A 229748-nucleotide genomic window follows, 5' to 3' on the forward strand; every position below is an offset into this window, starting at 1 on the left:
TCTCGAGGTCGGGTAAGTTTGAAAAGTTGCTCCGGAGCGATCCGCGACTGTTTAGTTGTGGTGGTGCCGGGTGTGTCTGTTGTTTGAGAACTCAATAGTGTGCCAAGTTTGTTGATACCAATTGTTTTAGTGATTGGTTGAATTGACCGGGCTTGTCCGCCCCTGTGGGTGGGTCTGGTTTTTACAGCTGGTTTCAAATTTTGCAGCCTGGTTTCCGCGTTTTCCCGTGGTTTCTTGGTTGTGTTCGTTTTTGTTTTACTTCAACGGAGAGTTTGATCCTGGCTCAGGATGAACGCTGGCGGCGTGCTTAACACATGCAAGTCGAACGATGATCCGGTGCTTGCACCGGGGATTAGTGGCGAACGGGTGAGTAACACGTGAGTAACCTGCCCTTAACTCTGGGATAAGCCTGGGAAACTGGGTCTAATACCGGATATGACTGATCATCGCATGGTGGTTGGTGGAAAGCTTTTTGTGGTTTTGGATGGACTCGCGGCCTATCAGCTTGTTGGTGAGGTAATGGCTTACCAAGGCGACGACGGGTAGCCGGCCTGAGAGGGTGACCGGCCACACTGGGACTGAGACACGGCCCAGACTCCTACGGGAGGCAGCAGTGGGGAATATTGCACAATGGGCGAAAGCCTGATGCAGCGACGCCGCGTGAGGGATGACGGCCTTCGGGTTGTAAACCTCTTTCAGTAGGGAAGAAGCGAAAGTGACGGTACCTGCAGAAGAAGCGCCGGCTAACTACGTGCCAGCAGCCGCGGTAATACGTAGGGCGCAAGCGTTATCCGGAATTATTGGGCGTAAAGAGCTCGTAGGCGGTTTGTCGCGTCTGCCGTGAAAGTCCGGGGCTCAACTCCGGATCTGCGGTGGGTACGGGCAGACTAGAGTGATGTAGGGGAGACTGGAATTCCTGGTGTAGCGGTGAAATGCGCAGATATCAGGAGGAACACCGATGGCGAAGGCAGGTCTCTGGGCATTAACTGACGCTGAGGAGCGAAAGCATGGGGAGCGAACAGGATTAGATACCCTGGTAGTCCATGCCGTAAACGTTGGGCACTAGGTGTGGGGGACATTCCACGTTTTCCGCGCCGTAGCTAACGCATTAAGTGCCCCGCCTGGGGAGTACGGCCGCAAGGCTAAAACTCAAAGGAATTGACGGGGGCCCGCACAAGCGGCGGAGCATGCGGATTAATTCGATGCAACGCGAAGAACCTTACCAAGGCTTGACATGAACCGGTAACGCCTGGAAACAGGTGCCCCGCTTGCGGTCGGTTTACAGGTGGTGCATGGTTGTCGTCAGCTCGTGTCGTGAGATGTTGGGTTAAGTCCCGCAACGAGCGCAACCCTCGTTCTATGTTGCCAGCACGTGATGGTGGGGACTCATAGGAGACTGCCGGGGTCAACTCGGAGGAAGGTGGGGACGACGTCAAATCATCATGCCCCTTATGTCTTGGGCTTCACGCATGCTACAATGGCCGGTACAAAGGGTTGCGATACTGTGAGGTGGAGCTAATCCCAAAAAGCCGGTCTCAGTTCGGATTGGGGTCTGCAACTCGACCCCATGAAGTCGGAGTCGCTAGTAATCGCAGATCAGCAACGCTGCGGTGAATACGTTCCCGGGCCTTGTACACACCGCCCGTCAAGTCACGAAAGTTGGTAACACCCGAAGCCGGTGGCCTAACCCCTTGTGGGAGGGAGCTGTCGAAGGTGGGACTGGCGATTGGGACTAAGTCGTAACAAGGTAGCCGTACCGGAAGGTGCGGCTGGATCACCTCCTTTCTAAGGAGCACCTACAGATCATTTGCTGCCGCGTATGTGGTGGTGGGGGTTTGTCAGGAGTATATGCCCGTTGCGCAGACGCAAGTTCTGCGGCGGGTGCTCAAGGGTGGAATATCAACAAATAGCGGCTGCTTGTTCTTCTCCTTGTCTAGTACGGATGCCTTTGGGTGTCCTGGAACGGTGCGGGAGCGGGGTTGGGTGGTTTAGTGTTTGGCACACTGTTGGGTCCTGAGGCAACAGGGCCGGGGGTTGCTGCGGTTTTGGTCGTGGTGGTTTTCCGGGTTTGTTTGTTTCTGGTTTTCCTGGCTGCACCGGTCATGCATGTTGTGTGTGTGGGGTGTGTGGTTTGGGGTTGTTGTTTGAGAACTACATAGTGGACGCGAGCATCTTTTATAAGAAGCAATTTCCAAGAATATGAACCTGGATCTGGCTGCGCGTGATGGTTACTGGCCCTCTTTTTTGGGGTTGGTGGTGTTGTGTGTGGTTGGTTTTCGTGGTTCTCTCGTGAATTAGTTTTTTGATCTTTTGTGGTCAAGTTTTTAAGAGCACACGGTGGATGCCTTGGCATTAGGAGCCGAAGAAGGACGTAGGAATCTGCGATAAGCCTGGGGGAGTCGATAACCGGACTGTGATCCCAGGGTGTCCGAATGGGGAAACCCCGCCAGGGGCGCGAGTTGCCTGGTGACCCGCATCTGAACACATAGGGTGCGTGGAGGGAACGCGGGGAAGTGAAACATCTCAGTACCCGCAGGAAGAGAAAACAATAGTGATTCCGTTAGTAGTGGCGAGCGAACGCGGATCAGGCTAAACCGTTCCATGTGTGATAGCCGGCGGGCGTTGCATGGTCGGGGTTGTGGGACTTTCCGTTCTGTCTCTGCCGGGACAGTGGGGTGTGATGTGCAGGCATAGGTGAACGGTCTTGAAAGGCCGGCCAGAGAGGGTGTGAGCCCCGTAACCGTAATGTTGTGTACCGCCTGGAGAGTATCCCAAGTAGCACGGGGCCCGAGAAATCCCGTGTGAATCTGTCAGGACCACCTGATAAGCCTAAATACTCCCTAATGACCGATAGCGGACCAGTACCGTGAGGGAAAGGTGAAAAGTACCCCGGGAGGGGAGTGAAACAGTACCTGAAACCGTGTGCTTACAATCCGTCGGAGCAACCTTAGTAGTTGTGACGGCGTGCCTTTTGAAGAATGAGCCTGCGAGTTAGTGTTACGTCGCGAGGTTAACCCGTGTGGGGAAGCCGTAGCGAAAGCGAGTCTGAATAGGGCGTTGCAGTGGCGTGATCTAGACCCGAAGCGAAGTGATCTACCCATGGCCAGGTTGAAGCGACGGTAAGACGTCGTGGAGGACCGAACCCACTTCAGTTGAAAATGGAGGGGATGAGCTGTGGGTAGGGGTGAAAGGCCAATCAAACTTCGTGATAGCTGGTTCTCCCCGAAATGCATTTAGGTGCAGCGTTGCGTGTTTCTTGCTGGAGGTAGAGCTACTGGATGGCTAATGGGCCCTACAAGGTTACTGACGTCAGCCAAACTCCGAATGCCGGTAAGTGAGAGCGCAGCAGTGAGACTGTGGGGGATAAGCTTCATAGTCGAGAGGGAAACAGCCCAGACCACCAACTAAGGCCCCTAAGCGTGTGCTAAGTGGGAAAGGATGTGGAGTTGCTCAGACAACCAGGAGGTTGGCTTAGAAGCAGCCATCCTTAAAAGAGTGCGTAATAGCTCACTGGTCAAGTGATTCCGCGCCGACAATGTAGCGGGGCTCAAGTACACCGCCGAAGTTGTGGCATTCAAATATTAGCTAAGCCCTTGTGGTTCAGGCGTTTGGATGGGTAGGGGAGCGTCGTGTGGGCAGTGAAGTCGCGGTGTAAACCAGCGGTGGAGCCTACACGAGTGAGAATGCAGGCATGAGTAGCGAAAGACGGGTGAGAAACCCGTCCGCCGAATGATCAAGGGTTCCAGGGTCAAGCTAATCTGCCCTGGGTAAGTCGGGACCTAAGGCGAGGCCGACAGGCGTAGTCGATGGACAACGGGTTGATATTCCCGTACCGGCGAAAAACCGCCCATGCTGAACAGGGGATACTAACTGCCCGAGACCTGCCCGACACCCCTTGTGGGTGAAGGGTTTTGGTGGAGCGCAGGACCTGATCCTGGGAGGCAAGCGTATTAACAGGTGTGACGCAGGAAGGTAGCCGAGCCGGGCGATGGTTGTCCCGGTCTAAGGATGTAGGGCGAACGGTAGGCAAATCCGCTGTTCATGATGCCTGAGATCTGATGGGACCCCCGTTTGGGGGGATTTGGTGATCCTATGCTGCCGAGAAAAGCATCGACGCGAGGTTTTAGCCGCCCGTACCCCAAACCGACACAGGTGATCAGGTAGAGAATACTAAGGCGATCGAGAGAATTATGGTTAAGGAACTCGGCAAAATGCCCCCGTAACTTCGGGAGAAGGGGGGCCCCAACCTTGAACGGACTACGCGTCCGGGAGGGGATCGGGGCCGCAGAGACCAGGGGGAAGCGACTGTTTACTAAAAACACAGGTCCGTGCGAAGTCGCAAGACGATGTATACGGACTGACTCCTGCCCGGTGCTGGAAGGTTAAGAGGACCGGTTAGCCTCACGGCGAAGCTGAGAATTTAAGCCCCAGTAAACGGCGGTGGTAACTATAACCATCCTAAGGTAGCGAAATTCCTTGTCGGGTAAGTTCCGACCTGCACGAATGGAGTAACGACTTCCCCGCTGTCTCAACCATAAACTCGGCGAAATTGCAGTACGAGTAAAGATGCTCGTTACGCGCAGCAGGACGGAAAGACCCCGAGACCTTTACTATAGTTTGGTATTGGTGTTCGGAGTGGCTTGTGTAGGATAGGTGGGAGACGTTGAAGCCCGGACGCCAGTTCGGGTGGAGTCATCGTTGAAATACCACTCTGGTCACTTTGGACATCTAACTTCGGCCCGTAATCCGGGTCAGGGACAGTGCCTGATGGGTAGTTTAACTGGGGCGGTTGCCTCCTAAAAAGTAACGGAGGCGCCCAAAGGTTCCCTCAGCCTGGTTGGCAATCAGGTGTCGAGTGTAAGTGCACAAGGGAGCTTGACTGTGAGAGAGACATCTCGAGCAGGGACGAAAGTCGGGACTAGTGATCCGGCGGTACATTGTGGAATGGCCGTCGCTCAACGGATAAAAGGTACCTCGGGGATAACAGGCTGATCTTGCCCAAGAGTCCATATCGACGGCATGGTTTGGCACCTCGATGTCGGCTCGTCGCATCCTGGGGCTGGAGTAGGTCCCAAGGGTTGGGCTGTTCGCCCATTAAAGCGGTACGCGAGCTGGGTTTAGAACGTCGTGAGACAGTTCGGTCCCTATCCGCTGCGCGCGCAGGAAATTTGAGAAGGGCTGTCCTTAGTACGAGAGGACCGGGACGGACGAACCTCTGGTGTGTCAGTTGTACTGCCAAGTGCACCGCTGATTAGCTACGTTCGGATGGGATAACCGCTGAAAGCATCTAAGCGGGAAGCTCGCTTCAAGATGAGATTTCCATACACCTTGTGTGTGAGAGGCCCCCAGCCAGACCACTGGGTTGATAGGCCGGATGTGGAAGCGAGGACTAACGACTCGTGAAGCTGACCGGTACTAATAGGCCGATAACTTACACCACACACCCACCCCGCAAACGGATTCAAAAGCGTTTGCACCCGGGGCGGGTAAAAAGATAAACAAGACTGCTTGCGTCCACTATGTGGTTCCCAAACAACAAACCAAACACGTTTGTTGCCGGGGAACAAAAACACAAAACTACATAACAACACCACAGCTCTGCCTAACAAGGAGAGCATGTTGTAACCACAAGATTTCCCACCCACCACGGCGCAAACCCCTGGGGGAACGGGTAGAAGGGTTACGGCGGTCATAGCGTGGGGGAAACGCCCGGTCCCATTCCGAACCCGGAAGCTAAGACCCACAGCGCCGATGGTACTGCACCCGGGAGGGTGTGGGAGAGTAGGTCACCGCCGGACAACCATTAGGTCGAGGCCCCAACCAATCACTGGTTGGGGCCTCCCACATTTAAACAACCCAACCCACTGCCGGCCCCGGGCGCCTGCAGGCGCACCCAGCCGCGGCAGCACCGCCGTCGAACACCACGCGAGCTCACTAATGGCCCCCAATTGACGATCGCGCGCTCCGTTGTGGCGGCCAAACCGCCAACGCAGGCGCACTCATGGCCGCACCGCCATCGACTCCCAGTGAGGAATTGAGCGGGCGTCGCCTGGGAGGGGGCATCAACTGAGCGCGCGTCTCATGGAGGGCTGCAGGAGGTGATGGCGCTCCGGGGATGGTATCGCCGGAGGTCTGTCGAGGCCTGAGATTCGTGCCAATGAGGGCTTCAAAACCCCAAGAATCTGGTGATTAACCTCAAAAAGTCGCGGAAACACGCGGAATTTGCGGACCTGAACGGTCCTAGCTGGTAAGTTTTCGAACAGTGGCTTGTGCGCATGCCGCGTGCAGGCTCCAGAATCATGACCGTCCAGGAGGACATAAATGGCTAAGAACCGTAGTGAACTTGTTGCAGAGGTAGCGGGCAAGGCCGGCACCAGCCAGGCAGCCGTCAACTCCGTCCTCGACGCACTGTTCGAGGTTTTCGAGACTTCTGTCGCCGCGGGCGAGAAGATCACCATCCCGGGCTGGCTCGCCGTTGAGCGCACCGACCGCGCAGCACGCACCGGCCGCAACCCCCAGACGGGCGAGACCATCCAGATCGCGGCTGGCCACAGCGTCAAGCTGACCGCCGGCTCCAAGCTGAAGGCTGCTGTCTCCAGCAAGAAGTAAGCTTCTTCCTCCCGGCATCAAAACCCGGCTGGAAAGGGGCGGCAACCACATGGTTGCCGCCCCTTTTGCTTTTAAGGCCGATTCGCGGCCCGGGCAGTGGTGACGGACAATGGATAGGTGCCTTCTGCCGCAAACCCCCCATCCACAACAACCCCGCCAGTTCCCGGTAAGGGAGCACCGGGGCAGGGCAGCAGTGCGCTGGGCGTCTCCAAGGGATGGCAGCTGGCCGGCCTGGGGGCACTCCTCCTGGCCCTTGTGGCAGCTCTCCTTTTTTCCGGCGCAGCGGCCGCCCGTGAGGTCTCGGATCCCGGCGCCCTGGTGCGCTGGGGCCTGCCTGTCACCAAGGCCATCCACAACGTCTCAGTGGCCACGGTCATCGGCGGCCTCATCTTCGCAGTTGGCATCCTCCCCAGAAGTCTGACCCGGCGCAACCGCGGCGAGGATAACGGCGCCGAGGGCGCAGAACATCCAGCCTTCACCCGTGCGCTGGCCATCGCCGCGGCGGCGGGTGCAGCGTGGACGCTGTCCGCGATCGCCGTCCTGGTGCTCACTTACGCTGACGTGGCAGGCCAGGCAGTCTCCGGCGACGCCCAGTTCACGCAGGCGCTGGTCTACTTCATGACGGACATTGAGACGGGCCGGGCCTGGCTCGCCGTAACCATCATCGCCGCCGTGGTGACAACAGCCCTGTTCGGCGTCAGGTCCCTGGGCGGCCTGGCGCTGACCCTGATCCTGGCCCTCATCGGCCTGGTACCCACGGCCCTGATTGGACACTCCTCCAGCTCCTCAGACCACGAGGGTGCCATCAACTCCCTTGGCCTGCACCTGGTAGGCGTCAGCACCTGGGTGGGCGGCATCATCATGCTGGCGCTCCTGTCCGGGATCCTCACCGGCCCCAAGGCCGGCGCTTCAACTGACACCACAGAAGCAACACTCCGCAGGTTCTCCTCACTGGCCGGGTTCGCCTTCGTGCTGGTCTTCGCCTCGGGCATCATCAACGCAAGCATCCGCATCACCAGCTGGGGCGACCTTGTTGGTTCTCCGTACGGCCAGCTGATCCTGGCCAAGTCCGCCGCCACCCTGGTGCTGGGCGGAATCGGGTTTATGCACCGGCAGTGGGTCATCCCGCAGCTGGGTGCCAGGGGTTCCACCATGTCCTCGCGCCGCGTCCTGTGGCAGCTGGTCCTGGCCGAATTCCTGGTGATGGGTGCAACGTCCGGCATCGCCGTGGCCCTGGGCCGCTCCGCACCGCCACAGCCCGCCACGTTTGCCCCCGACGCTTCACCTGCATTCATCCTCAGCGGCTACGAGCTCCCTCCGGAGCTGACCCCCGAACGCTGGCTGACGGAATGGCGGCTCGACTGGCTGTGGATTGCCGTGGCGCTGTTCGGGCTGGCCTCCTACTTCCTCGGCGTCGCCAGAATCTACCGCCGCGGAGACAAGTGGCAGTGGTTCCGGTCGGTGAACTGGGTGATCGGCCTGCTGGTGCTCACCTACATCACGTCCGGGCCGCCGTCGGTCTATGGCCGCGTCCTGTTCTCCGCGCACATGGTGGACCACATGGCGCTGACCATGGTGGCGCCCATCTTCCTGGTGCTCGGAGCACCCGTGACCCTGGCACTAAGGGCACTGCCGCCCCGCGCGGACGGTTCACGCGGCCCGCGCGAGTGGCTGCTGGTGTTTGTCCACTCCAGGTTCTCGCAGGTCGTCACGCACCCGATCTTCGCCGCTGCCAACTTCGCCGGCTCGATCGTGCTGTTCTACTACTCGGGCCTGTTCGGGTTCGCCATGCGCGAGCACGTGGGGCACGAGCTGATGATCCTGCACTTCCTGCTCACTGGATACATCTTCATCCTGAGCATGATCGGCACGGACCCGCTGCCGCGCCGTGCGCCGTATCCCATGCGGCTGCTGCTGCTCCTGGCCACTATGGGCTTCCACGCTTTCTTCGGCGTCGCCATCATGGGCGGGACCAACCTCCTGGCCGCGGACTACTTCGGCAACCTGGGCCGGGCATGGGGCCAGTCCGCGCTGCTGGACCAGCAGACGGGCGGGGCCGTCGCCTGGGGCATCGGTGAGGTGCCCACACTCCTGGTGGCCATCGGCGTGGCCATCATGTGGTCGCGCTCGGACCAGCGGGAGACCAAACGCGTGGACCGGGCGGCGGACAGGAATAACGACGCCGATCTCACCGCTTACAACGATATGTTTGCCAAATTGGCCGAACGCGACGCCAGGCTGGCCGAACGAAACAAGACGGAAGGACGCTGATGAGCGAAACCGTACGCACCCACCTCCGGGTCCGAGCCTCCGAACTGGTGGGCCGTAACTGGTTGAACACCGGCGGCAAATCCTTGGACCTCGAAGCCCTCCGCGGCAAGATCGTGCTGCTGGATTTCTGGACGTTCTGCTGCATCAACTGCCTGCACGTCCTGGACGAGCTGCGGCCGCTCGAGGAGCAGTATTCCGACGTCCTGGTCACCGTAGGCGTCCATTCGCCCAAGTTCGAGCATGAGGCGGATCCCGTGGCCCTGGCTGCCGCCGTGGAACGCTACGAGATCCACCACCCGGTCCTGGATGACCCGGAGCTGGAGACCTGGAAGGCCTACACCGCCCGCGCCTGGCCCACCCTGGTGGTCATCGACCCCGAGGGCTACATCGTGGCGCACCTCTCCGGTGAGGGCCACGCGGACGGGCTCGCGGTACTGATCCCCGAGCTCATCGCGGAGCATGAGGCCAAGGGCACGCTGCACCGCGGGTCCGGCCCGTATGTCGCGCCGGAGCCCACATCAGGCACCTTGCGCTTCCCCGGCAAGGCACTCTTCCTGCCCGCCGGGCGCGGGTCAGCATCGGACGGAGCGGACGACGGCGGTACTGCAGCGGGTGCCGCAGCTTCCAACGGTGCCGAAAAGGGTTCCTGGCTGGTCACCGACACCGGCCACCACCGCCTGGTGGAACTGGACACCGACTTCCAAACCGTTCTCGGAACCTACGGCTCCGGCACCAAAGGCTACGTTGACGGCCCTGCCGCCGGCGGCGACGCCACCGCCCGGTTCAACGAGCCGCAGGGCCTGGTCCTGCTGCCGGAAGACGTGGCTGCCAAGGCGGGCTACGACGTCGTGATTGCGGACTCGGTCAACCACCGGCTCCGCGGCCTTTCGCTCACGGACGGCAAGGCCTCCACGGTGGCCGGCAATGGAGTGCAGCGCCTGCTGGAAACCGGCCCGGCCCGGGTTGACGAGGACGCCGCAGGATTCACCGGGCGCCTGAGTGAACACCCGCTGGAAGTCTCCCTGAGCTCGCCGTGGGATCTTGTGTGGTCCGGGAAGCTCAACGCCGTGGTGATCGCCATGGCCGGCACGCACCAGATCTTCAGCTTCGACCCGCTGACCGGTGCGGTAGCCATTGTTGCCGGCAACGGACTGGAGGGGCTGCTGGACGGGCCTGCCCACGAGGCCTGGTTCGCGCAGCCCTCCGGCCTGGCCGAGGACGCTGACGGCAACATCTGGGTGGCAGATTCCGAGACGTCAGCACTTCGCAAGCTGGTGGTTGGCGACGACGGCGCCGTCACGGTGGAATCCGCGGTAGGCAAGGGCCTGTTCGACTTCGGCTTCCGCGACGGCCCGGCCACGGAAGCCCGGCTCCAGCACCCCCTGGGCGTGACGGTCCTGCCCGATGGTTCCGTGGCAATCGCGGATACCTACAACGGTGCCGTCCGGCGTTACGACCCCTCCAACGGTACGGTCTCCACCCTTGCCCGCGGACTGCTCGAGCCCTCGGACGTGATCGTGGACCACACGGAGTCGGCCGGCTCGGAGCCGCTGCTGGTGGTGGTGGAAGCAAACCAGCACCAGCTCGTGTACGTGCCCATCCCCAAGGAAGCACAGCAGGTGGACGAGGGCGCGTCGCAGACCCACCGGCCCAAGAGCCCGGTAGCGCCCGGCCCGCTGGAGCTGACGGTCCGGTTCACTGCCCCCACCGGGCAGAAGCTGGATGACCGCTGGGGCGATCCCACCCAGCTGAAGATTTCATCCACGCCGCCCGAGCTGCTGGTGTCCGGCGGCGGAACCTCTGTGGGACTGCTCCGGACCCTCGAACTGTCCTCCGACGTGCCCGAAGGTATCCTGCACATCACGGCCCGCGCCGCGGCATGCGACGGCCCGGAAACCGAGGACGGCGAGATCCCGGACCACGCGGCCTGCCACCTCTACCAGCAGGACTGGGGCATCCCGGTGCTGCTCCAGGCCGACGGCGATACTGAGCTGGTGCTGGACCTGCGCGGCATGGACTGACTCGCCGTACTTACCTCGAAAAGGCTGCCGCCCGTGACTGAAGCGTCACGGGCGGCAGCCTTTTGGCATGGCCGCGATTCCTGCGCCTTGAGTTTTCGGGGCTTGGCACCGGCAAAAGCCCCAAAAGCGTGCCCTGCGTGACGGCATTGGACAGCGCGAGTGTCCACATAGCGCGGATTGCCGCTGCCCAACGCGGGCTGATGCAGCCACCATGGCCCCCATGGACATCTCAAAAGCCTTAGAGCACTGCGGCGGCGCCGCCCGCCGGCCCGTACTCGCCCGGCTTGGTGTGGATGATGCAGCCCTTCGCCGGGCTGTCCGCGGCGGCCTTTTGCAGCCGGAGCGCGGACTCTATGCGCTTCCGACGGCGTCTCCGGAGCTGGTTGCGGTGCTGCGGAACCGGGAACTGCTGACGTGCTCCAGTGCTGCGTCACACTACAGCCTCTGGTGCCTGCCGTCTGCGGGACCCCGCCATGTATATCACCGGAGGGAAGAGGCTGTCAGGGGCGAGGCTGTCCACCACGCCGGACTGCTGCTTCCGCCTGGCACAATCCGTCCAGTTGCGGCCCTGGCCGATGTCCTGATTCATGCCCTGCGTTGCCTGCCGTTTGCTGAGTCCTTGGTCATGGTTGAGTGCGCTGTGGGGAGAGGAGACATGACCGTTGAGTTCCTTCGCCAGCGGCTTCCGGGCCGGCGCAACGGCAAGGCGAGGGCTGTCCTGCAGTGGGTGGACCGGGGTGCGGACTCCCTCCTTGAAACGCTGGCGCGGACGTACTTCCGTCAGGCAGGTATCGCCGTTCAACCGCAGGCCTACCTGGAGCGGGTGGGGTACGTTGACCTGCTGCTGAATGGGTGGCTGGTGGTTGAGCTGGATGGCAGGCACCATGCCGACTGGAACCAGGTCAAAAGGGACCACCGGCGGAACAACGAGTCGGTGCTGCAGGGATATACGGCGCTCCGGTATTACTACGCTGACGTGGTGCACACGCCCGAAGCCATGGTCAGTGAAGTCTTGGCCGTGCTCGGGCGGCGGCGGTAGCTGGCTGCGTGTCACTGGGAGCACGCTTTTGAAGCCGCCCACACCACGAAACCCCTGATTCCCGGGGCGGGCTACCGGCAAGAGCCCTGAAAGAGTGCCCTGCGTGACGGCATTTGGTCTGCAGGCAGACTGCAAAAACTGGGCCAGTGTGGCGCGAAAAGCCTAGAAGCTCAGGAGCGGCGTGACCTTGATGGCGTCCCCGGAGACGTCCAGCCGGGTGGTGAAGCTGAAGTCCACCTCTTCGTCCAGGGGGTACCAGGCGCCGGTGAACAGGTTCTGCTGGAGGGCCTCCACCTTGGCCTTGCCGTCCAGCGGCGCCACCACCCACCGCCCGTCGAACGGTTCGATAGAGACGTTGGGGTACTCCGTTACGGACCACTTGATGGTGCCGTCCTGCACCCTGTTGTTGCTGGCGTAGTAGAAGGGGCAGTCCGGCTGCAGCTTCTGTTCCTTGACCGCCTGGGCAGCGCAGCCGTCCAGGAATTCCTTGACCTTGGCCGTCACGTCCTTCTTCAGGTTGTCCGTGGCCTGGGTCAGCAGGTTGAGCGGGGCCACCGGGGCGTCGCGGGCGGTAACGGTGGCTCGGGTGGCAGGAGCCGAGAAGTACTCGCCATTGACAGTGGCCTCGTACTCGCCGGGATAGAAGACCGCGAAAGAGTTCCGGCCATTGGGCATATTGACGTCAACACCGTTGACCGTGGCCTCGGGGGAATTGACTACCGAAACGTCAACAGTCGGCAGCCGGGACGGGACAAAAGCCCAGGTGTTGAAGAAGATCCACTCGGTTCCGGTCTTCTGCAGCAGGAACTCGGTGCGGAGGCGGCTGCCGTCAATGGTGTACTCCATGGGCACCATTACCTGGCCGCCTGGACGTTCCTCGGCCTCGCCGACGCTGACATTGGCCAGGCGCGAGGCAGCTGTCTGCAGCGCCGTTCCGTCCAGCATGGCGGCGTTGCTGGGCGGCACCGTGGCCCGCAGGAGGCCCAGCGCCTTGCCGCCGTCCCCGCCCTGCAGCGCGTCCAGATACTCGCGCACCGGCTGCTGCGGACTGGCCACGGTATTGTTCACCACGTTCACCGCAACCACGGCAGCGGCCACGGCAAGCATGAGGCCCAGCAGCCATCCGGCCGCTATCCTCACCAACGCTTGACTCATCTGCACTTTCAATACGTTACCTGCCAAGCGCCCGACGACGGCAGTTGAGTCAGCTGCGCGCGGTACCTCTCAGCGGCGGCGGCGCCGGGACGATGTGCCGAAAACACCACGGAGCAGCTCGCGTCCCAGCTGCGTTCCGATGGACCTGGCCATGCTCTTCAGCCCGCCCCCGAGCGCTCCGCCGAGGACACCGCCAAGGTCGCCCATCATTCCGCCGCCCACGTCCTGGGACGGTGACGGCGGCCGTGGGGCGCGCGGTGCCTCGTTTCGGGTGCGGGGTGCACTGGTCCTGTTGGAAGGTACCGGCCTGCTGCTGGGACGGCCAAGGATCTCCTCCTCAATGCGCCGGGCCTCGGCATCAACGTCCAGGCTGCCGCCCGCACCGAAATCAGGAACACCGCCGTCGGGAGCGCCCGAACCGGGAACCGGCGGCTGGCCGGGAGCTGCAGGCCCGGTGGGAGCCGCGGCCTTTCCGGTGAGCTTCTCATAGGCAGAGGGGTTATCCACGGACGTACCGTATTTGCCCAGCAGGGCCGAACCGGCCACCGTGCTGCGAACCAGGCCCTCCCCGCTGGGCCCCATCAGGGATTCGGGGGCGCGCAGCCTGGTGAGGGCCACGGGGGTGGGAGCGCCCTTCTCGTTCATGACGGTGATGACGGCTTCGCCAATTCCGGCAGAGGTGAGCGTCTCTTCGAGGTCGTAGTCGCTCACCGGGAACGTGGAGACCGTCGCCTTGAGTGCTTTGGCGTCCTCCGGGGTGAACGCGCGGAGGGCGTGCTGCACCCGGTTGGCCAGCTGGCCGAGGACATCAGCGGGAACGTCCTTGGGCGTCTGGGTGACAAAGAAGATCCCCACGCCCTTGGACCGGATGAGCCGGACAGTGGTGGTGATCGCCTCGAGGAACGCCTTGGAGGCACCGTTGAACAGCAGGTGGGCTTCGTCGAGGAAGAACACCAGCTTGGGTTTGTCCAGGTCGCCCGCCTCGGGCAGGTCCTCAAAGAGGTCGGCGAGCAGCCACATCAGGAAGGTGGAGAACAGCATGGGTTTGGTCTGCAGGGTGGGCAGTTCCAGGCAGGTGACCACGCCGCGGCCGTCCGGGGCGGTGCGCAGCAGCTCGGCGGTATCGAACTCGGGTTCGCCAAAGAATTTTTCCAGCCCCTGGGCCTCGAGGTTCACCAGTTCGCGCAGGATCACCCCCGCGGTGGCCTTGGACAGGCCGCCGAGCTCTTCCAGCTGGTCCTTGCCTTCATCCGAGGTCAGGAACTGGATGACCGCGCGGAGGTCCTTCAGGTCAATCAGTTCCAGGCCGTTTTTGTCCGCAAAATAGAACACCAGCTGCAGGCTTGATTCCTGGGTGTCATTCAGCTCCATGATGCGCGAGAGCAGGATGGGCCCGAACGAGGACACGGTTGCCCGGACCGGAATGCCGTTGCCGTCCCCGCCCAGCGCCAGGAATTCCACCGGGTAGGTCCTGCCCTGCCACGCCTGCCCGATGCTTTCCGTGCGGGCCTTGAGTTTGTCGCTGCCGACGGCGGCCGTCGCCAGCCCGGACAGGTCGCCCTTGATGTCCGCGAGGAAGACCGGAACGCCGGCCATGGACAACTGTTCGGCCATCATGTGCAAGGTGACGGTCTTGCCGGTGCCGGTTGCGCCGGCCACCAGGCCGTGCCGGTTCATCATGGACAGCGGCAGGCGGACCTGCGCCTCCTTGTGGAGTTCGCCGTCCACGATGGCGGCGCCCAGTTCGATCGCGGCCCCCTCCAGCGTGTAGCCCTTCTGAATGGTGGCGAGCTTCTCTGCTGTGCTTTTGTTGGCCATGCGGTTAGCTTAGCCGCGGCTCCACGCAACGTGTGGGCGGGACCACAGTCAGTTCTGCGGGTGTCCGGAAAGATCCTTGGTGAAGGCGAGGAACTTGATCGTCTCGGGGTCGGCATCCAGGTCGAACTGTGGCTCATAGCCGGTGGCCAGGTACAGATACTTGGCTTCAGGCTGGCGCGGTCCGGTGGTGAGGTAGAGCCTGGTGTACCCTCGGCGGGCCGCCAAAGCTTCCAGCTCGGCCAGCACTACCCGGGCCAGGCCCCGGCGGCGGTGGGCCGAGTGGGTCCAAATCCGCTTCAGCTCTGCGGTGGCGTCATCGTACCGGCGGAAGGCCCCGCCGGCGATGGATTCGCCATTCTCCTGGATCACCAGCAATGCCCCGTCTGGCCCCGAGAACTCTTCGGCGGGATACCGGTTCAGTTCCTCTGCTGCTCCCTCCCGGCCGAACAGGTCGCCATAGCGGGTGTCGTACTCGACGGCGAGCTCGTCCAGCAGCGGCCGGACCCGGGGATCGTGCATGGGGAGGCTAAGGACCGTCAGCGCGGCCGGATCGACCGGCCGGGGAGACGCATCCAGGGGGCCCGTGCCGAGCGGCGGGCGGACAGCTTCAATCAGCTGGTGCCCGGTGTCCAGGGGGTGGCGCCTGAGGTCAGGTTCTGCGGTCACGGTTCAATTCTTTCCGACGGCGGCTGGTTCTGTGGACAGTGTGGCGGAGTTTTCCGTGGCGGAGCAGCGTGCGGCGACGCCACGGGCAACGGCAAGGATGCTGCGGGCCAGGGCATCATTCTCGCGGAACGGTGCGGCATTGGTGCCGGGGCGGGCAAATGCTCCCGCGCCCCAGCCCGACGTGCCCGGACCGACGCCGAACAGTCCGGGTTGCGGCGCCCCTTCGGCGTTGACGAGCTGGTGCCCGGCCGAGATCAGGAGCTTGCCGGTGGAATGGATCCCGTCCGCCGTCAGCAGCTGCTGCTCGGCGCCCAGGCCCGTCTTGTGCAGGGACTCCAGCAGCGGATTACGGGACCGCGCTACCGTGGGCGAGGGCAGCCTGGCTTCGATCAGGGCCTTCGCCGCCACTGAGGTCCCGGAGCGAGGCGAGCCGGCGTGGAACAGCCCCGTGGATTCGTCCGTGGCCACCTCGAGGTCGAGGCCGAGGAAGTGCAGCAGCCCGGCACGGTGCAGTGCCAGCATCTGGCGCAGGCGGTGCGGCGGCGGGCCGGAGTCCACAAAGCTGAAGAACCCGTGCCACCAGCCGTGGACGGTCTGCTGAGACCTGGCGTTGAGGCGCTCGGGCGGGACCACGCGGCCCACTTCCATGTAAACGTGGAGCAGGGCCAGGAAAAGGGCCAGGGTCTCGGGGTGGTCGGGGCTGTCCCGGAGGGCAAGATCGTGCTCGATGTACCCAACCACCGCATCCTGCACCTCCTGGTGGTCGGCGAAGCGGCGGCCGCTGAAGGGCCGGTCCAGCCGTTCGAGGTCAAGGTGGAGGCCTGCGTCCGGAACGGCTGCGGCCACGAGTTCCTCCCGCGCGGGGCTGTACCAGTCCAGTTCCGAGTACCGGGCGGCGAACTCGTCCCAGCCCATGACTGCCCGTTCGGGGCTGCCGGTCAGCAGCTCGCGGTAGTAGCCGTATCCCGCCTCCTTGGCGATCAGCGGCCACAGGTCCCGGCGGAAATCCAGTTCCCCGTGCCGGGCCAGCAGCGCCTCGACGGCGGGCGCGGTGAAGAACCGCAGCGGCCCCGGCGCCTCGCCCCGCAGCGTTGCCGAAATCTTCGAGTGGTACGGCACTCCCCGGCGCGACCCGGCCCACAGCCGTGGTTCCCGGCCCGAGGGAAGGTAGCGAAGCCCGCCGTCGTCCGTTTCAACGAACCGGCCTCCGCGCCCCTCCATCAGGAGGACCAGCAGGTCAACGAAGGCCAGGCCCATGCCGGCAACAATGACGTCCTGGCCCGGAGCGATGGGGGAGTAGTCGACGTCGGTGGTGTAGCTGGGTGCCGCGTGGTACCCGCCGTGGCGCGCGGCGAAGCCGGCCCAGGCGGCAGAGACGGCGTCCGGATGCGAGTCCGTATGCCCCAGGGCGGTGACCACGACGTCGGCCCGCAGGGTCCGGCCGTTGGCCAGCTCCACGAGGTAGGCGGTGTGATCTCCGGCGGGATCGGCCGTGGAAGCTGCCTTGTCTGCGGGGTGCACGGCTACCGCCGTGGTCCGGTGCACGGTGACATTGCGTCCGAGTGACCGGGCTGCGCGGCGGAAGAACCACTCCAGGTACTGGCTTTGCAGCTGGCGGGTTGGGAAGGTGGCGCCAGTGAGTGAACGGAGCTGTTCGCGCAGGTTGCGCGGGAAGTCCGGAACGTCCGTGATGGACCTGTCCACCACGCCTGCCGCCCATTCGGCCAGGTTCGGTCCTTGGCTGGCCGGGCCCTCGCAGGCAACGGAGGCATCGGTGAACATGGTGATGTCCGCCGCCATTGAATTGAGCAGGAGGCCCGGGTGCTGGTCGTAGCGCCAGATGCGGCCGGAGCCCGGTACGTGCGGCTCAACAACGTGGATTTCCAGCGGTCCGCTAAAGAGCTCTGGACGGTTGGCAGCGAGCCGCTCCAGGACTCCGGCCGTGCGGGGTCCGCCGCCGACGAAGACGACGGCCGGGATGTTCGCTGGCATGGGTGCTCCTGGTAGCGGCGGTAGGGGGCGGCTTGGAGTGCCCATGCTAGGCAGCGGTTCCGACGGCGGTCGAGCGGCTGGTCATGGCCGTTAACTCCGCGTCATGTCCCGTCAACAGGCGCAAAAAACCGACTCATGACGCTGTGCGAACTCCGGTGAAGTTATGCAACCTTCCGCCTTGCTGCCCCATTCCGGCCGGTCCTAGATTTGCAGCCAGCAACCGGGTCAAACAGTCCCGGCCCAAACCACAGAAGCGAGGTGGCGCATGAGTTCAGCAGCAACTACCGCGGCGCAGTCAACAACGTCAGCACAGTCGGCTGCCGGCGCGGCACCGGACGCCGACGCTGGCGGGCCTGCTGCCGGCGGCGTTAGTTTCGAGGCCCCAGCGGGGACAGCCTCTTCCGGCCCGGGCGGGGCCCCGCCGAAGGACGGAACTAGGCGGGTTGCCACGGATTATTCAGCTTTCCGAGTGGTGGCCGCAAAGCATCCGTGGCGCTGGGTGGGCACGGCATTTGTGGCCCTCGGCGTCCTGGCCGTCGCCTGGTCCCTTGCCGCGAATCCCCGCTGGGAATGGGGTGTTGTGGCGCAGTGGTTCACAGCCCAGTCCGTCATCGCCGGTTTGTTGGAGACCCTGAAGCTGACTGCGATCTCAGGGATCCTCGGCTTCGTGCTGGGGTTCGTCCTGGCGCTGATGCGGCTCTCCGCGTCGCCGCTGCTGGTATCCGTGTCCTGGACGTTCTCCTGGATCTTCCGGTCCACGCCGCTGCTGGTCCAGATGCTCCTCTGGTACAACCTGGGCTACCTGTACGAAAAGATCTCCCTGGGCATCCCGTTCACGGACGTCCGCTTCTTCGAAGTGCAGACCACCACACTGATCAGCCAGTTTGCGGCAGCAGTGCTGGGCCTGACCCTGAACCAGGCAGCCTACTCCGCCGAGATCATCCGCGGCGGCATCCTCTCGGTGGACCAGGGCCAGCTTGAAGCGGCTGCCGCGCTGGGCATCCCGGCCTGGCGGAGGTCCACCCGGATTGTCCTGCCGCAGGCCATGCGGGCCATCCTGCCCACCGCGTTCAACGAGATCATCGGCCTGGTCAAGGGCACCTCCATCGTGTACGTCCTGGCCTACTCCGAACTGTTCTACACAGTCCAGGTCATCTACAACCGCACGCAGCAGGTCCTGCCGCTGCTGCTCGTGGCCACGCTCTGGTACGTGGTGATCACGTCCGTGCTGAGCGTCTTCCAGTACTACATCGAACGGCACTACTCCAAGGGCGCGGTGCGGAACCTGCCGCTGACCCCGCTCCAGAAGGCCCGCAAATTCTTCGCCACCCACGCCGTGGCCAACAACGCAAGGAACGCGCGATGAGCACCGCAACCGCAACTGGCGACGCGCCGGGAAAGTCTGCTGCCACCCGCGGCCTGGTGGAAATCACCAAGGTCCACAAATCCTTCGGTGCCACCGAGGTGCTCAAGGGCGTCAGCCTCACCGTCGAGCCCGGCGGCGTAGCTGTCATCGTGGGCCCCTCGGGATCGGGCAAGTCCACCCTGCTCCGCACCATCAACCACCTGGAAAAGGTGGACGGCGGCTACATCTCCATTGACGGCAAGCTGGTGGGCTACGAAGTCCGGGGCCAGAAGCTGCACGAGCTGCGTGAAAAGGAGATCCTCAGGCAGCGCACCGAAATCGGGATGGTGTTCCAGAATTTCAACCTGTTCCCGCACCTGACCGCGCTGGAAAACGTGGCCGAAGCCCCCGTCGTCGCACAAGGACGCTCAAAAGACGAGGCACGGCGCCGCGGCCTGGAACTCCTGGACCGGGTGGGTCTCAAGGACCGTGCGGACGCCTATCCGCGCCAGCTTTCCGGCGGGCAGCAGCAGCGGGTGGCCATAGCCCGCGCGCTCGCACTTGACCCCAAGATCCTGCTGTTCGATGAGCCCACCTCGGCCCTGGACCCGGAGCTGGTCAACGAAGTGCTGGACGTCATCCGCGAACTCGCAAAGTCCGGCACCACCCTGATCATCGTTACCCACGAGATGGGCTTCGCCCGCGACGTGGCGGACACCGTGGTGTTTATGGACCAGGGGCAGATCGTGGAACAGGGCACCCCGGAGCAGATTTTCACCAACCCACAGGAACCGCGCACCCGGAGCTTCTTCTCCAAAGTGCTCGAACCGGCCTTCAACATCTAAAGGATTCCCCCATGGCATTTCCCACCGGCCCTTCCCGCGGCCCCCGCCGCACGCGCTCACTGGCGGCGCTGCCCGCCGTCGTCCTTCTGGCCGCGGCTGGCCTGTCAGCCTGCGCTGACCCCGGCGCAACGGCTGCCGGTACCTCCACCGGAGGAGCCCAGGCGACGGCGGCACGCAACGGCGTCGTGTACAACACCTCGCCGGACCAGCAGCGCATCCGTGCGGAGAGGGACGCGGCGCTCGCCGCCAAGGTTCCGGAACTGATCGGCAAGGACGGCAAGCTGACCGTTGCCACCACGGCGGGCTCCATCCCGCTGTCCTTCCACGCCACTGATGACAAGACGCCGATCGGCTCGGAGCTGGACATCGCGCAGCTGGTGGCGGACAAGCTGGGCCTGGAGCTGGATGTCCAGGTGACGTCGTGGGAGAACTGGCCGCTGAAGACTCAGTCGGGTGACTTCGAGGCGGTGTTCTCCAATGTGGGCGTGAACAAGGACCGGGTGAAGCTGTTCGACTTCGCCAGCTACCGCGCGGCGTTTATGGGCTTTGAGGCCAAGACGTCTGCCAGCTACGACATCAAGGGCGCCGATGACATCTCCGGGCTGAAGGTGTCCGTGGGGTCCGGGACCAACCAGGAGAAGATCCTGCTGGCCTGGAACAAGGAGCTGGAAGGCAAGGGCAAGGCGCCGGCCACCCTGCAGTACTACTCCTCCGACGCTGACACCATCCTGGCGCTGTCCTCCGGCCGCACCGACCTGAACATCGCGCCCTACCCGTCCACCGTCTACCGGGAAAACACCCGCGACGACCTGAAAGTGGTGGGCAAGGTCAACGCCGGCTGGCCGTCCGAAACCCTGGTGGCCGCCACCACCCTGCGGGGCAACGGCCTGGCACCGGTCGTCACCGAAGCCCTCAACTCCGCGATCGACGACGGCTCCTACGCCAAGGTGCTGGAGCGCTGGGGGTTGTCCGAAGAGGCGCTGCCGGAGTCCAAGACCATCACCGAGGAAAGCTTCGCGGCCGCCCAGGCCACGCCCACCGCGGCTCCTTCAGGAAAGGCATCATGAACGCACTGCACGCTGAAACCGCCCTCGAATCCTTCGACGCCGACTGGCAGGAATGGCATGCTGCCCACGAAAGCCAGCGCGCCCACCCGCACGGCTTCCTGGCGGTGACCCACCTGCACTGGCTGGGCAGCGAAGCCGCCCGGCTGGAAGGTGTCCCCGGCACCTGGAGTGTGGAGGCCGACGTCGTCCGCGTTGTCCTGGAAGCGGGCGAAACCCTGCAGGACGGCAAGGAGCTGAACGCGGAAGCCGGGGCAGCGCTCGAATTTGGCCCCATCGAGGAGCGCGGCGGGATCAACCTGGTCTCCGGCGACACCGTCATTGAGGTGGCCAAGCGCGGCGGCGAGTACATTGTGCGGCCGCGCAACCCGGAGCACGGGCTGCTGCGGGAGTACCAGGGCACGCCGGCCTACTCGCCGGATGCTGCCTACGCTGTCCGGGGAACCTACGTGCCGTTCGATGCGCCGCGCTCCACCACGGTGGGAGCCGCCGTCGAAGGCATCCAGCATGTCTATGAGGCGCCGGGTGAGATCCGCTTCAAGCTGGCCGGCCAGGAGCTGGCGCTGACCGCGTTCAATGGCCACGCGCCCGGATCTCTGTCCGTTCTGTTTACGGACCAGACGTCCGGCAAAACCACCTATGCGGCCAACCGTTCGCTGTCCGTGGTGCCAGCTGCGGACGGGTCCGTGGTGCTCGACTTCAACCGGGCCGTCAACCTGCCCTGCGCCTACACGGACCTGGCCACGTGCCCCCTGCCGCCGGCAGAAAACCGGCTGCCGGTGGCCATCGAAGCGGGCGAAAAGATTCCCTACGAACGTCAGGACCAGCAGTGAGCACTTCAACAGGGCGGACGGGATTCCTCGCCATCGAACTCGACGGAGCCGGGTGGGACGGCGGGGACTTCGGGAGCCTGAGGGAAGCGGTCCTTGCCGCGGAATCGGCCGGGTTCCACGCAGCCACGTTCACCGACGCGCAGGTTCCGGGCCGCACCAATGCCCTGCAGCGGGCGGCTTTCGCCGGACCGGTGACGCGCAGCATCGCCCTGGTCCCGGAAGTGGATACTGTCTACACCGAACCGTTCCACGTCTCCACCCAGCTCGCGAGCCTCGACTACGTCTCCGGGGGCCGCGCCGGGTGGATTGCCACTGCAGCGGAATCGCCCAAGGCGGCTGCCGCCGTCGGACGGTCTTTTGTTGCCGGTGCCGCCCTGGGGCAGGAAGCCGCCGCGTCCATTGAGGTGTCCCGCCGGCTGTGGGACTCCTGGGAGGACGACGCCGTGATCCGGGACGTCACCACGGGCCGGTACATTGACGTGGACAAGCTGCATTACGTTGACTTTGAAACTCCGGCTGACTTCGCCGGGCCGGCTTACTCGGTCAAGGGCCCGTCCATCATCCCGAGGCCGCTGCAGGGACAGCTGCCGGTGCTTGCCGCTGCCTCGCTGGTGGGCCCGGGCCAGATCCCGGTAGACGCCGTGGACGCCGTGCTCGTCACCGCGCCGACGCCTGAACTGCTCGCCGCCGAGGTGCGCGATGTCCGGGAACGGCTGGGGGAGTCGGTTGCTGTTGTTGCTGAGCTCGACGTCGTGCTGGACTCGCGCGGGCAGGCCGCGGCTGAGCGGGTGGCCGGATCCGACGGCGGGTTCGACGGCGGTCGCGCCCGGTACGCCGGCAATGCTGCAGGCCTCGTGGACCTCCTCGCGGAGCTGCTCAAGGAGGCCGACGGTGTCCGTCTCCATCCGGCGTCGCTCGCCTTGGAGCTGGACGAACTTTCCCGGCTGGTGCTGCCGGAGCTTCGACGCCGGGCGGTGCTCCGCGCGCCGGTGCAGGACGGCACTTTCCGTGACCTGCTGGGCCTGACCCGCGAGGCCAGCCGCTACGCAACCGCCGCCGCCGGCGCTGGACAGTAAGGGAGAAACCATGACACCGCACAACCGTGCTAAATCCGAGGTCTTTACGCCGTCGGGCAGGATCCAGTTCGGTATCTTCTTCCAGGGCGTGAACTCCGGCACCATCTGGAAGGCACCGGAATCGGGCTCGCAGACTGACTTCGAATCATTCCGCCGCATCGCGCAGACCGCCGAGCGCGGGTTGTTCGCCGCCTTCTTCCTGGGTGAGGGGCTCCGGCTGCGTGAACACCTGGGCCGCCCGCACGCGCTGGATGTGGTGGGCCGGCCGGACGCCCAGACTATGCTGGCCGCCCTCGCGTCGGTGACGAAGAACATCGGGCTGGTTGCCACCCAGAACACCACGTACAACGATCCCGCTGACCTGGCGCACCGGCTCGCGTCCCTTGACCTGATCTCCGGCGGCCGCGCGGCGTGGAACATCGTGACCACGGACAACGCCTGGACCGGTGCGAACTTCCGGCGCGGTGGATACCTGGACCATGCCGACCGCTACAAGCACGCCGAGGCGTTCGTGGAGACGGCCAAGCTGATCTGGGAGTCCTGGGAAACCGCCGAGGGGCCCGCACGCCGCGTACTGCACGAAGGGCAGCATTACACGGTGGACGTGACGCCGCGCCTGCCGCGCAGCGCGCAGTACCGGCCCGTGCTCTTCCAGGCCGGCGATTCCCCGGAAGGCCGCAACTTTGCCGCCCGCCAGGCGGACGTCATCTTCTCCGCCCACCCCAAGTTCGACGACGCCATTGAGTTCCGCAAGGACCTCGTGGAGCGTTCGCTGGCTGCCGGGCGCGGGGCCAACGCGGTGCAGATCATGCCGGCCAGCGAGTTCATCCTCGCGCCCACTGCCGAGGAGGCTTTGGAGAAGAAGGAGTGGGTGCGGAGCCTGCAGATCGGGCCGCAGCAGGCCGTGGCGTACCTGGAGCAGTTCTGGGGCCGCGAGCTGTCCGAATACGATCCGGACGGGCCGCTGCCGGAGATCGACCCCGTGGTGGAGGAGACTTCCGAGACGCGCGGCAGCGGCTTCCACGGTGCGAAGGCGCGGCAACTGGCGGACCAGTGGCGGGCCGAGGCCAAGGACAAGGGCCTCTCCATCCGCCAGTTCGTCACGTCCCGGACAGCGCGCGTGGACGCCACCTTCACCGGTTCGTACACGGCGGTGGCGGACCAGCTGGCCGAGTATGCCCGGGTGGGCGCAGTGGACGGGTTCAACATCTCGCCGTGGCTGATTCCCACCGGCCTGGACGACATCGTGAACCACCTGGTGCCGGAACTGCAGGAACGCGGGGTCTATCCGACGGAGTACGCCGGGAAGACTCTCCGCGAGAACCTTGGGCTGGAAACGCCGGTGCGTTCCGCCGATGAAGCAGCTGAGGCGGTCCGGGCGTCATGAGCGCGGGCCGCTTGGGCGGGTGGCTGGGGCGCTGGGCGCTCACCTTGCGCCGCTGCCTTGGAACGTCCGACGGCGGCACTGAGGTGGGTGCCGCCGTCGAACCTTTTGCGGGGGCCGTGAGGTTGCAGCTGACGCTGGGGGAGCAGCGGCTGTAAGTCCGGGCTTGGCCGGCGGCGTGGGGCATCAGGTTCTGCTGTCCGGAAGGGTGTAAGTTTCAAATCTAGGACACCCACAGAAGGCGTCCAGAGTAGCTGCAATGGACCCTATTCTGACGATGTTTGATCCTCTGCCTGACGTCAGGCTGGGGTGTGCCCCAACTGGACGAGCGCCCACCCGGGAGCAAGGTTCTCCGGCTTTAACGAATGCGGCTACACAAGGGCCGTGTTCGCCAAGACTTTGAGCAGCCCGGCCCGCAGCGCTGGTCAATGCACGACTAGTTTCAAACTGAATATGCACGCCCAGTACGTCCCGGGTAGCAGTCTTCAGGTCCCTGAGGACGCCCTTATCCACTTGCTACCCATAGGGAGCTTGGAACATAAGCCAGGTGCTGGGAGCGTGAAGCTCCCGCCACAGTAGCGTCTGCGCTTAGAAGTAGTCATCGAGCTTTCCAGGCCTGCCGGCGGTCCCCACTCAGTTCATCGCTTGGTAGGCCTCGATTGCGCTTTGAAGGTCGGCCAGCTGGACACGCGACATAGTCCACACTCTTCCGACTCGCGGATCTTTCCTAAAGGAGACCCTTACCTCGTCCACGGAGAATATCCTGCCTTCGCTGTCCTCAACGGTGAACCATGTATCACTCATCTGGTTCTTTCCCTTTGATATCGATCGTTCTGTCCTAATCTCTTGTGAAAATTCAGTGATGCAGCCGCAGTGAAAAGCGTTACGCCCTACGGCAGCGCCTTCTCGGTGCTACTCAGGATGCGAGGAACGAGAGGGTTTCTGCGGCCGCTTCTGGCGCGTACTGGAAGATTGACCCGTGGGAGGCGTTGGGGAAGATCCGGATTCGAGCACCAGGAATGAGGCCTGCCATCAGGTGGCTTGCGGCAGTGGGGATCATCACATCGTTGTCGCCCTGCAGGATCAGCGTGGGCTGCTGAATCCTTGTTAAAGCCTGCACCGCGTCCCAGTCCGGTCGGCCCCAGGACAGGACCGCTCCGTAGTACTGGCTGTCCTTCGTCCCGGTACTGACGTCGATGTCGCGGCCTTCGCTTCGGGTGAAGATCCGGCCAAGGGCGGCCCCTCCCGCCATCTGGCTCTCGCCGGTTGGTGCGTAGAAGACTGCGAGGATGTCCTCGGCGCCCGGGGCGTCCGGGGTTACGAGGTGGGACACGACATCCTCGGACCAATGGGCCATGCCGGGGCCGCCCTTTGGTCCGGTGCCGGCCAGGATGAGCCGGCGCACGATCTCAGGCTTGGTGAGGGCAAGATGCTGCGCGATGAAACCACCGAGTGAGAACCCGAAAAGGTCCACCTTCGCAAGACCCAGGGCGGTGAGGAACGCGGCGGCATCGTCGGACATTGTCTCGACCGTGTCCGGGATTGTGCCGGTACTGGAGGCCACGCCCGTGTTATTGAACACGATTACTTCGCGCTCACGGGCGAGGGCATCGACAAGCGCCGGGTCCCAGTTATCCAGGTTTCCCCGAAAGTGCTGGAGGAGAACGAGAGGAACCTCCCCCTTGGAGGCCCCAAGGATGCGGTAGGCGTAGGTTACATCGTTTTCTGCGTGGACGATCAGCGTTTTGGCGGTGGTGATGCTTGAGTTCGACGTCATGGTGGGTTTCCGTTCGTGTGAGCGTGGAGTGGTTTGGTCAGATCAAGGTCGGCAGGCGAAGCGAAACGGGCAGCTGTCCCTGACGCATGTCTCCGTTTCGTCTGGGAGGCGGCCTTGCTGCCTGTCGGTGTCGTGATGCGGACTGGACTATTGAGGCTGCCTGGTCCGGCGCTGGCACAGCGGGCGTTCGGTAGAAGCGACGCTGTGGAGGGCATAGATGAAACCCATCCGGGCAGGACGGATCGTCAAGGACGTGCTAGGTTCTTTCAGTGCCCACGAGCGGTTCAGTACTACGGGTGAGCTGCGGCGCGATATTTAGCGCTTCGGCACCAACGAGGTCCGAACATGGCGGTGTTGGACCTCGCTGGTGCCCGCTGTGGGGGGGCGATGACTACCCGGCGCTCCCGGTGGAGGCCAGGAAGGGACGCAGCACCTTGACCAGTTCCTCGGGTGCCTGTTCGGCGACCCAGTGACCGGCTCCGGGGATGACGGCGGTCTGCACCTGGGGGGCGGCGGCCCTGATGCCGTCTGCAGGGTAGGTGCCCCAGCTATCGGCCCCACCGATTCCGATCACAGGGATGGTGAGCGGGGTTTTGGCACGTTCAGCGTTCTGCGCCGTCAGGGTGTCCCACTCGCGGTAGAGCTCGAAGCTGGCGCGCAGGGTGTCCTTGTCATGGTTGTACTGCTTGACGTAGTACTTGATCGCATGCTCCGGTGGTGTGTACCCGCCGCCTTGGATCTGGTACTCGTAGCGGTAGAACGCGTCCGCGTTGCTCGCGACCATGTTGACGATCAGCTCATCATCGACCCGGTTGAAGGGGATGTGCCACAGCCGGTTGTTGCCTGCCTCGTCCAGGAACAGTGGCGGGCCGTCCGGGGTGATGCCGGGCGGGCCGGGGACTTCGACTCCGGCAAAGCGCTCAACCCGGTCGCGGTGGTCTGCGGCCAGTGCGTAGCCGATAAAGTACCCGGTGTCGTGACCGATCACGGAGAACTTCTCATGGCCGAGCTCGGTCATCAGCGCGGCGAGGTCATCGGCCAGCGTGGCCGTGTCGTAGCCGTCCGCGGGCTTTTCGGTCAGCCCTATTCCGCGCTGGTCGACGGCGATGACGGTGTGGTTCTCAGCGAGGGGCTGCATGACGGAGCGCCAGGCATAGGAATCCTCTGGCCAGCCGTGGATCAGCAGCACCGCCGGACCCTCGCCGCCGACGACCGCGTGCTGACGGATGCCATTGGCCTCGACGAAGGTGCTCTTGAAGGTGTTGCTGAAGTCCGCGGGTACCTTCGGCCCGTTGGTCACCCAGCTTTCGGTTTTGGAATCAGCATTCGGCGCCGAGGCGGCGGTGGTGACCGTGCCGACCACAAGCGCGGCAGCAACCGATGCGACGGCACCGATCCATCTGCGCCGTGTGCGTCGTGACGTGGATGCGGGCAGATCCTTGTGATCCGGCTGGGGTGAGGGGTTGTGCATGGAGGTCCCCTTTCGTGGGACTAATTTGAACTGGATGGATGGTTGACGGCAGGATGGTTCGCTGCCTGACGGGGTGATGCGCCGAGGAGTGTGGAGCCGATGCCAGGCGGGGATGACCCGGTGCGCGGCATCGATGGGTGGGGCTACGGGGTGGAACCGGCCGTGGCCCCCGCCGGGCGGGGCTTAGACGCGTCCGGGGAACCGGGTGGTGATTTCCTGGAGGATGAACTCGTTGCCGTCGGGGTCTTGGAAGATCGCGAAGGAGAAGTAGCTGGCGCGCTCGGGGGCAAGGCCCGGGGTACGTCCGTCGGTCTTGACGCTGGGGATGCCGCCCTCGGCCTCGTGGAAGACCTCGGTGATCTCGATGCCGCGGGCGGCGATGTCGGCGCGGGCCGCTTCGACGTCGTCGACGACCAGGTAGGTGCCCCGTGTGGAGCCGGGGGCGGCGTCGGTGAGGCCGTTGCTGATGATGATGGACGCGGCGGATCCGGTCGGGGTGTAGTGCACGGCGCGGAAGCCGTCCTCACCCTTAATGTCGACGTCGAGCCGCCAGTCAAGCTTGTCGTAGAACGCCTTGGCGCGCTCCACATCAGAGACGGGCAGAATGATGAGTTCGAGCTTGTAATCCATTTCAGTTCCTTACTGGGTTTGTGTGTGGGGTGGTGCGATTTGAGCTGATGGGTTCCAGCCGGAGGAGAATGTGTCCTTGTTCCGGCAACGGCCTTATCCCCAACCCATCGGTTGTCTGATCCCTGCGGTCAGGCGGTAGTTGCTAGGTCGATTTTCGAAACGTGGTAGTGGCTTATCAACCACAGCCCTTCAACGTTCTGCAGGACAACCGTTAGGTGTACTGGAACGACGACGCCATTAGGGCGAATGAAGTCGACATCGACATAAGCGATGAGGGCATCGTCCGCAAGCTGCCGGTATTCCATGACTTGAAACTCCGGGCTGACGCCCACGGGCTGCTTGTCGTAGTACGTGACGATGCCGGGCCTGCCGATTGTGTGCTTCTTGTCGAAGCCTTGAAATAGTGCGTCCGGAGTGAAATGGGAGGCAACTCGTTCCGGTTGATGTCTGCGAATCCCGTCTGCCCACCCATTCAGGGCTTCGGTCAGGACGGCAAGCTGGCCTGTACTGTCTAGGGAAATCATGGTCCGGTCATCTCCTTTCGCGCTTGGCCGAAGTCGGGACAGCTGGTAAAGCCTGCGCCGCCCGGCAGCCACCTCAATGGCCAGCACTTTGTCCGCCGTCGACATGCAGGAACTCGCCGGTGACGAAGGGCGCCTGCTCGAGGTAGAGGACCCCTCGGGTGACGTCCTCAACCGTTCCCATGCGTCCAACAGGGTGGAGGCTTGCGAGCGTTTCACGCGTCTCTTCCGGGTGCATGGGAGTTCCAATGATTCCAGGGGAAACAGCGTTCACTCGGACTCCGCGGCCACCGAATTCGACGGCAAGGGATTTCGTTACCGAGGAAAGTCCTCCCTTGGTCAGCGAGGCTAGAGCCGATGGGAGGCTGGAGTTTGCGTACTCAACGAGCGTGGTGGTTACGTTCACCACATGGCCGTTCCCCTGCTCGACCATCTGCCCGATTGCCTTCTGCGTGACGTGAAAGAAGCCCCCAAGATTAACCTGAAGAACATTGTCGTAGTCCTCCCGCGTGTACTCTGTGAACGGCTTGGCGATGAAGATGCCAGCGTTGTTCACGAGCGTGTCAATCCGGCCGAACCTGTCAAGGGCCGTGGCGATTACCTCCTCGGCCACTGCTGAGTCGGAAATGTCACCGGCGACAGTGACGACCTCAGAATGCTCAGACGCTCTGATTGAGCGTGAATTAGCGACTACTGAGTAGCCAATGCCTCGGAACGCAGAAACCAGTCCTGCTCCGATGCCCTGCGAGGCCCCGGTGATGACGGCGACTTTACGAGCTTCCATTGCAAATCCTCTACTAGATGGTCGGTCTACTATTGCAGCCATCTCTTTTATAGATGACTGGTCGTATAATTGCAACCATGGGACGTAAATCAGACGCTAGACAACGGATTCTCGAGGCGGGAGCCGAGCTATTCAGGCAACGGGCATACAGCTCTATCGGCGTCGCCGAAATCTGCGCGGCGGCCGGTGTGCCGAAAGGAAGCTTCTACTATTTCTTTGCATCGAAGCAGAGCCTCGTGCTGGAAGTCGTCAATGAACACTGGAACTGGCAGCGCAGCCAGTGGGTCCGCATCCTGGCCGGGTCAGGAACGGTTGTTGAACGGCTGCGTGCTCTCTTCTTCGCCACCGCTGAGATGCAGAGAGAGGCGCTAAAAGGAAACGGAGCTGTGACGGGCTGCCTCTTCGGCAACCTTGCACTGGAAATCAGCTCCCAGGACGATCAGGCCCGCGTCCGGCTCCAAGAGATCTTCCACGAGCAAATAGACCTCGTGGAAGCCGTGCTTCGGGCAGGCATGACCGGCGGGGAGTTTACGTTGGCAGACCCCCGGGCGACAGCAAAATCCATGGTTGCGCAGATTGAGGGCCTGGTGCTTTTTGCCAAGCTGTTCAATGATCCGGGGCAGCTGGATCAACTGTGGCAGAACAGCATGAACCTGCTCGGCAGGGAAAATTTCGCGGCACTTTAGCCAGTCCATGACCCGAATGACGGGCCCGTGGCCCTGGTCACAGACGCCGGGCGACATTAGTGCGCGGACGGAGTTCGTCAGGTTGTTCCCGTGCGGTCAGTTCATGTGGGTACGGGAACTTTTATAGGACTGTATATTCGCTTTCCTACATCAAGTTTTCCACGCGCACAGGACGGGCTGGGCACATGGCTAACGCAATGGGCACGAGGCGGGACTGTGCAGCAACAGTTCTCGGTGGCCCGACAACACTCATCGACGTCGGAGGCCTGCGCATCCTCGCCGACCCAACATTCGACGAAGCCGGTCCCCATGGGTACCTCGTCAAAACTGCGGAACCTGCCGCAAGTGAGACCGACCTAGGGTCCGTTGACCTCGTACTGATCAGTCACGATGCGCATCCCGACAATCTTGACGTACGAGGCCGGGCTTTCGCCCTGACGGTACCCCTCATTCTGTCCGGCGCCCTGAGTGCACAGAGGCTTGGGCCCCCAGTGGTCGGCCTTTCGCCCTGGTCCAGCTACACCCTTCCTCGCGGGGATGGGCACGGCGGGCTGACCATCATGGCAGTCCCTGCCGTCCACGGACCTGAAGACGGTGAGCGTGATGGCGACGGGCACATCAATTGTGAAACCAGCGGGTTTGTGCTGTCAGGTCAGGGACTACCCACCATCTACATAAGCGGCGACAACGCTTCAATACGGACCGTTGCCGAAATTTCACGCGTTATCAATGGTATTGATGTCGCCATACTGTTTGCAGGAGCCGCTCGTGTTCCTGCCAAGTTCGACGGCCGGCCCCTATCCCTGGACAGTAAAGGGGCAGCCGCTGCGGCAGCCGTTCTCGGCGCGAAAATCGTGGTCCCTGCTCACTATGACGGGTGGGCACATTTCTCTGAAGGTCTTGCTGACATTGAACTCGCCTTTTATGAGGCAGGGCTCTCTTCATTACTGCATGTTGCCGAACACGGGAATTGGGTACAGCTTCACCGCTGACGCCCGCCGACGTGTAGATGAGGCCGATCCCCTGCCGAGGTACGACCTTGCTGGGGCTGGCCCTTTCGCGGGTAAGGCCGCCCTCTGGTTCTGGGCGCGGCGCACAGCCCGGCAAAGAAAGTAGCGAAACACTCCCCAATCCGACGAGCTGATCAGGGCTGGAGCCGCGCCAGGATAGAGCTGACAGGTCCGTTGATTACCTGCCTGAAGCCGGTTCCTGCCCATAGGTTGATCCACTCGGGGCTTTCGCTCGCTGCAGCAGCGGCACGGAGGGGACTGGTCAGGTGGTGAATCTCGGGGTAACCGAAGGGGGCAGTGCTGTCATACTGCCGCATGAATTCGTTGTAGAGGCCTCGGGCGTACCGTCCCGAGAATGCTTTAGTGACAGCGGTCGTGTTGAAATGTTGGGAACTCAGTGCTTTGCGATGGACAGGCCTGGTGCCTGCTTCGTCGGCGCAGAGGAATGCGGTTCCAGCCTGAACGGCCATGGCGCCACGTGAAAGAGCGGCCCGGGCTTGGTCGCCGGTGACGATGCCTCCCGCCGCGATGACCGTAGTACCCAGATCGGAAACCTCTTCCAGCAGCTCAAGCAGCGGGCGCGTCGGGGCCGGAGCAACCGGGTCGAATGTTCCACGGTGCCCTCCAGCCTCCGGACCCTGCACACAGAGTGCATCCACGCCTGCACCAAGCGCCTGAACAGCCTCCCCGTGGGAAGTGACTGTGCTGAGCACGTACACCCCTTTTTGCTGCAGGTCCGAGACGATGCCCGCGGGCGGTAGGTCGAAGGTGAAGGAAACGACTGCCGGCGCCAGTTCCAGCAGCACATCAAGCTTGTTTTCCCAGTCGTCATCGTCGTGCTTGGGTTCTCCGAGTGCGACCCCGAATCGCTCCGCATACGGGGTAAGAGAGGCTGCGTACTTCTGCAGGGCTTCCACGTCGGCGGCCGAAGGTTGCGGTACGAAGAGGTTCACACCCACGGGAGAATCCGTGAGCTGGCGGACCGCCTCGATCTCAGTCCGCATCGTTCCAGCACTTTTATAACCGGCAGCCAAAAAACCCAGCCCTCCTTGAGAGCTTACGGCTGCTGCCAGGGAGGGTGTCGACGGACCCCCCGCCATGGGGGCTTGAAACACGGGCAGCGCTAGGGCGCCGGGATTGAACCGGGACTTCGGTGATGAAGCGTTCATCGTGGCGTGCTCCACTTCAGGCAGGATGGGATGTGAGTTTAGCGGCGGGAAAAATCTGCCTGTTGACATTCTAAAGCTCGAAGCTTATAAATAGTAGACCGTTCGTCTACAAAGGAAGTGCAACATGAAAAAGGTTTTGATGGTCCTCACAGGAGCCACTACGTGGGAGCTGAAGGATGGAACGCAGCACCCCACGGGGTTCTGGGCCGAAGAGTTTACGGTGCCCGACCACATCTTCCGCACGGAAGGATTCGATGTCACCATTGCCACGCCCGGCGGCGTCGTTCCCGTGGCCGACGAGCTTAGCTTGGCGCCGGAAATGAATGGCGGCGACCTCCAGAAGATCGCCGAATACCGGAGCTATCTGGACGGGGCACAAGGCAACCTTGCAGGCGCCGTCGCCCTGGAAAGCATCAATCCGGCCGACTATGACATCGTGTTCGTACCTGGCGGTCACGGCCCCATGCAGGATCTTGCCGTCAACGCCGACATCGCACGCATCTACGAAGCAACACTGGATGACCCGACAAAGGTGGTCGCCTCCCTCTGCCACGGACCTGCCAGCTTCCTCCCCGCTACCCGCGACGGGAAGTGGCTGTTCAACGGCCGCCGGGTGACCGCGTTCCTTGACGAGGAGGAGTCGCAGGCCGGCTTCGCCGACAAGGCACCCTGGCTCCTGGAGACCCGGCTGCGTGAGGGCGGCGCCATCTTCGAATCCGGTCCGGTATGGGGCTCTTTCGTCGTTGTCGACGGAAACCTGGTGACGGGCCAGAACCCCGCCTCGGCCGAAGAAGCAGCCAAGGCCGTCATCCAACTGGCTAACGCCTGAGCCTGCGTTCCGACCACTGATCCCGTGCTACCACTTGACCCTACTAGCCGACCGGTCTAATATTTTACTTACTGACTGAAGGAGGAGCCTGAAATGAACACCAAAGAACGCATCGTCAAGGAAGCATTGGGGCTGTTCCATGCCAATGGATACAGTGCCACAGGCGTCCTGGACATCACGCGGGCTGCGGGCGTCCCCAAGGGCTCCTTCTACCACTTCTTCAGCAGCAAGGAAGACCTCGCCCTTGAGGCGGTCGAAACGTACCGGAAGATCACACGCGTCGAACTCCTTGACGGTGCTGGCGGATCCGCCCTTCGGCGCATCCGCCAGCACCTCCAGCATCTGGTCAGCATGGCAGAAGTCGCTGACTTCACCCGCGGCTGCCTGTTGGGCAACTTCTCAACCGAAATGCCCTCCCAGAGCACCCGGGTCTCGGCGGCCGTCGAAAGCGCCCTGCAGTCCTGGACCGGACATCTCGCCCAGGCAATCGCAGAAGCACAGAACGCCGGCGAGATCGAGAACAAGGCGGACGCGGCAGGCCTGGCATCCTTTGTCATTTCCGGCTTGGAAGGCTCTTTGGCCAGGGCGAAGGTGTCCGGATCCCGGGAACCGCTCAACGTGTTTTTCGAGACAGTCTTCCGGGACATACTCAACTAATCAAAGGTAGGCCGCAGCCTACCTTCACGCGACTGACGAGTAGACCGGTCGTCTCGCTACAATCCATAAATGTACTAGTCGGGGCGTTCATGCCTCTCCGGACTCACCAAGAAAGGGGAACGGATCTTCGTGAATTCGTTGCTTAGCTCTGTCCTTGAGGCGAATGGCGGACTCGATAAGTGGGCCGACCTTAACGGACTCAAAGCAGAAATCGCCTATAGCGGCCCCTTTTGGGGCTATAAGGGTCGGCCGGAATTCGCCGGGGTCGAGATCGTCGAGGCTGACCTCCAGCAGCAGCGGATTCTGAGCACCAACGCCGCAAGCGGACGTGCTGTGGAATACAGCCGCGAGCAGGACAGGGTCACGGTCTCGGCGGCAAACGGTAACCTGCTTCATGCTTTGGATCGTCCGCGGGCTTCATTGGCCGGCTACGGCCCGGAAGCCCAGTGGTCCGCTGCACAGGCAGCGTACTTCCGCAGCTACGCCACATGGCACTACCTTGTTGAGCCATACATCTTCATCTGGCCCGGAGTGCGGACGCACGAAACATCCCCCTGGAATGAGAGCGGAGAGACCTGGAGGGTTCTGCAGGTTGACTTCCCTGCCTCGATCGATACCCACAGCGGAAGCCAGCTCTACTACTTCGACGAATCTTTCCGCCTGCGTCGAGTGGATTACCAACCAGCGGTCAACGGTCATACCCCTATTGCGCACTACGTCATGGAGCATACGAACGTTGCCGGCCTGGAGATTCCCACGCGGCGGAATATCCACATCCGAAATGAGGACGGCACACCCGATCTTTCATGGACACCTATCTCGCTTGAGCTGAGCAACACTGCCATCTTCTGACTCCAGAACAGCCCGGGCTGCATTACCGCTTTCGGGAACGGGGTTGATGTGCGGGTCTGACACCCGCGCATCAGGCCCCCGCACGATTCTCAGCACGCATTTCTCGGTTATTCGGTCCCCTTAAGGAAGTCCCCATGTCCACAACGCAGTACCTACCCCACCAGGGAACGCCGGCGGGGCGCACCGGCCGCACGCTCCCAGGCGGGGTTGCTTTCACAGGCATCGCCATCACCTTCATCAGCTTGTATGTGGCCGCCGGAGCACCGACACCCCTGCTGGCGCTCTATCAGAAGCAATGGGACTTCCCCGCACCCACGCTGACTCTCGCGTTCGCGGTCTACGCCGGGGGCTTCCTGGCAGCCTCCCTTACGGTTGGTTCACTTTCTGATCACGTGGGTCGCCGACCCGTTCTGCTTGCAGCGCTCGGCCTGCAACTGGTATCCGTGATCATGTTCCTCACAGCCGCCCATATCGGGTGGATTGTCGCTGCCCGGGCAAGTTCAGGGGATCGCAACCGGCGCCGCCACCACCGCGTTCACCGCTGCCCTTGTCGAGCTCGCGCCTGCCAACAGGAAGAAGCTGGCAACGATCCTGGGCAGTGTGGGAGTAACCAGCGGCCTGGCAGTTGGCGCCCTGCTCGCCGGGCTGGCCATCGAATATATCCCCCAACCAAACAGCCTGGTATTCGTCATCCTGGGCGTCATCACGCTCTTTGGCGGCGTGATAGTTGCCGCCTCACCTGAGAGCGGGAACCGCCGAGCAGGAGCACTGCGCTCCCTCGTGCCCCGCGTTATTGTTCCGCCCGCGGCGCGGCCGGAATTCATGGCCGCGGCCCCAGGCATTGCGGCGATATGGATGCTCGCAGGGCTGTCCCTGGGTCTGGCCCCCACCCTTGTGCGAAACGTCTTCCAGCTCGACAGCGGTCTCCTGAATGGGATCACCAGCTTCATCGGGCCAGCCACGTCGGCCGCCGTCGGCCTTGCCTTCATCCGCGTGGGCCCCCGAAAGGGAACCATCATTGGAATCACCACCGGCATCATCGGTACCGCCGGCATCTTGGCCGGCGTCCTCGCGGACAGCATCATCCTCATGATGGCAGGACAGTTCGTCGGCGGCATCGGATTTGGAGCAACATTCGCCGGGGCACTGCGACTCATCATCCCGCTGACCGCTCCAGAACAGAGGAGCGCCAGCGTTGCAGCCATCTATGTTGTCGCCTATCTCGCCTTCAGCGTCCCCGTGGTGCTGGTCGGCCTGCTCGCCGCACCCCTGGGTCTGCTCAATGTTGTTATCGCCTATACGGCAGTAACTGCTGTTCTGGGACTCATCAGCCTGTACAAGCAGTTAGTCATGCGCGGCAAGGACGGGCAATAGACCGCCTCCCAGCTGCCCCTGACCCGCCGAGCGGACCCGGGAAGGCTGTCCCATCGACAACCTCAGCTCAGGCTCACGCTTCCCACTCCCGCGGCTTGGCTGCCACAGAGAACCGCAGTCCCCCCGGAACGTATCCGTACACAACCCCGCGCGCTACCCAGCTCCCTTGCACATAAGGGGGCCTGCCAAGAAATAGCCCGACCACCCCGGGGGACCCAGTACTTCCCTGCAGGAGCAAGATCATGACCTCAAAATCGATTCGTACCGCGCTTCTTACAGCCCTATCTGCAGCAATAATCGCAGCCTGCGCTGGCTCAACGGCATCGCGAGGGGCAAGTACGCGTTCCCTCGCATCCGGTTTAACCCTTGCTGTTCCTACGCCTGCAGAAGGCAGATCCCATGAGACGGCATACAGCGCAGTCATGGACCCTGCACGACAGAAGACTACGGCCAGGCCCCGTAACAGGTAAGCGACCGGGGCAGGCTTCGGCGGTGGCAGACGCGGAGAACACCGCGACAACCAGCAGCCAAACGTCCCCGAACAGTTAGACCGACAGAAGAGACCGTTTCTCGGCACAATCCCGATCGGAAAAGGAAAGTAGCAAGCACATGGCCAAAACCACAACGGAAATACTCACTGACGCGCTGGAGCAGGCGGCAGCCGCTCATGGGGTGTACGAAGACGAAGTCCTAGGCGGAGTCTACGACGCCCACTGGCCGCAATGGTACGCCGATCACATGGCGCGAACCCTCGCGGAGGCTGGACATACGTTTGCCCTTGACTAGAGCCTTACCACCATCGGGCCCCTAAGGACCAGCTGCCCTTCAACCAGCACCAACAGCCCAACAAGAAACCAAATAGCTACAGCAAGAAGAGGAACCCTCCATGAAAATGAAACGTGAAGTACCAGCACTCCTCGCTCGCGAGGTCCGGCACGGCGGCGATGGCCGGCTGTTCCAAGAAGTCTTCGCGACTAAGGGGTCCCAACGATGATTACGCCTGGCCTCTCCGCGGAATACGATCTGATCGTGCTGGGCGGCGGCGCAGTCGGCGAGAACATCGCCGATCGTGCCGTGCAGGGCGGGCTGACAGCTGTCATCGTCGAAAACGAACTAGTTGGAGGAGAATGCTCCTACTGGGCCTGCATGCCGTCGAAGGCGCTGCTGCGTTCCTCCCAGGCTTTACGGGCGGCCCGTCAAGTACCCGGCGCCGCCCAGGCGGTCACGGGTGAACTCGATGTGGATGCCGTGCTGGCCAGGCGGGATGCGTTCGCCAGCAACTGGTCAGATACCGGCCAGGTCCGGTGGCTCGACAGCGCAGGTATTGGCCTCGTCCGGGGCCACGGCCGGCTAAGCGGTGAAAAGGAAGTTACCGTCACAGCCAAAGACGGTTCCACCACCGTGCTCACCGCCCGACATGCCGTCTCAATAGCCACAGGGTCAGATGCGTTCCTTCCTGACATCGACGGGCTTGTCGAGGCCCAACCCTGGACAAGCCGTGAGGCAACGAGCATCAAGGCCATTCCTGAGAGCCTCGCGATCATCGGCGGTGGTGTAGTCGCTGCAGAGATGGCAACCGTTTTTGCTTCCTTCGGCACAACAGTCACCCTGATCTCCCGCAGCGGACTGCTTTCGGGTATGGAACCGTTCGCCGGTGACCTCGTCGCAAACTCCCTCCGGGAGCAGGGCGTCACGATACTCACCGACACCAAAACGACCAGAGTGCAGCGCAATGAAAACGGCGTCCTCCTCGAAACCGGGGACGGCACAACAATCACTTCCCAGGAAGTGCTCGTCGCCACCGGCCGCACACCCCGCACCACGGACATTGGCCTGGACTCCGTCGGTCTCACGCCCGGAGCCTGGATCGAAACCGATGACACCTTGCAGGTGCCAGGCTTCGACTGGCTCTACGCCGCAGGTGATGTGACCAACCGGGCCCTGCTCACCCACCAGGGCAAGTACCAGGCACGGGCGGCCGGTGACGTAATCGCCGCCCGGGCCGCCGGGGCCGAAGTGTCCGATGCTCCCTGGGGAACCCACGTCGCCACCGCCGACCACCAGGCTGTCCCCCAGGTCACCTTCACCGATCCGGAGGTTGCATCAGTAGGCCTTACAGCCGATGCGGCGCGCAAGGCTGGATACCGCATCCGGGTTGTCGACTACCAGCTCGGTTGGGTCGCCGGCGCCAGCGTGCGCGCCGATGGGTATGCAGGTGCCGCGCGGATGATTGTCGACGAAGAGCGCAAGGTGGTGCTGGGCATGACCTTTGCCGGCCCGGATGTTAGTGAACTGCTCCAGGCTGCCACGATCGCAGTCGTCGCGGAAATCCCGCTGGACCGCTTGTGGCATGCGGTACCTGCCTACCCCACCGTCAGCGAGATCTGGCTGCGCCTGCTCGAAACATACGGGCGTCCCTCCGCTTAGGAATTACGCGCTCAGGGGACCGGACCTTCCACCCTCCTGCTGGTGGAAGGTTCCGCCCCCAGCGCACTTCCATGTACGCGCGGACGCCGCTTCCCCCAACCCTCCCAATGAAAGGAAACCACGACATGACTGCCGGAATGGGCCATCACGCTGACACAAACACACTTACGGAAGCCGACGAGATCCTATCCCTCGGTGGCACCTCTGATATCCGGGACCGCCGGGTGCCCGTGCCGACCCCGTACGGGAGAACCTGATGGCCCTCTCGGAACAAGAACGGAACATGCTGGAGCAACTCGAGAAGCAGTTCAAGAAGGACGATCCCGAATTCGCGGATGCCATGGAAGCAGGACCCGCCCGGAAGTACTCCGGATCACGGACCATTATCGGCGTTCTTACCACGCTGTCCGGCATCTCCGTCCTGCTGTTCGGCGCCTCCCTCAGTGATCCCATCACTGGCATCATCGTCGGCACCCTGGGCTTCGCTGTCCTGATAGCCGGCGGGTACCTCGCCACAATGCGCAGCGACCGAACCGAAAGCAAATTCCTGCCCCGTGCCTCCGACCCCACGGTAAAGGGTGACGAGACAGCTCCGGAAAAGGACCGTCGGTCCCTAAAAGGCAGTCTCGGCGAGGCAGCATTATGGACCCTTTTCTGGTGGGTATAGCAGCCCCAGAATTCCCATAACCTCTCCCACCCGGCATGAGTCGCATCCCGATCACCACCACAAGGACCGGGACAACGACGGACATGAACCGTTCAGCATCATCCAATCTCTGCAGGAAAGGGCACAGACCAGCAGGCTCCGAAAGCTGCCCTTACAAGGCCACGGTCACCGCCTTGCTGGACACCGCCCCCTGGTTCTCCACGCCGCTTTGCCCGGGGATGGCCCGGTGACGCCCTTCTCCAGCAGCCCACCTCCCCAACAAAAGGATCACGAATGACCAAGCACGTAGAAAAAGGCGCCCGCATGTTTGAACGCGGCTCAGAACTGAATTCCGGCCGTCCTGGTCCTTGCTTCCTGGCGGTTGTGGGAGGGGCAACCTTGCTCATACTTCTGCTGGAGTTCTGGGAGCATGTCTACCTGCAAAACATTCTGACTGGTGCACTGGCCATTGCCGTGATCATGTCAGGAGTCCAGGTTTCAGCGATACGCGGCATTCTCAGCCGAAGGAGGAAGCCGGCCCGCGCACCCGTCGCGTCCAAGGCCCGCCAAGTCAGCGACAGGATGGTCGAGCAGCCATACAGGCTCCGCAATGGCGACGGGATTCCCCACTCACATCTGTGGTGGTTTAGCTAATCGACTTCGAGCTCAGCAGACACTCTCGGGTACTTCGGTCATAGATGTCTCAGTTCTGCAGAGCGTCCTCAAGAGTCGTCCGCTGCTTCTGGTGGGGCAGGTTCTGCTCAGCTTGCTGGATGGCCCATGCAGCGTGGATCAAACCGATATGGCTGAAGGCCTGGGGAAAGTTGCCCATCTGCTCCCCAGTCTCAGTGTTAATTTCCTCGGCCAACAGCCCCACGTCACTCAAGTAACCGGCAGCCCTTTCAAACACCACCCTGGCATCTGCAGGGCGCCCTGCCATGGCCAACGCCTCGGCGAGCCAGAAGGTGCACAAGAGAAAGCTGCCCTCTTCTCCGGAAAGTCCGTCGATTCCTGTATCGGTCCGGTAGCGAAGAACGAGACCCCGGTCATCCACCAACTGTTCCTCGATGGCCGCGACAGTGGAAAGAATTCTGGGGTCTGTCCCGGGCAAAAACCCCATAATCGGCATCATCAGAGCAGCCGCGTCCAAGCTCTCTGATCCGAAATGCTGAGTGAATGCGCCTACCTCTGGATTCCAGCCCTGCTCAAGGATTGCCGTGCGGATCTGCTCAGCTGCGGCCGTCCACCGCTGAACATGGCCTCGGGCCTGCAGCTGCCTGGCCATCTTGATAGCCCGGTCTAAAGCCACCCAACACATGAGCTTCGAGTAGAGGAAATGCTGAGGCTCCCCGCGGATTTCCCAAATGCCATTGTCCGTCTGGCGCCACTGAGCTGCTGCAGCATCAGCCAGGTTGGCAAGGAAGACCCGGATCTGGGAAGGAAGCTCGCCCAGCTGGTCACGCAGCCGGAAGGCCGCAGCGAGGATTTCGCCATAGACATCAAGCTGGGTCTGATTCCAGGCGCCGTTTCCGACCCTGACCGGGCGGCTGCCACGCCAGCCAGCAAGCTGCGGAATCACGCGTTCAGTAAGGTCGTGCTCACCGCCGACGCCAAACATGATTTGGAGGGGATAACTGGGGCCCGAATGGGCGGCAGCCGCTGTGACAAACGCGAAAAACCCTTCCGCTTCTTCCGGGCAGGCGGCGATCCACAAAGCCTGCATGGTACAACTGGCGTCGCGAACCCATGAGTAGCGGTAGTCCCAGTTACGCTCCCCTCCCTCCAGCTCGGGCAGAGAGGTTGTTGCTGCTGCGACAATGGCGCCGGTCGGCTGGTAACTCAGTGCCTGCAGCACCAGTCCGGAATGCAGAACTATCTCCCGCCAAGGGCCGTCATAAGACTGATGGTCAGCTGACCATTCGCGCCAGCCCGCCATCGTCCCCAGCAGTGCCTCCTGGACTTGGCTCTGGCTATACGCGCTTGGAAGGGCATCACCAAGGGTTGAATACTGCACAGCGAAGTTCAGGCTTTCCCCCTCGTGCAGTTCCAGGGTGGCATTCAGTTCTCCGGACCCCAGTTCCACGGCCTCAGCATGAAGAACCTCCGGGAAGGACAGGAGTAGCCTGCCGGATCCGCCGGTTGCCAGGATTCCCGAGTCAGTACTTGTCATAACGGGAACAATGAGCCCGTATTCTGGTCGCGGCCTGAAGCAGATGTCCAAGGACACCGCTCCGCCCGTGCAGGCCAGAGACCGCAACAGGGAGTGAGGTGCGCCCTCACCCAGTCGGTGGGGATCGGAGGTCGCGCCCACTTCCATGGCATCGGTAAGCCTGACCTCCCCAGAATCTGTCCGGAATGTGGTTTCCAAGACCATGGTGCCCGCAAGGTATCGACGGCTGGAGGCAAAAAAGCCCTTCGGATGTACCGACCAGTGCCCACCGCCTTCACCAAGGATCGCGGCAAACACCGAATTACTATCGAAACGGGGAAAACAGAGCCAGTCGACTGACCCATCACGTGTGACCAGCGCCGCGGAATGCCTGTCGGACAGCAGGGCGTAGTCCGAAATTGGAAGAGTGCTCATAGATAGCCGATCCTCTGACGTGGTGCTGGCCTACAGCCTGGCAGACAAGAACCCTCTGTATCCTTGGCGAACTTGTACAGGATTTATACGCCCGGTTCCCCTGGCGTTCAAGAGCCGGATGCTCTGCCCCGGATTCTTCACCGCAAAGGGAGCGGAAATTCGGGTGCAGCAGCCCGCTATAGAGGCGACGGCCGGGACTACGCCATCGCACACCTCGCCGCCAAGCAGTCGCAGACCAGACCCAGGACCGAACCCTTGACCGGCGCGGCCCACCAGACTAGAGGACATCATCCGGATTACCGACACCTTCTAAACCATCTACAGCATCGATGGAGACGCGCTTTCCGTCCCACCGCCGGCCGACAGAACCCTTATGGGGAGGTAACGGAGGGCCTATCGAAAGCCTCTCCCCGGGCCATTTTGAACGCCGATAACGGATATTCTGTTAAGTAGCGCTAGGAAACAGGATGGGGTGCCGATGCCTACTCCGGGAGTACCGGGTCGAGTTCCACCTCGAAGAAGCCTCAGCGTAGCGGGAGTGGGTGCCGGCGACGGCTGGGGAGGCGTCGTGGTCTCAGGCGCCGCTTCCTGCCCAGGAGAAAGTGCCGACAGCCGGGGGTAAATCCCACCGCCGCCGGCCCTTTTCCATGCCTACCCCCGGACCAGCGCGGCGCGGAACACGTCGAGGACGGCAGGAAGGCCCGCGTAGTTAGAGGCGCGGCTGGGCGGGAATGTGAATACGTCGCCTCCGGCCCAAACTTCAAACTCCAACCGGTCAGGCCAGACCCCACTGGTGCCCCGGACGTCAGTGATCCTCGTGATGTCGAGGGACTCGACGGCCCGCAGTGGGGTCGCCGTTGTCCGGACTCTCCCGGGCTTGAACTGCGCCTTGACTAACAGACTCTTTGTGACCACCACAATGGAGCCCGCGGCGGCGTCCTCGTCTCCGTCGAGCGCGCCGCGGAGGTCGAACTCTTCGATGCTGTGGCCGGCGTACAGGATCGGTTCGTCACCTGTCGCGGCGAGTATCTGTGATGTTGCGGTGGAGAGCCACTGGGGATGCCACCCGTAGCTGATCAGCGAAACGTGCCCGGAATCGTTGAGCTGTAGCATCAGGTCCTTGCCCTGTTCCCGCTGCTTGTTCCCCAAGTCCTCTTGTGGGTCGTATCCATTAGTCCCCCTGGGTTGGTTGTGCCGGGGCGACGAGTTGGCCCCCGTCGGTAAGGCTACAGGCGGGGTACGACGGCGGGGCTGTTTCACGGTTCGATGTTTCACGATCGTCCGCGCCCTGGTCGTCTTCGAGCCTGTCGGCGAACAAACCAGCATGCACCTAGCCCGCGATGGAACCCGACCGTAATCCATGGAGGCCGAAAGCGGCGCCTTAACGTCATGTACACCATGGGTGGCAGTTTTCTCGACATCCTCCGAATTCGCTGGGCGGAGAACGGCGAAGCCAAGGCACAGGAATTTCACGTGGGCTAGCTCATTTCGGACGGCCTCACCGCCCACCGGGGGCTTCCTACAGCGCTAGAGGAACAGCTCGTTAGAAAGTCCTCTGCGGGCATCCCCTCGAGCGGTTCGCACCATGTAAGAATAGGCCGACAAGGACTGAAAATCTCCGCTCGGGGATGTCAGGAGTGGCACGTGCGGCACCCGAACCCCGCGTAAGCGGCCAGCTTTGCCACGGGTTGGAGCAGGTCTCCGCTTCCGACACGGATGCGCAATCAGCGAAGACCGCATGCCTGTGATGGACTATCCCGTATGAGTCGGCAAGAAGAAGCATTGCGTATCGCTGAGGAAGTTCTGGCTGATGTCGAATTGAAGCGGCTAAAGACCTCGGAGATAGTGCTAAAGGCAAGCCGTTTAGCTCGGCTTATCGGGCAAAGCGAATTAATCGAGTTTTTGGCATTAGAAAGGGACGGCTACCCAGGCGATGGCACCGATAACTACTGGATCGGCCGAGCCGGTAGATGGTCAGATGCATCCAAGGAAAAGTTTTTTCCAGCGCCCATTGCAAAGATTGACTCCCAAATTGAAGCGACCCGTCAAGCACTCGACACCCTGGCTGGCGGCGGCAACTACTCCGGGGAGTATGCGTCGGTAGCTGCACGCGAGCACGATAAGAAAATCACCTCATACTCAAGCAGTCGTCAACAAACTCAGGCATCAGCGGGCAAGTCGCCGCGACTGTGTACAGCCTCGTGGCCGAGCTTTATCACGAACTCCTATTCAGTGAACTGCAAGCCACCCTGTTTGAGGCGACACAAGCACGCGTTGATGGAGCGCTAGCAGCTTCCGGTGGAACTGCACTCGACAGAATAGAACGCATCTCAGACCGACTCCGTGACGGGGATGCAGAATCGGTGAGCCAAGGACTTACTTCTTGCAGAAGGCTAATAGATTCCGTTGCAGATCATCTATTTCCTAGTGGCGACGGTGATTACGATCTGGGCGACGGCGTTCGGATCAAAATTGGCCAGCAAAACGTCCTCAACCGGCTTCAGGCATATTGCCACCAACAAGGGCTCAGTAAGTCACGCCGCGACCGTATCCGGAAAACGCTGGTGGAATTGTATGCACGGTGTTCCGCGGGAACACACGCTGAGGCAGACGTGCAAGAGGCCAGATTCGTGTTTCTTCAGACGTACGTGGTCTTGGGAGAGATCCTGACTCTCGGCACTGATCCCGAAAAGTTGGACAAGATCTAAGCACTAAGCCTCTTCTACTCCCGTGGTTCAAGAGCCGATATCGGCGTTCCGTCAAGCTAGGGCTGCGCGAACTATTGCACATCGACGGCGGAGGCAGGGGAGCGGCTCACTCCAGCTTGGCTTGGCGCAAATACTGGTAGACGGTCTCCCTGCTGATTCCGTAGTCACGGGCAAGGAGGGCTTTTGGAACTCCGGCGCCGGCGCGCTGGACGAGCTCGGCGGCCCGTTCCTGTGTGAGGGTCTTTTTCCGTCCTTTGTAGGCGCCGCGTTGCTTGGCTAGGGCGATGCCTTCCTTTTGGCGTTCCTTTATGAGGGAGCGTTCGAATTCAGCGAAGGCGCCCATGACGGAGAGCATGAGGTTGGCCATGGGGGAGTCCTCACCGGTGAAGACCAGGCTCTCTTTTAAGAACTCCACCCGCACGCCTTGCGGGTGAGGCCCTGGACCAGGGCTCGCAGGTCATCGAGGTTGCGAGCGAGCCTGTCCATGCTGTGAACCACCACGGTGTCCCCACCTCGTGCGAACCGCAGCAGTTGCGTGAGCTCCGGTCTGGCAGTGTCCCTGCCTGAGGCTTTGTCCATGAAGACCCGGTCCAGAATTACGCCTTCGAGCTGGCGCTTCTCATTTTGGTCCAAAGTGCTCACCCGCACGTAGCCGATCCGCTGCCCGCTCACATGGCCTCCTATCCTCGTCCTGTCAGGTTGAGTTCTAGGCCCGTTCAGGAAGGAAGTCAAGGCATTGTGGATACCGATTCGAGGTGCACCAGCTGGTTTTGCGGCCGCAGTTGCAAGCGAATGAGGGGCACCGCCCAACTGCTGAGCGCCGCGGGAAACGTCTCTATTGCTTAGCGATGGGCAGTGATGAAACCGTCGGTTCTTGGGAAGGCCGGTCCGGCCAGTACTCGATGGATTGAAGGTATTCGGTAGCGTCCGCTTGTTCGCTGAATTCCAGAAGGTTCCCGACTTTTTCTACCAGTACGTCCCGCACCTCAGCTGGGGTGGCGAAGAAGAACTCCTTCCGTGGATTGGCCTGGTTCACGGCCTTCGTCGCGAAATGCTTATGGAGCTCGTTTTCCAGGGTGACTGCATCTTCAGAGAAGAAAAGAGTGTGGATGTCGAAGCGGAACGGTACTGATGCGCCGCTGAGCTCCGCGACGCGTTCCGCGGGTTCGAGCCGCCGTGTCAGGCCAATCTTGACGACGTCATCGCCAAAGGCTCCGCGGTTGGAGATCACGTAAACGTAGCCGGCGCGTATGTTAGCTGCCCGGAAGTCGTTCTGAGCGATGGCTTCGTCGATAAGCTCGAGCCTCCGCTCGAGATCGGCATCCCCCTGACCGGATGCTCGCATCGCGTTGAGAGCATTAAGGAGGTGGGCGCGTTCCTTGTCGAGCCGGGCCCGTTCCTCGGCGAGTTCGCGTTCGACGCGGCGTTCCTCGCGCAGACGAGCCTTTTCCTCTCGTTCTGCTTCTTTCTCCTCCTGCTTCTTCATGAGCCAGTCGGCAGTGAGCTCGATTTCTTCGACGCGCAGAGCGTGGAAGTCATCACTGATGTGCATTTCCATTAGCGCGCCCAGTTTTGCGATTGCCATGCGGGACGCATCGAGGCGACGCTTCGCCGTGACAACATTGCCTAGCTTTAAGGATCTGATGCTGTTGTCCGCCTCGGCGTTATAGGCGCGAAGCATTAGTTTGGCTAGGTCATCGGTCATGCGCCGGCCCTTGGCGAGGGAATTGTTGAAGGTGAACAGATTCGACTTCACGATCGCATGCCCGGCTTTAACCAGTTCCGCGATTCGCCCTTCCACCTCGTCTAGCCGGTCACGAAACGATGCCGCATTCTCAAGCGGGTGGTGATACCGGTAAATGCCGACTTCCTGGAGCACTCGCGCGTCGTCGAGTTCAACGTATGGAGTGGATGCGTCGGTAGCATCGGAGAGTTGCCGCCGAAGAAGTTCATTTTCTGCCTCAAGAAATGCAACCCGTGCAGCCACTGAAGATACGGTGGGTTCCTCTTTGCTCGGTGATGATTCAGGTCCCGGCTCCGTGCTGGCCGGGGAGGGCGAATCTCCTGATGGCAGCCAGAGTTGCCATCCTGGCGGGGGTGCCGGCCACGAGGGGTCCGGCGTCCAGCCTGTCGGTGGCCGCCAGGACGCGGGGGGTTGGGGCCAGCCAGGAGGCGGATTGAAAACCAGATCAGCCGTCGTCATCAGGAGCGCCGAACTCCTGCGACATTCGCGGGTGCCAGCCCGAGTGGGTTCTTTGAGACTGCGGCACCCAAGTGTTCCAGAGTAGCCGCAGGCACCACCGCTGACAGGTCGATGGCAGAAAAGGCCTCACGTGATACCCCGACTGCGGCGAAAGGTATGTACGTTTCGTTGCCTGTCGCCGGGTTAATTGTCTGTGTTCCGACTTCCAGCGCGATGCTTTGTATCAGCGCGCGACGATCAGCTTCAAAGATTTCATGCAAAGTCCGCAGTACGACCTGGTGGACGATTCCCGCATATCGGTCCTTCGACTCTTTCTGTGAAAGCGCTACCGGCGTGATCTCGTCGCTGGCCTTTACGTACTTGTAGGACTTGATCGTGGGGACCTGGTCTGGGCTTGGGATGAGGACGCGCAACGCGAGTTCTGCTGTGTCAGGTTCAAACTCTGCCTCGTGCTCTACGGAGAATCCGTCCGGGTAGACGGAGTTGGCGAGCACGATGCCTACGTATTCCTGGACCGCTTCCACGGAACCGTAACTGAGATTTGTGATGAGTTGGTCGATCGAGGCGTTGTGCTCAGCAACCTCGGTCTCACGCGCGGCGCATTCGTCCTGGTACCGGGCTTGTGCTGCCGCCAGCCTTTGCTTTCGGTTGTTCTCATCGGCCGCATACCTATCAGCAACCGCCTGCCGCCGCCCGGGCAACTGGGCCACCTCATGCTCCCAAGACGAATAAGCTTCGGCAAACGCGGCCTCGGCTTGGGCTTGGGCCTCAGCAAGCTTCTTCTTGCGGCCAAACAGCCCGGTCGGGGGAGCGGGGGGTTCGAACACCGGGGCCGGGGGATCGGGCAGGGGTACAGGCGCGGGAATTGGGGTCTCGAGCCTCCGGTCAAACGGGGGATGCTCAGCCCTTCTGCGCAAGCTGGCAAGGTCAACGTAATCATCCACTGCCAGAGTCGATTCAAGGAGGCTGTCGACCTGATCGTAAACGCTTGCAAGCTGGGCGTTCAGCTGCTCGACTTCGGCCTGGCGGCTGGCCACGTGGGCGTCATGCGCTTCCTTCTCAAGGCGTTTGCGGTCCGCCTCGGAAGCACGCTGCAGTGCAGCCTGCGCCCTTTGCTCAGCTTTCCATGCCTGCTCGGCCCGGCGCGCCGACGCCGCCTGTTCCCGTGCCGCGGCTCGCTGGCGCTGTTCGGCCACTCTCGCTTGGTGCTGCATTTCCGCTAAAAAGCCACGACGCCGTGCCAAATCAAACCCCCAGATACAGTTTTCGTTCACATTAGCAAGTAACTGGAAGATTAAAGTATTCACCTAGCCGGCTGACCCGAAATTATTTAGTAGCCTGCATCAAAAGCGAGTCCTGACAGCAGGCGGCTCTGTCGCAATACGATCACCTCGGCTCCAGGCTAGTGGACAGGGTCACGCGAAACCTCCGTCGCGTCCTCTCCGAGCTTGTGGAAGCCGTGAATCGATTGATAATCGAGGCCTAGTTTTTGCTGGGAAGGCTGGAGCTCCGGCTTTACATAACGACCACCACCCTAAGAACCACCATGCCCGAACTCACAGGGAATCCTCAGGTTTACCGGCACATAATGGACCGGAGCTCCGGTCAACCGCTATTTGACTGGAGCTTCGCCAATTTCAGATCGGCACGGTTCAGGCCCTGCCCGAACACATGGTGAATTGAACTGGCGTGGTTGACGAACACCTGGAGGGTCGTTCTGGGGTGGCACAGGAAGCCTTCCGGGAGCCCCTCTCAGCGCCAGCTTTACATAACGTCGGCTATCGGCTATCGGCTATCGGCTCTCTGGAGGTGGCGGGGGAGTACCCCAGCCATGTGTGCAGCGGCCGCCCCCACATTAGAACTTCCGCCGCCATCCGGTCAGGTCGAGCTCCAGCCCATGCCAACCGAAGGATCTCTGTCACTGATTCGTTAGCGTGAAAGGCGCTTCGGACCTGATGCCGGCGAAGAGGAAACAGCCGCATCGCGGACCTAGCACTTATCATCCAAGGGATCTGCAGAACGTCATGGACGCGCTGAATGCGGCTCGTATACTGGCTAGGCGAGGAAGGCTTTGAATGATCCGAATAACCCCGTCCACCCAGTCAGCACCAGAGATAGCTTATGAGTGGTTGAAAAGCTATATAGCAGAGCTGCCGCGCGATGAAGAGTCCTTCCTTAACGAAGCTGTCCTGGCAAAGTCCACAGGAACTTCGCGTACCCCGGTCCGCGAAGCACTGCTCCGGCTTGAGGCTGAAGGATTCGTCAAGCGCGTCCCCCATAAAGGTGCGTACGTTCCGCCGATATCAGACCCTGAGGTCCGTGCGATTCTCCAAGCGCGTTCCGTGGTGGAGAAGTGGGCCGTCCTCGGGCTCGGCGATGTACTTGAAGGGCAACTCGACGCACTACAGCGCCTCATCGACCAACAGAGGGACGCTCAGGACGAGCCAGCCCGGTTCATTGAACTGGACACCGAATTCCACACCCTGATGGTCCGCGCAGGCGGCAACCCGATCCTTGCCGACTTCTATTCTTCTCTCCGGCAGCGCCAGCTCCGCATCGGTGTCCTGGCCGTCACCCAGGGCACCGGTCGCGCCGAACAAGTCCTCCGTGAGCACCAGATGATCGTGGATGCATTGCGGACGCGCAGTGTCGAGTCGACGCATGAAGCCATTGACGCGCATTTGGACTCCACCCGGCTGGCGATCATCGGTTACTGACCTGTACCCGAAGACCTGAGCGGCGGTGCAGGCGCCCTTGCCAGGCGGGGCTGGAACGCTGAGGCCGTCCCTGCGACCGGCAATGGGAACAGGGACGGCCCCGCGAAACAGGCGGAACGTTCGGGGCCTAAAACGTCCAGGGCATGGCGTCGTGGTTGAAGTCACGGAACGATCCGAACTTTCCGGCATTGAAGGCCAGGCCTTCGCCGTCGCGATCCCTGCAGGAAGTCACTTGACCGAAGAACACCTGATGGTCACCGATGTCGTACTGGTGGACCACCCTGCACTCTGCTTGGGACAACGCGCCGTTGATTACGGACAAACCGCCCTCGGTAGTGTCGAACTCGCCGGCTTCGAAGCGTGCTCCGCCGCGCTGGGCGAACTGCCGGGCAACGGCCTCCTGCTTCGCGCCCAGGATGGAGATCGCGAACTTTCCGCTGGCCAGTACAGCATCCCCGGTGCGGGTGTTGAAGTTCAGCGAGATCATCAGGATCGGCGGGTCCAGGCTGATGGACGTGAGTGAGTTTATGGTCATGCCATACTGCTCGCCCCCGTGCTCTGTGGTCACAATCGCGACGCCGGTGAGGAACCTGCCCATGGTCCGTCGCATGGCCAGCCCGTCCGGGACGGCGAAGGCTGCCGGGGTGCCCATGTCAGTTCTTTCCGTTCTGGTAGTAGCGCACTTCGAACATCTTTGCACCGCTCTCCGAGACCCAGGGGCCGTGTTCCATCCCTGGTGGACGGGTTGCCCAGTCTCCGGCACTGAAGGTTTTCCCGAGGCGCTGGTCAACGAAGGAACCTTCGAAGATGAAGACCTCTTCCCAGAAATCGTGGGTCAGGACCCCGTTCGGGGAGGTGTCGGTTCCAGGTTCGAACTTGAGGATCCGGGTGACCGAGTCGTTCGAGTCATCGCGGGCGAGGATGGCCTCGGACAGGCCCTGGATGTGGGGGTTGCAGGGGGTGAAGTCCACCGATGAGGTAGGAGTGAATTCGAATTCGGGCTTTGCCATGGCTAGTTGTCCTCCTTGCGGCCGTCCACGCCGTAGCCTGCGAGGAACTGGTCGAGTTCGGCGACCTGCGCGTCATAGCCGTAGTTGCGGTAGGTGTAGACGCCCTTGACGACGAACGGCGCGCCGGCGTAGAAGAGCTCGTACTGCTGGTGGCGTCCGGCGAACTCCGAGCCGATGATGTCCCACGCCAGGCGGAACAGCTTGATGCGCTCCTCACTCGGCACGCCGGGGGAAGCGATGTAGCGCTCCACATCAGGGGCGGTGATGGGGCTCTTCATGTCCACCACGCTGGAGGGCAGCTGCAGGACGCCGCCGCCAACCAGGTCCCGCAGGATCGCCATGACGCGCGGGTAGGTTTCGGACTGCAGGCCCATGGCCCCGTAGAGGGCACGCTTGCCGGGGACCAGCATGCCGGCGGAGTCGGCCTCGGCGGTGTACTCCGCGGCCAGCAATGCGGACTCCACGGAGGAAACCAGGGCGGCGAGTTCGCCGAGCTTTTCCTGGACACCGGGGATCTTATCGGTGCCGTTGACCTGGGTGACCTTGCGCGCCACCGCAGCTATGAACTGCAGCTTGGTGGTGAACCGGGTCTGGGCCTGCCAGTTGCCCAACGCGTGTGCTCCGGTTTCGAAGAACTGCCGGCGCAGGGTATCAACGTTCCGGTTGATGAAGACGCGGTCCCAGGGCACGAGGACGTCTTCGAAGATGACCAGGGCGTCGGGCTCATCGTAGTGGCTGGTCAGCGGATAGTCGAACTCGCTGGTGGCCGCCGGAGCGAACGGGCGGCGGCAGAGGAATTTCAGTCCTTCCGTGGCAGAAGGCAGGGCGAAGCTGATGGCGAAGTCCACATCGTCCGGGCCCAGCGGCTTGATGCAGGTAACGAAGACTTCATCGGCAATGGCGCCGCCCGTGGCGAGCATCTGCGAGCCGCGGACGATCAGGCCTTCCTCGGTTTCCTTCACGACGCCTACCTGCAGGAAGTCGCCTTCCCAGCCGGACGCCGTCGTGGCACGGGAGACCTGCGGCGGGATGATCGCGTAGGAAACGTAGAGGCTTTCGGCGAGGATCCGCTCATAGTAGCGGCGGATGTTGCCGGAAAAGTCCCGTTCTGAGTCCTCGAAGACCTCCGGGTGTGCGCCGAACGCTGCGAAGAAGGTGCCGACGTGGTCCGGGCTGCGTCCTACCCAGCCGTGGGTGTGCTTGGCCCAGCGTTCAACGGCCTGGCGGCGCAGTTTCAGCTGCTCAGGGGTGCGGGGGATGCTGAAGACGCGGTTGGCGGTGCCGTTGATTTCTTCGCTGTGGTACTGCATGCCGTTCGCGGAGTCGGCTGCGATGTCGTAAAGTTCGGCGATGGTGCCGATCACGTTGCGGAAAGCCGGGTGCTCGGCGACGTTGTCGACCCTCTCCCCGTCGATCAGTACTGTGCGCCCATCGTTGAGCGTCTTGATGTATGCGTCTCCGGTCCTCATGACTGGTGTCCTTTCGTGATGGTGTAAGTGTGGTTGATGGTGGTGCCATCCGGGAAGGTGAGCTCGATCCGCCAATCGCGGCCGTAGATAAAGTCGCCGCCGATGACGGGCAGGGTCCCGCCCAAGCAGACAAAATCCCGCTCCCCGATGGGGTTCCGCTCGAGGAGCAGCTCGACGACGTTTGCCGGTGTCCGCAGCCCGTCCAGGGTGCCGTCCTGGTATAGCCGGCCGTCCACCCAGCTGCGGGCCCGGCAGTCATCGAGCGACAGGGCCTGGATGTCGGGCACGGGGATGACGGTTCCGGCCACCGGTTTGGGGCACGCCCGCTTCGATTCACCGATGTCGCGGGTTTCGATGTGGCGGTCCGTGTGATCCGAGGCGATGCCGAAGTAGTAGCGCCCGTCGTGCCGGATATAGAGCGGCTCGATTTCGCCCGAGGTCTTCTCGCCTGCGGCGCTCACCTCCGCGGCAGCGGTGACGGTGCTGCTGTCGACGGGATAGAACATTGGCACCTCGGGCGGGGGTGCGACGCCGATCGCGGCGAGTTCGTCGATGTGGTGCTGGACCGCGGCAGCGTCACGGCCGGTATAACCGGCGACGACGGCGTCGTAGTCGGTCAGTTCGATCGTCTCGCCGGTGCCGGCGACAATGAACGTCAGGGTTTCCGTACTGGTCTTCATAAGGTTGCTTTCTTGCTCAGCGGGTCAGGCCCGAGTAATCGGTAAGCCGGTCGGCGATGACCGGGAATTCCCGGCGGGTCTCCTGGACCGAGTTCGGGTCGATGGTGGCGCGGAGGACCTCCTCGCCGGTTCCGGCCTCCGCCAGGAGACGTCCGGCGGGATCCACGATGCGGCTGGTGCCGCCGAGTTCGACGCCTTCCTGGACGCCGGTGGCGTTACAGGCCAGGACAAAGACCTGGTGCTCCACCGCGCGGGCGGAGGTCAGCAGCTTCCAGTGCTCACGGCGGGCAGCCGGCCAGGCAGCGGGAACCACCACGATCTCGGCCCCGCGCAGGCTTAGCTCCGACCACAGGCCGGGGAAGCGCAGGTCATAGCAGGTGGTGCCGGCCATCTTTCCGAAAGGCGTGTCTGCGACCGGGAGCGAGGTGCCGGGCGTGAGTAGATCGGCCTCCAGGCACTTGTAGCCGAAGACATGCAGCTTCGAGTACTCATGGACAACCTGCCCTTGAGGGTCAACCAGGACCGACGTGTTGCGCAGCGCACCACCATCGATGCGTTCGACGATGCTGCCGGCGTGAACATAGGCGCTGAGGTCCTTCGCTACGGAGGCGCACATGCTGACCGTCGGCCCGTTGACCGTCTCCGACAGCGCCGGGTACTGGTCGAAATGGAAATACCCTGCGCTCCAAAGCTCCGGCAGGACGATGAGGTCCGCCCCGGCCTGCTCGCGCAGGAGTTTTTCCGCGCGTTCGATGCGCTGGGTCTGGCTCTCAGCGTCCGGACTGGACAGCTGGACGAGTGCGATGTCCATGGTGCTCCTTCATGATCGGGGGCAGCGCCCCGGTTGGTCGTTAGCCGCGGTTTCCGTAGGCTGGGATGGCTTTGAGGACGGTGAGGGTGGAGTCGAGGTGGCTTCGAACGGCCACCGCGGCGGCCAATGGATCCTTGCTGCGGATCGCCTCGACAATTGCCCGGTGTTCGTCCACGACGTGATCGCTGCGGCCGCGACTGTCCTGGACCGCCGTAACCCCCATGCGTTGTTGCTTGATGCGCTGTGAATCGTAGACTTCCTCCAGCGCCCGGTTGTTGGCGGCATGCACGATGTGTTTGTGGAAACTGATGTCGCAGTCGATGAACGCCACGGGGTCAGCCAGGCTGTCCTGCTGCTGCTGCAGGAGCAGTTCAAGTTCCCCGCCCAACCGGTCAAGCGATGTCACCTTCCGGACTGCCCAGTCTTCGATGACCTGCCGGACTTCCATCATGCTTTCGATGTCCTGAGCGCTGAGGGCTGGAACATAGGCGCCTTTGTGCGGAACCCTGCGAAGGAGCCCGGCCGCCTCAAGGCGCAGGAGGGCGTCCCGGACCGGCGTGCGGGAAACTCCGGAAGCTTCCGCGATGGCATTCTCGGTGAGGAAGGCTTCCTGGTCCCAAGGCAGTGCTGAGATTTCCCGGCGCAGCCACCGGTAGGCCGTTTCCGGGGCGGTCCGGGCGGGTTTCTGCAAAATACTCATGGATCCTCTGTTCTGGCGCCTTCACCGGGTATGCGATGGATACTGCTTGTGGCGGCATGGCCGCCACGAACAGCGGCTACGTCATGGTTGTGCCACCTTGCGGGCTACCTGCCCGTCGAGGTCGCTCAGCTTCATGTCCTTGGTTTCCTTGGCGAAGGAAACCGAGACGATCGAGATGACACCCATGAGCACGAGATAGAGGGCGATCGCCTGGCCTGTGCCGAAAGCCTGGTAAAGGGCCAGGGCAATGATGGGGGAGAGTGAACCGGCGATCAGGGAGGCAACGTTGTATGCGACGGACGTTCCGCTGTAGCGGACCTTCGTCGGGAACAGTTCGGAGAAGAACGCCCCGATGACCGAGCTGTAGGCGGCAAAGATCAGCAGGCCGCCGACGGCAGCGAGGACGATCATGACCGGCTGGCGGGTATCCAGGAGGGCGAAGAACGCAAAACCCCACACCACGGTGGCCATCGATGCGCCAATCATCATGGGCTTGCGTCCAATGCGGTCCGCGAAGATCGCCAGGATGGGGATCGCGATGACGGCGACGCCCTGGCCGATCATGACGGCGGTAAGGCCGGTCTGGCGGTCCAGCTTCAGGATCTCGGTGACGTAGGTGATGAGGAACAGCGAGTAGATGTAGAAACCTGCGTTCTCACCCATCCGGCTGCCGGCGGCGATGAGAATTTCACGCCAGTTGCCGCGGAACAGCTCGGCCAGGGGTAGTTTCGCCTGCTTGGCGTGATCGGCATCCGCCTTGGCCTGCGACGCCAGGAAGAGCGGAGTCTCCTGGACGTAGAGGCGCAGGATCAGCCCGATGATCACGAGCAGGGCCGAGAGCCCGAAGGCGATCCGCCATCCCCAGGCAAGGAAATCCGCCGGTGGCATGACTGTCGACAGAACAGCAAGGACGCCAGCCGCCATGAGGTTGCCCAGGGGCGGACCCACGTTGGGCCATGAAGCCCAGAAAGCACGCTTGGTGCTGTCATCGCTGTATTCGGAGACGAGCAGGACAGCGCCGCCCCACTCACCCCCGAGGGCGAAACCCTGCACCAGGCGAAGGAAGAGGAGGATCAGGGGAGCGGCGATGCCGATGGACGCGTAGGGCGGGATGAAGGCGATAAGCGCGGTGGCGACGCCCATCAGGAGCAGGCTCGCCACAAGGGTGGATTTGCGGCCGTGCTTGTCGCCCAGATGCCCAAGGACGATGGCGCCCAGGGGACGGGCGACGAAGCCCGCTGCGAAGGTTCCCATGGCCAGCATGGTGCCGACCATGGGATCCGCGCTCGGGAAAAACAGTTTGTTGAAGACAAGGGCAGCAGCCGTGCCGTAGAGGAAGAAGTCGTACCACTCGACGGCGGTGCCGGCGAGGCTGGATGCAGCAACTGCGGGGAGGGAGGTGTGCTTACGCACCGCTCGCGCCTGTTGGGACACATTGCTCATGGAAATCCTCGATGGTTTTCAGGGTCGGTATGCCTCCTTCGCACCGTTGCGGAGGAGGCTTGGCGCCGGACTTTGCGGCGGTCCGTGACTCAACTCACGTTGGCCATGAAAAGACTGTAGAACACTCGTATACAACTTGTCCACTATAGAAATACGCATTGTGGACTTGTCCTTGACGACGGGTGTGATCTAGGTCAATACTAAGTGAATGCCTTTCACTAAAGAAACTGCGGCAACGACGCCGCACACCAGCACCGCGCCCAGGACGGAGCTGAAGAAGAACGCAATCGGCACACGTGACATTGTGTTCATGCTGGTTTCTGCGGCAGCGCCGCTGACCATAGTCGTCGGCATCGCCCCGCTGGCCCTTGCGGTTGGCGGAGTCGGTGCCCCCTCCATATACATTGCAGGTGCCTTGGGTCTTGCCCTGTTCGCCGTCGGATTCATGGCCATGACCCGATACGTCCGCTCCTACAGCGGCTTTTACGGCTACATCGCCAAATCCCTCGGCCGGGTTATAGGCCTTGGCTCGGGGCTCACGGCCTGGATGAGTTACAACGGAATCCAGATAGGCCTGTACGGGCTTCTCGGAATCCAAGCGAATCTAGCGGTCAGGTCACTGACCGGCGTCGAATTGCCGTGGTGGCTGTACGCGGCCGTGGCGATCGGGGCCGTCTGGTACCTGGGCTGGCGCGGAATCGACGTGGGAGCCAAAGTCCTCGCAGTCCTGCTCACCCTGGAAACGGCGATCGTCGCGAGCGTCGCCATATTCGTTCTCGCCAAGGGCGGGGCCCAGGGCATCGGCTTTGACTCGTTCAGCCCCGACTCGATCTTCACGCCCCAGTTCGCCGCCGTCATAGCCCTTGGCTTCTCCGCTTTTATGGGGTTCGAATCCGGCGCCCTCTACCGCGAGGAGGCCCGGGACCCCGACCGGAGCGTTCCCCGCGCCACCTACATCTCCATCGCCTTCATCGGCGCGTTCTACGCCTTCGCCGTATGGATCATCGTCCAGGCTTTCGGGCCCACGGCCATTCAGGAATTTGCGGCAGGGCATCTGGATGCTGGCGACACCGCCTACATCGCAGCCGGCAACTTCGCGGGCGAGTGGTGCGTGAATCTGATGAGCGTGCTGATCGTCACCAGCATCTTCGCCGCCCAACTCTCCTTCCACAACACCATTAACCGGTACACCCTTTCCCTGAGCCGGGAGGGCATTTTCCCCAGACGCTCTGGCCGGATCAGCCCCCGCTACGGCACGCCGTCGCTGGCGGGAATCGAACAAACCGTGCTCTCTCTTGCCCTCGTGGCGGGCGCGGCGCTGCTCCAGCTGGACCCCTTCACGCAGTTTCTCATCTGGACCAACAGTCCGGGCGTCATCGGGATCCTGCTTTTGCAGGCCCTCACCGGGATTGGCGTCGTGGTCTTTTTTGCCCGCCATAAGCAGCACCGGCCCCAGTGGTACGTGATCCCCTCGGCCGTCGCCGCGACCCTGATCATGTGCCTCGTAACGTACCTGATGGTGGACAACTTCGAGTTGATCAGCGGCCTTCCCGACGGTGACCCCATCAATACGGCCCTTCTGATAATCGCCCCGGCAGTAATCATCGCCGGTGCCATTCTGGCCATGGTCCTGCGCCGGGTGAACCCTGGCGCATACCAGCGGATCGGTCATGCAGTCTGAGGTCCCGAGATTAGCCTTGCACTATGCAAACGCCCGAAAAGACTCCCCGGATGGGACGGCCACGGACCCCCAGGCTTTCACGAAAGACCATTGGCCGGGAAGCGCTGGCCATGTTCGAACAGGAAGCGACCCTGTCAATGCCACGCCTGGCAGAGCGCCTCGGAGTCCGGCAGTCCTCCTTCTACAAGCACGTCACGGGCCGGGACGACATCATCGAACTGGCTCGGGGATCCCTTGCCGACCGCGTCCAGGTCCCGGCGTCGGACACCGGGAACCTGGACGAGCTCATCCGGCAGATCTTCGAAGCGCTCAGAAGCGCCTACAGCCTGGCACCGGCGCTTCTGCCGCTGCTGCTCACCCAGCCTGTATCCCACCCGGACGCGCTGTCCCTCTACGACAAATTTGCCGGTGCCCTGACACGTGCCGGGGTGCCTGAACACCTCGTTATCCCGACCTTGGAAACCCTCGACAGCGCAGCCATCGGTGCCAGCCTTGACGCCATCACCATGGAGTCCGCCTGGAACATCCCCGAGGCTCAGCGGACGGATTTCCCCTACCTGTCCGCGGCCCAGCAAGCCGTATCAACCAGCCAAACGGACCGCTTTGCGTTCCTGGCCGACGTCCTGTCAGCCGGACTGAAAGCCGCCATCACCGACAACACCTGAGATTCACCGGGTGTTAGCCAGAATCCCGCAACACCACAGGAGTAAAGCCTTGAACACCGCCCACCCAGTCGACACCGTCATCCTCTCATCGAGCATCCTTTACGGTGGGGAACTCGAAAGGATAGCGGGCTTTATCGCCGTGTCAGGGAGCCGCATCGCGGCCATAGGGCCGACGGCGGCAGCAGCGGAGTGGATTGCAGGCGCCGCCCAGGTGATCGATGTGGGGGACGCCACCGTCACCCCGGGGCTGATCGACGCCCACATCCACCCGATACTCGGCCTGAGCATCGCGCGCGGCCTGGATCTGAACGGGATCACAGAACTCCACGCCGTCCGGGCAGCACTTGCTGAATATGCCGCAGCAACACCACACCATGTTGGCAGCGACTGGATATTTGCCTGGGGTATGGATCCGGTGATCTTCGGCGAGGCGGAGTTCAGCAACAGCATCTTCGAAGGCATCCTCGACGGGGAACTTGTCTACATCACACTTTTCGACGGACACGCAGCCTTGGTATCCGACGCCGGGCTCAGCCACGCCGGAGTGACTGGCAGGGAAGAAGTGGACAGTTCCGGATTCGTCGGCTTGTCCGCCAACGGAACGCCGAACGGCATGTTGTACGAGATGGCCGCCATGGACCTCGTGCAGGCCAAGCTCCCGCCACTTTCCTTCGACGAGAGGGTGGATGAACTCGACCGCCTGCTGCGTGCCATGGCCGGATGCGGTCTCGTAGCCGGGCAGATGCTGGACTTCGGCCATGCCGACTCCCTCGACGTCCTGGAAGCCTTGGAGGAACGGGGAGACCTGGCCATTCGCCTCAGGATCTCGCCGTGGGTCATGCCCGGAGCCAATCAGGAGGACCTGAATGCACTTCTGGCCATGCAGGGCCGCCACGGACGACGCTGGCACGTGCGTGGCATCAAACTCATGATGGACGGCACGATCGACAACGGCACCGCCTGGCTGTTCGACCCGGACTCTCACGGAGAATCCCGGCACCCGTTGTGGCCCCAGCCTGCCGAGCTCGCGGCGGCCATGAGGTTTTTCCACGAGAACGGGATCCCCACCGCCACCCACGCCATCGGGGACAAGGCCGTCTCATTCATTGCCCAGACCATCGCCGCGCTTCCCCGGAACGGGACAGTGCACCGCATTGAGCACATCGAATCCATCCCCGACCAAGTGCTGACCCAGATCATTGACGCTGGCGCCACCACCAGCCTTCAGCCAACCCACTGTGCCCTGTACAGCCGCGCCGACCACGCCGACAACTGGTCACGCCGCCTCGGCACCGAACGCGCAAACCACGCCTGGCGCACCCGCGACCTTCGGGATGCCGGAGCGGTCGTTGCCCTCGGCTCAGACTGGCCCATCGCCCCCTTCGACCCGCGCGGTATCATCGCCGCTGCCCAAACACGCCGACCAGCCGGCAGGCCCGACATAAAACCGGTACAACCCCGGCAGGCACTTTCCGCGCGCGCAGCCTTGGAGGGTTATACCGCCCAATACTGGGAATCCGTTGGCGAAAAGGGAGGCACCTTAGTCGTCGGCGCGCGGGCTGATCTGACAGTATTTGGCCTGGATCCGCTGACCACGGCCCCCGACGAGTTCGCGCTGGCTCCTATCCTCCTCACCATGGTGGACGGGGAGATCGTCGCCGATCACCGAACAGCTGCAGCGGCCGCCGGTCCGAGCACCTGAACCGCTCGATCGAACAGACTTATACGCGCAGGCTGCTTAGGCCCAAGCCCGAGACTACGGCCGTGAAAAGATACTCATTCCCCCGGGTCCTGCTGTAGACGCTTCGTATACAACAAGTCTATAGTTAACCGTGACCATCGCCACACGGGACGCGATGAAGCGGTACAGCGTAATCATCGACAGGGGTACTAATCATGACCTTGATTCAGAAGTCAGAAACGACGCTCGAAGTAGACGCCGACGATGCCTCCACGCTTCAGGAGGACCTTGGCGCGGCAGTGGCAATTGCTTCGAATGCCTGCCTCAACCGCGGGGGCGGAGTGCTTGTTACGCAACACGACTACTGGTCTTTCACTGTTTGCGTGTCTCCGAACATCCCTAGTGGGCACACCGTCCAGCGACAGGCCTGGCGTCTCGCATGTTAGCCGGAGAAGCTTTGTTCATGCCAAGGCCTCCTGTGGGCTCAAGAGTCCTCGCTCCCTGCGCCGTGGATCCTTGGGGCATGTACCAAGGAAATGAAGATTCTGCCGGGGAGGGTAAGGCGGAGGGTTGGCTGGGACCCGAGGCATCAGTGCGCATTTGGCCAAATTCGCAGGAGTTGTGATTCCGGTGGACGCCTGCGACGATGGCTGCCATTTTTGCGAAGGGCCTGAAACGGACTAACTATGCTTGATGCCCGGCCACGAGACTGGGTCCTGGCTAGCTTTCTGAAGACCGACGGCGGGAGGAGCGCTTGAGGCCCCTCCCGCCGTCGGATGCGTTCTGCTAGTACGGGAACTGCCACATGTAGCGTCGTCCTTCCAGCGAGTAACCCCGTACCGCCTCATAGTGGGCGGCGAGCCGGAACGCGATGGTGTAGAAGACAAGGGGTGCGACGAAGGCGCGCATTTCCTGGGGAATGCCGGGAAGCTCGAGCTCCCTGCTGTCCACCCGGAAGGTTTCCCCGCCGTACTCCTCGAGAAAACGTTCCGCGCGTTCGGCCATCGGGCGGGTTTCATCTTCGGTCAGGTAAAGGATGCTTTTGGTGTCCTTGTCGAACACTTCGAACGGGCCTTGGAAAAACTCGTTCGCATTGATGGTTGCCGCGTGCATCCACTGCATCTCCTGGAGGAAGCAGCTGGTGAATGTGCTGCCCATGCCCTGCAGTGATCCTGAAGCGATGAGGTACGTCACGGGTACGTCCTTCATGTTGCCGGCGATCTTGGCGGCGTAGGGCTCGAATCCGCGAACCGCGGCCTCGGTGGCTGCCGGCAGTGCAGCGAGGGCCGAGAGCTCTGCGGACACGTTTTGGCCTTCGCGTTCCAGTATGGCCAAGGCGAGCAGTTGCAGGAGGATCTGGTTCCCGTCCCCGGTTTTGGCGATCAAGGCCCTGGTGACTGCTTTTGCAAGGGTTCCTTCAGGGTTCAGTGTCACTGCCACTACGGCTGCCCCCCGCTCCTGTGCCCAGGAGGCTGCCCTTGCTGTTTCGGGGGTCATGCCGGCGGCTGAGAGGGAGATAACCAGAGCGCCTGGCCCTACTCCGGGCGATGCGCGGTAGTAAAACTCGTCCGAGTTAACAGAGGTCACGGGCGTTGTTGCCCGCCGGTCGAGGAAGTACTGCGCGGCGTGCAGGCCGGAGAGTGAGCCTCCGGCACCCACGAGGTAGACCCTTTTGAGTTCCGGCAGGCCCGATATGTAGGACCTGATGTCAGGCCAGAGGGTGAGGGCATGCTCCTGTGAGCCGCGGATGTCGCCTGGGATTTCCTTGACAGGTTGTACTCCGATGAAGGTTCCGTCGGTCATTGTTGTTCCTCTGCTTTCGGGGACGTCCCCGGTTGGTGCGGCCGGCTGGTTTCCGGCCGTGTTTGGTCAGGTTTTACTTGGCTGCGGTCGGGGCCGCTGTTGCGGTCTGCTCGGCTTTGGGCAGGTACTGCTCGGGCATCGGGGAGCCCGGGAACCACTTCTGGTACAGGGTCTTCCAGGTGCCGTCTTCCATGGCTTCGGCCAGGGCGTCGTTCAGTGCTTCTTTGAGGGCTGTCTTGTCCTTGGCGATGGCGAAACCTGCGGGTGCGTCGAAGGAGGGGATGTCGGCAACACTGACCAGGCCGTGCTGCTCGGTGTAGTCCTGGGCGGTCTCGTAGTGAGGAAGTGGGCGTCTGCTGAGCCGCTGTTGACCGCTGCGATGGCTGAGTTGTTGTCCGGGAACCGGTCCAGGCTGGCGGTGGGGAAGTTCTTGACTGCGTAGGCTTCCTGAAGGGTGCCCTGCACCACGCCGAGGCGCTTTCCGGACAGGCCTTCTACGTCCTTGATGCCGGAATCCTTGGTGGTCAGGACCGTGAGGTAGCCGGCGAGGTAGCCGTTGGAGAAGTCCACGGTTTCCTTGCGCTTGTCGGTGATGCCGATCGCGGCGACGCCGACGTCGAACTGTCCGTTGGCCACGGCGGGCAGGATCGCGGAGAAGTCCTGGCCGGTGAAGACGACGTTGTCCACTCCTGCCCGCTTGGCAACGTCCTTGAAAAGCTCAACATCGAAACCGGTGTAGTTGCCTTGTGCATCCGCGAAGGCATAGGGCTTCAGGTCGCCGACGCTGGCAACCCGGACAGTGTCCGGCTGGATCAATGCGTAAGGGTTATCAGCGGAGGGGGTTGAAGCGGGGCTGCCCCCGCATGCGGTGGCAAGGCTGGCAGCTACCGCGGCCATGGCCATCGCCAGGCCGCGGCGGAACTTCTGGGAACGAGTGCGCATAGGTTTTTCCGATCTCCGGGAGAGGTGGCTGTCACAAGCTGAACTCGAGGACTGATTGCTGAGCTGTTGTGAGAGCGTTTTCAGGTATTGCCAAAACTACATTCTCAAATTCCCGTCCGTCAAGAGGGTGGCGCCAGGTGTCGTTGAGACACGAAATCGCCGAAGCTATAGGGGAAAAGGAGCCTCGCAGGCATCTGTATGGGCAACTCCACGGTAGCCACGACTGGACTTTCTGCGAACGCTCTCATAACCTGAGGCGAGATTACTTGGGAGGCAAGATGGTTTCGATCCTGACAGCGAGGGATAACGTTGTTGACTGCTACTTGGATGAGGGGCAGGTTTTTCCAGGCGGCAACGCACTGAATGTGGCTGTACACGCACGGCGTGCGGGAGCACGGACAGCCTATGCCGGCACGGTCGGGACAGATCCGGCGGGAGCTTTTATCCAAAGCTCCCTGGCCCGGGAGGGGGTGTCCACGGACTTTCTGCAGGTCCGGCCCGGCAGCACCGCATACTGCGTGATTGAAAGGAACGACGGCGACCGGGTGTTCCGCGAAGTGGGGCTCGGAGTCTCCCAGGCTGAATACGACGGCGGGTTCCTCTCGCCGTCGTCCGGCTTTCACGCTGTCCACCTCAGCGTCTCCAGCCTCCTGGAAGATTTGGCACCGGAACTCGCATCTGTTTCCCGCCTGTCTTTCGACTTCTCCACCAACAGGGACGCTGCCCTGCTTTCTGCGGTGGCACCGCACTGTTATCTGGCGTCCTTCTCGGGAGGAGACCTGACCAGGCCTGAGGCTCTCGATCTTGCGAGGCAGGCCACTGCCCTCGGTGCCACCTGGGCCCTGGTAACGCGGGGAGCAGAGGGCGCCGTCCTTGCGGGCCGGGAACACACCTGCGAGGCCCCGGCGGCAAACACGACTGTGGTGGACACCCTGGGGGCCGGTGATACGTTCATCGCCACGGTTTTGACGGAGCTCCTCAAAGCCACAAATCCACGCGAGGCCTTAACCATGGCATCAGAAGCTTCCGCCCTCACCTGCAGCAGGCTCGGAGCCTTCGGACAGGGCGAATCACTGACCGCCGTGCCCCTGCCGGCAGGGTAGGGGAGTAAAGAATCGCAAGGTTGCCTTGTGGAGGGACGCGGCGAATTGTGAAGGTAAGCTACTGACCCGCAGGCTTTCGGCTGCGCATGCCGCCCCCCATACCCTTTTGACGACGGAAAGACCCCTCATGGCGCCACCTCCCAGGATCACCATCACCCAGGTTGCAGCTGAAGCGGGTGTCAGCACGGCTACGGCCGGGAGGGCCCTTGGCGGTTACGGATACGCGAGCGATGAGGTGGCAGCGCGGGTCCAGGCTGCAGCCCGGAAACTGGGCTACAAGCCCAACATGCTCGCCCGCAGCCTCGTCACCGGCCGCAGCCAGACCATCGGCGTCGTCGCCGCCGATATCGACAACGCCTTTTACGCCCGGGTCCTGCGCGGGATCGGTGACGTGGCACGGTCGCGTGGATTCGGCGTCATCCTCACCAACAGTGATGAGAACCTCGACCGCGAAAAGGAAGCCGTCCAACTGCTCCTTGAAAAACGCGTCGACGGGCTCATCATCACTCCCTGCGACGTCCATGGATCCGAGCATCTCCGCAATCTCATTGCCGGCGGGTGCCCGGCAGTCCAGATAGACCGGGCAGCCTACGACCTGGCAGCAGACTCCGTGACAGTAGACAACCGCGGTGCAGCCCGCGAAGCGGTGGCCCACCTGCTCACAGCGGGCCACAAACGGGTAGGAATCATCGCTGAACTTGAACAAATCGACAATGGCAGCCTCGCGGACTTCGTAGCCCAAGCAGCCGTTTCGCCCCTAACCGGGGAAACGCTGTATCCAAGCTGGCAGCGGCTGCTCGGATACCTCGACGCCCACCGTGACGCCGGCGTCCCCGTGCAGACCCAACTGATCCGCCGCGCCGGCGCCTACTCCTCCGAGGCAGCCCGGCACGAAGCCGTTGAGCTCCTTGAATCCGACGCCGCGCCTACTGCTGTCTTCGCGGCCGATGGCACCATGTCCCAAGGGCTTATGCAGGCCATCGCCGACCTCAAAATCAGTGTTCCAGACCAGCTTTCGGTGGTCTGCTTCGATGACCTCGACTGGATGACTTTCATGCAACCGGCAATAACGTCAGTGCACCAGCCGGTGCACCGGATCGGCTCCATGGCGGCAGAACTCCTGCTGTCCAGGATCGCCGGCGAGACATCAATGCCTAAGCACAATGTCTTGGAAGCGCGGCTCAATATCCGGAACTCAGTGGGACCGCCCGCACGTTAAGGAGAGTAGTACTCCGGACTTAAGCCGCAACGGGGAGTGGTGAAGGCCCAGGCCTTCAACACTCCCCGTTCCGCAGTCCGCTATTTACTTCTGCGGCACAGGAGCCCAGGCGCCCGTGCCCAGTGCTTCCGGCGCCGTGGTGCCGGCGTCGAACCGGTCCAGGCGGAAGGACTTCAGCACCGGAGACGGGGTTCCGGTGAGGATTTCCTCTGCGAGGAGTTCGCCAAGAATCAGCCCGAGCGTTGCGCCCGAGTGAGTGAACACCGTGTGCAGTCCCGAAATTGCCGGCACCGGACCTACTACGGGTTCGCCGTCGCCCGGAATGGGTTTCAGCCCTGCTCCTACTTTCTGCGCAGTCAGCCGGGGGTTCCCGGCAAGGACTTTCGATGCTTCGTCGAGCAAGCCCTGCACGGACGCTTCAGGAACCGTGAGGGAACCGTCGTCCTCAACAACGATCGACTGTTCGGCCCAATCGGCGTCGAGCACCAGGCGGCCGTCAGGGGTGGGCCGCACCGCGACACGCGGAGTATTCAGCACGGTCTTTACTTCGAAGTTGATCGGATCGGTGAACAGCACGAAGGCGGCAGGGGTGGCATCCGGGACCGTCACGCCCAAGGCCGCGAGTTGGGCAGGAACGTCGCCGCCGGTTGCCAGCACTACCTGGTCTGCTGCCAGCCTGGTCCCGTCGCCGAGTATGACGCCGGACGCGACGCCGTCCTGCACGTCCACCCGCACGTCGCCGGCGTTCTCGATGGCCTCGGCACCGTTGGCCACTGCCTCGGCGACCAGCGCGGGGATGAAGTCGGGCATATTCACCCAGCCTTCTCCCGCGTTGTAAATGGCACCTTCCTCAGCCACCGCCTCGACGTTCACGTCGGGTGCGATCCGGGACACGTCGTCGCGGTTGATCCAGACGGAGTCGTACCCCGTTGAACGCTCGAAGGCGAAGGTCTCGCGGAATGTCTCATTCGGTCCGGCCCACTTCATGGCGCCATCGAACCTGATGTAGTCCCGGCTCTCGGGGTGGTGCGCAGTCCAGGTGCGGTACCTGTCGATGGCAAGCATCCGCAGGTAGTGGTAGTCGGCGGACCGGGCACCGGAGGAGTTCAGCCACGCGATGGAGCGGCTTGAGGCCCCGCTCGCGAGGGGCCCGGCGGTTACAAGCGTCACTTGGGCGCCACCCCGCGCGAGGTGCATGCAGGTTGATGCGCCGAGGATGCCGCCACCGATGACGGCAACACGTTTTGCTGGGGTTTCGGAGGACATGGTTCTCCCTTTCTGGGTGTTTGAAGGACGATAGTGCGGCCAGGATTGGAACAGCCTGCGCCTGTGCTGCTCGGGCCTGCCTTAGGCGAAGGCGTGGACTTTTTCGATGATCCGAAGGACTTCAAGGGACTCGGCTGGATCCACGGGCAGGGCACCCTCGCCGCGAAGAGCGGCAGCCAGCTCTGCATAGAACCGGGGGTAGGCCCCGGTTTCTGGCCGGATGCGCGTGGTGGCACCGTCGATGCCCAGGACCCCCCAAGCGTCCTGGGGCTCCACGCCGTACGAGGAATCCAGCGGGGACATGCCCGCCGCGAGGGCAGGTTCCTGGTGGTCCAGGCCCCACTTGGTGTAGCCGGCCCGGGAGCCCAGGACGTGGAAGCGCGGGCCCACCTGCGGAGCCATCCCGTTCATCCACAGCCTGGACCGGACGCCGGATTCATGGAGCAGTGACACGAAGGCTTCGGTGTCCGCCCCGTCCGGGTGCGGTCCGTGGTTCGCCGTCTCCCCAGAGCTTTCCTGGACCGGCCCGAACAGTTGGACTGCCTGGTCGATCAGGTGCGCACCGAGATCGTGGAGGATTCCCCCGCCTTCCCCGAGAGAAGCGGTGTCCCGCCAGTTGCCGAAGCCCTCGGGCCGCCACCATTCGAAGCGGGACTCGAAGCTGCGGACTTCGCCCAGCGCGCCTTCGGCCAGCAGCCTTTGGAGCGTCAGGAAGTCCGCGTCCCACCGGCGGTTCTGGAAGACCGTGAGCTGCACGCCGGCATCGGCAGCGGCGGCCACGAGTTCCTCCCCGTGGCCTGAGGCAGTGACGAAGGGCTTGTCCACCACCACATGGAGCCCGTGCGCCATGGCCGTGGAGGCAAGGTCGAAATGGGTGAGCGGGGGTGTTCCGAGGATTACCAGGTCGAGGTCGCCGGCATGGGCGAACATGGCCTCCGGCGTTGGAACAATCCGGGCCTGGGGATAGAGCCTGGAAGCAACGGCCGCGCGGGCTGGATCAGCCGTGACGATGATGTCCAGCGAGTAGTCAGGATCAGCTGCGATCAGCGGCGCGTGGAAGACTTTGCCCGAGACCCCGAACCCGACGACGGCCGTACGGATGGGCGTGGTTGTCACCTGGCGCATCACAGGACTTCCGAGAGGAAGCGCTGGAGGCGCTCGCTCTTGGGGTTATCGAAGAGCTCGCCGGGGGTGCCGGCTTCGACGACTTCGCCTTCGTCCATAAAAACGACCTGGTCCGCGACCTTGCGTGCGAAGCCCATTTCGTGGGTGACCACGAGCATGGTCATTCCGCGGCGTCCGAGCCCTGCCATGAGGTTCAGGACACCCTTGACCAGTTCCGGGTCCAGGGCGCTGGTGGCTTCATCGAACAGCATGACTTCGGGTTCCATGGCCAGGGCGCGGGCGATGGCGACGCGCTGTTGCTGCCCGCCGGACAGGTCCCGCGGGCGGTGGTCCGCGCGCTCAGCGAGTCCGACTTCGGCCAGGCGGCGGCGTGCGCGTTCGCGGGCCTCTGCCTTGGACATCTTCTTGACGCTCCACAGGGCCAGGGCGACGTTTTCCAGTGCTGTGTGGTCCGGGAAGAGGTTGAAGTGCTGGAACACCATGCCGATGCGGGCGCGGAGGATGTCCGGGTTGACCTTCAGGGCGCTTTCACCGGCCAGGAGCACGTCACCGCTTTTAGGTTCATGCAGGCGGTTGACGCCGCGGAGAAGGGTGGACTTGCCTGAACCGGAGGGTCCGATGATGCAGGTGGTGGTTCCCGGCTTGACGGTGAGGTTGACGTTGCGCAGGACCTCGATGTCCCCGTACGCCATGGTGAGGTTCTTCAGCACCAGGCTGGAGCCGTGGAAGGTCTCAATGTCTGGGGCGGTGTTGTTGCGTGAGGTGTTGCTGGCGAGGCTCATGTGTTGCTCCCGGTAATCAGCGGCGAGGCCGCATCGAGTTCTTTGACTTCCTTCAGTCCGCTTGTCGGCGCTGCGGGGCGGCGACGGCCGGTGCGGAACCTGTTATCGAAATAGTTGACCAGGTGGGTCAGCGGCACGGTGATGACGAGGTAGAAGAGGCCTGCCATCACCAGCGGGGAGAGGTTGCCCGAGAGTACGGCGGCGTCCTGGCCTACGCGGAAGAGTTCGCGCTCGCTCACCAGCAGGCCCAGGAAGTAGACGAGGGAGGAGTCTTTCACGATGGCGATGAACTGGTTCACCAGCGCGGGCAGTACCCGGCGGATGCCTTGCGGAATGACCACCAGGGCCATGGACTTGGCGTAGCTCATGCCCAGGGCGCGGCAGGCCTCGCCCTGGCCCTTGTCCACGCTCTGGATACCGGCCCGGAAGATCTCGCCGATGTAGGCGCTGGCGATCAGGCTCAAGGCGATGATGCCCAGCGGGTACGGCGAGGGGCCGAACACTGACTGGCTCAGCCGGGCGAAGCCCTGGCCAATCAGCAGGATAGTCAGGATTGCGGGCAGGCCGCGGAACAGGTCGGTATAGATACGGGCCGGGACACGCAGCCACCGGGACGGCGAGATGCCCATCACGGCGATCACCATGCCCAGGAAAACACCCAGGATGGTTGCCGCGATGGAAATGATCAGCGTGTTCAGCAGCCCCACTCCGAGGAGTTGCGGGAAGACTTCGGCCATGGCCTTGAAGTCGAAAAACGTGCGGATGATGGTGTTGAACCAGTCCATGGTTGCTCTCAGACGTAGTTAGCTTATGAATCCCGGGCGGACCGCGAACGGCGGTCCGCCCGGTTGGTGCAGCCGGGTGATTTCCGGCCGTGTTTGGTCAGGTTTTACTTGGCTGCGGTCGGGGCCGCTGTTGCGGTCTGCTCGGCTTTGGGCAGGTACTGCTCGGGCATCGGGGAGCCCGGGAACCACTTCTGGTACAGGGTCTTCCAGGTGCCGTCTTCCATGGCTTCGGCCAGGCCCTTGTTCAGTGCCTCTTTGAGGGCTGTCTTGTCCTTGGCGATGGCGAAACCTGCGGGTGCGTCGAAGGAGGGGATGTCGGCAACACTGACCAGGCCGTGCTGCTCGATGTAATCCTTGGCCGCCTCGTAGTCGAGGAAGTGGGCGTCAGCTGAGCCGCTGTTGACCGCTGCGATGGCTGAGTTGTTGTCCGGGAACCGGACCAGGCTGGCGGTGGGGAAGTTCTTGACTGCGTAGGCTTCCTGAAGGGTGCCCTGCACCACGCCGAGGCGCTTTCCGGACAGGCCTTCCACGTCCTTGATGCCGGAATCCTTGGTGGTCAGGACCGTGAGGTAGCCGGCGAGGTAGCCGTTGGAGAAGTCCACGGTTTCCTTGCGCTTGTCGGTGATGCCGATCGCGGCAACGCCGACGTCGAACTGTCCGTTGGCCACGGCGGGCAGGATCGCGGAGAAGTCCTGGCCGGTGAAGACGACGTTGTCCACTCCTGCCCGCTTGGCGACGTCCTTGAAAAGCTCAACATCGAAGCCCGTGAAGTTTCCCTGGGCATCGGTGAAGGTGTAGGGCTTCGAATCACCCAGGCTGGCAACCCGGACGGTGCCCGGCTGGATCAGCGCGTACGGGTTATCAGCGGAGGACTGGGCGGGAGTTGATCCTCCGCAGCCGGACAGCGCCAGGAGGGCTGCGACGGCGGCCGCGACCATTGCCGCGGGGCGGAAGCTGAATCGTGTGCTCAAGGTTTTTCCAATCTTGGGAAGCGGGGCCGCTATTCGGCCTTTGTGAAAAATGCTTGCTGAGTCCGGTCTCAGTCCGTAAGGTTGAGACCGGACTCACATCGGGGTTGGTAAAAATGTAACTCAAGCCACATCGACCGTCAAGGTCTCTCTTAGAAGGCAGAAATGAGCAGCAACACTTCCAGACGTCGAGACGTCACGGTCGCGGACGTGGCCCGGGCCGCCAACGTTTCCAAGGCCCAGGCCGCGCGGGCGCTCGGCAATTACGGTGCGGTGAGCGAGGATGTTCGGGAGCGTGTCCTGGCTGCCGCCGAGGAACTTTCCTACCGCCCCAATGAGCTGGCCCGAAGCATGAACACAGGAAAATCGCACACCATAGGTGTGGTGGTTGGCGACATCGAAAACCCCCACTTTGGCTTGGCCACCAGGGGGATCACGGATACCGCAAAAAAGAGCGGCTACAACGTCATCCTCACCAACACCGACGAGGAACGGGCCGCGGAAGTGGACGCCGTCCACGTTCTGCTCGACAAGCGGGTGGACGGCCTCATAGTGGCTCCTGCGTCATCCACCCAAACAGAACATTTACAGCGTGTTTACGAGTCAGGCCGCCCGCTGGTCCTGCTTGACCGGACAGCCAGCGGACTCCCGGCGGAAGTCATCGCCGTCGACATGGCGGGCATCTCCTACGATGCCACGAAGTACCTGCTGGACTCCGGCCACCACAGAATTGCCTTCATCTCCACCTTGAAAAGCGACTCGCCGTTCATTGAAGGGACCCAGCTGGATTCGTCCCAAATTTCGGAGCGCCTGGAGGGCATGCGGCGGGCATTTGCGGAGAGAAAACTTCCATTTCCCTACGACTTGATACGCCTCAATGCAGGCGGTGCTGACTCCATCCGCGATGCCACCCGTGAACTCCTCCTCCTGGCAGATCCTGCAACAGTCATCGTTGCATCAGATGGACTGATCGCCCTCAGCGCTCTAGGGGCAATACAGGATCTGCAACTCTCGATCCCCGGGGACGTCTCGTTTCTCATGTACGACGACTTCGCCTGGACACGCCTCACTACGCCACCCCTGACGGTCATCGCCCAGCCCGTCTATGACATGGGCGTCGCAGCCGCCACAGCTTTGATCAGGCAGATTAATGGAAGCAAGGCGTACGAGGCCGCCCCTAACCTTGAAGCGCGACTTATCAAGCGAGGCTCTGTGGGGCCGCCGCCGACAATGGTGACTGCGCCGGTTGCCGGGGACGGCGTCTTCGCGGCAAGCGCGACAGAACTCACGTGAACCCTTCCGGTCCACCCGGCAGGCATTGCAAAAGGGTCGACGGCGGCACTCAGGTGAGTGCCGCCGTCGACCCTTCGTTGATGACCGTGAGGTGACTGACTGGGTGCAGTGGCCCTCTAAGCCACCGTGGCGTCCACCGCCTGGGACTCAGCGGAAGCCGCCTGGGACTCAGCGCCAGCTTCGCGCCGCTCAGGCCCCGAGGCCGGATGGGCAGCCACAGCCGCCGCATGCTCGGCCAGCACCCCGGTCTTATGGCGGATCTTCAGCCGGTAGAGCAGGGCCCCGCCGCCGGTGACGGCGGCCACGAAGATCACGCCGCCCCACTGCAGATACCACTCGAACGGCGGCACGGAGTTGTAGATTTCCGGCCGGGGCCACACCAGGTTCAGGGTCATGGCGCCGCCCCACAGGACAGCGACGATGTTCACCGGCAGCCCCCACTTGCCCATGCTGAAGCCGGGCTCGGAGCCGTCGTCCGCGAGCGGCCACTTCTTCTGCAGCCGTTTGCGGAGCATCGGGACGGTGACCAGCAGGTAGGAAAGGTAGATCAGGACGATGCTGATGCTGGACAGGATGGTGAAAATGGCCGGCTGCATGACATTGACCAGCAGCGGGATGACGGCGATCACACCGATCACGATGGCGGCGATGGTGGGGGTCCTGCGGACCGGGTCCACTTTGCTGAGCTGCCGGCTGAACGGGAGGTTGTTGTCCCGGGCCATGGCGAACATCATGCGGATCGCGGCGGCGTGGACGGCGAGGGTGCAGACCACCACGGCCACAACAATGCACGCCAGGAAGGCCTTGCCGAAAGGCCCGCCCAGGACGGAGAGCACAATGTGCTGCAGGCCGCCGTCGGCAGCTCCCACCTTGGGATCGGCAAGGTCCGGTGCCGCAAGGATGCCGAAGAGCAGGATGAGGCCACCGAGCACGAAGGACGCCGTGACGGCACGGATGATGGCCTTGGGGGCGGTGCGCTTGGGATCCTTGGTCTCCTCGCCCAGGGAGCTTGCGGTGTCAAAGCCGTACATCACATAACCGGACGCCATGGCGCCGATCAGGAAGACGCCGAAGAAGCCAAGATCGTGGCCTTCGCCGAAGCCGGCGGTCTCAAAAAAGACCTCCGGCCCCCGCACCACGTGCCAGGCCAGTGCGAGGATCAGCAGGACCGCGGCCACCAGCTCCACGAAGACGCCGATGCTGTTGATCCTGGTCATGAGTTTCACGCCGAACGCGTTGATCAGGGTTGAGATGGTGATCATGATGGTGGCCAGCACCACCCCGTTCATGGCGAAGTCGTAGGGGCCGGTACCGTCACCAACAAACTGGAAGCCGGACCACAGCTGCGGCAGCGTGATCTGCAGGGCAAGCGCCACGGACCCCAGCGCCATGATGGAAGACAACAGCAGCAGCCAGCCGGCCAGCCAGGACGAGGTCCCGGACGCAAGCCGCTTGGCCCAGTTGTACACCGATCCGGCCACGGGGTAGCGGCCTGCCAGTTCGGCAAAACATAAGGCCACCATCAGCTGGCCGGCGAACACGAGGGGCCAGGACCACGCGTACGCGGGGCCGGCCATGGAAAAACCAAAGTAGAACAGCTGAAAAACACCGGTGAGGATGGAGATGTAGCTGACCCCTGCCGCGAAGCTGGCGAATTTGCCGATGCTCCGGTCCAGGGTCTGTGTATAACCAAACTCGTCCATGCCGCTTGAATCAATACTCTTGCTGGGTTCCGCCATGTGGGACTCCTAAATCAGAAAAGCACGATAGTGATGACCGGCCGGCCGTGGCGCATGCGAAAGTATGCCTTGCCGCCGGATCCCGCCGCTCAGGCGAGGGACGCGGTGAGCTCCATTTCTTCGATGACCATGGTTTCGCCGGACCGGCCGGTGCGGATCAGGTCCGCCCGGACCAAATCAGCACAGCGCTCGCCGATCATCATGACGGTGATGTTGGGATTGACGGTAACGTGTTCGGGCATGACCGAGGCATCGGCGACGCGCAGCCCCGTGACGCCCTTGACCCGCAGCTCGGGATCCAGCGGCGACATGTCGTCGTCCACCGGCCCCATCCGCACGGTGCCCACCGGGTGGTACACCGTGTTGTGGGTCTTGCGGATGTAGTCCCGCAGTTCCTCGTCGGTCTGCGCCTCGACGCCGGGAGACAGTTCGCGCCCGGTCCATTCGGCCATCGCCGGCTGGGCGGCGATTTCGCGGGCCTTGCGGATGCCGGCAACCATCACCCGCATATCGTGCCCTTCCGGATCGGTGAAGTAGCGCGGGTCAACCATCGGCTTGTCCCGGAAATCGCGGCTGCGCAGCCGGACGGTGCCGCGGGAGCGGGCGTGCGTGACGTTCGGGGTGAGGCTGAAGCCATTCTCCGTGGTGGGGTAGCCGTGCCGCAGGGTGTTCATGTCGAACGGGACCGAGCCGTAGTGCATCATCAGGTCGGGACGGTCCAGGCCGTCCTCGGTGGGGGTGAAGATGCCGATCTCCCACCACTGGGTGGAGGCCTGCACCATCGGCTGTTTTGCCTCGAACTGCACCACGCCTTCCGGATGGTCCTGCAGGTGCTCGCCCACGCCGGGGGAGTCCACCAGGACCTCGATCCCGTGCCGGGCGAGGTGGGCGGCAGGGCCGATGCCGGAGAGCATCAGCAGCTTGGGGGAGTCGATGGCGCCGGTGGACAGGATGACCTCGCGGTGCGCAGTGAGCCGGTGGGTCCGTCCGAAGGCCGAGTCCACCACGTCCACGCCGGTGCAGCGCTTGTCGGCGTCGAACACCAGCTGGCGGGCGCGGAGGCCGGTCAGCAGGGTGAAGTTTTCCCGGTCGATAATCGGGTGGATGTAGGACACCGAGCTTGAGGCGCGGGTGCCGTCCGCCTGGCGGTTGATCTGGAAGAAGTTGGCGCCGTTGACCACCGTGGTTCCGGTGTTGAACTTCGCGCGCGGGATTCCGGCCTGCTCGCAGGCATCCAAAAGCGCGACGCCGGCAGGATCGGCCGGGGGAACGTTCATCAGGTGCACGGGGCCTGAGTCCCCGTGGTGGGGTGCGTCCGGGCCGGCGTCCTCGTTGGTTTCCAGCCGCTTGTACAGCGGCCAGGCGGCGTCGGCGTTCCAGCCGGCTGCGCCGTACTTGGATTCCCACTCGTCCAGGTCTTCCCGCGGGGCCCAGAAGGCGATGCAGGAGTTGTGGCTGGAGCAGCCGCCCATGACTTTGGCCCGGGCGTGGCGCATAAAGGAGTTGCCGTTCTCCTGCGGTTCCACCGGGTAGTCCCAGTCGTAGCCGGATTCGAGCAGCTCCATCCAGCGGTCCAGCTGCAGGATTTCCGGGATGTTGCGGTCATCCGGGCCGGCCTCCACCAGGGCCACCGTCACCTCCGGATCCTCGCTCAGCCGTGCTGCCACGGCCGCGCCGGCGGATCCGCCGCCGATGACGACGTAGTCGAACCCGCGTTCGCTGAGGTCCTCGATGTTGTCGAAGTGCATCTAGTTCTCCTTGCCGTGGTCAGCGAACCAGCCGGTCACCTGGGGGCTGGTGTTCTGGTAGATGTGCTTGGCTTCCTGGTACTCCGCGAAGCCGGTGGGGCCGAGTTCGCGGCCGACGCCGGACTGGCCGAAGCCGCCCCACTCGGCCTGCGGGAGGTAGGGGTGGTAGTCGTTGATCCAGATAGTGCCGTGCCGGAGCCGGCCTGCCACGTGCTGCGCCTTGCCGGCGTCCTGGGTCCATACCGCGCCGGCCAGTCCGTAGATGGTGTCGTTGGCGGTGGCGACGGCCTCGTCCTCGGTACGGAAGGTTTCGACGGTAACGACGGGGCCGAACGCCTCATCGATGACCACGGACATACCCTTTTGGACACGGTCCAGGACCGTGGGCTGGTAGTAGAAGCCGCCGTCGAACTTTTCTCCCTGAGGCGCCGCACCGCCGCACCGCAGCCGCGCACCCTCCTCGATGCCGCGCTGGACGTAGGTGTGGACTTTGTCGCGGTGGGCGGCGGAGATCAGCGGCCCGGTTTCGGCCGCTTCGTCGAACGGGCCGCCCAGCCGGATTCCCTGTGCCCGGCGGACCAGCTCGTCGACAAACCGTTCGGCGATGGATTCCTCCACCAGCAGCCGCGCCCCGGCCGAGCAAACTTGCCCGGAGTGGACGAAGGCCCCGTTCAGGGCGTTGTCGACGGCGGCATCAAAGTCCGCGTCGGCGAACACCACGTTGGGGTTCTTGCCGCCAAGCTCCAGCGCCACCTTCTTCACGGTTCCGGCTGCGGCAGCGGCGATGCGCTTGCCGGTCTCGAGGCCGCCGGTGAAGGAGACGAGGTCGACGGCGGGATGTTCCGAGAGCGGTGCGCCCGCTTCAGCGCCGGGTCCGGTCACCAGGTTGGCCACGCCGTCCGGCAGGCCGAGGTCCTGCAGCAGCTGCATGGCCAGGATGGCGGTGGAGGGGGTCAGTTCGGAGGGCTTGAGGACAAAGGTGCAGCCGGCGGCCAGCGCGGGCGCGATCTTCCACGCGGCCTGCAGCAGGGGATAGTTCCACGGAGTGATCAGGCCGCAGACGCCTACCGGTTCATAGACGATTTTGCTGGCAACGGCGGGGTCCCCGGCATCCACCACACGGCCCGACTGCTGCCCCGCGAGCCTGCCGAAGTACTCGAAGCAGGCGGCGATGTCGTCCATATCGATGCGGCTCTCGACGATCCGCTTGCCGGTGTCCAGGGACTCGGCGCGGGCGAACTTTTCCCGGCGTTCGCGCAGCTCGGCGGCGACCTTGAGCAGGAAGGTGCCCCGCTCGGGAGCCGGGACACTGGACCAGATACCTGAGTCGAAGGCAGCACGCGCGGCGGCAATGGCCCGCTCGGCATCTTCCCGGCCGGCCTCTGAGACAGTGGCGGCCAGCTCGCCGTCGGCTGGGTTGTGGATGTGGCGCACGGCGCCCGACGCTGCCGGCTCCCACGAGCCGTTGATGAAGAGGGTGGCTGCTGTCACGTCCGGAGACGGTGTGGCGTAAGTCATATGCAGGACAGTAGCCGACATTGAACGCCTGTTCAATAGTTTTTTTGAACAGGCGTTCAATGTTACTGAGGCGGCAGCAGCATCGGGAAGCGCCCGGTTTTAGTTCTCCTGAAGCGAGGTTGAGCTCTTGGTGTCGGCTGTATCCTGCGCCTGCGGCGGGGCGAAGGCGATCTCTTCTGTACGGCTGATGCTTCGCTTGATGGACTCCTTGTCCACACCAAGAAGCGAGGTCAGCCACATTCCGTTTTGTATCACCACAATGTCCGCTGCCCGTGCCCTGCATTCGTCCCAGGACATCCGGGGCTGGGCGTTCGAAACCAGTGCCGCGAGTCCATCGATGTAGCGGTCGAAGGCCGCAGCGTTGATCTGTGCGTAGTCCTCGTCTGCCTGCGCGAGGGCCCACAGGTGCAGGCGCAGGGACAGGTAGCGGGTGGTCAGCAGGTCAGCGGCCGCAACCCGCCACAACGCCTTGCGCAGCTGTTCGTCCGGGGCTGACGACGGGTCGGGTGCAACCAGCAGCAGGTCGTGCTCGTCCACCCGGCGAAGGGCTGCGCGGATCAGGCTTGTCTTATCGTCGTAGTAGTAGTTCACCAGGCCCAGGGCGACGCCCGCTTCCCGCGCTACCGCACGCATGCTCACGCCGGAAATACCGTGGCGGGAGAGCAGATCGAGCGCCGCTTCGAGAATGCGTGTCTGCCTGTCGATCTGTTCGCCATTGACGGTGTTTGTCCCCACCCCGCCACACTATTGCCAAACCCGCCACGAATGCACTTCCGGCGCAAGCAGGTGCCCGTCCGGGCCCGCCGCCTACTGCGGGCCCTCAGCCGGTGTCCACCCCAGAGCCGGCCCCAGGCTGCCCGCAATGTCGGTCAGGATCTGGACGTAATCTTCGTGGTCGAAGCTGAAGGGCAGGGCAAACGCCACCTCGTCGACTTCCTGGAATCCCGCGTGCGCGTACAGCTGGTCTGCGATTTCGTCACTGGTGCCGATGAGATCCGGGGCGAAGAGCATGCCCTTTGGCCCCTGCGGCGCCCGGGTGCGGGGAGTGCGTTCATCAACGTAGCGCTGGTACTTCTCCCGCTGGGCCGCCGACGCCGAATCCGTGGGGATCACCACCAGGCCCTGCGACACGCGGGCCGGCCCCTGTCCTTGTGCCTTGGCTGCCTCCCGGAAGGCACGGATCTGCGATTGCTGGACGAGGGCAAAGTCCGGCTCCTGGTCCGCTTCGGGGAAGACCACGCTGCTGGAGAGCAGGTTGAAACCGTTTGCACCGGCCCAGACGGCCGACTTCGTGCTGCCCGCCCCGTACCAAAGCCGGTCCCGCAGCCCGGGAGAGTGCGGCTCCACGCGGATAGAAAATTCCTCGACCACACCTTGCTTGCCGGAAAAGTCCCGCACCGCCTCCCCTGCAATCAAACGGGCCAGCCGATCCATCCTGGCGTAGCTGAAGTCCTCCACGTCGGAGGAATCCGGGTACAGCTCGTGCTTCACCGTGTCGTAGTGCATCGGTTCCCCCACGCTCAGCCCAGGATTGATCCGTCCCCCGGCGAGCAGGTCCACGGTGGCCAGGTCCTCGGCCAGGCGCAACGGGTTTTCCCAGCCCAGCGGTGTCACGGCTGTGCCAAGTTCGATCCGGGAGGTGCGCTGGCTGGCTGCAGCCATCACCGCGATGGGTGAGGAGATGCCGAACTGCAGGTGGCGGTGGCGCAGCCAGGCACTGTCGAATCCGAGCCGCTCGCCAAGTTCGATGATCTCCAATGTCGATTGGTGGCCCGGTCCAGGTTCCGCCGGATCGAACAGGCCGATCGTAAGGAACCCAAGCTTGTGCAAGGGGCGTGCGGGGTGGGGCATGGGCTTCCTCCATGATCGGGCTGGGATGCTACCCAGAATATGTGCCAGGACCTGGGGGCGTTGGCAACCAGAAGAATCCCCGCCTCGTTGTCAGGGCAAGGCGGGGATCCATTCGTCGGCAGGTCCGCTTACTTGTTGGGCAGGCCTGCCGGGTTCAGCTCGGACTTCTGGACGGCCTCGGATGACAGGCCCCAGCGGTCCAGGATCTTGGCGTATGTGCCGTTTGCAATCAGTTCGTTCAGCGCTGCCCGGGCGGCGACGGCCAGGCCGTTGTCCTTCTTGGTGGTGAAGGCGATTTGCGCGGTCAGCGGCCAGCCACCGTTGAGGGTGCCCACCTGCTTGCTCTTGCCATCCAGCGCGGCCTTGTAGGCAGAACCGGCATTGGGTCCGAACGTCAGGTCCGCACGGCCGGACTGCAGGGCCAGCGTGGAGGCGGAGTCGTCGTCGTAATACTGGAACTCAACCGGCTTCAAGCCGTTCTTCTTGTTCTCCTCGTCCCAGCGCACCAGGATGGCTTCCTGGTTGGTGCCGGAGCCAACAATGACGCGCTTGCCCGCAACATCCTTGGCCTCCTTGATCTCACCGATGTCCGAATCACTCTTTGCGTAGAAGCCCAGCAGGTCGTTCCGGTAGGTGGCGAAGTCGAACTTCTCCTTTCGGGCTTCGGTGACGGTCACGTTGGACAGCACGGCCTCGTACTTGGCGGACTCGATGCCCAGCGGCCAGTCAGCCCAGGCCACGGGAAGGACCTCCACGTCCAGGCCCAGCGTCTCGCCCACCGCGTAGGCGATGTCCACCTCGCTGCCGATGAGGGTCTTGTTGTCCGTGGCAAAGGTGCTGAGCGGGGCCGTGCCGCCGGTGCTCACCACGGTGAGTTTGCCATCGGCTTTGATAGCTTCGGGGACCAGCTTGGCGGCCTCGGAGTCAACGGAGACCTCGAAGCGGTCCTGCTGCGGGGAGAGGTTAAACGTCTTGCCTGCCGCGGTGGTGGAGGATCCCGACGTCGGTGCTGTCGCCGCCGTCGCGCCCGGATCAGCGCAGGCTGCCAGCCCCAGCAGCGCGGTGATGGTGAGGGCCACGGCAGCAGCCGAATTCGCCTTGAGAATGGGCATTATTCCTCCTTGGAAGGTGGTAGCGGATGCAACGGATTTGCTCGTTGCAGCAACTATCCGGCAGCGTGAGCCGCCGAATCAAAGGCGCTGAAACCCGGAGATACGGGGAGTAACGGCAGGTCACCGGAGGACCGCGGCGGTCAGATTCGGAAGCGGATACTCGGGGGAGAACCAAGTAGTGCCCATCGCCGAGTGCTTCAGAAAACGAGTACTTAAGCGGAAAAGACAGGTGTGCGATTACGCGTGTGCCGGGCGGGCAGCGCGGCCTACGGTGGGTCCAGGCAGCGGCCCGGGCGGGCCGCTTATTGGTCTCAACAGGAGTTCACATGCGCACAGCAGCATCAAAGTCTGTCCTTTCCCGCCGTCTCGCCGCAGCTGTTGTGCTGCCCGGACTCCTCACCACCAGCCTTGTGCTGGTCCAGCCGGCGGTTGCAGCAGGAACAACGTCGAATTCTTCTGTCTGCAGCGGTGTGGTGAACCAGTTGGCACACCGCGGGGCTATCCAGGAAAACCTCCTGAAGAACGCGGCGAAAAGGAACGCCGACGCCATCGCCAAGCTGACGGCAGAGCGGGAGGCTTTGCAGTTAACAGCAAATTCACTGACTACCGCGATCGCCGACACCAACAAGGCCATTGCGGACATTGAGGCGCAGGACAAAGCATTGACCGATCAGGAATCCGTCCTTTCTGCTCAGGTCGCCGAACTTGAGAAGCAACAGGCCACGCAGCAGGCTGCTTTCGACGCCACCACGGCTGAGCTGGGCAAGCTCCAGGGGCAGAAGTCCGACGCCGTGGACGAGTTGGGACCCCTGCAGGAAAAGCTCGCGGCTGCCGAAGCGGCAAAGGCCGGCCTTCAAAGCCAAGCTGACGAGTTGGCCGCTGTTCAGGCCGCGAACACCGAGGCCCTCACCGCTGCCCAGGCCCAGCTGGACTCGCTGGAGCAGGCAGCTCAAAAGGCTGCTGGAGATCTTGCCGCCAAGAATGAGGAGATTCAGGTTGCCCAGCGAGAGCTGGAATCATTGACCACAAAAGCAGAGCAGGCAGCTGCCGCTGTCCGGGCCGCGGACCAGGACGTAAGTCAGGCCCTGCAGGATTTGGCGGTCCTCGAGGCCGCTGGCATTGACGCGGGTGATGCGTTGGAAGCCCAGAGGGAAAAGATCGCTGCCGCGGAGAACACTTTGGCGGAAGCCCAAAGGGTTGAGGCTGCCGCAAGCGAGGCGGTCGCTGATAAGACAGGCGAGATCGCCGCCGCGCAGGGTGAGCTTGCATCTTTGCAGAGGGCCGCCGCCGATGCGAAAGCCGCCCTCGACGCCAAGAACGCTGCTATTGCCACAGCCCAGACAGATCTTGCCAAACTTCAGGCAGCCGCCGCTGCAGCAGCCAAGGAAGTCAATGACAACAACGCCAGCATTATCTCGGTCACGACCGAGATAACGGCACTCCAGGGACAAATCAGCACCGTCAACGGGCAAATAACTGCCAAACAGACTGAGATCACCAAAGCCCAAGGGGAGCTCACTGCGCTGCAGACACAAAAAACGACTCTGGAAGCAGACATTGCATTACTGAACGCTCAGATCGCAGCAATCAACAACAATGGCAAGACCAAAAAAGATCTCCAGGACCAGTTGCTCCTCAAGGAGGGGCAATTGGCCAAGGTCAATACCGACATCACGAGTAAGAACAACCAGATCTCCGGACTTAAGGGAGAGCTGACCACACTGCAGACCCAGGTCAACTCCTTGAACAGCCAGTTGTTGGCCAAGCAGCAGGAAAGCAGCGGCCTGCAATTGAAGGCAAAGCCCCTCCAGGACGTGCTGACGGCGGCAAACGCCGGGGTCGCTGCCAAGGAAGCTGAGATTGCGGCGCTTAAGTCGCAGGTCCCTGGGCTGCAGGATGCACTCAATCTGGCGAACGGTGCAGTTGTTGCCAAGCAAGCGGAGCTGACCACCCTCGAGAACGGGTTGCCGGCGCTGCAGGAGGCGGCCACGGCGGCGGCTGACGATGTAACTGCCCAGGAGAAGGTGGTGGCAGATCTGGAAGCGGCACTGCCGGCACTGGCGGGGAACGTCACCGAAGCCCAGGCAAACATCGCCAAACAGCGAGCGGTCCTGGAGGGTCTCCGGTCTACGTTGGCTGAAGCGCAAAAGGTGCAGGAAGATGCAGCCGCGGCAGTGGACGCCAAGAAGACTGATCTGGCAGGTCTGCAGGAGCAGCTCCCGGCCCTCCAGAAGGCAGTCGACGATGCCAACAAAGCAGTTGCCGACAAGACAACTGAGATCGGCTCGCTCAACAAGATTGGCGACAGCCTTATAGCGGAACTCACGGCGCTGAACGGTCAGATTGCGACGAAAGAAACCGAGATCCTCGGTTTGCAGGACCAAGTGAAGCCGCTGCTGGCCCTGCTCGACAAGCTCAACGGAGAAATCAGCGCCGCGGAGGCAAACCTCTCGTCCTTGCAGTCGCAGCTGACAACCCTCGACGGACAGCTCACGGCAGCCCAGACAAAGCTCCGGGAGGTGCAAACCCAGAAGGGCGTTAAAAAGGACGCCGTGGAGGCGCAGAGGACCGTGGTGGGCAACCTCCAGCTTCAGCTGGCAAAGGTGCAGGACCAGATCACGGCCATCGATCCGACCATTGCTAACGGCGGCTGCGCCTGATCTCATAAGGCGGTGCCCAACGGCGTGCGCCAAGGGAAGTGGCCCGGTCAACAGACCGGGCCACTTCCTTGCGAACAGAGCAGAACTAGCCCAGCGCCTTGATGACCTCCTTGGCCACGTCCTTACTGGACTGCGGGTTCTGGCTGGACCCTGCCGCTACTCGCCGGCGGCTTCCAGCTCAGCGTACGTATCGTCGTCGAGCGTGACGCCTGCAGCGGCCATATTCTCCTCGAGGTGCTTCACCGAACCGGTGCCGGGGATGGGCATCATCACCGGGGACCGGCGCAGCAGCCAGGCCAGCGCAACCTGCGAGGTGGTGGCGCCGAGGCGCTTGGCCGCCTCGTCCAGAGGCCCGCCGGGCTGCGCCAGCTCACCGGCCGAGATTGGCGCCCACGGAATGAAACCGATCCCGTTCTCCTCCGAGTACCGCAGCACGTCCTCCGAGCTCCGGTCCGTCAGGTTGTAGCGGTTCTGCACGGTGGAAACGGTGAAGTGCTTCCCGGCAGCTTCCAGTTCCGCAACGCTCACCTGCGAGAGGCCCAGCGCCCGGACCTTGCCCTCGTCCTGGAGCTCGCGGAGCACACCAAACTGCTCCTCGGCGTCCACCTTGGGATCGATCCTGTGCAACTGCAGCAGGTCCAGGCTGTCCACCTTGAGCTTGCGCAGGCTCAGTTCGGTCTGCTGGCGGAGGTATTCCGGCCGGCCAACGGGGATCCACTTGCCGGGACCGGTCCGCGTGAAGCCCACCTTCGTGGCAATCTTCAGCCCGTCCTTGTACGGGTATAGCGCTTCGGCGAGGATCTCCTCGCTGATGTTCGGGCCGTAGGAATCTGCGGTGTCGATGAAATCAACGCCAAGGTCCACGGCGCGGCGGACCACGTCCACGGCGGCCTGGCGGTCGGCGGGCTCACCCCAGATGCCGTCGCCCACGATGCGCATGGCACCAAAACCGAGCCGGTGCACGGTTCCGAGGTCCTTCAGGTCAATCGTTGCGGACAATTCCAGCTGGTGCGTTGTCTCAAGGCTCATAGGGGCGGCAACCTCCTCAGCCTGCTGAGTATTCCGCAAGTCACAGAAATAAGCCGGCATCCGCCGTCGTTATACAAACTGTGCCCGCCGCAACCCGGCCGGCACCTTCCCGCGAAACGTTCTGAAAGGCCGCACTTACCGTGACTCTTCCCCTCTCCATCCTTGACCTGGCAACCATCGGCAAGGGCCAGACGGCGGCGGAGAGCTTCGCGGGCAGTGTGGCCATGGCGCAGAGCGCTGAGAAACTGGGCTACCGGCGCGTCTGGTACGCCGAACACCACAACATGTCCTCGATCGCCTCCTCCGCAACAAGCGTGTTGATCGCCCACGTTGCCGCGCACACCGAAAGCATCCGGCTCGGCGCCGGCGGCGTGATGCTGCCCAACCACTCACCGCTCACCATCGCCGAGCAGTTCGGCACCCTGGAGACCCTGCATCCGGGCCGGATCGACCTGGGCCTGGGCCGCGCTCCGGGCAGCGATCAGAACACCATGCGCGCCCTGCGGCGGGACCCGATGTCCGCAGACAGCTTCCCCCAGGACGTCCTGGAACTGCAGGGCTACCTCACTGGCCCCACCCGGATCCAGGGCGTTGAAGCCACCCCGGGCAAGGACACGAACGTTCCGCTGTACATTTTGGGCTCTTCCCTGTTCGGCGCCCGGCTGGCCGCCCAGCTGGGGTTGCCGTACGCGTTTGCCTCGCACTTCGCCCCCAACGCGCTCCAGGATGCCGTGGCACTTTACCGGCGCGAGTTCAAGCCCTCGGCACAGCTGGATGCGCCGCACGTCATCGCCGGCGTGAACGTGATCGCCGCGGATTCCGCCTCCGAGGCGCAGGCCATGATGCAGGCCACCAAGCGTGCCCGGGTGTCCTTGTTCTTCGGCGGGGGCCGGGAGTTCACGGACGATGAAGCGGACATGATCCTCGATTCCCCGCAGGGCCAGCACGTCTCGCAGATGATGACTTACTCAGCGGTGGGCACACCCGACGTTGTCCTCGATTACCTGGACGGATTCGGCCGGCACGCCGACGCCGATGAACTCATCGTGGCGCACCAGAGCACCGGCACCGAGGCCCGGCTGCGGTCCGTGGAACTCCTGGCCGAGGCTGCCGGGCTGGTGCGGGTCTGATTCATAGGCCCGCCGCCGCTGTGTCACGCACGGCACCTTCTTAGGGGAAGCACGACGGCGGGTTCCCCGGTTCGGCGTGGCGGGCACCGCCGTCGCGGTCCAAAAGGCTGCCCTGTGTGACGGCGCTGGAGCTTTTCCGCCGGACTTTTACACATACGCAATGAAGGGGACTTTCGGGGGAAACCGCCGGGGCTGAGCATTGGAACTGCCCCCTTGGGAATCGCTGGGATTCCCAGGCGGGGCACCAACCGGTAGTCCGCAGGCAATCCAGCGGCTGAGTTACCGGCCTGGTTCTGCCTCTAAGGGGTACACGGATGCCGACGCCCTTGAACCAAAGCGTGGCCGATTCCGCGCTGCTCACCCGCTCCCTCCCGCTGGAGATGCTGCGCGCATTTGTCCAGTCGGATGCGGCGAATAACGGGCTGACGCCCGCCCTCCTCGCGGAACTAAAAGTACTGGCCCGCGTCCCCGGGCTGCTGGTGGCCTGCAACTACGGCGGCACGCTGTGCGACGCCGAAGGCATCTCGACTGAAATTCTTCCACTGGGCAACGCGGCCATTGCCCTGCGCGCCCTGGCAGCGTTGCCCAACACCCATGCGGCGATCATTTCGGGGCGCTCGCTCCGGGACCTTGCCGCCGTGTCGCGCCTTCCGGTGGAGGTGCACCTCATTGGTTCGCACGGCGCGGAATCGGATATGGGATTCGCGCACGGCCAGACCCTCGCCACCGAATCGGCCCTGCAGAAGGTCAATGCCGCTCTTAATGAGGCCGTGGGTTTCCAAAAGGGCATCTGGATTGAACGTAAACCAGTGGCCGTTTCCGTCCACACCCGGCCGGCGCCGCCGGACGTTGTGGAGTCCGTAACGGAAACCGCCAGGGAGATCGCCCGGGTCCACGGCCTGTTCTTTATCGTGGACGGTTCCGTGCTGGACCTGTCCGTTGTGGAACCGTCCAAAGCGGAGGCGCTGGAAACACTCCGGTCCCGGCTGGGAGCCAGCGCAGCCATGTTCGCCGGGGATGCCTACAGTGACGAGCTCGCCATCGCCACCCTGCGGGGGCCGGACCTGGGGCTGCACGTAGGCCCGAGGGAGACCGCCGCCGCGCACCGTGTCCGCGACCCGGAATCCTTCGCGCGGGTCCTCGCCCTCCTCTTCGAACTGCGGCGGGCCTGGCTGTTCGGCGAGGACGCCGTGGGCCTGGAACGTCACTCGATGATCGGCAACGGCTCCTCCACCGCGCTGCTGACACCGGACGCCAAGATCTGCTGGATGAGCCACCCCCTGCCGGACTCGGGGTCACTGTTTGCGCACATCCTGGGCGGCGACGCAGCCGGCCACTTCTCGGTGGAACCGGTCAAGGCCTCCCAGGTGCTGGGGCAGCGGTACGTGGACAGCACCATGATTGTGGAAACCCGGTGGGCGGACGTCACGGTCACGGACTACCTGGAGCCTGCCCCGGACGGTATCACCAGCCTGGTCCGGGTGCTTTCCGGGCACGGAGCCGCCAGGATTGTCTTTGCTCCCCGGCCGGACTACGCGAACGCGCCGTTCAGCATGGAAGCACGCGGCGGCGAGGTGCACGTGGTGGGCACGTCGGAACCGATCATCCTCTTTGCCCCCGGTGTCACGTTCAGTATTACCTCGGACGGGCGGCACGCCACGGCCACGGCGTCCGTGAACCTTCAAGATGGTCCCGTGGTGCTCAACCTGCGCTGTGGTGACACCGAGCCGCAGCCCGCAGACCCCCACGGGGAGACGGAGCGGCGGGCCGGGGTGGCCCTGCAGGCCCGGCAGTGGGTGCAGCGGCTTGCCCTGCCTTCCGTTAAGCCTTCCCTGGTACGGCGGTCGGCCTTGGTGCTCCGCGCCCTGGTGCACGAACCCACGGGCGCCGTCCTCGCGGCCCCCACCACCTCCCTGCCTGAGGGAATTGGCGGAACCAGGAACTGGGACTACCGGTACTGCTGGCTGCGGGACGGGTCAATGACCGTCAACGCGCTGGTGGACCTCGGCTCCACAGCGGAGGCCGTCGGATTCCTCGCCTGGCTGGGCCGGATCCTCGAACACGCACCCGGTCCCGAATGGCTGCACCCCCTTTACTCGGTGACCGGTGCACCGCTTTCCACGGAAGCCGTCGTGGACAGCCTCCCCGGATACGCCGGCTCGCGCCCGGTGAGGATTGGCAATGCCGCAGACCACCAGGTCCAGCTGGACGTTTTTGGACCGGTTGCGGAACTGATCCATACCCTCAGTGAGCGGGAGGGTGCGCTCGCGGACGGCCACTGGGAACTGATGGTCCAGATGGCCTCGGCCGTCCTGGCCCGCTGGCATGAACCCGACCACGGTATCTGGGAGGCCCGGCGGGCGGCCCGCCACCACGTGTATTCCAAGGTGATGTGCTGGGTGACCCTGGACCGGGCATTGCGGACAGCTGCCCGGCACGGCCGGGAGCCGGACCCGGCATGGGCGGTGATGGCTGGCACCATCCGTGAGGAGGTGCTGCACGAGGGCTGGGATGAGTCGGCAAAGTCCTACACCGTGGCCTACGACAGCCCGGACCTTGACGCCGCCGTCCTGCACATCGGCCTCTCCGGCCTGCTGGACGTCACGGACCAGCGCTTCCTGGACACCGTCACTGCGGTGGAGCGGGAGCTGCGGGTGGGGCCCACCGTTTTCCGGTACAGGTACGACGACGGCCTGCCGGGCCTGGAGGGCGGGTTCCACATCTGCACCACCTGGCTTATCGAAGCGTACGTGGCGGTGGGCCGCATCGATGAGGCGTGGGACCTGTTCGACCAGCTGGTGAACCTTTTCGGCCCCACCGGGCTGCTGCCGGAGGAGTACGATCCCGGCACGGAGACCCATCTGGGAAACCATCCGCAGGCGTACTCGCACCTGGGCTTCATCCGTTGCGCCAGGCTCCTGGACGAACACCAGGGCAGAAGATAGGCGGTGTCCGTTATGGGTACCTAGAGTGGAGGTAACAGGGACCCAAAAGACTGAAACGAGACTGATGATGACCGCCCGCACCCAGGGAGTGGGGTTCCGTTCTGAACGCGGCCCCATCCTGATTGCCCTGATGCTGTCCACCGGGCTGGTGGCCATTGATTCCACCATCGTGGCCACTGCCGTGCCGTCGATCGTCCGCGACGTGGGCGGATTCGAGTCGTTCCCGTGGCTTTTTTCGGCGTACTTGCTGGCCCAGGCCGTTTCGGTGCCCATCTACGGCAAACTGTCGGACATGGTGGGGCGCAAGCCGATCATCCTGGCGGGCATCGGGCTGTTCCTGCTCGGTTCCGTACTCTGCGGGATCGCCTGGAGCATGCCCACGCTGATCGCCTTCCGGGCTCTGCAGGGACTCGGTGCAGGCGCCGTACTGCCGGTATCCATCACCATCGCAGGGGATATCTACTCCCTGGAAGAGCGCGCGAAGGTCCAGGGCTACCTGGCCAGCGTATGGGCTGTCTCCTCGGTGGTGGGCCCGAGCCTGGGCGGGATCTTCTCCTCTCTGGGAATCTGGCGCGGGATCTTCCTGGTCAACGTCCCGTTGTGCCTGCTGGCCGGCTGGATGCTGTTCCGGACCCTGCACGAAAACGTTGAGCGTGCCAGGCACCGGGTGGACTACGCCGGTGCGGCCCTCTTGGCGGTTTCACTCGGCCTGCTGATCCTTGGTGCCCTCCAGGGCGGCCAGGGGTGGGCATGGGACTCGCCCGTCAGTATTGGCATCTTTGCGGTGGGCGCGGTTCTGCTGGCCGTGTTTTTGGTGGTGGAGCGGCGGGCAGCAGAACCGGTGCTGCCGTCCTGGGTGGTATCGCGGCGGCTGCTTGGCACCACCGCGCTGGTGTCTTTCGGCGTGGGGGCAGTGATGATCGGGCTGACCTCCTATGTGCCCACGTTCCTGGAAGGGGCGCTGAACACCTCACCGCTCATTGCCGGCCTCGCGCTCGCGGCACTTACTCTGGGCTGGCCCATCAGTGCGTCGCAGGCTGGCCGGTTCTATCTGCGGATCGGGTTTAAGGCCACGGCATTGATCGGGATCTGCATTACCGTGGCGGGCCTGCTGGTCCTGGCGCTCACGGCAGCCACTCCCAACGTGATACTGGTGGCCACCAGCTGCTTCGTGGTGGGACTCGGCCTGGGGCTCGTTGCCACACCCACGCTGATCTCTGCCCAGTCCAGCGTTTCCTGGAATGAGCGCGGCGTGGTCACCAGCACCAACATGTTCGCCAGGTCCATCGGAAGCGCACTAGGTGTAGCCGTGTTCGGCGCGGTAGGGAATGCGGTTTACGCGAACACCGCCGGCGAAGGCGACGCACCCGCCGTGGTGGCCGCTTCCGGCGCGGTCTTCCTGGCGGCGCTCGTGGGCGGCGCCCTTACCGTGGCGGCGGTGCTGGCGATGCCGGCAGTGAAGGCCGGTGCCACTGACGGGACAGCCCCGGCCACTCCCCAGGACAACTCCCAGCCGGACCCTGACGCGGAAGGCAGCCGCAGCAGCGCTGACACGTAACGGGAAGCAGCCAGGACCTAGCGGGAAGCGCGGAAGATATCCGGCGCCGCGCGGGTGCCGGTGGCGAGGTCCGCGAGGATCCGGCCTACTACGGGGGTGAACTTGAACCCGTGCCCGGAGAACCCGGCGCCGATCACCACGGGGCCGATCCGGTCCAGGATGAAGTCCTCGTCCGGAGTGGTGGTGTAGGTGCAGCTGATGGCCTCGAACGAATCCGGGTCAACGCCCGGCAGCCACGTCCGCGCATAATCCTGCAGGGCCGCGAGCTGCACGGGTTCCGGCTGGAAGGAGCGCCGGTCCGGATCCACCAGCGGGCCCACACCGTGCCAGCCCGCCTTGATCCCCTCGCCGGGGGTCTGCATCCCGTACACGGGGGAGTACCAGTTCTTGTATTCCCGGCTGGTGCCGGGCATGTGGTTGAACCCGGGCCAGACGGCACCGGCATCAGCCACCCGAAAGTGCGCCGGCTGCTCCTGGGTGACCCGCAACGTCGGAATCCGGAGACCTGCGCCGGAAGCACCGAGGAGTTTCTCCGTCCAGCCGCCGGCCGTGGCCACCACCTGGGCGGCGGTGACCACCTCGGTACCGGTGCCGGACTCCAAGGCCAGCCGGACGCCGTCGTCCATCACCTGGAACTCCACAACTTTGGTGTGGTGCCGGATCTCGGCACCGCGGGCCGCGGCGAGACGTTGGAAGACGGGGAGCGCCGCTTCGGGGTTGAGCTGGCCGCCGTCGGGCATGTGGAGCGCCTGCTGGTCGAAGCGGATGCCGCGCCAGCGTTCGCCTGCCTCCGCGGGGGACAGGAACTCGGCCCGGATGCCTGCCTCGTTCAGCGCCGCGGCCACGTCGGGAAGGCGCGGGTCCGGGCCGTGGTTGACGATCCCCGTGCGGGCCAGCAGCGTCTCGCCGCTGTCCTGCTCCAGCTCATCCCACAGGGCCAGCCCCTCCGCGAGCATGGCCACGTATTCGGGTCGGTAGTAGCCGGGGTTCAGGTTGCGGGTGGTGCCGTGCGAGGCGCCGATCTTGTGCCCGGGTCCGAACTGCTCCACGAGCGTCACCTGCCGGCCGCGGCGGGACAGCGCCCAGGCGGCCGCCGATCCCATGGCCCCGCCGCCGATCACCACGGTGTCCAGCATCTTGTCCATCAAACTCCCATCAAGTCAGCAGCAGCGCTACGCCAATCATCGCCGGAACGGCCACAACGGTTGTAATCAGCACGGTGTCCTTGGCGACGGTGAGGCCGGTCTTGTAGCGGCTGGCGGCCACAAAGACGTTCTGCGCGGTGGGCAGCGCGGACGTGACCACCACGGCGAACAGCGCGTGCCCTTCCATGCCCAGCGCGAATCGGGCGAAGAGATATGCAAGCGCCGGCTGGACGGCCAGTTTGAAACCGCTCGCCAGCAGAGTGTCCAGCCGCCGGCCCGCGGCGGCCTGCAGCGGGCGGGTGCCGTTCAGGCTCATGCCGAAGGCAATCAGCATGGCCGGAATCGCAGCCCCGCCGATCAAGTGGATCGGCTCCATCACCAGGGGCGGAACCTGCCAGCCCGTGCCCGCCACCACCAGGCCCAGCGCGGAGCCCACAATCATGGGGTTGCGCAGGATCATCACCACAAAATTCAGCGGTGTGGTGCGGTGGGCGCTGGTGCTGGAGTCCAGGATCATCAGGAACAGCGGCGTGAAGAAGGCCAGCTGGAAAATCAGCAGCGGCGCCACATAGCTGGCGTCGCCCAGAACATATACCGCGATGGGAATACCGAGGTTCGCGGAGTTGGCGAGTGAGGCGGCCATCGAGCTCATCAGGGACTCGGGCAGGGAGCGCTTGAGCCAGAACTTGGCGATGCTGAAGAAGATGGCGGCTGTAGCGATGGCGGCAGCCGCTGTGACCAGCAGGGGTGCGGCGAAGACTTCGGCGAGGCGGGCCTTGCTCAGCGTTTCGAAGAGCAGCGCGGGGCTGGCCACAAAGAAGGTGAGGGAGCTGAGGACCTGGCGGGCGTTCTCACCCAGGATTTTCCGCCGGCCAACGAACCAGCCCACCAGGATGATGCACCACACCACAAAGAAACCGGCCAGTACACCTAGCAAGGGACCACCGGTGGCTTATCCCCCCGGGCGCGGCGGAAGTGGGTACCGGGACGCACGCTCCGGTTAGACGGTGGCGTTGTTAAGCGCGAAAGGGGGGCGCATCATCCCGGGAGTGAGGCCCTCGGCGGGGTCATTGCCCAGCTGGATGATCCGGTTGTTTTCGTCCACGTGGACCACCCGCGGTTCATAGGCCTTGGCCTCTTCGGTGGTCATCTGGGCATAGGTGATCAGGATGACGAGGTCGTTCTCGTGCATGAGGTGTGCCGCTGCACCGTTGATGCCGATCACGCCGGAACCACGCTCGCCGGCAATCGTGTAGGTCTCGAGCCGTGCGCCGTTGGTGATGTCCACAATGGACACGAGCTCACCGGGCAGGATATCGGCGGCCTCGAGCAGGTCCAGGTCCACGGTGACGGAACCTACGTAGTGCAGGTCGGCGTGCGTGACGGTGGCCCGGTGGATCTTGGACTTGAACATTGTTCGATTCATAACGGCATCAGTCTAGCGCCGGGCGCTCAACGGCGCAGTGACGCAGGGAACAGTGACGCTTAGCCCCCTTGGAAGGACACATACGACGGCGGCCGGTCACCCGGCGTCGTTCCTTGCCACCGCCGCGGCTGCTGCAGCGAGCGTCTCCCGCGCGGCCAGGATGGCCGGCCGCTGGGCGCTTGAGCGCCGGACGGAGGTAAAGACGGTGCGGTGCGGCTTGCCCGGAAGCTCCAGCAGCTGGGCTGTGGTGCCACGGCCGGTCCACACCAGGTCCGGCATCAGGGCCACAGCGTTGCCGGACTCGATCAGGCGGGCCTGGGCCTGCAGGTCCGCGGTTTCGAAGCGTACGTCAGGCTCAAAGCCGGCGCTGCGGCAGGCCTGCTCGGCCCAATGGCGGGATGCAGCCCCCCTCGGTTCCATGACCCAAGCGAGCTCCGCGGTGTCCTCCAGCGAACGAATGGAGGGGACGCCGTCGGACGCCGGGGGAACAGCCAGCCGGATGGCATCGGTGGTCAGCTTAACGCGGTCCAATTGCGGATAGCGCGGGGCGGCATGGCCCGGATACTGTTCGGCAATAACCAGATCGAAGTCGCGCGCCCACGTTTCGTGCAGCGCCGTTTCGGGCTCGCGCTGGATCATTTCGATGCGGACCTCGGGGTAGGCCTTGGCCATCCTCGTCAGGGTGTCCGGCATCAGGGCCAGGGCCGCGGACTGGAAAACCGCGATCCGGACTGTCCCCGTGACGGTGGTCAGGGAAGCGGCGAGGTCCGCCTCGGCCTGCTCCATTGTTTCGAGCAGGTTCGCAGTATGCGCCACCAGCACTTCGGCCTGCGGCGTGAGCTGGACCCGCCTCCCGGTTTTACGGAGCAGTTCCACGCCCACTTCCTTCTCGAGCAGGGCAAGCTGCTGCGATACGGACGACGGGCTGTACTGCAGTGCCTCGGCCACCTCCGCCAGCGTCCCCCGGATGCTTAATTCCCGGAGCAGGCGGAGCCGGCGGACGTCAAGCATAAGGAAATCCTTACCGGAACTAATGAATATAGGTTAGAAGTAGTCACTTTATCTAACGCAAGCACCCTTGCATACTGTTGGGACCGAGTTACCCCCGTCACAAGCGATTCTTCGCGCGCCGTGACGGGGAAGCACCCAAGCAGGAGTTCCTGATGAGCAGTAGAGACATGACCCAGTCGATCATGCGGCGCAAACCGATCGATGACATCGAGGAAGAAAACAAACACAGTGGCCTCTTCAAGTCACTCGGGCTGTGGCAGCTGACGGCAATCGGCGTCGGCGGCATCATCGGCGTCGGCATCTTCTCCCTTGCCGGACTGGTGGCCGCTGGAAGTGAAAGCAGTCCCGGGGTGGGGCCCGCGGTGCTGATTTCCTTCCTGATCGCAGGCCTCGCCTCAGCGGCCGCGGCGCTTTCCTACGCAGAGTTTGCCGGCATGATTCCCCGCGCCGGCTCTGCCTACACCTACGGCTACGTTGCCCTCGGCGAGGTGATCGGCTGGTTCATCGGCTGGGATCTGCTGCTCGAATACATCGCCATCGTGGCTGTGGTGGCCATCGGCATCTCCGGCTACTTTGATGCGTTCCTGTCCGGCATCGGTATCCACATGCCGGTCTGGATGACGTCCACTCCCGATGAAGGCAAGGGCGGCATCGTCAACATCCCGGCCATCGCTGTCTGCTTGATCGTCACTTGGATCCTGTCCCGCGGCACCAAGGCCTTCGGCCGGTTCGAGCTGGTGGCTGTTGCCATCAAGGTCATCCTGATCCTCTTCATCATCGGCCTGGGCATCTTCTACATCGATACCAACAACTACAACCCGTTTATGCCCAGTGGTTTTGGCCCGGTCCTGGCCGGCTCGGCAACGGTGTTCTTCGCGGTGTTCGGCTACGACGCGATGAGTACGGCGGCAGAAGAAGCCACCGACGGCAAGAAGCACATGCCCAAGGCCATCATCCTGTCCTTGATCATCGCGATGCTCCTCTATGTAGCCGCAACCCTGGTTTTGACGGGCATGCAGAACTACAAGGACATTGACCCGAAGGCCGGCTTTGCCTCAGCCTTCACCGGTGTTGGCCTGCCGATCATCGCCACCATCATCTCCGTGTTCGCCGTGCTGTCCATCCTGACCGTGATGCTGACGTTCCTCCTGGGTGTCACCCGCGTCTGGTTCTCCATGAGCCGCGACGGTCTCCTGCCGGGCTGGTTCGCCAAGACCGACCGCCACGGCACCCCGCAGCGCGTCACGTGGATTGCCGGTATTGCCTCGGCCCTGCTGGCCGGCGTCTTCCCGATCAAGGCGGTGGCCGACCTGACCAACATCGGCATCCTGGCCGCATTCGTCGTCGTCTGCCTTTCGGTGATCATCTTCCGGTACAAGCGCCCGGACGCCCCCCGCTCGTTCCGGCTGCCGCTGATGCCCCTGGTTCCGGCGTTCGGCGTCCTGGCCTCTGCGTTCCTGATGTTCCAGCTGCACTGGGAAACCTGGCTGCGGTTCGGCATCTGGCTCGTTGTTGGCCTGGCCATCTACTTCTTCTACGGCAAGCGGAACTCGCTGATGAACCCCAACAGCCCGCGGCACGAGGAGATCGTGGAGATGCACCGCCCCATCGGCTGACCCGCCTCTTCCAGTCACTGGCAGGCCGTCCCGCCCCATTTTGCTCCATCACTTTTGGTCCCCAAGCACCCGTTTTGAGGACCAAAAGTGATAGGGCAACGGGGGAGGGCGGCCTGCCTTTTTCGTGCTTAAGAGGTGTGTGGCGGCGCTTTTAGAAGCATTGGTTTTTCTAACCTGTATTGCTTAGAAAAGATCGCTTTATCTTATGTGAGTAGAAGCTCATACTGGTGGAAAGACCTCCTCCCACAGCAAAGAAGGATCGGGAAAACCATGACCCACGTTGCAATGGAACCAGCAACTTCAGCCGGTACCGCACCGCAGACTGTCGACGTCGACGTCCCCCAGGCGAAGGCCCTCGCCAATGACGCAGTGGCCCTGGTCCGGCACTGGCTTACCGAGGCCGCCAAGGTCCCGGTGGATGCCTCCGCACAGCAGCTCGCCGGCGTCCTCAAGGACCCCAACGGCCTGGAGTTCACGGTCGGCTTCGTGGACGGCGTGGTCCGCCCCGAGGACCTGAATGTGGCCGCCCGCAACCTTGCAGCACTCGCGCCTAAAGTACCTGCCTTCCTTCCCTGGTACATGCGCCGCGCCGTCCAGCTCGGTGGGACCATGGCCCCCGTCATGCCGCAGGTTGTAATCCCCGTCGCCCGCAAGGTCCTGCGCGAGATGGTGGGCCACCTGATCGTGGACGCCACCGACGCCAAACTGGGCCCGGCCATCGCCAAGATCCGCAAGGACGGCATTAAGCTCAACGTCAACCTCCTCGGCGAAGCGGTCCTGGGCGAGCACGAGGCCTCCCGCCGGCTCGAAGGCACCCACACCCTGCTGGCCCGCCCCGACGTCGACTACGTTTCCATCAAGGTCTCCTCCACCGTTGCACCGCACTCGCCCTGGGCCTTCGACGAAGCGGTGGAACACGTCGTCGAGAAGCTCACCCCGCTTTTCCAGCGCGCCGCCTCTTTCGGCCGGAACGGCGGGAAGGCCAAGTTCATCAACCTGGACATGGAGGAGTACAAGGACCTGGACATGACCATCGCGGTCTTCACCCGGATCCTGGACAAGCCCGAGTTCAAGGACCTGGAAGCCGGTATTGTGCTCCAGGCCTACCTCCCCGACGCGCTCTCGGCGATGATCCGGCTGCAGGAGTGGGCTGCCGAGCGCCGGACCAACGGGGGTGCCGCCATCAAGGTCCGCGTGGTCAAGGGCGCCAACCTGCCCATGGAGCAGGTGGAAGCGTCCCTGCACGACTGGCCGCTGGCCACCTGGGGCAGCAAGCAGGACTCGGACACCAGCTACAAGAGCGTCATCAACTACTCCCTGCACCCGGAGCGGATCAAGAACATCCGCATCGGCGTCGCCGGCCACAACCTGTTCGACATCGCTTTCGCCTGGCTCCTGGCCAAGCAGCGCGGCATCGCGGATACCGCACAGCAGAGCATCGAGTTCGAAATGCTCCTTGGCATGGCGCAGGGCCAGGCCGAAGCTGTCAAGAAGGATGTCGGGTCGCTGCTGCTTTACACCCCGGTGGTGCACCCGGCCGAGTTCGACGTCGCCATCGCCTACCTGATCCGACGCCTCGAAGAGGGCGCGAGCCAGGACAACTTTATGTCGGCAGTCTTCGAGCTGAGCGAAAACGAGGTCCTGTTCGAGCGCGAGAAGCAGCGCTTCCTGGCCTCGCTCGCCGCGCTGGACAACACCGTTCCGCTGCCGAACCGCCGGCAGGACCGCAACCTGCCGCCGCAGCCCCTGCCGCACGATTCATTCAAAGACACCCCGGACACGGACCCGTCCCTGCCCGCCAACCGCGGCTGGGGCCGGGCCATCCTGGAGCGCGTCCCGTCCTCCACCCTGGGCAACGCTTCCGTGGCAGCAGCTTCCATCAAGGACGAGGCCGCCCTCAACGCCGTCATCCAGACCGCCGTGGAGAAGGGCAAAGCCTGGGGCGCCCTGTCCGGCGCCGAGCGTGCGGAGATCCTGCACCGTGCCGGCGAGGTCCTGGAGGCCCACCGTGCGGACCTGCTTGAGGTCATGGCCAGCGAAACCGGCAAGACCATCGACCAGGGCGATCCCGAAGTCAGCGAAGCGGTGGACTTTGCCCACTACTACGCCGAGTCCGCGCGGAAGCTGGACACGGTCGACGGCGCCACGTTCGTCCCGGCCAAGCTCACCGTTGTGACGCCGCCGTGGAACTTCCCGGTCGCCATCCCCGCAGGGTCCACCCTTGCGGCACTCGCCGCCGGCTCCGCCGTCGTCATCAAGCCGGCCAAGCAGGCCGCGCGAAGCGGCGCCGTGATGGTGGAGGCGCTGTGGGAAGCCGGTGTGCCCCGAGACGTGCTCACCATGGTGCAGCTGGGCGAGCGTGAACTCGGCAAGCAGCTGATCTCGCACCCGGCCGTGGACCGCGTGATCCTGACCGGCGGCTACGAAACCGCCGAGCTGTTCCGGTCCTTCCGCCAGGACCTGCCGCTCCTTGCCGAGACCAGCGGTAAGAACGCCATCATCGTCACCCCCAGCGCAGACCTGGACCTGGCGGCCAAGGATGTTGCCTACTCCGCGTTCGGTCACGCCGGACAGAAGTGCTCCGCCGCTTCACTGGTGATCCTGGTGGGCTCGGTGGCCAAGTCCAAGCGGTTCCACAACCAGCTGATCGACGCCGTCACGTCCCTGAAGGTGGGCTACCCGGAGGACCCCACCAGCCAGATGGGCCCGATCATCGAGCCCGCCAACGGCAAGCTCCTCAACGCCCTTACCACCCTCGGCGAAGGCGAAAACTGGGCCGTTGAACCGAAGAAGCTGGACAACACCGGCCGGCTCTGGAGCCCGGGCGTGCGCTACGGCGTCAAGCGCGGTTCCTACTTCCACCTGACCGAGTTCTTCGGCCCGGTGCTGGGTGTGATGACCGCCGACACGCTCGAAGAGGCTATCGCCATTCAGAACCAGATCGAGTACGGCCTCACCGCTGGACTGCATTCCCTGAACTCCGAGGAGCTCGGGATCTGGCTGGATTCCATCCAGGCCGGAAACCTGTACGTGAACCGGGGCATCACCGGCGCCATCGTGCAGCGCCAGCCGTTCGGCGGCTGGAAGAAGTCAGCCGTCGGTGCCGGCACCAAGGCAGGCGGGCCCAACTACCTGGCCGGACTGGGCGACTGGATTCCGGCCGCCAGCACCGCCGACGCCGCTGTTACGAACCCCGGAGTCCGCCGGATCATCAACGCCGCCGGTGCAGCCCTGGAGCCTGCCGAGCTGGAGTCCGTGCAGCGGGCGCTGGCATCGGACGCCCAGGCCTGGGCTGAGGAATTCGGCACCGCCAAGGACGTGTCCGGCCTCAGCGCGGAACGCAACATCTTCCGCTACCGGAGCCTGCCGGTCACCGTACGGCTCTCCGAGGGTGCGCCGCTGGCGCACCTGGTCCGGACAGTGGCAGCCGGCGTCCTGGCCGGGTCGGCACTGACAGTCTCCTCCGCCGTCGAACTTCCCGCGCAGCTTCGCCCGGTGCTGACGGCTCTGGACATCGAAGTGAGCGTGGAGTCCGACGCCGAATGGCTGGCTTCCGCGGAACACCTCGCCTCAGCGGGCAAGCTGTCCGGCGCACGCATCCGCCTGATCGGCGGTGACGCCGCCGCGCTGGCCAAAGCCACCGGCGGCCGTCCCGATCTTGCCGTCTACGCCCACGCGGTCACCGAGGCCGGACGGGTCGAGCTGCTGCCGTTCCTGCACGAGCAGGCCGTCAGCATCACAGCCCACCGGTTCGGCACACCCAACCACCTCTCGGACGCCCTGATCTAGTTCACGCCTCAAGGGCACAAATAAGGTCCGGTGGTTAGGCTGGTCGAAACCTCGATTTCGATCAGCTCAACCACCGGACCTGTTTAAATTCCGTCAGCCCAGGTACCAGCCGGGCGGTGTCCAGGTCACGGGAACGCTGTGGGCGGAGAACTGTTCGCAATGGGTGCAGGTGTAGGCGACTTCGCCCAGAGTGGCCACGCTGCCATCCCGCCGGTACGTCGGGGGAATATAGGACTCGAGGTAGACAAATTCATCGGTGCGGCAGGTGTCGCAGGTAGGCTTTCCCACATATCCGGTGTCCGTGGTGGCTATCCCGGAGCCGAGTGTTGAACTGCGGGTGGCCGGTGGACGCAGGGTGTTGTGCTGGCGCGCGTGGGTGGAGCTGAGGTGGGTGTTCCTGGCTGTCGTCATTGGCTGCCTGTCCCGAGCACGCTGGAACCTGGCACGCAGGAACATGCTCGTGTTAGTGAACCGGCCATCTGCTTGACCTTGGGAAAATCAGCATAGGCGATGCAACCTTCCGACATCAATGGAGACCGGGTTGTCTTCCTTTGTCCGCGGCCTTAACATTCGGCTCCCCGTCCGGGGATTGAGGATTTCCCAGGAAGGTGCGCAGCGCCGCTATCCAAGGTTCAAACGCGTCAAGGTGGCCGTCGTGCGACGCTGCCGGGAGGTCTACCCGCAGCGTACCCGGCCGGGAGGACACGAATGCAGCTTTCTCTTCCTCAGAAAACATTCCATTTTCGCCATAGATCACCAGCGTCGGTGCGCTCACCGCCTGCCATTCCTGCCAGCGCGGCTGGATCAGTCCGTCCATGGTGCCGGCCATGACGTCAGGGTGGAAGCGGGGCCAGTATCCCGCGGCTGTCTCTTTGAGGTCATCGGCCCAGGCCTCCGCAAGCGGCCCCGCTCCCAGGAACTCTCGAGCGGCCGTGCGGCTGGAGAACGGGACGGGCCAGGAGCGGAAGAATTCCCCGAGCTGCATGTTCTCCACCTGACTGCTTCCCCCAGCGCCGCTCTCGAGCAGCACGAGCCTGGAAACCAGGTCCGGCCGCTTCGCGGCAACCAGCATCGCGGTGTGGCCGCCGAGGGACTGGCCAACCAAGGCGACAGGAGCGGCCGCCGCAGTCTCAATCACGTGGGCGACGTCGGCCACGAACACGTCGCGCGAGAGGTCGACAGGCCTGGTCGTGCTTCGGCCGTGGCCGCGCAGCTCCAGCAGAATAGTCCGGAATCCGGTCAAGGCGCGGGCAGTTGGGAAGAATTCCTTGGCACCGCCTGCCAGCCCATGCAGGATCACCACCGGCGGGCCTTGCCCACCGGTATCGAAGTAGTTGATCTGGACGCCGCTGCCCACATCAAGGAGATGCTGCTTCCCCACTCGAATCCCCCTGTTCTTGTGATGGCTTGCCTCGCAGATTCCAAGCCTAGGCCGGACGGTTGATGGTCCTGCCCACAATGGATTGCGTCAGGGCGTCGATGACTTCGGAGTTGGCCAGCGGGTTCCGGATCAGAGTGAAGTCCACATCACCCACGGCCGGCAGGTCAAAGCGGCGGGTGATGATCTTCAGGTCCTCCGGCACCAGGGATGACGGCATGACGGCCACTCCGATTCCGGCGCGGACAGCGGCCAGCACGCCGCTGATCTGGCGGGTGGTGCAAGTTATGCGCCAGGTCCTGCCGTGGGATTCCAGCGCGTCGATGGCAAGTTTCCGGCTCAGGCTGGGTGAGGGGTAGGCGATCAGCGGGACGGGCGCCCCGGGCTCGAGCACGGTCTGTTCCTGTCCCACCCAGGAGAAGGAATCATGCTGGACCACGGTGCCGTCCTTGGCCCCGGCCACCCACTTCACAAACACGAGGTCCAGTTGGCCCGCGTTGAGTTTCCGGTAGAGCTGGTCGCTCTGGCCCACTGTCAGTTCCAGGTTGATCTGCGGATAGACCTGCCGGAACTCGCGAAGGATCCTCGGCAGTCCGGTAATGGCCAGGTCATCGGCAGTCCCGAAGCGCAGCCGGCCCCGCATGGCGGAACCCGAGAAATACCGGGCGGCAGCATCGTGGGCGGAGAGGATGTTCCGGGCAAACCCGGCCATGGCATCGCCGTTATCCGTGAGGCGGACGTCCCGGGTGTCCCGGGTGACCAGCACCCGCTTGGCCGCCGTTTCAAGCTTGCGGACGTGCTGGCTGACGGTGGGCTGGGCCAGGCCCAGCCGCTCAGCTGCCTTGGTGAAACTGAGGGTTTCGGCCACCGCCAGGAAAGAGCGCAGCTGGGCGGGTTCAAACACTGAGGACTCCAAGGGCATGAGTGCGGACATCGGAAGCATTGCGGTTCGCAATACGAGTTATAGGGACAATACGTCTCCATAATCCGTTGCCCCAGCCTAGCGTTAAGGGCATCCCGGACCGACCCCAATTTGAGGACACTCCTGTGGCACCCCCACTGCCGTCATCGGCAACCGTCACCCAGCCCGTCATCGACTCAGCCACCTCCGCGCCGCCGCCGGACCACCAGACCCAGCCCCTCGCCGTCGTCCCTGAACGCCTGCCGTGGAAGCACACCTTTATCTCGCTGACGGTACCCAACTTCAGGATCTTCGCGATTGGGCACTTCATTGCCGTCATCGCGATCTGGATGCAGCGCATTGCCCAGGACTGGATGGTCCTGCAGCTCTCCGGATCCGTGACTGCGGTGGGCTTCACCGTGGCGCTGCAGTTCCTGCCCTCCCTCCTGCTCGGACCGTGGGGAGGCATGATCGCAGACCGGTTTGCCAAGCGGAAGATCCTCATCCTGTGCCAAAGCATGGCCGCGCTCCTGGCCGGGGCCCTCGCCATCCTTGCACTGACAGGAGCCGTTCAGGTGTGGCACGTCTATGTCATTGCGCTGGTCCTCGGCCTGGTCACCGTGCTGGACCAGCCGGCCCGGCAGGTGTTCGTCAACGAACTGGTAGGACCGACCTACCTCCGCAACGCGATCAGCGTGAACTCCACCACCTTCCAACTGGGCGGCCTCATTGGTCCTGCCTTGGCCGGGTGGCTTCTCACCGCAGTCGGTGCAGGGTGGGCTTTCGCCGGCAACGCCCTCGCGTGCTGCTCCACAGTGGTCATGCTCCTGATCCTGCGCAAGAACGAGTTGTTTGTCAGCGCCCCCGCCCCAAAGAGCAAGGGGATGCTGCGCGAAGGATTGAGCTATGCCCTCAGCAAGCCCACCATCTACTGGCCGTGGCTGATGGCGGGGTTCATTGCGGTGTTCGCCATGAGCCTGCCCGTGGTGCTGGCCGCGTTTGCCGACCACGTCTTCGACGTTGGGGCCGGAGGCTACGGACTCCTGAACGCCCTCGTCGCGCTGGGAGCCCTCGCCGGAGCAGTGGCATCCACCCGGCGGCGGCACCTGAGGCTGCGTTCGGTGGTGTTCTGCGCCGGGATGTACGGACTGATGCTCTGCCTCGCGTCCATCGCTCCGTCCATGCCCGTGTTCGGCGCCGTGATGGTGCTGTCCGGATTCTGGTGCCTGATGTTCCTGACCGGATCCAACCAACTGGTCCAGGTGAGCTCGAACATGCGGATCCGGGGCCGCGTCATGAGCCTGTACATCATGGTGCTGATCGGTGGCCAGGCCATCGGCGGGCCGATGCTCGGCTGGCTGTCCGAGCACGTCACCCCGCACGCAGCACTGCTGGTGGCCGGGGGAGTCCCCGCGCTCGCCGCCCTGACGGTCGCCGTCATTCTGGCCAGGAAGGGCTCACTGCTGCTGAGGGTCAGCCTCAAGGACCGCCGCCACCCCGTGAGCATCGTCAGCAAGGCAACGGCGGCCTGACCGGGAATTACAGGCTTACGTGCGGGTAGGCGGCTTCCCGCTTCTGGAACTCCAGCACATCCTTGTTCCGGACCACTCCGTCGCGGATCTCGATGGCCCGGGCGATGGTGTCGTTCTGCGCCCAGGCTTCCGGGCCGTCCATAACGGTGGCCAGGAACGGCAGCAGGGCCTGGCTGATCTCCCACGTGGCGGAGTTCCAGAGATACGACGGGCTGTGGTCCACCGCGTAGTAGTTGATGTGGTCACCGACGGTGAACATTGGCTCCGCGAACGTGGTGGACCTGGCCCAGCTGAACCCCATCCCTTCGTCGCAGGACACGTCGACGATCAGGCTCCCCGGGGCAAAGGCTGCGAGATCGTCGGTCTGTAAGTAGGTGAGGGGACTGTTGGGGTCCTGCAAGGTGCAGTTGACCACGATGTCACTCTCGGCAAGGAAGGGCGCCAATGGAACCCGGCCCCGCTCAGTGATGACCTGGCTCAGGAAGGGTGCTTCGTCGTCGTGATCAAACTGCACGATATTGACCGAATGGATGGGGGCGCCGACGGCGGCCACGCCACGGTTGGTCAGGACCTGGACATCGTGGATGCCGTGGGCATTCAGCGCGGTGACTGCCCCACGGGCGGTGGCGCCGAAACCGATCACCACAGCGCTGAGCCGCCGTCCGTAGTCGCCGGTGGAACCGGTCAGTGCCAGGGCGTGCAGCACTGAGCAGTACCCGGCCAGTTCGTTGTTCTTGTGGAAGACGTGGAGGCCGAAACCACCATCGCTGGCCCAGTGGTTCATGGCCTCGAAGGCGATCAGAGTCAGCTTTTTGTCTATGGCCAATTGGGTGATGGCACGGTCCTGGACACAGTGCGGCCAGCCCCAGAGGACCTGCCCGTCCCGCAGGTCGGCGAGATCCTCCGGCTGGGGCTTGGGCAGGAGTACGACGTCGGCCCTGTCCAGCAGTTCTTCCCGGCCCGCCATCCTGCCCACGAGGGTGGAAAGGTGCGCATCCGGGATGCCGAAACGCTCGCCGTAGCCTTGCTCAAGGACGATGTTCCGCCGTACTTCGGGCTCGATGCGCTCAAAATGCAGCGGATGGATGGGGAGCCGCCGCTCGGCAGGCTTTCGAGTGGAAGCCAGGACGCCCAGGGTCAGTTTATTTTCCGGGGTCACTTTTTCTTGGCGGCCTTGCCGGACGTGATGTCCAGGGAGCTGGCCGGCGCCGCAGCGGCCTTCTTGTCTGCGCGCTTTTCCTTGATGGACTTGCCGGACTTTTTGGATGCTGCTTGACGCGGGGATTTGTCAGCCATGTTTGCTCCTGTAGCGGAACCGAAGAGGTTCCTGACCTCTGACCATACACCCGGGTACCCAATGACTCTGGGGTTGTCCAGCAGGATCGGCGGCGCAGCGGCACAGGAAGTCCGTGCAGGAAGGTCCGGGCATGGCGGCCCGGGCGCAAAGTGGAGCGGCTGACGGGAATCGAACCCGCGTATCAAGCTTGGGAAGCTAGCGCTCTACCATTGAGCTACAGCCGCAGTGCCCCGTTTCTGGGGCAGAACATAGCTTAGCGCAGATGTGCCGGCGGGCCGTCCAAGCGGCGTGCAAACGGCGTGTGTCCGGTCACCGGGACGTCATCCAGTAACTCTTCAATAACGTCGACGGCGCTGGCTAGGTAGGCATACGGAGCGCTGGCTAACCTGATCCGGTAGTTGCGGTGCCGGGGGGTGCAGCTGCGCGGCAGGCCGACGTCAACCACGAAAGATCCCGATGGCATTCGCAGAGCATGAGGTCCTCATCCGGCGTGACGCCATGGCTGTGTACCTGTACCTGCTTGACGCCACCAATCTTCCGCTTTGGCGTGACGGCGTCCGCAGGGTCAAGCTGGTGGATGGATCCGAGGGAACAAAGGGTGCCGTCTACCGGCAGATGGTGGCAGGGCGGTCCGGCCTCAGCATCCCGGCCGACCTCGAAATCACCAGCGCCCGGCCCGGAGCCGAAATCCAGTTCCAGGTCACGTCGGGTCCTGCGATCCGGTCCGGCGGATATTACCTGAGCACCGAAACCGCGGGGACCAGGGTCCGGTTTGCCCTCGAAGCCCAGCCGGAAGGGCCGCTCGGATTCTTGAACAGGCTTGGCTTCCTGAGCAGTATGCTCCAGCGCAGCCTCTGCGCCGAGGTGGCCCAGCTGGAGCACCTCAAAGACGTCCTGGAACTCCAGCCGGCCATCTAGCCCGTCACTGCGCCAGCCGCTGCCCGGCCCAGGGGCCGGGAATGTTCGACGGCGAGGCGAGGCTTCCCGAGGTCAGGTCCCAGTACTGCACAACGTCGTTGGCCCGGCGCAGGGCAAGGCCTGTGGAGTTCAGCCCCGTGACGTCCTTGAGCGGCCGGATGCCTGTAACGTCGCCCCAGCCGGTGGCCACAGTGGGTCTGCTTTCGGCCCGCAGCGCGGTGGTGCCCCAACCCCGGTAAAGCTGGACCGAGCCGTCGGCACGGAGCGCCAGCACGTCCTGGAATCCGTCGGCGTCGTAATCCGCCATGGACAACTTCCGCGCGGCACCGATGCCGCCCACCAGGGTACGTTCGGAGAGGTCGCCCGTGCCCTTGTTCGGGTACAGGTACAGGTTCCCGGCGCCGTCGAGGGCAAGGATCTGGGGAAGCCTGTTGTTGGCGCACCAGCCGCCCACGGCAAGGGTCAGTGTGTCCCATCCTCCGCTCCCAAGGGTGACAAGGGCCTGGAAGCCTCCGGCAGCGATACCGCGGTGCAGGGTCAGCGTTCCGTTGGTCCATTGCGTCAGGAGATCGAAGGCGCCGTCACGGTCCCAGTCGGTAACGAAGACCTCCTTGGCGCCCGTGAAGCCGGATCCGATGACTTTGGCTGCGGCGAAAGTCCGGACGCCGGTGGCGGCGCGGGCAAGGAGCTGGCCGCCGGAATCAACCATCACCAGGTCACCCGGTCCCTTGATTGCCGCCGCGGAGAGGTCCAGTGTGGGCGGCATGTGCCGGGCTGGGGCATCACACATGCTGGGTGCGGGCGACGGGAAGGCGCCTCCGGATCCGGTGCCGCCGGACCCCGCGCCGCCGGGGGAATTGACGGTGCCTGCGGGAAGGGTGGTGTAACCGAAGAAGTTCACCACGCCCCAGATCTGGTAGGTGGAGTTGGTGTAGGAGATTCCGGCGCCCATCACGTTGAAGCGCGGGTCGAGCAGCATGGCGTTGTGGCCGGGCGACCCCTTCCACCATTCCACCAGCTGCGCCGCGTCCCGGTCCGTGCGGATGGCAATGACCTCGCCGGCGCCATTGTTGGGATTCAGGGCGCGGGGATCGGTCCAGAAGTTGGCGCGGTGCTCAATCACCTCGCGTGAGGCGATGCTGTCGGACCACTCCTGCGCCAGGCCCGCAACCGTGGGGTGGTACTTGACCGGGTTCAGGCCTTTGGACACCCTGTATTCGTTGATCCTGTTGAACACGGTGAGAATTGCCGCCGCATTGTTGTCCGGCACCAAGGCCTCGGGCGCGGGCATGGTTTGAGTAGACTCGGGCGCCGCAAGCCGGCTGGTTGAGGGAGACCCCAGTTCTTCATCCGGCGCCCAAAGCGGCGGAATCGAGGGCACCGCCGGCACAGGTTCGGGGGACGTTGTAGTGGGTGCTGCCAGTGCCTCGGTTCCGGCCGGCGCTGTGGGCGACTGCCCGGCAATGGGCTGCTCCGTAACTTGCTGCCCGGTGGGTTGCTGGCCGGTAACAGGCTGGACTGTAACAGGCTGGGCTGGGCCAGACTGCGGTGTCTGCACACCGGCCCCGGACGGGGAGGCCGGCCGGATATCAGGATCCACGGCCGGGGTGAGCCGGGCCAGGGCTGAATGGCCGCCCCGAACGGAGGCGCCGTCGTCGACCGTTGCCGGGCCCAAGATGACACCGTGCGAACCTGCAACGGACAACTGGCGTGCCGGCAGCGGTGCGGGAAGGCCTCCCGTAGAAGAGGAGACCAACGCTATGGAACAGAGCACGCCAATAAAAGCGGGCGCTACTAATTTATTCACAACATCCCCAGCTCTGTTGGGCCATCCGGGAGACCATCCGGCGCCTTAATCACTGAGGCAACATTAGCCCCAGCAGGTCACAGCAACAACGAAAGAATGCGGCTGTGGATAACCGATACGGTAATTTGGGACGGTGCTGATCTCTGACCGCGATATTCGTGCCGAAATTGACTCCGAGCGAATCGTTCTTGAACCGTACGATCCGGCGATGATCCAGCCGTCGTCCGTGGATGTGCGGATCGACAAGTTCTTCCGCCTGTTCGACAACCACAAGTACGCGCACATCGATCCCGCCGAAGAGCAGCCGGAACTGACCCGCCTGGTGGAAGTGGAACAAAACGAACCTTTCATCCTGCATCCCGGCGAGTTCGTCCTCGGCTCAACTTATGAGACCGTCACCCTGCCCGACGACATCGCCGCGCGCCTGGAAGGCAAGTCCTCGCTGGGGCGCCTTGGACTGCTGACGCACTCCACGGCGGGGTTCATCGACCCCGGCTTCTCGGGGCATGTCACCCTGGAACTCTCCAACATGGCCACACTGCCGATCAAGCTGTGGCCGGGCATGAAAATCGGCCAGCTCTGCTTCTTCCGCCTGACGTCGGCGGCTGCGTACCCCTATGGCCAGGGCGATTACGGCAACCGCTACCAGGGCCAGCGGGGACCCACAGCCAGCCGCAGCCACCTGAACTTCCACCGCACGGCAATCTAGTACCGAGGGCAACCTAGGCTTTCGCAGCCACCCTCACGGGCCGCAGCAAGGGCTTGACCAGCGGCTCCACGTAACGGGCGGCGAGCGGGCCAATGACGGCCATCAGCAGCACATAGGCAGTGGCCAGGGCTGCCAGCTCATCAGTGACAGCGCCGGAGGCCACCGCGAGTCCCGCAATTACGATGGAGAATTCACCGCGGGCTATGAGCGCGGCACCGGCGCGGACGCGCCCTGGGCGCGCAATGCCGGCACGCTTGGCAGCCCACACGCCTGTCACCATCTTGGTTGCTGCGGTGATGACGGCCAGCACCAGGGCCCAGCCGAGCACTGGCGGGATGGACGTGGGATCGGTGTTCAGGCCGAACGCCACAAAAAAGATGGCGGCAAACAGGTCCCGCAGCGGTTCCAGGATCCGCGTGGCGTTATGGGCCGTGGCGCCGGAAATGGCGATGCCGAGCATAAAAGCCCCCACTGCCGCGGACACCTGCATGGCCGATGCGATACCTGCCACCAGCAGGGCCGCGCCCAGGACGTTCAGGAGGAAGACCTCGGAGTTCTCGCTGTGCACTGCCTTGGACACCCGGTGTCCGTGCCGCAGCGCCACCATCAGCACCAGACTCACCACGGCCAGCGCGATGCCCACGGTGGTGAGGCCGCCCAGGAAACTCACCCCTGCCAGCGTGGCCGTGAGGATGGGCAGGTAGACGGCCATGGCGAGGTCTTCGAACACCAGGATGGACAGCACAACGGGTGTCTCGCGGTTACCGAGGCGGCCAAGGTCAGTGATGACCTTGGCCGCAATTCCCGATGAGGAGATGTAGGTGACGCCACCCATCACCATGGCCCCCACGCCGCCCCAGCCCAGGAACAGGGCCAGGGCGGCGCCCGGCAGGAAGTTCAGTACAAGGTCCAGCACACCGGCCTGCCAGGAGCGGCGCAGTCCGGTGAAAAGCTCGGCGGCTGTATATTCCAGCCCGAGCATAAGCAGCAGCAGGATCACGCCGATTTCCCCGGAGAGGTGCGCGAACTCCTTCATGCCTTCGAGCTTCACGATCCCGCCGGCCCCGAAGGCCAATCCGCCCAGCAGATAGAGCGGGATGGGCGACATTCCGATCCGTCCGGCCAGCCTGGCCAAAAGGCCGAGGCAAAACACAACGGCCCCCAGTTCAATGAGGGTCAGGGCCAACGGGTCCATGGCGTCTATCCGTTACGGAGGATATCGGCCGCCGAATCGAGGCCTTCCTGCGTGCCTACAGCAACAAGCAGATCACCCGTGTGGAGCACGACGTCGGGTCCCGGTGACGGGAGCACCTCACCTTCACGCATGATCGCCACGATGGAAACGCCGCAGCGGGTACGGATGCATGCTTTGCCCATGGGCTGGTTCTGGAACGGGGAGCCCGGCGCGATGGAAAACTGCCGGGTGACGATGCCGGGAACATCCTTGTGTTCTTCCGTCAGCTTCATGGCCAGGTGCTGCCCGCCGAGCAGGTTGCCCAGGGTTGCTGCTTCATCACCGGTCAACGGAATTGAGGCCTGGCAGGTGTCGGGATCATCCCAGGTGGAAACGATGAGTTCCGTCTGGCCTTCCCGCAGCTCCACAACGCCGATCCGGCGCCCTGAAGCCGTCATAAAATCCTTCCGCCGGCCGAGGCCCGGAAGGTCCGTCTCATCCACGTTCATGATTCCAGCCTAGTCTGACCGGGGCCGATGTGGTGCTGGCGCCGGCAAGTCCGCAGGAAACCCGTTCCAGCCCCCGCCGAGGGCAGGATTTGACGACAGGGGCATGGATTGTGGGGGCATCAGGTGGCTGGAACGACGGCGATTGCCGCCTTGTCCGGTGACTTCACCGGCAGCAGGACCAGGAGCCCGGCCAGGAGCACCACCATGATTCCCAGGATGCCCCAGCGCTGGGCTTCGCCCGGCGCCACCAGCGGCGTGGCCACGGTGATGCAGAGGGTGAAGAGGGCGGGTGCCAGGAAACTCACGGCCCGGCCGGTGGTGGCATAGAGCCCGAAGAGCTCACCGGACTCGCCGTGCGGAGCAAGTCGCGCCAGGTAGGCGCGGGACGAGGACTGCGCCGGGCCCACGAAGAGGCACAGGAAGAGCCCGAAGATCCAGAAGGTGGTGGACCCCCGCCATTGCATACCGAAGAAGGAATATTCACCGTTGCCCAGCATCAGGATGACGGTCCCGGCAATTAAGAGCCCTACCAGGGATCCCAGGATGACGGCCTTCGGCCCCACCTTGTCGTCCAGGAATCCGCCAATGATCGCTCCCACGGCGGCCACCACATTCCCGAAGATGGCGAAGAAGATCACCTGGGACAGCTCGAAACCGAAGGTGCCGGCGGCGATGATGCCACCGAATGTGAACACAGCTGCCAGCCCGTCCCGGAACACCGCGCTGGCCAGCAGGAAGTAGATGGTGTGCGGGCTGGTGGCGTAGATCGCCTTGATCCGCCGGATCAACAGCCCGTAGCTGGCCACGATCCCCAGCCGCTGGGCTTGCGGGGTTTTGGGCAGCTCCGGAACCGCGAACAGGACGGGCAGGGCGAAGACAAAGAACCAAAGGGCGGAGAACACTGCGACAAGCCGGATGTTCAGGCTGTCCCGGGTGGAGGCCCCGAACCATTCGAAGCTCGGCTGGACAAACAGCTGCAGGACGATCAGGAGCGCCACGATCCCGCCCAGGTAGCCGGCTCCCCAGCCCAGCCCGCTGACCTTGCCGATGTTCCGGGGAGTGGAGATCTGGGCCAGCATGGCGTTGTAATTCACGCCTGCGAACTCGAAGAACACGTTGCTCAGGGCGATAAGCGTCACCCCCAGCAGGAGGAACTCGGGCCGGGGGAACACAAAGAAACACAGGGCAGTGAGGATGGCCACGGCAGCCGTGTTGACTCCCAGCCACAGCTTGCGGCGGCCACCCGCATCCGAACGCTGACCGGTGACCGGAGCCAGCAGCGCAATCGCAAAACCGGCAATGGCAAGCGCACCACCAAGGACGGCCGAGGCCTGGTCTTCACCGCCAAACGCCTTCGAGGTCAGGTACACAGTGAAAACGAACGTGGTCATCACAGCGTTGAAAGCCGCCGAACCCCAGTCCCAGGAGGCCCAGGCCAGGATGCGGGCCTTGCTGGTGGCCTTGTTCCCCGATGCAAGCTCGGAGAAGGGCTGCGTTGCCCCGGGAGCGCTGGCGCTGTTCATACGATGCATCGTATCCGCCCGTGGCGAACAGACGGCGGAGCTGTGGCCGTGAAACCGGGAAAAGTGGCCGGAGCATACAGCAGTGGCGGCGGAATGGGTACCGAAGCCTTGATAAACTGGCCCCTCCCGAACCTAACGTATGAACCGCCTGCTCCAACTTTTGACAATCGAATCCCTGACGAACGCGGAGATACCAGTGATAACAGTCCTTGCCGTGCACTTTACGGTGGCTGTGCTGGCGCCGTTCCTCTTCAGGGCATGGGGCCGCAACGCGTTCTACATCCTGGCCGCTGTTCCCGCGGCATCCTTTGCCTGGCTCCTGTTCCAGCACGCTTCCGTTTATGGGGCCGAGGGAGCGGTGTCCGAGGTTGTGCCGTGGATCCCGGGCCTCCAGCTTGAGTTTGCCTTCCGGATGGACGCCCTTGCCTGGGTGATGTCCCTCCTGGTGCTGGGCGTAGGCTCGCTGGTCCTGATGTACTGCGCACGGTACTTCAAGGAAAAGGACCAGGACCTGGGCGGCTTTGGGGCCCAGCTCCTGGCTTTCGCCGGCGCCATGTTCGGCCTGGTGGTGGCGGACGATCTGCTGCTGCTCTTTATCTTCTGGGAACTCACCACCATCCTGTCCTACCTCCTGATCGGGTTCGCCCGCACCAGGCTGGCGGCGCGGCGGTCGGCGCTGCAGGCGCTGATGGTCACCACCGCGGGCGGCCTTGCCATGCTGGTGGGCCTCATCATGCTGGGACAGGCTGCCGGCTCCTACCGGATCTCGGCCATCCTCGGGCAGGCCCCGGACCTGGTGAACGGGACCTCGGCGGCAATGGTGAGTGCCGCCGTCGTCCTTATCCTGGTGGGTGCCATCACCAAGTCCGCGCTGGTGCCCTTCCACTTCTGGCTTCCCGGCGCCATGGCGGCCCCCACGCCCGTCAGCGCCTACCTGCACGCCGCCGCGATGGTGAAAGCGGGCATCTACCTCGTGGCACGGCTGGCCCCGGGCTTCGCCGAAACGTCCTTCTGGCAGCCGGTGGTGCTGGGCCTCGGACTGGCGACGATGCTGGTGGGCGGCTACCGGGCGTTGCGCCAGACCGATATCAAGCTCATCCTCGCCTACGGCACGGTCAGCCAGCTCGGTTTCCTCACCATGGTGGTGGGGCTCGGCACCCCGGACGCGGCCCTGGCGGGCCTTGCGATGCTGCTGGCCCATGGCCTGTTCAAAGCCACCCTGTTCCTGGTGGTGGGCATCATCGACCACCAATCGGGCACCCGCGACGTCACCAAGCTCTCCGGGGTTTTCCGGTCCTCGCGGGCACTGGGCATCGTGGCCGCCATCGGTGCCGCCTCCATGGCCGGTGTTCCGCTCCTGGGCGGCTTTGTGGCCAAGGAATCCGTGCTGGAGGCCTTCGTTCACCACGCCGGTGACCCCGACGCCGGCGCTTGGGGCGTGGTGGTCCTGGCCGGGCTGGTTCTTGGATCCGTCCTGACCTTCGCGTACAGCGCCCGCTTTATGTGGGGCGCCTTCGCTACGAAGAAGGGCGTGGAACCCACGCCTTTCAAGGCCATCAGCCCTTCATTCCTGGCAGCGCCCGCCATCCTCAGCCTCCTGACCATCGCGTACGGCCTCTGGCCGGTGCCCGTTGATGCGTGGATCCAGCCGTACGCTGGGCTGTTCGCGTCCACCGCGGCCGACGCCGGCACCCCGGCAGAGCAGGCCGGCCACCTCGCGCTGTGGCATGGCTTCACGCCGGCACTGGGACTGACGGCCCTCACCTTCGCGCTGGGCCTGGCCATGTACTTCGGCCGCAATGCCGTCGCACGGGCGCAGTCGCTGGTGCCGCCATGGGTGGACGCGGACAAGGCCTACCAGCTCACGATCGGTGCGCTGGATGACGTAGCGGTGTGGATCACCGGCCGCACCCAGCGCGGTTCGCTGTACTACTACCTGGCAGTCATCCTCAGCGTCGCCTTTGTGCTGCCGCTCTCGGCCATCCTGCTGGCGGGCAAGCCCCTGCCGGAAGGGATCTACCTGATTGATCCAGGCTCCCCGCTCCAGCTGGTGGTGGCTGCGGGCATCGTGATTGGTGCCCTGGCCGCTGTTAAAGCGAACAAACGGTTCCTGGCAGTGCTCATGGTTTCGGTCACGGGCTACGGCATCGCCCTGATGTTTGCGCTGCAGGGCGCCCCGGACCTGGCCCTGACCCAAATGCTGGTGGAGACCATCATCCTGGTGGCCTTTGTCCTGGCGATGCGCAGCCTGCCCCCGGAGCTGCGCGACCGCACCGGCGGCAAGTACCGCGTGGTGCGCGTGATTATCGGCCTGGGTTTCGGCGTCACCATGGTCTTCGCCGGGATCCAGGCCATGGGCGCAAGGATCGCGACGCCGGTGTCGCTGGAGTTCCCGCGCCTCGCCTATGAGGGCGGCGGCGGACTGAACATCGTCAACGTGACGCTGGTGGACATCCGCGCCTGGGACACCTTCGGCGAAATCAGTGTCCTGGCACTGGCAGCCACTGGCGTGGCCAGCCTGATCTTCGTCCGCGGCCGCGGCGACCGGATCAAAAACTCGGCCACCGTCGCCGAGGGCACCGTGGGCCGGCTCAGGGGAATCGACCCCGGCACCCGGGACGCCGCAGCTCTGGCTGTCAGCCGGAAGTTCGCCGCCTCGGCCCGGGACGCCTGGATCGTGGCGGGCCGCACCCTGGCCCCGGAACGCCGCTCCATCATCTTCGAAGTGGTCACCAGGCTGGTCTTCCACTCCATGATCATCTTCTCGCTTTACCTCCTGCTCGCCGGCCACAACCTGCCCGGCGGCGGTTTCGCGGGCGGCCTGACCGCAGGCCTCGCCCTGACCATCCGCTACCTCGCCGGCGGGCGCTTCGAACTCCGTGAAGCCACCCCCGTCAGCGCCGGTGCGCTGCTGGGGATCGGGCTGGCACTGGCCGCTGCCTCCGGTGTGGTGCCGCTGCTTCTGGGCGGCCAGGTGTTCCAGACCGCCATTATCGAACTTTGGCTGCCGGTGTTCGGCGACATCAAGTTCGTCACCTCCACCATCTTCGACATCGGCGTGTACATCGTGGTGGTGGGCCTGGTGCTGGACGTCCTGCGGAGCCTTGGAGCCGAGATCGACGAGCATTTCGAACAGCGCCACGCCGATCCCGCCAGCGACATGGCCGACGACGAGCAGGACTTCGCTGCGGACGCTTCCGTACCGATCGTTCCCGCCAATGGCATGGCCGACGACGGCCTGGACTTTACCGGCGCCGTATCCGCTTTGGACGACGCCCGCGCCTATGGCCGGCAGCCCGAAGGCCTCCCCGCCGAAACCACCTCGAGGGGCCAAGCATGAGCGTAAACCTGACCCTCCTGATCGTGATGGGTGCGCTGTACGCCTGCGGGATCTACCTGATCCTGGAACGCAGCCTGACACGCGTGCTGCTGGGGCTGATGCTCCTGGCCAACGCCACCAACCTGCTGATCCTGGCCACCGGCGGCTACGCCGGCGTCGCACCCTTTTATGCAAAGGAAACGGCGCCGGAGGATTACAACGATCCCCTGCCGCAGGCGCTGATCCTGACGTCCATCGTCATCTCGTTTGCCGTGACGGCCTTTATGCTCGGCATCATCTACCGCACCTGGGTCCTGGCGCGCCAGGATGACATCCAGGACGACGTGGAAGACCGTCGGGTGGCGGAGACGCCCAGCTTCGACGCCGAGGACGACGCCGAGATCCCCGCCGAAACGTCCGAGTTCCCGGTGGCCACGGTCATGGCAGGCGGCCGCGAGATGCCCGCCGAACACGCAGCCGCAGAAGAAAAACCCGGCTCCACGAATGTGGCCCTTGGCCCGGAAGGAGGCGGAAAGTGAACATCGCAAGCTTTGCCCCGCTCGCCGTCGTACTTCCCATCCTGGGCGCCGCCCTGACCTTCCTGCTGATCCGGCACTCACGCGCCCAGCGCGCCGTCAGCATAGGCCTGCTGTCCCTCACCCTGCTGCTCGAGTGCCTGCTGCTGGCCTCGGTGTGGGACGGCGGCACGGCCGCGGTAACCATCGGCGGCTGGCTGCCGCCGTGGGGCATCGTGATGGTGGTGGACCAGTTCTCCTCGCTGATGCTGGTGGTTTCCTCGGCAGTGAGCCTCGCCGTGCTGGTTTACGCCACCGGGCAGGGCATGGCCGACGGCGATCACGACGCACCGGTCTCGATCTTCCACCCCACGTACCTGATCCTGGTGGCCGGCGTTTCCAACGCGTTCCTCTCGGGAGACCTGTTCAACCTGTACGTGGGCTTTGAGATCCTGCTGACGGCAAGTTATGTGCTGATGACGCTGGGCGGGACCGGGCCGCGCATCCGGGCCGGTGTAACCTACGTGGTGGTGTCCGTAGTGTCCTCGGTGCTGTTCCTGATCTCCATTGCCATGGTTTATGGGGCTACCGGAACGGTCAACATGGCGGATCTCGCCATCAAACTCGGCGAGCTGGACCAGGGCACCAAAACCCTCCTGCACGTCATGCTGCTGGTGGCGTTCGGCATCAAGGCGGCTGTGTTCCCGCTGTCCTTCTGGCTGCCCGACTCCTACCCCACGGCGCCGGCTCCGGTCACCGCCGTGTTCGCGGGCCTGCTGACCAAAGTGGGTGTCTACGCAATGGTGCGCACGGAGACCCTGCTCTTCCCGGGGGACACGCTCAACACACCCCTGATGGTGGCCGCGCTGCTGACCATGGTGGTGGGAATCCTGGGTGCGCTGGCGCAGAACGACATCAAACGTCTGCTCTCGTTCACGCTGGTCAGCCACATCGGCTACATGGTGTTCGGCCTGGCCATGTCCTCCACCGCCGGATTGGGAGCGGCCGTCTTCTACGTGGCCCACCACATCACCATCCAGACCAGCCTGTTCCTGGTGACCGGCCTGATCGAACGCCGCGGCGGCAGCTCGTCCGTGGACCGCCTGGGCGGCCTGGCCAAACTGTCGCCCCTGCTGGCGCTGCTCTTCTTTGTCCCCGCCATGAATTTGGCCGGCATCCCGCCGTTCTCCGGGTTCCTCGGAAAAGTGGGTCTGATGCAGGCGGGCATCGAGTTGGGCACACCGCTCGCCTATGCCCTGGTCATCGGCGGCGTGGTTACCAGCCTCCTGACATTGCTTGCCATCGCCAGGGTGTGGAACCGCGCCTTCTGGCGCAAGCCCACTGACGCCGAGCACCCGGACCCCGTTCTCCTGGCGGCGCCAGGGGTGAGGGTGGCCGGCCCGGGCGCCAAGCTGAACACCGTAACGCTCCTCCCCCGCACCATGGTGGGTTCCACGCTGGGACTGGTGGTTCTCGGCGTCGCACTCACGGTCTTCGCGGGCCCGCTGTTTACGGTTTCGGACCAGGCGGCACACGACATGCTCAACAGGTCTTCCTACATCCAGGCAGTCCTGGGCGAGGACACCGTAGTGCCTATGATCCTGACGGCGGGAGGAGGAAAATGAGCCGCCGCCGTATTTCGCTGCGCCAGGAACTGCCGCTCCTGGTCTGGCTGGTGATCGTCTGGGGCGCCCTATGGCAGGATTTCAGCCCCGGAAACCTCCTGTTCGGCGCCCTGCTGGCCGTGGCAGTGGCCAGGCTGTTCTACCTTCCGCCGGTTGAGCTGAGCGGCCGCTTCAACATCCTGCACGCCGTTCCCTTCGCGCTGATGTTTCTGGCAAAGGTGGTGGTTGCCAGTGCCCAGGTCCTGTACCTGGCGGTGATGCGCGGGCCCCAGGTCAAGAACGCGTTGGTGGCGGTGACGCTGAGAAGCCACCAGGATCTGTTGGTTACCGCCACCGGCCACGTCATATCGCTGATTCCGGGCTCGCTGGTGGTGGAGGTGGACCGGTCAACCTCCACCTTGTACCTGCACGCCCTGAACATCAGCTCAGTTGAGGACGTAGAGAATTTCCGCCAGGAGGTCAGGTCCATCGAAGCCGGGCTGATCCGGATCATGGGCAGCCGGGAAGAACTTGAAACCGTGCGGTCGGAGGCAGCCGCATGATGCAGACCGTCCTGGTCCTTACGGCCGTCATCTTCTCGCTCGCCGCCGGTGGCGCGATCATCAGGATCGCCCGCGGCCCGTCGCTGCTGGACCGGGTGCTCGCGGCGGACGTCCTGCTCGCCATCCTGGGCGGGGCCCTGTGCGTTGACATGGCCGTGAACCGGCACCTGAACAACCTGATGCTGGTGGTGTCCATCTCCATCATCGGGTTCATCGGATCCGTGACCGTTGCCCGGTTCGTGGCAGACCGAAGGGAGCAGCCGAATGAGTCCTGATGCTAATGGCCTGGATTTCTGGATCGACCTGTTGTCCGCCGTGTTTATGGTGGCCGGTGCCGTTCTGTCGCTGGGAGCGGCGATCGGCCTGCTCCGGTTCCCGGACCTGCTCAGCCGCATGCACGCCGCCACCAAGCCGCAGGTCCTGGGCCTGTTCCTGCTGCTGGCCGCGATCGGGCTGCAGATGCGCTCCTGGTGGGTGTGGCCGGTACTGGTGGTGGCCTGGATCTTCCAGCTGCTGACCGTGCCGGTATCCGCCCACATGGTGGGCCGGGCCGGCTACCGCACTAAGCACCTGCATCGCGAACTGCTGACGGCGGATGAACTGGAGGCCGTAGTGCAGAAAGCCGCCGCCAAAACCGCCCGCGAGGACGGTTCCGGCGACGGCCAGGTGAGGTAAGAAACTTCAGAACGGCTAGACAATGTCCTGGCTCTTGGCAAACCGGGTGATGGCGCGCTGGGTGCCGCGGTTGGCCAGGACCTGGATGATGGTGCTCACCGAGGCCGAGATCAGCGCGAACGTCAGCGCGGACTGCAGGCTGGTGGGGATGTCCTCGTCCTTGCCGGTGGGCGGCTTCCGGCCGGTGGACTTTTCCCAGATGGTATTGACCAGCTTGGTCCCGACGAAGCCGGCGCCAAGGCTTATGCCTGTACCGAGCAGCTTGATGAAGAGATTCATTCGGTGTACTCCTTGCGGGCGGAAAACGGACTGTACCCAGCCTAACCGCCCATTCTGCGGCAACGGCACAGCGACGGCGGCGGAGTCCGGGTGCGTCAGTTGACTGGTGGTTCCGTCCGGAACTTGATCATTTTGTGGGTTCCATCGCAGTAAGGCTTGATCGCTGAGGCGCCGCACCGGCACAGCGCCACGGTCTGGCGCTGCCGCGGGACGGGGGCTCCGGACGGCGTCACGATTTCGAAGTCGCCCCGAACAATAAGCGGGCCGTCGGGGCACACCACGATCGAGCTTTCGGCGGGTTCCTGGTTCATGGCTGCTCCTTGGGTACGTTGGCGGGCTTCAAATAGTGGTAGTGGGACCCCAGCTTGCCGCGGTGCCGGCGCCGAAGTTCGGCTTCCGAGTGGGCTGCGGTCTTGAGCCGCGCCCCGGCGTAAGGCACACCGCCGGCGAGCCTGAACCCAAGGGCTATCCAGATGCAGGCGGCCCGTTCCAGGACCCACAGCGGAGCGAACAATGTGGCCGGGAAGGGGAAAACTGCCCTGCCGGAATGCCGCCGTCGTCCCGTCTCGGCGATGAGGACCGGGGCGGCGGCCAGTGCCAGGAGGGCGGCCCGACGGCGGCCGGCGGGAAGGCGGGCAGCGCAGGCGATCACCGGGAGCAGGGAAAGTTCGACGGCGAGGCGCCGCGGCTGGGCGAAGTCGTCGTAGGCCTGGCGTGTGCGCTGCTTGAGGAAGTGCCGGAACTTCGGCGGCCTGCGGGGAACCATCAGATCAGGGACAATCCTTTCCCGGCCGCCGGCGGCTTTGACGGTGCGGATCAGCTCAAGGTTCTCGAACAGCACCGGATCGTAGCCGCCGGTAGCCAGCAGCGCGCTCTTGCGAACCGCCAGGGTGCCGGGGTAGTCCGCCGACCAGGCCCGGTTGATCAGGGTCCGCGCCGTATCGCACCAGGCATGCCACGGCAGCGGATCAAAGTAGTTCTGCGGCCGCACAATGTCCGCCGAGCTGAGGTGACGGACGACGGCGGCGAGCGACTCGCGTGTGTAGCGAACGTCGTCGTCGGCTATCACCAGCAGTTCCGCCGAGGAGGCGCGCACGCCAGTCATAACGCCGGCCACCTTGCCGTTACCGGCCGCGCTGTTACCGCTACCGCCGGCGCTGTCGCTTGCGGGCTCGGGACGGATGTGGCGCACTCCGGGCGGAAAGGCGGCCCGGTGCCGCTCGAACAGGCCAGGGGCGGAGCCGTCCACCACGGTGACCGGGATCCACCGAAGAAGCCGCTCGAGGTAGGCCGCAAGGTCCTGCAGCTCCGAATCCCGTTCCGACTCGGCAGTCCACCGCAGTGGCAGGATGTACTCCGCGGACGGCTCGACGGACGGGGTGCTCATGCTGCCGCCGATACGGCCCTCAGCGAGGTCACTCCATTTTCCCAGCTGGCCAGGAGGTGCGTGGAAAGCCTGCCGTCGATGGCCATGGCCGCCGTCGCCCCGAACAGGACGTCCGCGAGCAGCCCGGGCTCAGCTTCCACCAGGCCGCCTGCGAGGTCGCGCCCGGCGATCTGCTCGTGGACGGCGTCGGCTTCCACGTGCTCATCGAAGTAGTGGGTCACATCCGCGTCGAAGCCGTGCCGCCGGAAGCCGTTGCCATACAGCCGGTTGGGTTGGGAGGAGGTCATCTCGTAGAGGGCCAGGTGACCGGTGATGGCCCCGCGGAGCCGGCGGTTCAGCCCGAAGAGGGACATCATGTTCACCGCGGCGAGGGAGACGGCGGGGACAGCGTCGACGTATGCGCCGTACTGGTCGTCCATACCCAACCCGCGCATGGTGCGGGCGAACAGTGCGCTGTGCATCCGTTCGGCGCGTCCGCCGCCGTACTCGTCGGCCTGGATTTCCACGAGGGCAGCCTTGGCCCTGCCGGTGAGGCGGGGGATGGCCCAGGTGTGCGGGTCCGCTTCCTTGAGCTGGTAGATGGACTTGTGGACCAGGAACTCCTGGAGCTGGTCCAGCGTCGCCTTTTTGGCCACGAAGCGTGAGACGCTGGGCCCGGTGTCGCTGGCAGCGAGGCCGAACAGGATGTCCGCCACGGCGTCGCTGGTGAGCTCCGCGGCGGGCGGAAGGGTGATCTCTCCGGCGGCGGAGGCGGCGGAACGGAGCGCCGCCTCAAACGGCCGCTCCATGAGGCGGCGCACCCGGATCAGCCCGGGTTCCCACTCCCACTCGTCACTGATCCCTTCCAGCCCCGAGTAGTGCAGCTCGTAGAGGCAGAAGAGGGCCAGTTGGACGTCGTCGTCACCAATGATGTCAGTGGAAGCTGCCACTTCGGGTGCGGCCAGCAGGCGCAGTTCCTCGACGGCGGCGGCACCCTCGCCACTGCCGAGCGTGCAGGTGAGGGCCCGAAAGAGGGCTCTGGTGATGGGACCTCGAGGTTCGGGGATCTTCATGGTGCTCCTTTGGGTGGGCGGCGCTGCTGCGTCTTCGACAGCGGGTTCGGTGGGCGTTCAGGTCTGGTCGTGCTCGTCCGCGTCCAGCACCGGGCGGTCCATGGCCGGGCTGGCGGGAAAGGTCTTTGTGGCGGGAACGGTCTTTGGCGACAGCAGGACGGCAAGGGCGATCATGGCCAGCCCCAATGCCAGGTGCAGCCAGTTGTCCGCATTGTTTTCGGGAAGGAAGTTGGCCGGCAGGTCATCGCCCATCAGCAGGCCGTACAGCCAAAGGAAGAGGTAGGCGACGCCCCCGTAAATGAGGAAGTTCCGCCCCTGCCGGTGCGTCCCGGCCATCACCAGGGCCGCGATACCGGATGCGAGGTGGACGGCATTATGCAGCACTGACACTCGGAAAATGCCGAACAGCTCTGCTTTAGAGCCGGGTCCGGCGAGGCCCAGGGAATCGAAATTGGCGGTAATGCCCGGAATGAATCCCAAAATCCCCAGCAGCAGGAAGACGATGCCCGTGGCAAGTGTGGCCTTCTGCAGGCCCGTCCTCGCTTCGGTGGCGCGGGTGCTGACCGCCATATGCTGTACTCCTCAAAAGCCGGGAACAACATAGTAAGCATGATTACTAATAAAAGCTAAGCACGCTTTCTACCCGGAGTTCACTCCTCTGGGCTGTTCCAGGCGTAAGGGTTGGCGTGGTGCCCACCGTGGCGGCCCTGTTCATACCCCTGCTGCCAGGCCTTCCCGACGGCGGCCACAAGTTCTGCGAGCAGGGGATAGTAGGGATGGTCGGGGCCAATGTAGATCATCTCGTCCTCTGCCTTGTCCACCGCAGCCCGCACTTGGTTTTCCCCCAACGGACTGCTCACGATGCCCCTCCCCGCCGCCGAAACTTTGCCGCCTGGACGGCGTTAGTCAGCGCCCATGGAACCAAGAACTTCGCGCAGGGCCCGGACCACCAGGTTGTGGTCCTGCACCTGGGGAAGCCCCGAAACAGTCACGGTGGCCACAGCGCCCACCCCTGCGACATACACCGGAAAGGAGCCCCCGTGGGCCGCGTACCGGCTCTGGTCGAACCAGGCGTGGTCCTCGATCCTGCCGCCGCGGAGCCGTCCGCGCAGCCCCACCAGCAGGGACGGCACTTCGTAGCGGGCGGCGGTGCGCTGCTTGGCCCGGATCCAGTGCTCGTTGTCCGGGGTGGCTCCGGGCAGGGCTACATGGAACAGGACCTGGTCACCCTTGGTGATGTCGATGGCGATGGGGAGTTGGTCCTCCTTGCCAAGTTCCACCAGCAGCAGTCCAAGGTTCAGTGCGTCGTCGATGGAAAACCGGGGGAACTGGAGCTCGCGGATTTCTCCCTCAATCCGCGCGATGAGGGCCTGCAGGGAGCCTTCAGGCTGGGTGTCATCGGAATCGGGATCGAACTCGGTCACATCCGGCAAATTGGCGGTCATGGCCCACAATCTACCCCTCCGCCGGTGTAAACTGGACCACGCCCAGCAGGGCAATTTATCTACCTACAGAATCATTCAACGACAGGGGAGCGCCGCCGTCGGGCATCACTGGCCATGCCAGGATCCGCAGGTGGGCGCTGAGAGTGCGGACAGCCGCAGACCCTCGAACCTGATCCGGTTAGTACCGGCGCAAGGGAGTCGAGTTCTCGAAGTCCGGCAACGGCAGTCAGTGCCCTTGCCGCGCTTTCCCCTCCTGTTCCTCAGGAGGATCACATGGCAACAACAGCAGTAAAGAAGACCACCAGCAAGTCTTGGCGCGTCGTGGACATCGTGGTGGCGGCCTTGATCGCCGTCGCGGGCGGCGTCATTTTCTGGGCGTGGTCCCAGGGATCCGCCGCAGTCTCAGCTCCCATGAACGCCGTCTACCCGCCCCTGACCGGCCTGATCGCCGGCGGCTGGATGATCCCCGCCGTGCTGGGCATGCTCATCATCCGCAAGCCGGGCGCCGCGCTGTTCTGCGAAACCGTCGCAGCCACCGGCGAGCTCCTCATGGGGTCGCAGTACGGTGCCTCAGTTCTGTTCTCGGGCTTTGTCCAGGGCCTGGGCGCAGAGATCATCTTCGCCATCTTCGTGTACAGGAAGTTCAACCTGCCGGTATCGCTGCTGGCCGGTGCCGGCGCCGGCCTGTTCTGCGGCCTGAACGACTCCTTCGCCCCGTGGGGCTGGAACATCGCCTACTCCGGCGGCGACAAGCTGGCCTACATCATCTTCACAGCCATTTCCGGAGCGGTTATCGCCGGTGCGCTGTCCTGGATCGCCACGCGCGGCCTGGCGAAGACCGGAGTCCTGGGCTCGTTTGCCTCGCGGAAGGCAGCAACGGAGCCAGTCTTCTCCTGATGACAGCTCCCTCCCATCACCGGGCGTCGGCTGCGGTGCGTCCGGCTGCCATCAGCGCCCGCGGTTGGGGCTGGCGGCATGCCGGACGTGCCAAGCCTGCGGTCCGTGCCCTTGACCTGGACATCCAGCCAGGGGAGCGCGTGCTCCTCCTCGGCCCCTCCGGCGCGGGCAAGTCCACCCTCCTCCATGCCTTGGCGGGAGTCCTGGGCGATGTTAACGACGACGGCGAGGCAGGCGAATCCGACGAGTCCGGTTCGCTGCTGGTTGACAGGGCCTCTCCCCGGGAGCAGCGCGGCCGTGCCGGCCTGATGCAGCAGGACCCGGAGACGCAGGTGGTCCTCTCCCGGGTGGGTGACGACGTCGCCTTTGGCGCCGAGAACCTCGCCGTACCTCGCGACAAAATTTGGACTCGTGTTCACGAGGCGCTGGACGACGTCGGCCTGTCCCACCTGCCGCTGGACCACCCGACGTCGGCCCTGTCCGGCGGGCAGAAGCAGCGGCTGGCGCTCGCGGGCATCCTTGCCATGCGGCCGGGGTTGATCCTCCTCGACGAGCCGACAGCCAACCTGGACCCTGCCGGGGTGCTGGAGGTCCGCGACGCCGTGGCGCGCTGCCTGAAGAAAACCGGGGCAACCCTGGTGGTGGTGGAGCACCGGGTGTCCGTGTGGAAGGACCTGGTGGACCGGATCGTGGTGCTGCAGCCCGGTTCGTCCACGGAGTCCGCCGTACTTCTGGACGGGCCGCCGGACCGGGTGCTCAGCGAGGCCAGGAGCATGCTTATCTCCGCAGGAGTTTGGGTGCCGGGTTACGTTCCGGAAACCAGGCAGCGCACGGAGAGCCCGGTTCCCGGGACCGGTGATCTCCTCCTCGCCGCGGAGGAACTGGCGGTTTCGCGGGGCCGTGCCCGTCGACAAGGGTTCCGGAAGCTGCCCCCGGTGCCCGTGCAGCAGGGCATCTCCGCGCAGGTCCGCGCCGGGCAGGCGCTCGCCATCACGGGTCCCAACGGGGCAGGAAAATCGACTTTTGCCCTGACTCTTGCCGGTCTTTTGGAGCCGGTTGCCGGCAAGGTCTCCGCCACCCTGGCGCTGAGCCGGGGCGCCGGGATTGATCCTTACCGGTGGAAGGCGGAGCAGCTGATCGAACGCGTGGGGACCGTATTCCAGGAGCCGGAGCACCAGTTCGTCACGGGGAAAGTGCTCGACGAACTCCTCTTCGGCCCGCGTCATCTTGGCCACGGGGAAGAGCGCGTGGACGAGCTGCTGGAGCGGTTGCGGCTGACGGAGCTCGTTAACGCCAACCCCTATACGTTGTCGGGCGGGGAAAAGCGGCGGCTCTCGGTGGCCACGGTCCTGGCCGCGCATCCCCAGGTCCTTGTCCTGGACGAACCCACGTTCGGCCAGGATGCCAACACCTGGGCCGAGCTGGCCTCGTTCCTGTCCGAACTCCTCGATGCCGGCACTGCAGTGGTGTCGGTGACCCATGATGCCGAGTTCACGGCAGCCCTGGGCGGGACGGAGCTGCGGATGGCTGCGGCGCGGGCGGCTGCATCATGAGGCAGGAAATGACCCTGCAGGCAAACCGCGCCCTGCTGGTCCGAGCCAACCCGCTGAGCAAGTTCGCTGCTGTGTTCCTGGTGACCGCGGTACTGGCACTCTCCATTGACTGGGTATCCGCCTCGGTGGCGCTCGTCTTTGAGCTCATGTTGTTCCCGCTGGCCGGGCTGACTCTCACGCTGCTCTGGCAGCGCGGCTGGCCGTTGATCATCGCCGCCGCCGTGGGCGGCTGGAGCACCTCCATCCTGGCGCCGGACAGCGGAAAGACGCTGATCGACGTCGGCCTCTGGACCATGAGTGAAGGATCGCTGGAGCTGGGGGCCGGTTTTATGCTGCGCGGGCTGGCGATTGCGCTGCCTGCGGTGCTGCTGATGAGCTGTACCGACCCCACCGACCTGGCCGACGCGCTGGCGCAAAAGGCGCGGCTCCCGCACCGGTTCGTGCTGGGAACGTTGGCAGCCATGCGCCTGGTGGGACTGCTGGCTGATGAGTGGCAGACCATCGGCATGGCCCGCCGCGCGCGCGGAGTAGGCTCGCGGGGCAACGTGCTGCAGCGGGTGAAGGCGACGCTGGGGCAGAGCTTCGGACTCTTGGTCCAGGCGATCCGGCGTGCGTCGCGCCTGGCCGTGACCATGGAGGCGCGCGGCTTCGGTGGCGGAACCCGGACGTGGGCGCGCGAGTCTACATACAGCTGGTTGGATGCCTGGGTGCTGGGCGCCGGGGTGCTGATGGCCGGTGCAGCCTTTGCAGCTGCCCTCTGGGCAGGAACCTGGAATATGGTGTGGCTGGGAAGTTGACGCGGGGTCTGGCCTGACTTTTGTGTGTCAGCGCAGGCGGCCGGCCTGAGGTTGTGGGGGCTTTGGGATGAATCTCAGAAGCAGGAGTAGTCGTAGTCAAACCCGCGGGACACGAACTGCGTGAGGCTGACTTTGCCGCCGGCAGTCAGCGGCGGGTTGGAGCAGTTGCCCTTGGCCCCGGTCACGGTGCGTGCCCCGGCCAGCCAGCTGGGCAGTGAGTACAGGTTGCTCGAGCTGCTGACGGTTCCCACGATCTGGCTCCATTGGGAGCCTGTCGAATAGATGCCTACTCCCTGGGCGTTGATGCTGCGGAAGAACGCCGTCATGCCCTCCAGGACTGCACGGTTGGCGTCCTTGTCCGAAGTGGACCAGCTGTTTCCGGTTTCCACGTCCAGCCACCAGACATAGCCGGCGGGGTTGCTGATGCCGCGGATGTAGGCGTCATCCCACGCCTTGGCATAGCCGTACATGTAGGCACATGCTTTGCCGTAGTCCTGCTGCTTGCATGGCCCGTAGGGGTTACGGACGGGGGTCCCGGCGGGATACTCGTCGCTGCTGGGCCACCACGAGCCGGCACTGCCCGGGTTGGCGGTGTTGACGTACAGGGAAACCTTAGGCTGGGCGGTGCCGCCGGACGATGTCGCGGCCCACTTAAGCTGTTCCGTCAGGCAAGGGTTGGTGGTGTTCGCCAGGCCGTTGTTGACACCCACGATCCCGAACGCCTGGCCCTTGGGAAGGTCCTTGCCGCACTGGGGCCAGGACACGTCATTGGCAAGGAGCGACTGGGTTCCCTCGCCGGGGGACGGCGCTGCGGACGCCGGGCAAGCAGGGATCAGGAGCATGGCCAGCAGCAGAGCAGCCCATGCGGCCACCCCTCGCGTGCGTGGTAATGTCCGCAGCATGGCAACCTCCATGGGTGCTGAGGGGAGAGATCTTCCCAGTGTCCTCGTTGCGGCGAGCAGGGTCAAGAATTTGTTGTCACCCGATTTCTATCGCATGTAGCGGGTAAACGTTCTCCAAACCTTCCAGAGTCGGGCCCTTTGAGCCGACGCTAACTCATTTATGATATATTTTTCGCATGACGCAGGAGACCGCCGAACACGTTGCCGCCATGCTTCGGGACGCCCGGAGTGAAAAAGGATGGACCCAGGGCCAGTTGGCTTCGGAGCTCGGCACCAGCCAGAGTGCCATTGCCCGGATGGAGCAGGGCAAGCAGAACCTGAGCCTGAAAATGATCCAGCGCCTCGAAACCATTTTTGGCAGAAGCATCGTCAACGTGGGTAAACCGCAGATGACGCACCTTCGCGTGGAGGGCGGCCGGACCCTGTCCGGTGCTGTGGACGTCAACAGCAGCAAGAATGCCGGCGTCGCATTGCTGTGTGCCAGCCTTATCAACAGGGGCACCACCGTACTCCGCCGCCTTGCCCGCATTGAGGAAGTCAACCGCATCGTGGAGGTGCTCACCAGCATCGGCGTCGAATGCACCTGGCTTAACGACACCGACCTTCAGCTCCGCCGTCCGGAGGTCCTGGAGCTGGACGCCATGGACGTGGAGGCAGCCCGCCGCACCCGCAGCGTCATCATGTTGCTGGGACCCCTGCTGGATGAGTCCTCCGTGTACCGCCTTCCGTATGCTGGCGGTTGCGACCTCGGCACCCGCACCGTGGAGCCGCACATGCAGGCGCTGCGCCAGTTCGGCCTCAGCGTGGAAGCCACCCAGGGTTTCTACGCCGTGCAGGCCCCGTCTGCCGATACCCAGGACCGTTCCTTCGTGTTGACCGAGCGCGGCGATACCGTCACCGAGAACGCCATCATGGCAGCGGCGCACCGGGAGGGGACCACGGTGATCCGCAACGCCAGCCCCAACTACATGGTGCAGGACCTGTGCTTCTACCTGCAGATGCTCGGTGTCAGCATCGACGGCGTGGGTACCACCACGTTGAAGATCACCGGCCGTTCGATGATCAATGCGGAGATCGAATACTTCCCGTCAGAGGACCCCATTGAGGCCATGAGCCTCATTACCGCCGGTATCGTCACCAATTCCGAGGTGACCATCCGCCGGGTGCCCATCGAGTTCATGGAGATTGAACTGGCCACACTGGAGCAAATGGGCCAGCGGCTGGAGATATCCGAGGAGTACGTGGCCCGCAACGGCCGGACCCGGCTGGTGGATGTGACCACCAAACCGTCCGAGCTGCACGCTCCCGAGGACAAGATCCATCCCATGCCGTTCCCGGGCCTGAACATCGATAACCTGCCGTTCTTTGCCGTGATTGCCGCAAATGCGAACGGGCAGACCATGATCCACGACTGGGTCTACGAAAACCGGGCAATCTATCTCACGGAGCTGAACCGGCTGGGGGCGCAGGTGCAACTGCTGGATCCGCACCGGATCTACATCAACGGGCCCACCAGGTGGCGCGCGGCGGAGGTTGGCTGCCCGCCGGCGCTCCGCCCGGCGGCCTGCCTGCTGCTGGCCATGCTGGCCGCAAGGGGCGTGTCCGAGCTGCGGAACATCTACGTCATCGAGCGCGGTTACGAGGACCTGGCGGAGCGGCTCAACACCATTGGGGCCAAGGTGGAGTACTTCCAGGACTGACCATTCACGCTTCGTCATGAAGTGTTGAAGGCCCTCAAAATGCCCTGCCCTGTCGCAGAATGTGAGTATGCGTACATTCGGCGTCGAGGAAGAACTCCTGATCGTTGATCCGGAGAGCGGTGAACCGTTGGCCTTGGCTGATGCACTGCTGTCCGGGCGCCGAATGGCAGCTGACGACGCTCCTGACGATCCGCAGGGTCCGGACGCCAAGGGCGGCCACGTTCTTAAGGCCGGCGACGGGATGGGCCTGAGCGCCGAACTAAAGCTGGAGCAGATAGAGACCCAGACGAGGCCATGCCTGGAATACGCAGAGCTTCTGGAACAGATCCGGGCCGGCCGGGCGCTTGCGGACAAGGCTGCCAAGAAGAACAATGCACGCGTGGCGGCCCTGGCCACCTCGCCGCTGGGGCTGTCCAGCCACACCACTCCTGATCCCCGCTATGCCAAGATGCTGGAACGGTTTGGCCTGACCGCACAGGAGCAACTGACGTGCGGCTTCCACGTACACACCTACATCGAGTCGCACGATGAGGGCGTGGCAGTGCTGGACCGGATCCGCGACAAGCTGGCCGTGCTCACTGCCCTCAGCGCCAATTCACCCTTTTGGAACGGTCTGCAGACCGGCTTCGAGAGCTACCGCACGCAGGCGTGGAACCGCTGGCCCACTGCCGGGCCTTCAGGAATCTACGGGAACTACTCGGCCTACCGGAGGGTGGTCTCCCGTCTCCTGGATACAGGCGTGATGCTGGATGAAGGGATGCTGTACTTCGACGCCCGCCTGTCCCGGAACCATCCAACCGTTGAGGTGCGGGTGGCGGACGTTTGCCTTCGGGCCGAGGACGCCGCGCTGATCGCCGTCCTGGTGCGGGCGCTCGTTGAGACTGCCAGCCGGGAGTGGCACGACGGCGTGGATCCCGCTCCCGTGCCCACAGTCATTTTGCGCATGGCGTCCTGGCAGGCAAGCAGTGAAGGACTTGGCGGAGAACTGCTGGACTTTGGGACTTTCCGGCCGGCGCGTGCCACGGATGTGGTCCGCTCACTGGTGGACTATCTGGCGCCGGTATTGCAGGAGCAAGGTGAACTTGCCTTGGCCCGGCAAGGGGTTGAGGACATTATTGCGCGAGGAACCGGGGCAGTTGAACAGCGGCGGGTCCGGGACAGGACTTTGGCAGCCTCAGCACCCGGCGATCTTGGTTTCGGGGCTGTGGTCAGGCACGCAGTGGACGTCACTATGCGCGGCGCCCTGGATCTTTCCACGGTGGATGACGCGCCGGAACTGCTGCGTGTCAGGCAGTCCTAGTGGCCCGAGAGTTTCAGGCTATGGGGTTTCAGAAGATGGAGCGTTTCTGGGGACGGCGAAGCACTCGCTGAGCCAGCGGTGCCAGTCCGGAAAAGGATCTTTGGGCAGTTTCGGCGGGTGGGCGTAGAAGTCGGCCCAGATGGGATCGTCCGGCGGGTAGTCGGAGGGATCGTGAAGGTCGTCATCGGCTGGTTCTTCAAACGGCGGGTCAACGTCGAGGGAGTCCATGAGTCCGGGCGGCCATTGTGGTGGTTCGTGGTCGGGTTGTTCGGCTTTGTAGTGTCGGCCGGTGGGTGAGGTCCAGCCGGGTGGTTCGGTTCCGGTGGCTGGGGTGGGTTCCCAGCCGCTGTTGTGTTTGAGGTGGTGGTGCTTGGGGCAGAGCTGGGCCAGGTTGCTGAGCCCGGTATGTCCGCCGTGTTGCCACGCGGTGAGGTGGTCTGCCTCGTTGTCCAGGGATGGGTTGTTGCAGCCGGGGAAGGTGCATTTTCCGTCCCGGAGCTGCAGGGCCTTTTTCATGGCTTTGGTGAGCCGGTAGCTGGTGCGTCCGATTTCCAGCGGTGCCCCGTCCCGGGGATCCACGAGCACCCGGTAGAAGGAGCTGGCACCGTCGGCGACGAGTTTTCGAGCCATCGAGGCGGGGATTGGACCGTGGCCGTCCAGGTTTGCCGGTTCGTCCGTGATGTCGAATAGGGCGAGTACCGGCACGGTCACCAGGACGTCCACCTTGGGTGCCGGGACGTTGCCCAAGCCGGCACCTGCGTGGGTTTCACGCGGCTTGCCTTGTCCCGCGCCGCTTTGTCCTGTGTTGCTTTCTTGTGTGCTGGTTTCCGGGCCGGGGTGAATTGCGGTTCCTGCGCGGAGGAGCAGGCTGGCGGCGATGTCGGGGCGGAGTTGGGTGATGGTGCGGGGTTCGTCGGGGCCTTGGAGGCCGCGGGCGAGGGCGGTGGTGCGGTTCCAGATGGCTGAGGCCTGGTCCGCCGGGACGTAGAGGGAGAGCCAGGCCATGCCGTCGCGGTCCGGGGTGTATTCCATCCGCCGGTCGGCGGCACTTTTGGTGTGGCGTTTTTCGAGGGATTCGGGGTGGTGGCGTTCGCGCCAGTTACGGACTCTGGTCCGGAAGCGTGAGGGTACGAGTTCGCCGGCGGCGGCTCCCCGGGCCGGGTGAGGGTTCAGGACATGGGCCACGAGGGCGGCCGCTCCCGTGGGGCTGAGGCCTTCGGTTTCGTCGGCGATGATTTTGGCGTGCATCCAGGAGATGGTCCCGGCGGAGAGGGCGTCCATGGCCGGCGGCAGGGCGGTGAGTTGCCGGGATTGGGTGATGAGTGCTCCGGCGGCGGGGGAGCTGACGGTCAGGACCCCGGCGATTTCCTCGACCGCGGACATCTCGGCGTAGGTCCGTTCGTGCACGGGCGCTTCCGGCGGGATCATCGCGTGCTGGATCTCGATGGCCTCGGATGCGTCCCGGGCTTTGACGGCGGCGATCTGGGCTTCCAGCTGCTTCGTTACCGCCATCCGCTCCAGCCGGATCTCATACTGCCGCTGCAACACATCCACAACAGCGCCGCCACCGGCGCCGGCGTCACTTTCCAGCTGGTGATCTTCGAGGAACAGCGCATCGAGCCGGGCAGTGGAGGCCTGAATGCCCTCCATCGCTGCTGCCCTGCTTTCGCCGTTTCCCATGCCAATATCTTCTAACGGGGGTCCGACAATTTGAGGGGCGGTAGGCTGACCGCTGGAAAATCCTGGAAGCTTTTTTCTGAGCGATTAGTTTCTGACCGCATTAAACGCCGGGCCTAAACGTGCCATACTCGGCGCGTGACGCCGTCGTATTCCTTCAAAGCCGAACTCTGGCTGTATCCGGGCGAGGCCGGTTGGCATTTCCTGACCCTTCCTGCAGAGGTGGCGGACGACGTCCGCGTTCTAATGGCAGGGGCCAGCAAGGCGTTCGGCTCCATCAAAGTCACCGCCGAGATCGGCGGACACTCGTGGCAGACTTCCCTTTTCCGGGACAACAAAAGCAGCTCCTACCTGCTGCCCGTCAAAAAGGACATCAGGAACAAAGCCAAGATCGGCGAAGGCGACGAGGTTGCCGTCAACCTTTCTGTAGGGAACTTCTGAAGCCCCTACGCGGCGCAGATTCCCGGCATGGGCGGTTCAACGCAATCCAGCGAGGGGCCCGGAGCGGTGTCCGGACGCGGTGCCCCGTCCCAGTGCCGGAGCGGAGCGCCATCAGCGCTAGATCTGCTTGAGTGCCTGTTCCAAATCACCGATGAGATCGTCCACGTCCTCGAGCCCCACGGAGAGCCGCACAACTCCGTCGCTGAGCCCGATGGCAGCGCGGCCCTCCGGCCCCATGGCGCGGTGCGTGGTGGTGGCCGGATGCGTAATGAGGGACTTGGAATCGCCCAGGTTGTTGGAGATGTCAATGATCCGCAAGGCGTCCAGCAGTGCAAAGGCGGCTTCCTTGCCGGAGCGTCCGCCGGAGGGTGCAAGTTCCAAGGTGAGCACGGTTCCGCCGGCCTTCATCTGCTTGGCGGCGAGTTCGTACTGCGGGTGAGACTTCAGGAGCGGGTACTTCACCCAGCTCACGGCAGGCTGCTGCTCCAGCCACTCGGCGATCCGGAGAGCGGAAGCGGAGGAGTGGTTCACGCGCAGGGCCATGGTCTCGAGGCCTTTGGTGAGGACCCAGGCGTTGAAGGCGGACAGCGACGGGCCGGTATGGCGCATGAGCTGCTTGACCGGACCTTCGATGAATTCCTTGGTGCCCAGGATCGCGCCGCCCAGCACCCGGCCCTGGCCGTCGATGTGCTTGGTACCTGAGTAGACAATGACGTCGGCGCCCAACTGGCCGCAGCGCTGCAGCAGGGGAGTGGCAAAAACGTTGTCGACCACCACGGTGGCGCCCGCCGCATGTGCGAGTTCGCTGACCGTGGCGATGTCCACGATCTCCTGCATGGGGTTGGACGGGGACTCGAAAAACACTGCGGTGGTGGGCTGGGACAGGGCTTCGCGCCACTGGTCGAGATCCGGGCCGTCCACAAAGACAGTCTCCACGCCCCACCGGGGCAGGATCTCGTTGAGGATCACAAAGCAGGAGCCAAAGAGCGAGCGGGCGGCAACCACGCGGTCGCCGGCAGCCAGCAGGGCACCCAAGGCGGTGAAAACGGCGGACATGCCGGACGCCGTCGCAAAGCACGCCTCGGTTCCTTCGAGCAGGCGGAGCCGCTCCTGGAACGTGGCCACGGAGGGGTTGCCGTAGCGGGAGTAGACAAAGCGCTCGTCCTCGCCCGTGAAGGCCCGCTCGGCAGCGGCGGCGGATTCGTAGACGAAGCCGGAGTTCAGGAACACCGCCTCGCTGGTTTCCTGGAAGTTGGTGCGGTCCAGTCCGCCGCGGACGGCCTGGGTGTCAGGGCTCCAGCCGGCGGCGTCTTCGTTGAAGGTCACTTAGTTCTTTCCCAGGTTTGTTGGCAAGCCGCGGTTTTTCCAGCCGTTAACGGTGCGTTCGCCGTAGCGGTCCGGCTCACCTTCGAAGCCCTCCAGGACGTTGTAGGAGGTGAAGCCGGCCTGTGTGGCGGCGATGGCGGCAGCGATGGACCGCTGGCCGGAGCGGCACAGGAACAGCAGCTCGGTGGAAGCATCCTCGGGGGCCTGCAGGCTCAGGTCCTTCAGGAAATCGGGGTTGGGGATGCCGCCCGGGAAGGTCCACTGGATGAACAGCGGATCGTTGTCCGTGGCTTTGGTGTCCGGGATGCCGATGTGGGCCCACTCACCCTCGGTGCGGACGTCCACCAGGATGGCACCCTGCTGCAGTTTGTCCCAGGCTTCCTGGGGGGTGAGGTCCCCTGCGTAGCTCATGCGTGGCCCTCGCCTGCGAACTCGAGGTCTTCGCCGGACAGTTCAAGCTCGTCCACGGCAGTGGCCACCGCGGCATCAGCGGAAGCAATCGCTGCCGGCAGGACGACGGCCTGCGCCACGATGGCGGTGCTGCCGTTGAACGTGACGGCGGGGCTTCCGTGCAGCACATAGCCCTCGGCCAGGGCGGCGGAAATCCGCTCACAGAAGGATCTGTCATCAGGCCCCGTGATAAGGCGGTAGGCCAGTTTTTCTTCGTTGGCAGGTGCGTCTGACATGACGGATCTCCTTCTCTCACGCTTGCAGCTCGAATCGGTCGATATGCCGAGTATTCACCTGAGGCACCCCGCCGCGGAAGGAGGGTTGCCGACCGGCCAGTCAGGGCTTGGCGCCGGTACTCATTACTCCCCAAAAACGTAACACTTGGCACGTGGCCCCGCACCGCCGTCGTCGTCATGTTCCGTAACCGAAGCGCTGCTGGAGCAAGTTGGGTGCGCACTGGCGGGCGGTTCCCGGAACGTACGACGGCGGGAGTCGCCACGGGCGGCTCCGGGCACCTGGCGCCCGTGGCTGCTTTCCAGGCAGATAGGGTTCTTGTGGGGCGCCGCCCCGGCAGTCGGAGCAAAGTTCCTGGGGGTCCTCATCAGCACGCCAACAGCCGCCGCACTGCAACACCTTTTAGGACACGGCCGTCTGCCACATCGTCGCCGGCAACTCACCCGACATTCCCTTCTCCGCGCCGTAACTGCCCTTCTTGCCGCGATGCTGATTGCCGTCCTGGCAGTGATACTGCCCGCAGGGTCCGCCCGTGCTGCAGACACCGTCCCGGACGAGGGTAAGCCGCTTCTGGGCGCGGTCCTCGAATGGGGCGAGGACACGGCGGCGGGCTTTACGGACAGGCTGGGTGCATCCCCGGCGCTTTTCGGGCACGACATCGCCCTGCCCTTCCGCGCATCGGAAGGAGAAAACATCAGGGGCTTCCTGGAGCAATCGGGGATGCAGGGCGCCCACGCCATGCTTACGGTGAAGCCCAGCATTGCCCTGGAGCGGGTCAATGCTGAGGCCGCCGCATCGTTTGCTGCTGAGGTACGGAAGCTGACTGCGAACTTCAAAGGCCAGGTGATGATCCGCTTTGCCCCCGATATGAATGCCAGCTGGGTGGAGTGGGGCCAGCAGCCTGCCGCATACCGGTCCGCCTTCCGGGCCGTCGCGGAGGCCTTCGAGGATCCTGGCGGTACGTCGATGGTGTGGGAGCCGTACCTGGGCAAGGACTACCCCTATGACCGGAACCGGAACGCCCCTGCGCCGGGCAGCGAGGGTTTCGCCCTCCTCGATACCAACCGCGACGGTGTGTGGAACGGTTCGGATGCGGCGTATGCCCCTTATTACCCCGGGGACGATGCCGTGGACTGGGTGGGCCTGACCGCGTTCCACGATGACACTGCCGGCGGGGCGTCCGTCAACACGGTGCCGCAGCCGAACGAACTCCAGGGAATGCTGACAACCTCCGGCGGGGAAAACTTCTACGGCACATATGCGGCAGGAAAGGACAAGCCGTTCGTCCTGCAGACCGCTGCGTTTTACAGCCCGGCCTCCGGCGGCGCCTCGGATGTGGACATCAAAGTGGCCTGGTGGGACCAGGTCCTGGGTGCGGCCACCTCCACGGACTTCGCCAAAACGGCGGCCGTGGTCTGGGACGAGCGGACAAGCACCAGGGACACCGGTGTGGCAAGCATTGACTGGCTGCTCACCGGAAACCCCGCCGTTGCGGCCGCCGCCCGGGACCGGCTCGAGGCTTCCCCCATGGTTACCGGCCCCGTCACCCAGGTCGCCGCCGGCAGCGGATACGTCCGCGCCAACACCCTCACGGGCGCCGGCGCCTGGACTGTGGCTGCGGCACTGATCATCCTCCTGGTGGCGTTGTGGCAGGTCCCCCGCAGGGTGAACACGGCGACTGCCTGGAGATACTCGGATCCTTCAAAACGGGATTCCCGGGTGGACCTGCTGCGCGGCATGGCCATTGTGTTTGTGGTGGTGAACCACCTGGGCATGACGTCGCTGTTCCAGCTGTTGACGCAGGAAACGGTGGGCTTCGTTTCCGGAGCCGAGCTTTTTGTCCTCTTCTCCGGCCTCGTGGTGGGCATGGTCTCCGGACCCAGGGTGAACGCGGACTTCGGCACCGTGGTGGACCTCACGTCACGCCGGGCAGGCAAGCTCTATGTGACCGCGCTCGCCGTGCTGATCGCCGTCTTCCTGATCTCGCTGCTGCCAATATTCCAGACGGATACACTCACCACCTTCGTTGACCAGGGAACCGGTGGCGCGGGCCACAACGGTACCGGCCGCACCTATGATCTGTATTCCGGAATGGAATCGCTGTTTCAGTTCCCCGTGCCCCCGCAGGTCCTGCCCGCCATCCTGCTGCTGCAATTCGGCCCCTGGCAGTTCAACGTCATGGGCCTCTACGTGGTGCTGCTGCTCGTTAGTCCGCTGATCCTTGCCGCCCTCAACCGGGGCAAAGCCGTGTGGGTGCTGGCGGGCACTCTGGCCCTGTACGGGGTGGGGGCTGTCACCAGGTTCCGGATCCTGCCCTCGCAGTTTGAGGACTCATTCCCGTTGCTGGTCTGGCAGGTCCTGTTTGTGGTCGGCCTGGTGGCCGGGTTCCACCGGCACCGCATCGTCTCATGGCTCACTGACCACACTTGGGTTGTGGCGGCCTGCACGGCTGCCGCCTTCGCCTTCGCGTTTCTGTCCTGGGGCAACCCGTATTTGGCCAACGGCTTGGACGTACGGCTGGCCATCATTCCGGACACGGTGTACCGGAGCATGTACGAGCTCTTCTTCGGCCGCACCTATCTGGCTCCGGGCCGGCTCCTGAACGTCCTGGTGCTGGTGGTAGGCGCTTATGCATTCCTGACGGCCTACTGGAAGCCGGTGGCACGCGCCCTGGGCTGGTTCCTGATTCCGCTGGGCCGGGCAACCCTGTACGTTTTCATCATCCATGTGGTCCTGATCGCGGTGATCGCCAATATCCCGGCACTTCGCCAGGACGACATTTGGATCAACACGGCAGCGTACGCACTGGTCCTCGGGCTCCTGTGGGTGATGGTCCGGACCCGGTTCCTCTTCCGCATCATCCCCACCTGAGGGGTTCGCCAGGGGCCGCCCGGGCTGCACCCAAGGACTTTAATCGCGAAAGGCGTGAACACTTGTCCCGCCGGGGACAGCTGTTCACGCCTTTTTGGCGCATGTCAGGGCTCTTAGACGAGCCCTGGGTAGCTTGTCAGGATGTAATCGGCGGCTGCGGGGCCCTTCATGCGCAGGCCGCTGTGGCCTGCGGGCATGCGGTGTTTCATGGCCGCCCAGAAAACAGACTCGTTGCCGGGCTTCTGCTGGTTGATAAAGCACCAACTCGTATACAGGCCGTAAAGCCGGTCATCGTCGAGGCTGTGGTCGTACGCCTTATCCAGGTGGGTGGCTTCTTGGAGGAAAGTGTCGAATTGCGAATGTGCCATGACGGCGTCCCTTCGCTACGTGCGTGGTGCCGCCGTTCGGCTACAGCAGCGGGAACCTCAAAGCCGTGCACAAGGCAATGGAGTATTTATCGAGTCTTCTGGAATCGATAGGTTTCTAGCGGCGCCAACACCGCATCTACGCTGTAGACTTTACCCGTAGACTACAGATACGGCAAGCGTCTGGAATTACTTCAAGTACGTACTTGCTTCCCGCCCCAGATTGGAAAACTATGTCAGCCGCGAAGGCCTCAGCCACACAAGGCCATGTCCGGAAGGAGCGGCTGAGCAGGGAAGCCGTGCTCACCAAAGCCCTGGAAGTTGTGGACGCGGAGGGCTTGGAAGCTCTTACCATGCGACGCCTGGGGCAAGAGCTGGGCCGCGATCCCATGAGCCTTTACCGCTATGCCGAAAACAGGGCCGCGCTGCTGGATGGCGTCTCGGAGTTGGTGCTCAATGACTTGCCCATCCATGCGGAGGACCCCGACTGGAAAGCCCAACTCCGCAGAATCGCACATGACCTGCGGCGGCTCGCGCTCAAGCACCCGAACGTGGTCCCGCTGCTGGTCACGAGGCCGCTCTCCACGCCACTTGGGCTGAGACCGCTGGGCACCTTGCGTCCGCTGGAGCAGATCCTCTCCCTGCTGATTGGCGCAGGCTTCAACCCCGCTGATGCACTGCACGTTTACCGCGCTTACTACGGCTTCCTCTACGGCCACATCCTGAACGAATTGCAGGAATATGTGGTGGATCCGGAAGAAAACGAAGCACTGTTGCGGCTGGGGCTGCACCGGCTCCCGGCCAAGGAATTTCCCCGACTCAGGGCGCTGGCGCCGAATCTTTCCGAATACGACGGGGAAACAGAGCTGGACCAGGGACTGACCATCCTGCTGTCAGGGCTTGAAGCGCAGCTCTCCAAGAAGCCTGCCCGCGCGTCCGCCTAAAGGAACGCGCGCTGGACGAGGGGCTGCTGACCCGACGCGTTACTCGAAGGACGCGCGCCGCCGGTCAATACTGCGGGTGTTCCAGACGTCCGGTGTGTTCACCTTGAAGCGGCGGCCCGTCAGCGCCCGCGCCGACAATCTGATGTAGTGGGCTTTCTCGCCCGGCTGCCACGGCTCCAGCCCCAGGCTGTCCACGGCGTCCTTGTCAGCCTGGTCCTCGACGATGTTCGTATCCCCGCGGACCACCACGCTCCATGCCTCTTCTGTGTGGGGGTCGTAGCCGTCGATCTCAAGGGCAGCCGGCCGTTCCTCCTTGGCGTTCCACAGCTTGGTCACGCCGGAGGTCCGGAAGACAATGCTCCGGCGGTGCACCACGTAATTGACCGGGAAAATCTCGGGGTGTCCGTCCACAACCAGGCCGAGCCGGCCCAGGGTGTCACCTTCAAGCAGTTCCCAGCAGTGGTCAAAGGTCAGTTTCCCGGTTTGCTCTGCGTCAGAGTTCATGAACCATACCCTAAGGCCAGGCTTCGTCCCCAGGGAAGGTTACTGAATGCCGGTGAAAAGCTCGTTCAGCTCGGCAGTCAGCTCCTTCTGCACCGACGGCGTGCCGATTTCCTTGCCATCGATCCGGTTTACCGGCGCCAGCATCCGCACGCTGGAGATCAGCCAGACGGCGTCGGCGTCCAGCAGGTCCTGCGGCTCCAGCGGCCCGTAGCCCAACTCCCAGCCGGCGGCCTTGGCAGCGGCGAACAGCGCGCCCTGAGAGGTGCCGGGGAGGATGCCGCTGTCCAGCAGGGGTGTGATGAGGCGCTTAACGGAGCTGCCGTCGTCGGGCGTTTCCACGTGTGCCATCAGCACGGTCGACGTGGGGCCCTCCAGGACGCGGCCGTCTGAGGAAGTAAAGATGACGTCGTCGGCGCCCTGCTTGCGGGCGTAACGGAGGGCGGCCATGTTGACGGCGTAGGAGAGGGTCTTGGCACCCAGCAGCAGCCAGGGGGCGCGCTCGGCAACATCGCTGTCGTAGCCGCGGTCCAGCAGAATGACGTCGATGCCGGTCTCGCGCTGGCGGCGGCCGGCAGCACCGGCAGGGGACACCTGGACCCAGGCGGTAGGAGTGGACGCGCCCTCCACACCGCGGGTCGCCACGAGCTTCACCACCAGTTCGTCGTCGGTGGCGGAGGCGGGCGGGTGTTGGGCCCGGTGTTCGGACACGGCTGCGGTGATGGCGCGGCGCCACTCGTCCTCGCCGGGAATGGCCAGATCCAGCGCCTCAGCGGAACCGGCAAGGCGGTTCAGGTGCGCCTGGATCTTCCGGACGGTACCCCCCACGGCGAGCATGGTCTCAAAGATTCCGTCGCCCCGGGTGGCGCCCTGGTCCGTCACCAGCAGCTGGGGCCTGGACGCATCGGCAAACCGGCCGTCGGGGAAGGCGGGATCGAGGAAGGCGAGAACCACGGCGGCTGGAGAGGTCATGGGTCCAGCTTAGTGCGGCGCTCACGGATAAGCTGGGCGGAGTGCCCTGGCCGGAACCCGTCCGCCGGGAGCCGTCTTCCGGGGGTTATTCACGTGTTGTGGCCATTTTCGCTTGCCGGCACCGCGCCGACGTGGGTGGTGGTGCTGCTGGCCGTCGCCGACCTGGTGATCAGGGTGCTCGCGGTGGGCATCATCCCGGGCAACCGCCGGCCCACTACCGCAATGGCATGGCTGCTGGGCATCTTCTTTGTCCCGTTCGTGGGCATCATCCTGTTCCTGCTGTTCGGCAACTTTAAGCTGTCCAGCCGCCGCCGGCAGCAGCAGCAACAGGTCAACGAAAGGGTGCGGGCCGGTATTTCCTCGCTGGCCGACGTCGAAAGCGACTATCCCGGACCGGAATGGGTGCGCTCCGCTGCGGAGTTGAACCGGCGGCTGGGTTCCCTGCCGATGGTGGACGGCAACTCCGTGGACCTGATCCCGGGCTACCCGGACTCTATCCTTGAGATGACCAAGGCGGTGCGGAACGCGAAGAAGTTCGTTAACGCCGAGTTCTACATCATGAGCACGGACCACATCACTGACGACCTGATGACCGCCCTGGAGGAAGCCGCCGAACGCGGCGTGGAAGTCCGGGTGCTGTTCGACCACATCGGCACCCTTCGCGTGAAGGGCTACCGGAACCTGCTCAAGCGGCTTCGGGCCGGCAAAATCCAGTGGAAGCGGATGCTTCCGCTGCTCCCCATCCATGGCCAGTGGCGCCGGCCGGACCTGCGCAACCACCGCAAGATCATGGTGATCGACGGCGAAATCGCCTTCACCGGCTCACAGAACCTGATCGAGCCCTCCTACAACAACCCCCGCCACCGGAAGGCCGGCCGTGAATGGGTGGAGCTGATGGCCTGCCTGCGCGGACCCATCGTCACCACCCTGAACGTGGTTTTTGCCACGGACTGGCTGAGCGAAACCGACGAGTCCCTGGAGCACCAGCTGCAGCTCCCGGCCAACCCGCATCCGGGCAACGTCACGGCCCAGGTAGTGCCCAGCGGCCCGGGCTTCATCACTGAGAACAATCTGCGGCTGTTCAACACGCTCATCTATTCGGCCCAGCACAAGATTTCTATCTGCAGCCCGTACTTCGTCCCGGACGATTCCCTTCTCTACGCCATCACCACTGCCGCCCAGCGGGGCGTGGATGTGGAGCTGTTCGTCTCGGAGAAGGGCGATCAGTTCCTGGTCCATCACGCCCAGAGCTCATACTATGAGGCCCTGCTGGAGGCCGGCGTCCGGATCTACCTGTACAAGGCTCCGTTTGTGCTCCACGCCAAGCACTTCACCATTGACGACGAGATTGCGGTGCTGGGTTCGAGCAACATGGACATGCGCTCGTTCTCGCTCAACCTTGAGGTGTCGGTGATGCTGCTGGGGGAGGACATCGTCACCAAGATGCGCGCCATCGAGGACACTTACCGGGACATCTCGCATGAGCTCAGGCTGGCCGACTGGATCAAGCGGCCCTTGGCCACGCGGTACGTGGACAACGTGGCGCGGCTGACGGCGACGGTCCAATAAGGAGTTTTTGTCCACGTATGCCGACTTCGGAGGCCTCCACCCCCCTGCATATCTGGACAAAAACTCGGGGGTCAGGCGTCGGGAAACTCTGCGCCCAGCGTGGAGAGGACGCCGAAAGCCTTGGTGCGGATTTCCTCGTATTCCTCGTCCTGGACTGAATCGGCCGTGATGGCGCCGCCGACGCCGAGGGTCAGATCCACGGTCCCGTCACCTCCGCCGTTGATCACCAGGGTGCGGATGGCGACGGCGAGGTCCGTGGCGCCATTCAGTGAGAAGTAGCCAATGGCCCCGGAATAAAGCCCGCGTGAGCCGCCTTCCAGCCGGTCCAGGATGGCCATGGTGCTGATTTTCGGCGCGCCGGTCATGGAGCCTGCCGGGAAGCAGGCTGCCACGGCCTCGGCCCGGGACGATCCGCGCTGCAGTTGGGCGTCGATGGTGCTCACCATCTGGTGGACGGTGGCATAGCTTTCGATCGCGCAGAGCCTGCTGACAGTCACGGAGCCGGGGACGGCGAAGTGGCTGAGGTCGTTCCGCAGCAGGTCCACGATCATGATGTTCTCGGCCCGGTCCTTCAGGGACGTGGCAAGGTCGGTGCGCAGCGCTGTGTCTTCAGCCGGGCTCGAGGAACGGCCGCGGGTTCCCTTGATGGGTTCGGCGCGCATGCCGCCGTCGGACGCAATCTTCAGGAAGCGCTCGGGGGAGGTGCTGGCTACCGCCAGGCTGCCGAACCGGAGGTAGCTGGCAAACGGTGCCGGGTTCTTGCGGCGCAGGGCCAGGTACGTTTGCCAGGGGTCCAGCGCGGCTGCGGGAATCCGGGCTGACAACGTGGTGGTCAGGCAGACCTCGTAGGTATTCCCCCCGGCAATTTCGTACTGGGCGGCCGCGATCTTCTCCCGGTATGCTGCGCCGGTATCGCGGCTTACGAACCTGGCCGCTTGGGAAAGGACGACGCCGGTGCTGCCGCCGGCCTGGGTGGCATGACCCACCCGGGCTTCGTGGCCGGCAGCCTCTTCGACGGCCGTGCGGGCCTTATCGAGCCAATCCTGGCCATCCGGTGCGTCCAGGGCCAGCAACCACGCGGTGCCTTCGGCATGGTCCAGGACCACGGCCCTGCTTGCGAAGATCAGGGCAGCATCGGGGGTGGGGGCGGAATAATCAGTTCCGCCGGTTTCCCGTTTGAGTTCGTAGCCCAGGCATCCGAGCCAGCCCAGCGTGAATTCGCCGGGGTAGCCATTGGGGGTGCTGACCGACGCGTCGCCCCACACGGTGTCCAGCCAGCGGAAGAACGGGCCTTCCATGGTGGCCGACGCGCAGCCGGCCTGGATACTGTTGACGCCTGAACGGTGCGACAGCTTCTGGCCCAACAGCCCGCCGTCGTCCGCCATGATGCTGAAGCGGCTGCGTTCAGCGGCGGCCGATTCGGCCTGGTCCTCCCTGGCGGGGGCAGCATGGCGAGCCTTGGGAAAGCTCACGGCCGGAGCGCCGGCGTTGGACGAGTCCAGCCAGGCGGCGTTGGCGGAAGTGCCATAGAGGGCGTTGAACAGGGTGGCGGCATCCGGGCGCGCGTCCAGACGTTCGGCATGCATACCCAGGCCGCGCCGGGCCGAGAGTTCAGGGGACAGCACGGGGGCCAGGGCGGGAACGTATGGAAGGAGCTGCAGCACGTCCGTTGGGGCGGACCCGTCGGCGCGGTTGAGCACCCGTACGTCTGCGTGCTGCGGGACGTCGTCGCCGCCCAGCCACTCCTCTTCCTGTGCCGCCCACTGGTCCCAGTAGGGTTCGTAGGTTCCGCCGTCGCGCTCCAGGGCGCGGCTCCGTCGGATGTCATCCGGGGAGTCCGCCCAGACAACGGCGCTGAGCAGGGGCCGTGCCGCGGCGGCGGCCGCGCCCACTCCCTCAACGATCACAATCTCGGCGGGCAGCGTGACGCGGGAGTCGCCGTCGTAATGCCTTTCCCAGTCCCAGCTGGTCCAGGTGGCAGCGTCACCACGGCTCAGGGGTTCCAGGACCGTGGTGACGTAGCGGTCGATGCCCGCCAACAGCCCGTTCCAGCCCGGGTAGATGTCCTCGAGGTGGAACAGAGAAACCTTGTGGTGGGCGCGCAGCCGTGCCGCCAGTTCGACGGCGAGAGTGGTCTTCCCCGCGCCCGAGCGCCCGTCGATGGCAATGATGACGGGGGCTGGGCTCATGGATTAGAGCGTACCGTTATCCCTGCCGGGCTTTCATCCGCGGGTTCTTCTTGTTGATGACGAACGTCTTTCCGCGCCGCCGGACAATCTGGGCGCCCGGGATTTTCTTCAGTGCGCGGAGTGAATTCCTGACCTTCACGATGTGCTCCTTTTTTTGAATGTTGGTGGTTTGGTTGCTCGTACAGGCGCCGGGCTAGCTGGCAGTTCCCTTTGGGGGCGTGCTTTCCTCGAGTGGGAACAGTCCAAAGGGATCGTGCATTCCATTGCCGCCAGCGGCGAGTTCCTCGTCCGTGAGCTGGCAGGAGACAAGTAACTGCTCGAACTCGTCCGCGTCCAGGCCCTCACCCGTAGCGGCGATGACGGTCGCGGCCGGCTCCTGGGCCGTCCGCTTCACCCCGCCGGCTGGAGCGCCTTCCGGCCATGGCCCCAGGTTTTCCAGCCACACGCGGGGGCCGATGCCCTGGATTGCTATCCGGCATGCGGGTGCGGAGGCCATCCACAGCTGGCCGCGCAGGACGCAGCACCCTTCCGCGAGTGTTGCCAGCACCTGCCGGAACCTCCCGGGGTGCAGGGGGCGCTCCACCCTCTGGAACATGGTGGCGAACGGCGAGCCGGGTGTGCCGGAGGACCGGGTGGGCATAAAAGCGTTCCCGGGTGCCGTCCTGGCCACCGCATCTCTGTAGCGGTGCAGTCCCGCACGGACAGCCGCCGCGTCATGCGCCACCTCAATATGCGGAGCTAGTTCAGGGATCAGGTGCAGGCCGCGCTCCCGGCCCAGGGGATCCGGCGGAACAATGTCCGGCTCGGTGAGGAGCACGGTATCTGCGAAGGCGAGTTCACCCAGCAGGAATTCACCCGGTGTCCGTTCCTCTTCCGGCAGCGGGGTGAACCCTGATTCAAAGAGGGTGTGGGCTTCCCAGATGTTGTCCTCCAGGGCGTCGGGAGAGCAGGCGAGGACCACCGAACCTACGGATGCCGGCCGGGATAGGGTGCGCCGTAATGCGGACACCGCCGCTGAGGAGGGTACGCCAGGGGGAAGGCCGATGATGATCGGGCCTGCGGCTTTTTTGAGCAGCCTCTCGATGCTGGGCACCAGGTCCAGCCGTACTGCGCAGCTGAGGCATCCGTGCTCCAGCGTGGTCTCCTCGCGTTCAAGGAGGATGCGGCCGCTGAAGACCCGGCGGATCACGAGTCCGCTCTCCAGGAGGTCGTGAAGGACCACCAGGCTGCCGGGACGGGCTGCCGCGAGGTCTTCGCACGCCTGCTGCCGGCAGAGTGCATCGAGGGAACTGACGACAAGGAGGGTCATGCCAACCAGACTAATTGAGAACCATTCTCAATACAAGCCAAGCCTGGCTGGCTCCGATTGGCGGGCGGCGCTGGTTGTCCACCCGCCTGTAGCGCTGTGGTCGGGGCTGCTTTCCCGTCAGCCCTGCCGCTGGAGCTGCGTGTTTTCCAGGACGGCCCCTTTGATGTATTCCACCAGACCGGGCAGGGCGTTATGGACCTGGTGCCATACGACGTCGAAGTCGGCCTGCCCGCCGTACCAGGGGTCCTCAATGCCCTGGTCCAGCAGGTCTTTGTCCGCCAGGCGCGGATCAAAGCTGCGCAGCATGCGGATTTTGTTCCTGGATTCCTGGTCCGGGGCGGACTCGCTGAGCCAGGCGTGGTGGTCAATGTCCAGGGCGAGGATCAGGTCCCGTTCACGGAACCACGAGTGCTGCCACTGGCGGGCGATGTGTTTGTCCCAGTTGAGCTGCGTCGCGCCGAGGCGCCGGGCTGCGCGCGGGTCTATCGGCCGCCCTGCCTCATAGCCGGTAGTGCCCGCAGAATCAACGGCCACCAGGCCCTCAAGCCCTTCGCGTTCCAGGGCCGCGGCGAGCATCAGCTCAGCCATGGGGGACCGGCAGATGTTTCCGGTGCAGACGGCGATAACACGGTATGGGCTCGACGCTGAGTTCATAAACTAAGCATGAGCGCTAACAGGCCCGTTGGCTAGCCACCGGTTCACAAAGGTTGACTGTTTTGTAAAGAAGCTGTGCTTATCCGTCATTCCCCTGCTGCGTGCAGGGGGCAGGGCGCTCAGTGGAAGCTCAGTGGAGGAAGGCCAACAGGATTCCCACTGCCACAAACAGCGCGCCGAAGGACCGGTTGAGGACCAGCTGCCCGCGCGCGCTGTGGGTGAACCGCTCAAAGGATCTGGCGGCCGCCGCGAAGAAGAACCACATCACAAGGACATCGATGACGACGATCGTTGCCGTCAGCACCGCGTACTGGGCCAGGAGGGGTTGTTCGGGCCGGATGAACTGGGGCATAAAGGCCAGGAAGAAGATGATGGCCTTTGGATTCAGCAGGTTTACCCAGAATCCGCGCCGGAAGATGGACCAGGCGGGCTCGTTCTGAAGGCCGGCAATTTTCTCCTGCTCGAGGTCGGGCTTGGCGAGGAACTGCCTGATGCCCAGATACACCAGATAGGCGGCGCCTGAGTACCGGATGACGTTGAAGGCGATGGGCGAGCTGGCCACCAGGACGCCCACGCCTAGGGCCACGATCACTACGTGGATCACCAGTGCTGCCTGCTGGCCGAGGATTCCCCACATGGAGCGCCGGAACCCGGCGCTCAGGGAATTGCTCATGGTGTTGATGGCTCCTGCGCCGGGTGTGAAACTGATCAGGACGCCGGCGCCGGCCAGGGTGAGCCACAGGGAAAATTGCACCAGCCAAGTTTAGTGCGGCAATCACCAGAGGGTTGCCACGGGTCCGAACGCCTGCAGGTCTTCATCTGCGGTAACGAGGGTAAGCCCCTCCACCATCGCCTGGGCAGCGAGCATTCGGTCAAAGGGATCCTTGTGGTCCCAGTCCAGTTGTCCCGCGGCGAGGGTGTGGGGAGACGAGACGGCGAGCTCAGAGGCGTAGAGGTGGGCAACCTGCCGGCCAAAGCTCGTGACAATTGCCGCTCCAAAGGGCAATTTTCCTTGCCGGTGCTTATGGGACAGCTCGTAAGCGGTGACCGGTGAGACGAAGATTTGGTTTTCCAGTTTGGTAATGGAACTCCTGGCTTTGCTGGACAGCAGCTTGGGTTCCGCGACCGCCCACAGGAAAACGTGGGTATCCAGGAGGAGCCGCATCATTCCGCAGCCCCCATCTCCGCTTCGCTCCAAGGCTCGTAGAACTCGTCAGGAATGTGAAGGGGGCCCAGGAACCCCAGTTCCCGCTTATGCGGGCGTTCGATCTTTACCAGCCGGGCAACAGGCCTTCCTGCTTTGGCAATGACCACGTCCTCGCCGTTTTCCACCTGGTTCAACAGCTCGGACAAACGCGTTTTTGCTTCCTGGACGTTGTACTGTCCCATGTTGACCAAGTCTAGTTGGTCAACCTCCGCGATGTAAGGTTCTGCCCAGTATTCGTTGTCGCCGTAGTAGCTCATGGGCCGACGATATTCCCAAGCAGCAACCAGCGGCAGCCCGCAAAGTGGCTATGTGGATATCGGCACTTCCGCTTGCAGTTGACTAGGCCCGCGCGATGACCTCGCCATTGGGAATCAGGAACCAGCCGTCGTCCGTGGAGCCCCAGCGGTGCCATCCGGCAGAGATCCTGGCCAGGTCCGCAGGATTGGCGAAGCCGTATTCGAGCGCCTGCTCTGCGAAGGCGGAATGGAGCACTCGCTCGCCCCAGACGCGCGCCTGCCACCGCCGCTGCTGCCCCGTGGCGTAAAGCCAGTTGCTGCTGGTGGGCGCGACGTCGGTGAAGCCCGCTGACTGGGCCCAGCTCACCAACCGCCGCCCGGCGTCGGGCTCTGCTCCGTTCCTGCGCGCGATGCGCTGGTAAAGCTCCATCCACTCATCCAACTCAGGGATGGCGGGGTACCAGCTCATGCCGTGGAAGTCGGCGTCGCGCACCGCCACAATTCCCCCGGGTTTTGCCACCCTGCGCATCTCCCGCAGCGCCTCCACGGGATCAGTCAGGTGCTGGAGCACCTGGTGGGCGTGGACGACGTCGAACGTCTCGTCCTCGAAGGGGAGGTCATAGATGTTGCCGGCGACGAATTCGACGTTCGCTACTTCACGCTCGACGGCGAGGGCCTTGGCCTGGGCGATGATGTCCGGCGAGCGGTCCAGGCCGATGACCCTGCCGGGGCTTACCAGCCCCGCGAAATCGCAGGTGATGCTGCCCGGGCCGCAGCCGACGTCGAGCAGGTCCGTCCCGGGCGTGAGGTGCGGCAGGACAAACGCGGCCGAATTCTCGGCGGTCCTGGCGGCATGGGCGCGGACCACCGACTCGTGGTGGCCGTGCGTGTAAACGTCGTCTTCGGGCTGCTGCGCACTCATAACCAAACGCTACCCCCAACTGGGTTGCATTTAACGTCGCGAAAAGCCTGTTTGGGGACCTTAAGTGCCAGTCAGTTGGGCGCGGCGGGCGGTTCTTCCCGGGCCGCCACCGTGGCTTCCACCATCGCGGTCATAAAGCGGGTGACTGTTTCCAGTTCCTCCGGGGAGAAGTGGGCCATCGCGCTGCCCATGTGGCGTGCGAGCGGAGCGAAGATGGCGCCCCCTTCCTCGAAGGCCTTGGGCGTCATCCGGAGGTGGACCTGCCGGCGGTCGGAGCTGTCCCGTTCCCGCACCACATGTCCCGAGTTGTCCAGCCGGTCAATCAGGGCGGTGGTGGCCGGAGAGCTGAGGTTCAGCTCCTTCCGCAGCAGCCCGGGCGTGACGCTGCCGCCGCTTGCGGTGTGGCGCATGATGACCGCCAGCGCATTCAGGTCCGTCCGGTGCATGTCCTTCCGTCCGCCCGCCGCGTCCACGTAGCGGTTGGCTTCGAGCGTGAACTCCTGAAGGAGCCGGATCAGCGGGTGGGGGCCGGCGCCGCTCCCGCGAGGGCTGCCTTGGGGAGGTCCTCCCTGGGGAGTTTCGGGCGCGGCGGGAGTCCGGTTGCCAGCCACGTCCACCTCCATATTCTGCCGCATAAGAAGTCTTGCCGGCCAGAGCGCCTCCAGCGTCCGGCCGTACTGACGGATATTACTTCAGCCGCGTGGGCGCTCAGGTATCGGTCGTGAAAAGAAAAAGCTAGCTCAGCACTTATCTCTATCATGGAGATACTCTAGGATGGAATCAATCCTACTCCAGCGACTGTCCGGAAGGCATCATGAAATTCCATTCCCCCGCCAAAGAGCGCGTGCCATTCTGGCTGCGCTGGCTGGTCCCCGTCATCCTCGTGCTGGCCTGGCTGGCGCTTGCGGGCGTGGGCGGCCCCACCTTCGGCCGCTTGGACGAGGTTTCGTCCAACGATCAGGCATCGTTCCTGCCTGCCAGTGCTGAGGCCACCGCGGCCCAGGACTGGCAATCGAAGTTCCGCGATTCGGACGAGGTGCCCGGCGTTATCGTCCTCGAAGCCGACCAGCCCCTAAGTCCCGCGCAGCTCGCCGAGGCGGCAACCCTCCGCACAGAGCTGGAAGGGATCCAGGCGGGCAGCGCGGTCATCGGGCCCATCCCGTCAGAGGACGGCAAGGCGGTGCAGTTCATCGTCCCGATCGACTCTTCCAAAGAGGTGAAGGAGGTGGTCCGGGAACTGCGGGATACTGCCGCCGAGTCGGCCCCGGAGGGCATCAAAACGTATGTCACCGGGCCCGCGGGACTCGCAGCTGACCTCACGGCGGCGTTCGCCGGCATCGACGGGATCCTCCTGCTGGTGGCGCTGGGAGCTGTTTTTGTGATCCTGCTGGTGGTGTACCGCTCGCTCCTGCTGCCCATCGTGGTGCTGCTGACCTCTGTCTTCGCCCTGTGCGCGGCCATCCTGCTGGTTTTCGGCATGGCCAAGGCCGGGTGGATCCAGCTCAACGGGCAAAGCCAGGGCATCCTGTCCATCCTGGTAATCGGTGCTGCCACGGACTACGCCCTGCTGTTTGTGGCGAGGTTCCGGGAAGCCTTGACCCACACCACCAACCGCACCGCCGCCGTGCTGGCAGCCTGGAAGGCCTCCTTCGAGCCCATCCTGGCTTCCGGTGCCACCGTGATCATCGCGCTCCTGTGCCTGCTGTTCTCAGACCTGAACTCGAACAAGGCGCTGGGTCCCGTGGCCGCGGCCGGAATCCTTTGCTCGCTGTTCGCTGCCCTCACACTGCTTCCCGCCCTGATGGCGCTCCTTGGCCGCGCCGCATTCTGGCCGTTCCGGCCCAAGCTCGTCCCGGCGGACCAGCGTGAGCCCGAGCTTGTCACCGGGCTCGAAGGCCAGAAGGGTTTGTGGCGTGCTACCGGCTCCCTGGTTTCACGGCGGCCGAGAACTGTCTGGGTGGCCTCGGTCCTGCTGCTGGTGGTTGCCGCAGGCGGCCTGCTCCAGCTGAAGGCCAACGGCGTCCCGCAGACGGACGTTATCCTTACGGCGTCCAACGCCGTGGACGGCCAGGACGCGCTAGCGCGCCATTTCGACGCCGGCAGCGGCAGCCCCGCCGTCGTAGTGGCGGACCAGGGGAAGGCGCAGGAGGTGCTGGACACGGTAAAGGCGGCCGACGGCGTGGGCGAGGCTTATCTGCTGGCCCAAGGTTCGGTGCCCATCACCGGAGCCCCGGGAGCTCCCAGCGCCCCGGATGTCCGCGACGGAAAGGTGTTGATCAACGCCACGCTGAACAACGCAGCGGATTCGCTGGAGGCTGAGGAGACCGTCAAGGCTCTCCGCGTCGAGGTTAAGGCTGTCGACTCCGGTGCGCTCGTGGGCGGCGTGACCGCGACCGCGCTGGATACCAACACCACCGCGCAGCGGGACCTGGTGATCATCCTCCCGGTGGTCCTGATCGTGATCCTTTTGATCCTGATGCTGCTGCTGCGCTCCGTTGTGGCGCCGGTCCTGCTGGTGCTCTCGGTGGTGCTGTCCTACGCCGCGGCCATGGGAGTCTCCGCTTTCGTCTTCAACAACATCTTCGGCTTCCCGGGCGCGGATGCCACCGTTCCGCTGTTCGGCTTTGTGTTCCTGGTGGCCCTGGGCGTGGACTACAACATCTTCCTGATGAGCCGGGTCCGCGAGGAATCCCTGAAGCACGGCACCCGGCCCGGCATCCTGCGCGGGCTTGGCGTGACCGGCGGCGTGATTACGTCGGCAGGAGTTGTCCTGGCCGCCACGTTTGCCGCACTCGGCGTCATCCCGATCATGTTCCTGGTGCAGCTCGCCTTCATCGTGGCCTTTGGAGTGCTGCTGGACACCGTGCTGGTGCGGTCGCTGCTGGTGCCCGCCCTTGCTTACGACATTGGTCCGCGGATCTGGTGGCCCGGAAAGCTGGGCCGGCCGGAGCTGGATGGGGCCGCGCAGCGCGATTCCAGCGGCAGCCCCGAAACCGATCTTGAAGACGCCGGCCGCCGGTAATTGCCTCCGTCGTCACGCAGGGCATGCTTATGGATTCTGATGAACACGCGCTCCGGGATTTCCGGGCCGGCAGCTGACCTGGCGGACCAAAAGCGTGCTCTGCGTGACACGGCTGCCGGGTGTAACGGGGCTGTCCGGCCAAGAGGGCTGAGGGTTGCTGCAGCCCCTGTTGGCCGAAGTTCGCGCTGATTAGACTTCAAGTGCGCCCGCATGGACGCGGAACTCAAAGGAGAGATGCACCATGACTGAAAACCCGGAAATTCCCGGCGAGGAGGCCCGCAGGGGAAGCACCGCCCCCGGTCTGGAGGGTGAGGGCGGGCAGTATGTTTCCGGCAACTACGGCGACGCGGGCACTGCCACTACGCCCGCGGAAGACCTTGAAGATGGCGAATACGAGGACGGTGACTACGGTGACGCCGGTACTGTCGGGGCGGCCCATGAAGCGGACGCTGTCCGGGAGCGGCTCACTGACGGGCAGGTGAACACCACCGCCGAAGAGCGGGGTCCCCTGCACGGCCATACTGACAACGACAGGTAGCAGCGGCAGGCAACCCGCAAGTAAAGCAGCCCGACGGCGGTTCTCCAAGAGCGAACGGAGGACCGCCGTCGGCCGTTGAGGCCGGAATCGTAGGAAAGGACAGCCTTCCCACCTCCTGCCAAAACCGAAGTTGAGCGTACTTCACTCAACTTGGATTGACATCGCCGACGCCCTGAGTAAAGTTGAGTGCAGAACGCTCAATCATCGGGGCGCCAGCAAGTTTCCAAGGAAAGAAGGAAGCAACACATGTCACGTGCAGTAGGTATCGACCTCGGAACCACCAACTCCGTCGTCTCCGTTCTCGAAGGTGGCGAGCCCACCGTTATTGCCAACGCCGAGGGTGGCCGCACCACGCCGTCCGTCGTTGCATTCTCCAAGTCCGGCGAGGTGCTGGTCGGCGAGATCGCCAAGCGCCAGGCCGTCAACAACATCGAGCGCACCATCGCTTCGGTCAAGCGCCACATGGGCACTGACTGGAAGGTGGACATCGATGGCAAGAAGTACACCCCGCAGGAAATCTCCGCGCGTATCCTCATGAAGCTGAAGAACGACGCCGAGTCCTACCTGGGTGAAAAGGTCACCGACGCTGTGATCACCGTTCCCGCGTACTTCAATGACGCCGAGCGCCAGGCCACCAAGGAAGCCGGCGAAATCGCAGGCCTGAACGTCCTGCGCATCGTCAACGAGCCCACCGCAGCGGCTCTCGCCTACGGCCTGGACAAGGGCAAGGAAGATGAACTCATCCTGGTGTTCGACCTCGGTGGCGGTACGTTCGACGTCTCACTGCTGGAAGTCGGCAAGGACGAAGACAACTTCTCCACCATCCAGGTCCGCGCCACCGCCGGCGACAACCGCCTCGGCGGCGACGACTGGGACCAGCGCGTTGTTGACTACCTGCTGAACCAGCTCAAGGTCAAGGGCATCGACCTGTCCAAGGACAAGATCGCCCTGCAGCGCCTCCGCGAAGCAGCCGAGCAGGCCAAGAAGGAACTCTCCTCCTCCACCAGCACCAACGTCTCGCTCCAGTACCTCTCCGTCACCCCCGACGGCCCGGTCCACCTGGACGAGCAGCTGACCCGCGCGAAGTTCCAGGACCTCACCAAGGACCTGCTGGAGCGCACCAAGAAGCCGTTCCACGATGTGATCAAGGAAGCCGGCATCAAGCTCTCCGACATCAACCACATCGTCCTGGTGGGCGGTTCCACCCGTATGCCCGCCGTGTACGACTTGGTCAAGGAACTCGCCGGCGGCAAGGAGCCGAACAAGGGCGTGAACCCGGATGAGGTTGTGGCCGTTGGTGCAGCCCTCCAGGCAGGCGTGCTGAAGGGTGAGCGCAAGGACGTCCTGCTGATCGACGTCACCCCGCTGTCCCTCGGCATCGAAACCAAGGGTGGCGTGATGACGCACCTGATCGAGCGCAACACCGCCATCCCCACCAAGCGGTCCGAGACCTTCACCACCGCTGACGACAACCAGCCGTCCGTGGCCATCCAGGTCTTCCAGGGCGAACGCGAGTTCACTCGCGACAACAAGCCGCTGGGCACGTTCGAGCTGACCGGCATCGCCCCGGCCCCGCGCGGCATCCCGCAGATCGAGGTCACCTTCGACATCGACGCCAACGGCATTGTCCATGTCTCCGCGAAGGACAAGGGCACCGGCAAGGAACAGTCCATGACCATCACCGGCGGCACCGCGCTCTCCAAGGAAGACATCGACCGTATGGTCCGTGACGCCGAGGAGCACGCTGCCGAGGACAAGGCCCGCCGCGAGGCTACCGACACCCGCAACTCCGCCGAGCAGCTCGCCTACTCCGTGGACAAGCTGATCGCCGACAACGCGGACAAGCTGCCTGAAGAGGTCAAGACCGAGGTCCAGACCGACGTCGACGACCTGAAGAAGGCACTCGAAGGCACCGATGACGCCGCAGTGAAGTCCGCCTTCGAGAAGCTGCAGGCATCGCAGACCAAGTTGGGCGAGGCCATCTACGCCCAGGCCGGCTCGCCGGACGGTGCAGGTGCTTCCGCAGGCGCTGAAGGTGCCGCTGGTGCCGCAGGCGGCGACAAGGCTGCTGACGAGGACATCGTCGACGCCGAAATCATCGACGAAGACGAAGCGAAGAAGTAACCATGCCGCATCACGGTAACGAGGAAGAGCACAACTCATCCACAAGCCAGGAGCGCGCGGAGCAGCAGGGCAACGGCCACCAGGAACCGGTCATCCGGGACAACCGCAAGGTTGACCCGGTGACCGGCCAGGCCCGGCACCCCGAGGGCGGTCACGCTGAAGGCGGCAATACTGCCCCCGGGACCGGTTCCGAGGACTCCGATGGCGACGCTCTGGCCCAGGCTGAGGAAATCCTCAACGGCGTCGAGGTGCCGGCTGAGGAATCCGTGGCCCAAGGGGTTCCCGCAGGGAGCGCCGAGGCAGCCGAGTTGAAGAACGACCTCCTCCGCCTGCAGGCCGAGTACGTCAACTACCGCAAGCGCGTTGAACGCGACCGGGCCGTGGCAGGGGAGATGGCCGTCATCGGCGTCCTGAACTCGCTGCTGCCGGTCCTGGACGATATCGACGCCGCCCGCCAGCACGGTGACCTCACGGACGGACCCTTCGCCGCGATCGCCACCAAGCTGGAGAACGCGCTGAAGACCTACGGCCTGGTACGCATCGATGAGACCGGCGTGGAGTTTGATCCCAACATCCACGAGGCCCTCATCCAGCAGCCCGGCGAGGACCTTGAAGTCGACACCGTCAGCCAGGTGCTCCGGTCCGGCTACAAGTCAGGCGACCGCGTCCTCCGCGCCGCCCAGGTCATCGTCGCCGTACCTGCGTAGCATTACCCTCATCGAGATGACAGTTCGCGGCAGTGATTCGACAGAACATTGGCGCGAACTGTCATCTCGGACAGATTGTTGAAAGGAAACGCCATTGGCTAGCCAGGATTGGGTGGACAAGGACTTTTATAAGATCCTTGGTGTTGCCAAGGACGCTTCCGACGCCGACATCAAGAAGGCCTACCGGAAGCTTGCGCGGCAGCACCACCCTGATACCAACTCGGGGAACACTGCTTCCGAGAAGAAGTTCAAGGACATCTCCGAGGCTTACTCCGTACTTTCCGATCCCGACGAGCGGCAGCAGTATGATGCCATCCGGGCGATGGGCGGCGGAGCGCGCTTCGCCCCCGGTGGCGCCGGTGCCGCGAATGGCGGGTTCGAGGACCTGTTCGGCGGCCTCTTCACGGGCAACACCGGCAGGCATGCGGGCGGCTTCAACCCGTCCGCGGGCGGCATTCCACCCGAGTTCGCCGACCTGTTCGGCGGCGGCTTCGGTGGCTCTCCCGGCTTCCAGCGCGCCCCGCAGAAGGGTGCGGACCGGACCGCGTCCACCAGCATCTCGTTTGCCGGATCCATCCGCGGCACCACCATCGGCCTGCGCGAGCCCAGCGGCGACGTCATCGACGTCCGCGTCCCCGCCGGAATCAAGGACGGCCAGAAGGTCCGGGTACGCGGTAAAGGCCAGCCGGGTCCTGCCGGCAACGGCGACCTGGTGGTGGCCGTCTCGGTCCAGCCGCACGCGTTCTACACGCGCGACGGCGAGAACCTCCGCATCCACGTTCCGGTCACCTTCCCGGAGGCTGCCCTGGGCGCCGACATCGAAGTGCCCACCATCGAGGGCGAAAAGGTGCGGGTCCGCGTACCGGCAGGGACGCCGTCGGGCCGTACCCTGCGGGTGAAGGGCAAAGGCGTGAAGACGTCCAAGGGGACCGGCGACCTGCTGGTGACCATCGACGTCGCGGTTCCCAAGAACCTGAACAAGGACGCCGAAGCCGCGGTCAAGGCATTTGCTGAAGCCACCTCCGATGCCGACGTCCGAGAGGGCCTGGCCGCCAAGGCCCGGCTTTAGCAGCGGGTGAGCCGTGGACATCAACGCCGCGAACATCAACTCAGACCAGCCGATCTTCGTCATCTCGGTAGCAGCTGAACTGGCGGACATGCACCCCCAGACGCTCCGCCAGTACGACCGGCTGGGCATCGTTTCGCCCAGCCGGGCGCCCGGAAAGTCCCGCCGCTACTCGCAGCGGGATGTCAACATGCTGCGCGCGGTGCAGCGGCTGTCGCAGGAGGGCGTCTCGCTCGAAGGCATCAAGCGCATCCTGGAACTCGAAAACCAGGTGGCCGCCCTGCAGCGCCGGGTCTCGGAACTCTCCGAGGAGCTCAGCCGCCGCCCGCAGCCATTCGATTCCCGGATCTTCGCGGCAGGCGCTGCGGGAGACGTGGTCAGCCTGGCCCGCGGGCAGCGCCCCCGGCCGCGGTCCCAGGCCATGGTGCTCTGGCGCCCGCGGGCGATTGGCCAGTAGGTACCGCTTTATGCGTGCCGGCTGAAATTCGAGTACCGACTACTCGTGACGCTTTTACCCCAGGAAACTTGAATGGAACCACTGCCGCTGGATCAGCAGCAGTGGTTCCAAGTTTCTGGGGGTTTTTATGTTTGGTTCTCAAAGAAGGGCCCGGCCGTGAGCCCGGGCATGGAAGCTGTGGCCGCGTTCAGCGGCTCCATTCCCGGCCAGATCCTGCTGGCACTCGGCCAGACGGTGGTGGTGGTGTGCGTGTGCTTCGACATGGTGCGTGCCCTGTCCGTGCCGCGGTCCCACCGGCGATATCTGGCGAGCACGGTTTTCCGGACGCTTGCCATTCCGTCCATCATTGCCAGCGGTGTGACGGTCCTGATTGCCCTGGTGCTGGCATCCTGGATTGATGTGGTGATGGGCATGTTCGTGCTGATGGCCATCATCTTCCGGCTCCATCACGACAAGGATGAGGACAACTGGTGGAAGGGCAGGGGCAAGAAGCTCGCCCGCTGGGCCCGGCGCCAACTTTCGGGCCGGACCGCCGCCGCCCCTGCCATGGGGTAAGCCCGATTAGCCGTTGATGACCTGGGGGACGCCAAGGGCTTTGAGGCCTTCGATGCCGAACTCCAGGCCGTAGCCGGACTGCTTGGCGCCGCCGAACGGGATCCGCGGGTCCACTGCGCCGTGCCTGTTGATCCAGACAGTGCCGGCCTGGAGGCGTGCTGCGACTTCGCGGGCGGCGTCCCGGTTGCCGGACCAGACGGAGGCGCCGAGTCCGACGTCGAGCGCGTTCGCCTTCTCCACGGCTTCGTCCACACTGCTGTAGCGGATGATGGGCAGGGCGGGGCCGAACTGTTCTTCCGTAATCAGGGGATTGTCGTTGTCGATGTCCGCCACCAGGGTGGTGGGGTAGAAGTAGCCCGGCTTGGTGGTGTCAGGGTTGCCGCCGAGCAGGATCCGGGCTCCGGAAGCCCTGGCCGCCTCCACGAGGTTCGCGACGACGTCGTACTGGGCTTTGTTCTGCAGCGGTCCCAGGACGTTGTTCTCGTCCAGGCCGTTGCCCATGGGCATGGCCTTGGCCACGGCCACGAGGTCTTCGCAGACGGCATCGTAGATGTCCTCGTGGACGTAGAGGCGCTTGAGCGCAGCGCAGGTCTGGCCGGTGTTGATGAACGCGCCCCAGAAAAGGTCTTCGGCGATGGCCTTGGGGTCGGCGTCTGGAAGGACGATGCCGGCGTCGTTTCCGCCCAGTTCCAGGGTGAGACGCTTGACGGTGCCCGCGGAGGATTTGATGATGGCCTTGCCGGTGGCAGTGGATCCCGTGAACATGATTTTGCCGATGGCGGGGTGTTCGGCCAGGCGGGCGCCAACGTCACGCCCTCCGCTGACGGCAGTGAGGAGCCCTTCGGGCAGTTCTTCATTGATGACCTTCACCAATGCCAGGACGCCGAGCGGCGTGTACTCAGAGGGCTTGACCACCACCGCGTTGCCCATGCGCAGGGCAGGTGCGATCTGCCAGACGGTGATCATCATGGGCCAGTTCCACGGGCCAATGGCGCCCACGACGCCGATGGGCTTGTAGTGCAGCTCGGCGCGGGTTTCACCGTCGTCCACCACCGTCTCCGGCTCCAAGGGGGTGGTGGCGGCGACGCGCAGCCAGGCTGCGCAGGCGCCCACTTCGAAGCGGGCGTTGGGGCCGTTGAGGGGTTTGCCCTGCTCGCGGGAGAGCAAGCGGGCGAGCTCTTCGGCGGAGCGTTCGACGGCCTCGGCCGCTTTCAGGAGCGAAGCGGACCTGCCCGCGTGGCCCAGGGCCGCCCAGGCGGGCTGGGCTGCCTGGGCATCGGTAATGGCCTGTTCGAGCTCTTCGAGGGAGTGGATGGGTGCCTCGCCCACGGCATCACCGGTGGCCGGGTCCAGGATGGTCCGGCCGGTGCCGGATGCGGGAGAAATGGACGCCAAAAGGGCATCGTAGGTTTCCATGGGGTACTCCACTTCGAGTAGTCAGGCGCTTGCCGGATGGCCGGCGGGTTGCTCCCAGTCTGGCTGGCGGGCCGGGCCGGAGGCTTGTCTTTTCGCGCAGGACTGTTGACGGAGGGAGAACGGCGGGCATCAGCCAGGACGCCGCTGCCCGACCAGAGGTCAGTAGCTCCGCCGGGTTTCGACAGGCTCAACCACCGGGGTTTCGCCGGCGGGCTTGGTGAACTGCTTGGCGAGGGCCTCGGATCCCCGGGCGAGGAGGGCGACGTCGGCCCCCACCAGGATGAAGTTGGCGCCGTTGTCCAGGTAGTGCCGGGCGGTATCCGGGTTGAAGGCGTTGACGCCCGCTGGTTTTCCGGCTGCTGTGGCTGCGGCGAGGCAGTGGTCGACGGCGGCGCGCACGTCGGGGTGTTCCTGCTGTCCGAGCAGGCTCATGGAGGCGGCGAGGTCGGACGGGCCAATGAAGATGGCGTCCACGCCGTCCACCTTCAGGATGTCTGCCACAGAGTCCACGGCCGCCGTCGACTCGATCTGGACGGTGACGCTGATCATCTCACTGGCGCGGGCGAGGTAATCCGGCACCCGGTTCCAGCGGGCAGCCCGGGCAAGCGCCGACCCGACGCCGCGGACACCTTCAGGCGGGTAGCGGGTGGCCGCTACCGCGGCTTCCGCCTCGGCGACGGAGTTGACCATGGGGATGAGCAGGTTCTGCACGCCCAGGTCCAGATACTGCTTGACCACCACGGTGTCGTTCACCGGCGGCCGGACCATCACCTGGACCGGGTAGCCATTGACAGCCTGGAGCTGGGCCAGGATGGATTCGAGGCCGTTCGGGCTGTGCTCGGCGTCCACCAGAAGCCAGTCCAGCCCGGACCCGGCGCAGAGTTCGGCGATGAGCGGGCTGCCGGAGCAGACCCACATTCCGGCGAGCGGGCGGTTGGCTTCAGCCAAAGCAGACCGGAAGGTGTTTTCTACTGGAAACGGCATGTGACACTCCCCAGAGGTCCGTAGTCGGCATGGACGGTATCGCCCTTGTAGACCCAGAGCGGGCGGGTGAACGATCCGGCGAGGATGATGTCCCCGGCCTTGAGTGAGTCCCCGTGGGCTGCGATTTTGTTGGCCAGCCAGTGCACTCCGTTGGCGGGGTGGTCCAGGACGCCGGCGGCCACGCCGGTTTCCTCCACGGTCTGGTTTTTGTAGAGGATGGCGGAGACCCATCGGAGGTCAACGGCATCGGGCTTGACCGGGCGGCCGCCGATCACCATGGCGCCCATGGCGGCGTTGTCGGAGATGGTGTCCACGATGGTCCGGCCCTCCATCTCGATCCTGGAGTCCAGGATTTCGAGGGCCGGGACCACGTAGTCGGTGGCTCTCAGGACGTCGAAGATGGTGACTCCGGGTCCCTTGAGCCCGTCCTTGAGCACGAACGCCAGTTCCACTTCAACCCGCGGGTGGGTGTACTGGTCCCACTCCACGGAGCAGCCGGTTTCGAGGACCATGTCGTCGAAGATGGCGCCATAGTCCGGTTCGGTGATGCCGGTGGCGTCCTGCATGGCCTTGGACGTGAGGCCGATCTTGCGCCCCACCAGGGTCCGGCCGGCTTCCTCGTTCCGGCGCCGCCACAACTGCTGCACCGCGTAGGAGTCCTCCACCGTCATATGCGGGTAGCGGGCCGTCAGCCGGGGGACCGGGGTGCGGGTGCGGCCGGCTTCGACCAGTTGGTCGGCGATGGCCTCAATCGTCTTGGCATCGAGCATGGCTACAGCTGCGCTCCCAGCTTGAAGCCCTCAGCCCCGGCTGCTTCGCTGGGCCGGGTGTAGGAGAAGCCGTCGGCGCCCACGGTCACAGCCATTTCGCTCTTCTCTTCGCGTTCGATGACGGGCTGGGGGTTGCCGTCGAGGTCCAGGACGAGGGAGGCTTCGGTGTACCAGGACGGGACGACGGGGTTGCCCCACCAGTCGCGGCGCTGGTTGTCGTGGACGTCCCAGGTGATGGTGGGATTGTCGGGGTCGCCGGTGTAGTAGTCCTGGGTGTAGATCTCGATCCGGTGGCCGTCCGGGTCCAGGATGTAGAGGTAGAACGCGTTGGATACGCCGTGCCGGCCGGGGCCGCGTTCGATCCGGTCGCTGATGCGCAGGGCGCCCATCTTGTCGCAGATCTGGATGATGTTGTGCTTCTCGTGCGTGGCGAACGCGACGTGGTGCATCCGGGGTCCGTTGCCGCCGGTCAGGGCGGTGTCGTGGACGGTCTGCTTGCGGTGCATCCACGCGGCGTAGGTGACGCCGTCGGCATCCTTGATGTCCTCGGAGACGCGGAAGCCCAGGTCTTCGAGGTAGGCGCGGCCGCGGGGGACGTCGGGGGTGACCTGGTTGAAGTGGTCCAGGCGGACCAGTTCGCCGGCGGAGTAGAGGTCGTAGCGCTGGGTGAGGCGCTCCACGTGCTCCACGTCGTAGAAGAATTCGTAGGGGAAGCCCAGCGGGTCCTCGACGCGGACGGAGTCGCCCACGCCCTTGGTGAAGCCGTCCTTGCGGCGCTCCACCCGGCAGCCGAGCTCGCGGTAGTAGGCCTCGGCGGCGTCCACTTCGGCGGGGGACTTGACCCGGTAGGCGAAGGCGGCGACGGCGGCGATGGGTCCCTTGCGCAGCACCAGGTTGTGGTGGATGAACTCCTCCAGCGACCGCAGGTAAATTGCGTTCTCGTCTTCCTCGGTGACGTGCAGGCCCAGGACGTCGACGTAGAACTCGCGGGATTTGGCGAGGTCGGTGACCACGATGTCCATGTAGGCGCAGCGGACGATGTCTGGTGCCGGGACAGTGGGGGTGGGGACGAAGTTGGTCATGATGGTCTCTCTTCTTTGAAAGGGTTCGAAATAAGTACGACGGCGGCAGGGCAGGCTGGGTGCCGGAGCCTAGCCTTCGTTGGCGGCCGAGGCTTCGATGCTGCCGAACTTGGGGGTGTGGACAGAGCCGAGGGTGATGTGGACGGCTTGCTGGTCGGTGTAGAAGTCGATGGAGCGGTAGCCGCCCTCGTGGCCCAGCCCGGAGGCTTTGACGCCGCCGAACGGGGTGCGGAGGTCGCGGACGTTGTGGCTGTTCAGCCAGACCATGCCGGCTTCGACGTTCTGGGAGAAGTTGTGTGCACGGGTGAGGTTCTGGGTCCAAATGTAGGCGGCGAGGCCGTACTTGGTGTTGTTGGCCAGGGCGAGGGCTTCGTCGTCGTTCTCGAACGGGGTGATCGCGACGACGGGTCCGAAGATTTCCTCCTGGAAGATCCGGGCGTCGGGGGCGACGTCGGCGAACACGGTGGGTGCGATGTAGTTGCCTTCGGGCAGGTGGTCGGGGCGGCCGCCGCCGGCCAGGAGCCGGCCTTCGGACTTGCCGATCTCCACGTAGGAGGCCACCTTTTCGTAGTGCTCCGGGTGGACCAGGGCGCCCACCTGGGTTTTGGGATCGTGCGGGTCACCCACCACGATGTTCCGGGCCCGGGCGGCGTACTTCTCGCAGAACTCGTCGTAGATCGCGCGCTCGACCAGGATGCGGGAGCCGGCCGTGCAGCGTTCGCCGTTGAGGGAGAAGACCCCGAACAGGGCCGAATCGATCGCGGCGTCCAGGTCGGCGTCGGCGAACACCACGCAAGGGGACTTGCCGCCCAGTTCCATGGACAGGCCCTTGAGGTTGGCTGCGGCGTTGCGGAAGATGGTCTGGCCGGTGGTGGTCTCGCCGGTGAAGGAGATCAGCGGGACGTCCGGGTGCTTGACCAGGGCGTCGCCGGCTTCCTCGCCAAGGCCGTTGACCAGGTTGAACACGCCGTCGGGCAGGCCGGCTTCCTTGAAGATAGTGGCCCACAGCGAGGCCGAGAGCGGGGTGAACTCGGCGGGCTTGAGGACCACGGTGTTGCCGGTGGCCAAGGCCGGGGCGAGCTTCCAGGACTCCAGCATGAACGGGGTGTTCCATGGGGTGATCAGGCCGGCGACGCCGATCGGCTTGCGGTTCACGTAGTTGATCTGCGAGCCGGGGACCTTCATGGCGTCGTCGAACTGGGCCACGATCAGGTCCGCGAAGAACCGGAAGTTCTCCGCCGCCCGGAGCGCCTGGCCCTTGGCCTGGGTGATCGGCAGGCCGGTATCGAACGTTTCGAGCTCGGCGAGCCGGGCTTCCTGGGCTTCGACGGCGTCAGCAATTTTGTTCAGGATCCGGGCGCGTTCGCGGGGCTTCATCTTCGGCCACGGACCCCTGGTGAAGGCTTCGCGGGCGGCGGCCACGGCGAGGTCGATGTCCTCTTTCTGGCCGGCCGCAGCCGTCGCGTAGTTCCGGTTGGACACCGGATCCAGCACATCGAACGTCTTACCACCCACGGAGTCGACGAATTGGCCGTTGATGAAGTGTTGGATATGGGTGGGAAGGTCCTGCGGCACGTAGTGCTTGGCGGTTTCTGCAGAGGTCGTCATCGTTGAAGTCCTTACTGGTGCTTGGCTTGGGCGAGGTAGGCGTCGAGGGTGGCGGAGCGGTGCAGGCGGGCTGCCTTTTCAATGGAGTCGGCGTCTGCTCCGGTTTCGATGAGCTTCAGGAGTGCCTCGTGTTCCTCCACAGAGTCGCGGGCGCGGCCGGGGACGAAGCGGAAGGTGGAGGACCTTAGTGCTGCCAGCCGGTTCCAGCCGCGGTGCACGAGGTCCAGGATGTGCGGGTTGGGGCAGTATTCGAACAAAACGCTGTGGAAGTCCTGGTTGAGCCGGGTGAAGCGGACGGGGTCAAAGTGCTCCAGGCACTCGCGCATCTCCTCGTTCACGGCCCGGGCCCGGGCAATCGCCACCGAATCAATCAAGGGAGCGGATAACGCTGTGGCGGCGCCTTCCACGATGCTCAGCGTCTGCATTGTGTAGAGGTATTCGGTGGGATCGATCCCGGCCACGGTGGCGCCGACGTTGCGTTCGAACGTGACCAGGCCTTCGGCCTCCAAGCGGCGGATGGCTTCGCGGACCGGGACCACGCTGAATCCCAGGTCCTTGGCGATGCTGCCCAGGACCAGGCGGTACCCGGGAGTGTAGGTCCCCTCGATGATCCGTGCCTTCACGGCCTGGTAGGCCTGCTCGGACTTGCTGCCGGGGGCAGCGGCAAGCTCAGCCACTGCTTCAGTCATCAGCGTTGCCCGCTTTCCATTCCTGGTACTTGGCCTGCCAGTCGGCGTTCATGGGGTAGAGGCCGTCCACGCTGTTGCCCTGCTTGACCATTTCGAAGATGAAGGTTTCTTCCTGCTCCTGGGTGATGCAGTCGTCCACGAGTTCTTCGGCGATGGCCGGTGGGATCACCAGGATCCCGTCGGAGTCGGCCACGATGATGTCGCCGGGCTGGACGGTGGCGCCGCCGCAGGCGATGGTGATGTCCGTGTCCCAGGGGATGTGGCGGCGGCCCAGTACGGCGGGGTGCGGGTTGGCGAAGTAGGTGGGCATGTCCAGGCCGGCGACGGCGGTGAAGTCGCGGACGCCGCCGTCGGTGATGATGGCCGCGGCGCCGCGGACCTGGGCGCGCAGGGCGAGGATGTCGCCCACGGTGCCGGTGCCCTTTTCGCCGCGGGCTTCCATGACCAGGATTTCGCCCTCGTTCACGGAGTCGATGGCCTTCTTTTGGGCGTTGAATCCGCCGCCGTGGGTCTTGAAGAGGTCTTCGCGGTTGGGAACATACCGCAGGGTCCGGGCCAGGCCGACGACGCGGCGGTCCGGCCGGGTGGACTGCAGCCCGTCGATGCTGACGTTATTAAGGCCGCGTTTGCGCAGCTGGGAGGACAGGGTTGCCGTGGCGACACTCTCCAGCTTGGCCTTCAGTTCAGGAGGCAGGGAAGGCGCGACGGCGGCCCCCGCCTCAGTCTCTTCGACGGCGGGGAGGCCGGCGGCTTCGCGTGAACCCCACGCTTCCTCCCGCTGCAGGTCATCAACCTCCGGTCCGGCACCAAAGTCCGCGAACGGCGTCGTGCCTTCCTCCACCCGGGTGACCAGCCGGCCCGTGGTGAGCTCCCCTGCGGAGACCTCCACCTCGAGGACGTCCCCGGGGTTGGCGACGGAGGCGCCGGCGGGGGTGCCGGTGAGGATGATGTCCCCCTCCTCGAGGGTGAGCAGCTGGGACAGGTCCGCCACCAGCCGGGCAAACGGGAAGAGCAGGTCCTCTGTGGTGTCGTCCTGGACCAGCTGCCCGTTGTGCCAGGTGCGGATCCGCAGGCCGGCGGGGTCGACGGCGTCTGCCGGGATCAGTGCCGGGCCCACCGGGGTGAACCCGTCGCCGCCCTTGGAGCGGAGGTTGGAGCCCTTGTCCGCCCAGCGCAGGTCGTACACGCCAAGGTCATTGCTGGCCGTGACAGCGGCAACGTGGCTCCACGCGTCATCGATCCCGACGCGGCGGGCCGCCTTGCCGATGACCAGGGCGATCTCGCCCTCGTAGCCCAGCAGTTCACAGCCCGCGGGACGTTCGACGGTGTTTCCGGTCAGGGAAAGCGACGACGACGGCTTGAGAAAGTAGGACGGCTGGGCCGGCGTGCGCCCCCGCTGCGCAGCACGGCTGGGGTAGTTGATGTGCACAGCGATCACTTTCCGTGCCGCTGCCAGGGTGTCACCGTTGACCTGCTCCAAAGCATCTCCTACTGAAGTACGAAATCGTATACGATCACTTTTGCGCTTGAACATGCTGTTTGTCAAGCCCTTAGTGGCAGCCAATTCAGCCACTCTTGTCGTCCGCGTCACACCTGGCGTACAGTGTTGCTCCAACAGCAGGTTTTCTCATATGGAAACTGAAATTCTATTATCGAACAGATCCTTCTGGCGCATCAGCCACACAACGAAGTGAGGAATCCCGTGCAGTTTCACCACCACGGTTACGTATCCGGAGACCCGCGGGTTATGCCGGCAGCCGGCGTCGGCCTGAACCGGCCCGATGAACTCCCGGACGAGGTTGACGTCCTGATCGTCGGCACCGGTCCGGCGGGAATGCTCGCCGCGGCGCAGCTTTCGATGTTCCCGGATGTCACCACGCGGATCATCGAACGCCGCCCCGGACGGCTCGCGATCGGCCAGGCCGACGGTATCCAGGCGCGCAGCGTGGAGACTTTCCAGGCCTTCGGATTCGCTGAACGGATCATCGCCGAGGCCTACCGCATCACCGAGATGGCGTTCTGGAAGCCCGACCCCGCGAACCACGCCAACATCATCCGCAGTGCCCGTGCTGTGGACGACGAGATGGGCATCAGCGAGTTCCCGCACCTGATCGTCAACCAGGCCCGCGTGCTGGACTACTTCGCCGAATTCGCCGCCAATTCGCCCACCCGCCTGAAGCCCGACTACGGGTATGAGTTCCAGTCACTGAACGTCGCGAACGAAGGCGAATACCCCGTCACCGTCACACTGCTCCACACTGCGGGTCCCAATGAGGGCCAGGAACGCGTGGTCCGTGCCAAGTACGTGGTGGGGGCCGACGGCGCGCGCAGCAAAGTACGCGCAGCAATTGGCTGCACCCTCGCCGGAGACCAGGCCAACCATGCCTGGGGTGTTATGGACACCCTCGCCGTCACCGACTTCCCCGATATCCGCACCAAGTGCGCCATCCAGGGCGAAAAGGGCAGCATCCTGCTGATCCCGCGCGAAGGCGGCCACCTGTTCCGCATGTACGTGGACCTCGGCGAGGTGGACCCGGCCACCCACCACGCCGTGCGGAACACCAGCATCGAGCAGATCATCGCCAAGGCAAACGAGATCCTTCACCCCTACACCCTGGACGTGCGGAACGTGGCGTGGCACAGCGTCTACGAGGTGGGGCACCGGCTCACGGACAGGTTCGACGACGTCCTGCCGGAGGAGCGCGGCACGCGCACCCCCCGGGTGTTCATTACCGGCGACGCCTGCCATACGCACAGCGCCAAGGCCGGCCAGGGCATGAACGTCTCCATGCAGGACGGGTTCAACATCGCCTGGAAACTGGGGCATGTGCTTGAGGGCCGCAGCCCGGAGAGCCTGCTGTCCACCTACTCCGCTGAGCGGCAGGTGGTGGCGAAGAACCTCATCGACTTCGACAAGGAATGGTCCACCATGATGGCCAAGAAACCCGAGGAGTTCGACAACCCCTCGGACCTTGAGGATTTCTACGTGCGCACTGCCGAGTTCCCGGCGGGATTCATGACCGAATACGCGCCATCCATGCTGGTGGCCCCCGCCAAGCACCAGGCGCTGGCCACGGGCTTCCCGGTGGGCAAGCGCTTCAAATCGGCGCCCGTGGTGCGCGTGGGCGACACGAACCCGCTCCACCTCGGGCACCACGCCACGGCCGACGGGCGCTGGCGCATCTACGTCTTCGCAGACGCGGCGCCCGCAGGAGCGCACTCAGGGGTGGCCGACTTCGCCGAGTGGATCGCGAACTCGCCGGACTCGCCGCTGGCCGCAACGCCGTCGGGCGCTGATCCTGACGGCTGGTTCGACCTGAAGGTGATTTACCAGCAGCCGCACACGGCCGTGGACATCGGAAGGGTTCCCGCCGTCTTCAAGCCGCAGGTGGGCCCGTTCAAGCTGACGGACTACGAGAAGGTGTATGCCACCGATCCTGCTGCGGACATTTTTGACCAGCGCGGCCTGGACCGCGGCGGCGTGGTGGTGGTGGTCCGCCCGGACCAATACGTGGCGAATGTCCTGCCGCTTACCGCGACGGCCGAGCTGGGGGAGTTCTTCGCCGCCCTGCTGAAGCCGCACCAGGCCTCGGGTCAGCCGCTGACGGTCTGAGCTGTCCTGTACTCCGCGGCGGCGTAGACGCCGAGGATCCGCACCTCGGTGGTGAAGAAGTCCAGTTCCTCGAGGGCCAGCTTCAGCGGCAGGTCCTCGGGGTGGCCTTCGACGTCGGCCATAAACATCGTGGCCGCGAACTCGTTGCCCACCATGTAGCTTTCCAGCCGCGTCATGTTCACGCCGTTGGTGGCGAACCCGCCCAGCGCCTTGTACAGCGCGGACGGGACGTTGCGGACGCGGAACACAAAGCTGGTGACCGCCGGTCCGGGCAGTTCGTCCCGGGCCGGCAGCGCCGTTTCCCGGGCCAGGACCACAAAGCGGGTGGTGTTGGAGGGATCGTCCTCAACCCGGGAGGCCAGCACCTCCAGGCCGTAGATCTGCGCGGCGAGAGGGGGAGCGAGGGAGAGCTTGCGGGGATCGTTCCACTCGGCCACTTCCCGCGCCGATCCCGCTGTGTCACCGGCGATGACCGGCTTGAGGCCGTGCTCGCGGATCAGCTTCCTGCACTGGCCCAGGGCGTGGATGTGGCTGTGGACCTCGGTGGCACCTTCGATGGTGCTGCCCGGGATGCCCAGCAGGTCGAAGTGGATGGGCAGGAAGTACTCGCCCACAATCTGCAGGTTGGACTGGGGCAGGAGGATATGGATGTCCGCCACCCGGCCGGCAATCGAGTTCTCAATCGGAATCATGCCGAGGTCCGCTTCGCCGCTGGACACGAGTTCAAACGCGTCCTCGAAGCTCGCGCAGGGCACGCTTTCCATGTCCGGGAACATCTGTTTGCACGCAATATTGGAGTTGGCGCCGGGCTCACCCTGGTACGCAATCTTGGAGGCCATGATCCGTATGGTTTCACGCCCCGCCCCCGCCCGCCCAACTGAGTAGCGCCAAGTGTCGCTTTGGGCGGTCATAACGGCACTTGGCGCTACTTACTTTGGATTACACGGGGGTGACGCGCAGCCAGAGGTACTGGCGCGGGAGGAGGGTGACACCCTCGTCCAGCTGCAGACCGGATTCGGAGAGAAGGTCGACGGCGGTGCTTGCGTATCCGGAAAAGGTTTCGGCGGGCAGGGACTGCGGCTGGTCGCTGAAGTTGGCCAGTGCCAGGATCCAGGATTGCCACCCGGGACGCTGGTAGGCCAGGACGCTGCGGTTGTTCGTGGCGAAGTCGATGAGCCGGGTGCCCGCCAGTTCAGGCGTGGCAGCCCGGACCTCGATCATCCGCTTCAAGCCGGCAAAAACGGCGCCCTCGGGAGTGGAAGGATCCTGGCGGCGGGCGTACTGCTCCGCAGGGTAGAGCGGCCGGTGGACCCAGCGGCTGTCCGCCTCGTGCCCCGGCTCGGAGGCGTAGCCGTAATCATTCACCTGGCCCACCTCGTCGCCCAGGTACAGCAGCGGGATGCCGCCGGTGCTGAAGGCAACCGAGTGGGCCAGCAGGATCCGCTCCACCGCCTCAGCCGGGTCAACCTCCAATCCGGACAGGGACGCCGTCGTGCCTGAAATCCTGCAGTCACCGGTCTTGGGGTTGTCCTGGAAGGGCACGCCGCGGGCGAAGCTGCCGGGGAAGCGGTTGACGTAGAAGGAGTTCAGGAACCGGCGGTGGTCGAAGCCGTTGATGCCCAGTTCCGCGGCGTCCTCGTCGGCGAAGGTCCAGCCGATGTCGTCGTGGCTGCGGACGTAGTTCACCCAGGAGGTGCCCTCCGGGATGTTGTGCCGGCGTTCCAGTGCGTGGGCCAGGAGCGAGACGTCACGGGTGGCCAGGGATTCCCAGATCAGGGCCATCTGCAGCGGATTGTAGGAGATCTGGCATCCGGCCGGGTCAATGTAGAGGGCCACCTCGTCCGGGTGCACAATGGCCTCGGACTTGAACAGCAGCGACGGCGCCGCGAGCCCGCACACGGCATTGAAAGCCTGGAGCAGGGTGTGGGCTTCGGGAAGGTTCTCACAGGGGGTGCCCAGCTGTTTCCAAATGAAGGCCACCGCGTCCATGCGCAGGATGTCCACCCCTTGGTTGGCCCGGAACAGGATTTCGCCGGCCAAGGCGCGGAAAACGTCCGGGTTGGAGTAGTTCAGGTCCCACTGGTAGGTGTGGAACGTCGCCCAGACCCAGCGGCCGTCCTCCATCCGGATAAAAGAACCGGGGTGGTTCTCCGGGAAAATCTCCCGCACGTTCTGTTCGAATGCGTCCGGCATGGTGCGGTCCGGGAAGATCCAGTAGTAGTCGCTGAACCCGGGATCGCCGGCGGCAGCGCGCCTGGCCCACTCATGTTCGTCCGAGGTGTGGTTGAAGATGAAGTCCACCACCAGGCTGATCCCGTTGGCCTTCAGTCCGCGGCCAGATCCCGGAGCTGCTCCATGGTGCCCAGTTTCAGGTTGACCTGGCGGTAGCTGGAGACCGCGTAGCCGCCGTCGGAGTGCGGCTCGGGTGCCAGGAACAGCGGCATCAGGTGCAGGTAGGTGAGGCCGAGTTCCTTGAAGTACGGGATGCGGCTCCGGACTCCCTCCAGGTTCTCGGCATACCGGTCAACGTAGCAAACGCCGCCCAGCATATTGTTGGACAGGAACCAGCCCGGGTTAGCCTCCCGCTCCGCGTCCATGGCCTTCAACCCGGCAGGGCGTTCCTGCCACGAGCGGGCGCATTGCAGGACCAGTGCGGTGAGCTGGTCCAGCCAGTCTCCGCGGGAACCGTACAGCGAATGGAAGCGCCGGAGGAGGTCCGGGAAGTGCCGGTGGAACCGCTGCTCAAAGTCAGTTCCTGCCCTGACGTCTGCCCGGGCCATGGCCTCGACGACGTGCTGCCGCGCCGTCTCGTCCACACTGGCGAGTTCCTGCATAAAAGGGGCCCCTTCCGGCCGGCGTATCCGGCAATCTCTGGTCTAGGGCAGTATGCCATGGCGGCGTGGTGCGGAAGCCTTCGAAAGGGTCTTGGCGAACCCGGGCGTTTCCGGTGCACCGCCATTGCGCTCAGCTACAACAACTCATCGCTGCACGACAAACCCACCGGGCCCGCCCAGTGGCATGCTGAGTCCAATGGTGCAGGACGGATGAAACCGCACCCTTTCCCCAGCGCTCATGACCGTTAAGAAGGATCCAATGAGTATTTCGAATTCCGAGTCCCGGACTGCCGATACAAAGCCCGTCAAGGAGCACCCCACATCCCTCCGCACCGGCAGCATCGGCGTGATGGGAATCCTGTTTTTTGTCCTGTCCGCCCAGGCGCCCCTGACCGGAATCGCCGGCGCTTCCCCCTTGGCTGCTGCGCTTGGCAACGGTGCCGGCGCCCCGGGCGCCTACTTGATTGTCGGCGTCGTCATTGTCATATTCGCCGTGGGGTTCGTGGCCATGAGCCGCAGGATCCAAGCCAACGGCGCGTTTTACGCCTACATCACGGCGGCCTTTGGCAGGAAGGCCGGCGCCGGCGCGGCCTGGCTGGCACTGCTGGCGTACAGCACTGTGCAGGCGGCGATGTACGGCCTCTATGGTGCGGCCTTTTCCGGGCTGCTGGCTTCCGTCGGCGTCAACATCCCCTGGTGGCTGCTGGCCCTGGCCACCATGGCGGGAGTGCAGGTACTGGGCTCGCTCAACATCGAACTCGGCGCCAGGGTCCTGGCCCTGCTGGTGGGCTTCGAGGTGGCCATCCTGCTGATGTTCGGCCTTACGGTGCTGTTCAGCGGCGGCGGCCCCGAAGGCATCAGCCTCGCTGGGTCCTTCTCGCCGGAAGCCATCGCAGCCGGCGCCCCCGGCGTGGCCATCATGTTCGCCGTGGCCTCCATGTTCGGCTTCGAATCCACGGCCATCTATTCGGCAGAAGCCAAGGACGCCCACCGCACCGTAGCGCGGGCCACCTACCTGTCCGTGGCCGTGATCGCCGTCTTTTTCTCCTTCATCTCCTGGATGCTGGTGAGCTACTACGGCCCCAGCCAGGTCATGGACGCCGCCGGCGCAGCCCTCGAATCAGGCGACTCCACCAGCTTTGTACTGGCTCCCATGGTGGAACTCTTCGGTCCGTGGGCGGGCGTCACCACCGGCATCCTGCTGGTGACCTCCCTGCTGGCGGGCATCATCGCCTTCCATAACGGCATCAACCGGTACCTTCACTCCCTGGCCCTCCAGGGCTCCATGCCCGCAGTCCTCGCCAGGACCAACCGCCACCGCGCCCCCGCTGCAGCGGCCCGAATGCAGACGGCCACCGCCGTCGTGCTGGTAGTTCCGTTCGCGCTGCTCGCGCTGGATCCCGTCCTGACCCTGTTTTCCTGGTTCAGCGGACTCGCGGTGGCTGCACTCCTGGTGCTGTATATCCTCTGCTCGGTGGCCGTGGTGGGATTCTTCCGGCGCGAGCGCCAGGAGGGTCAGCTCTGGCAGACCCTCCTGGCGCCCGCCCTGGCCACGCTGCTCCTGGCGTGGGTGCTGTCCCTGGTGGTCAGCAACTTCACCGCCCTGATTGGCGGCAGCGCGGAAACGGCCGCGGCCCTGCTGGTGGCTGTCCCGGTGATGTTTACCGTCGGTGTCCTGGTGGAGTCGCGGATTGAACGGCGGCAGCGGTTTCACAGTCTGGGGCACGCCGGCTAGCGTGCAGCTTCCCCTCCGGCGGCCAGGGGTTGGCTGACGGCCCGGTCTGGTGCAGCTGCACCGGACCGGGCCTTTTCGTGTGCGTCCGGGGTCCGGCGGGCCAGGACGCCGGCGGTGGCGAACAGCCCGGCAAGCAAGGCCGCTGCTGCGGCAGCAACCATCGGGCTGCTCGGCCACAACCCGGCCAGCCCCAGGTAGGCCGGGACGGTGGCACTCGCCTGGCTGGTGAGGACAAGCGCCCAGCCCGTGAACCGGTCCACCCTGGACAGGCCCAGGGCCATCGAGGCAAAAAACAAACCCCACAGCAGGGACCAGCCCAGCCAGAGAACGGCCAGCAGGGGATCCTCTGCAAGCCAGGCCGCCGCGAGGAGCAGCCCAACGCAGGCCACCATGCCGCAAAACCAGCCCAGCCCCTTTGAGCCCAGGTCCAGCAGAAAGTCCAGGCCCACATAGAGGTATGTCAGGCCGAACAAGAACATGCCGGCAGCTGTCAGCGCTCCGCCCGCAGGCGGGCCCGGGGACAGGACGGCGATGCCGAGCACCAGCTGGACGATCCCCACCGCCAGGCTCAGCACGGCTGCGTCGCGGCGGGGCACGTGGCCGAGGGCGGCCAGGCCGTTGATCAGCAGCGCAGCGCCGGAAAGGAGGAGGCAGATATACGGCATCAGGACACCCCGTTCTCGGAAGATCCGCCCGGCGAAAATTTCATGAAGTGGAATATTGCTGTCACAATACGGAGATTAGCTGAAGCTGGGATGCCCGCCTAACAGTCCTCAGTCGTAATCGGATAAGTTGAAACGTAAACCTTTGGGACGGCTCCGCCCGGCGAGTGCCATCCTTTGTTCGGCCACGGAAGGACAAGTTCATGCATGCTCGGCTGGAGGCCATCAGGGATACAGTCCTGGCCAGAAACCCCGGTGAAGCGGAATTCCACCAAGCCATCACGGAGGTCTTCGAGAGCCTCGGCCCGGTCCACGACCGCCATCCCGAGTTCCTCGAAGCAGCCATCCTGGAACGGCTCTGCGAACCTGAGCGGCAAATCATTTTCCGCGTCCCCTGGACCGACGACCACGGCCGGGTGCAGATCAACCGCGGCTTCCGGGTGGAATTCAACTCCGCTCTGGGACCCTACAAAGGCGGACTGAGGTTCCACCCCTCCGTGAACCTGGGCATCGTGAAATTCCTCGGCTTTGAACAGATCTTCAAAAACGCACTGACCGGCATGCCCATCGGCGGCGGCAAGGGCGGCTCCGACTTCGATCCGCGCGGCCGCAGCGACGCCGAGGTCATGCGGTTCTGCCAGTCCTTCATGACCGAGCTCTACCGCCACATCGGCGAGTATACCGACGTCCCGGCCGGTGACATCGGCGTGGGCGGACGCGAAATCGGCTACCTCTTCGGCCAGTACAAGCGCATCACCAACCGCTACGAATCCGGCGTGCTCACCGGCAAAGGAATCTCCTGGGGTGGCTCCCTGGTCAGGCCGGAAGCCACCGGGTTCGGGACCGTCATCTTCACCAACGAAATGCTCAAGGCCCGGGGACTCTCCTTCGACGGGCAACGCGTGGTGGTCTCCGGTTCCGGGAACGTGGCCATCAACGCCATCGCGAAAGCCCAGGCGCTGGGCGCCACGGTGGTTGCCTGCTCAGACTCCTCGGGCTACGTCATTGACGAGGACGGGATCGACGTTCCGTTGCTGCGCCAGATCAAGGAAGTGGAGCGTGCCCGGCTCAAGGAGTACGGCGTCCACAAGCCGGGCGCAACGTACATTGACGGCGGCTCTGTGTGGGATGCCGGCGCCACCGTGGCGCTGCCGTGTGCAACGCAGAACGAGCTCGACGGCGACGCTGCCGCGGCCTTGGTGCGGGGCGGCCTGCTCGCCGTGGGTGAGGGCGCCAACATGCCGAGCACGCCCGACGCCGTTGCGGCCTTCCAGCAGGCAGGCGTCCTGTTTGCGCCGGGCAAGGCAGCCAATGCCGGTGGCGTTGCCACCTCCGCCCTGGAGATGCAGCAGAACGCCAGCCGCGACTCCTGGTCCTTCGAGCACACCGAGCAGCGCCTGACGGACATCATGGTGGGAATCCATGACCTGTGCGCCGCCACCGCCGAGGAATACGGTGCCCCCGGGGACTACGTCCTGGGCGCGAACATCGGCGGGTTCGTCAAGGTTGCCGACGCCATGCTGGCGCAGGGGCTGATCTAGGCTCCCAAGCCGGCGCCAGCCCGCCCTCGTACGCTCCTGCCACGGCAACGCACGGTCACTTACGGTGGGCGGGATCGTGTTTGGGTGCCGGGCTAACCGGCGGCTGGTTTGGTCTCGATGTAGTTGATGACCAGGAACTCTCCCGCCGGGACCAGTTCCACGTACCAGCGGGTCGGCTTGTCCAGGTCCTCCCAATTGCCCTGGCCGGCCACTACGGGGCGGTAGACGGCATCGAATTTCAGGAACGTTCCGCTGTCTGTGGCGCTCGAATCGATTTCCTGCAACAGTTCAAACTTCCCCCGCCCGCTGCCCTCCGGTTCGGCAGAGCGGACCGCCGCCAGGTTCTGCTGGTTCATCAACTTTACGGAGGTGAAGTATTGCTGCCAGGCCATGTCGCTGTGCGTGATGAACAGGGTGGCCGAGTAGGCCTCCGCGTTCCTTGCGGCGAGCCGCTCAACACAGCTCTCCGGGACGGCCGTGCTTGGACTCCAGGCGGCGATCAGCTCGGAACCGGCGTTGAACCAGCCGCTGTAAGCGTTCAGGACACTGCCGATCGTCTCGCGCGGGGTGCCCAGGGGGATCCGGACCGGCGTCAGGTCGTTCTGGCCAACGAAGGGGCACTCCGGCGGAAGCGCGGACACAGGCGTGGCCGGAGCGATATCCGGCAGGGGCGGCGACGGGAACAGGCTGCAGCCGCTGATGCCGGTCAGCAGCACAAGTGCGGCAGCCGTCGTCGTGATTTTTATGCCGAGCCCATGCCTGACTGGAACTTTCATTACTTCTCCCCCGATAACGCCACCCTCATGCGGACGACGCTGACCAGCCTACCGTGCGGTAGATGGGTAAACAGGGCGCATCGGGGTTTGATCCCGTAGAGTGCTGCGGCTTTAATCCATTCGGCGCCAGTCGGTGGGGGACAGGCCGAAAGCGTCACGGAAGGTGCGGCTGAAGTGGGCCGCGTCCAGGAAGCCCCAGCGGGCTGCGACTGTACTGACGGACTTCCCGGCGTGCAGCGGATCGCGCAGGTCTCGGCGAGCGCCATCGAGGCGCTGGCTCCGGATCCAGCTGGCCACCGTGGTGCCGGACTCGTGGAAGACGTTGTGCAGGTGCCTGGTGGAGATGAAGTGGGCGGCGGCGATACTCGCCGGTGACAGCAGCGGATCGGACAGGTTGGCCTCGATGTACTCGCGGATGGAGACGGCCAGCAGTGCCTGCGGCTTCATCCGGTCCGGGGCGATGTCCATCTCCGCGTGCAGCATGGTGGACACCAGGTCCAGGGCGTTGGTGGCCAGCCGTGAACCGCTGGGACCGCCCAGGACATCAAGGTTTTCGGAGAGCTGGCGGATGAACTGCCCCACGATCCCGCTCAGTCCGGTGCTGCCTGCCATCCTGACGGCCGCGAGCTGGCCCACGTAATCCGTCGGCAGGGTGAGGGCGTCGCAGGGAAACATAACCACCATCATCCGGGCCTGTTCCTCGAACGCCAGGGTGTAGGGGCGGTTGGTGTCGTAGATGGCCAGGTCGCCGGGCTCGAGGAGCGCCTCGCGGTTGTCCTGGATCAGCAGCCCGGTGCCTTCGAGCTGGAGGTTGAGCTTGAAGTAGCGCTCGCCCGCCTGGGCAATGAGCGCCGGCGTCCGGTGGACCTCATGGGATGTGGCCGTGACTTCCACGATGGACATCCTGTCCAGCACGCGCGAGCGCAGCTGTCCGCGGAAGCCATCCACGTCTTCCGTGCGTGCCGTGAGCGGCACAAACGATTCGGCCACGAGATGCTTCCAGTCCTCAAAAGTCCTGGCAACACTTGTGGTGACGTTCTGGCTGGTGGGCGCAATTGCGGCTGGCATGGATGTTCCTGTCGACGGACGGCCATCTGGCGTTCCTCATAGGACTGTGTCCTGGAACACAGTCCTATGAGGTTAGCCCCGCCGGGCATCTTTTTTCAACACTTGGCGAAAAAAGAGTTTCTCCGCTGAATGCCCGCCTATTTGTTCTTCCCCCGGGCGGCGACAGTCCACCGGTCCACGAGTTTGCCATGGCTGACCACGGCCACGTCGTCCACGAGGTTCATCGCGAGGCAGACGTGGTTGGGGATGACGCGCAGTTTTGTGCCAATGGCCGGCGGCGCCCCGGGATCGTGCCATTCCACCGTGGCGTGGTGCTCGGATAGCGCCGTGATCCTCGCGTCTGGATGGTCCATCAGCCGCCCGAAGCCGCTCGCCCAGGCCGGCCGGTCGCTGCCCAGGATCTTGCTTCCGGCGTCGAGGATAAACCGCGGCGGGGTGCCGGGGGCGGTGGTGTGGTGGCTGACGACCGTCGCCGCAACCGTCAAGGCGATGTCTTCAAGCGCGCAACGGCCCAGTTCCAGCTGTTGGGCGTCGCCGAAGACGTAGACGCCGGGCCGCACTTCGGTGGCGGACGAGCCCTCGGTGAGGAGCGCCGTCGGGGTGGATCCTCCGCTTCGCACGGCTGCCTCGAAGCCTGCCGCGCTCAGTCTTTCCGCTGCCTGGCGCAGGGCCTCCTGCTCCTGCGCCGCCGCCTCCACCGGCATCCCCGGCGCGTAACTGTGGCCGGGAAAGGTGAAAACCCCGGCAACGTTTAGTCCGGCGTCCGACGCCGCCCAGGCAACGGCCGCGGCGGCTTCCGGCTGGACTCCGCTGCGGTGGTGGCCGCTGTCGATCTCCACCAGCACGCTGACCCCTCCGGCAGCATCACCGAGGCCTGCTCCGACCGCGGCCGCGCCGGCTTCGGAGTCCACCCCTACCGAAATTTTCGCGGCTGCGGCCAGCCGGCGCAGCCGCTCCGCTTTCTGCGGCGAAATCCATAGGGGGTAGGCGATGAAAAGGTCCTTCACACCCGCCGCGGCGAACACCTCCGCCTCGCCGATGGTGGCCACGGTCAGCCCTGCTGCCCCGGCCGCGATCTGCCGGGCTGCGATCTCCGGGATCTTGTGGGTCTTCGCGTGCGACCGCAGAATCAACCCTTTCGCCTCCACGGCCCGGGCCATCCGGGTGATATTCCGGTCCAGGATGTCGACGTCCACGAGGATCTCCGGGGTGTCGACGTCGGCCGGAATGGGTACCGCGGCACTCTCGGCGTTCACTCCTGCGTTCATCGGGCTGACGGCTGGGTCAACAGGGCCAGGTAGCCCTCAAGCTGGCGGTCGTGGCCAAAGTCCGTGCGTCCGGACGGAGCGAGGGCGGCTTCAATCTGGGCGCCGAGCAGCATGTTCAGGAGCTGGCCTGCCAGAACATCGTCGCTGACGGCGGCACTGACGTCGCCGGCGTCCCGGGCCTCTTTGAGGTAGCGCCGGATGTCGGTGAGCCACTCGTCCATGGACTGCTGGTGGATCACGGCCTTTTGGGGATCGTTGACGGCTTTCTGCCAGAAGGGGATCACGATCCGTGCCTCGTTGACGCGCTCCTCATCGAGGGGCAGCACCTCAAGGCAAAAGGCCCGCAGCGCTGCCAGGCCGGTCTGGCCCGCGGTGACCCCGGCAATCCGCTGGTTGGTCCGGTTGAACACGTGGCTGAAGGCGAACTCGAGCAACGTGTCCTTGGTGGGGAAGTAGGGCTTCAGGGCGCCGTTGGCGAAGCCCGCCTCCATGGCAATCTCCCGCATGGTGGCACCTTCGAGGCCGTTCCGGGCGATGATACGCCAGGTGGCGTCCACCAGCTCCAGGCGCCGCTCGTCATGGTCAACAATCTTTGGCACCGCAGCCGCTCCCCGAAAATATTCTTGCCCAAACCCTTGTGAGCCATCTTACGTAGAGCTTATTCTCTACAACTATAGAAAATAAACCGGCCGACCCCGCAGCGGTCCGATCAAAGGCTCACCCATGACGCTCGCACCAGTTGAAACAACCCCGGCATTCGGCCTGGCCACGGCCCCGGAGATCCTCGAGGTCCGGTCCATCCTGCAGCAGGAGGGCCTGCTCGGGCCGCAGCACCGGATTGCCTACCTCGGCCTGCTGGACCCGGCCCGGCCCGCGAGGCCCGCAGTCGGCGGCACCGACCACGCTCAGGACCGGCGCTTCCGGATCTTCATCCACGACGTCTCAGGGGCTGCGCCAAGCGACGTCATCATTTCCCTCACGCACCAGAAGGTGGAATCCGCCGTCGTGCTCGATACCGCCGTAACCGGGGAACTGCCCGTCCTCGAGGAGGAGTTCGAGGTGGTGGAGGCGCTGCTGGCCACCGACCAGCGCTGGCTGGACGCCCTTGCCGCCCGGAACCTAGATGTGGCAAAAGTCCGCGTGGCCCCGCTGTCAGCCGGCGTTTTCGAGTACGCCGAGGAGAAGGGCCGCCGGATCCTTCGCGGCCTGGCTTTTGTGCAGGACTTCCCCGAGGACAGCGCGTGGGCGCACCCCGTGGACGGGCTGGTGGCCTACGTGGATGTGGTGAACAGGGAAGTCACCCAGGTCATCGACCTCGGCGTGATGCCCGTTCCGGCCGAGCACGGCAACTACACCGATCCTGAGCTCACCGGACCGCTCCGCACCACCCAAAAGCCCATCAGCATCACCCAGCCCGAAGGGCCCAGCTTCACCGTCACCGGCGGCAACCACGTGGAGTGGGAAAAGTGGAGCGTCGACGTCGGCTTTGATGTCCGGGAGGGCGTGGTCCTGCACAACCTTGGCTTCCGCGACGGAGACAATGTGCGGCCCATCATCAACCGCGCGTCGATCGCCGAGATGGTGGTGCCCTACGGAGATCCGTCGCCCATCCGCTCCTGGCAGAACTACTTCGACACCGGCGAATACCTGGTGGGCCAGTACGCCAACTCCCTGGAACTGGGCTGCGACTGCCTGGGCGACATCACCTACCTCAGCCCCGTCATCTCGGACGCCTTCGGCAACCCGCGCGAGATCCGCAACGGCATCTGCATGCACGAGGAGGACTGGGGCATCCTCTCCAAGCACTCGGACCTCTGGACCGGAATCAACTACACCCGCCGCAACCGCCGCCTGGTGATCTCCTTCTTCACCACCATCGGCAACTACGACTACGGCTTCTACTGGTACCTCTACCTGGACGGCACCATCGAGTTCGAAGCCAAGGCCACCGGCGTCGTCTTCACCTCGGCGTTCCCCGAGGGCGGCTCGGACAACATCTCCCAACTGGCCCCGGGCCTCGGCGCGCCGTTCCACCAGCACCTCTTCAGCGCGCGGCTGGACATGGCCATCGACGGCTTTACCAACCGGGTGGAAGAGGAGGACGTGGTCCGGCAGGCGATGGGCGAAGGCAACGAGCGCGGCAACGCGTTCTCCCGCAAGCGCACCGTGCTGGCGCGTGAATCCGAAGCAGTCCGTGAAGCAGACGCCCGTTCCGGCCGCACGTGGATCATCTCCAACCCCGAATCCCGTAACAGGCTGGGCGAACCCGTGGGCTACAAACTGCACTCGCACAACCAGCCAACCCTTCTCGCTGACCCGGGATCCTCGATCGCCAGGCGCGCGGCCTTTGCCACGAAGGACCTGTGGGTCACCCGCTACGCCGAGGACGAGCGCTACCCCACCGGCGACTTCGTCAACCAGCACTCCGGCGGCGCAGGCCTGCCCGCCTACGTGGCGCAGGACCGGGAACTCGACGGCCAGGACATCGTGGTCTGGCACACGTTCGGCTTGACCCACTTCCCCCGCGTTGAGGACTGGCCCATCATGCCCGTGGACACCGTCGGCTTCAAGCTTCGCCCCGAAGGCTTCTTCGACCGCAGCCCCGTGCTGGATGTGCCTGCCAACCCGAACCAGCAGGCCGCCTCCTGCCACAGGGAGGGAACCACCGGTGGGTCCTGCCACTAGCCTCGCGGCGGGTGTGGCGTCCGGACCGGGCGCTGCCGGACCGGGCGCCGCCGGGCCGGGCGCCGCAGTCGCGGGGAAGCGTACGACGACGATGGGCCGGGTCCCTCCCGGCGGTCCCGTCCTGCACCCCCGGCTGGTCGCCGTGGTCACCGCTGTGTCCTGCGTTGCGCACCTGTGGGTGGCCGCCGCCGGACACCACGGCGCCTGGCTGGGCGTTCTGATGGTCGCGCTGGTGGCCGTATGTGTACCCTGCACCGTTCACATCTGGCGGCACAGCCGGGTGGGGGCACTGCATCAGGTGACCCTTTCGGCCCTGTTGATGGTCGGCCTGCACACGGCGCTGCTGCTCGGCGCGGGACGTGCGGGGCACGCCCACGGCGGCAGGCCGGCGTCGTCCGCTGCGCAGGCGACCGGGAGCACCCAGCTGCTGCTGGTCCTCGGACTTGAGCTGGCCACCGCCCTGCTCGCCGCCACCCTGGTGGCACGGCTGCGGTGCCGGCCCGGTGCGGCCGGCGTCGAAAGCTGTGCGTGACGCCGAACCAGCGCCAGCCAGGCTCGAAAGTGAACCTGCCCAGCGTGGTTTCGCCCTCGCTATAGGGGTTCCCTGGCCGGTTCGCCGGCTGTGCGGGGAGCGATGGTCATGTCCGCCACGCGCTTCAGCCGCGGGTGAAGCTGGTCGCCGCCCTCCACCACGCCTTTCTGCCACCACAGCTTGAGGCCTCCGGGTACCACTTCCAGGCAGGCGAGGTTGTTGTCGAACCAGGGGCCCTTGATGCCGGACCAGCGGAAGGGCGGATCCGGCACCTTGGCCGAATGCGCCGCAAGGGCGCCCACCGGGGTGGCAAGGCCGTAGGACATGACGGCGCCGAATGACCTCATCAGCCGCGGGAGGGGATTGCGGATGGGCGAGCATACCGCCTGGATAATGCGGCTGCCGGAGGACCGCTCCACCTCCGAGACGTAGGAGAAGTGCACGTCCCCCGATAGAAAGGTGACGGTTTCCGGTGCCGGGCCGCGTTTTCCGTCAGCCACCTCCGCCGCTATCGCAGCCATGCGCTGGAAGCTGTTCTGGAATGCAGCCCAATGCTCCAGATCCGCCGCCTGGCGCAGCTTCTCGCCGACCCGGGCAGCCAGTTTCCCCCAGGCTCCCTCAGAAACGGCTTCATCCCAGGATTCCAGGTGGTGCAGGCCCATCGGCAGCAGGAACGGCAGGGACGTCGCCACCAGCAGATGGCGGAAGCCGCCCTGCATCCGCTCGTCCAGCCATTCCATCTCCGCGTCGTCCAGCAGGGCGCGGTGGTCCGGGGCGAGGTTCCGGGCGGCGCGGGAATCCACCACGATGAGCCGCGTGTCGCCGAAGTCGCGGCAGAAGCTCCACCGATAGGACGCAGGGTCCTGGTTTGCCCGTTCCGCGAAGGCGTCCAGCTCCGCGCTGAGATCGAGTTCAGTGGTTGAATCGGGGCCTGCTTCCGGCCGCAGTCCGTGCCCGCGCCGGTTCCGGTGCGCCACCACTTTCCGCCATAAAGGGTCCGCCGCGCGCTCCTGTGGTGACAGGTTCCCCAGATGCTGGTACACCCAGTAGGACGCCAGTCCGGCCTTGATCCGCCCGCCCCACCACGGGACGTGCTGCATTGCATCGCGCCAGCTCCGTGAGGCGTTCCAGTCATCCCGGATGTCATGGTCGTCAAAGATCATGGCGCTGGGCACCGTGGACAGCAGCCACCGGTTGGCGGGGTCGGACCAGGCCAGGTAATAGAGGTGCGCGTATTCCTCGAAGTCCTTGAGTTCCTCACCCGGCGGTGCCTTGATGTTCCGGCGTGCCTTGATGAATTCCTGCATCTGCTCGCTGGTGGAGTCGGCGTAAACCTGGTCTCCCAGGAAGGCCACCAGATCAGGCCAGGGCTCGCCGCTGCCGGAGATCATCTTCACCGCATATGCCCGCAGGGCGTCCACCCCGTGGCTCCGGTTTCCGGACTCGTCATGCGGAACGCTGGTGCGGCACGAACCGTACGCCAGCCGCAGGGGTTTGCCAGGTTTGAGCGTGGCAATCACAGGCGGTGGAAAGGCCAGCTCTGGTTCGACAGCATTCCCGTCCGGCCACACGCGCGTTCCGTTGACCTCAACGGTGTAGGGCGTCACCGTTCCTGGACCAAGCCCCTGCAGCTCCACGAGCGCATAATGGTGGCCGTGCACTGCGAAGGTGTCCGCTTCCCACTCTCCGGCACTGGTTCTGACCGCCACCACGGCAGTATCCCGGGTTTCCACCCAGATGCTCGCCGACGTCTCATCCACAAACCGCATCATGGGGCCTAGCACCAGCGCTGGGGTAGTCATTCCTCAGTTGTACCCGCTCGAGGCCGGAGCGGCTACGGGCGGAAGGCAGGGTGGTAGACCGCCTACTTCTCGTCCGGACCCAGGTCGGGCCCGGCCGCGAAACTCACCTGACGGGTCGAGCTGCCCTGCAATTCAAGAATGGCCAGTTCGTTGACGCCTTCGCGGATCAGCGGGCCCGGCACGTAGAGCGTACGTTGCGGTCCGCGGCTCCAGTAGCGGCCCAGGTTGAAACCGTTGATGAAGGCATTGCCCTTGGTCCAGCCGTCCAGCCGGAGGTACCGGTCACCGGGTCCGTCGGCGGTGAAGTAGGCGAAGGACATCGAGGGGCCGGCCACTCCTCCATTGTCCGGCAGTTCGTTGGCGGCACGACGGAAAACATCGAGCGAACCCACATCCAGCGGCCGGATAGTCCAGTCCAGGACCTCCACGCCATTCAACAGTGCCGGCCCGATCAGCCCCTTCGCTTCGCCGATCCGTGGCCCGTAATTGACCCGGCCCTGGTCCTCCACCAGTATCTGCAGCAGTCCGCCCCTCGGAAGGAAGATCGAGCGTTCGCCGAGTTCACGGCTCAGGATCCCCACGGGGAATCCGTCCAGGAAGAACTGCGCGCGGTCGCGGATTTCGGCAAAGGTGAGGACGCCGCCGTCGGGCACCTGCCGTTCATACAACTGGAACCCGCGGTATTGTCCGGTGGCCTCGCTGACGGGCAGGGTTCCGGGGACCGTCAACGGGCTGCCCAAAGACCCCACGGCCTTCAGCAGGGGCACAGAGGACACCACGGACACGGTGCACTCCACTGCCTCGTCCCGGCGCGCAGGAACCTCGCCCGGTACGTCAAAATGCCGGGCGATGACATCCCGGAAGGCAAAGTACTTGTCGGTGGGGAAGCCATCCTCGCTCAGCGGTGCGTCGTAGTCGTAGGACGTGATGGTGGGCTCGTAAATGCCCTTGTCATTGGCGCCGTTGGTGAAGCCGAAGTTGGTGCCGCCGTGGAACATGTAAATGTTGACGGAGGCTCCGGCAGTCAGCAGGGCGTCGAGCTCGGCTGCGGCGGCGGCGGCATCGGTGGTGTGATGGTGGGTGCCCCAGTTATCGAACCAGCCGTTCCAGAACTCCGCGCACATCAGCGGCCCCGTGGGCTGGTGTTCGCGGAGGAACGCCAGGCGTTCGGCGGCGCGGGAACCGAACGTTCCGGTCTTGTGCAGCTCCGGCAGCGAGCCGTCCTCGATCATGGTGCCGAAGGGCTGGTCGCAGGTGAAGAGCGGGACGTCCACGCCGGCGCGTTTCGCAACGTCCACCAGATGCTGGAGATACGCCTTGTCCTTTCCGTACGCGCCGTACTCGTTCTCGATCTGGAACAGGATGACTGGTCCGCCCCGGGTGATTTGGCGTTCGACGACGATGGGCAGCAGGCTGCCGAGGAAGGAGTCGACGGCGGCAAGGTAAGCAGGTTCGCTGCTGCGCACACCCGCTGTGGGATCACTGAACAGCCATGCCGGTAATCCGCCGTTGTCCCACTCGGCGCAGATGTAGGGGCCCGGCCGGACGATGGCCCGCATTCCTTCGGCTGCCACCAGGTCAAGGAAACGGCCAAGGTCAAGGCCGCCGTCAGTACGGAAAGCCCCTGGGGTGGGGGAGTGTTCGTTCCACGGGACGTACGTCTCGATGGTGTTCAGCCCCATGAGCCGGGCCTTGTGGATCCGGTCGGCCCACTGGTCGGGGTGGACCCGGAAGTAGTGGATGGCGCCGGAGAGGATACGGAAGGGCTCCCCGTCCAGCAGGAAGTCGCGGTCGCCAATGGCGAAGGTGTTCAAGGAGATTCCTCCGGGGTTGTTTGGCGTCCGCCCAGCACCGTGTGGAACGCGTACGCCGCGTTGCTCCAGACCACAAACAGCAGGGGCGCCGGCGCCAGGGCAACGCCCAGGACCGGCTGGAGGAGCGCGGCCGAGGCGATAATGCCGAGCAGCACCAGCATTGCCAGGCTGAGGTACCAGCGCTGGACGCAAAGGTAGAGGGACGCCTTCGCCAGGCTCTTGAGCCGGGCGTCCGGAAGCAGCACGGCCCCGGCGACGGACAGCACCGCCACGCTCACCACGACGGCCGCCGCCACCACAATGACGGGAACCAGCACGGCACCGGCGGGCAGCGACTGGACAATTGCGAGGTCCACGCCGAGGAACAGCAGCGCCGCGACGGCGGCCAGGCCCACCGGGGCCGTCCGCCGGAAACCGCGCCGGTAGCCCCGCAGGAAGGAGGCGACCGGCTTAACCGCAGTTCCGTCGTCGTTCAATGCCTGGAAGGCGGCGAAAAGGCCCGCGAGCGACGGCGGCACTGTCACGCAGAGTGCCAGGAAGAACGGCCAGGCGGCGATGGGGTCCGCCACCAGGGCAAGGCACAGCACCAGCGGAGCGTTGGCCAGCGCCATCAACACGTTGCTGGCCAGGAAGGTGTAGACGAAGCCGAAGATGCCGCCGAACGTTTCGAACCCCGGGCTGGGGATGCGCCCGGCAAGGCCGCGCCGCCGGGATGGGTGCTGTGCCACGGCGCTCATCCTTTCATGCCGCTCGTGGCGATGCCCTGGATGAAGTAGCGCTGGCCCAGCAGGAAGATGATCAGGATGGGGATCACCGAGATCACTGAGCCGGTCATGATCATGGCGTACTCGGCGTCGAACTGGCCCACAAAGGAGCGAAGCCCCAGCTGGACGGTCCACAGGCGGTTGGACGTGAGGTAGATGAACGGGCCCATGTAGTCGTTCCAGGTGTTCACGAACGTCAGCAGCGCCAGGCTGGCCAGGGCCGGCTTGGACAGCGGCAGGATCACGCGGGCCCAGATGCCGTACTCGCTCAGGCCGTCGATACGGGCCGCTTCACACAGTTCGTCCGGGATGGTCATGTAGTACTGGCGCATCAGGAACACCCCGAACGCGCCGAACGCCTGCAGCAGGATCAGGGCGTTGAAGCTGTTGGTCAGGCCCAGGTTCTGCATCATGATGTACTGCGGCACCATGTAGGCCTGCCACGGGACGGCGATGGTGCCGATGTAGGCCAGGAACAGGACGTCGCGGCCCGGGAAGCGGACCTTTGAGAACCCGTACGCGGCCAGCGAGCCAGTGAGCACCTGCAGGCAGGTGATGATGACGGCCAGGTACAGCGAGTTCTGCAGATACCCCATCATGGGAATCCGGGTCCAGATGTCTGTGTAGTTGCTCCACACAAACTCGGTGGGGATCCACTGGATGGGAACCGTGAGGACCTGGTTGTTCTCCTTGAGCGACGAGGACACCATCCAGATGAACGGGACCATCAGTGCAACCACCAGCACGGCCAGCACGGCGTAGATTACGGTGTCCGTGGTGCGTGCCTTGCGTTCGCGTGTGGAGCGTTTGCGCTCTGAACGACGGCGGTCTTCCGGAGCGGATGCCAGGCCGGTTCCGGCGAATTGTGCCTCGGCCTTGAGGTCTTCGGCCATGTTGGTCATCAGCGTTCCCTCCGCTGTTGGATCTTGAACTGCACGACGGTGACCGTCAGGACGATGAGGAACAGTACCAGCGAGATGGCGGACGAGTAGCCGAATTTCCCTTCGCCGATGCCCTCCTGGTAAATGAGCTGGGACAGCACCGTGGTGGAGCGGCCCGGGCCGCCGTTGGTCATGACTACGATGAGGTCGAAGACCTTGAAGCTTGAAACTGTCAGCATCACCACTACGAAGAAGGTGGTGGGCCGCAGGGACGGGATGGTCACGTTCCAGAAACGCTGCCAGGCGCTGGCACCGTCCACTTCGGCCGCTTCGTAGAGCTCGCTGGGGATGGCCTGCAGGCCGGCCAGGTAGAGGACCATGTAGTAGCCCATGTCCCGCCAGACGCTGGTGATGATGACGGCAGGCATCGCCCAGTCAGAACTGGACGTCCAGCCGGGGGCCTCGGCGATGCCGATCGAGTGCAGGAACTGGTTGATGGGGCCGCTGTCCGGGCTGAAGAGCATGTTCCAGACGACGGCGACGGCCACCAGCGAGGTGATGTAGGGGAAGAAGATGGCCACCCGGAAGAAGCCGATGCCCTTGAGCTTGCGGTTCAGCAGCATGGCCAGGAGCAAGGCAAGGGCCATGGTGAGGGGCACGTGGCCCAGGGCGTAGGCCATGGTGTTCCGCAGCGCCACCCAGAAGGTGTCACTGGCCAGCATGCGCTGGAAGTTGGCCAGCCCCACCCACTTCGGAGCCGTGAACGAGGCCCATTCCATAAAGGAGAGGGCGAACGCTGCGAGAACGGGAATGAGCGTAAAGGCCAGGAAACCCAGGAAGTTCGGCAGGATGAACGTCCAGCCAATCAGGGTATTTCGCCGCGCCTGCTTGCGGTTTCCGCGGCTGTGCACTGGGACAGGCGCCTGGGTGATGGTTTCTGTAGTCATGATGACCGCTCCCGGGGCTGGAAGCGTTCCTCCGTTTCAGGATCAGGAGAGTTCAGATGCTGTTCCGGTGCTGCGCCCTGGGATGCAGCACCGGAACCGGAGTGTGCTACTTGCCGAGGACTTCGCTGTTGACGCGCTTGCCCATCTCGGCGATGCCGTCGGAGACAGAGCGCTCGCCGACCATGATCAGGTCATGTTCCTGGTTGAGGACCTTGTCCGTGGCTGCCGACTTGTCGCTGACCGGCATTTCGAGGGCGGTTTCGTCCGGGGTGAAGGCCTTCTTGGACAGTTCGTCGGCGGGCAGGCCATCCAGCTTGAAGTATTCAGCAGTGACGGACTCGTTCTGCAGGGCAGGGACAACACCGATCTTGGAAATGGCCTTTGCGCCTTCCTCGCCGGCGGCCCATTCGATGAACTTTTTGGCCTCGTCGGAGTGGGATGCGTTCTTGTTCACGGCGAAGGCTGTGGGGGAGCCGAACGTGGTCACCTTGCCGTTCGAATCCTTCTGCGGCAGCGGTGCCAGGCCCCAGTTGACGTTGGTCTTGCCGTCCTTCTTGGCCTGCAGGACGCCGGCGATGTACCAGGTGCCCATGGGCATCATGGCGGCCTGGCCGGATTCAAACATGGTGCGGTAGCTGGTCTTCTGGCTCTTGGCCGTGCCGAAGTCCAGGGTTGCGCCGCTCTTCTGCAGGTCCAGGGTGGTGTTGTACTGGTCCTCCATGAAGCTGTAGTCGCCGCTGTTCTGGTCGGCATCATTCTGCGCGGCGGCGATGGCCTGGACCGTGGAGCGCCAGATGTGGTGGTAGGTGCCGTAGACCTTCTTGCCGCCGGCCTCGGAGCTGAGCTTCTTGGCGATCTCGGTGTACTTCTCCCAGGTCAGGTCCTTGGGGTCGTCGATTCCGGCGGCCTTGAACAGGTCCTTGTTGTAGTACAGCAGCCAGAAGTCCTGCCGGTAGGGGGCGGCGAAGTACTTGCCGTCGATGTCAAAGGCATCGATGCCGGCGAGGTTGTCCTTGCCCACCTTGTCCACCACGCTGTTGATTTCCTGCAGCTGGCCGTTGTTGGCGTACCGGGCGTAGTCGATGACGTTCTTCATGGTGAGGACGTCTGTAGTGTCGCCGCCGGCCAGCATGGTGGTGACTTTCTGCGGGTAGTCATCGGCGAGGATGTCCACCGGCTCGATGTCCACCTTCGGATTGGCGGCCTCATACGCATCAAAGAGTGCCTTGAACTCGGGAGTGCCTTCATAATTCCAGACGGACACCGTCAGGCGGGTCTTACCGTCCTGGCTTTGGGGTTCGGCGGGGCCTGCGGCACCTGCGCAACCGGTCAGGCCAAGCCCGGCGGTCACGGCCAGGGCGATGGCGGCGAGGGTTGTGCGCTTCATTGCGATCTCCTTTGTAGGGTTTCAATTTTGCCGTAGCGGCGGCGGTGTTCTTTGGTCAGGCGCTGAGCGAGAGGTCCTCGTGGAGCACTTGGGCCTGGAGGTCCCGGCCTGAGAGGTACCGTTCGAGGTCGTCCAGCGCGGCATCGGACATCCTGCGGGTTTCGGTGCCCAGTGAGCCGGCGATGTGCGGGGTGATGATGACGTTGGGAAGGTCGTAGAGCTTTGAATCCGCGGGTAACGGCTCCGGTTCGGTGACGTCCAGCAGTGCCACGATGCGGCCGGTGGCGCATTCTGCTTCCAACGCCGTGGTGTCCACGAGTGAACCGCGGGCGGTGTTGATCAGGGTGGCGTGGTCCTTCATGGCCTGCAGTTCCCGTGCCCCGATCAGGTGCCGGGTTTCGGGCAGGGCGGGCGCGTGGACCGTGACGATGTCCGAGGCCGGCAGCAGCTCCGCCAGCGGAACAAGGCGTCCGCCGGCCGCTGCCACTGCCCTGGGATCGGCGTGCGGATCGCTGACCAGGCACGTCACGTCCTGCAGCTGTTGCACCAGCTGGACCACCCGGCGTCCGATGCGGGAGAACCCGATGACGCCCACCACCCGGCCGATGTTTCCCAGTTCGCCACGCTGGGTGGTGTAGCTCCAGTCCTCGCGGAAGTTGCGCGCATCGTTGGACAGTACGTGCGCCTTCTTGCCAGCCAGGACGATGGAGGCGAAAGTGAACTCGGCCACCGGGATGGCGTTGGCGTCCGCACCGTTGGTGACCAGGATGCCGCGTTCCCACAGCTCCTCGCTGACGAAGCTGCGGACCGTGCCCGCGCAATGGAACACTGCCCGGAGCTTGGGCATCCGCTCCAGGCGGGCGGCGTCAAGGCGGGGTACCCCCCAGCTGGTGAGGAGGATTTCGACGTCGGAGAGCCGGTCCGCGAGCTCCGGGCCATCCAGTGACGCGGTCCAGGGGTTCGCACCGAGATCAACAACTTTTCCCAGGCGTTCCAGCCGGGTGGAATCAAATTGATCGGCAAAGGTTCCACTGTTCATGACCAGCAGCGCCTTGGGCTTTCGTGACATCAGGGATCCTCCTTTCGCATTCTGTGGTCTAACCCGTCGGGGCTGAATCATGTCTTGCATCACATTGAACATTCAGTAGATACTCATAAACAAGAAGGTTCATTCAAGCTGTTCCTACTCGTTCTAAAACGTTCACACTCGAACAAATGGAAGAAGTCGATGACCTCCAACATCCCGACCACGGCCACCCGGGAAACGCCCCTGGCCGCTGCCTGGAGCAGCAAGGCCGCGCCGCCTGAACTGGCCGGATTGCTTCGTGGTGCCGGCGAGCGCATCCGCGTGCGGCCGGCAGGGGAGGGGGCATGGGAAAAAGTTCCCGCTGATACACTTTCGGCACTGCACCGGCAGGCATGCGAAGAGCGGGGCACTCCCTGGCCGCAGCCCCTTGTCTCGCACTACGCCCGCTACTTCCGGGACGGGAACCGCGCCGCTTACGAAGGACTGGTCGCGGCACGCCAGCAGCGGCTCACCCGGGCGGCAGTGATGTGTTTGCTCCCGGACACACACAGGCTGGCGGACGCGGACCCCACCCCGGCTGCGGATGCGGACAGGGAAGCGTCCGACTGGCTCGACGAAGTGATCGACGGGGCGTACCTCCTGTGCGAGCAAAGCTCCTGGAGCTGGGCCGCGCACGATGACGTTTTTTCCCGCTCCGGGGAGGTGGTGCCGCGCAAATCCCGGCCGTACCTGGACCTGGGAGCAGGGGAGGTTGCAGCCCAGCTTGCCTGGCTGGACCACCTCCTGGGCGACCGCCTGGACATCAGGGCTCCCGGCCTGCGGCGCCGCATCCGGGAGGAGACCGCGGAACGTGTGATCCACCCCTTCCTGGAGCGCCTTGACTGGCATTGGCTGGGGCTGGACGGCAACGTCCACAACTGGAACCCCTGGATCCACTCCAACCTGCTCGCGGCCGCGATTTTCCTTCTCGACGATCCAAACGAACAGGCTCGAACAGTGACCCGCTGCATCGAGGGGCTGGACCGCTTCCTGAGCTCCCTGCCGGCGGACGGTGCGATCGATGAGGGCTTCGCCTACTGGTGGAACGGGGCCGGGAGGATGCTCGAAGGGCTTGCCCTGCTGGAGGATGCCACCGGCGGTGCGCTCGACGCGGACCTTCCGGTGATCCGCGAACTGGTGGCCTTCCCGCACCGGATGCACATCGGCGGGGACTGGTTCCTGAACGTCGCCGACGGTCCTGCCCGCGCAGCCAAGGCGCTGCCGTGGGACATGCTGCACCGCTGGGCAGTGCGCCTGGGTGACCGGGACGCCGCACGGCATGCCGCGGCTTGTGTGCAGGCCGGGCCGGAGGCGGCGGCAGGCCTGGGCCGGGTCCTCCACTCACTCCTGAACGCCGCCGATGCTCCCACGCCTACACACCCGCCGCTGGTTCCCTTCACCTACCTGCCGTCCGTGCAGATCATGGCGGCGCGCGAGCAGGGTGGCACCGAAAAGGGCCTGTTCCTGGCGGCCAAGGGCGGACACAACGGCGAACACCACAACCACCGCGATGTGGGTTCGGTGGTGGTTGCGGTTGACGGAGTTCCGCTGCTGGTTGACGCCGGCCAGCCCACCTACACGGCAAAAACCTTCGGCCCGGACCGCTACGACATCCGGGCCATGCAGAGTGCCTGGCACAGCGTTCCGGCACCTTTTGGCCTGGAGCAGGGCACCGGCGCAGAGTTTGCGGCCGAGGTGTTGAACGCTCCCGATCCCACGGACCCCACGCTGCAGCTGGCGCTCGGCGCCGCCTACGGTTTCCGTCCGGACCAGTGGGTCCGCACCGCATCGCTGGACAGGAAAACCCGAAAGGCGATTGTTGAGGACTGCTGGGATCTTGGCCGTCCGCCGGAAAGCGGAACGTCCGACGTCGACATCACCTACCTTGCCGCCGGCACCGTCACCGTGGGGCATGGCACGGCCACGGTCCGGCCCGCGGGCATCCCCGCCGCCGAGACCAGTCGCGGAGCCGTCCTGCGCTGGGAGCCGGCCGCCGCCGTCGTCCTCGTTGACGAGTGGCTGCTGGACGATCCCCTTCTCGCGGACATCTGGGGCGCCAAGCTCACCCGCCTGCGCTTCCGTCTGCCCGCCGCGGACCTGCCCCCGCACTCAACAAACGCTGACCATCCCAGCGCCGCCGGCGCATTCACCCTCACCGTGGAGGCCACGCCATGAGCCCTGAACAACCGCACGAAACAGCCGGCAAGGCCCTCTTTTCGCTCCAGCGGAGGGAACGGCTGATGGAGGAACTGCGGGCCCACGGCGCCATCACGGTCCGGGACATTGCCGCCAAACTGGGAGTCAGCGAGCTGACCATCCGGCGCGACGTCAACCTCCTGGCGGATGAAGGTCTGGTGTCCCGCGTCCATGGCGGAGCGACGCTGCCCAGCAGGCTGGACCGCTCAGCGGCGGCGGGCCGGCCCCAGCCGCACAGCTATGCCATCGGCATGGTGGTGCCGTCGCTGGACTACTACTGGCCGCAGGTCATCAGCGGGGCGCGCGCTGAGGCGGAGGAACAGAACCTGCGGATCATGGTGCGCGGTTCCGCCTATGACGCCGCGGACAACCGCCGGCAGGTGCAGGCGCTGCTGGACAACCAGAACGTGGACGGGCTGATCGTGGCGCCGGACATGACCGGGGACCAGGGCCAGGAGCTGTTGCGCTGGCTCAACGCACTGCCCATTCCGGTGGTGCTGGCAGAACGCCGGTCGCCGATCGAAATCCCCGCCCACCGGCTGGAGTGGGTGGCCACAGACCATGCGTTCGGCGCCGGCATGGCCGTCCGGCACCTGTGGCAGGAGGGGCACCGGCGGATCGGCTGCCTCACCGACTCCTCCAGTCCCACCAGCCCGCATGTGGTGCGCGGGTGGCGGCAGGCCCTCGCTGCCCTGAAGATCCCGCTGGAGGGATCCGTCCACGAGGACTCGGCCAAACAGGAGAACGGGGAACGCGCCAAGCACTTCGACCACGTCCTGGAACTGTGCGAAAAAACCGGGACCACCGCCATGCTGGTCCATTCCGACACCCAGGCGGTGGCTTTTGTGCAGCACTGCGTGGACCGGGGACGCTCGGTGCCCGGGGACATGGCCATTGTGGGGTACGACGACGAGGTGGCCTACCTCGCCGAGCCCGCCATCTCCGCCGTGCGGCCGCCCAAACAGTACGTGGGGAAGGTGGCAGTGCAGCTGATGGCGGCCCGCCTGGCCGAGGGCAGGATGCGGCCGGTGCACCGGATCGAGCTGAACCCGGAGTTGATCCTGCGCGAATCCTCCATTGGTGCGCCGCGCGTGCCCAACGCCGACGTGCTGCAGGAATCCCTGTGACGGCGGGACAGGTGCCGGAATCCGCCTCACCCGGTGCGGCCCCGCAGCCGACAGCGCTGCTGCTCAGCGGCGTCGGCCGCTACGGCGACCCCTGGCATCCGTTCGGTGAGACTTCCGCGGCTTTGGCAGGCCTGCTGCGGGAGGCGGGTTACGACGTCGACATTCCCGCTGACGTGGACGCCGCCCTGGCGGGTCTTGAGGCCGCCGATGAATCCGCCTTGCCGGACCTCCTGGTGGTTAACGTTGGCCTGCCCCGTGATGGGCAGCCGTCCCCCGGTACCCCTGGCGCCGGAGCCGGGCTGACCCGCTGGCTCAATTCAACCCGTCCTTTGCTGGCCAGCCACGTCAGCTCCACCAGCTTTGTTGACCTGCCAGCGTGGGAAGCCGGGTTGGGCGGCCGGTGGGTGCGGGGCCAGTCCATGCATCCCGAGTATGGGCCGGCCGCCATTCACATCCTCCCCGGCTCCGGACCGCTCGTTGCCGGGATTGGCGACTTCAAGCTCCCGGATGAGCGGTACAGCTGGCTGCGGACCGCTCCGGGCATTACGGTCCATGCCACCCACACCCATGACGGCGTGGAGCACCCCGTGATGTGGTCCTTTGAGCGCTCTGCATCAGGCCTTGAGACGGCCGGCCGGACCTTCTACGACGCCCTGGGCCACGACGCTGCGTCCTACGGAGCGGCCGAACACCTCGAATTGCTCCGCCGCGCCCTGGCCTGGCTCACAGCCTGAATCCCCAAGCCCCACTGCCCCTGATACCTGAGGAATCCATGCCAACCACAGCTCCTCCCGTTTCCCTGGCCTTGCCGCCGCTGGACCGCCGGCTCTCGCCCTACACCGGCCTGACCCGGGACCACTGGTGCGCCTACGCCGACTACCTGCTGCGCTCGGCCCACCGCCACGCCACCGATGACCACGCCAATCTCCACCTGCCCGGAGCCAACAGTTCTTACGGTCCCCGGAGCGACTCGCTTGAAGCCTTCGCCCGGACCTTCCTGCTGGCCTCCTTCCGCATCAAAGGGGATCCGGAAGGCACCGGCTGGATTGCGGAGTGGTATGCCCGGGGCCTGGACGCCGGAACCAACCCGGCAAACCAGGACCGCTGGCCCACGCCCGGCGAGCTCGGCCAGGCGAAGGTGGAGGCGGCGTCCCTGGCCGCTGGCCTGGCATTGACCCGGGAGGTCCTGTGGGACAAGCTCCCGCAACGGGTGCAGGAGCAGCTGATTGCCTGGTTCGAGACCGTGATCGGGGAAGAATATCCGCCCATCAACTGGGTCTGGTTCCAGATTGTGGTGGAAACCTTCCTGGCCTCCGTCGGCGGTAAGTATTCCGACGAGGACATCGACGCGGGCCTGGCCATCCATGACTCCCTTTACCGGCGTCACGGCTGGTTTGCGGACGGGCCCGAACGCGCCTACGACCACTACGTGGGCTGGGCCTTCCAGGTCTACCCGCAGCTGTGGGAGCTGATGGCGCCGGAGGATCCGCGGGTCAAGGCCAGGGCAAAGCTCGACGGCGACCGGCTGGCGGATTTCCTCGATGACGCCGTGCACCTGGTGGGAGCGAACGGCGCCCCGCTGATCCAGGGCCGGAGCCTCATCTACCGCTTCGCCGCCGCGGCCCCGTTCTGGGTGGGCGAACTCTCCGGCCACAGCCGCCTCAGCCCGGGCCTCAGCAGGCGGGCCGCCTCCGGAATCCTGGACTATTTCGTCAAGCGGGGCTCCATCACGGATGACGGGCTGCTCTCCATCGGCTTCCATGGTGAGTTTCCGGGGATGAAGCAGTCCTATTCGGGCGCCGGCTCACCCTACTGGGCGGCCAAGGGCATGCTGGGCCTTGCCCTGCCCGCCGACCATCCCGCCTGGACCGCCGTGGAGGAGCCGCTTCCGGTAGAAGTCAGTGACACCCACCGATTGCTGGCGGCACCTGGTTGGCAGGTGGACGGCACTGTTGCCGACGGCGTGGTCCGGATCCGCAACCACGGCACGGACCACGCCAACGCTGGAGTGGCGGTGGCCGATTCACCCCTCTACGCCCGGCTCGGCTACTCCACCTCCACCTTCCCGGACCTTGAGCCGGAGTCCCTGGACAACGCCGTCGTCCTGGTGGACGGCGACGGCAAGCCCACGCACCGGACGGGCTTTGAGTACCTCGGGCAGCAGGACCTGGACGGCGTGCTGGTGGGTGTTTCCCGCGGAACCGTGAACTGGATTGCCGTTGACCCCAACGCCGGGCCGGACCACGGCAGCGGCGCCAAGGGAACCGCGACGCCGGGACCGGAGGTGACAGTGGTATCGGCGACCCGCGGGGCGGCGGAGCTGCGGCTGGTCCGGGTGCGCGGCGCCGCGTCGGCACCGGCAGCCACACTCCGCATGGGCGGTTGGCCCGTGGACGCGGAATCTGGGATGGTCAGCGAGATACGTCCCGTGGCTGGCTTCAGCTCGCCCTTGGACGACGCCGGCACCTGGCGCCGGGACGAACCGCACCCCATGGGGGAGCAGCTGACCATTCCCTGGATTGGCACCTCAGGCGCGGCGCACGACGGCGACTATGCCGCCGTCGTGATCCTCGCCGGCGAGGGGAGCGCGGACACCCACGTTCGTTTTGTCCCGGCTGGGCAGGACTGCGGCGCGGCCCGGTTCGAATTCCCTGACGGCACCGCGCTCACCCTCGCCGCAGCGCTGGAGTTTTTGTCCAGCTAAGCCGACTTAAAGGCCTCGGAAGTCTGCATAGGGGGGACAAAAACTCCTAGGCTCCCGCGAACCACTCCCTCGTCGGGTTGGTGACTTCCGGGGCCGCGCGGTGCAGTCCGGGCTGGGCGGCCCACTTCACACCGTTGGCCAGGACCTGCTGGATCTGCGGGTGGTGGTACACCGGGTACTCCTGGTCGCCGGGGCTGAAGTAGAAGATGCGGCCCTTGCCCCGGGTGAAGGTGACGCCGGAGCGGAACACCTCGCCGCCGGCGAAGGAGCTGATGAAGATCAGGTCGTCCGGGTCCGGGATGTCGAACAGCTCCCCGTACATCTCCTGCTCGGGGATCACGATGGGGCTGTCCACGCCTTCGGCGATGGGGTGCGAGGGCTTGACGGTCCACACCAGCTCACGCTCGCCGTCGTTCCGCCACGCCAGCGAGCAGCTGGTGCCCAGCAGCCTGGTGAAGACCTTGGCGAAGTGCCCCGAGTGGAGCACGATCAGCCCCATGCCGCCCAGGACATGCCGGTGGACGCGTTCGACGACGGCGTCGCTTACCTCGTGGTGGGCCATGTGTCCCCACCAGAGCAGGACGTCCGTCTCGGCGAGCACCTCCTCGTCCAGGCCGTGCTCATCGTCCGTGGCGAGGACCGCCGTCGTAATGTCCGCCTCGGGGTAGTAGGAGCGAAGGCCCGCGGCGATGGCGCCGTGGATGCCGTCAGGGTAGATCTCGCCGATGTGGGACGGCTCGTTGATGGCCTCGTGGACGCCCTCGTTCCACACCCGGATCCGCAGTTTTTCGTTCATTAGAGTCGAACCTCCTTCTGCTCCAGCGCTGACTGGTAGCACGCGTCGATGATCTGTGCCCGGTAAAGAGCCAGGGAGCCGTCATGTTCGCCCCAGACCGCCTCGCCGCCGCGCACCGCCGTGACGAAGTCTTCCACCACTGCATCATGGGCGCGGCCCGGCAGAACCGGCGGGACGTAATCGGCGCTTTCGCCGTCCTTGTCCGTGAACACCCGTAGCTGGCCGACGGGCGGGAAGGGCGCGCCCTGCACCTTCAGCTCGGCGCCGCCGTCGGTTCCGTAAATCGTGAAGTCCAGGAGGTCGTCCGTTTCCCGGTAGGTGGCCCAGCTTGCCTCGATCAGCAGGGTTCCGCCGCCCTCAAGCCGGAGGAACGCCGTGGCGAAGTCTTCGACGTCGAAGGCGTGGCTGGAGGCGAGGGCCGAGTACTCTTTTCCACCCCCGCGCCCCTGCGGGCCCAGCTCGGAGTGGGTGGCTGCCGAGACCGCCACCACCTTCGGTTCGCCGAGCAGGTGCAGCGCGTAGTCCAGCGCGTGGACGCCGATGTCCGCCAGCGGTCCGCCGCCGGCGAGTTCCGGGTTGGTGAACCAGCTGCCCAGGGTGGGGATGCCGGAGCGGCGCAGCCAGGAGGCCTTGGCGTAGTAAGGGCGGCCCAGGCCGCCGTCGTCGATAACACCCTTGAGGGCCTGGATATCGCCACGGCGGCGGTGGTTGAAGGCCACGTCCAAAACGCGCCCGGCCTTGCGTGCCGCATCCACCATTGCCTCGCCTTCGGCGGCGTTGCGCGCGATGGGCTTCTCGCTCAGCACGTGGATGCCGCGTTCCAAAGCGGCGACGGCGATGGGGGCGTGCAGGAAGGTAGGTACAGCCACGCTGATGGCGTCCAGGCCGCCGTGCTCGAGCATGTCTTTCCAGTCCGCGAAGGCGTGGGGAATGGAGTATTCGGCCTGCAATGAGCCGCGGAGTTCCTGCTCCATTCCGGCCAGCGAAACGATGCTCACGCCGTCCAGGGCTTTATAGGCCTTCAGGTGCTGCTGGCCGGCCCAGCCGATGCCGACCACGCCCACCCGCAGCTCCTGCGCCGGAGGTGCCTCCGGGAGAGCGGCGGGCTGCGCTGAGGACTGCTGCTCGATGTTCAAAAGAGGGTCCTTAAATAGTTGCCGGCGGGCCCGGTCCATGGTTTTCCAGGCTTGACCAGCAGTCGTGGAATCGATTCCAAAAAGTCTGTCAGCCGCCCTCGCACACTGTCAACCCCTGCGCTAGCCGTTCGTCGAGTCGCGGACCACGAGCTGGTGCGGCAGGAAGGTGCGGCCGCGCCGGTGTCCGCCCGGTTCCGTCATCCGCGTGTAGAGCGCCTCAAACGCCACCTTGCCCATCTCATAGGCTGGCTGCCGGATGGTGGTCAGTTCCGGGACGCACATTTCCGCCTGGATGGAGTCGTCAAAACCGGCCACCGCGACGTCTTCGGGGACCCGGAATCCGGCGTCGACAATCTCCCGGACGCAGCCGGCGGCCACCGTGTCGCTGCCGCAGAACACGGCATCGGGCAGCGGGTCCAGCTGCAGGAGCTCCTTGGCGAGGCGGCGCCCGGCGTGGAAGTCGAATTCGCCTTCAGCAAACAGCAGATGCCCTGGTGACGCGCCTGCCTGGGCGGCCGCGGCACGGAAACCTTCCTCCCGCAGCCGGCCGGAACGGGCCAGCCTGTTGCCGATCATCGCCAGGCGGCGGCCGCCGGTTTCGATGAGGTGCCGCGTGATGTCGAAGGCTGCCTGTCGGTCGTCGATGGAAACACCAAAGGCCGCCTCGGAATCAACGATTTCGCAGACCTGCACCACGCTCAGCTGCTGCGCCAAGGCCTCAACCTCGGCATCCGGCATGGCTGGCGAAAACAGGATGGCGCCATCTACAGAGCCGTTGCGGAGCATATCCACCAACTGCTGTTCCCGTTCAAGGTCCCCGGATGTCGGGGCAATGAGGCTGACATAACCGGCTTGGGCCGCGGCGTCACCGAAGCCCCGGAAAGCCTCGCTGATCACGGGGGAGTTGAGGTTCCTGGCGAGGGCCAGAATGCGCATGGTCCGGTCGCGGCGCAGGTCGCGGGCGGAGGCGAGGGGGCGGTAGTTGAGCTCCCGGATGGCGCCGGTGACCTTTTCCTTGCTCGCTGCGCTGACGGCCGGGCTGCCGTTCAGGACGCGGGAAACCGTGCCGACAGACACGCCTGCCGTTCTGGCGACGTCCTGGACTGTCGCTCGCGCCATTCCCTCATCCTTCCGCGGCCAGTGACGTAGGTCCCCGCTGCCATTGCCCGTGCCGTCCGGTGCTGCGGCAGGTTTTCCCCAGCATAGTCCGGCGAAACAACGAAAAACGGCCGTTGCAGCGCCAGTTGCCTGGCGGCTCCAACGGCCGTTCCCGTGGTTCGGGGGAAGGATGCGGTCCGGGCTACTTCGAGGCGAAGTAGCTCACGCACTCCCCTTCATTGGCGAAGCCCGGCTCCACGTTGGTGGCCCAGCCTCCGCCGGCACACGCTGCCTTGCCCCTGACAAAAGCCACTGTGTAGTCGCGGGTGGTGCCGTTCGGGGCAGTCACGGTGACCGTCGCCGTCGGCTGCTCAGCCGTGGCCTGGGAAACCGCTACTTTCGCGTTGGTGTCCAGAGGGTAGCCAGCCACGGTCGGTACCGCGGCCGACGTCGTGAGAACTGTGTAGCTGCCCGTTCCGGACGCGAAGCCCACCACGGACTTCTGGTCCACCAGCAACCGGCCGAGGTCAGCAAGGCCTGCTTCGCCCAGCCGTGTGCCGGCAATGGCCACCTCAGCCACCTTGGTATATGAACCAGGGGTGGCCAGCACTACCCTGATGCCGCGGGTGGTGACAGCATTGAACGCCACCTTGGTCGGAACGGTGGTGCTCAGCCCCGTGAGGGTTCCGGCCGAGGTGTCCTGCCAGGCCCCTGCAGCATCCTGGTACTGGACTTTCAGGCTCTGGGCTGCCTTCTCGGCGGAGGTCACCGTCACTGAGTCCACCGTGTAGTCGCGGCTGAAGGCGTAGCTCAGGCTGTCGCCGGTGCGGCCGCCGCTCACCCAGTTGGACCACCGGGTGGACGCGTTGCCGTCGCAAGTGTTCCGGGCGGTATACGAGCCCTCGGTGTAGCTGGCGGTGACCGTGGTGGCGGGATCGTCCTTGCAGATGTTGCCGCTCGGGACGCGGTCCACCACCAGTACCGTCAGCAGGGCATCGAGCGGCTTGTCGCCGTCCGCGCCGGTGCCGGCCTTGCCGTGGACGGTGGCGGTCCCCGGCGTTTGCAGCGACGCCGGGTCCAGGGTGCTCCAGTCCCAGGTGACAGCGAGATCGTTCCGGGCTGTTCCCGCTCCCACCTGGCCGGGAACAGTCGCGGGCGCGGCTGCCTTTACACCGTCCAGCGTTGCACCCGCTCCGACCGTTACCGAGACGGGGTCCGTGGCCGTGTACTTGCCCACTGTTACGGTTGCCTTGGCGTCGGTAAAGGCCTGGCCGTAGACATCTGCGCCTGACCCGGTGATGGTCACCGTGCCGCGTTTCTTCCAGACGGCAGGATCCACGGCCTCCCACTGCACCGCTACCGGACGCCCTTCACCTTTGGCGTACAGCGGGGTGACGGTGGCTGGCAAGGATGGTGCTGTGCCAACGGGAGTGCTTAGTTCCACGGGCTTGGTGCCGAGCAGCTTGAGGTCTGCGAGGTCCGTGAAACCCCAGGCCTGGTGTGCGTTGCCGGTTGCTGTTGCCGTGGTTCCGGTGGAGGATCCGAGGGATACTCCCGTTCCCGCCGCAGCCTGGTTTCCGGAGACCTGCAGGGCAATGGCGGCTCCGGCGTTGACCAGCGACCACTGCCTGCCGTTCTCCGTGGTGACGATCCACTGCGCCGCCGGATCAGCTTTGGCCTGTTCCAGGGACATGGTGGCCAGGGACGCGCTGCCCGTTTGGCTGGCATTGAGCACGCCACCGTTGCCGGTCAGCACGCGGCCGTCCTTGTTGGTGACCACCCAGCGGCGGTCGTTCGCGAACTCCTTGCCGCCCGCAGCGGTGAACGTCCACAGCTGCGGGGTGACCGCCGCCGTCGTGCTGCCCTGATCCTGGATGGCAGCGGACCCGTCGGCTTTGCCGGTCAGGTACTTTCCGCTGGCTTCGCCGGTCAGATGGTAGGTGTGGCCGTCCTGCACCGGGGCGGCGTCGCCCGCCACTCCACCAACGCCGTCGACGACGAACGTCACCACGGACGCGGCAGGAACCTCCAGCGTCGCTGACTTTGCCGCGCTATCGACGGCGACCGGCGCACCTTTGACGAGGGCGTTCCGCTCGATGTCGTCCAGCGGGGACTTGGTGGTGACCACCGGTGTGATGGTGGCGCCGGGAGCGATGCTGCCGAACCGGCTGAGGTCGATGGTGACCTTTTCCGCCGTCGGGGTGTCATTGAAGTGCACAAGGGTGGCACCGTTGCCGTCCGCGTCCAGTGCGCTGGCGGTCTTGGCGTTGTCATTCTGGATGAGGAAGTCGCCGGGCCGGATGTAGTGCGTGAAGTTCCGGGTGGTGTTGTATTTCTGGTTGGTCAGGACCTTGCACTTGGCGTCCTCGGCGCTGGCGCCGTCGTTGAGCCGGCGGTTGGAGAAGCCTTCGCGGCCCTCGTAGTTGCAGTCGAAATCAACGTAGATGGAGCCCCAGCCTTTGTCGGCCTTTTCCTGCTTGTAGGTGTCCTCCACCGGCTGCCAGAACACCCAGGCGTCCGGTTCGAGTTCGCGCAGGTCGTTGACCATGCGGCCGGCGATGCCCAGGCCGTTGGTGATGTTGGAGCGGTCCCAGCCGCTGGTGGAGTCGCCGAGCGCCGGATTGCCGGTCCAGAAGCCGCCAACTTCGCTCATCCAGAGGGGCTTGTCCGTGGAGTTGGCCAAGTCGCGGACGCGGCGGCGGTCGTTGGTGCCGTAGGTGTGGACGTTGAGTTGGGAGACGGCGTCCTTGGCCTGCTGGCTGTAGCCGTTCCAGTTGGTCATGAACTTGCTGGGGTCGGTCTCGTCCATGGCCGAAATGACGGCGTCCGTGCTGGTGCCGTCCTTGGCCAGTTCGGCAGCGAGCAGTTTGGTGACGCGGTCCTGCGCCGCCGGGTAGATCAGCGCGCCTTCCTGCTTTTGTGTGTAGGTGGTGGGCGGCTTGCCGGTGGCGGCGTTGATGTCCGTGCCCCAGTAGCCGGAGTTGGGCTCGTTGAACGGATCGATGGTGTCCACTGTGATGCCGCTTCCCTTTTCGAGAAGTTCGACGGCGTGCTTCATGTAGGCGGCGAACTTGGCTTCCGCCTGGGGCAGCAGATTCTCGCCCTTGTTGGTGTTGACCTGGCCGGATACGTAACCGCTCTTGGTCATGAACCACGGCGGGGAGTTGCTGAAGGCTTCCCAGTGCGTGATCTGCTGGTCGGCGGCCAATCGTTCCACCCACCAGCGTTGGTTCCGGTCCGCGTCCGGGTTGTAGGACGCCGGGTCATCCGGGTTCCACTGGTTGAGGAACGCGAGCTTGTTGGCCTGCGTTGGGTCTACCGAGCCGTCCGGGTTGTACAGGTTGGATGGGACTTCGCCGGCGCCGGGTTCAGTGACCGGATTCCACCAGCCCTCCACGGCACTGCCGTCGTTCAGGTAGTTGGCGACGTCGGAGGCGTTGCCGCCGCCCACGTTGTAGCGGGCGATGTTGAGGTTAAGCCCGTCCTCGCCGAACACCTTCTGGTAGAGCTCCTCCCGCAGTTCCGGCGAGTAGCCCGCCGTCGCGTTCGCAAACCAGACCAGGCTGGTGCCCCAGCCTTCGAAGGCCTCGCCGCGGCTCGCCGGGTTGGGGGTGATGGTCACCGGGGTGGAGTCGGCCGCTGTTACCGGGCCGGCCGGTAACAGCACCAAACCTGCTGCAGCCGTGACCGCGGCTGCCACGGCGGCCACTGGCCTTCGCAGCCTTCGTGGTGGTCGGACGGAGAACGTCATTGTTGTACCTCACTGTCTCAGGAAGCGTTGCTGGTGCCCGCGCCCGCTACGGAGATCCAGGGGAGCGGGAAAGATGCGGCACAGCGAGACTATGGGCGGGAGGCGGCCACAACAAGGCACTCGAACAGGCTCGGTCGCGTTCGAACAAAGCTGCTCGTGGATGATGCAGTTTGGAACCTGTCCCGGCGTCCCTCCAGTGCGCTTGGAGGGACAGCTGAAACTCGCAGGCGGATGACTGAAACGATCATTTTACACATCGGAAACCCAGCCAAAAATGCCAGTCATACAGTTGGAACCAGACGGCAATGGCCGCCCTCCGCTGAACGTGGAATTCATCCCGCGTCCCTCCTGACGGATCGGCTCTGACGGCAACTTACCGTTCTCTTCTTCGCATCACGAAAGGGGTTTCCCATGGATTCGGGAAATGTCGCTTGGATTTTGGCCAGCTCCGCGCTGGTCTGCATGATGATCCCCGCCCTGGCCCTGTTTTACGGGGGCATGGTGGGCTCACGCCGCATCCTCAACATGATGATGATGTGCTTTGGCGGCGCCAGCCTGGTGGCCGTCCTCTGGGCGCTGTTCGGCTACTCCATGGCTTTTGGAAACTCCGTGGGCGGCATGGGTCTCATCGGGGACGTCACCGAGTTCCCCGGCATGGCGCAGCTGCTCCCGGCGGATGACGGGGCGTCCATCCCGGTGATCCTCTTCGCCGCCTTCCAGTTGTTCTTCGCGTGCGTCACCACGGCACTGGTTGCCGGAGCCGCGGCCGGCCGCATGAAGTTCGGCGCCTGGATGCTGTTCGCGGGCATCTGGGCCACGATCGTCTACTTCCCCATCGCGCACTGGGTGTTCGCCTTCTCTTCGGCTGACGGCAGCACCGTGGGCGGCTGGATCGCCAGCGGCATTAAGGCCATCGACTTCGCCGGCGGCACGGCGGTGCACATGAACGCCGGCGCTGCCGCCCTGGCCCTGGCGCTGGTCCTGGGCAAGAGCTCCGGCTGGCCCAAGGTGGAACACGCCAAACCGCACAGCCGCCCGCTGGTGCTGGTGGGCGCAGGCCTGCTGTGGGTGGGCTGGTTTGGCTTCAACGCCGGCTCCGCGCTTTCCGCCGGCCAGTCGGCGTCGGTGGTTTTCCTGAACACCGCTGTTGCTGCTTCCGCCGGCCTCCTGGCTTGGGCCCTGGTTGAGCGGATCCGCCACGGAGCGGCCACCAGCATGGGCGCCGCTTCCGGTCTGATCTCGGCGCTCGTTGCGATCACCCCCGCCTGTGGTGCCGTCAGCCCGCTCGGCGCTGTGGCCATCGGCGCGATCGCCGGGGCCGTGTGCTCGCTCGCCATTGAGCTGAAGTTCCGCCTCGGTTTCGACGATTCACTTGACGTGGTGGGTGTCCACCTCGTGGGCGGCATCCTCGGAACCCTGCTGATCGGCCTGTTTGCCACCGATGCCGCACCCAACGGTGTCAGCGGCCTGTTCTACGGCGGAGGCGTCGAACTGCTGGGAGTCCAGGCGCTGGCCACCGTCTCCGTCCTGGTTTACTCGTTTGGCATCACGTGGGTCCTGGCGAAGATCCTGGATAAGACGATCGGCCTGCGCATCAAGCCCGAAGACGAAATGCGCGGCATCGACCTGGCTGCCCACTCGGAGCTGGCGTACCTGACGGATGAAGATCCGGTGGAGCTTGGTTCGCCCCAGCGGGCCTAGCGTGCAGTAAAGAATTCCGGGTGGGGGCGCCCGGAATACTAGTCAGGCAGAGGGCCAGGCCTTGGACCGGTGCCAGCAGCAGCTGGCTTATAGTTCCAAGGTTTGGCCCTTTGCTGTGCCCGCTGTTTATCCCTCGCTGCAGACCAGGTTGCCGTCGCGGACCTCCAGTACCGCCGCCCGGACGTGGCTTAAGCGGGTTCGATGGTCCGGCGTCATGGTGCCGACGTCCTCGCCGTTCCAGTGCGGATGCGTGAAGTAGACCAGCAAGGCGCGTTCCCTGCCCTCCGCCCTCGGCGGGAGCGGGACCACGTCCGCGTGTCGGCCGACGACGGGCCTCCCGTTCACGGATTCCGGCGCCGTGAGGATGAGCCCGCCCAGGTGGTCCTGCCGGACCCAGCCGCCCGCGCCGTCTTCCGAGCGGTAGATGCCCTGGCCGCGCCATTCGTCCACGATCATCCAGAACGTTCCCCCGAGCCGGAAGACCTTGGGCCCTTCATGCGGGCGGCCCGGGATAGTGAGTCCTTCAAGCATCCACGACGACGGGTCCCCGGGTGTGTCGCTCACCGCGCTGTACGTATTTGATCCGCGGGCTTCGTCCTTGTACCAAAGCCGGTACCTGCCGTCCCCGCAGAGGGCGACTGCGGCGTCGATAACGCGTGGCGAGTCCAGGTCGATGGCGCCCAAGTACTCCCACGTGGCCAGGTCGCCGCTGGCGAACTGGACGATGGATGCGGTCCCGGTCCAGTCGGTCCGCACCCCGCCGAGCACGGTCAGGTACATGATCCACTGGTCGCCGATGCGTACGACGTCGGGGGCCCAGAGGGTGGCGGGCAGTTCAGTTTCGGGCGGGAGGAGTCCGTCCACTGTTCCGTGGTAGGTCCAGTTGAGTCCGGCGTCGGAGGACCTCGCAACCCCGATCGCGGTGCCGTGCACCCATTCGACGCCGGTCAACCCTGGTGCGGTGGCCCGGCGCTGGGTGTAGAACAGCACCCACTCGCCGGTGTGGTGGTCCGGGACCAGGATGGGATCGGTGGGGCCGTCCCAGACGGGGTCGCGGTACGGAATGCGGAAGGCATCCGGGCGCAGGAGGGGAGGGGCCGGCGGTGCGAAGGTCTGCTGGGCGGCCTGCTGCTGGGGCACAGTTTCTCCAACGTTGTAGTTTTGGTGCGTCCAGCTTACGCGATCGCTGCAGCTGCGAAGGGTTCCCCTTCTACTCCTGGAACAGGCCTGCCAGATCCTCGGCCGTGATGGCACCGCCGGCCAGGGCGTCGCCCTCCATCACATCGGCGAACAGCTGCGACTTGCGGGCCTTCAGCGCCATCACCTTTTCCTCGATGGTGTCCTTGGCCACGAGCCGGTAGACCATCACGTTCCGTGCCTGCCCGATCCGGTGCGTCCGGTCCACGGCCTGGGCCTCGGAGGCCGGGTTCCACCATGGGTCCAGCAGGAACACGTAATCGGCTTCCGTGAGGTTGAGGCCAAAACCACCGGCCTTCAGCGAGATCAGGAACACCGGCGCGCTGCCGTTCTTGAACTCGCTGACCACGTCGGCGCGGTTGCGGGTACCGCCGTCGAGGTAGCAGTACTCGATCTTCTCCTCGTCCAGCCGCTCGCGGACCTTTCCCAGGAACCCGGTGAACTGGCTGAAGATCAGGGCCCGGTGCCCCTCCGCCACCAGGTCCTCCAGCTGCTCGAACAACACGTCCAGCTTGCTGGACCGGACCGACGTCAGTGCCGGATCCACGAGCGAGGCGTCCAGGCTGAGCTGCCGCAGCAGGGTCAGCGACTGGAAGATGGTGAACCGGTTCTTGTTGACGTCCTCAATCAGCCCCAGGATCTTTTGCCGTTCCCGCTGCAGGTGGGTCTGGTACACCTTCTGGTGGCGCGGGTTCAGCACCACTTCGAGAATCTGCTCCTGCTTGGGCGGCAGGTCCTTGATGACCTGGTCCTTGGTGCGGCGCATCATCAGCGGACGGACCCGACGGCGGAGCTTGTCCAGCTGCCCCTTGTCGCCGTTTTTCTCCACCGGCTTCTGGTAGTACTCGGCGAAGCGCTTGGGACTGGAAAACAGGCCGGGGGCCACGATCGAGGTGAGGGCCCAGAACTCCATCAGGTTGTTCTCCAGCGGCGTACCCGTGATGGCCAGCTTGAAGGCCGCCGGCAGTTTCCGGGCACACTGATAGGCCTTGGATTGGTGGTTCTTCACGAACTGGGCCTCGTCCAGCACCAGGCCCGCCCACTTTGTGGACGCGTAAGCCTCGTAATCAATCCGGAAGAGCGCGTAGGACGTGATCACGATGTCCGCGCCGGCGAGCGCCTCGGCCGGGACCTGGCTGCTCTTTGCGAAGGTCTCGCTGATGGCGTGGACCTTCAGGCCGGGCGCGAAGCGCGCGGCTTCCAGGGCCCAGTTGCCCACCACGCTGGTGGGGGCCACCACCAAGAAGGGAGCGCCGGCGTCGGGCGCTGAACCTGAGGTGCCGGGCCCGGAACTCTCCGCAACGGCGGGCAGGGCCAGTTCCTTCGCCGCGCACATCAGCGCGAGCGCCTGTACGGTCTTGCCCAGGCCCATATCGTCGGCGAGGATCCCGCCCAGGCTGTGCTTGTACAGGAAGCTGAGCCAGTTGAAGCCCTCCAGCTGGTAGGGCCGCAGCTCCGCGTTCAAGGTGGCCGGCAGTGGCAGGCCGTCCACGCCGCCTTCCAGCAAACCGCCCACCGCCGAGCGCCAGGCCGCAGCCTGCTCGTCCACGATCCCCAGCTGGGCAAGCTCGTCCCACAGGCCGGCCTGGAAGCGGCTGATCTGCAGCGGCGCATCCTTGTTGTCCTGCAGCGAGCGCGCCTCCTCGATCAGGGCGCGCAGCTGGTGCAGCTCGGGCAGGTCCAGGGAGAAGTAGGCGCCGCTGGGCAGCAGCATTTTGGTCTGGCCCGCGGCGAGCGCCGAGAACACGGCGGCGAAGGAGACCGGCTGGCCCTCCAGGGAAATCTGGATGCCGAGGTCGAACCAGTCGCGCTGCTCGGTGGCCTTGGTGGAAATGGAAACCACCGGCGCTTCTTCGGCCTCGCGGTAGTCGGCGATGTCGCCCACCGTGTCCACGTCCACATTGGGAGCCTCGCGCAGCCGGGGGAGCACCTCCTCGGTGAAGGCCAGCGTGTCCAGTCCCTTCAGCTCCACGGACGCAGCGAGCCGGGGGGTTCCCCAGCCGCCGGTGGCGGATTCACCCAGGGCCGGAACCACTTCCCACGGCCGGCCGACGCCTTCCAGGATGCGGGCCTCGGTGGTGTCGTCGCGGTAGCCATGGTCGCCGGGGTGCCGCCACAGCGGCTGGGCGGTGACGAGCTTTCCGGTTTTGTAGTGCCACTCCCAGTGCAGCCGGAGCCGGTGGTCGGCACCGTAGTTGGCGAGCAGCGAGAGTGTGGGGACGGCCAGTGCGGGCAGTGACACGGACTCGTCGCGGGCCGTGACCCGGGCGGTTTGCTTGAGCTTGGGATAGAAACCGGTGAGGAAGCGTGTCTCGTCTTTGGCGGGGATGTGAAGGGTGCTTCCGGCGGTGACAAACGCCAGTAGTTCCTCACTCAGGCCACCCTCAAGCGGTGCCAGCGTGATGATGCCGTCGGGGTCGGGGACTCCCGGCAGGGCGGCTTCGCCGGAGGTGAAGAAGATGCCATGCGCCGGCCGGCCGATGGTTCCCACGGCGGCCGGATCAACGTCCTCCCCCTCCACGGTGATGGTGGGCGCAAGCTCGAGGCCGCCGTCGGGCGCCTGCTCCCTGGGCGGGACACTCTGGCCCGCGGCGCGTTCGGCCCCGGGGTTTTCATCCAGCGGGCTTTCATTAACCGGAGTGCCGTACCGGCCCAGATTAAGGCCGACGGCGGCGGGGGACTCCGCGAGCCGCACCGGTTCGCCGCCCTTGGAGTGAACAAGGGCCAGGCCGATCTTCCCGGCGTCTGCCAGCAGGGTCCACAGGTTCTTTCCGGAATAGGTGTTCAGGCCCAGCCACAGGCCGGAGGAGTTCTGCATCCGGCTGGCCGAGGCGGAGTGGGCGGCCAGGAACTCCTGCATCCACTCCACATGCGAAACGTTGCATTCGCGGCGGAAGTTCAGGTAGCTCAGGGTGTTCCAGGAGACGTCGCCGCGGATCCACTTGCCCTTGGCTCCCATGATTACCGGGCGGGCCTTGAGCTGGCGGACGCTGCGGAGGGGGTCCCGCCGGCCTGTGTAGGAGAAGTGCGGCGCCGGCTCCTCAATCTCGAACTGGAGGGCCAGCGGGACCCCGCCGGTGGAGGGTGCGGTGCCGGGCTGGGAGATCAGGGGGCTGAGGGCCCTTTCCCAATCGGAAACGGCCGCGGAGGGCTCACGCGAGAGTTGGGTGGCGGGTGCGCCGCCCGGGGACAGCAGCTGGACGCGGGTGGCCGGGTTGTCCTCCGCTGCGAAGAGCAGTGCCGCCACGTGCTTGCAGTCCTTCCGGACCGGGCAGCTGCACACCCCCACCGTGCAGCTCCAGCCGCCACCCCTGCGGACCAGTTTGGCGGTGGTGGAGTAGGGCATGTCAGCGCCGCCGCGGACCTTGCCCAGCATGAGCCCGGTGGCGGGATCGAAGGAGATGCCCGAAACACGGCTGCCCATGGCGTAGGCCAGCCCGGCCGCCAGGGAACGGTCGTTGATGGCGGGGGTCTGTATTGCCAGTGCCGAGCTTTCGTCCGGGTGGGATGGAATGGCGCGCGCTACTTTCAACAGGCCGCGGCGGGGCCGGGCCGGTGGTTGGTTATCTGATCCATCTTAGTTCGCCGGCGGGATTCAAAAGCCCCGGAAACTTCGCCGGACGTTCATTTCCTCCTCAACGCTGCGGGTACCCGGCGCACGTAGCGTGAAAAGCGTTCGAGCAGCACCCGCAAGAGCAGTGAGGATTGCCATGACCACCAGCCAGCAGCCCGTCGTCCTGACCAGCAGCAGCATCGCATCAAACGACGAGGACGTCGTCGAAGCCAATGTCAGCGTTGTCGATGCCATGCACACCGCCCTGCTTCGCACCGAGGAGATGTCGCCCGTTGCAGTCCGCAGCTACTACGTGGACTTCTACCTCACGCAGGCACTTGAGGGTGGGTTCGCGCAGTACGTGTTCACCGCCGTCGACCGCTCCGAAACGGACACGCTGATCCGTGAAGGCATGGCGGGAATGGGCGCCACTGCGCACCTGGACCTCTTCAACCGCGCCGTGGAGGCGTTCGATGACCTGTCTGAGGAAGACGAGGAGCACTACCTCGACGGCGGCCTGGACGACACCGCGGAAACACCCGACGGCGTCCTCCGGATGGAGGAGCTTGACGGCGAGTTCGAGGAGCTGCTGGAGAGTGAAAACATCACGGCCCTCAACGCGGCGTGGCTGCGCGGCCAGGCCGAACTGCTGGTGCTGGACGACGAGGAGATCGGCGCGCACATCGAGCGCCTCGTTGCCCAGATCCCGGACCTGCCGGAGCGCCTGGCGCAGGCCGAGGCTGAAGCGCTGGAGGATGCCCCGGACTTCGAGATCATCATCCGTGAACTCTGCAGCATCGCCGGGTATGAACTCATCAAAATCACCATGGGCGATCCCAATTACCTGCACGACGGCGAAAAGATCCTCGCCTGGCACTTCTCCACGGACCATGGCGACTTCCTTATGGTGGAGGAGGACGACGAGGCCTTTATGATCAACCCCGAAACGCAGGAGATCGTGGCGGCGGTGGAGTTCGAGGAGGCCGACGCGGAGATGGTCGAAGCCTAGGCGGGCAGGCGGGGCGTCATGCAGGGTGGCCCGCTGGCCTTTTTCTCATTGAGGGCTGTCAGCTGTTCTGGTCCAGGGCAGCCGCCAGGATTTCCAGCAGTTCGTCGTCCACCTGGTCCTCGGAGGTGAGGCGCACCCGGCGGGTGAACGGATCACCCGGCCGGGTCTTGACCGCCTCTATCCTGGGTGCCGCGGGGGCGTCGGGCGTAGAACCACCGGGCTCACCGGTCCCAAGCCGGAGTGTCACGTCCACGGCGTTGTTGGTGGTCCTGGTGACCTGGGCGAACTTCCGCCGCCGGCTGTGCAGGGACACGTAGCCTTTCCGCATCTGGATTCCCACGCCTTCGGTGGCGGAAGCCCACGCCAGGAGCGCATCAGCGATGGGCCTCAGATGCGGATGGTTCGCGTACTGGCCGTCGATCAGTTCGTCGGCATCACGAAGCATAAAGTCCGGGTAACCGAACATTTCCCAGGACACCGCATACTGGGCGTACCCGGTCACTCCGAATTCGTCGCGCATCCAGCGGCGCAGCCCGCCGTCGTTTTGGATGCCGGCGGCCCGGGCCTTCTCAGCCCAATACGCGGTGTCCTGCCCGGTCTTCCGCACCAGGAGGGCCTTATTGTTGTCCACCATCAGCTGCCAGGTGCCGGCTTTCTTCTGCGGCGCCAGTGCCGGCTCGGGGTTTGTAGGCATGCCTCGATCGTAATGCCGGACGGGCCTCCCGATGGCGCCGCCGTCCCTGCCGCAGATCGCCTCGAAAAAAAGATTCTTCGCGCCCGTAACCTTTCCGCCGTCCCCGGCGATGTAGGAGGTGATGGGCCCGTCCCCCAGGCCCGAACTGAACATGTTGCCTAGGTTTTGGAGAGTTTTATGTCGTTGTTCACCGTTCTCGCCACCAGCAAAGTCGCCGCCGGAGTACTGGCAGCCGGCACCATAGCCGTCGGCGGAACCGGGGCAGCTGCCGTTACCGGCGTCCTCCCCGCCGAAGCTCAGCAGACCGCGCATGATGTCTTCGGCGCACCGGCACCGAACCTCGCAGCAGAAGCTGCCGGTGAAGGCCAGGGCACCGCGGATTCGGCCGCAGACGCAGCAGCCAACGCCGCCACCGATGCAGACGCAGAAGCCTCCGCAGACGCCACCGTTTCTGACGAAAACGTCGCTGCCCAGGCCTCGGGGTCCGCTGCGGCAGGCACCGCCGTTGATGCAGCCGGGGCAGCATCGCTCGGCCTGTGCACCGCCTTCGCCAACGGCGGCCTGACCGCCTCCTCCGAAGGCTTCTCCTCACTCGCCATTGCCGCCCAGGGCGAAGCAAACATCGACAGCTTCTGCACCGACGTCGTGGCCCAGGCCGATGCCGCCGCTACGGTCGGCGCTGAGGCAGCCGGCTCCGCCGCTGTAGACGTGGAGCGTCCTGAGCTGCCTGCTGTTCCGGCAGTCCCCGCTGTCCCCGCTGTCGACGGCGAGCCTGAAGTTCCCGCCGTACCTGCAGTTCCCGCTGTCCCCGCCGGCGCCGGCAACGTCGCAGACGCAGCCTCCGTTTCGGTCCGCTAGGCACGCTTAGCTAGTGTGTACTGCGGGAAACGGGCCAGATTCCCTTTCCCGCAGTACGGCAGTGCCGATCTTTACGATCACCGCCCGCACCACTGGAACAGACCGGAATACCGTCCGGAGAAGCAGCCAGGGGCCGTCGGGGCAGTGCGGGCCGGACCCGTGAACCGCAGCGTAAACCGGGACGGGCATTGCCTGTCCCGGGATGGAGGAGCCGCTGGTGCTTGACACTTTGGCCCAAGAAGATATCGACATATTCGACGCCGCCGGCACCGACCCGGCAGCGCTCTTCGGCGTTGCTTACAGGACCTTCGCCGGACCGGTACTGGGCTATCTCAAAGCACGTGGCGTGGACGATCCCGAAGCGGTCACCCAGGACGTGTTCCTGGCTTTCTTTCCCAGGATCAACGGCCTCAGCGGGGGTCTTCAGGGCGCAAAGTCATTGCTCTTCTCCATCGCCCATGCCCGGATGGTGGACCACTACCGGCGGCTCGAACGCAGGCCCCAGCTGACTCCTTACGACCCGCAGGAGGACAGCCGCAGCACACCCAGCGCGGAAGATCACGCCGTGGAATTCAACGGCGGGGCCGAAGCACTGCTGGCGGGGCTCAGTGACGAACACCAGGAAGTACTGGCCCTGCGTGTCGTGGCCGACCTGTCCATCGAACAGGTGGCCGCAATTATGGGCAAAAGCGAGGGAGCCATTAAGCAGCTTCAACGCAGGGCCCTTCACAATCTCAAGGCACAGACGCTCTCAAGAAACCAGGCAAACCATGAGTGACACCGCAAGATCCCGCGCCGGCGCGGCAGTGGACCAGCTGCTGCTGGAAGCAGACCTGGGCGGCGACAGCCAGCTCCGTCCCGTCCTCCTGGAGCTCCAGGCCCTGGGCACGGCCGCGCCGGAACCTTCTGCCGGGCTGCTGGCACTCATGGCCGGCGCCCCTGTTGCTGAAACACCATCGGCCCCCGCCGTGGCGGCAGCACCGGGCGCTCCTGTTGACGAACTCGCAGCCCGCCGCAGGGCAAGGCGCCGCACAGTCCTCACCACTTTGTCCGTCGCGGTATCACTCGGTGCAGGTGGTGCGGTTGCCGCTGCATCAGACCAGGGCATCCGGGAGTCGTTCACCCAGCTCAACCAGGCGGTTACGTCCTTCATCACCGGTTCAGCCGGAGTTCCTGCCGACGACCAGGCGGGGCAGCCCGCGGCACCCGTGCCCGCAGCCCCCGCAGGCACAGCCCCGGCCGCCACCCCCTCAGCAGACCCGGCGTCTATCCCTGCCGACCCAGCCGCAGCGCACCCTGCGGTTGAGCCGCCGTCGGACAGTCCTGCTGCGACCGCCCCCAGCGGCCAGCGAACTTCCCCGGGACAGCCCGGGGAAGTTCCCGCTTCAGAAACCCTGCCCGGGGCAGTCCCTGGGCAGATCGCCGATGGCCTGGGCAAGCAACCGGAGGTGCCGCTCCCCTCGCAGGTTCCCCTGCCGGGGACGCTGCCGGCCGTCCCGCTTCCCTGACGTCCGGGCGCCCGCCGCGGGCCACTGGGCCAGGTGATTCCGGTCAGTAGCCTGAGGCGGCCATCTTCTTGATCATTTCGCCGGACGGATCCGCAAGGTACCAGACATCGTTGACGCCTTGGCCCAGCACGTCGCCCGGTTTGGTGTCTTTCGCGAAGTAGTACAGCGGCAGGCCGTTCAGGGTTACCTGCTTGGCGCCTTCCGGCGTGGGGATGGTGCCGACGGTCCCGGTGACCCCTTCGACCTTCGGCTTATCAGAGGTGGTGGTGAGCGGCGGCCAGGCAGTCAGGCATCCGCCCGTGCAGGCGCTGGTGCCCGAGTCCTTCACGTCCTTGGTGAAGAAATAGAGGCTCATGCCTTTGGAGTCCACCACGATCGTGCCCGCGCTGGAGGACGCTGTCTTGAGGTCAACGCCTGCACTCGCCGTTGATGTTGCGGGCGGCGATACCGAGCCGGCGGGGGCGGTTGCCGAAGCCGCAGGTGCACCTCCCGTGACAGCCGGACTGCTGGCCGCAGGAGTGGTTCCGCTGCCGCCCGCGCACCCGGTAAGGGCCGCCGACAGGGCCAGGATTGCAAGGCCTGCCCCCAACACACGCTGTTTCATGGTCGCTCCTTTGGTGGTGCCCGGCGCCGATCGCCGGACGCTAACCAGTACGACGCCGCAGGGTGAAGAATGGTTCAGGATGAACCAAATCCCGGCTGCCGGCGTCGTATCAGCCGGGAAGCGCGGAATAGCCGTGCCGGAGGCTGGGACGGGAGGTCCACCGAATGCCGCTTGATGATGACGTGGTGGAGTCCATCTACCGCGAACACGGCCCGGCCCTCCGCCGCTTTGTGCTCAGCGCCTCCCGTGATCCACAGCTTGCCGAAGACGTGGTCCAGGAAACCGTGCTCCGGGTATGGCAGCACGCACCCGAGCTGACCGGCAGCCTTCGCAGCTATCTGTTCCGTACCGCGAGGAATATCATGATCGACAATTACCGCCGTGCCCAACGCCGCCCCGCGGAGGCGCTGGACGACGGGCTCAGCGGTCATGCCGAAGCCGTGGAGCGAGTGGACGAACTGTTGAACCGGGTACTGATAGAGGAGGCGCTGCTCCGCCTCAGCACCGAGCACCGGGACGTCCTGGTGGCCCTGCACTACCGCCGCTTCACCGTGAACGAGGCGGCCCTGCAGCTGAACATCCCGAGCGGAACGGTGAAATCCCGCGCCTATTACGCGGTGCGGGCCCTGCGGACCATCCTGGATGAAATGGGGGTGGAATGGTGAACGCTTCCGGGCTGCACCAACTGCTGGGCGCCTACCTGCTGGGCGGGTTGGATGCCGTTGACCATAAGAGTTTCGAAGGCCACCTTCAGGAGTGCCCGCAGTGCCGGGAGGAACTGGCCCGGCTGGAGACGGTGCCCATGCTGCTGGACGCCGTTCCGGTGCCGGACGCCGTGGCGCTCACCGGGGGTCCTTCCGCGGCGGTTGCCGAGCCGTCGGCCACGGCCCCGGTGGCCCTCCTCTCCGAACTGGCGCGCCGTCGTCGTAACGGACGACGGCGGTGGGCGGCGCTGGCAGGTGCCGTCGCCGCTGCCTGCCTCGCCGTAGGACTGGCCGTGGGTCCGCTCCTGGGCCGGGCACCGCAGCCGGACGCCAGCTACTCGGTCCAGTCGGGCGGCGGACTGCAGTTCAGCATCGACCTCGCCCGCAAAACCTGGGGGACAGAGTTGGCGGTGAACGGCAGCAGCCTTCCCTCCGACGGCACATTGTCGCTCTGGGTCAGGGACCGGGCCGGCGGGGAGGACCGCGCGTGCGCCTGGACCGCCACCCCCAGCGGCCGTGTGAAGGTCACGGGGGCAACACCCATCCAGCTGGGCAGCATCTCCAGCGTGGAATTGCGGGACGGAACCCAGCAGGCGGTTGCCGTGATCACCGTGCCCTGATCGCTGTTGTGATCGCTGTGGCCTGATCCGTGTGCGGCTATGCCTGCTGTGAACCAATAGTGCCGGGGGCTACTCCTGCTTTCCGGGCGCGTCGCCTGCTTGCAGCTTCCGGAACTCGGCCACCAGGGCGGGATTTTCGCAGGCGCGGGCGAATGCTTCAATCCGTTTCTCGATTTCCCGCCCCAGCAGCCAGGCGCCGATCCGTTCCATGCCGGGCCGCAGCAGTGCCGGGCGGCAGGAAAAGGTGTACTTCCAGACGGCATGCGTGCCGCCGTCGTCCGCTGTGAACCTCCAGCCGCCGCCGAAGTTTTCAAAGAACCAGGGGCCGGACACCATGGTCATGCCAACGTTCCGGGGCGGGGCGTAGGAGACGTACTCGCTGACCATGGTGAGGCCAAGGCGCGAGCGGGTGCGGGTCTGTACGCCCTTGGCCGCGCTGGCAGCACCGTCCAGGAAATGTTGTTCGGAGATGAAGGGATCCCAGCCAAGCCGGAAGCTGCCGGTGGTCTGGGAGAAGGCGAAAGCGGTGTCCGGGTCGATGCGGATGAAGCGTTCGGCGCGTACCTGGGGCATGGTCCAACCCTATGTGTTCACACCGTGGGCCGCCGGTACCGGACCCGCAGTCCACACCGTGGCCGGCGCTAGTGGACCATCTTCGCCAGGCGCGCCCGGACTATGGAATACGCCCCGTAGCAGATCAGTCCCGCGCCGACGGCAGCCAGGATATAGAGCCCTAACGGCTGGTCACGCAGTGCGCGCAGGGCGCCGTCCAAGCCCGTGGACTCCTCGGGGTGTGCCTCGATGGCGGCGATGGCAATGAGCAGGCCGGTCAGCAGCAGCACGGTGCCCTTGGCAACGTACCCGGTCACGCCCAGTCCGGTGACGGCCTTCCTGGCCGCGGGGGACGGGGGCATCGCCAACTGCTTCTCGAACGATCTCCTGATTCCGCGGACGCCGTAGGCCACCCCGGTCACGGCAATGCCGGCGCCGAGCAGGACCAGCAGCGCCACGCCGCCCGGAGCCTTCATCAGCGCGGCGGTGAAGTCGCTTGCCGTCTGCTGGTTGTCCCCGCTGGAGCCCGTGCCGCGGGCGAAGGACATCAGTGTCAGGGCGAGACCCGCGTACACGAGGGCCTGCGCCGCCGCCTTGGCCTTTTTCCCCACCTTTTCCTTGGTTTGCAGGTGGTTGTAGTCGAAAATGGCATCGCTGGCCTGCCACAGTGCGAGGGCGGCGCAGGCGGCGAAGCTGGCCCATAAGAGGAAGGGCCCGGCGGGCTGGGTGGCCAGTTCGGCCACGGCGCCGCTGAAATCGGCATTTCCTGTGCCGCCCATGGCCAGCCGGATGGCGATGGCCCCCACCAGCAGATGCAGGATGCCGCTGGCAGCAAAGCCCGCCCTGGCCAACAGCTCCAAGGTGCGGGAGTTGGTGACATTCTCCGCCGCGTCCGCGGCCTGCTTCAGTTCTCTTTTGATGACTGTTCCTTTGTACCGGCGCCCCAGGCGCGAACGGTGCGTGCCCCGCACACCGTCATCGTGCCATGCGCAGGCCGTTCAGGCCCAGCCAGCGGGAGAACTATGTGGAATAGCGTGTCAAAACATGTGGTTTGGGGTCTGCACCAGCCCGGCAAAGTTTCCGCTGTTGGGTTACCGGCGGCGGTAGCAGAGGTCGAAAATCAGCCGCCCGGCTTCATGGGCCTTGGCCTCGAAGCTGGTCCGGATCCGGCCCTCGAAGCGCGGCGCCCAGCCGCCCGTCTCATCGACGCCCTCGTTGGGCCCGGTGTGTTCGGTACTGACCGGTGCGCGGCCTTCCCGGACCGGCGCTCCGCCCACCACTGATTCCACGCCTGATTGCCACACCTGGGTCAGTGGGCTTTCGGGTCCGCGCCGCTCGCCGGTGTGCAGGTTCTCGAAGTCCTTCGATTCCGCCAGGACGTCGCGGACGTGGACGGCGTAGTTGGACCAGTCAGTGGCAATCCGCCAAAGCCCGCCCTTTTTCAGCGCGCGCGCGGCGAGGTCCGCGAACTCCGGCTGGATGAGGCGCCGTTTGTGGTGCCGTGACTTGTGCCAGGGGTCCGGGAAAAAGACCCACAATTCGCTGACTGAACCTTCCGGAAGCATGGTGGCCAACACTTCCGGAGCATTGGCCTCAACAACCCGCACGTTGCTCAAACCGCGGCTGTTGATTTTGATGAGGGTGTTTGCGAGTCCCGGGGTGTATACCTCCACGGCGAGGAAGTCTGTATCAGGGTTCTGCTCGGCGGCGTGGCAAATGGCATCGCCAAGGCCGGAACCGATTTCGACGACGAGGGGTGCTTTGCGGCCGAATTCCGACTCGGCATCGAACGTGTAGTCCGGGTGGACGGAGGTGTTGGCTACATGGCGGGGGACGTTCACGGCCCAGCGCTCGGCATGCAGTTCCCAGGCCGCCTGCCGGCGTCCCTGAAGACGGGTTCCGCGGCGGACGAAGCTGACTGGCCGGCCGCCGTACGTGCCGTAGGAAGCCTGCGTGCCGGGGGTCACCGGCCTCGGGACATGCTGCGGCTGGGGGGTTTCTGGGGATTCGCTCATCCCTTCCAGAATACCGGCGGCCAGAGGGCGGCATCATATGTTCCTGAGTTGGTCCAGTGCAGGCCCCAAAGCCAGCGCAAAGACCAGGCCCGAGATGCATAAGGCAAATGCTGCCGATGACCGGGCGGGCGATGTGTCGGGGGAGTTCCTAATGACCGAAATTGCCAGCGCCAGGGACGGCAAAGCAAACAGGAGGGGCAGGCTGAAGAACACCATAGGCGCCACCCAAGGCGTGGGGGACGGGCCGTCGGATGGATAAGTGCCGAGCATGGCAAACATCGCAAGTGGAGCAGTGATGATCATGCTGATTATGGCAAGGACCGCCATCGTCAGGCTGTGCGTTGCTTTGCGCTCGGCTCCCCCTTCCCGGGCTCCCGGTCCGGGGGGAGCTTCGGGCGGTTTTGTCTCATCTACTGGCCGGTTCGCATCTGCTGACGGAGTGCCCATGGTTCTCCTCTGATAGGGCCGAGCGACGCTGCTGCACTCGGCGGCTGTGTTGTCCAACCTATGGAGGGGGTGAGCTGCGCAGTAGGCGCCAGTTGTCCTATGTGGATAACTTCGTCCCCCGGCCGTCCTGCAAGAATGGGCAGGTGACGGAAGCTACAGACGCGGCGGCCAAAAAGCGGCGGTCCGGGGATCGGGTGCCGAGGCCCCAGCAGGCAAATCAGGCCCGGCCGGACACCCTGGTGGATGCCGGGATCGATGAACTGCCGGCGCCGGAACCAACCCGGACAGGAAGCAGAAGGGCCCTGGTCTATCTGGGCCTGTGCCTGGTTCTGATCGGGCTGAACCTGCGGACCGTCTTCTCCAGCTTCTCGGCCGTGCTTCCCGAGATCACGTCCCAGGCGGCCTTGCCCGGGTGGGCCGTTGTAGTCCTGACCACTGTTCCGGTGACGCTGCTGGGCCTGTTTGCGCCCCTTGCCCCGGTCCTGGCGCGACGCTTCGGCGCCGAGCGTGTCCTCCTCGGAGCCATGGCTGTCCTGACGGCAGGGCTTCTGCTCCGCCCGGCCGGGCCACCGCACCTGCCCGCCCTGGTGGCCGGAACTGCTGCCTGCGGCGCAGCGATCGCCCTGTGCAATGTGCTCCTGCCCGGGCTCGTCAAACGCGACTTTCCCCATCGGCTTGGCCTGATGGGCGGGCTCTACACCACAGCCATCTGCGCCTCTGCCGCCCTCGGAGCCGGCTTCACCTACCCCGTCTACGCGGCGACGGGGGAGTGGACCCGGGCGCTGTGGTTCTGGGCGCTGCCAGCCGCCGTCGTCCTTTTCCTGTTCCTTCCCATCGCTGCCAGGCAGCGTGCCGTGCGGCACCAGATGGTGAAGGACGGCGTGAACGTGTGGCGCTCGCCGGTGGCGTGGCAGGTCACCGTCTTTATGGTGCTGCAGGCGATGATGTCCTTCAGCGTGTTCGCCTGGCTGGCGCCTATCCTGCGTGAGCGGGGCGTGGACGGGGGCACGGCGGGGCTGATCGTGTCGGTGAGTATCGTGCTGCAGATGCTTGGCTCGCTCTTTGCGCCGGCGCTTGCGGCGAGGTTTCGGGACCAGCGCGCCATCAATACTGTGGTGGCGCTGATGACCGGCGGCGGCTTCGCGCTGAGCATCTTCGGTCCGCTTGAGTTGATCTGGGTATGGGCAGGACTTTTGGGACTGGGCCAGGGGAGCCTTACGGCGGTGGCGCTGACCATGATCATGCTGCGCACCCGCGACGGGCACACGGCAGCCCATCTTTCGGGGATGATGCAGGGCGTTGGCTACGGCCTGGGGTCAACGGCAACCCTGATGGTGGGCCAGCTGCACCAGGCTACAGGATCGTTCACCCCCGCCGGTGTCCTCTTCCTGGTGGTAGGGCTGCTCGCGGCCGTGTTCGGCTACCGGGCCGGACGGAACCGCTTCGTCGGTGACCCAACTGGGTAGCAGCAAGTGTCGTTATGGGCGCTCATGACGACACTTGCTGCTACTTAGAGGGGGACTAGTGGGTGAGGTCCTTGCCCTTCGTCTCCGGAATGGTGAAGACGAACGCTGCGCTGACCACCAGCAGCAGCACGGCATACACGTTGAACAGGTCCGGCATGTGGAGGGTGGTGCCCAGCCACTGCTGCAGGTACGGGGCGGTGCCGCCGAACAAGGCCACGCAGATGGAGTAGGGGACACCCACGCCCACGGTGCGGATGCTCGTGGGGAAGAGTTCGGCGTACACGGCCGGGACAATCGCGGCGCTCGCGGCGATGAAGATGAGCATCACCGACATGCTGACGGCCAGCTGCCAGGCGGAGTCCTTGAGCAGCCAGGTCATGGGGAAGTGCATCACAGCGGACCCAATGGCGCCGGACCACAGCACTTTTTTGCGGCCGATCCTGTCCGACAGCTTGCCCCACACCGGCAGTGCCGCGATGAACACGATGTTCCCTACGACGCCGGCCCACAGGGCTTCGCCGCGGTCGATCTTCAGGGCAGTGGTGGCGTAGCTCGGAGCCACAACGCCCCAGATGTAGTAGATCACCGTGAGCCCGACCGTCAGGCCGATGACCTGGAGGGCCTGCTTCCGGTGGCGGACAATCTGCGGCCAGATCGGGGCACGCTTCTCGCGGACGGACTCGGACTCGAAAGCCTCCGTCTCATGCAGCCGGGACCGCATGATCAGTGCGTACAGCCCCAGCGCCGCGCCGATCAGGAACGGGATGCGCCAGCCCCAGGCGTTCATCGCCTCGGTGCTCAGAGCCATGTTCAGGACCGCGCCCAGCAGCGTGCCGAACAGGATGCCCACCGTGCCTGAGGTGTAGATCAGGGTGGCCCAGAAGCCGCGCCTTTCCTTCGGTGCCATCTCGGACAGGTACGTCTGCGACGACGGCAGCTCGCCGCCGTGCGCCAGGCCCTGCACCAGCCGGGCCACCAGCAGCATCAGTGATGCCCAGGCGCCGATGCTGGCGAACGTGGGGGCGATGCCGATCATCAAACTGCCGAGCGATGCCAGCCCCACGGCCAGGGTCATGGACGTCTTGCGGCCCACGCGGTCGCCGATCCAGCCGAACAGGAAGCCGCCGAAGGGCCGGGCAACGAAGCCGACGGCGAAGATCGCCAGGGTGGACAGGACGGCCGACGCCGGGTCCGCCTTGCTGAACAACTGGCTGGCGATGAAGGGGGTGAAGGTTGCGTAAATCGCCCAGTCGTACCACTCCACGGCATTGCCGATACCGGTACCAACGATGGTTTTCCGCATTGCCGTACGCGCCGCACGCTGCGGGTTGACGATAGTGGTCATTTCAGTTCTCTTCCTGGAGGGTGGATCAGGAGTTGGTGCGGGTGGACGAAAGGGTGGCCAGACGCTGCATGGCCAGTTCCGCATAGAGCGCAGCGCCGTCTGCCAGCACGCCGTCGTCGAACATTGCGTACGGTGAGTGGTTGAAGGGGGAAGTGGCGTGGTCCGCGCCGCGCGGGACGGCACTGAGGCCAATGAAGGTGCCCGGCACTTCGGCCAGCACCCGCGAGAAGTCCTCCGAGCCGCTGAGGGGAGTGGCCCAGCGGGAAAGCCGGGAATCGCCGAACATCTCGGTGATGACGTTCTCGGCAGTATGTGTCTCGTCCTCGTCGGTGATGGTGAGCGGATACTCCTGCTGGTAGTCGACGTCCACCTCCAGGCCGTGTGCGGACGCGATCCCCTGCAGGAGCCGCGGAATCGAGTCCATCAGCTTCTCGCGGGAAGCTTCCGAGAACGTCCGGATGGTGGCTTCGATCCGGGCCGTTTCCGGGATGACGTTGCGCTTGGTGCCGGCGTGAAGGACGCCGACGGACAGGACTACGGGATCGAACATGTTGAACTGGCGGGTGATCATCACCTGCAGAGCGGTGACCATCTCCGCCGCCGCGGTCACGGGATCCTTGGCCGCGTGCGGGGCGGAGCCGTGGCCGCCGGCGCCAAGCACCGTGACCACCAGGCCGTCGGAGGCGCTGAGCATCACGCCCGGCTTGGTGGCGAAGGTGCCGTGCGGTTCGAGTGAGGAGAACACGTGCATGCCGTAGGCGGCGTCCACCCGGCGGCCCGGCGCATCCAGGACGCCGTCGCGGATCATGTAGCTGGCGCCGTCGAAGCCTTCCTCGCCGGGCTGGAACATCAGGACGACATCGCCGGGCAGGCGGTGCCGGTTCTCGGCCAGCAGGGTGGCGGCACCGGTGAGCATCGCAGTGTGGAGGTCGTGGCCGCATGCGTGCATGGCGCCGTCCAGGCGGGAGGTGTAGTCGACTCCGGTTTTCTCCTGGACGGGCAGGCCGTCCATGTCAGCACGCAGGAGGACCGACGGCGGTGCCTGCGCGCCGGCTGCTTCAGTTCCTGCTGTGTTGCCGGTGCCGCGCAATACTGCCGTGACCGACGTCGTCTCCTTGCCTAGGGTGATTTCGTAGGGCAGTCCGTCCAATGCCTGGAGGACTTTTTCCTGTGTCCGGGGCAGGTCAAGGCCGATTTCCGGTTCCTGGTGCATGGCGTGGCGGAACCGCGTCAGTTCGGGCTGGAGTTCCGTGGCCGCGGCTGTGATGGTCATTGACTTCTCCTCCAAAGAATGGGCTGAAACAAGTGTGGGGTGATGTGGTTCACACGCACGGAAAGTGCTCGAAAAATGCACCAGCTCTACTTTTCTTCCACGTTTTGTGCACACTTGCGGAAGAATAGTGACCATGGAACTGAGCGAGGAGGACCTCGCCCTGATCAACGCATTGGAGATCGCGCCGAGGATCAGCTGGGCGGACGCCGGCGAGATTCTTGGTGTTCATGCCACCACCCTTGCGGCCCGGTGGGAACGGATCCGAGGTTCGGGAGCGGCGTGGGTGACAGCCCACCTGATGGGTGATCCTAAACAGATGTGCCTGGCGCTGGTGGACGTTGACTGCGACATGCACCGCCGCGCCGAGGTGACCGAGGCACTGGCTTCGGTCCCGGAGATTGTCACCATCGAGGAGGCCGCCAGCAACCGCGATTTGATGCTGACTGTCCTCACCCAATCCCTCGAGGAGTTCACCACGGCCGTGGCTTCCCGGCTCCAGGACATCGGGGGGCTGCTGAAATACCAGACCGCGCTGTGCACCAGGCTGCACTCCGGCGGCTACGCCTGGCGCCTGAATGTGCTGGACCGCGCACAGATCGCAGCGCTGCAAGCCAAGGCCGGGCCGGAGGCGGCAGGCTCCGCGCCCCCGGAAGCCGTCGTCGAGCCACTGCCCGAAAACCACCTCGCGCTGCTTCCGTTCCTTGCGAGGGACGGGCGCGCGACGGCGGCCGACATCGCCCGGGCGCTGGGCCGCCACCCCGCCACCGTCCAGCGGCAGCTGAACCGGGTCCTCGCCAGCAGGCTCCTCTCGTTCCGCTGCGAAGTGACGCAGAAGTTTTCCGGCTACCCCGTGACCTGCCAGTGGTTCGCGAACGTCCCGCCAGGTCAGCATGAAGCTGCCGCGGCCGAGCTCCGCGGCCTCCGCAACGTCCGGCTCAGCGCCTCCACCACCGGCCGCACCAACTTTGTGATCATCATGTGGCTGCAGTCGCTGGCCGACGTGATGAACGCCGAACTTGCGCTGCAGCAGCGGATCCCGGACATCGAACTGGTGGAGAGCGTGGTGATGCTGAGTACCGTCAAGCGGGTGGGCTGGATGCTGAACCAGGACTCCACAGCCACGGGGCGGGTCATCGTCCCGGCGGCGGTGGCAAGTGCCGGGTAAGCCATCCGGGCCCGGCGCTAAGCTGGCACGAAAGACAAACAACCGATCGGCCCAACAGCGTGCGCGACACAACCCTTCCATCGGCAGACACCCGTTCCGGCATCCTGCAGCGGCCATACCTGTGGGTGACCATCGGCACCTGCGCGCTGGTGTTCCTGGCCGCGTTCGAATCCTTGGCGGTGACCACCATCATGCCGGTGGTGAGCCGGGAACTGCAGGGCGCGGACCTCTACGCACTGGCCTTCGCCGGGCCGCTGGCCACCGGGGTGATCGGCATGGTGGCCGCCGGGAACTGGTCCGACCGCCGGGGCCCCGCCGCTCCCCTCTATGCCTCCGTGGCGCTGTTCGTCGTAGGACTGCTGATCGCGGGGACCGCCGTCTCCATGCCGCAGCTGGTGGCGGGCAGGCTGGTCCAGGGGCTGGGCGGCGGTGCCCTGACGGTGGCGCTGTACGTATTGGTGGCCCGCATCTTCCCGGGACTGCTGCATCCCAAGATCTTCGTGGCGTTCTCCGCGGCCTGGGTCATCCCCTCCCTGGTGGGCCCGTTCGCCGCCGGCCTGGTGGCGCAGGTTTTCAGCTGGCACTGGGTGTTCCTGGGCGTGGTGGGCCTGGTCATCCCTGCGCTGGTGATGATCGTCCCTGTGCTCCGGAACATGGCGCCGGGCCAATCATCGCGGGGCCAGGAGCGGGGCGATGTCCCGGCGCAACCGCCTGCGCCGTGGGCCCTGGGCCGGCTCGCCTGGGCCAGCCTGGCCGCGCTCGCCGTGCTGGCACTGAACCTCTCGCGGGAAGTCCGCCTCCCCGGCTTCGCCGCAGCGCCGGCACTGCTGGCGGTGGCCGCCGTCGTCGTTGCGCTGATTGCCGTGCGGCCGCTGGTGCCGCGGGGAACGCTCGCCGCCCGCCGCGGCCTGCCCGGCGTGATCCTGGTGCGCGGGCTCGCCGCAGCCGGATTCTTCGGCGCTGAGGTTTACCTGCCGTACCTGCTGATCGAGCAGTACCACTTTTCGCCCACTTTTGCGGGACTGACCCTCACATTCGGAGCCATCGCGTGGGCGGGCGCCTCGGCGGTCCAGGGCCGTCTCGGCACCAGATTGTCCCACCGCGGCGCCGTCCGCACCGGCTCATTCATGGTGCTCGGGGCCGTGCTCCTCGCGCTGGCAACGGCCGCGCTGCACTGGCCGCCCGCCGTCGTCATTGCCGGCTGGATCCTCGCCGGCGGCGGTATGGGCCTGCTCTATCCGCGGCTGAGCGTGATGACCCTGGCGCTGTCGGACAAGGAGAACGAGGGCTTCAACAGCTCGGCCATGTCCATCTCCGACTCACTGGGCGGCGCGCTGGCTTTGGCCACCACGGGCATCGTTTTCGCGGCGTTCACGACGACGACAGAATCCTTCGCCGGGGTCTTCGCACTCTGCGCCGTGCTCGCCGCAGCCGCGGTGGCAGTGGCGCCGCGGGTCACCACCAAAACCCCCTAGGAAAGTCAGGGCAGCTTGCTTGCCCGGACCACCACGTCCGCGATGGTGGCCTGCTGGCCCTCCGGTCCGGTCACCGGCCGCTCCCGGCTGGTCTGCACTTCCAGCTGCCACCCCGGGCTGTCCAGTTCCAGCTCGCGGACCAGCTCGTCCGCCGTGTAAAACATGTTGTGGTGGGTGTGGGCCCCTCCCCAGGGTGGAAGCCGGTCCGGGTGGTGTCCCACCACCAGCAGGGTCCCGCCGGGTTTTACAGCCGACGCCGCAGTGCGGAGCGGCCCTTGCCAGGCCAGATCCTGGGAGTGGAGGAACTGCGAGGTCACAAGATCGTACGAGTCCTCAGGCTGCCACTGCTCTAGGTCGGCCTGCTGCCAATGGATCCGGCTGGCGATGGCGCCCTCGGCCGCGTGCACGCTTTCCCGCGCCAGCGCCGCCTTCTCGTGTCCGTGCGCGCGTTCGAGTGCGACGGCGGAAACGTCGACGGCGGTGACGGTCCAGCCGTGCTGGGCCAGCCAGATGGCGTCGGCCCCTTCGCCGCAGCCAAGGTCCAGCGCGTGTCCCGGCCGGAGTCCGCCGGCCTCCCGCACCAGCTGGGGGTTAGGCTTGCCGCTCCAGATCTGGGGCTTGCTGCGGTACCGCTCGTCCCACAGGGCGGCCGCGTCCCTTATTCCTTGACCGCCCTCGGGGTCAGCGTGCCCCGAGAGGCCGGGGCCGGCGTCGTGCGGTGCCTGGTGCTCGTGCTGTTCCTGCTGGTGGGGCGCATGTTCCGTCATGACTCAACCCTGCCCCGCGGGTGCGGTGTTGGCAACGCCCATGTAGCTGGCATTAAACGCGCTCAAAACGGATTGTGACGACGTCAGCTGCCAGTCAGTTGGGAGGGGCGGAGGTGGATGGGACGGGGGAGCCGGCCCGGGATGCTAGACTGGTGGAACTTGATGTGCAGTGATGCCCATGCGCCCCTTCATTTAGGGGACAGGGCTTTTTTCATGTGAGAGGCACATCCTGCGTCGATGAACGCGTTCCATTTGGTCCCGGCCGCCGCTTTGAATAAGTGGCAGCAGGCTGGTTGATCACCTGACTTTTCTTCGGCGAACCCCCTGGGCCAACCGGCGCCGGGGGCCGATATCCGCACGGATACCGCCTGAAAGACCTTTGACTTTGACTACTTTTGCTGCCCTCGGCACGCCCAAGGCCCTTGCCGACACCCTCACCGCCCAGGGAATCGAAACCCCGTTCCCCATCCAGGTGAAGACCCTCCCTGACACGCTGGCAGGACGTGACGTCCTGGGCCGCGGCCGCACCGGCTCCGGCAAGACCATCGCCTTCGCCATCCCGCTGGTGGCACGCCTCGCCGAGCGTGAAGCCCCGTACTTCCGCAAGCCCGGCCGCCCCATGGGCCTGGTGCTGGCACCAACCCGCGAACTGGCCACCCAGATCAACGCCACCATCGAGCCGCTGGCCAAGGCCGCCGGCCTGAACACCACCGTGATCTACGGCGGCATCTCCCAGGCACGCCAGGAGAAGGCCCTGCGCGCCGGCGTCGACATTGTTATCGCCTGCCCCGGCCGCCTGGAGGACCTGATCCGCCAGCGCATCCTCACCCTGGAGGCCGTGGAAATCACCGTCTTGGACGAGGCCGACCACATGGCCGATCTCGGCTTCCTTCCCGTGGTGAAGAAGCTTATGGACATGACCCCTAGCCAGGGCCAGCGCCTGCTCTTCTCCGCCACCTTGGACAACGGAGTGGACAAGATCGTCCAGCGGTACCTGTCCAACCCGCTCACCCACTCCGTGGACGATCCGCAGGCCGCGGTGACCACCATGGAGCACCACGTGCTGGTGGTGAACGACCAGACCGTCAAGAAGCAGCTGATCGTGGAGCTCGCCTCGGGCGCCGGCCGCCGCGTCCTCTTTATGCGGACTAAGCACCACGCCCGCAAGCTCGCCAAGACGCTGACCGACGCCGGGATCCCCGCCGTGGACCTGCACGGCAACCTCTCGCAGAACGCCCGTGACCGCAACCTCGCCGAGTTCTCCTCCGGCGACGTCCGCGTCCTGGTCGCTACCGACGTCGCTGCCCGCGGTGTGCACGTGGACGACGTCGAACTGGTCATCCACGTTGACCCGCCCACAGAGCACAAGGCGTACCTGCACCGCTCAGGCCGTACCGCCCGCGCAGGTTCCGACGGCACCGTGGTAACCATCACCCTGCCCGAGCAGCAGACCGACGTGAAGAATTTGATGAAGGCCGCCGGCGTCGACGTTAGCTTCGAGCGCGTCACCGCCACGTCGCCCATCGTGGGCGAGCTCGTGGGTGCAATCGCTGACAAGGTGGATCCTCGGACCCGCGCTGCCCTCCTGGCAGCCAAGGCCGCCAAGCAGGGCGGCGGCACCTCCACCGGCGCCAACGCCGAGCGCAAGCGCGCCCGCCGCCAGGCTTCCCCGGTTGCGGGTGGACGCGGCGGACGTGGCGGACGGGGCAAGGTTGCGGCCGAGCCGGTGCGCACCGATGTTCCCCGCGCCGAGCGCCGGGCAGCAGCTTTTGAAGGCCGCACGGAAGCCCGTGCAGCCTTCGACAAGGTTGCCGAGCAGAACGAGGACCGCGCCATCGCCGCAGCAGCGGCCCGCCGCAACGCCCGCGGCCGCGGCACTGCTTCGACGCACCGCAACGACGTCCCCGCGGCAGGTGGCCGTGCATCGGCTGGCCGCGGTTCAGACGGCCGTGCAGAGTCACGCGTCACCCGCAGCGACGCTCCCCGCGGCGGCACCGGCCGTCCCGCATCGTCAGGCCGTCCGGCTTCCTCGGGTGGCCAGCGCAACGGCCGTCCGGCCACCGGGCAGCGTGCAGCAGCAGCCGGTGCAGGTGCCCGCACGGGTGGCCAGCGCTCCGCAGGTGCAGGCGCAACCGGCGGCAACAAGGCTGTCTGGTCCTCCAACACCGGTGGAACGTCCGGCGGCTCCTACGGTTCAGGCAATGGTGACAACGGCGGCGGCTCCGGCCGTCCCGCCCGCAGCGGCCCGCGCCGTGCCTCGGCTCCGGCGTCGAACGAACGCCGCGGCCGCTAGATATCACTTCGGTAGTTGAGCTTGTCGGTTTCGACGGGCTCAAGCACCGGGTTTCAACGGGCTCAACCACCGTTTGGTTCACCACCCCGCGGGCGCGCCACTCCTCCAGGTGCGGCCGTTCGGCACCCAGGGTGGTGGGCTTGCCGTGGCCCGGGTGCACGATTGACGAGTCCGGGTAGGCACCAAACAGCCGCCCGGTGACGTCATCCAATAGCTGGGTGAAGCGCGCCGGATCCTTCTGGGTGTTGCCCACCCCGCCGGGAAACAGCGAGTCGCCGGAAAAGATGTGCGCGGGACCCTCGGGATCCTCGTACACGAAGGCGATGGAACCCGGCGTATGGCCGCGCAGGTGCACAGCCGCCAGGTCGAAGCCGTCGAAGTTCCCAACGTCGCCGTGGCTGAGCCGCACGTCCACGCCTACAGGCAGCGCATCGGCGTCGTCCGTTCCGGCAGCAGTGCGCGCCCCGGTGGCCTCCACCAGCTCCTTCAGCGCGCGGACGTGGTCCCAGTGCTGGTGGGTGGTGGCGATCAGCGCCAGCTGGGGCGTGGCTGAGGTGTCACGGGCACCGTCCTGCAGCAGCTGCCGGATGGCCGGAAGGTCATCAGCGGCGTCGATCAGCACTTGAGTGCCGCTGGCCTTGGCGGTCAGCAGGTACACGTTGTTGTCCATCTCGCTGACGGAGATCCGGCGGATGGTCAGCGCCGGCAGGTCATAGATCAGTGAGTCCATAGGCATCAGTTTAGGGACCGCCTGATCGAGGCCCCTGTTTACTCGCGGCCTTCGGACACCCAGTTGGGATCCGCCGAGCGGGAGCCGACGACGGCGTCCGAGGCTTCGGCCAGCGCGTCTAGTTGCTCCAGGGTTAGGCCCAGGGACAGGGCGCCCAGGTTTTCATCGATCCTGTGCGTTTTGCGCGTGCCGGGGATGGGGACCACGGGAAGGCCCAGCCGCCTGCCTTGGGCGAGCAGCCAGGCCAGGGCTACTTGGGCCGGTGTTGCATCCAGCTCGTCAGCCACGGCCTGGACGGTAGCAATCACGGCCTGGTTGGCACTGGCCGCATCCGGGGCGAAGCGGGGGATCCGGCGTCGGAAGTCCTTCTCGCCCAGGCTGGATGCGTCAACGGTGCCGGTGAGGAATCCCCGGCCCAGCGGCGAGTAGGGCACAAAACCAACCCCCAGGGCGGCCGCGGCAGGAACAACGTTGCGTTCCACGTCGCGGCTCCAGATGGACCATTCACTCTGGACCGCCGCAATGGGGTGGACTGCGGACGCTTCTTCAAGCTCCTGGGCCGTCACCTCGGACAGCCCAAGGTGCTTGACTTTGCCCTGCTGCACAAGCTCCGCCATGGCCTCCACGGTTTCCACAATCGGAACGCGGAGGTCACGGCGGTGCATGTAGTAGAGGTCAATCACGTCCGTGCCCAGCCGTTGCAGGCTGCGGTCCACGGCCTGCCGGATGTAGGCGGCGTCGCCCCGGATGTCCGTGTACCCGTCCGCCGGGGAGCCCACCAGCGCGAACTTGGTGGCCAGCTGGACCTCGTCCCGCCGCTCCTTCAGCAGTTGCGCGATCAATTCTTCGTTGCTGCCTCCGCCATAGATATCCGCGGTGTCGATAAAGCTGACACCGGAGTCGACGGCGTGATGCAGCGTCCGGAGCGCGTCCGCCGGATCCACCTCGCCGTAGACAGGTGTGAGGGCCATTCCGCCGAAGCCGAGAGGACTGACGTCGAAGCCGTCGCCGAGCCGGACTGTTGCTGCCATGGGTTCTCCTGTTCGTTGAATGAGGGTGTACGGATGCGTCAGTTCCAGGGGATGGTCCTCCGGTCCGCTGCCGCCCGGGTCGCCTGGACCAGTACCGCATTGGCCTCGTCAGGGCCGTTGGCCCAGGCCTCCGCTGCTGCCCGGTCCATTCCGAACCGCATGTGCCGTTCCACCAACCGGCTGAGCCGGAGGGCCGGGGGCGTGTCCACAAACCACACCTCGTCCAGCTGCGCCCGGATGTCCTTCCACGGCTCCTGCTCCGCCAGCAGGTAGTTCCCTTCGGTGATCACCAGCGGCACGTCGGCGGGGATGGCGATGGAAGCAGCCACGGGCTCGTCGATGGTGCGCCGGAACTCCGGGGCGTAAACGACTGACTCGTCCCGGCGTACCAGGCGCCGCAGCAGCGAAAGGTACCCGCCGGCGTCGAACGTGTCCATGGCGCCCTTGCGCTGCCGCAACGGCGTGCCGTCAATGATGGCGTTGCCCAGATGGAAGCCGTCCATGGGGACCACTATGGCTATGCCGGGATCGAACTGCCGCTGGATCCATTCCGCGAAGGTGGACTTTCCTGATCCGGGGGCGCCCGCGATGCCAAGGATAATCCGCCTTCCGGGGACCAGCCTGGCCCGCAGGGCGTCCATCGACTGGGTGATCTCGGGTGAGTCCATGGCAAAAGCCTAGACCGCACCGCAGGTTGGGCCGCCGAACCTCCCCACCTTTCGCCTCCGGGACGGCGCGGCCGACGGCGGTTTGCCGGGACACGCCGTCGGCCGCCCTGAAAGGTGGGGAGACTCAGCGGGCGGAGGCGGAAGTGGCGGCAGGTTCAGGCTCCGGGGTGTCGGCTCCGCCGGGCAGTGCTTTGAGCCCGGCCGCACAGCCCACGATCCCGGCGATAAAGAGAACTTTCAGCACGCTGAAGGGCTCCACGCCGGTGGCCATCGCCCAGCCCACGGTCAGCGCCGCCCCGATCCCCACCCACACTGCATACGCGGTGCCCAGCGGGATATGGCGGATGGCCATGCCCAGGCCCACCATGCTGAGGGTTGCCGTCACGGCGAAAACCAGGGTGGGAAGGGGTCTGCTGAAGCCGTCGGACAGCCCAAGGGCTGTGGCCCACACTGCTTCCAGGACGGCAGATGCCAGGAGCACCAGCCAGGGAATCGATCGCCGCAACATTACGCCACCACCTTCAGGCCAACCACGCACATGGCGATGCCGGACAGCAGGAGGAGCCGTGCCGCCGTTGGACGCTCCACCTTGGTGACGATGGCGTACGCGGAGGTCAGCACCACGCCCACGCCCACCCAGACGGCATAGGCAGTGCCGGTAGGAATGGACTGCATGGCGATGGCCAGGCCGCCGGTGCTGGCCGCGACCGAAACCAGGAACAACGCTGCGGGCGCAATGCGGCGGCGGCCGGAAGCCTGGAACGCGCGGTGCAGGGCTGCGGCCCACACGGCTTCAAGGGCGCCGGAGAGAAGAAGGATTAACCACGACATGACAGATCCTTTGGCCAGTCTTGTCGCGTGCCGGGTACTGAACCGTCGTCCGGAGGCTCACTCACGGAGCCTTGGCTTCCAGCGTAGCAACGCCCGACGCCGGGCGGCCACCCATGGTGCCCAACCTCACCACCCAGCCGGGAGGGGGCTAGAGGGTGCCGCCGGCAGCAACGGGGGCCGCGGCGTCACGGCCGCCGTCGCCCACGGTTTCGCGGGCGATGAAGTTCTCGATATCGAACAGGTTGTCCGCGCGCTCGGCGATGTTCAGGAGCGTGGTCATGGAGGCCACTTCCTCCACCTGCTCCTTCAGGAACCAGAGCATAAACTGCTCGCCCAGGGCATCGTTTTCACCGCGGGCAGCCCGGAACAGGTCCTCGATGTTTTTGGTGACTTCCTTTTCCTGCTGCAGGGCAAGGGCCAGCGGCTCGGTGACGGACGCGAAGTCGTTGCGGACGGCAGGAACACCGGGGATGGTGAACTCAATATCCCGGTCCAGCATGTACTGCACCATCATCATGGCGTGGTTCCGCTCCTCCACCGACTGGCGGAAGAAGTAGCGGGCCAGTTGGGGGAGGTCCTGGTTGGCGAACCAGGTGGCCACCGCAATGTACTGCTGCGATGCCGTAAATTCGTTGCCGATCTGGGTGGACAGGAGCGCATTAAACGATGATGTGGTCATAGCCCGAGTCTAGGGACGGCCGGAGCCAGTGACCAGTGTGGAAAGGCTCTGCTACTGGAAGGCGAGGCTGGCCTACTCCGCGGTGTGTTCGTCCTCCACGGGGTCGATCGAGACAACGGCCAGGAAGCCGCGGCCCAGAACGTCCGGGGTGTCGACGTCGGAACCGACCACGGCGTCGTACCGCGCCAAAGGCTCGGGTTCTTCCGTCCCCACGGCAACAGTGGCCTGCCCCTGCAGCAGGATCCCGAACGAGCCTTCAAAAAGGGGCTTCGCGCGCTTCTTCGAGAGTTCAATGATGGACGTGTAGCCCTTGAAACTTCCGGCGCGTGTGATGACGTTGAGGTCCCGGATATCACCGGTGGGAAGGGACGCCTGTGTGGCGGCCCCGCCCGGGAAACGGAATGGACGGTACTTTTCCAGCGGGTGTTCCGCGCCGTCCACGCTCAGCAGGAGGAGCTCACCTTCGACGACCGTCAGCACCCGCTCCATCCCGGGGAAAGGGGAGAAATCTCCGGCCTTGCTGACGTCCGCGATGCTGACCCGCCAGTCCCAGCCGCCGTCTTTTGACGCTCCGTCCGCGGGGTGGCTCGCCAGTTGGCGCGTGATGCCGCCACCATTGCGCCAGGGCTCGGGCTTGAGGCTTGCAAAGCGGATAATCTCCATGCGCCCAGCCTAGTTCCCGGCCGGACATCCCGGCGTCGCGGGCTGGCCCCTTCCCTGCTACTCTCCTCCGGGGGGACAACACGAAAACAGCCTGAAGGAGCCGGGAATGTTCGTCAAAGTGTGTGGTCTCAGCACGCCTGAATCAGTCCGCGAAGCAGTTGATGCCGGGGCTGACGCCGTCGGTTTCGTCCTGACGGCGAGCCCCCGCGTGGTGTCGCCGTCCCAGGCGCACTCTTTGCTGGCGCACGTCCCTGCCGGGGTTTCGCCCATCGGCGTATTCCGCCATGAACCGGTGGCTGACGCCGTCGCTATTGCCCGCGCCGCCGGGCTGGAATGGATCCAGCTGCACGGCACGCGGTCCCGCGAGGACGTGGCCATGGTGCACGACGCCGGCATGAAGCTGATCAGGGCAGTCGCCACTGGTGCCGCTCCGGAGGAGTTCGAGGACTGGGGCGAGGACCTGCTGCTGATCGACGCCGCGGTGCCCGGCTCCGGTGAAGCCTGGGACTACGCCTCCGTGGCCGCACTGCCTGTACTTCAAGGCCGCCACTGGCTCCTGGCCGGGGGGCTGGACCCGGTCAACGTGGGTAGCGCGTCAACAGCAGCCCATGCCTGGGGGGTAGACGTGTCCTCCGGTGTTGAAGCGTCCCGCGGCGTCAAGGACCTGGCCAAGATCCGCGCGTTTGTCCAGGCTGCCAAGGGCGCTGCCGCCCCGGTCAAGGCTTAGTTCACCCGGTCCAGCCGGAGTTCAGGGGCCAGTCAGGGCAGGCCCCCATCCTTTTGTCAGACCCTCCGGGGCACAATGGGTGCATGAAGACACTCCTCAACATCATCTGGCTGGTTTTCGGCGGTTTCTGGCTCGCGCTGGGCTATTTCGCCGCCGGTGTGATCTGCTGCCTGCTGATCGTCACCATCCCGTGGGGCATCGCCTCGTTCAGGATCGCGGCGTACACGCTGTGGCCGTTCGGCCGGATGGTGGTGGACAAGCCTGGCGGCGCCGGGGTGTTCTCGCTCCTGGGCAACGTCATCTGGCTGCTGGTGGCGGGCATCTGGATCGCCATCGGCCATGTGGTCACCGCGTTTGCCATGGCTGTGACCATCATCGGCATCCCGCTGGCCATCGCCAACCTGAAGCTCATCCCGGTGTCACTGATGCCGCTGGGCAAACAGATCGTCCCCAGCAGCGCGCCGTTCGTGGCGACGTACCGGTAGGCCCGCGTCCGGGTCCAGCCGGCGAAGTGCCGGGCCGGACCTAGCCTGCCGCTTCGTCGGGCCGCAGTGCGCGCAGGATGCAGAACTCGTTCCCGTCCGGATCCGCCATCACCACCCAGGTGACGTCCGGGCCCTGGCCAACAGAAACGCGCTTGGCGCCAAGGGCTTCCAGCCGCGCCACCTCCGCGTCACGGTCCTTGGGCCGCAGGTCCAGGTGGACCCTGTTCTTGAGTTCCTTGCGCTCGGGCACTTTGAGGAAGAGCAGGTCAGGGGATACACCGTCTTCAGGGCTGCCAGCCGGCGGTTCGAGCACAATCTCGTCGTCCGCCTCGTAGGTTCGGCGCCACCCGAGCGCCTTTTCCCAGAAATCCGCGGGCACCTTCGGATCGGTGGAATCAATGCTGATGGCTTGGATACGCAGACTCATCCGAGCAGTGTTGCATCCGGGAACGGGAGCCGTAAAGGGTTCGGCCGCCATCAGTCAGCCCCGCAATCCCGGCCGTGGAGACAGGGCGTGAATAGTCTTCAGCGCGGACTAAAGAACCCGTCCGCCAAAATGGCCACCGCATCACTGCCGTCCAGTTCGGCGGCGATATCGACGTCGGCCGCGTAGCCCGCGCCGGACAATTCAAGTCCGCTGGCACATCCCTGCAGCATCTCCCGGAGCCGCGGCTCAGCGGCCTCGAACACCGCCGCGGCAGCCATGGCTTCCGGCGAATAGCCGTGGCGGCCAACCTCAGCCTCGTAACCGCCCTTGCCCGCAGCCGCGAGGCCGGCAATAAACGCTCCCGCCCCGATCTGGTCCTCCACGGCGGGACGGAGGGTGCCGTCCGGCCATCGTTCCCCGGCAGCCACCACGGCGATCACCGCGTCGGGCGGCAGATGGGCTGCCACCCAGGCTGCCGTTGCCCCCGCATTGCGCAGGCACACGGCGGCCACCAGCGGGACTTCACCGGCCAGTTCGTGGCAGAGGGCGGACCCGTTCGGCGATGGCAGCACCACGCGCTCCAGGGATTCC

At 64.8% G+C, this 229748-nt stretch carries 196 protein-coding genes, 1 tRNA gene, 3 rRNA genes, 5 pseudogenes and 3 riboswitches (1 of these 208 running past the window's edge); of the genes and pseudogenes, 86 read left to right on the forward strand and 119 right to left on the reverse strand.

Translation table 11 applies throughout. The features are described from left to right. The first annotated feature begins 260 nt into the window (after nt 1-260). The 7 genes from QF038_RS00005 to QF038_RS00035 all read left to right on the forward strand — a co-directional run bounded on the left by QF038_RS00005 (nt 261) and on the right by QF038_RS00035 (nt 11940). Nucleotides 261-1785: ribosomal RNA gene (locus QF038_RS00005) — 16S ribosomal RNA — on the forward strand. A 529-nt stretch (nt 1786-2314) separates the two neighbouring features. After that, nucleotides 2315-5440: ribosomal RNA gene (locus tag QF038_RS00010) — 23S ribosomal RNA — on the forward strand. A gap of 241 nt (nt 5441-5681) precedes the next feature. Next, nucleotides 5682-5798: ribosomal RNA gene (gene rrf / locus QF038_RS00015) — 5S ribosomal RNA — on the forward strand. Together the 16S, 23S and 5S rRNA genes form the textbook arrangement of a ribosomal RNA operon. A gap of 523 nt (nt 5799-6321) precedes the next feature. Beyond that, entirely contained in the window at nt 6322-6609 is a 288-nt protein-coding gene (locus QF038_RS00020) for an HU family DNA-binding protein (protein WP_091421683.1), read from the forward strand. Between the two features lie 117 nt (nt 6610-6726). Continuing rightward, a complete protein-coding gene (locus tag QF038_RS00025) occupies nt 6727-8880 on the forward strand; it encodes a cytochrome c oxidase assembly protein (protein WP_373461494.1) in 2154 nt (717 codons plus the stop codon). Next, nucleotides 8880-10901, forward strand: a complete 2022-nt coding sequence (locus QF038_RS00030) for an NHL domain-containing thioredoxin family protein (RefSeq protein WP_307607505.1) — start codon at nt 8880-8882, stop codon at nt 10899-10901. The genes QF038_RS00025 and QF038_RS00030 overlap by 1 nt, the downstream gene beginning before the upstream one ends. 220 nt (nt 10902-11121) lie before the next feature. Beyond that, on the forward strand, nt 11122-11940 hold the full coding sequence (locus tag QF038_RS00035; RefSeq protein WP_307607507.1) for an endonuclease domain-containing protein: 819 nt from the start codon (nt 11122-11124) through the stop codon (nt 11938-11940). A 162-nt stretch (nt 11941-12102) separates the two neighbouring features. On the opposite strand, the gene QF038_RS00040 is transcribed toward QF038_RS00035, so the two are convergent. The 4 genes from QF038_RS00040 to QF038_RS00055 all read right to left on the reverse strand — a co-directional run bounded on the left by QF038_RS00040 (nt 12103) and on the right by QF038_RS00055 (nt 17571). Continuing rightward, nucleotides 12103-13095 carry a hypothetical protein gene (locus tag QF038_RS00040; protein WP_307613360.1) on the reverse strand — a complete coding sequence of 331 codons (993 nt, stop codon included), beginning with the start codon at nt 13093-13095 and terminating at the stop codon, nt 12103-12105. A 69-nt stretch (nt 13096-13164) separates the two neighbouring features. Continuing rightward, nucleotides 13165-14913: a helicase HerA-like domain-containing protein gene (locus QF038_RS00045; RefSeq protein WP_307607509.1), complete on the reverse strand. Its 1749-nt coding sequence runs from the start codon at nt 14911-14913 to the stop codon at nt 13165-13167. A gap of 48 nt (nt 14914-14961) precedes the next feature. Continuing rightward, nucleotides 14962-15432, reverse strand: a complete 471-nt coding sequence (locus QF038_RS00050) for a GNAT family N-acetyltransferase (protein ID WP_307613361.1) — start codon at nt 15430-15432, stop codon at nt 14962-14964. A 150-nt stretch (nt 15433-15582) separates the two neighbouring features. Beyond that, complete coding sequence (locus QF038_RS00055) at nt 15583-17571, reverse strand: FAD/NAD(P)-binding domain-containing protein (protein WP_307607512.1); 1989 nt, start codon at nt 17569-17571, stop codon at nt 15583-15585. 265 nt (nt 17572-17836) lie between these two features. Between QF038_RS00055 and QF038_RS00060 the strand changes: the two genes are divergently transcribed. From QF038_RS00060 to QF038_RS00090, 7 genes are read left to right on the forward strand one after another with little or no spacing between them, the layout of a single operon-like run. Continuing rightward, on the forward strand, nt 17837-18937 hold the full coding sequence (locus tag QF038_RS00060; RefSeq protein WP_307607514.1) for an amino acid ABC transporter permease: 1101 nt from the start codon (nt 17837-17839) through the stop codon (nt 18935-18937). Continuing rightward, nucleotides 18934-19761 (forward strand): amino acid ABC transporter ATP-binding protein, encoded by an 828-nt coding sequence (locus QF038_RS00065; RefSeq protein WP_307607516.1) that lies wholly within the window; start codon nt 18934-18936, stop codon nt 19759-19761. Before QF038_RS00060 ends, QF038_RS00065 begins: the two co-directional genes overlap by 4 nt. A gap of 11 nt (nt 19762-19772) precedes the next feature. Continuing rightward, a complete protein-coding gene (locus QF038_RS00070) occupies nt 19773-20828 on the forward strand; it encodes a transporter substrate-binding domain-containing protein (protein ID WP_307607518.1) in 1056 nt (351 codons plus the stop codon). Next, the gene (locus QF038_RS00075) at nt 20825-21658 is read left to right on the forward strand and encodes a DUF1684 domain-containing protein (protein WP_307607521.1); all 834 of its coding nucleotides are present in this window, start codon (nt 20825-20827) and stop codon (nt 21656-21658) included. The genes QF038_RS00070 and QF038_RS00075 overlap by 4 nt, the downstream gene beginning before the upstream one ends. After that, nucleotides 21655-22734: an LLM class flavin-dependent oxidoreductase gene (locus QF038_RS00080; RefSeq protein WP_307607523.1), complete on the forward strand. Its 1080-nt coding sequence runs from the start codon at nt 21655-21657 to the stop codon at nt 22732-22734. Before QF038_RS00075 ends, QF038_RS00080 begins: the two co-directional genes overlap by 4 nt. Before the next feature lie 10 nt (nt 22735-22744). Continuing rightward, a complete protein-coding gene (locus QF038_RS00085) occupies nt 22745-24121 on the forward strand; it encodes an NtaA/DmoA family FMN-dependent monooxygenase (RefSeq protein WP_307607525.1) in 1377 nt (458 codons plus the stop codon). Next, nucleotides 24118-24276, forward strand: a complete 159-nt coding sequence (locus QF038_RS00090; RefSeq protein ID WP_307607527.1) for a hypothetical protein — start codon at nt 24118-24120, stop codon at nt 24274-24276. Before QF038_RS00085 ends, QF038_RS00090 begins: the two co-directional genes overlap by 4 nt. 758 nt (nt 24277-25034) lie before the next feature. Here QF038_RS00090 and QF038_RS00095 read toward each other — a convergent pair. From QF038_RS00095 to QF038_RS00115, 5 genes are all read right to left on the reverse strand, one after another. Continuing rightward, nucleotides 25035-25895 carry an alpha/beta fold hydrolase gene (locus tag QF038_RS00095; protein WP_307607530.1) on the reverse strand — a complete coding sequence of 287 codons (861 nt, stop codon included), beginning with the start codon at nt 25893-25895 and terminating at the stop codon, nt 25035-25037. Between the two features lie 391 nt (nt 25896-26286). Further along, nucleotides 26287-27366: an alpha/beta fold hydrolase gene (locus QF038_RS00100; protein ID WP_307607532.1), complete on the reverse strand. Its 1080-nt coding sequence runs from the start codon at nt 27364-27366 to the stop codon at nt 26287-26289. A 183-nt stretch (nt 27367-27549) separates the two neighbouring features. Then, nucleotides 27550-27996, reverse strand: coding sequence for a VOC family protein (locus tag QF038_RS00105; RefSeq protein WP_307607534.1), 447 nt, complete (start codon nt 27994-27996; stop codon nt 27550-27552). 128 nt (nt 27997-28124) lie between these two features. Further along, nucleotides 28125-28625: an SgcJ/EcaC family oxidoreductase gene (locus QF038_RS00110; RefSeq protein WP_307607536.1), complete on the reverse strand. Its 501-nt coding sequence runs from the start codon at nt 28623-28625 to the stop codon at nt 28125-28127. Continuing rightward, the gene (locus tag QF038_RS00115) at nt 28594-29301 is read right to left on the reverse strand and encodes an SDR family NAD(P)-dependent oxidoreductase (RefSeq protein ID WP_307607538.1); all 708 of its coding nucleotides are present in this window, start codon (nt 29299-29301) and stop codon (nt 28594-28596) included. The genes QF038_RS00110 and QF038_RS00115 overlap by 32 nt, the downstream gene beginning before the upstream one ends. Nucleotides 29302-29378: 77 nt before the next feature. Here QF038_RS00115 and QF038_RS00120 point away from each other — a divergent pair, with 77 nt between their 5' ends. Together QF038_RS00120 and QF038_RS00125 are read left to right on the forward strand one after the other, a co-directional pair. Next, complete coding sequence (locus QF038_RS00120) at nt 29379-29987, forward strand: TetR/AcrR family transcriptional regulator (RefSeq protein ID WP_307607540.1); 609 nt, start codon at nt 29379-29381, stop codon at nt 29985-29987. 197 nt (nt 29988-30184) lie between these two features. Continuing rightward, nucleotides 30185-30979, forward strand: coding sequence for an MBL fold metallo-hydrolase (locus tag QF038_RS00125; protein ID WP_307613362.1), 795 nt, complete (start codon nt 30185-30187; stop codon nt 30977-30979). 152 nt (nt 30980-31131) lie between these two features. On the opposite strand, the gene QF038_RS00130 is transcribed toward QF038_RS00125, so the two are convergent. After that, nucleotides 31132-32166, reverse strand: coding sequence for a nitronate monooxygenase (locus QF038_RS00130; protein ID WP_307607542.1), 1035 nt, complete (start codon nt 32164-32166; stop codon nt 31132-31134). 124 nt (nt 32167-32290) lie between these two features. Between QF038_RS00130 and QF038_RS00135 the strand changes: the two genes are divergently transcribed. The 9 genes and pseudogenes from QF038_RS00135 (at nt 32291) to QF038_RS00170 (ending at nt 39605) form a co-directional block, all read left to right on the forward strand. Continuing rightward, nucleotides 32291-32995 carry a type 1 glutamine amidotransferase domain-containing protein gene (locus QF038_RS00135; RefSeq protein WP_307607544.1) on the forward strand — a complete coding sequence of 235 codons (705 nt, stop codon included), beginning with the start codon at nt 32291-32293 and terminating at the stop codon, nt 32993-32995. A gap of 93 nt (nt 32996-33088) precedes the next feature. Continuing rightward, nucleotides 33089-33652: a TetR/AcrR family transcriptional regulator gene (locus tag QF038_RS00140; protein WP_307607546.1), complete on the forward strand. Its 564-nt coding sequence runs from the start codon at nt 33089-33091 to the stop codon at nt 33650-33652. 129 nt (nt 33653-33781) lie between these two features. After that, nucleotides 33782-34504 (forward strand): hypothetical protein, encoded by a 723-nt coding sequence (locus tag QF038_RS00145; RefSeq protein WP_307607548.1) that lies wholly within the window; start codon nt 33782-33784, stop codon nt 34502-34504. Between the two features lie 134 nt (nt 34505-34638). After that, nucleotides 34639-34950 (forward strand): annotated as a pseudogene (locus QF038_RS22255) (hypothetical protein); the annotation flags it as partial. Between the two features lie 34 nt (nt 34951-34984). Further along, nucleotides 34985-35878 carry an MFS transporter gene (locus tag QF038_RS00150; RefSeq protein WP_307607550.1) on the forward strand — a complete coding sequence of 298 codons (894 nt, stop codon included), beginning with the start codon at nt 34985-34987 and terminating at the stop codon, nt 35876-35878. Between the two features lie 609 nt (nt 35879-36487). Then, the gene (locus QF038_RS00155) at nt 36488-36664 is read left to right on the forward strand and encodes a hypothetical protein (RefSeq protein ID WP_307607552.1); all 177 of its coding nucleotides are present in this window, start codon (nt 36488-36490) and stop codon (nt 36662-36664) included. 204 nt (nt 36665-36868) lie between these two features. Continuing rightward, a complete protein-coding gene (locus QF038_RS00160) occupies nt 36869-38305 on the forward strand; it encodes an NAD(P)/FAD-dependent oxidoreductase (protein WP_307607554.1) in 1437 nt (478 codons plus the stop codon). Nucleotides 38306-38561: 256 nt separating this feature from the next. Next, nucleotides 38562-38972 carry a DUF3040 domain-containing protein gene (locus tag QF038_RS00165; RefSeq protein WP_307607556.1) on the forward strand — a complete coding sequence of 137 codons (411 nt, stop codon included), beginning with the start codon at nt 38562-38564 and terminating at the stop codon, nt 38970-38972. A 273-nt stretch (nt 38973-39245) separates the two neighbouring features. Beyond that, on the forward strand, nt 39246-39605 hold the full coding sequence (locus QF038_RS00170) for a hypothetical protein (RefSeq protein ID WP_307607558.1): 360 nt from the start codon (nt 39246-39248) through the stop codon (nt 39603-39605). A 49-nt stretch (nt 39606-39654) separates the two neighbouring features. Here the strand turns inward: QF038_RS00170 and QF038_RS00175 are convergent, their stop codons facing one another. Together QF038_RS00175 and QF038_RS00180 are read right to left on the reverse strand one after the other, a co-directional pair. Next, nucleotides 39655-41535 carry a glycoside hydrolase family 15 protein gene (locus QF038_RS00175; protein WP_307607560.1) on the reverse strand — a complete coding sequence of 627 codons (1881 nt, stop codon included), beginning with the start codon at nt 41533-41535 and terminating at the stop codon, nt 39655-39657. Nucleotides 41536-42186: 651 nt separating this feature from the next. After that, nucleotides 42187-42684 carry a hypothetical protein gene (locus QF038_RS00180; RefSeq protein ID WP_307607562.1) on the reverse strand — a complete coding sequence of 166 codons (498 nt, stop codon included), beginning with the start codon at nt 42682-42684 and terminating at the stop codon, nt 42187-42189. A 612-nt stretch (nt 42685-43296) separates the two neighbouring features. Here QF038_RS00180 and QF038_RS00185 point away from each other — a divergent pair. Next, nucleotides 43297-43824 carry a hypothetical protein gene (locus tag QF038_RS00185; RefSeq protein WP_307607563.1) on the forward strand — a complete coding sequence of 176 codons (528 nt, stop codon included), beginning with the start codon at nt 43297-43299 and terminating at the stop codon, nt 43822-43824. 525 nt (nt 43825-44349) lie between these two features. Here QF038_RS00185 and QF038_RS00190 read toward each other — a convergent pair. The 3 genes and pseudogenes from QF038_RS00190 to QF038_RS00200 form a co-directional block, all read right to left on the reverse strand. Continuing rightward, nucleotides 44350-44915, reverse strand: a pseudogene (locus tag QF038_RS00190) (recombinase family protein). A 163-nt stretch (nt 44916-45078) separates the two neighbouring features. Continuing rightward, nucleotides 45079-46446, reverse strand: a complete 1368-nt coding sequence (locus tag QF038_RS00195; RefSeq protein ID WP_373461495.1) for a DUF4041 domain-containing protein — start codon at nt 46444-46446, stop codon at nt 45079-45081. Beyond that, entirely contained in the window at nt 46446-47753 is a 1308-nt protein-coding gene (locus QF038_RS00200; protein WP_307607567.1) for a hypothetical protein, read from the reverse strand. Before QF038_RS00200 ends, QF038_RS00195 begins: the two co-directional genes overlap by 1 nt. Nucleotides 47754-48521: 768 nt before the next feature. On the opposite strand from QF038_RS00200, the gene QF038_RS00205 reads away from it, so the two are divergent. Beyond that, complete coding sequence (locus tag QF038_RS00205) at nt 48522-49163, forward strand: GntR family transcriptional regulator (RefSeq protein ID WP_307607569.1); 642 nt, start codon at nt 48522-48524, stop codon at nt 49161-49163. 127 nt (nt 49164-49290) lie between these two features. Here the strand turns inward: QF038_RS00205 and QF038_RS00210 are convergent, their stop codons facing one another. From QF038_RS00210 to QF038_RS00240, 7 genes are all read right to left on the reverse strand, one after another. Next, on the reverse strand, nt 49291-49815 hold the full coding sequence (locus QF038_RS00210) for a flavin reductase family protein (protein WP_307607571.1): 525 nt from the start codon (nt 49813-49815) through the stop codon (nt 49291-49293). Between the two features lies 1 nt (nt 49816). Beyond that, nucleotides 49817-50173, reverse strand: a complete 357-nt coding sequence (locus tag QF038_RS00215; RefSeq protein ID WP_307607573.1) for a cupin domain-containing protein — start codon at nt 50171-50173, stop codon at nt 49817-49819. Between the two features lie 2 nt (nt 50174-50175). Next, nucleotides 50176-51642, reverse strand: a complete 1467-nt coding sequence (locus tag QF038_RS00220) for a 4-hydroxyphenylacetate 3-hydroxylase family protein (protein WP_307607575.1) — start codon at nt 51640-51642, stop codon at nt 50176-50178. Continuing rightward, nucleotides 51639-52322 (reverse strand): DUF2848 family protein, encoded by a 684-nt coding sequence (locus QF038_RS00225; protein ID WP_307607577.1) that lies wholly within the window; start codon nt 52320-52322, stop codon nt 51639-51641. Before QF038_RS00225 ends, QF038_RS00220 begins: the two co-directional genes overlap by 4 nt. A gap of 16 nt (nt 52323-52338) precedes the next feature. Next, nucleotides 52339-53133: a carbon-nitrogen family hydrolase gene (locus tag QF038_RS00230; RefSeq protein ID WP_307607579.1), complete on the reverse strand. Its 795-nt coding sequence runs from the start codon at nt 53131-53133 to the stop codon at nt 52339-52341. Between the two features lie 40 nt (nt 53134-53173). Continuing rightward, nucleotides 53174-53833, reverse strand: coding sequence for a GntR family transcriptional regulator (locus QF038_RS00235; protein WP_307607581.1), 660 nt, complete (start codon nt 53831-53833; stop codon nt 53174-53176). Nucleotides 53834-53914: 81 nt separating this feature from the next. After that, on the reverse strand, nt 53915-55276 hold the full coding sequence (locus QF038_RS00240; RefSeq protein ID WP_307607583.1) for an MFS transporter: 1362 nt from the start codon (nt 55274-55276) through the stop codon (nt 53915-53917). Between the two features lie 208 nt (nt 55277-55484). On the opposite strand from QF038_RS00240, the gene QF038_RS00245 reads away from it, so the two are divergent. From QF038_RS00245 to QF038_RS00255, 3 genes are read left to right on the forward strand one after another with little or no spacing between them, the layout of a single operon-like run. Further along, nucleotides 55485-56957 carry an APC family permease gene (locus tag QF038_RS00245; protein WP_307607585.1) on the forward strand — a complete coding sequence of 491 codons (1473 nt, stop codon included), beginning with the start codon at nt 55485-55487 and terminating at the stop codon, nt 56955-56957. 50 nt (nt 56958-57007) lie between these two features. Continuing rightward, the gene (locus QF038_RS00250; RefSeq protein ID WP_307607587.1) at nt 57008-57622 is read left to right on the forward strand and encodes a TetR/AcrR family transcriptional regulator; all 615 of its coding nucleotides are present in this window, start codon (nt 57008-57010) and stop codon (nt 57620-57622) included. A 49-nt stretch (nt 57623-57671) separates the two neighbouring features. Continuing rightward, complete coding sequence (locus tag QF038_RS00255) at nt 57672-59324, forward strand: amidohydrolase (protein ID WP_307607589.1); 1653 nt, start codon at nt 57672-57674, stop codon at nt 59322-59324. 765 nt (nt 59325-60089) lie between these two features. Here the strand turns inward: QF038_RS00255 and QF038_RS00260 are convergent. Both QF038_RS00260 and QF038_RS00265 read right to left on the reverse strand, forming a co-directional pair. Then, nucleotides 60090-61106, reverse strand: a complete 1017-nt coding sequence (locus QF038_RS00260; protein ID WP_307607591.1) for an SIS domain-containing protein — start codon at nt 61104-61106, stop codon at nt 60090-60092. 73 nt (nt 61107-61179) lie between these two features. Next, nucleotides 61180-62048 (reverse strand): annotated as a pseudogene (locus QF038_RS00265) (ABC transporter substrate-binding protein). A 278-nt stretch (nt 62049-62326) separates the two neighbouring features. On the opposite strand from QF038_RS00265, the gene QF038_RS00270 reads away from it, so the two are divergent. Together QF038_RS00270 and QF038_RS00275 are read left to right on the forward strand one after the other, a co-directional pair. After that, on the forward strand, nt 62327-63151 hold the full coding sequence (locus tag QF038_RS00270; protein ID WP_307607593.1) for a PfkB family carbohydrate kinase: 825 nt from the start codon (nt 62327-62329) through the stop codon (nt 63149-63151). Nucleotides 63152-63278: 127 nt separating this feature from the next. Next, nucleotides 63279-64370, forward strand: a complete 1092-nt coding sequence (locus QF038_RS00275) for a LacI family DNA-binding transcriptional regulator (protein ID WP_307607595.1) — start codon at nt 63279-63281, stop codon at nt 64368-64370. Between the two features lie 84 nt (nt 64371-64454). Here the strand turns inward: QF038_RS00275 and QF038_RS00280 are convergent, their stop codons facing one another. The 5 genes from QF038_RS00280 to QF038_RS00300 form a co-directional block, all read right to left on the reverse strand. Further along, nucleotides 64455-65636, reverse strand: a complete 1182-nt coding sequence (locus QF038_RS00280; RefSeq protein WP_307607597.1) for an FAD-binding oxidoreductase — start codon at nt 65634-65636, stop codon at nt 64455-64457. An 81-nt stretch (nt 65637-65717) separates the two neighbouring features. Continuing rightward, the gene (locus QF038_RS00285; RefSeq protein ID WP_307607599.1) at nt 65718-66761 is read right to left on the reverse strand and encodes a Gfo/Idh/MocA family oxidoreductase; all 1044 of its coding nucleotides are present in this window, start codon (nt 66759-66761) and stop codon (nt 65718-65720) included. Continuing rightward, nucleotides 66761-67543 carry an amino acid ABC transporter ATP-binding protein gene (locus QF038_RS00290; protein ID WP_307607602.1) on the reverse strand — a complete coding sequence of 261 codons (783 nt, stop codon included), beginning with the start codon at nt 67541-67543 and terminating at the stop codon, nt 66761-66763. Before QF038_RS00290 ends, QF038_RS00285 begins: the two co-directional genes overlap by 1 nt. Continuing rightward, nucleotides 67540-68328 (reverse strand): amino acid ABC transporter permease, encoded by a 789-nt coding sequence (locus QF038_RS00295; RefSeq protein ID WP_307607604.1) that lies wholly within the window; start codon nt 68326-68328, stop codon nt 67540-67542. The genes QF038_RS00290 and QF038_RS00295 overlap by 4 nt, the downstream gene beginning before the upstream one ends. A 104-nt stretch (nt 68329-68432) precedes the next feature. Then, nucleotides 68433-69266, reverse strand: coding sequence for an ABC transporter substrate-binding protein (locus QF038_RS00300; protein WP_307613363.1), 834 nt, complete (start codon nt 69264-69266; stop codon nt 68433-68435). A 195-nt stretch (nt 69267-69461) separates the two neighbouring features. Here QF038_RS00300 and QF038_RS00305 point away from each other — a divergent pair, with 195 nt between their 5' ends. Then, nucleotides 69462-70589, forward strand: coding sequence for a LacI family DNA-binding transcriptional regulator (locus QF038_RS00305; RefSeq protein WP_307607606.1), 1128 nt, complete (start codon nt 69462-69464; stop codon nt 70587-70589). 116 nt (nt 70590-70705) lie between these two features. On the opposite strand, the gene QF038_RS00310 is transcribed toward QF038_RS00305, so the two are convergent. The 6 genes from QF038_RS00310 to QF038_RS00335 form a co-directional block, all read right to left on the reverse strand. Then, on the reverse strand, nt 70706-72328 hold the full coding sequence (locus tag QF038_RS00310; protein ID WP_307607608.1) for an APC family permease: 1623 nt from the start codon (nt 72326-72328) through the stop codon (nt 70706-70708). A gap of 89 nt (nt 72329-72417) precedes the next feature. Further along, entirely contained in the window at nt 72418-74076 is a 1659-nt protein-coding gene (locus tag QF038_RS00315) for a GMC family oxidoreductase (RefSeq protein ID WP_307607611.1), read from the reverse strand. After that, nucleotides 74077-75594, reverse strand: coding sequence for an aldehyde dehydrogenase family protein (locus tag QF038_RS00320; RefSeq protein ID WP_307607615.1), 1518 nt, complete (start codon nt 75592-75594; stop codon nt 74077-74079). It abuts the gene before it with no gap. A 99-nt stretch (nt 75595-75693) separates the two neighbouring features. Then, nucleotides 75694-76329, reverse strand: coding sequence for a TetR/AcrR family transcriptional regulator (locus QF038_RS00325; protein WP_307607617.1), 636 nt, complete (start codon nt 76327-76329; stop codon nt 75694-75696). A 72-nt stretch (nt 76330-76401) separates the two neighbouring features. After that, on the reverse strand, nt 76402-77445 hold the full coding sequence (locus QF038_RS00330) for an LLM class flavin-dependent oxidoreductase (protein WP_307607619.1): 1044 nt from the start codon (nt 77443-77445) through the stop codon (nt 76402-76404). 128 nt (nt 77446-77573) lie between these two features. Further along, on the reverse strand, nt 77574-78557 hold the full coding sequence (locus QF038_RS00335) for an ABC transporter substrate-binding protein (protein WP_307607621.1): 984 nt from the start codon (nt 78555-78557) through the stop codon (nt 77574-77576). A 326-nt stretch (nt 78558-78883) separates the two neighbouring features. Between QF038_RS00335 and QF038_RS00340 the strand changes: the two genes are divergently transcribed. Further along, nucleotides 78884-81217, forward strand: coding sequence for a chromosome segregation ATPase (locus QF038_RS00340; RefSeq protein WP_307607623.1), 2334 nt, complete (start codon nt 78884-78886; stop codon nt 81215-81217). A gap of 156 nt (nt 81218-81373) precedes the next feature. On the opposite strand, the gene QF038_RS00345 is transcribed toward QF038_RS00340, so the two are convergent. Further along, nucleotides 81374-82246, reverse strand: coding sequence for an aldo/keto reductase (locus tag QF038_RS00345; RefSeq protein ID WP_307607625.1), 873 nt, complete (start codon nt 82244-82246; stop codon nt 81374-81376). A 140-nt stretch (nt 82247-82386) separates the two neighbouring features. Between QF038_RS00345 and QF038_RS00350 the strand changes: the two genes are divergently transcribed. The 3 genes from QF038_RS00350 to QF038_RS00360 all read left to right on the forward strand — a co-directional run bounded on the left by QF038_RS00350 (nt 82387) and on the right by QF038_RS00360 (nt 87879). Next, nucleotides 82387-83376: an LLM class flavin-dependent oxidoreductase gene (locus tag QF038_RS00350; protein WP_307607627.1), complete on the forward strand. Its 990-nt coding sequence runs from the start codon at nt 82387-82389 to the stop codon at nt 83374-83376. Nucleotides 83377-83690: 314 nt separating this feature from the next. Further along, the gene (locus QF038_RS00355; protein ID WP_307607630.1) at nt 83691-86321 is read left to right on the forward strand and encodes a trehalase-like domain-containing protein; all 2631 of its coding nucleotides are present in this window, start codon (nt 83691-83693) and stop codon (nt 86319-86321) included. 64 nt (nt 86322-86385) lie between these two features. Then, nucleotides 86386-87879 (forward strand): MFS transporter, encoded by a 1494-nt coding sequence (locus QF038_RS00360; RefSeq protein WP_307607632.1) that lies wholly within the window; start codon nt 86386-86388, stop codon nt 87877-87879. Between the two features lie 17 nt (nt 87880-87896). On the opposite strand, the gene QF038_RS00365 is transcribed toward QF038_RS00360, so the two are convergent. The 4 genes from QF038_RS00365 to QF038_RS00380 all read right to left on the reverse strand — a co-directional run bounded on the left by QF038_RS00365 (nt 87897) and on the right by QF038_RS00380 (nt 91461). Further along, nucleotides 87897-89024: an FAD-dependent oxidoreductase gene (locus QF038_RS00365; RefSeq protein WP_307607634.1), complete on the reverse strand. Its 1128-nt coding sequence runs from the start codon at nt 89022-89024 to the stop codon at nt 87897-87899. Nucleotides 89025-89034: 10 nt separating this feature from the next. After that, on the reverse strand, nt 89035-89961 hold the full coding sequence (locus tag QF038_RS00370) for an AEC family transporter (RefSeq protein WP_307607636.1): 927 nt from the start codon (nt 89959-89961) through the stop codon (nt 89035-89037). Between the two features lie 63 nt (nt 89962-90024). Then, nucleotides 90025-90450, reverse strand: a complete 426-nt coding sequence (gene panD / locus QF038_RS00375) for an aspartate 1-decarboxylase (RefSeq protein ID WP_307607638.1) — start codon at nt 90448-90450, stop codon at nt 90025-90027. Between the two features lie 96 nt (nt 90451-90546). Continuing rightward, on the reverse strand, nt 90547-91461 hold the full coding sequence (locus QF038_RS00380; protein WP_307607641.1) for a LysR family transcriptional regulator: 915 nt from the start codon (nt 91459-91461) through the stop codon (nt 90547-90549). A gap of 152 nt (nt 91462-91613) precedes the next feature. Here QF038_RS00380 and QF038_RS00385 point away from each other — a divergent pair, with 152 nt between their 5' ends. Together QF038_RS00385 and QF038_RS00390 are read left to right on the forward strand one after the other, a co-directional pair. Next, nucleotides 91614-93077: an amino acid permease gene (locus QF038_RS00385; RefSeq protein WP_307607643.1), complete on the forward strand. Its 1464-nt coding sequence runs from the start codon at nt 91614-91616 to the stop codon at nt 93075-93077. Between the two features lie 270 nt (nt 93078-93347). Continuing rightward, entirely contained in the window at nt 93348-96866 is a 3519-nt protein-coding gene (locus tag QF038_RS00390; RefSeq protein WP_307607645.1) for a bifunctional proline dehydrogenase/L-glutamate gamma-semialdehyde dehydrogenase, read from the forward strand. A gap of 93 nt (nt 96867-96959) precedes the next feature. Here QF038_RS00390 and QF038_RS00395 read toward each other — a convergent pair whose 3' ends face one another. From QF038_RS00395 to QF038_RS00405, 3 genes are all read right to left on the reverse strand, one after another. Continuing rightward, nucleotides 96960-97277 (reverse strand): hypothetical protein, encoded by a 318-nt coding sequence (locus tag QF038_RS00395; RefSeq protein WP_307607648.1) that lies wholly within the window; start codon nt 97275-97277, stop codon nt 96960-96962. 115 nt (nt 97278-97392) lie between these two features. After that, complete coding sequence (locus QF038_RS00400) at nt 97393-98247, reverse strand: alpha/beta fold hydrolase (RefSeq protein WP_307607650.1); 855 nt, start codon at nt 98245-98247, stop codon at nt 97393-97395. A gap of 46 nt (nt 98248-98293) precedes the next feature. Further along, a complete protein-coding gene (locus QF038_RS00405; RefSeq protein WP_091421809.1) occupies nt 98294-99148 on the reverse strand; it encodes a LysR substrate-binding domain-containing protein in 855 nt (284 codons plus the stop codon). Nucleotides 99149-99291: 143 nt separating this feature from the next. Between QF038_RS00405 and QF038_RS00410 the strand changes: the two genes are divergently transcribed. Next, nucleotides 99292-100677 (forward strand): MFS transporter, encoded by a 1386-nt coding sequence (locus QF038_RS00410; RefSeq protein WP_307607653.1) that lies wholly within the window; start codon nt 99292-99294, stop codon nt 100675-100677. Nucleotides 100678-100684: 7 nt separating this feature from the next. On the opposite strand, the gene QF038_RS00415 is transcribed toward QF038_RS00410, so the two are convergent. From QF038_RS00415 to QF038_RS00430, 4 genes are all read right to left on the reverse strand, one after another. Continuing rightward, nucleotides 100685-101836, reverse strand: coding sequence for a N(5)-(carboxyethyl)ornithine synthase (locus tag QF038_RS00415; protein ID WP_307607655.1), 1152 nt, complete (start codon nt 101834-101836; stop codon nt 100685-100687). Further along, complete coding sequence (locus QF038_RS00420; protein WP_307607658.1) at nt 101833-101973, reverse strand: hypothetical protein; 141 nt, start codon at nt 101971-101973, stop codon at nt 101833-101835. The genes QF038_RS00415 and QF038_RS00420 overlap by 4 nt, the downstream gene beginning before the upstream one ends. 151 nt (nt 101974-102124) lie before the next feature. After that, a tRNA-Gly gene (locus tag QF038_RS00425) sits at nt 102125-102198 on the reverse strand. A 29-nt stretch (nt 102199-102227) separates the two neighbouring features. After that, nucleotides 102228-102437, reverse strand: coding sequence for a hypothetical protein (locus QF038_RS00430; protein ID WP_307607660.1), 210 nt, complete (start codon nt 102435-102437; stop codon nt 102228-102230). Here QF038_RS00430 and QF038_RS00435 point away from each other — a divergent pair. Then, nucleotides 102431-102892 (forward strand): SRPBCC family protein, encoded by a 462-nt coding sequence (locus QF038_RS00435; protein ID WP_307607662.1) that lies wholly within the window; start codon nt 102431-102433, stop codon nt 102890-102892. The two genes, QF038_RS00430 and QF038_RS00435, sit on opposite strands and share 7 nt — an antisense overlap. A gap of 4 nt (nt 102893-102896) precedes the next feature. Here the strand turns inward: QF038_RS00435 and QF038_RS00440 are convergent, their stop codons facing one another. Next, the gene (locus QF038_RS00440; protein WP_307607664.1) at nt 102897-104567 is read right to left on the reverse strand and encodes a CAP domain-containing protein; all 1671 of its coding nucleotides are present in this window, start codon (nt 104565-104567) and stop codon (nt 102897-102899) included. Between the two features lie 265 nt (nt 104568-104832). On the opposite strand from QF038_RS00440, the gene dcd reads away from it, so the two are divergent. Next, nucleotides 104833-105408, forward strand: a complete 576-nt coding sequence (gene dcd, locus QF038_RS00445; protein ID WP_307607667.1) for a dCTP deaminase — start codon at nt 104833-104835, stop codon at nt 105406-105408. Nucleotides 105409-105421: 13 nt separating this feature from the next. On the opposite strand, the gene QF038_RS00450 is transcribed toward dcd, so the two are convergent. From QF038_RS00450 to QF038_RS00460, 3 genes are all read right to left on the reverse strand, one after another. Beyond that, entirely contained in the window at nt 105422-106603 is a 1182-nt protein-coding gene (locus QF038_RS00450) for a cation:proton antiporter (protein WP_307607669.1), read from the reverse strand. A 5-nt stretch (nt 106604-106608) separates the two neighbouring features. Next, nucleotides 106609-107091 carry a cation:proton antiporter regulatory subunit gene (locus QF038_RS00455; RefSeq protein ID WP_091421830.1) on the reverse strand — a complete coding sequence of 161 codons (483 nt, stop codon included), beginning with the start codon at nt 107089-107091 and terminating at the stop codon, nt 106609-106611. Between the two features lie 119 nt (nt 107092-107210). Then, nucleotides 107211-108614: an MFS transporter gene (locus QF038_RS00460; RefSeq protein ID WP_307607671.1), complete on the reverse strand. Its 1404-nt coding sequence runs from the start codon at nt 108612-108614 to the stop codon at nt 107211-107213. Between the two features lie 196 nt (nt 108615-108810). Between QF038_RS00460 and QF038_RS00465 the strand changes: the two genes are divergently transcribed. The 6 genes from QF038_RS00465 to mnhG are packed head-to-tail and all read left to right on the forward strand — an operon-like array spanning nt 108811 to nt 115290. Further along, nucleotides 108811-111954 (forward strand): Na+/H+ antiporter subunit A, encoded by a 3144-nt coding sequence (locus QF038_RS00465; protein WP_307607673.1) that lies wholly within the window; start codon nt 108811-108813, stop codon nt 111952-111954. Continuing rightward, nucleotides 111951-112472 (forward strand): Na(+)/H(+) antiporter subunit C, encoded by a 522-nt coding sequence (locus tag QF038_RS00470; RefSeq protein ID WP_307607675.1) that lies wholly within the window; start codon nt 111951-111953, stop codon nt 112470-112472. The genes QF038_RS00465 and QF038_RS00470 overlap by 4 nt, the downstream gene beginning before the upstream one ends. Continuing rightward, the gene (locus tag QF038_RS00475; RefSeq protein ID WP_307607677.1) at nt 112469-114073 is read left to right on the forward strand and encodes a Na+/H+ antiporter subunit D; all 1605 of its coding nucleotides are present in this window, start codon (nt 112469-112471) and stop codon (nt 114071-114073) included. The genes QF038_RS00470 and QF038_RS00475 overlap by 4 nt, the downstream gene beginning before the upstream one ends. Then, nucleotides 114070-114615, forward strand: a complete 546-nt coding sequence (locus QF038_RS00480) for a Na+/H+ antiporter subunit E (RefSeq protein WP_307607679.1) — start codon at nt 114070-114072, stop codon at nt 114613-114615. The genes QF038_RS00475 and QF038_RS00480 overlap by 4 nt, the downstream gene beginning before the upstream one ends. Further along, nucleotides 114612-114890, forward strand: coding sequence for a monovalent cation/H+ antiporter complex subunit F (locus tag QF038_RS00485; protein ID WP_307607681.1), 279 nt, complete (start codon nt 114612-114614; stop codon nt 114888-114890). The genes QF038_RS00480 and QF038_RS00485 overlap by 4 nt, the downstream gene beginning before the upstream one ends. Beyond that, on the forward strand, nt 114880-115290 hold the full coding sequence (mnhG, locus tag QF038_RS00490) for a monovalent cation/H(+) antiporter subunit G (protein WP_307607683.1): 411 nt from the start codon (nt 114880-114882) through the stop codon (nt 115288-115290). Before QF038_RS00485 ends, mnhG begins: the two co-directional genes overlap by 11 nt. A 15-nt stretch (nt 115291-115305) precedes the next feature. Here the strand turns inward: mnhG and QF038_RS00495 are convergent, their stop codons facing one another. From QF038_RS00495 to QF038_RS00525, 7 genes are all read right to left on the reverse strand, one after another. Further along, the gene (locus tag QF038_RS00495) at nt 115306-115569 is read right to left on the reverse strand and encodes a DUF4235 domain-containing protein (RefSeq protein ID WP_091421849.1); all 264 of its coding nucleotides are present in this window, start codon (nt 115567-115569) and stop codon (nt 115306-115308) included. 95 nt (nt 115570-115664) lie between these two features. Continuing rightward, a complete protein-coding gene (locus tag QF038_RS00500; RefSeq protein ID WP_307607686.1) occupies nt 115665-115880 on the reverse strand; it encodes a CDGSH iron-sulfur domain-containing protein in 216 nt (71 codons plus the stop codon). Continuing rightward, the gene (locus QF038_RS00505) at nt 115877-116956 is read right to left on the reverse strand and encodes a glycosyltransferase family 2 protein (protein WP_307607688.1); all 1080 of its coding nucleotides are present in this window, start codon (nt 116954-116956) and stop codon (nt 115877-115879) included. The genes QF038_RS00500 and QF038_RS00505 overlap by 4 nt, the downstream gene beginning before the upstream one ends. After that, nucleotides 116953-118008: an iron-containing redox enzyme family protein gene (locus tag QF038_RS00510; RefSeq protein WP_307607690.1), complete on the reverse strand. Its 1056-nt coding sequence runs from the start codon at nt 118006-118008 to the stop codon at nt 116953-116955. The genes QF038_RS00505 and QF038_RS00510 overlap by 4 nt, the downstream gene beginning before the upstream one ends. 57 nt (nt 118009-118065) lie before the next feature. After that, nucleotides 118066-118578 carry a DUF4383 domain-containing protein gene (locus QF038_RS00515; RefSeq protein ID WP_307607692.1) on the reverse strand — a complete coding sequence of 171 codons (513 nt, stop codon included), beginning with the start codon at nt 118576-118578 and terminating at the stop codon, nt 118066-118068. 80 nt (nt 118579-118658) lie between these two features. Beyond that, nucleotides 118659-118868: a hypothetical protein gene (locus QF038_RS00520; protein WP_307607695.1), complete on the reverse strand. Its 210-nt coding sequence runs from the start codon at nt 118866-118868 to the stop codon at nt 118659-118661. Nucleotides 118869-118910: 42 nt separating this feature from the next. Continuing rightward, a complete protein-coding gene (locus QF038_RS00525; protein ID WP_307607697.1) occupies nt 118911-119453 on the reverse strand; it encodes a heme-degrading domain-containing protein in 543 nt (180 codons plus the stop codon). Nucleotides 119454-119526: 73 nt separating this feature from the next. Then, nucleotides 119527-119667, forward strand: a riboswitch (TPP riboswitch). A gap of 59 nt (nt 119668-119726) precedes the next feature. Here QF038_RS00525 and QF038_RS00530 point away from each other — a divergent pair. The 3 genes from QF038_RS00530 to QF038_RS00540 are packed head-to-tail and all read left to right on the forward strand — an operon-like array spanning nt 119727 to nt 122700. Continuing rightward, nucleotides 119727-120350 (forward strand): ECF transporter S component, encoded by a 624-nt coding sequence (locus tag QF038_RS00530; RefSeq protein ID WP_307607699.1) that lies wholly within the window; start codon nt 119727-119729, stop codon nt 120348-120350. Beyond that, complete coding sequence (locus QF038_RS00535; RefSeq protein ID WP_307607701.1) at nt 120350-121903, forward strand: ABC transporter ATP-binding protein; 1554 nt, start codon at nt 120350-120352, stop codon at nt 121901-121903. Before QF038_RS00530 ends, QF038_RS00535 begins: the two co-directional genes overlap by 1 nt. After that, nucleotides 121900-122700, forward strand: coding sequence for an energy-coupling factor transporter transmembrane protein EcfT (locus QF038_RS00540; protein ID WP_307607703.1), 801 nt, complete (start codon nt 121900-121902; stop codon nt 122698-122700). The genes QF038_RS00535 and QF038_RS00540 overlap by 4 nt, the downstream gene beginning before the upstream one ends. A gap of 74 nt (nt 122701-122774) precedes the next feature. Here QF038_RS00540 and QF038_RS00545 read toward each other — a convergent pair whose 3' ends face one another. Beyond that, nucleotides 122775-123602, reverse strand: a complete 828-nt coding sequence (locus tag QF038_RS00545; RefSeq protein ID WP_307607704.1) for a hypothetical protein — start codon at nt 123600-123602, stop codon at nt 122775-122777. A gap of 176 nt (nt 123603-123778) precedes the next feature. Between QF038_RS00545 and QF038_RS00550 the strand changes: the two genes are divergently transcribed. Beyond that, nucleotides 123779-125302 (forward strand): UDP-N-acetylglucosamine 1-carboxyvinyltransferase, encoded by a 1524-nt coding sequence (locus tag QF038_RS00550; RefSeq protein WP_307607706.1) that lies wholly within the window; start codon nt 123779-123781, stop codon nt 125300-125302. Between the two features lie 67 nt (nt 125303-125369). Then, nucleotides 125370-126602 (forward strand): glutamate--cysteine ligase, encoded by a 1233-nt coding sequence (locus QF038_RS00555; protein ID WP_307607708.1) that lies wholly within the window; start codon nt 125370-125372, stop codon nt 126600-126602. An 18-nt stretch (nt 126603-126620) separates the two neighbouring features. Here the strand turns inward: QF038_RS00555 and QF038_RS00560 are convergent, their stop codons facing one another. After that, nucleotides 126621-128282 carry an HNH endonuclease signature motif containing protein gene (locus QF038_RS00560; RefSeq protein ID WP_307607711.1) on the reverse strand — a complete coding sequence of 554 codons (1662 nt, stop codon included), beginning with the start codon at nt 128280-128282 and terminating at the stop codon, nt 126621-126623. Nucleotides 128283-128417: 135 nt separating this feature from the next. Here QF038_RS00560 and QF038_RS00565 point away from each other — a divergent pair, with 135 nt between their 5' ends. After that, the gene (locus tag QF038_RS00565) at nt 128418-128720 is read left to right on the forward strand and encodes a DUF1905 domain-containing protein (RefSeq protein WP_307607713.1); all 303 of its coding nucleotides are present in this window, start codon (nt 128418-128420) and stop codon (nt 128718-128720) included. Between the two features lie 117 nt (nt 128721-128837). Here the strand turns inward: QF038_RS00565 and QF038_RS00570 are convergent, their stop codons facing one another. The 3 genes from QF038_RS00570 to QF038_RS00580 are packed head-to-tail and all read right to left on the reverse strand — an operon-like array spanning nt 128838 to nt 130732. Further along, nucleotides 128838-130046: an O-succinylhomoserine sulfhydrylase gene (locus QF038_RS00570; protein ID WP_307607715.1), complete on the reverse strand. Its 1209-nt coding sequence runs from the start codon at nt 130044-130046 to the stop codon at nt 128838-128840. Beyond that, the gene (locus tag QF038_RS00575) at nt 130047-130457 is read right to left on the reverse strand and encodes a rhodanese-like domain-containing protein (RefSeq protein ID WP_307607717.1); all 411 of its coding nucleotides are present in this window, start codon (nt 130455-130457) and stop codon (nt 130047-130049) included. Beyond that, nucleotides 130454-130732, reverse strand: a complete 279-nt coding sequence (locus QF038_RS00580; RefSeq protein ID WP_091423992.1) for a DUF1737 domain-containing protein — start codon at nt 130730-130732, stop codon at nt 130454-130456. The genes QF038_RS00575 and QF038_RS00580 overlap by 4 nt, the downstream gene beginning before the upstream one ends. A 13-nt stretch (nt 130733-130745) precedes the next feature. Continuing rightward, a riboswitch (SAM riboswitch) is annotated at nt 130746-130860 on the reverse strand. 356 nt (nt 130861-131216) lie between these two features. On the opposite strand from QF038_RS00580, the gene opgC reads away from it, so the two are divergent. Next, complete coding sequence (opgC, locus tag QF038_RS00585; RefSeq protein ID WP_307607719.1) at nt 131217-133601, forward strand: OpgC domain-containing protein; 2385 nt, start codon at nt 131217-131219, stop codon at nt 133599-133601. 113 nt (nt 133602-133714) lie between these two features. On the opposite strand, the gene QF038_RS00590 is transcribed toward opgC, so the two are convergent. After that, nucleotides 133715-133969: a hypothetical protein gene (locus QF038_RS00590; protein ID WP_307607721.1), complete on the reverse strand. Its 255-nt coding sequence runs from the start codon at nt 133967-133969 to the stop codon at nt 133715-133717. A gap of 230 nt (nt 133970-134199) precedes the next feature. Here QF038_RS00590 and QF038_RS00595 point away from each other — a divergent pair, with 230 nt between their 5' ends. After that, complete coding sequence (locus tag QF038_RS00595) at nt 134200-134910, forward strand: TetR/AcrR family transcriptional regulator C-terminal domain-containing protein (protein ID WP_307607723.1); 711 nt, start codon at nt 134200-134202, stop codon at nt 134908-134910. Nucleotides 134911-134949: 39 nt separating this feature from the next. On the opposite strand, the gene QF038_RS00600 is transcribed toward QF038_RS00595, so the two are convergent. Together QF038_RS00600 and QF038_RS00605 are read right to left on the reverse strand one after the other, a co-directional pair. Next, nucleotides 134950-135414: a pyridoxamine 5'-phosphate oxidase family protein gene (locus QF038_RS00600; RefSeq protein WP_307607725.1), complete on the reverse strand. Its 465-nt coding sequence runs from the start codon at nt 135412-135414 to the stop codon at nt 134950-134952. Nucleotides 135415-135453: 39 nt separating this feature from the next. Further along, the gene (locus QF038_RS00605) at nt 135454-136383 is read right to left on the reverse strand and encodes an aminodeoxychorismate lyase (protein WP_307607727.1); all 930 of its coding nucleotides are present in this window, start codon (nt 136381-136383) and stop codon (nt 135454-135456) included. Nucleotides 136384-136479: 96 nt separating this feature from the next. On the opposite strand from QF038_RS00605, the gene cls reads away from it, so the two are divergent. Beyond that, on the forward strand, nt 136480-137952 hold the full coding sequence (cls, locus tag QF038_RS00610; RefSeq protein ID WP_373461611.1) for a cardiolipin synthase: 1473 nt from the start codon (nt 136480-136482) through the stop codon (nt 137950-137952). 71 nt (nt 137953-138023) lie between these two features. On the opposite strand, the gene pabB is transcribed toward cls, so the two are convergent. From pabB to QF038_RS00655, 9 genes are all read right to left on the reverse strand, one after another. After that, nucleotides 138024-140141, reverse strand: coding sequence for an aminodeoxychorismate synthase component I (gene pabB, locus QF038_RS00615; RefSeq protein ID WP_307607731.1), 2118 nt, complete (start codon nt 140139-140141; stop codon nt 138024-138026). Between the two features lie 16 nt (nt 140142-140157). Continuing rightward, nucleotides 140158-140280 carry a type B 50S ribosomal protein L36 gene (gene ykgO / locus QF038_RS00620; protein ID WP_050053273.1) on the reverse strand — a complete coding sequence of 41 codons (123 nt, stop codon included), beginning with the start codon at nt 140278-140280 and terminating at the stop codon, nt 140158-140160. A gap of 54 nt (nt 140281-140334) precedes the next feature. Next, entirely contained in the window at nt 140335-141450 is a 1116-nt protein-coding gene (locus QF038_RS00625; RefSeq protein WP_307607734.1) for a GTP-binding protein, read from the reverse strand. A gap of 117 nt (nt 141451-141567) precedes the next feature. Continuing rightward, nucleotides 141568-142104 carry a low molecular weight protein-tyrosine-phosphatase gene (locus QF038_RS00630; protein ID WP_307607736.1) on the reverse strand — a complete coding sequence of 179 codons (537 nt, stop codon included), beginning with the start codon at nt 142102-142104 and terminating at the stop codon, nt 141568-141570. A 130-nt stretch (nt 142105-142234) separates the two neighbouring features. After that, nucleotides 142235-142858 carry a LysE family transporter gene (locus tag QF038_RS00635; RefSeq protein ID WP_307607738.1) on the reverse strand — a complete coding sequence of 208 codons (624 nt, stop codon included), beginning with the start codon at nt 142856-142858 and terminating at the stop codon, nt 142235-142237. Between the two features lie 21 nt (nt 142859-142879). Beyond that, nucleotides 142880-143272, reverse strand: a complete 393-nt coding sequence (locus QF038_RS00640) for a type II toxin-antitoxin system VapC family toxin (RefSeq protein WP_307607740.1) — start codon at nt 143270-143272, stop codon at nt 142880-142882. After that, nucleotides 143269-143568, reverse strand: coding sequence for a type II toxin-antitoxin system Phd/YefM family antitoxin (locus tag QF038_RS00645; RefSeq protein WP_307607742.1), 300 nt, complete (start codon nt 143566-143568; stop codon nt 143269-143271). Before QF038_RS00645 ends, QF038_RS00640 begins: the two co-directional genes overlap by 4 nt. Before the next feature lie 82 nt (nt 143569-143650). Beyond that, nucleotides 143651-144469: a methyltransferase domain-containing protein gene (locus QF038_RS00650; protein WP_307607744.1), complete on the reverse strand. Its 819-nt coding sequence runs from the start codon at nt 144467-144469 to the stop codon at nt 143651-143653. A 71-nt stretch (nt 144470-144540) separates the two neighbouring features. Then, complete coding sequence (locus QF038_RS00655; RefSeq protein WP_373461496.1) at nt 144541-145080, reverse strand: MarR family winged helix-turn-helix transcriptional regulator; 540 nt, start codon at nt 145078-145080, stop codon at nt 144541-144543. A gap of 203 nt (nt 145081-145283) precedes the next feature. Between QF038_RS00655 and QF038_RS00660 the strand changes: the two genes are divergently transcribed. The 7 genes from QF038_RS00660 (at nt 145284) to QF038_RS00690 (ending at nt 152938) form a co-directional block, all read left to right on the forward strand. Continuing rightward, nucleotides 145284-147491 carry an efflux RND transporter permease subunit gene (locus QF038_RS00660; protein WP_307607746.1) on the forward strand — a complete coding sequence of 736 codons (2208 nt, stop codon included), beginning with the start codon at nt 145284-145286 and terminating at the stop codon, nt 147489-147491. 241 nt (nt 147492-147732) lie between these two features. Further along, entirely contained in the window at nt 147733-148029 is a 297-nt protein-coding gene (locus tag QF038_RS00665; protein WP_307607748.1) for a hypothetical protein, read from the forward strand. A gap of 246 nt (nt 148030-148275) precedes the next feature. Then, entirely contained in the window at nt 148276-150153 is a 1878-nt protein-coding gene (dnaK, locus tag QF038_RS00670; protein WP_307607751.1) for a molecular chaperone DnaK, read from the forward strand. 2 nt (nt 150154-150155) lie between these two features. After that, a complete protein-coding gene (locus QF038_RS00675) occupies nt 150156-150860 on the forward strand; it encodes a nucleotide exchange factor GrpE (protein WP_307607753.1) in 705 nt (234 codons plus the stop codon). Between the two features lie 94 nt (nt 150861-150954). Further along, nucleotides 150955-151929, forward strand: coding sequence for a DnaJ C-terminal domain-containing protein (locus tag QF038_RS00680; protein ID WP_307607756.1), 975 nt, complete (start codon nt 150955-150957; stop codon nt 151927-151929). Between the two features lie 19 nt (nt 151930-151948). After that, a complete protein-coding gene (locus QF038_RS00685; protein WP_307613365.1) occupies nt 151949-152383 on the forward strand; it encodes a heat shock protein transcriptional repressor HspR in 435 nt (144 codons plus the stop codon). A 168-nt stretch (nt 152384-152551) separates the two neighbouring features. Next, the gene (locus QF038_RS00690) at nt 152552-152938 is read left to right on the forward strand and encodes a hypothetical protein (protein WP_307613366.1); all 387 of its coding nucleotides are present in this window, start codon (nt 152552-152554) and stop codon (nt 152936-152938) included. Between the two features lie 6 nt (nt 152939-152944). Here QF038_RS00690 and QF038_RS00695 read toward each other — a convergent pair whose 3' ends face one another. From QF038_RS00695 to QF038_RS00725, 7 genes are all read right to left on the reverse strand, one after another. Then, nucleotides 152945-154354 (reverse strand): aldehyde dehydrogenase family protein, encoded by a 1410-nt coding sequence (locus tag QF038_RS00695; RefSeq protein WP_307607758.1) that lies wholly within the window; start codon nt 154352-154354, stop codon nt 152945-152947. 159 nt (nt 154355-154513) lie between these two features. Next, nucleotides 154514-155338, reverse strand: coding sequence for an HpcH/HpaI aldolase/citrate lyase family protein (locus QF038_RS00700; protein ID WP_307607760.1), 825 nt, complete (start codon nt 155336-155338; stop codon nt 154514-154516). Then, entirely contained in the window at nt 155323-156108 is a 786-nt protein-coding gene (gene hpaH / locus QF038_RS00705; RefSeq protein ID WP_307607762.1) for a 2-oxo-hept-4-ene-1,7-dioate hydratase, read from the reverse strand. The genes QF038_RS00700 and hpaH overlap by 16 nt, the downstream gene beginning before the upstream one ends. 2 nt (nt 156109-156110) lie before the next feature. Beyond that, nucleotides 156111-157190: a 3,4-dihydroxyphenylacetate 2,3-dioxygenase gene (hpaD, locus tag QF038_RS00710; protein WP_307607764.1), complete on the reverse strand. Its 1080-nt coding sequence runs from the start codon at nt 157188-157190 to the stop codon at nt 156111-156113. A gap of 69 nt (nt 157191-157259) precedes the next feature. Beyond that, entirely contained in the window at nt 157260-158798 is a 1539-nt protein-coding gene (gene hpaE, locus QF038_RS00715) for a 5-carboxymethyl-2-hydroxymuconate semialdehyde dehydrogenase (RefSeq protein ID WP_307607766.1), read from the reverse strand. Nucleotides 158799-158809: 11 nt separating this feature from the next. After that, entirely contained in the window at nt 158810-159487 is a 678-nt protein-coding gene (locus QF038_RS00720; protein WP_307607768.1) for a GntR family transcriptional regulator, read from the reverse strand. After that, a complete protein-coding gene (locus QF038_RS00725; protein ID WP_307607770.1) occupies nt 159480-160967 on the reverse strand; it encodes a fumarylacetoacetate hydrolase family protein in 1488 nt (495 codons plus the stop codon). The genes QF038_RS00720 and QF038_RS00725 overlap by 8 nt, the downstream gene beginning before the upstream one ends. Nucleotides 160968-161189: 222 nt before the next feature. Here QF038_RS00725 and QF038_RS00730 point away from each other — a divergent pair, with 222 nt between their 5' ends. Then, nucleotides 161190-163100, forward strand: coding sequence for an FAD-binding monooxygenase (locus tag QF038_RS00730; protein ID WP_307607772.1), 1911 nt, complete (start codon nt 161190-161192; stop codon nt 163098-163100). Here QF038_RS00730 and QF038_RS00735 read toward each other — a convergent pair. Beyond that, nucleotides 163082-163939, reverse strand: coding sequence for a prephenate dehydratase (locus QF038_RS00735; RefSeq protein WP_307607774.1), 858 nt, complete (start codon nt 163937-163939; stop codon nt 163082-163084). The two genes, QF038_RS00730 and QF038_RS00735, sit on opposite strands and share 19 nt — an antisense overlap. 100 nt (nt 163940-164039) lie before the next feature. Beyond that, nucleotides 164040-165934 (reverse strand): annotated as a pseudogene (locus QF038_RS00740) (amylosucrase). Nucleotides 165935-166193: 259 nt separating this feature from the next. Here QF038_RS00740 and QF038_RS00745 point away from each other — a divergent pair. Further along, nucleotides 166194-167669, forward strand: a complete 1476-nt coding sequence (locus tag QF038_RS00745) for an APC family permease (protein ID WP_307607776.1) — start codon at nt 166194-166196, stop codon at nt 167667-167669. On the opposite strand, the gene QF038_RS00750 is transcribed toward QF038_RS00745, so the two are convergent. Further along, nucleotides 167666-168334, reverse strand: a complete 669-nt coding sequence (locus tag QF038_RS00750; RefSeq protein WP_307607779.1) for an AmiS/UreI family transporter — start codon at nt 168332-168334, stop codon at nt 167666-167668. The two genes, QF038_RS00745 and QF038_RS00750, sit on opposite strands and share 4 nt — an antisense overlap. 200 nt (nt 168335-168534) lie before the next feature. Here QF038_RS00750 and gdhA point away from each other — a divergent pair, with 200 nt between their 5' ends. Further along, the gene (gene gdhA / locus QF038_RS00755) at nt 168535-169872 is read left to right on the forward strand and encodes an NADP-specific glutamate dehydrogenase (RefSeq protein ID WP_307607781.1); all 1338 of its coding nucleotides are present in this window, start codon (nt 168535-168537) and stop codon (nt 169870-169872) included. A 92-nt stretch (nt 169873-169964) separates the two neighbouring features. Here the strand turns inward: gdhA and QF038_RS00760 are convergent, their stop codons facing one another. The 4 genes from QF038_RS00760 to QF038_RS00775 form a co-directional block, all read right to left on the reverse strand. Beyond that, nucleotides 169965-170648 (reverse strand): hypothetical protein, encoded by a 684-nt coding sequence (locus QF038_RS00760; protein WP_307607783.1) that lies wholly within the window; start codon nt 170646-170648, stop codon nt 169965-169967. A 111-nt stretch (nt 170649-170759) separates the two neighbouring features. Next, on the reverse strand, nt 170760-171716 hold the full coding sequence (locus tag QF038_RS00765; RefSeq protein ID WP_307607785.1) for a helix-turn-helix domain-containing protein: 957 nt from the start codon (nt 171714-171716) through the stop codon (nt 170760-170762). Nucleotides 171717-171853: 137 nt separating this feature from the next. Continuing rightward, a complete protein-coding gene (locus QF038_RS00770; protein ID WP_307607788.1) occupies nt 171854-172972 on the reverse strand; it encodes an alanine racemase in 1119 nt (372 codons plus the stop codon). A gap of 8 nt (nt 172973-172980) precedes the next feature. Beyond that, a complete protein-coding gene (locus QF038_RS00775) occupies nt 172981-173583 on the reverse strand; it encodes a TetR/AcrR family transcriptional regulator (protein ID WP_307607790.1) in 603 nt (200 codons plus the stop codon). Between the two features lie 124 nt (nt 173584-173707). On the opposite strand from QF038_RS00775, the gene QF038_RS00780 reads away from it, so the two are divergent. Both QF038_RS00780 and QF038_RS00785 read left to right on the forward strand, forming a co-directional pair. Further along, complete coding sequence (locus QF038_RS00780; protein ID WP_307607792.1) at nt 173708-175669, forward strand: primary-amine oxidase; 1962 nt, start codon at nt 173708-173710, stop codon at nt 175667-175669. Nucleotides 175670-175760: 91 nt separating this feature from the next. Further along, nucleotides 175761-176201, forward strand: a complete 441-nt coding sequence (locus QF038_RS00785; protein WP_307613367.1) for a hypothetical protein — start codon at nt 175761-175763, stop codon at nt 176199-176201. 59 nt (nt 176202-176260) lie between these two features. On the opposite strand, the gene QF038_RS00790 is transcribed toward QF038_RS00785, so the two are convergent. From QF038_RS00790 to QF038_RS00820, 7 genes are all read right to left on the reverse strand, one after another. After that, nucleotides 176261-178003, reverse strand: a complete 1743-nt coding sequence (locus tag QF038_RS00790) for an alkaline phosphatase D family protein (protein ID WP_307607794.1) — start codon at nt 178001-178003, stop codon at nt 176261-176263. A gap of 62 nt (nt 178004-178065) precedes the next feature. After that, a complete protein-coding gene (locus QF038_RS00795) occupies nt 178066-179817 on the reverse strand; it encodes a beta-galactosidase family protein (RefSeq protein WP_307607796.1) in 1752 nt (583 codons plus the stop codon). Further along, complete coding sequence (locus QF038_RS00800) at nt 179814-180554, reverse strand: hypothetical protein (RefSeq protein ID WP_307607798.1); 741 nt, start codon at nt 180552-180554, stop codon at nt 179814-179816. The genes QF038_RS00795 and QF038_RS00800 overlap by 4 nt, the downstream gene beginning before the upstream one ends. Next, nucleotides 180551-181483, reverse strand: coding sequence for a carbohydrate ABC transporter permease (locus tag QF038_RS00805; RefSeq protein WP_307607800.1), 933 nt, complete (start codon nt 181481-181483; stop codon nt 180551-180553). Before QF038_RS00805 ends, QF038_RS00800 begins: the two co-directional genes overlap by 4 nt. Beyond that, nucleotides 181483-182409, reverse strand: a complete 927-nt coding sequence (locus tag QF038_RS00810) for a carbohydrate ABC transporter permease (RefSeq protein WP_307607802.1) — start codon at nt 182407-182409, stop codon at nt 181483-181485. The genes QF038_RS00805 and QF038_RS00810 overlap by 1 nt, the downstream gene beginning before the upstream one ends. 106 nt (nt 182410-182515) lie before the next feature. Beyond that, nucleotides 182516-183796 (reverse strand): ABC transporter substrate-binding protein, encoded by a 1281-nt coding sequence (locus QF038_RS00815; RefSeq protein ID WP_307607805.1) that lies wholly within the window; start codon nt 183794-183796, stop codon nt 182516-182518. Nucleotides 183797-183851: 55 nt separating this feature from the next. Next, the gene (locus QF038_RS00820) at nt 183852-184865 is read right to left on the reverse strand and encodes a hydroxyacid dehydrogenase (RefSeq protein WP_307607807.1); all 1014 of its coding nucleotides are present in this window, start codon (nt 184863-184865) and stop codon (nt 183852-183854) included. Between the two features lie 159 nt (nt 184866-185024). Here QF038_RS00820 and QF038_RS00825 point away from each other — a divergent pair, with 159 nt between their 5' ends. The 4 genes from QF038_RS00825 to QF038_RS00840 are packed head-to-tail and all read left to right on the forward strand — an operon-like array spanning nt 185025 to nt 190889. After that, a complete protein-coding gene (locus QF038_RS00825; protein ID WP_307607809.1) occupies nt 185025-187037 on the forward strand; it encodes a heparinase II/III family protein in 2013 nt (670 codons plus the stop codon). Continuing rightward, the gene (locus tag QF038_RS00830; RefSeq protein WP_307607811.1) at nt 187034-188185 is read left to right on the forward strand and encodes a LacI family DNA-binding transcriptional regulator; all 1152 of its coding nucleotides are present in this window, start codon (nt 187034-187036) and stop codon (nt 188183-188185) included. Before QF038_RS00825 ends, QF038_RS00830 begins: the two co-directional genes overlap by 4 nt. Next, nucleotides 188182-188919 carry a ThuA domain-containing protein gene (locus tag QF038_RS00835; RefSeq protein WP_307607813.1) on the forward strand — a complete coding sequence of 246 codons (738 nt, stop codon included), beginning with the start codon at nt 188182-188184 and terminating at the stop codon, nt 188917-188919. Before QF038_RS00830 ends, QF038_RS00835 begins: the two co-directional genes overlap by 4 nt. 38 nt (nt 188920-188957) lie before the next feature. Further along, a complete protein-coding gene (locus tag QF038_RS00840) occupies nt 188958-190889 on the forward strand; it encodes a DUF2264 domain-containing protein (protein ID WP_307607815.1) in 1932 nt (643 codons plus the stop codon). Between the two features lie 46 nt (nt 190890-190935). On the opposite strand, the gene QF038_RS00845 is transcribed toward QF038_RS00840, so the two are convergent. From QF038_RS00845 to QF038_RS00860, 4 genes are all read right to left on the reverse strand, one after another. Continuing rightward, entirely contained in the window at nt 190936-191685 is a 750-nt protein-coding gene (locus tag QF038_RS00845) for a ThuA domain-containing protein (RefSeq protein ID WP_307607817.1), read from the reverse strand. Then, a complete protein-coding gene (locus tag QF038_RS00850; RefSeq protein ID WP_307613368.1) occupies nt 191685-192815 on the reverse strand; it encodes a Gfo/Idh/MocA family protein in 1131 nt (376 codons plus the stop codon). The genes QF038_RS00845 and QF038_RS00850 overlap by 1 nt, the downstream gene beginning before the upstream one ends. 126 nt (nt 192816-192941) lie before the next feature. After that, a complete protein-coding gene (locus QF038_RS00855; protein ID WP_307607819.1) occupies nt 192942-193940 on the reverse strand; it encodes a LacI family DNA-binding transcriptional regulator in 999 nt (332 codons plus the stop codon). Nucleotides 193941-194121: 181 nt separating this feature from the next. After that, nucleotides 194122-197670: a discoidin domain-containing protein gene (locus QF038_RS00860; protein WP_307607821.1), complete on the reverse strand. Its 3549-nt coding sequence runs from the start codon at nt 197668-197670 to the stop codon at nt 194122-194124. 411 nt (nt 197671-198081) lie between these two features. On the opposite strand from QF038_RS00860, the gene QF038_RS00865 reads away from it, so the two are divergent. Further along, complete coding sequence (locus QF038_RS00865; protein ID WP_307607823.1) at nt 198082-199371, forward strand: ammonium transporter; 1290 nt, start codon at nt 198082-198084, stop codon at nt 199369-199371. 126 nt (nt 199372-199497) lie between these two features. Here QF038_RS00865 and QF038_RS00870 read toward each other — a convergent pair whose 3' ends face one another. Together QF038_RS00870 and QF038_RS00875 are read right to left on the reverse strand one after the other, a co-directional pair. Continuing rightward, nucleotides 199498-200511 carry a glycoside hydrolase gene (locus tag QF038_RS00870; RefSeq protein WP_307607825.1) on the reverse strand — a complete coding sequence of 338 codons (1014 nt, stop codon included), beginning with the start codon at nt 200509-200511 and terminating at the stop codon, nt 199498-199500. 70 nt (nt 200512-200581) lie between these two features. Then, on the reverse strand, nt 200582-204082 hold the full coding sequence (locus QF038_RS00875; protein ID WP_307613369.1) for a DEAD/DEAH box helicase: 3501 nt from the start codon (nt 204080-204082) through the stop codon (nt 200582-200584). Between the two features lie 196 nt (nt 204083-204278). Here QF038_RS00875 and QF038_RS00880 point away from each other — a divergent pair, with 196 nt between their 5' ends. Beyond that, a complete protein-coding gene (locus QF038_RS00880; protein ID WP_307607827.1) occupies nt 204279-205130 on the forward strand; it encodes a hypothetical protein in 852 nt (283 codons plus the stop codon). Between the two features lie 58 nt (nt 205131-205188). Here QF038_RS00880 and QF038_RS00885 read toward each other — a convergent pair whose 3' ends face one another. Then, complete coding sequence (locus QF038_RS00885) at nt 205189-205977, reverse strand: DUF5655 domain-containing protein (protein WP_307607829.1); 789 nt, start codon at nt 205975-205977, stop codon at nt 205189-205191. A gap of 24 nt (nt 205978-206001) precedes the next feature. Here QF038_RS00885 and QF038_RS00890 point away from each other — a divergent pair, with 24 nt between their 5' ends. The 3 genes from QF038_RS00890 to QF038_RS00900 all read left to right on the forward strand — a co-directional run bounded on the left by QF038_RS00890 (nt 206002) and on the right by QF038_RS00900 (nt 208190). Then, a complete protein-coding gene (locus QF038_RS00890; protein WP_307607831.1) occupies nt 206002-206682 on the forward strand; it encodes a protein tyrosine phosphatase in 681 nt (226 codons plus the stop codon). A gap of 202 nt (nt 206683-206884) precedes the next feature. Beyond that, on the forward strand, nt 206885-207460 hold the full coding sequence (locus tag QF038_RS00895; protein ID WP_307607833.1) for an RNA polymerase sigma factor: 576 nt from the start codon (nt 206885-206887) through the stop codon (nt 207458-207460). Next, entirely contained in the window at nt 207453-208190 is a 738-nt protein-coding gene (locus QF038_RS00900) for a hypothetical protein (RefSeq protein ID WP_307607835.1), read from the forward strand. The genes QF038_RS00895 and QF038_RS00900 overlap by 8 nt, the downstream gene beginning before the upstream one ends. A gap of 43 nt (nt 208191-208233) precedes the next feature. Here QF038_RS00900 and QF038_RS00905 read toward each other — a convergent pair whose 3' ends face one another. Further along, complete coding sequence (locus QF038_RS00905; protein WP_307607837.1) at nt 208234-208794, reverse strand: hypothetical protein; 561 nt, start codon at nt 208792-208794, stop codon at nt 208234-208236. Between the two features lie 164 nt (nt 208795-208958). Here QF038_RS00905 and QF038_RS00910 point away from each other — a divergent pair, with 164 nt between their 5' ends. Further along, complete coding sequence (locus QF038_RS00910) at nt 208959-209459, forward strand: sigma-70 family RNA polymerase sigma factor (RefSeq protein WP_307607839.1); 501 nt, start codon at nt 208959-208961, stop codon at nt 209457-209459. Further along, entirely contained in the window at nt 209456-210118 is a 663-nt protein-coding gene (locus QF038_RS00915) for a zf-HC2 domain-containing protein (RefSeq protein ID WP_307613370.1), read from the forward strand. The genes QF038_RS00910 and QF038_RS00915 overlap by 4 nt, the downstream gene beginning before the upstream one ends. Nucleotides 210119-210187: 69 nt before the next feature. On the opposite strand, the gene QF038_RS00920 is transcribed toward QF038_RS00915, so the two are convergent. The 3 genes from QF038_RS00920 to trmB form a co-directional block, all read right to left on the reverse strand. Next, nucleotides 210188-210691: an SRPBCC family protein gene (locus QF038_RS00920; protein WP_307607841.1), complete on the reverse strand. Its 504-nt coding sequence runs from the start codon at nt 210689-210691 to the stop codon at nt 210188-210190. 68 nt (nt 210692-210759) lie between these two features. Beyond that, on the reverse strand, nt 210760-211578 hold the full coding sequence (locus tag QF038_RS00925) for a DUF1206 domain-containing protein (RefSeq protein WP_307613371.1): 819 nt from the start codon (nt 211576-211578) through the stop codon (nt 210760-210762). A 183-nt stretch (nt 211579-211761) separates the two neighbouring features. Continuing rightward, nucleotides 211762-212685 carry a tRNA (guanosine(46)-N7)-methyltransferase TrmB gene (gene trmB, locus QF038_RS00930; RefSeq protein ID WP_307607843.1) on the reverse strand — a complete coding sequence of 308 codons (924 nt, stop codon included), beginning with the start codon at nt 212683-212685 and terminating at the stop codon, nt 211762-211764. A 590-nt stretch (nt 212686-213275) separates the two neighbouring features. Here trmB and QF038_RS00935 point away from each other — a divergent pair. Then, the gene (locus QF038_RS00935) at nt 213276-214598 is read left to right on the forward strand and encodes an MFS transporter (RefSeq protein ID WP_307607845.1); all 1323 of its coding nucleotides are present in this window, start codon (nt 213276-213278) and stop codon (nt 214596-214598) included. Between the two features lie 55 nt (nt 214599-214653). On the opposite strand, the gene QF038_RS00940 is transcribed toward QF038_RS00935, so the two are convergent. Together QF038_RS00940 and QF038_RS00945 are read right to left on the reverse strand one after the other, a co-directional pair. Beyond that, nucleotides 214654-215943, reverse strand: coding sequence for an MFS transporter (locus QF038_RS00940; RefSeq protein ID WP_307607847.1), 1290 nt, complete (start codon nt 215941-215943; stop codon nt 214654-214656). Nucleotides 215944-215968: 25 nt separating this feature from the next. Further along, on the reverse strand, nt 215969-217216 hold the full coding sequence (locus QF038_RS00945; protein ID WP_307607849.1) for a M20 family metallopeptidase: 1248 nt from the start codon (nt 217214-217216) through the stop codon (nt 215969-215971). 133 nt (nt 217217-217349) lie between these two features. Here QF038_RS00945 and QF038_RS00950 point away from each other — a divergent pair, with 133 nt between their 5' ends. Both QF038_RS00950 and QF038_RS00955 read left to right on the forward strand, forming a co-directional pair. Next, a complete protein-coding gene (locus QF038_RS00950; RefSeq protein WP_307607851.1) occupies nt 217350-218381 on the forward strand; it encodes an Lrp/AsnC family transcriptional regulator in 1032 nt (343 codons plus the stop codon). A gap of 59 nt (nt 218382-218440) precedes the next feature. Beyond that, nucleotides 218441-219856, forward strand: coding sequence for an MFS transporter (locus QF038_RS00955; RefSeq protein WP_307607853.1), 1416 nt, complete (start codon nt 218441-218443; stop codon nt 219854-219856). Nucleotides 219857-219861: 5 nt separating this feature from the next. On the opposite strand, the gene QF038_RS00960 is transcribed toward QF038_RS00955, so the two are convergent. Then, entirely contained in the window at nt 219862-220623 is a 762-nt protein-coding gene (locus QF038_RS00960) for a cyclopropane-fatty-acyl-phospholipid synthase family protein (protein WP_307607855.1), read from the reverse strand. Nucleotides 220624-221008: 385 nt separating this feature from the next. On the opposite strand from QF038_RS00960, the gene QF038_RS00965 reads away from it, so the two are divergent. Next, nucleotides 221009-222916 (forward strand): DEAD/DEAH box helicase, encoded by a 1908-nt coding sequence (locus QF038_RS00965; protein ID WP_307607857.1) that lies wholly within the window; start codon nt 221009-221011, stop codon nt 222914-222916. 85 nt (nt 222917-223001) lie between these two features. Here QF038_RS00965 and QF038_RS00970 read toward each other — a convergent pair. The 7 genes and pseudogenes from QF038_RS00970 to QF038_RS01000 all read right to left on the reverse strand — a co-directional run. Beyond that, a pseudogene (locus QF038_RS00970) lies at nt 223002-223646 on the reverse strand (MBL fold metallo-hydrolase); the annotation flags it as partial. A 38-nt stretch (nt 223647-223684) separates the two neighbouring features. Beyond that, on the reverse strand, nt 223685-224677 hold the full coding sequence (locus QF038_RS00975) for an aldo/keto reductase (protein ID WP_307607859.1): 993 nt from the start codon (nt 224675-224677) through the stop codon (nt 223685-223687). Between the two features lie 38 nt (nt 224678-224715). Then, nucleotides 224716-225345, reverse strand: a complete 630-nt coding sequence (locus tag QF038_RS00980; RefSeq protein WP_307607861.1) for a nucleoside/nucleotide kinase family protein — start codon at nt 225343-225345, stop codon at nt 224716-224718. A 124-nt stretch (nt 225346-225469) separates the two neighbouring features. Further along, nucleotides 225470-225853 carry a multidrug efflux SMR transporter gene (locus QF038_RS00985; protein ID WP_307607863.1) on the reverse strand — a complete coding sequence of 128 codons (384 nt, stop codon included), beginning with the start codon at nt 225851-225853 and terminating at the stop codon, nt 225470-225472. Beyond that, nucleotides 225853-226176 (reverse strand): multidrug efflux SMR transporter, encoded by a 324-nt coding sequence (locus QF038_RS00990; RefSeq protein ID WP_307607865.1) that lies wholly within the window; start codon nt 226174-226176, stop codon nt 225853-225855. The genes QF038_RS00985 and QF038_RS00990 overlap by 1 nt, the downstream gene beginning before the upstream one ends. 9 nt (nt 226177-226185) lie before the next feature. Then, nucleotides 226186-226251: riboswitch (guanidine-III (ykkC-III) riboswitch) on the reverse strand. A 73-nt stretch (nt 226252-226324) separates the two neighbouring features. Further along, entirely contained in the window at nt 226325-226855 is a 531-nt protein-coding gene (locus QF038_RS00995) for a ferritin (RefSeq protein ID WP_091423384.1), read from the reverse strand. Between the two features lie 72 nt (nt 226856-226927). Then, nucleotides 226928-227518, reverse strand: a complete 591-nt coding sequence (locus QF038_RS01000) for a HutD family protein (RefSeq protein WP_307607868.1) — start codon at nt 227516-227518, stop codon at nt 226928-226930. A 106-nt stretch (nt 227519-227624) separates the two neighbouring features. Here QF038_RS01000 and QF038_RS01005 point away from each other — a divergent pair, with 106 nt between their 5' ends. Next, nucleotides 227625-228245: a phosphoribosylanthranilate isomerase gene (locus QF038_RS01005; protein ID WP_307607870.1), complete on the forward strand. Its 621-nt coding sequence runs from the start codon at nt 227625-227627 to the stop codon at nt 228243-228245. Nucleotides 228246-228328: 83 nt separating this feature from the next. Next, complete coding sequence (locus tag QF038_RS01010; RefSeq protein WP_307607872.1) at nt 228329-228730, forward strand: YccF domain-containing protein; 402 nt, start codon at nt 228329-228331, stop codon at nt 228728-228730. Between the two features lie 40 nt (nt 228731-228770). Here the strand turns inward: QF038_RS01010 and QF038_RS01015 are convergent, their stop codons facing one another. Beyond that, nucleotides 228771-229157: a VOC family protein gene (locus QF038_RS01015; RefSeq protein ID WP_307607874.1), complete on the reverse strand. Its 387-nt coding sequence runs from the start codon at nt 229155-229157 to the stop codon at nt 228771-228773. Between the two features lie 98 nt (nt 229158-229255). Then, a protein-coding gene (locus tag QF038_RS01020) for a 2-phosphosulfolactate phosphatase (protein WP_307607875.1) crosses the window boundary here: on the reverse strand, nt 229256-229748 show its 3' portion. 317 nt of this gene lie beyond the right edge of the window; 493 of the gene's 810 nt are visible here — the last part of the coding sequence; its start codon lies beyond the right edge, outside the window — the gene reads right to left on this strand; it ends in the stop codon at nt 229256-229258.

Origin of the sequence: Pseudarthrobacter sp. W1I19 (assembly GCF_030817835.1) — a bacterium.
Lineage (GTDB): Bacteria > Actinomycetota > Actinomycetes > Actinomycetales > Micrococcaceae > Arthrobacter.

Coding starts and splice junctions, on each gene's coding strand:
- QF038_RS00540 (WP_307607703.1), top strand. CDS start 121,900: ATGAGGCAGGAAATGACCCTGCAGGCAAACCGCGCCCTGCTGGTCCGA.
- QF038_RS00660 (WP_307607746.1), top strand. CDS start 145,284: ATGAAATTCCATTCCCCCGCCAAAGAGCGCGTGCCATTCTGGCTGCGC.
- QF038_RS00215 (WP_307607573.1), bottom strand. CDS start 50,173: ATGGCAAAGCCCGAATTCGAATTCACTCCTACCTCATCGGTGGACTTC.
- QF038_RS00550 (WP_307607706.1), top strand. CDS start 123,779: ATGACGCAGGAGACCGCCGAACACGTTGCCGCCATGCTTCGGGACGCC.
- QF038_RS00800 (WP_307607798.1), bottom strand. CDS start 180,554: ATGAGCGCCGTGGCACAGCACCCATCCCGGCGGCGCGGCCTTGCCGGG.
- QF038_RS00630 (WP_307607736.1), bottom strand. CDS start 142,104: ATGAACTCAGCGTCGAGCCCATACCGTGTTATCGCCGTCTGCACCGGA.
- QF038_RS00830 (WP_307607811.1), top strand. CDS start 187,034: ATGAGCCCTGAACAACCGCACGAAACAGCCGGCAAGGCCCTCTTTTCG.
- QF038_RS00070 (WP_307607518.1), top strand. CDS start 19,773: ATGGCATTTCCCACCGGCCCTTCCCGCGGCCCCCGCCGCACGCGCTCA.
- QF038_RS00340 (WP_307607623.1), top strand. CDS start 78,884: ATGCGCACAGCAGCATCAAAGTCTGTCCTTTCCCGCCGTCTCGCCGCA.
- QF038_RS00720 (WP_307607768.1), bottom strand. CDS start 159,487: ATGACTGAAGCAGTGGCTGAGCTTGCCGCTGCCCCCGGCAGCAAGTCC.
- QF038_RS00890 (WP_307607831.1), top strand. CDS start 206,002: ATGTCGTTGTTCACCGTTCTCGCCACCAGCAAAGTCGCCGCCGGAGTA.
- QF038_RS00665 (WP_307607748.1), top strand. CDS start 147,733: ATGACTGAAAACCCGGAAATTCCCGGCGAGGAGGCCCGCAGGGGAAGC.
- QF038_RS00295 (WP_307607604.1), bottom strand. CDS start 68,328: ATGGACTGGTTCAACACCATCATCCGCACGTTTTTCGACTTCAAGGCC.
- QF038_RS00650 (WP_307607744.1), bottom strand. CDS start 144,469: ATGAGTGCGCAGCAGCCCGAAGACGACGTTTACACGCACGGCCACCAC.
- QF038_RS00580 (WP_091423992.1), bottom strand. CDS start 130,732: ATGTCAGACGCACCTGCCAACGAAGAAAAACTGGCCTACCGCCTTATC.
- QF038_RS00065 (WP_307607516.1), top strand. CDS start 18,934: ATGAGCACCGCAACCGCAACTGGCGACGCGCCGGGAAAGTCTGCTGCC.
- QF038_RS00560 (WP_307607711.1), bottom strand. CDS start 128,282: ATGGGAAACGGCGAAAGCAGGGCAGCAGCGATGGAGGGCATTCAGGCC.
- QF038_RS00575 (WP_307607717.1), bottom strand. CDS start 130,457: ATGAGCTACGCAGGGGACCTCACCCCCCAGGAAGCCTGGGACAAACTG.
- QF038_RS00260 (WP_307607591.1), bottom strand. CDS start 61,106: ATGACCGACGGAACCTTCATCGGAGTACAACCTGTCAAGGAAATCCCA.
- QF038_RS00510 (WP_307607690.1), bottom strand. CDS start 118,008: ATGAAGATCCCCGAACCTCGAGGTCCCATCACCAGAGCCCTCTTTCGG.
- QF038_RS00290 (WP_307607602.1), bottom strand. CDS start 67,543: ATGAGCCTCGCCAGCAACACCTCACGCAACAACACCGCCCCAGACATT.
- QF038_RS00910 (WP_307607839.1), top strand. CDS start 208,959: ATGCCGCTTGATGATGACGTGGTGGAGTCCATCTACCGCGAACACGGC.
- QF038_RS00530 (WP_307607699.1), top strand. CDS start 119,727: ATGGCAACAACAGCAGTAAAGAAGACCACCAGCAAGTCTTGGCGCGTC.
- QF038_RS00090 (WP_307607527.1), top strand. CDS start 24,118: ATGAGCGCGGGCCGCTTGGGCGGGTGGCTGGGGCGCTGGGCGCTCACC.
- QF038_RS00845 (WP_307607817.1), bottom strand. CDS start 191,685: ATGAACGAAAAACTGCGGATCCGGGTGTGGAACGAGGGCGTCCACGAG.
- QF038_RS00045 (WP_307607509.1), bottom strand. CDS start 14,913: ATGGCCAACAAAAGCACAGCAGAGAAGCTCGCCACCATTCAGAAGGGC.
- QF038_RS00220 (WP_307607575.1), bottom strand. CDS start 51,642: ATGAGGACCGGAGACGCATACATCAAGACGCTCAACGATGGGCGCACA.
- QF038_RS00545 (WP_307607704.1), bottom strand. CDS start 123,602: ATGCTGCGGACATTACCACGCACGCGAGGGGTGGCCGCATGGGCTGCT.
- QF038_RS01010 (WP_307607872.1), top strand. CDS start 228,329: ATGAAGACACTCCTCAACATCATCTGGCTGGTTTTCGGCGGTTTCTGG.
- QF038_RS00590 (WP_307607721.1), bottom strand. CDS start 133,969: ATGGCACATTCGCAATTCGACACTTTCCTCCAAGAAGCCACCCACCTG.
- QF038_RS00695 (WP_307607758.1), bottom strand. CDS start 154,354: ATGGAAACCTACGATGCCCTTTTGGCGTCCATTTCTCCCGCATCCGGC.
- QF038_RS00825 (WP_307607809.1), top strand. CDS start 185,025: ATGACCTCCAACATCCCGACCACGGCCACCCGGGAAACGCCCCTGGCC.
- QF038_RS00130 (WP_307607542.1), bottom strand. CDS start 32,166: ATGAACGCTTCATCACCGAAGTCCCGGTTCAATCCCGGCGCCCTAGCG.
- QF038_RS00060 (WP_307607514.1), top strand. CDS start 17,837: ATGAGTTCAGCAGCAACTACCGCGGCGCAGTCAACAACGTCAGCACAG.
- QF038_RS00050 (WP_307613361.1), bottom strand. CDS start 15,432: ATGCACGATCCCCGGGTCCGGCCGCTGCTGGACGAGCTCGCCGTCGAG.
- QF038_RS00170 (WP_307607558.1), top strand. CDS start 39,246: ATGACCAAGCACGTAGAAAAAGGCGCCCGCATGTTTGAACGCGGCTCA.
- QF038_RS00205 (WP_307607569.1), top strand. CDS start 48,522: ATGATCCGAATAACCCCGTCCACCCAGTCAGCACCAGAGATAGCTTAT.
- QF038_RS00700 (WP_307607760.1), bottom strand. CDS start 155,338: ATGCCGTTTCCAGTAGAAAACACCTTCCGGTCTGCTTTGGCTGAAGCC.
- QF038_RS00430 (WP_307607660.1), bottom strand. CDS start 102,437: ATGCCATCGGGATCTTTCGTGGTTGACGTCGGCCTGCCGCGCAGCTGC.
- QF038_RS00945 (WP_307607849.1), bottom strand. CDS start 217,216: ATGACCATCACAGCCGCGGCCACGGAACTCCAGCCCGAACTGACGCGG.
- QF038_RS00335 (WP_307607621.1), bottom strand. CDS start 78,557: ATGCCCATTCTCAAGGCGAATTCGGCTGCTGCCGTGGCCCTCACCATC.
- hpaE (WP_307607766.1), bottom strand. CDS start 158,798: ATGACGACCTCTGCAGAAACCGCCAAGCACTACGTGCCGCAGGACCTT.
- QF038_RS00245 (WP_307607585.1), top strand. CDS start 55,485: ATGCCTTTCACTAAAGAAACTGCGGCAACGACGCCGCACACCAGCACC.
- QF038_RS00900 (WP_307607835.1), top strand. CDS start 207,453: ATGAGTGACACCGCAAGATCCCGCGCCGGCGCGGCAGTGGACCAGCTG.
- QF038_RS00140 (WP_307607546.1), top strand. CDS start 33,089: ATGAACACCAAAGAACGCATCGTCAAGGAAGCATTGGGGCTGTTCCAT.
- QF038_RS00640 (WP_307607740.1), bottom strand. CDS start 143,272: ATGATGCGGCTCCTCCTGGATACCCACGTTTTCCTGTGGGCGGTCGCG.
- QF038_RS00285 (WP_307607599.1), bottom strand. CDS start 66,761: ATGCGCCAGGTGACAACCACGCCCATCCGTACGGCCGTCGTCGGGTTC.
- QF038_RS00385 (WP_307607643.1), top strand. CDS start 91,614: ATGAGCAGTAGAGACATGACCCAGTCGATCATGCGGCGCAAACCGATC.
- pabB (WP_307607731.1), bottom strand. CDS start 140,141: ATGAGCCCAGCCCCCGTCATCATTGCCATCGACGGGCGCTCGGGCGCG.
- QF038_RS00905 (WP_307607837.1), bottom strand. CDS start 208,794: ATGAAACAGCGTGTGTTGGGGGCAGGCCTTGCAATCCTGGCCCTGTCG.
- QF038_RS00310 (WP_307607608.1), bottom strand. CDS start 72,328: ATGGCGGAACCCAGCAAGAGTATTGATTCAAGCGGCATGGACGAGTTT.
- QF038_RS01005 (WP_307607870.1), top strand. CDS start 227,625: ATGTTCGTCAAAGTGTGTGGTCTCAGCACGCCTGAATCAGTCCGCGAA.
- QF038_RS00480 (WP_307607679.1), top strand. CDS start 114,070: ATGAGCCGCCGCCGTATTTCGCTGCGCCAGGAACTGCCGCTCCTGGTC.
- QF038_RS00500 (WP_307607686.1), bottom strand. CDS start 115,880: ATGAACCAGGAACCCGCCGAAAGCTCGATCGTGGTGTGCCCCGACGGC.
- QF038_RS00750 (WP_307607779.1), bottom strand. CDS start 168,334: ATGCCGTATATCTGCCTCCTCCTTTCCGGCGCTGCGCTGCTGATCAAC.
- QF038_RS00210 (WP_307607571.1), bottom strand. CDS start 49,815: ATGGGCACCCCGGCAGCCTTCGCCGTCCCGGACGGGCTGGCCATGCGA.
- QF038_RS00950 (WP_307607851.1), top strand. CDS start 217,350: ATGGAACTGAGCGAGGAGGACCTCGCCCTGATCAACGCATTGGAGATC.
- QF038_RS00960 (WP_307607855.1), bottom strand. CDS start 220,623: ATGACGGAACATGCGCCCCACCAGCAGGAACAGCACGAGCACCAGGCA.
- dnaK (WP_307607751.1), top strand. CDS start 148,276: ATGTCACGTGCAGTAGGTATCGACCTCGGAACCACCAACTCCGTCGTC.
- QF038_RS00675 (WP_307607753.1), top strand. CDS start 150,156: ATGCCGCATCACGGTAACGAGGAAGAGCACAACTCATCCACAAGCCAG.
- QF038_RS00105 (WP_307607534.1), bottom strand. CDS start 27,996: ATGGATTACAAGCTCGAACTCATCATTCTGCCCGTCTCTGATGTGGAG.
- QF038_RS00315 (WP_307607611.1), bottom strand. CDS start 74,076: ATGCACTTCGACAACATCGAGGACCTCAGCGAACGCGGGTTCGACTAC.
- QF038_RS00745 (WP_307607776.1), top strand. CDS start 166,194: ATGAGTATTTCGAATTCCGAGTCCCGGACTGCCGATACAAAGCCCGTC.
- QF038_RS00020 (WP_091421683.1), top strand. CDS start 6,322: ATGGCTAAGAACCGTAGTGAACTTGTTGCAGAGGTAGCGGGCAAGGCC.
- QF038_RS00345 (WP_307607625.1), bottom strand. CDS start 82,246: ATGAGCCTTGAGACAACGCACCAGCTGGAATTGTCCGCAACGATTGAC.
- QF038_RS00380 (WP_307607641.1), bottom strand. CDS start 91,461: ATGCTTGACGTCCGCCGGCTCCGCCTGCTCCGGGAATTAAGCATCCGG.
- QF038_RS00625 (WP_307607734.1), bottom strand. CDS start 141,450: ATGACCCTCCTTGTCGTCAGTTCCCTCGATGCACTCTGCCGGCAGCAG.
- QF038_RS00450 (WP_307607669.1), bottom strand. CDS start 106,603: ATGGACCCGTTGGCCCTGACCCTCATTGAACTGGGGGCCGTTGTGTTT.
- QF038_RS00100 (WP_307607532.1), bottom strand. CDS start 27,366: ATGCACAACCCCTCACCCCAGCCGGATCACAAGGATCTGCCCGCATCC.
- QF038_RS00230 (WP_307607579.1), bottom strand. CDS start 53,133: ATGGACATCGCACTCGTCCAGCTGTCCAGTCCGGACGCTGAGAGCCAG.
- QF038_RS00470 (WP_307607675.1), top strand. CDS start 111,951: ATGAGCGTAAACCTGACCCTCCTGATCGTGATGGGTGCGCTGTACGCC.
- QF038_RS00735 (WP_307607774.1), bottom strand. CDS start 163,939: ATGGCCTCCAAGATTGCGTACCAGGGTGAGCCCGGCGCCAACTCCAAT.
- QF038_RS00600 (WP_307607725.1), bottom strand. CDS start 135,414: ATGAACTCTGACGCAGAGCAAACCGGGAAACTGACCTTTGACCACTGC.
- QF038_RS00435 (WP_307607662.1), top strand. CDS start 102,431: ATGGCATTCGCAGAGCATGAGGTCCTCATCCGGCGTGACGCCATGGCT.
- QF038_RS00980 (WP_307607861.1), bottom strand. CDS start 225,345: ATGGACTCACCCGAGATCACCCAGTCGATGGACGCCCTGCGGGCCAGG.
- QF038_RS00075 (WP_307607521.1), top strand. CDS start 20,825: ATGAACGCACTGCACGCTGAAACCGCCCTCGAATCCTTCGACGCCGAC.
- QF038_RS00535 (WP_307607701.1), top strand. CDS start 120,350: ATGACAGCTCCCTCCCATCACCGGGCGTCGGCTGCGGTGCGTCCGGCT.
- QF038_RS00395 (WP_307607648.1), bottom strand. CDS start 97,277: ATGACGACAGCCAGGAACACCCACCTCAGCTCCACCCACGCGCGCCAG.
- QF038_RS00040 (WP_307613360.1), bottom strand. CDS start 13,095: ATGAGTCAAGCGTTGGTGAGGATAGCGGCCGGATGGCTGCTGGGCCTC.
- QF038_RS00240 (WP_307607583.1), bottom strand. CDS start 55,276: ATGAGCAATGTGTCCCAACAGGCGCGAGCGGTGCGTAAGCACACCTCC.
- QF038_RS00330 (WP_307607619.1), bottom strand. CDS start 77,445: ATGCCCCACCCCGCACGCCCCTTGCACAAGCTTGGGTTCCTTACGATC.
- QF038_RS00160 (WP_307607554.1), top strand. CDS start 36,869: ATGATTACGCCTGGCCTCTCCGCGGAATACGATCTGATCGTGCTGGGC.
- QF038_RS00305 (WP_307607606.1), top strand. CDS start 69,462: ATGAGCAGCAACACTTCCAGACGTCGAGACGTCACGGTCGCGGACGTG.
- QF038_RS00125 (WP_307613362.1), top strand. CDS start 30,185: ATGGGCACGAGGCGGGACTGTGCAGCAACAGTTCTCGGTGGCCCGACA.
- QF038_RS00390 (WP_307607645.1), top strand. CDS start 93,348: ATGACCCACGTTGCAATGGAACCAGCAACTTCAGCCGGTACCGCACCG.
- QF038_RS00860 (WP_307607821.1), bottom strand. CDS start 197,670: ATGACGTTCTCCGTCCGACCACCACGAAGGCTGCGAAGGCCAGTGGCC.
- QF038_RS00885 (WP_307607829.1), bottom strand. CDS start 205,977: ATGTTCAGTTCGGGCCTGGGGGACGGGCCCATCACCTCCTACATCGCC.
- QF038_RS01015 (WP_307607874.1), bottom strand. CDS start 229,157: ATGAGTCTGCGTATCCAAGCCATCAGCATTGATTCCACCGATCCGAAG.
- QF038_RS00360 (WP_307607632.1), top strand. CDS start 86,386: ATGATGACCGCCCGCACCCAGGGAGTGGGGTTCCGTTCTGAACGCGGC.
- QF038_RS00120 (WP_307607540.1), top strand. CDS start 29,379: ATGGGACGTAAATCAGACGCTAGACAACGGATTCTCGAGGCGGGAGCC.
- QF038_RS00495 (WP_091421849.1), bottom strand. CDS start 115,569: ATGAATCTCTTCATCAAGCTGCTCGGTACAGGCATAAGCCTTGGCGCC.
- mnhG (WP_307607683.1), top strand. CDS start 114,880: ATGAGTCCTGATGCTAATGGCCTGGATTTCTGGATCGACCTGTTGTCC.
- QF038_RS00485 (WP_307607681.1), top strand. CDS start 114,612: ATGATGCAGACCGTCCTGGTCCTTACGGCCGTCATCTTCTCGCTCGCC.
- QF038_RS00815 (WP_307607805.1), bottom strand. CDS start 183,796: ATGAAGCGCACAACCCTCGCCGCCATCGCCCTGGCCGTGACCGCCGGG.
- QF038_RS00095 (WP_307607530.1), bottom strand. CDS start 25,895: ATGACGTCGAACTCAAGCATCACCACCGCCAAAACGCTGATCGTCCAC.
- QF038_RS00250 (WP_307607587.1), top strand. CDS start 57,008: ATGGGACGGCCACGGACCCCCAGGCTTTCACGAAAGACCATTGGCCGG.
- QF038_RS00155 (WP_307607552.1), top strand. CDS start 36,488: ATGGCCAAAACCACAACGGAAATACTCACTGACGCGCTGGAGCAGGCG.
- QF038_RS00780 (WP_307607792.1), top strand. CDS start 173,708: ATGACGCTCGCACCAGTTGAAACAACCCCGGCATTCGGCCTGGCCACG.
- QF038_RS00455 (WP_091421830.1), bottom strand. CDS start 107,091: ATGAACGTGGATGAGACGGACCTTCCGGGCCTCGGCCGGCGGAAGGAT.
- gdhA (WP_307607781.1), top strand. CDS start 168,535: ATGCATGCTCGGCTGGAGGCCATCAGGGATACAGTCCTGGCCAGAAAC.
- QF038_RS00035 (WP_307607507.1), top strand. CDS start 11,122: ATGGACATCTCAAAAGCCTTAGAGCACTGCGGCGGCGCCGCCCGCCGG.
- QF038_RS00995 (WP_091423384.1), bottom strand. CDS start 226,855: ATGACCACATCATCGTTTAATGCGCTCCTGTCCACCCAGATCGGCAAC.
- QF038_RS00030 (WP_307607505.1), top strand. CDS start 8,880: ATGAGCGAAACCGTACGCACCCACCTCCGGGTCCGAGCCTCCGAACTG.
- QF038_RS00505 (WP_307607688.1), bottom strand. CDS start 116,956: ATGAGCACCCCGTCCGTCGAGCCGTCCGCGGAGTACATCCTGCCACTG.
- QF038_RS00175 (WP_307607560.1), bottom strand. CDS start 41,535: ATGAGCACTCTTCCAATTTCGGACTACGCCCTGCTGTCCGACAGGCAT.
- QF038_RS00555 (WP_307607708.1), top strand. CDS start 125,370: ATGCGTACATTCGGCGTCGAGGAAGAACTCCTGATCGTTGATCCGGAG.
- opgC (WP_307607719.1), top strand. CDS start 131,217: ATGCTGATTGCCGTCCTGGCAGTGATACTGCCCGCAGGGTCCGCCCGT.
- QF038_RS01000 (WP_307607868.1), bottom strand. CDS start 227,518: ATGGAGATTATCCGCTTTGCAAGCCTCAAGCCCGAGCCCTGGCGCAAT.
- QF038_RS00195 (WP_373461495.1), bottom strand. CDS start 46,446: ATGACGACGGCTGATCTGGTTTTCAATCCGCCTCCTGGCTGGCCCCAA.
- QF038_RS00810 (WP_307607802.1), bottom strand. CDS start 182,409: ATGACTACAGAAACCATCACCCAGGCGCCTGTCCCAGTGCACAGCCGC.
- QF038_RS00515 (WP_307607692.1), bottom strand. CDS start 118,578: ATGGCGGTCAGCACCCGCGCCACCGAAGCGAGGACGGGCCTGCAGAAG.
- QF038_RS00645 (WP_307607742.1), bottom strand. CDS start 143,568: ATGAGCTACTACGGCGACAACGAATACTGGGCAGAACCTTACATCGCG.
- trmB (WP_307607843.1), bottom strand. CDS start 212,685: ATGAGCGAATCCCCAGAAACCCCCCAGCCGCAGCATGTCCCGAGGCCG.
- QF038_RS00975 (WP_307607859.1), bottom strand. CDS start 224,677: ATGGCAGCAACAGTCCGGCTCGGCGACGGCTTCGACGTCAGTCCTCTC.
- QF038_RS00355 (WP_307607630.1), top strand. CDS start 83,691: ATGCCGACGCCCTTGAACCAAAGCGTGGCCGATTCCGCGCTGCTCACC.
- QF038_RS00595 (WP_307607723.1), top strand. CDS start 134,200: ATGTCAGCCGCGAAGGCCTCAGCCACACAAGGCCATGTCCGGAAGGAG.
- QF038_RS00605 (WP_307607727.1), bottom strand. CDS start 136,383: ATGACCTCTCCAGCCGCCGTGGTTCTCGCCTTCCTCGATCCCGCCTTC.
- QF038_RS00185 (WP_307607563.1), top strand. CDS start 43,297: ATGAGTCGGCAAGAAGAAGCATTGCGTATCGCTGAGGAAGTTCTGGCT.
- QF038_RS00805 (WP_307607800.1), bottom strand. CDS start 181,483: ATGACCAACATGGCCGAAGACCTCAAGGCCGAGGCACAATTCGCCGGA.
- QF038_RS00280 (WP_307607597.1), bottom strand. CDS start 65,636: ATGTCCTCCGAAACCCCAGCAAAACGTGTTGCCGTCATCGGTGGCGGC.
- QF038_RS00785 (WP_307613367.1), top strand. CDS start 175,761: ATGGGCCGGGTCCCTCCCGGCGGTCCCGTCCTGCACCCCCGGCTGGTC.
- QF038_RS00895 (WP_307607833.1), top strand. CDS start 206,885: ATGGAGGAGCCGCTGGTGCTTGACACTTTGGCCCAAGAAGATATCGAC.
- QF038_RS00275 (WP_307607595.1), top strand. CDS start 63,279: ATGGCGCCACCTCCCAGGATCACCATCACCCAGGTTGCAGCTGAAGCG.
- QF038_RS00990 (WP_307607865.1), bottom strand. CDS start 226,176: ATGTCGTGGTTAATCCTTCTTCTCTCCGGCGCCCTTGAAGCCGTGTGG.
- QF038_RS00940 (WP_307607847.1), bottom strand. CDS start 215,943: ATGACCACTATCGTCAACCCGCAGCGTGCGGCGCGTACGGCAATGCGG.
- QF038_RS00320 (WP_307607615.1), bottom strand. CDS start 75,594: ATGACTTACGCCACACCGTCTCCGGACGTGACAGCAGCCACCCTCTTC.
- QF038_RS00300 (WP_307613363.1), bottom strand. CDS start 69,266: ATGGTCGCGGCCGCCGTCGCAGCCCTCCTGGCGCTGTCCGGCTGCGGA.
- QF038_RS00525 (WP_307607697.1), bottom strand. CDS start 119,453: ATGACCGCCAATTTGCCGGATGTGACCGAGTTCGATCCCGATTCCGAT.
- hpaH (WP_307607762.1), bottom strand. CDS start 156,108: ATGCTCGATGCCAAGACGATTGAGGCCATCGCCGACCAACTGGTCGAA.
- QF038_RS00880 (WP_307607827.1), top strand. CDS start 204,279: ATGACCACCAGCCAGCAGCCCGTCGTCCTGACCAGCAGCAGCATCGCA.
- panD (WP_307607638.1), bottom strand. CDS start 90,450: ATGAATCGAACAATGTTCAAGTCCAAGATCCACCGGGCCACCGTCACG.
- QF038_RS00365 (WP_307607634.1), bottom strand. CDS start 89,024: ATGGACAAGATGCTGGACACCGTGGTGATCGGCGGCGGGGCCATGGGA.
- QF038_RS00165 (WP_307607556.1), top strand. CDS start 38,562: ATGGCCCTCTCGGAACAAGAACGGAACATGCTGGAGCAACTCGAGAAG.
- QF038_RS00110 (WP_307607536.1), bottom strand. CDS start 28,625: ATGTCGACGGCGGACAAAGTGCTGGCCATTGAGGTGGCTGCCGGGCGG.
- QF038_RS00985 (WP_307607863.1), bottom strand. CDS start 225,853: ATGTTGCGGCGATCGATTCCCTGGCTGGTGCTCCTGGCATCTGCCGTC.
- QF038_RS00460 (WP_307607671.1), bottom strand. CDS start 108,614: ATGAACAGCGCCAGCGCTCCCGGGGCAACGCAGCCCTTCTCCGAGCTT.
- QF038_RS00820 (WP_307607807.1), bottom strand. CDS start 184,865: ATGTCACGAAAGCCCAAGGCGCTGCTGGTCATGAACAGTGGAACCTTT.
- QF038_RS00765 (WP_307607785.1), bottom strand. CDS start 171,716: ATGCCAGCCGCAATTGCGCCCACCAGCCAGAACGTCACCACAAGTGTT.
- QF038_RS00690 (WP_307613366.1), top strand. CDS start 152,552: ATGGAAGCTGTGGCCGCGTTCAGCGGCTCCATTCCCGGCCAGATCCTG.
- QF038_RS00270 (WP_307607593.1), top strand. CDS start 62,327: ATGGTTTCGATCCTGACAGCGAGGGATAACGTTGTTGACTGCTACTTG.
- QF038_RS00225 (WP_307607577.1), bottom strand. CDS start 52,322: ATGAAGACCAGTACGGAAACCCTGACGTTCATTGTCGCCGGCACCGGC.
- QF038_RS00115 (WP_307607538.1), bottom strand. CDS start 29,301: ATGGAAGCTCGTAAAGTCGCCGTCATCACCGGGGCCTCGCAGGGCATC.
- QF038_RS00135 (WP_307607544.1), top strand. CDS start 32,291: ATGAAAAAGGTTTTGATGGTCCTCACAGGAGCCACTACGTGGGAGCTG.
- QF038_RS00760 (WP_307607783.1), bottom strand. CDS start 170,648: ATGAAAGTTCCAGTCAGGCATGGGCTCGGCATAAAAATCACGACGACG.
- QF038_RS00790 (WP_307607794.1), bottom strand. CDS start 178,003: ATGACTACCCCAGCGCTGGTGCTAGGCCCCATGATGCGGTTTGTGGAT.
- QF038_RS00865 (WP_307607823.1), top strand. CDS start 198,082: ATGGATTCGGGAAATGTCGCTTGGATTTTGGCCAGCTCCGCGCTGGTC.
- QF038_RS00920 (WP_307607841.1), bottom strand. CDS start 210,691: ATGCCCCAGGTACGCGCCGAACGCTTCATCCGCATCGACCCGGACACC.
- hpaD (WP_307607764.1), bottom strand. CDS start 157,190: ATGACCAACTTCGTCCCCACCCCCACTGTCCCGGCACCAGACATCGTC.
- QF038_RS00235 (WP_307607581.1), bottom strand. CDS start 53,833: ATGAGTATTTTGCAGAAACCCGCCCGGACCGCCCCGGAAACGGCCTAC.
- QF038_RS00055 (WP_307607512.1), bottom strand. CDS start 17,571: ATGCCAGCGAACATCCCGGCCGTCGTCTTCGTCGGCGGCGGACCCCGC.
- QF038_RS00085 (WP_307607525.1), top strand. CDS start 22,745: ATGACACCGCACAACCGTGCTAAATCCGAGGTCTTTACGCCGTCGGGC.
- QF038_RS00420 (WP_307607658.1), bottom strand. CDS start 101,973: ATGGCTGACAAATCCCCGCGTCAAGCAGCATCCAAAAAGTCCGGCAAG.
- QF038_RS00855 (WP_307607819.1), bottom strand. CDS start 193,940: ATGGCGCGAGCGACAGTCCAGGACGTCGCCAGAACGGCAGGCGTGTCT.
- QF038_RS00840 (WP_307607815.1), top strand. CDS start 188,958: ATGCCAACCACAGCTCCTCCCGTTTCCCTGGCCTTGCCGCCGCTGGAC.